Origin of the sequence: Microbacterium sp. 2FI (genome assembly GCF_005502885.1) — a bacterium.
Classification (GTDB): domain Bacteria; phylum Actinomycetota; class Actinomycetes; order Actinomycetales; family Microbacteriaceae; genus Microbacterium.
Genome location: NZ_SCMR01000004.1, coordinates 57,672 through 222,670, shown reverse-complemented (window position 1 = coordinate 222,670; position 164,999 = coordinate 57,672). Strand labels below are relative to the sequence as shown.

The window sequence follows — 164,999 nt, the reverse complement described above, 5'->3', positions numbered from 1 at the left end:
ACGCCCCGAAACGACGGTGGCGTCGTCGGGCGCGTCGTCGTCGAGTGCGGGAGGCTCGGGCGCGGACGTGCCGGGCGCAGGCGCGCGGCCGGCACGACGGACCGGGATCGTGCGCTCGTCGGGAGCGTCCGTCACGCGTCGCTCCGGACAAGCCGCACTTCGGCGTCGCCGAGGAGGAAGCGGTCGCCCGCTTCGGTCTCGACGCCGGGAGTCACCTCGACCTCGGTGCCGAGAACCGTGGCGAACAGCACGCCGTTGGTCGAGTCGAGGTCGGTGACGAACCAGGTGTCGTCGCGCAGCTCGAGCCGGGCGTGGGTCTTGGAGACGGTCCCGTCCTCGATCGCGACGAGCTGCGCCCCGGGGAAGGCTGAGTCGGCGACCGGACGGCGGCCCAGGATCACGACGTCGCCGCCGAGCGCGACCGGCTCGCCCGAGGGCAGCACGAGCGACCAGTGGGTGCGGCGGCGGCGCGCGATGATCGTCTCCTCGATCGCGTCGTCGGGGATCTCGGGACGCGTGTGCAGGGCCGACACCGACGAGCGCGCAGAGCGCGGGGAGCCGGCATCCGGCGCACCGGCGATCGCCGAGACCGGACCCGAGGTCTCGGGGAACGCCTCGGGGTCGCTCTGCGGCGACCGCGCCGGCGCCCAGGGCTCGTCCTCGACGCTCGTGGAACGAGCGGCGGGCACTCGCGTGACGGGGGGCAGCGTGAGGCCCGCGGGCGTGTCGACCGGCGGCTCGACCACGCGTGCGGGCGCATACGCCACCGGCTCGGGAGCGTCATCGTGCTCGAGCTGAGAAGCGGCCTCGGGCTCGGACTCGGAGGCCGCGCCCGATCGGCGCGGGCCGGCATAGGCATCGTCGTCGGACGGGGCATCGGATGCCGCGCTCACCGGAACCGCCGCGATCGGCTCGGGAGCGCCGGAGACTGCGCCGGTCACCTCGCCCGTGAGGTCCAGGCCGGCGACGGCGAACCCCTGCCACGGGTCGTCGGCGGCCTTCTCGGCCGGAACGAAGGGCGAAGCGGGAGCGGCCGGCGCCGCGGCACCCGCGACGGCGGGCCGCTGCGGAAGCGGCGGCGGCGCCCAGCCGCCCGGAGGCGGCGTCACCTGCGGGGCCGGGGCCGCAGGAGCCTGCGGTGCGCGCCCGTAGGCGGGCGGTGGGGCAATGGGGCTGTAGGTCGCGGCTGTCTGCTCACCCGGAGTCGGGAACGGCGGCAGCGGCGGCAGGTCGTCGCCTGCGGCGTTCTCGCTGCGGCGCGGGCCGGCATCGGCATCCCGCCCGACCCACCGGGCCGAGCCGAAGCCGATGATCGACGCCCAGACGGGGAAGAGGAGCGCCGCGACGACCGCCATCCCGCCGCGGTACCCGAAGGCCACCCCGATGCGATAGCAGGCGATGATCTCGATCACCACGACCACCAGCACGCCGACGATCGGCACGAGCCCGATCAGCAGCAGCCAACCCGAGAAGCCGCCGAGCTGGAACAGCACCACGAGATTGAGGACCGGCACCCACGCCTTCCACCCCTGCACGCCGGACTTGCGGAACACGGCAGCGAGCGCGAGAGAGGTCCAGACGTAGAGCGCCAGCCAGAAGACCAGCGACACCAGGCCCAGAGCTACGGCGGTGGAGTCATCGACAGGTGTCATGATGCGGGACGCGCGGACACGGCGGCCCGGCGTCTCCCCCTCTCGGCGAAGCGAGTGCGAACGCCCGCAGCGGGCGCCAGCGGACGGATGAACGATCTCAACGATACGGTCGCCAGGAGCCTGCGCCACACGCCCAGCTCGCGACGCACCTCGCGGCGCTCCGCATCGACGCTCTTCCAGTACGCCGCAGCGGCGTCGAAGTCCTGGTGGTCGTCCGAGAACACGGCCCGGTCGGCGACCCGCGCGAGGTCGGCGCCGCCGCTCGTGGCGAAGGAGTCCGCGAGCTCCAGTCGTGTGAGCGTGCGCGGGGCATCGCGGCGGGCATCCACGGCGGCATCGACATACTCGTCCCAGCCGCCCGCGATGCGCGCCGCCGGCGTCGCCGCACGCCGGCGGCCGCGACGGCGGGCCCCCTTCGCCGCCATCACGGCGAGGAACGGGCCGAACGCGAGCAGCAGCACGAGCAGCGCGATCGCGCCGATGCGCAGCACCGGCCACAGCCACGCGAGGTCGGGCCCGGAGGCGTCGGCGGTCGCGTCGCCCGCCGAGGCGTCCTCCTGCACGGGATCGGGCGGAAGCACCTCCTCGACGGAGTCGGGGCGCACCTCGGTGACGTTCTCGGGATCGCGCTGCTCGGTCACGTCCAGGCTCGGCGACTGCTCGTACTGCGGCGTCACATCCACGGCGACCCAGTCGCCGTCGGCGGACTGCACCTCGGTCCACGCGGCGATGTCCTGCGCGCGGCAGACGCCGCCCTCGCACGCCGCGAGGCCGGCCTCGTCCGCGACCAGACGCGCGCCGAGCACGATGCGCGAGGGGAAGCCCAGCTCACGGGCGATCAGCGCAGCGGCGACGGCGAACTGCTCGTCGTCTCCGATCGCGGCGACGTAGTTGCCCGACGCCACCGCCCGCGGATCGGTCTCACGCTCGAGCAGACGCGAGAACATCGCATCGATGCGGGCGAGCGAGTGCCCCGACGCGCTCGGCTGGAACGAGTAGCCCGAGAGCTCCGTCATCCACTCGGCGGGCTCGTCGCCCTGCTCGAGGCCGTGGCTGAGGTAACCGCGCTCGCGCAGCAGCGTCACGAGTCCGGCCAGAGCCGCACCGTCGGAGCCCGTCGCGTGCTCCTCGACCCACGCCTGCAGGCTCTCGGGTGCCGCGGGCTCGGCACCGGCACCGCCGGGCGCCGTGATCTCGGCGAGCTCGACGGCGCCGGGCTCGATCGCGTTGACGACGTACGCATCGCCGGCGGCGAGCCCCCCGCCTGCGGTCTGCACACCGGCCGATGCCGCGGCGCTGTAGTAGAAGCGGTCGGCGAGGGCGGCACCACGCTCGCCCGCGAAGTCGACGGTCGCCAGACGCCCTGCCGTCGGCATCCAGATGCCGCGAAGACCCTCGATCGCGAACTCGACCTCGACCGGCGTCCCCTCGCCCGCATCGAGCACCGACGGAACGCGCACGTACCGTCCGTCGTCGATCGCGCCGCTGCCGCCGCTGCGATAGACCTCTCCGTCGTAGGCGTCGAGAGTCGCGAGCCGGACGCGTTCGGGGAGGTCGCCCGGAGAGGTGACGGTGAAGAGCACCGCGTCGGCGCGCGTATCGGCGAAGAGCGATCGGTACTCCGCGAGCGGGCTCACCGACGCCGACAGATCGATCTCGGGACCGAATGCCGAGCGCAGCACATCGCGGTCGGCCCCGCGCGCCGCGAACGGCACGACCGCCACGGCGATGATCACGGCACCCGCGATCATGCCTGCGCCGAGCGCGGTACGGCGGCGGTCGGCGCGCGACGGACGCCGTGACACCCGCACGCCGCTCGATGCCGCGGCGCGCTGGAGCGCGTGCACGCGCTCGTCGTGCGTGCGCCACGCGAGCCACAGGAGCACGGCGAGAAGCGACAGCAGGCCGAGCGCCGTCTCGACGGGTGCGTAGAGCTGCAGCGTCCCGATGACGAGGGGCGCGCTCACGCTCGTGCGGCCGAAGAAGAGGCCGAAAGACACCATCCCGATCGCGACCGGGGCCGCGAGGAACGCCGTACGGCCCTCGCGCCACGCGAGCAGCAGAAGGGCGCAGGTGCCCACCAGGAAGACGATCAGCGCGGGGACCAGCAGGTTGCGGTACGTGCCGACGGGGAGTTCGACGGTGACGAGGTCCTTCCACGCCAGCACCGCGCCCGCGGTCGCTTCGCCGAGCCCGCGCACGAGGTCTGGCACGCTCCCGAGGCGCGAAGGCACCGCGAGCGGCACGCCGAGCAGCAGGAAGGCCACGGCGACCGCCGCCGCCGAGATCCAGGCGCTCCAGCGCAGCCGCCACGAGACGACGGCGATCGCGGTGGCGACGACGGCGGCGACCCCGACCAGCAGCACGAAGTGCCACGAACGGTAGATCGGCCACGCGGCGACGGCGGCGATGACGACGATGACGGCGGCGAACGCCGATCCCACGACGATGCGCGGGACGACGAACGCGGCGCGCTCGACTCGGGCGGCATCCCGCCGTCGTGCGCTCATGACGTCGCCCCCCGCAGCAGGAGCCCCGAGAGGTCGTCGAGGGTGCCGACGGTGAGCACGGTCAGCCCCGACAGCGGCTGCATGCGCGGGTGCGCCCGCTCGTCGCAGATCACGGCGAGCACCGCGGTGTCGACGGGGAACGCGAGCGCCGCCTGCTGCAGCCGCACCAGCGGAACGCGCGAGCCGACCACCACGAACGCGATCGAGATGCGATCGCCCGACTCGGCCGTCAGCCGGCAGACGTCGCGCACGCCCATCGTGCTCTCGAGCTGCGTCACGCCGCTGAAGCCGTCGAGCATCGGGCGGACGGATCCCGAGGGGATGTGGCGGATGGCACGCAGCCGGCCGCGCACGACTCGCGGGATCTCGGATCCGGTGACGATGGAGACGTCGCGTGCGTCGCGGACGGCCCGCATGCCCAGCGATGCGGCACAGCCGACGGCGAGCTCGAACTCGTCCGCGTCGGCGTACTCGTTCTCAGCGACACCCAGCACGACCGCCATGCGGGAGCGGCGCGACTCCTCGTATTGGCGCACCATGAGGCGCCCGGTCTTCGCCGTCGACTTCCAGTGGATCTGGCGGCGCGAATCGCCTGGGGTGTACTCGCGGATCGCGTGGAACGACATGTCGGAGTCCACGAGCCGGCGCGTCGGGCTGCCCTCGAGGTCGCGGATGAGGCCCGCGCTCGTCGACGGGAGCGTGGTGGTCCGCGGGTGCACGTACACCTCGTGGATGTCCTCGAAGGCGTGCTCGCGGCGCAGCAGCCCGATGGGGTCGCTGCGGACGGTGGTGGCAGGCCCCACGGACACGATCCCGCGGCGCAGCCCCGGGATCTCGAGCGGCTGGGCGACGGTGTGGCCAGGGCGCAGCAGGGGCACGCCGAACTCCACGAGCCCCGCGCCGACGGGGATGTCGATGCGGCCGGGGAGGGCCGTGCGGTGGCCGTGGTTGCGCACGATGATCTCGCCGGTCACGCCGTCGCCGGCGACCACGCGCTCATGCGCGAGCGAGAGATCGACGTCGTACGAGCGCGCCCCGAAGAGGAAGGGGACGGATGCCGCGAGCAGCAGCGCCGAGACGGCACCGGCGACCATCCACTCGACCCAGCCGAAGGCGATGCCGAGCCCGAGTCCGATGCTCGCCGTGAGAACGACGAGAACGCCCGCCGGACGCACCGTGCGCGCGGCCCACGTCGCCGCCGCCGAGATCGCGGCGCCCGCGCTGCGCAGTGCCTGGGTCGTCCAGACGGCTGTGCGCACGAGCGTGCGCCCGCGGCGCGACGCGGTCACCGAGGTCGCGGTGGCGTGCGTGCGTCCCCCCGTGCCGGTCGACGCGGAGGTGCGGGTGAGACGGGACTCGGTCAGACTCATACGGCTTCGCGTCTCGAGGGCGGCGCGACGTCGAGCAGCACCTGGCCGATGACGGCCTCCTGCGTCACGCCGTCGAACTCGGCCTCGGGGTGAAGGATCAGTCGGTGCGAGAGCACGGCGACGGCGAGCGACTTGACGTCGTCGGGCGTGGAGTAGGTGCGGCCCTGCGAGGCGGCGCGGGTGCGGGCCGCCCGCGTGAGTGCGAGGGCGCCACGGATGCTGACACCCAGCCGCACCTCGTCGGCCGACCGCGTGCCGTCGACGATGCGCGCGATGTAGTCGAGCACGAGGGCATCGACGTACACCTGGGCGGCGAGGTCCGACATGCCCACGAGCGCCTGCGGCGTGATGATCGGAGTGAGCTCCGCGGTGGCGACCGCGGCGCCGTCGAGGATGCGGACGGTCGCGGCGTGGTCGGGGTAGCCGAGCGACGTGCGCATCATGAAGCGGTCGAGCTGGGCTTCGGGGAGCCGGTAGGTGCCTGCCTGCTCGACCGGGTTCTGCGTCGCCAGCACGAGGAACGGCACGCCGACCTGCCGAGAGACGCCGTCGATCGTGACGCTCCCCTCCTCCATGACCTCGAGGAGAGCCGACTGCGTCTTCGGGCTCGCGCGGTTGATCTCGTCGGCGAGGACGATATTGGCGAAGATCGGGCCCGCGTGGAACTCGAACACGCCCTCCTTCTGGTCGTAGACGCTGATGCCGGTGATGTCGCCCGGCAGCAGATCGGGCGTGAACTGGATGCGGGTGTTCGAGCCCTGCACCGACTGGCCCATGGCCCGCGCGAGCGAGGTCTTGCCGGTTCCCGGCACGTCCTCCAGCAGCACGTGGCCGTCACTGAGCATCGCGGTGAGGACGAGTTCGACCGTGTGGCGCTTGCCGAGCACGGCGCGCTCCACGTTGTCGGCGATCTGGCTGAACGTCTGCGCGAACCAGGTGGCCTGTTCCTGCGTGATCGTCATGGGGTGTCCTCTGTGGTCGGGGTCGTGAGTGGGTGGGGATGCCGGGCGTCAGGGCTCGGGGTCCGGGTCTGGCCCCGGTCCGCCGCCACCACCGCCGCCGCCGGGCGGCAGATTCGGATCGCACGTCGCCGAGAAGGAGGCGTTCGCGGGCGAGAGTCCCCAGCCCTGCGCGTCCCAGTTCACCGACACCGTGACGCCCTCGACGTACACGGCGCCCACCGGCACATCCCACGTGCCGGCAGTGTGCGGGAGCACCGCGCCGTCTTCGTCGTAGTAGCGCAGATCGGCGTTGCCGAACGACACCGCGGCGGAGCCGCCGCCGGGCGCGCTCGTCGCCGACCAGCCGTTCGTGAGTGCGGAGCCGCCCACGCAGGACTGGACGCCCCAGTTCGCCTGCAGCTGGTACGGAGCGCTCCCCGATCGGGGCGTGACCGTCGCCCACGGCGTGTAGTCGCCCCACAGGTCGTGCACGTAGCGCACCCGGATCTGCGGGTCGCGGCCGAAGACGCCGGTCGGGTACCCGTCGAACTGCACGCTGTTGAGGAACGGCACGCGGTCTCGGGAGTCGGGTTCGGAGCGGATGACCCACTCGGCACGATCGGAGCGGACGTTCGGCGCGCCGTCGACGAGGAACGTCCAGCCCTTCGGCGCACTCCCCTTCTGCTTCGCGCGCACCGATTCGGTGACGGTGCCCGAGCCGAAGGACGAGCCGTCGAACCACGAGTCGACGCACATCGTGAAGCGGTACTCGCGGCCGTCCGGGAGTCCCGCGAAGATCGCCGTCTCGCCGCTTTGGACCGGGGCGCAGCGATCACCCTCGCGGACGATGCCGAATCGGAGCACGGAGCCGTCGCCGTTCCGCGTCGCGGTGCCGGATGCAGCCACCGTCACGGTGCCGTCGTCGTTCGCCGACGACGTCAGCGTCAGACGCAGGTCGCGGGGAGCGCCGATGCCGTTCGCCGACACGGTCGTCGCGGCGCCCGAGGTGCTGCCGGCGAGGCCCGGCGGCAGCTCGAAGCGCGAGAACGGCGTGATCGTCACCGGCGTCGCCGCGTTCGTGCCGACGCGGTACGACGGCACCTCCAGACGTGTCTGGTTGCGGCCGATCGGCAGGCGAACCCGCTCACCGAGTGCGCTCGTGATCTCGATGCTGCCGGTCTGGCCGGGATCGATGCCCTCGATGGTGAGCGAAGCTACGCCGCCCTCGCCGCCGGTGACGACCGGACGCGCCGTCACACGAGACGGCGTCGGCGGCGGGTCGTACGCCCACGCCGCTGTGCGGACGCTCGCGAGCGACTCGCCGACGCTGTTCACCGCGAAAGCCTCGTAGGTGCGCTGTTCGCCGTTCGGTGCCGTGATCGGCGGGCAGACCCCGTCGGCCGAGCATTCCGCGACGATCTCGTCGTCGTGGCGGATCACGAAGCCGCTGAGCGAGGGGTAGGCCAGACGCGCCTCGCCCGGGTCCACGCGCAGAGTGAGCGACTCGTCGTCGTACGCGGTCTGCATCACGCTCGCCGGCGCCTTCGGGTAGCCGAGGAGGTCGAGCAGCAGCCGACCGTCGCGCTCGGAATTCGTGCGCCTGCCCTGCGCGTCGCGCACCGAGAAGGTCGCCGAGCACGTCGCGCCGGGTGCGTCCTCGGTCCACGAGGCCGTGATCGACGATGCCGAGGCGAGCTCGAAGCTGACGCCGACGCACGCACCCGCGGGCCGCACCTCGATGAGCTCGAGGGGCGTGCGCGGCAGCGGATTCACCTCGCCCGAAGCGCCGATCACCGAAACCGTGCACGACGATCCCGATGCCTGCGTGCACTGCTGGGTGAGCGAACCGCCCTGCGGCAGTGTGGAGGGCGCGGCGCCGACGCGGAGGATGAGGCGCACCGGCGCGACCGCGTTGTGGCTGGTCACCGAGACGAGGACGGTCTCCTCGGCGCCGGGCACGGCGCGGTCATCGCCGGTCACGGTGAGCACCGAGCCCGACAGCGACACGTCGAAGGCAGACCCGCCGTACTCGACGGCGTAGACGATGTCGTCCCAGCCTTCGCGCAGCTGCCACGTCGTCATGTTCTGCAGGTCGAAGGTGGTGGTCTCGCCGGGGCCGACCGAGAGCGATCCGGCGCGCAGCGCGGGCTGCGGGTCGAGCGCCTGAACGAGAATCGGCACCGAGATGTAGGTCCACTCCTTCTTGCCCTCGAGCCGCACCGGCACCTGGCAGGCGTCCACCCAGGGCGCTCCGGCACCCGAGTCGTACCGCACGCCGGTCGCGCCGTCGAGCGTGCACGCCGCTTCGGCGCGAGCGCCCGAGACCCGGACGTCGGAGCCGACCTCGAGGCGCATCCCGCGGGGCGTGGCCACGAGGTCGTCCATGTCGAAGGTCACCGACTCCAGTTCGGTCACCTCGGGCGCCGCCGCGCCGGCCCGGAGCGCCAGCGCCAGGTCGTCGTCTCCGGGCACCCGCAGGAACGCGTAGGTCGTGACCTCTCCGGAGGCGCCCTCGCCGGTCACCGCGAACGGGATGAGGCGGGTGCGCGCCGGCAGGTCTCCGCTGAGCTCCCAGCCGTCGACCTCGACGCCGTCGGGATCGCCCCAGAGCGCCACGTCGAGGTCTGCCACGTCGCCGCCCGACCACGCCGCCTTGTCGGCGAGCACGTCGACTCCTCGAGGGAATTCCTCGCGCGTCTCGACGGTGAGGATCGTGTCGGCCACGATCGGGTAGTCGGGCACGCTCTCGCGCACGACCTTCACCACGATGCGTCCGCGGCCCGTGTTGCCCGAACTGGACTCGACGTCGTAGAGGAACGACATGGTGGCGGGCTCGGTTCCGGCCTCGACGACGACCGTCGCGTCGTCGAGTGAGGCGATCTGGTCGGCGAGGCGCGCATACTCGGGATTGGCGTCGCCCTCCGATAGCGTCACCGGGAGATCCGGGCGCACATCGGTGATCGCGAGCGTGCCGGCGGTGGGGTCGACGTCATTGGCGAGCGGGCTGATGCGGATGGTGTTGCCCTCGCCCGCCTGCACCTGCACGTAGTCGGTGAAGGTGACCGGGCTCGGGTTGGACTGCGCGTCGAGCACGCCGATGCGCACCGTGCCCTCGCCGGTCTCGCCGAAGGCATCCACTACCCGGTAGCGGAACGACGCCTGCCCGCGGTCACCGGGGACGCTCGAGTACAGGATCGAGGCCCCGTCCGCCGAGATCGTGGCCGCGCCCCGCGCAGGCTGGCTCACGATGCTGTCGAGCGTCACGACGTCGCCGTCGGGGTCCATGCCGAAGCCGTCGAATTCGACGAGGGTCGACTGCCCGCTGAGCACGCGGCCTTCGAGCGTCTCGGGTGCCGGTGCGCGGTTGGAGTCGGCGGCGAGCACGCGCACGCGCACGCGAGCGGTGTCGGCCAGCATCGGCGCCCCGGTCGTGAACACCGAGTACTCCACCGTGTACTCGCCGGCCTTCGTCGGAGCGAGGTAGCGCAGCACGTCGCCCGACGCGAACGCGAGCGCGTCGTCGGTGGAGGAGACGACGATCGACGGATCGAGGGTCGGCCTGCCGCCAGCCGGCGCGATGTCGTTCTCGAGGATCGGGATGTCGATCTGGGCCCCCGCGCGCACGGTCACGGTGTCGTCGACGGCGATCGGGGCGAGTTCCGGTGCCGGCGGCAGCAGATACACCGTCGCCTCGCCCTGCACGCTCGCACCCTCGTCCTCGGTGCCGTCGCTGATCGTGTACGTCACCGTTCCCAGGCGTCCCGAGCCCCCGGCATCCGTCGCCCCCGACACCCGCAGGTGGTTCTGGCCCACCGCGTCGACCGAGAGCATCGCGCCGTCGTCGGCCGTGGCGACCACGTCGCTGAGCAGCAGCACGCGACGCGTGGGGTTGGAGACCGCCGCGAAGACGTCGAGCGTCGCATCCTGCTGCGGATGCACGAACGCGACAACCGGCGCGGTCGCCAGCTGCGGCGGCGCGTCGGCGGGAAGCACGGTGATGCGCGCGGTGCCGTTGGCATCGCTGAGCCCGTCGGTCACCGTGAAGTCGACGCGGAAGGTTCCCGGCGCCTTCGAGGTGAAGTCGAACGAGGTCGTACCGCCGACGACGGTGGCCGTCGCGGCCGCGTCGTCGAGCACGCGCACCGACTCGAGCGACATCATGCCTGCCGTGCCCGTGACGTGCGGAGCGACGTCGACGGTGATGCCGGCGTCGATCGTGTCGAGCACCGTGAAGGACTGCACGACGAGCTCGGGATCGGGGGTCACCCGCACCACGAGGGACTTCTCGGCCGTTGCGCCCGAGGTGTCGGCGACGGTGACCACGAGCTCGATGAGCACTTCGCCGCCGGCACCGTCGTCGCTGTGCTGGTAAACGACGTCGCCGCCCGGGGTCGCGGCGACGCTGCCGACGCCCGAGGGGTTCTCGACCGACAGCAGCAGCAGCGGGTCGCCCTCGGGGTCGACCCATCCCGGCAGCACCGGCACGGTGAGCGTTCCGCCGCGGACGACCTCGGGCGCCGGCCACTCCACGAGGCAGCGCTCCACGCCGCACCATTCGGGCGCGGAGTTCGCCGACGTGGCGCTCAACGTCACCGTCGTGGGCTCGGAGAGCAGTCCGCCCTCGCTCGTCCCGTCGGTGACCGCGTATGAGAAGGTCGCCGAGCCCTGGGCTCCCGGAGCCGTGCGGACGGCGAGACGCTGGCCGTCGTCGGTGATCGACACGGTGCCGAATCCGGGATCGAGTCCGGTCACCGACGCCGGGTCGATGGTGAGGACGTCTTCGTTCGGGTCGTGGTCGTTCAACAGCACCGACAGCGACGACAGGGTCCCCGCCCGCACGCCGAACGCATCGGGCTCGGCGATCGGCGGCTTCGGATCCAGCTGCACCGGCAGCTGCTCTTCGCTCGGCACGGCATCGGGATTCGTGCGATCGTCGAGCGACCACTCCTGGCTGGACGTGACCAGCGCACCGTCGGGCACCGTCCAGGTCCAGCCGGTGCGGGTCTCGTTGAGGATCACGGCCTCGGGGCTGTCGACGAACACCGGCCGGCGCTGGTCGGGCATGGTCTCGTCGGCGTAGTCGAGCGGCGTCGCGCCGCCGCTCTGACTCCAGAGAACCCCGTCGGCGCTCCCCTGCGGCAGCCACGCGGCATACACCTCGCCGTCGTGGACGATCGGCTGCGCCGGGGTGCCCAGCACCGCGGTCCCGGTTCCGTAGCGCACCTCGAAGCCGCCGCCGTCTGTCGGGATGCGCACGAGCGAGGTCTCGTCGGCGAGGTAGAGCGACGCTCCCGTCGGATCGGGGCGACCGACCACCACTGCGCCGGTCGTGGGAGCGGATGCCGCGGCATCCGTCCCGCTCAGCCAGACGTCGCCGTCCTCGGTGTCGACGACCGCCCACGTGTCGCCGGCCGCGGTGATCGCGGGGGCCGCAAGCCCGTCGGCCAGGAGCGGGTCACGGCCGCGGACCGCGCCCGCGCTGATGTCGTAGCGGAGCACCGAGCCGTCGGCACGCGAGTACGAGAAGAGGACGCCGCGATCGTCGACGGCGATGGCATCGGCCGCGTACTGCGGCGCATCCTCGTCCTCGGTCGGGAACGGGTCGAGCTGCACGGCGCCGCCCGTCGACAGGAGGCCGGCGAATACGGCCCCGACATCGGTGCGATAGGCGACGAAGTCGCCGGCGGTCACCACATCGGTGGTGCCCGGGGGCGTCGACTCGGAGGCCTGGAGCGCCTCTTCGTCGAGGTCGGCCGGCATCGCCTCATCGATGCGGGTCACCTTGCTGTAGCTGTCGCTGAAGAGGTATGCCCCGTCATCGGTCTGCACGACCTGATCGGGATTGCTGATGCTGCGAACCGTGTCGAGCTCGCCGACCGAGGTGTTCACGCGGGCGTAGCGGCGCCCCTCCGCGGTCTGCAGCGCCCACACCGCAGTGTCGACCTCGGGGACCTCCTGCGCGTCCAGGCCCGGCCAGACGGCGGATGCGACGACGACGAGCGTGACGGCGGCGACCGAGGCCGAGAGTCCGATCACGGCGCTCCGGCGCATCACAGCACCCCCGTGGCGAAGAGGGTGGCGACGACACCGGCGATCGCGGCGACGGCCGCCACGGCCGCCCCCACCATCCAGGGCGTCGCGCGCCGGCGCTGCGGGGTCGGCGCCGAGAACTCGGTGTCTTCATCGCGCGCGAGGTCGGCGACGCCCGACCCGGTGCGGACCTTGCGTCGGTCGTCGCGCTCGATGCGGGAGCGTGCGGGTCCGCGCAGCTCGGAGTCGGAGAAGTCGACGGGAGCCGACGCCGCGGACCACTCCGCCTCGGGGATCTCGAGGGGCGTCGGCGATGTGCCGAGCTCGGTCTGCACCGCGCGCAGCGCATCGGCGAAGGCGCGCGCCGAGGGCTGGCGTCGCGACGGGTCGCGGCTCATCGCAGCCGCGAGAAGCTCCTGCAGCGATTCGGGCACGTCGGTGCGGGCGATCGGGGTGTAGGTCGCCCGCGCGATGCGGCGACGCAGGAGTTCTTTCGTGTTCTGGCCGCGCTCGCGGCGCTCGAACGGGCTGTGGCCCGCGAGCAGTGAGTAGATCGTCGCGCCGAGACTCCACACTTCGCTCGCCACCGTGCCGACCGTCTGCTCGGCGACGACCTCGGGCGCGCTCCACGGGATCGACATGGCGAGCACCTCGTCGGCGGTCTGGCGCAGCAACGACGACGAGATGCCGAAGTCGGCGAGCACCGGTGTGCCGAACGTGGTGACCAGGATGTTGCTCGGCTTCACGTCGCGGTGGACGAGCCCCGCACGGTGCGCCGACTCGAGCGCGCTGGCCATGCGCACGCCGATGACGAGCACCTCGTCGACGGGGATGCGCTCCAGGCGATACCGCTGCGAGAGCGACCCCGGGCAGAACTCCATCACGATGTAGGGGCGGCCGTCGGCCGAGATCCCGGCCTGGTAGACCGTCACGATGGACGGATGCGCCGACAGGTGCGCGAGGACGTCGGCCTCGGCATTGAACATTCGCCGCAGGTCGGGGTCGCGCACGTCGCTCGGCATGACCTTGACCGCGACGTTGCGCCGCGGCATGTCCTGCTCGTACAGGAAGACGTCGGCGAAGCCGCCCGAGCCGAGGGGACGGATGTAGACCAGTCCGGGAAGGATCGGAGGAGCGGACGGAAGCCGTGACGCCACCTGGCTCTCCCCCCGAGTCGATACGCCGTCGCCACACGACGGCCGAGCCCGCCGAAGGCGGGCGCAAACCCGGCAATGCTAACAAAGTCATCCGGGAGAGACTGAACGCGGGCTGTGGGGCGCTGCGCGCGAGGGCTCCCGACGACCTATGCGGACGGTGCGGGAGGTTCGTGCGGGTCGAACGGCGCGTCGAGAGAGCGCGTCAGGTCTTCGAGCATCGCCTCGATCTGAGGTTCGACGAACTCCCCGATCGCGGCCTGGATGCGCAGGCGATGATGAAGCAGGATCGTGCACACCTCGCGGCCGACCATGTTCGCGTAGTCGTCGGCGAGCCCGACCTCCTGCCGCAGCGCCGCCTTCGCCTCCTCGCTGAGCGGCGGGAGCGCCGGCACACCGGCATCGGCCTCTTCGGCGAGCCCCGAGATCGTGAAGAGGAATGGGGCCCCGGGAACGGGATCCGGGTCGAGCGGCAGCCCCTCGAACTCGGGCTCGAGCCCCTCGGCGGGGCGATAGCTGCGGGCGCGGTTGCGAGCCGCCTGCTGGTCGAGTTCGCCCTGGAGCATCGGCAGGTTCAGGGCGGTGTACTCGGCGACGGCGCGATCGACGATCGTCTTCACACGCGTTGAGAGTCCGTGCTGCACCCCGTGCGGCACATCCGAGCCGAGCCCCGCCGCCGACAGCACCGGCGACCCGAAGCACCGTCGGCACGGCGCCACACGGCCGCGGTGGGTCGCCGGCTCCCAGCGGGGAAGCCACAGCAGCCAGGCGTCCACCGCCTGGCTCACCTGGGTCTCGAGCGAGCGCTCCACGGAGACCACGGTAGTACCGCCGTGCGGAAATGAGCGGATGCCGCAGCATCCGCTACTCGTCGAAGTCGTCCTCCCACGGCCACCGCGGGCGCTGCGCGCGCGTGCGCACGAGGGCGATCCCGCCCCACGCCGCGATCGCTGCCGCCCCGGCGACGACCGCCCCGAACCACGACACCGCGATGCGCCCGGCGACGGATGCCGCCACGGCGAGTTCACCCGCGGAGAAGAGGATGCCGAACGCGACGCCGCCGAGGTAGGCGAGGTATACGGCCGCGGCCGTCCACGCCGCACCGCCGTACGAGGCGGGATTGCGCCGGAGCGTCAGCCACAGCGAGCCGGCGAAAGCGGCCGTGGCCAGGGCGACGCCGAGGATTCCCGGCACCTGCCCGAGTCCCGGCGTCTCGATCACGTCCGCGCCGAGGACGAGGCTCGTCATGCCGAGTCCGAAGATCAGCAACGCCACGAACGAGACCGTGGCCAGGGCGAGCGCAGCGGCAGGGCGGACCGGTCCGCCCTCGTCCGCCGCGCCCGTCATGTCACTGTCGGACGAGCTGCGGGCCCGCCTCGAGCGTGCGCTCGTACTCGCGCTGAGCCTCGATGTTGAGCTCGGTCACGCGCTTGCCGCGCGCGGCGGCCCACGTGCCGAACCAGATCGTGAGCTCGCGTCCGATCACGAAGGAGGCGATCGCGAGTGGCGCCAGCCACTGCTCCTCGACGAGCGCAGCGCCCTCGCTCGCGGTGATCATCCAGAACGGTGCCTGGAAGAGCTGCCCGAGGATGTAGCCGCCGTAGGAGGCGATGCCGACGAAGATGCCGAAGATGACCCAGGCGCCCCAGCGACCACGGTTGATGATGGCGCCGAGCAGCCAGAACGCGATGTAGAACACCACGACCGGCACCCACAGCGCCCAGGTGGCGAGCGCCTCGAGCGCCACCGTGGCGACGTTGCTTGCGTCGACGTCGCCCTTCAGCGCGGCGAACCCGAGCCACGCCGCGAAGTAGAGCACCGCGAACGACAGCGCGGCGAGGAGTCCGATCGCGCCGACGGCGGCGCGGTTGCCGCGCGGAGTCGGCGCCTCGGGCGCCTGCACGAAGATGGGCTGCGGGGCTGCGGCGGCCGCCGCGATGACCGGCGCCTCGTACGACGGGTATGCGGTGGTCTCGGCTGTGGGATCCACCACCGGCTCACTCGGGGTCACGACCGGCGCAGCGGCGGCCGCAGCGGGCGCGACGGGCTCTGCGGGCTCAGCGACGGGAGTCTCGACCAGGGGCTCGGGAGCCGGTGCCTTCTCGTACTCGAGCGCGGCGGCCTCCTCCGAATCCCAGGGATCGGGCTCCGGGGTGGCGACGGGTTCGACGGTGTCGGCAGGCGGCTCGACAGGCTCGGCGACCGGCGTCTGCTCGGCGGCATCGGACACCGTCGCCGTCTCGGCGGGTGCGGGCTCGTCGACGACGGCATCGCTGCGGGCGGCCTCAGCCTCGGCGAGGCCCTCGTTCGCGCGACCGACGACGTCGTCCACGGGCGTGGGCTCTTCGACGGGCTCGCCGTACGACTTGGGGTCACTCATCGGGGGCACTCCTCACGCGGGGCACGTCCCCGCAGTGCGAGGGTAACCCCCGTCCCGCCGTCCGCCGCGGAGGCATGCCGAGGCGAGTCCGCCGCCGCGCGGCATCGCGGGCGACGCGAGGGCGCCGCCTAGAGTGGCGGCATGCCAGACCGTCGTGTCCGCGTGGCCGCCGCAGCGGCATCCGCTGTGCTCGCCCTTGCGACGTTGGTCGCGTGCGCGCCCGAGCCCACCGCGAACCCCACGACGACCCCCGAGGTCTCGGTGTCACCCACCCCGATCGCGACGATCACCCCGGGCGCCACCCCCTCGTCGACGCCGACGGCCGCGATCCCGACCGACTGCGAGGAGATGCTCACCGACGCCGTCCTCGCAGAGCTCGAAGGCACTCCGCTCAACGACCCCGACACCGGCATCGACGGCGGCGAACAGGCCGACGGGTCGCTCGTGTGCCTGTGGCGCGACCCGGCAGCCGACACCACCTACCTCATGACGACGATCTCGGCGATGTCGCGCGGGCCCGCACTCGACCTGCTGAACCAGCTCGCCGACGAAGAGGACTACGAGTGCTACACACCCGACGGCGGCACCCGCTGCGAGAAGACGTGGGAGAACGAGACCTATCCGGTCATCGACGGGCGCACGCTGTTCTGGCGTGACGGCATCCTGATCGACACGCGGTTCTCGAATCTCGCGCCGCCGGGCTACACCGCGGCCATCGTCGAGAGCATGTGGGGATAGCCGCGCGGGCTCAGTCCCACACGAACTCCTCGAGCCGCGCCGTGTAGTCGGCAGGGTGCCACTGCGTCTCGACGCTCGAGAGCCAGAGACCCCCGCGCACCGTGTGCACCTCGACGACGCCCGCCTGCGTGCGTGTGCACCGCACCGCCTCGGGGTTGGTCGTGCACGCGAAGCCCTGACCGCGCAGCGCGGCATCGGCAAGGAGCGCGGCGTCGCCCCCGACGACCGCGAGCGTGGTCGCCACGGTTCCGCCGGCGTCGAGCCGCCACGTGCACGTCACGCGCACGTCGGGCTGCAGGGCATCCACCACGGCGGTGGCCGAGGTCGCCGGCACTGCCGTGGTCTGCGACAGGTGCGTGCCGCCGGTCCAGACCATGTCGCGCCACAGCTGCGGCGGGTACAGCGCCCGGCAGTCGAGTCGCCCGGAGGCCGCGCGCTGGGCGGGTGTCTCCTCGATGAGCGCTTCCGCCGGCGGCGATGATGCGGCGCGCAGCGTCTCCCCCGCCCACTGCAGCGTCACCGGAACCATCGGCTGCGCGAGCCACACGAGTCCCGCGACGATGCCGACGCAGAGAAGCCCCGCGGGCACGGCGATCCACGAGTTCCGTCCACCCGTGCGCGCCACGATCCCACCTCCTTGCACCACGGTACGTCGGGGTCCGGGATGCCGCCGCGCGGCGCGCGAGAACGCCGAAGGGCCCCGGCGTGAACCGGGGCCCTTCGGTGCGATCTACAGGGAGATCAGTTGTACGACGTGAAGTCGCCGTCCGTGGTGAAGCTGTCGAAGTCGACGTAGCTCAGGTCGGCGTCGGAGTACGCGCCGTCCGAGGCGAAGATGCGGTTGGGGTACCGCTCGCTCTTGGCCTCTTCCGTGGCCTCGACCGTGACGTTGCGGTACTTCGCAAGTCCGGTTCCGGCGGGGATGAGCTTTCCGATGATGACGTTCTCCTTGAGGCCGACGAGCGGGTCGCTCTTGCCCTCCATCGCCGCCTGGGTGAGGACGCGCGTCGTCTCCTGGAACGACGCGGCCGACAGCCACGACTCCGTCGCGAGCGACGCCTTCGTGATACCCATGAGCTCCGGACGACCCGACGCCGGGCGCTTGCCCTCGGCGACGGCCTCGCGGTTGATCGCCTGGTAGCGCTTGAAGTCCACCAGCTCACCGGGCAGCAGGGTCGTGTCGGCGTGGTCGACGACGGTGACCTTGCGCAGCATCTGGCGAACGATGACCTCGATGTGCTTGTCGTGGATCGGCACACCCTGCGAGCGGTACACGCCCTGGACGCCGTTCACGAGGTACTTCTGCACCTCGCGGGCACCCATGACACGCATGACCTCCTTGGGGTCGAGCGTGCCCACCAGGATCGGCTGGCCGACCGTGACGTGCTGGCCGTCCTCGACCAGCAGCGTCGCGCGCTTGAGCACCGGGTAGACGTGCGGCTCGTCGCCGTTGTCGGGCGTCAGGATGACCTTCTTGGCCTTGTCGGTCTCGTCGATCGTGATGCGACCGTCCGACTCGGCGATCGGCGACGCGCCCTTGGGGGTACGTGCCTCGAAGAGCTCCTGCACGCGGGGAAGACCCTGCGTGATGTCGTCGGCCGATGCCGAGCCACCGGTGTGGAACGTGCGCATCGTCAGCTGCGTGCCGGGCTCACCGATCGACTGGGCCGCGATGATGCCGACGGCCTCGCCGATGTCGACGATCTTGCCGGTCGCAAGCGAACGGCCGTAGCACTTCGCGCAGACACCGACAGCCGAGTCGCAGGTCAGCACCGAGCGGACCTTGATCGACTCGACACCCGCCTCGACCAGCTTGTCGATGAGCACGTCGCCCACGTCGTCGCCGGCTTCCGCGAGCACGTCGCCCGAGGCGCTGACGGCCTCGGCCGCGAGCGTGCGGGCGAACACCGAGTTCTCGACGTTGGCGTCCTTGACGAGGGTTCCGGTCGAATCCAGCGCAGCGATCGGCAGCTCGAGACCCTTGGTCGTGCCGCAGTCCTCTTCGCGGATGATGACATCCTGCGAGACGTCCACGAGACGGCGCGTGAGGTAGCCCGAGTCGGCCGTACGGAGGGCCGTGTCGGCCAGACCCTTGCGGGCACCGTGCGTCGCGATGAAGTACTCCGCCACCGACAGACCCTCGCGGTACGAGGAGATGATCGGACGCGGGATGATCTCACCCTTGGGGTTGTTCACCAGGCCTCGCATACCGGCGATGTTCCGGATCTGCAGCCAGTTTCCACGAGCACCCGACGACACCATGCGGTTGATGGTGTTGTCCTCGGGGAAGTTGGCACGCATCGCGGTCTGGACCTCGTCGGTCGCCTCGGTCCAGATCTTGATGAGCTCCTGACGACGCTCGGAGTCGGTCGTCAGACCCTTCTCGAACTGGTCCTGAGCCTTCGCGGCCTTCTTCTCGTGCTTCGCGACGATCTCGCCCTTGTTCGGGGGCGTGAGGATGTCGCTGAGCGCGACCGTGACACCCGAACGGGTGGCCCAGTAGAAGCCGGCGTCCTTGATGCGGTCGAGGGACGCCGCCACTTCGACCTTCGGGTACTCCTCGGCCAGCTTGTTGACGATCTCCGACAGCTTGCCCTTGTCTGCCTGCTCGCGAACGAACGGGTAGCCCTTGGGAAGGGTGTCGTTGAAGATCGCCTGACCGAGCGACGCGTTGAGCAGACCGTGGCGCTCGTAGCCCTCGGGCGCTTCGCCCTCGAGGAACGTGAGCCCGGGGATGCGGATGCGCACCTGGTCCTGCAGGTCGAGGGTGCCCTCGTCCTTGGCCATGATCGCCTCGGCGACCGAGCCGAAGGCACGGCGCTCCGCGACGGGCTTGTCCGTCGCCTTGACCGTGGTCAGGTGGTGGAGGCCGATGATCATGTCCTGCGAGGGCAGGGTCACCGGGCGACCGTCGGACGGCTTCAGGATGTTGTTCGACGCCAGCATGAGGATGCGGGCCTCGGCCTGAGCCTCGACCGACAGCGGCAGGTGGACAGCCATCTGGTCGCCGTCGAAGTCCGCGTTGAACGCGGCGCACACGAGCGGGTGCAGCTGGATGGCCTTGCCCTCGACGAGCTGGGGCTCGAACGCCTGGATGCCGAGGCGGTGGAGCGTGGGCGCGCGGTTGAGCAGCACGGGACGCTCGCGGATGATCTCCTCGAGCACGTCCCACACCTCGGGACGCGTGCGCTCGACGGCGCGCTTGGCCGCCTTGATGTTCTGCGAGTGACCGAGGTCGATCAGGCGCTTGATCACGAACGGCTTGAAGAGCTCGAGCGCCATCTGCTTGGGCAGACCGCACTGGTGGAGCTTCAGCTGGGGTCCGACGATGATCACCGAACGGCCCGAGTAGTCCACGCGCTTGCCGAGCAGGTTCTGGCGGAACCGGCCCTGCTTGCCCTTGAGCATGTCGGAGAGCGACTTGAGCGCCCGGTTGCCGGTGCCCGTGACGGGACGACCGCGGCGACCGTTGTCGAACAGCGCGTCGACGGCCTCCTGCAGCATCCGCTTCTCGTTGTTGACGATGATCTCGGGAGCACCGAGGTCGATCAGGCGACGGAGGCGGTTGTTGCGGTTGATCACGCGGCGGTACAGGTCGTTCAGGTCGCTGGTCGCGAAGCGGCCACCGTCGAGCTGGACCATGGGGCGAAGCTCCGGCGGGATCACCGGGACGACGTCGAGCACCATCGCGGCCGGGCTCATGCCGGTCTGCAGGAACGAGTTGACGACCTTGAGGCGCTTGATCGCACGGATCTTGCGCTGGCCCTTGCCCTCCGAGATCTGCAGGTGCAGGTTCTCGGCCTCGGCGGCCAGGTCGAACGCCTCGAGGCGACGCTTGATCGACTCCGCGCCCATGTAGGCCTCGAAGTACTGACCGAAGCGGTCCTGGAGCTCGTGGAAGATCTCGTCCTCGCCCTTCAGGGCGCCGACCTCGAGCGTGCGGAAGTCTTCCCACACCTTCTCGAGACGGATGATCTGGTCGTCGACGGACTTGCGGATGCCCGCCATGTCCTTCTCGGCGGCGTCCTTGACCTTCTTCTTCTGGTCGGCCTTCGCGCCCTCCTCTTCCAGAGCGGCGAGCTCCTCCTCCAGCTTCTGGAGGCGGGCGGCGATCTTCGAGTCGCGACGGTCCGCGAGCGTCTTCAGCTCGAGGCGGATGTTGTTCTCCTGCGTCGCGAGGTCGCGGTGGCGCGCCTCGTCGTCGACGGAGATCACCATGTACGCGGCGAAGTAGATGACCTTCTCGAGGTCCTTCGGGGCCATGTCCAGCAGGTACCCGAGGCGCGAGGGCACGCCCTTGAAGTACCAGATGTGGGTGACGGGCGCGGCGAGCTCGATGTGGCCCATGCGCTCGCGGCGGACGGAGCTCTTGGTGACCTCCACGCCGCAGCGCTCGCAGACGATGCCCTTGAAGCGGACACGCTTGTACTTACCGCAGGCGCACTCCCAGTCGCGGGAGGGCCCGAAGATCTGCTCGCCGAAGAGGCCGTCCTTCTCGGGCTTGAGCGTGCGGTAGTTGATGGTCTCGGGCTTCTTGACCTCGCCGAAGGACCACCGGCGGATGTCGTCTGCGGTCGCGAGGCCGATGCGCAGCTGGTCGAATGTTGTTGACTCGAGCACTAGTTCTCCTGTGTCGGAATTCTCTGAGGAAGCCGGGATCAAATCTCGTCGATGGACGAGGACTCGAAGCGGCTGGAGATGTTGATGCCGAGCTCTTCCGCTGCGCGGAAGGCCTCGTCGTCGGTGTCGCGGAGGTTGACCGCCGTGCCGTCGGCCGAGAGGACCTCGACGTTCAGGCAGAGCGACTGCATCTCCTTCATGAGCACCTTGAACGACTCGGGGATGCCGGGCTCCTGGATGTTCTCGCCCTTGACGATCGCCTCGTACACCTTGACGCGGCCGAGGATGTCGTCGGACTTGATCGTGAGGAGCTCCTGGAGCGCGTAAGCCGCACCGTAGGCCTCGAGGGCCCACACCTCCATCTCACCGAAGCGCTGGCCGCCGAACTGCGCCTTACCACCGAGCGGCTGCTGGGTGATCATCGAGTACGGACCCGTCGAGCGCGCGTGGATCTTGTCGTCGACGAGGTGGTGCAGCTTCAGGATGTACATGTAGCCGACCGAGATCGGTGCCGGGAACGGCTCGCCGGAGCGACCGTCGTACAGCAGCGTCTTGCCCGTCGAGTCGATCAGGCGATCGCCGTCGCGCGTGGGGAGGGTCGAGTCGAGCAGACCCGCGATCTCGTCCTCGAACGCGCCGTCGAACACCGGGGTGGCGACCTTCGTGCCGGGAGCGGCCTCGCGTGCCTCGTCGGGCAGGCTCACAGCCCACTTCGGCGTTCCTTCGACCTTCCAGCCCTGCTGGGCGATCCAGCCGAGGTGGAGCTCGAGGACCTGGCCGAAGTTCATTCGACCCGGGATGCCGAGCGGGTTCAGGACCACCTGGACCGGGGTGCCGTCCGCGAGGAACGGCATGTCCTCGACGGGCAGGATCTTCGCGATGACGCCCTTGTTGCCGTGACGACCGGCGAGCTTGTCACCCTCGGTGATCTTGCGCTTCTGGGCGATGTAGACCACGACGCGGCGGTTGACGCCCGAGCCGAGCTCGTCGTCGCCGTCCTCGGCGTTGAACTCCTTGACCGCGATGATCGTGCCCTGCTCGCCGTGGGGAACCTTCAGCGACGTGTCGCGCACCTCGCGGCTCTTCTCGTTGAAGATCGCGCGGAGCAGGCGCTCCTCAGCCGACAGCTCGGTCTCGCCCTTGGGCGTGACCTTGCCGACGAGGATGTCGCCGGGGCGAACCTCGGCGCCGATGCGGATGATGCCGCGCTCGTCGAGGTCCTTGAGCAGGTCGGGGCTCACGTTCGGGAGATCACGGGTGATCTCCTCCTTGCCGAGCTTCGTGTCGCGGGCATCCACCTCGTACTCCTCGATGTGGATCGAGGAGAGGGTGTCGTCCTTCACGAGGTCCTGGCTGAGGATGATCGCGTCCTCGAAGTTGTGGCCCTCCCACGTCATGAACGCGACGAGGAGGTTCTTGCCGAGCGCGAGCTCGCCGTTCTCCGTCGCCGGTCCGTCGGCGATGACCTCGCCGGCCTCGACGCGCTCGCCGGCCGAGACCACGACGCGCTGGTTGTAGCTCGTGCCCTGGTTCGAACGGTCGAACTTGCGCAGGAAGTAGTCCTGCGTGCCGCCCTCGTCGAGCTGCACGGTGACGACATCGGCCGAGACCTCGACGACGACGCCCGCCTTGTCGGCGGTGACGACGTCACCGGCGTCGATGGCGGCGAAGCCCTCCATACCCGTGCCGACGACCGGCGACTCGCTGCGCAGCAGCGGGACAGCCTGACGCTGCATGTTCGCACCCATGAGGGCGCGGTTCGCGTCGTCGTGCTCGAGGAACGGGATGAGCGACGTCGCGACCGAGACCATCTGGCGGGGCGAGACGTCCATGTAGCCGATCTCGTCGGCGTGGAAGAGGTCGACCTCGCCACCCTGACCGCGACGGGCGAGGACGCGCTCCTGCGCGAACGAGCCGTCAGCCTTGAGCTCCACACCGGCCTGAGCGACGATGTAGTCGCTCTCCTCGCTGGCGGTGAGGTAGTCGATCTGGTCGGAGACCTTGCCGGCGACGACCTTGCGGTACGGCGTCTCGATGAAGCCGAACGCGTTGATGCGTGCGAACGACGCGAGCGAGCCGATCAGGCCGATGTTCGGGCCTTCCGGGGTCTCGATGGGGCACATGCGGCCGTAGTGCGACGGGTGGACGTCACGGACCTCGACACCTGCGCGCTCACGCGACAGACCGCCGGGGCCGAGCGCCGACAGGCGACGCTTGTGGGTCAGGCCCGCGAGCGGGTTGTTCTGATCCATGAACTGCGACAGCTGCGACGTTCCGAAGAACTCCTTGATCGCGGCGACGACGGGGCGCACGTTGATCAGGGTCTGCGGCGTGATCGCCTCGATGTCCTGCGTGGTCATGCGCTCGCGGACGACGCGCTCCATGCGCGAGAGACCGGTGCGGACCTGGTTCTGGATGAGTTCGCCGACCGCGCGGATGCGACGGTTGCCGAAGTTGTCGATGTCGTCGACGTCGAGACGGATCTCGGCGGCCTTGCCGGCGCGGATGCCGTCGAAGGTCGTGTCGCCGCGGTGCAGGCGCACGAGGTACTTGATCGTGGCGACGATGTCGTCGACCGTGAGCACCGAGTCCGACAGGGGCTTGTCGAGACCGAGCTTCTGGTTGATCTTGTACCGGCCGACCTTCGCGAGGTCGTAGCGCTTGGCGTTGAAGTAGAAATTGTCCAGCAGCGCGCGGGCGGCCTCGGCGGCGACCTGCTCGCCCGGACGGAGCTTGCGGTAGATGTCGCGGAGCGCGTCCTCCTTCGAGAGGATCGTGTCCTTCGACAGCGTCTCCTCGATCGAGTCGAAGCCGGCGAACTCGGCGAGGATGTCGTCGCTGGTGAGGCCGAGGGCCTTCAGGAAGACGGTGACCGACTGCTTGCGCTTGCGGTCGATGCGTACACCGACCTGGTCGCGCTTGTCGATCTCGAACTCGAGCCAGGCGCCGCGGCTCGGAATGATGCGCGCCGAGACGATGTCCTTGTCGCTGGTCTTGTCGGGCGTCTTGTCGAAGTAGACACCGGGCGAACGCACGAGCTGCGACACGACGACACGCTCGGTGCCGTTGATGATGAACGTGCCCTTGTCGGTCTGGAGCGGGAAGTCGCCCATGAAGACCGTCTGCGTCTTGATCTCACCGGTCTGGTGGTTCATGAACTCGGCCTCGACGTAGAGCGGGGCGGCGTAGGTCTTGCCGCGCTCCTTGCACTCCTCGATGGAGTACTTCTCGGGCTCGAGATACGGGTTCGTGAACGAGAGCTGCATGGTCTCGCTCAGGTCCTCGATCGGCGAGATCTCCTCGAAGATCTCCTCGAGGCCGCTGATCTCAGGCACATCGGTGCGACCGGCGGCAGCCGCGTCGGCGACGCGGGCCTTCCACGCCTCGTTGCCGACGAGCCAGTCGAAGGACTCGGTCTGCAGCGCGAGAAGGTCGGGGACCGTCAGCGTGTCGGAGATCTTGGCGAACGAGAGGCGGGATGCTCCGCGGCCGTTCTTGGGGGTGGTGGGGTTGGATGCGTTGCGCGCAGCAGCCAAGGGGATTACCTCCGTGGGCCCGTAGGGCTCGTTTCCTTGTCGTCAGGGTGGAGTGCTCCGGTCCCCGGTTGCGACGCGCCGCACTCCGCTTCACGAACAAGCGGGGGGCGCGCACACACAGCCGACCACCATATGAGGGCAGGGGGAATCCAAGAGCGCAACTACCTACTATACGGCGGATGCTGCGGCTTGTCCAGCGGCATCCTTGACGAGTTTCTGCCGCTGCGGTATAACCACTGCGGCTCGCCCGCGGATTCCCGCGGAAAGGTATGGCGGGACACGGTATGCGCGGGCCATGATGTGCTCATGGAAGGGGTTCCACGCCCCGTGATCCGCACGCCCGACCAGCGGATCCGGGTGTTCGTGAGCTCGACGCTGCGCGAGCTCTCCGACGAGCGAACGGTCGTGCGCGCCGCCGTGGAGCGGCTGCGCCTGGCGCCGGTCATGTTCGAGCTCGGAGCGCGGCCGCATCCGCCGCGCGAGCTGTACCGGTCGTATCTCGCGCAGAGCGACGTGTTCGTCGGCATCTACGGGTCGAGCTACGGCTGGGTGGCGCCCGGGGAGGAGATCTCGGGGCTCGAGGACGAGTACCGCCTCGCTCCCCCGGGCATGCCGAAGCTCATCTACATCCGCGACGAGGAGTCGCGCGACGAGCGCCTCGACGAGCTCATCGCCCGCATCCAGTCCGACGACACCGCCGCCTACCTGCACTTTCGCACGCCCGAAGAGCTCGAGGAGCTCGTCGCCGCCGACCTCGCGACGCTGCTGGCCGAGCGCTTCGACGCGTCGCGGGCGAGTGCCGCCGAACCGAGCGACGACGACGCCGCTGCGGACTCGCTTGCGGGACGCGTGCCCGTCCCCTATACGACCACGATCGGGCGCGAGCAGGACATCCACCGCGTGCGAGAGCTCCTCGCTGCGGGCAGCGAACGCCTCGTCAGCCTCATCGGGCCGGGCGGCATCGGCAAGAGCCGCCTCGCGATCGAGGTCGCGCGCGCGTGCGAAGACCTCTTCCCCGACGGAGTGCACTTCGTGCTGCTGGAGGGCGTCCTCGAGCCCGGGCTCCTCCTGCCGACGATCGCCTACTCGCTCGGGGTGCGCGACAGCGGCGACGTCGATCTCGAGGATCGCATCGCTCGCGCCCTCGAAGGCAGGCGCGTCCTCGTCGTCCTCGACAACTTCGAGCAGATCGTGGGCGCCGCCCCGGCCATCGTGCGGCTCGGCAGCGCAGCGCCCACGACGACGTTCCTCGTCACCAGTCGCGTGCTGCTTCGCGTCCGCGGCGAGCACGTCTACGACGTCGAGGCGCTGCCGGCTCCGGCTGAGAGCGAACCGGCGTCGCTGCAGCGGGCGCTGCGCTCCCCCGCCGTCGCCCTGTTCGTCGATCGCGCCCGGGCGGTCAAGCCCGACTTCGCCCTCACCGAGCACAATGCCGACGCCGTCGTCGACATCTGCCGGCGGCTCGGCGGCCTCCCGCTGGCGATCGAGTTGGCCGCGGCCAAGGCACGCACCCTCACGCCCCAGGCGATCGACGAACGCCTCGGGCAGAGCCTGCCGCTGCTGACCGCGGCCTCGCGGGACCTTCCCGAACGCCACCGCACGATGACGGCCGCGATCGAGTGGAGCGTGAGCCTGCTGCCCGACATGCAGCGCGACATGCTCGAAGACCTCGGCGTCTTCGCGACGAGATTCACGCTCGATGCCGTGGAGGAGCTCGGTGCCGGCCGCTCGTGGGCCGGGCACGGCATGGAAGCCCTCTCCGATCTCGTCGACGCATCACTCGTCAAGCGCACCGACCTCGCGGGCCGCTCGACGTTCTCGCTGCTGGCGCTCCTGCGCGAGTACTCGCTGGGGCGCCTGCGCGCCCGCGGCGAGGCCGACACGATGCGTCGCGCGCACGCCGACTACTACGTCGGGCTGGTCGGCCGCCTCGCGCCGCGGCTGCACGGTCCCGAGCAGCCCGACGCCGTCCGGAGCCTCGTGCTCGAGCTCCCCAACCTCCGCGCCGCGGTGCGGCACCTCGTCTACACCGGCCGCCTCGACGAGGCAGGCGACTTCGCGTGGCGCCTGTTCGCGTACTGGTGGATCTCCGGCTTCTTCAGCGAGGTGCGGCTGTGGATGCTGGAGCTGCTCGACAAGCGGGTGCCGGTTGCGACCCGCACCCGCGCCATCGCGGTCTTCTTCACGATGTGGGGCGACATGTGGCGCCGCCCCTCCGACCAGGTGATCGACGGGCTCGGCGATGCCGCGCGCCTGTTCGTCGAGAGCGGCGATCCCGCCGCGGCGGCGATGGCCCTCGGCGCCCGCGGCAGCAGCCGGATGCGGTTCGCCGATCTCGACGTCTCCGCGGCGGAGGCCGAGCTGACCCAGGCCCGCGACGAGCTGCACCGCCTCGGCGACTGGTGGACCGAGGCGCTCACCGACGTCGCACTCGGACTGCTCTCGCTCGCACGCGGCGAGATCGAAGGGTCGGGGGTCCACTTCGCGGCCGCCGCGACGATCGGCGTGCGCGAGCGGGATGCCTTCCTCCGAATCGTCGCCGGCAACAATCTCGCACGCCTCCACTTCTTCGGCGGCGACGTCGCAGCGGCCGCCGAGGAGTACGCGGTGACACTCGAGCTCTCCGCAGAGCTGAACTACGACGAGGGCGCTCAGTACGCCTTCGAGGGGATGAGTGCGATCGCCGCCGCGCGAGGCGAGGCCTGGCGTGCCGGTGCGCTGGCGGCGGTTGCCGAGGCTGTGCGCGACCGCGTCGGCCTGTTCGACGTCGACGGCTTCGCCGTCCACCTGCAGCCCCTCGCGGCCGTTCGCGCGGTCGATCCCGGCAGCGTCGCCGCCGGCGAGCGCGCGGGTGCCGAGATGTCCATCGGCGAGGCCTTCGCCCTGGCGCTTCCCGAGGCAGCCGGGCAGACGCACGGAGTCCCGATCCCATGGTGACCTCATGAGCAGTGCGGATCCGCCCCGGATCCGCACCCCCGATCAGCGGATCCGCGTGTTCGTGAGCTCGACGCTGCGCGAACTCGCCGCCGAGCGCGCGGCCGTGCGCACCGCGATCGAGCGCCTGCGACTGGCGCCCGTCATGTTCGAGCTCGGCGCCCGGCCGCATCCGCCGCGCGAGCTGTACCGTGCCTACCTCGCGCAGAGCGACGTGTTCGTGGGCATCTATGGCGACAGCTACGGCTGGGTCGCACCCGAGGAGGCGGTGTCGGGGCTCGAGGACGAGTACAACCTCGCGCCCGGCGCGATGCCGAAGCTCATCTACGTCAAGGCCGCAGGCACCCGCGATGAACGACTCCAGACGCTCATCGCCCGCATCCGCGACGACGACACCGCCGCGTACCTGCCGTTCCGCACCGCCGACGAGCTGGAAGACCAGGTGACAGCCGATCTTGCGACGCTCCTCGCGGAGCGGTTCGACGAGTCGCGGACCGAGCCCGGTCCGGCGCGCCAGGAGCCGGCGGCATCCCATGTCTCCCGCATCCCGCTGCCGTCCACCTCGATGATCGGCCGCGACGACGAGGTTTCCCGCATTCGGGAGATGCTCGCGGGCGGGGCGGACCGTGTCGTGAGCCTCATCGGCCCGGGCGGCATCGGCAAGAGCCGCCTCGCGATCGAGGTCGCCACCACGAGCGCCGATCTCTTCCCCGACGGCGTGTACTTCGTGCCGCTGGAGGGCGTGTTCGAGCCCGGGCTGCTGCTGCCGACGATCGCGTATGCGCTCGGCATCCGGGACAACGGCGAAGCCAGCCTCGAGGAGCGCATCTCGCGCGCGCTCGCCGGGCGGCGGGTGCTGCTGGTCCTCGACAACTTCGAGCAGATCGTCGAGGCCGCTCCCGTCCTCGTGCGGCTGTTCACGGTCGCCCCCGACGCCAGCTTCCTCGTGACCAGTCGGGTCGTGCTGCGCATCCGCGGCGAGCAGGTGCACGAGGTGCCCGCGCTGACCACGCCCGAGGGCGAGAGCCCCGCCAGCCTCGACCGCGCGACGCGATCGGCTGCGGTCGCGCTGTTCGCCGCCCGTGCGCAGGCGGTCGACCCGGGCTTCGACATCACGGCCGACAACGCGGCGGACGTCGCCGACATCTGCCGCAGGCTCGACGGGATGCCGCTGGCGATCGAGCTCGCCGCCGCCACGTCGCGGATGCTGACGCCACGCGCGATCGCGGAGCGCCTCGAGCAGCGCCTGCCCCTGTTCACCGCGGCGGTGCGCGATCTTCCCGAGCGGCACCGCACGATGAGCGCGACGCTCGACTGGAGCGTGAGCCTGCTCTCGCCCGAGGACCGGGACCTTCTCATGGACCTCGGGGTCTTCGCCGAGCGCTTCTCGCTCGATGCCGTCGAGGCGCTCGGCGCGGGCCGGGCGTGGGGCGACCGGGCACTCGACGGCGTGACGGCGCTCATCGACGCGTCGCTCGTGAGACAGACCGATGTCGACGGTCGCGCCGTACTGTCGCTGCTGGCGATCGTGCGTCAGTACGCGCTCGAAAAGCTCAAAGAGCGCGGCGACGCCGATCTCATGCGCGCGGCCCACGCCCAGTACTACACCGGGCTCGTCCAGAAAGTCTCCGAGGGCCTCCGCAGCCAGGGGCAGGCGGCGACGCTCTCGGCCCTCGGCCTCGAGCTCGCCAATCTGCGCGCGACGGTCCGGCACCTCGTCTACACCGACCGGCTCGACGACGCCGCCGACTTCGCGTGGGGCCTGCTCATCTACTGGTGGATAATGGGCCTGTTCGGCGGCGTCCGGGTGTGGATGCTTGAGCTCCTCGCCAAGGAGCGGCCGATCCTCCCGCGGACGCGCGCGATCGCGTGGTTCTTCGCGCTGTGGGGCGAGATGTGGCAGCGCCCGTCCGAGGAGGTGGTCGCGGGTCTGTCGGAATGCGTGCGGCTGTTCACCGACAGCGGCGATGAAGACGCGGCGGCGATGGCCCTCGCCGCGCGCGCGACCGCACGGGTGCAGCTGCCCCAGCCCGACATCGACACCGCCGAGCGCGAGCTCGTCGAGGCGGTCGAGCAGCTGAAGCGCCTCGGCAACGGCTGGGGCGAGGCGATCACCCGCGTCTCGGTGGGCCGGGTCGCGTGGCTGCGCGGCTCGCGCGAGGACGCCCTCGCGCACTTCGAGCGGGCGAGCGCCGTCGCCGATGCCGGCGGAGACGTCTTCACGCGGTCTCTCGCCGGAAACCAGATCGGGCGGCTGCTGCTCGCCGGCGGACAGGTCGACGAAGCCGAGGCGATCTTCCGCCGGACGCTCGTGGACTCCGTGGGCCTGCACCACGAAGAGGGCGTCGCCTATGGGCTCGAGGGGATCTGCGCGATCGCCGCCGAGCACGGCGAGGCCCGCCGCGCCGGGGCCCTGTCGGCCGCCGCCGGAGCGATCCGCCAGCGCATCGGCGTCTTCGACGTCGAGGCGTTCACGGTGCACGCGCTCTCACTCGACGCCGCCCGCGCGCGCGACCCCGAGGCTGTCGCGGCCGGCGAGCGCGAGGGCACACAGCTGACCGTGGCTGAGGCGGTTGCGCTCGCACTCCCCGATCCGGAGCGCACCGAGGCGCTGCAGTCGCTCGCGCGGTGGTGACGGCCCGGGGCGACATCGCGAAACGGCACCGCTGAGGCCACCCCACCGAGCCGCGCGGCGCGGCATCCGTCAATGCGTGACGCCGAGGCCCGCTGGCCCCTAGAATCTCGCTCAGCCGTGGGGGCTGAGCAGGGGAGGGCGATGTCCGCCGAGACGATCGAGCACGCGCTCGCGCCGTGGCCGCTGGCGGGGCGGTCCGCCGTCATAGACCGTGCCGCGGCAGCCCTTGCCGGCCATGTGCGCACTCTCGTGATCTCGGGGGCCTCCGGAGTCGGAAAGAGCCGCGCCGCCGGCGCGGTGGGCAAGGCGCTCGCCGCGCGAGGGTGGACCGTGCTCGAGGCGGGGGCGACCTCGATCATGTCGGCGGTGCCGCTCGGGGCGCTCCTTCCGCTGTTCTCGACCGATCGCGCACAGCTGGCCGAGGCGGCCGCCGACCCCGGGACACTTCTGAACCGCGCGATCGCGGCCCTGGAGGCCCGCACGCCGGAGCCGCGCCTTCTCGTGCTCGACGACCTCGGGCTCCTCGACCCGCTGTCGACGACCCTCGTCGCGCAGCTCGTCGCGAGCGACGCCCTGCGCGTGGTCGCGACGATCCGCTCGGGCGATCCGCTGCCCGACCCGTTCGTCTCGACGTGGAGTCCCGACCGGTCGCTGCGGATCGACCTGCCGCCGCTCGACCTCGACACGATCGAAGGGCTTCTCAGCGACGTGCTCGGCTCGCCGATCGCGCACCGCACCGCGACCGACCTGCACCGCGCCACCGGCGGCAACCCGCTGTACCTGCGCGAACTCGTCGTCGGCGCGCTCGATGCCGGACGACTGGTCGAGCAGTCGGGTGTCTGGCATCTCACCGGAGACCTCGTCGGGTCGCCCGCACTGCGCGACCTCATCCTCGCCCGCGTGGGCCAGCTCGACCCCGACGAGCGAGACGTCGTCGAGCGGCTCGCAGTATGCGGCGAGCTGGCGGCCTCGCACCTGCGAGCTGACGGCGCACGAGCGGCGCTCGGGCGGCTCGAGTCCGCCGGTCTCATCGCGGTCGGCCCCCGTCTCGAGGTGCGCCTCGCGCACCCGCAGTACTCCGCTGTGGTGTCGGCATCGCTGTCGCGCCTGCGCTCCGCCGACCTGCTGCTGGAGCAGGCCGAGCTGATCTCGGGCAACGGCGCCGGGGCAGCCGAGGCGCTGCGCGCTGTGACGTGGCGGCTCGCCGCGGGCGTCGAGTCGGATCCCGAGATCCTCGGAAGCTCGGCACGGCTCGCGCGTCAGGCCGGCGACCACCCGACCGTCGAACGACTGAGCGCCGCAGCGCTCGCGGTCGGCGGGCCCCGCGCCGACCTGCTCCTGCTGCGCGGGGAGGCGCTCCTGCGCATGGGGCGGGTCGCCGAGGCGCTCGACGTCCTGCGCGCCGCCGAGGCCCTCGCACCCGAAGGCGAGCTCGCCACCGCGGTCGCCGCGACGCTCGCCCTGGCCCACGTGAGCGTGCACGAGGGCCTGGCCGAAGCGCTCGCGGTGCTGCGAACGGCCGAGGGAGACCGTCCCGAGCCTGCCCTCGCCCTCATCCGCTCGCTCATCGAGCTGTACTTCAACCATGCAACCGAGGCCGACCGCATCGTCGAGGATGTCGCCGGCGGCTTCGGCGACTCCCCTGCCGAGAAGGCGATCATCGCCGCCGCCCGCGCACAGCCGCTGGCCGCGCTCGGGCAGATCGACGCGGCGATGGAGGCCGCGCAGACGGCGCTCGCCTTCGCGCGCGCGACCGGCGGCACCGCGGTGCCCGGTCATACGGTGGCCAATGCTCTGCTGACCCTCGGCATCGTGCAGCTGCACGCCGGCCGAATCGAGGATGCACGACGCAGTGCCACGGATGCGCTCGTCGAGGCGATCGACGCCGATGACGAGATCGTCACGCGGTCGATCGAGTTCCTGCTCGGCCGCATCGCCGCCGATGCCGGGCGCCTCGAGACCTCCGCGCGGTGGTATCGCGACACCATGAGCGGTGCGATGACGAGCGGCCCGATCAGCCTCTACATCCCGGGGCTCGCGAGCCTCGCGATCGTGCTCATCGCGCACGGCGACGCCGACGAGGCACGCTGCGAGCTCGACTCCGTTCCCGTCGGCGTCGACACCGGCCCGGGCGGCGTCATCGCGCGAGCGTGGCTGAGCGCACAGGACGGCGACCTCGACGCCGCGCGGACGTCGCTGCTCGCCGAGGCCGCCGCGATGTCGGCATCCGGTCATGTGTTCCTCGCGGGCACCTTCCTGCTGCACCTCGCCCGATTGGGGGGAGCGGATGCCGCGGCAGCGCCGCTCGCCGCGCTCGCGTCATCGTCGTCGAGCCCGCTGCTGAAGATGCAGGCCGCGCACGCCGCGGCCGAGGCGACCGCCGACCGCCGCGGGCTCGAGGCTGCGGGCGAAGAGTGGTCGGCCGTCGGGTCGCACCTGCTCGCGGCGGAGGCATTCGCCTCGGCGGCGCGCGCCGCGCGCGTCGCCGGCGAGCAGCGCCTCGCGGTGTCGCTGCAGGCACGCAGCGATGACGAGGCCGCGCGGTGCGAGGGCGCCGCGACCCCGCTGCTGCGGTTCACCGACGAGCTCACGCCGCTCACCCGGCGCGAGCGCGAGATCGCGACCCTGGCCGCTGAGGGCACGAGTTCGAAGGACATCGCCGCGAAGCTGTACCTGTCGACCCGCACGGTCGACAACCACCTGCAGTCGGTCTACGGAAAGCTCGGCATCGCCGGGCGGCACGAACTCGCCCACCTCTGACAGTCGGCCGGGCGGGCCGCGCACGTGTCAGACCGTGACGGCGCTCACGATCTCGCCGCGAAGCCCCTCGACGCGCACGCGCACGCGGGCGATGACGTCGTCTTCGACACCGAGGTCGTGCAGACTCACCGCGAGGTGCTCGACGACCGCGTCGAACGCCTCGGGCGTGATCTCCAGGCCCGCGTGCGCGGCGTCGAGACCGCGGCCCGAGAACAGCTCGGGACCACCCATCGCCGCGGCGAGGAACGCACGCTGATGCGCCTTGAGCCGAGTCAGATCGACGTTCTGGAACCATTTCTCCAGTGCAGGGTCAGCCGTCACCCGGTCGTAGAAGACGGTCACCGCCGCCTTCACCGCGGGGGCGCCCCCGATCTCGTCGTAAACGCTCACGACGGCCTCCATTCACTCGCTCGTCGGCAGACTATCCGAGGGCAGACAGGTGACGTGTAGGCAACGATTACTCAGTTCTGCGCGCGTGCCGGAAGCGGATGCGAGTGCCCGGCCGCGCCTGCGCGATCAGGTCGAGGGCTGCGGCGGTGACGACGGCGATCACGGGGTATCCGCCGGTCACAGGCCCGTCGGCGAGCAGGATCGTGGGGCGCCCGCTCGGCGGAACCTGCAGCGCCCCCGGCACCATGCCCTCGCTCGGCAGCTCATCCGTGAGCGCGCGGACGAGTTCGGGCCCCTCGAGGCGCGCGCCGACGCGGTCGGCGGCGTTCGAGACCGTCCACAACGCCTCGTACAGGGTCGTGAGAGCCTCCGGCGTGAACCAGTCCGCGCGCGGCCCGGGCGCGAGCTCGACGACGAGTTCATCGTCGTGCGGTGCGCCCCACGGTGCGAGCGGGGCCACGGGAATGGGGACGGATGCCGCGTCCCCCACGCCGACGCGATCGCCGGCGCGCAGCGCCGCGGGGCCGAGGCCTGCCAGCAGATCGGTCGATCGTGAGCCGAGAGCTGCCCGACCGTCGAAGCCGCCGCGAACGGCGAGGTACGCGCGCGCACCGCGGTCGAACCAGTCGAGGTGCAGCTCGTCTCCCGTGTGCCACGCGTGCGCTTCGTAGGGGTCGACCTCGCGTCCGGCCAGTCGCACCCGACCCCACGCACCCGTCACCGCGAACCACAGGTCCGTCTCGGCGACCGCGCGGAGCCCGCCCATCGTGACCTCGAGCGCCGCGGCTCCCTCCGGATTGCCGAGAAGGCGGTTCGCGGTGCGCAGCGCCCCGCGGTCGAGCGCCCCCGATCCGGCGACGCCGAGCGAAGCCGCACCCGGCCGGCCGAGATCCTGCAGGGTGGCGAGGAGTCCGGGCTCGACGACGCGGATGCCGGAGTGGGCGTCCGTGCGTGAAGCCGAGGTGCCGGCATCCGTCCCCCCGCTCTGCACCGCGCTCGCGCCCCGGCCGAGCGCCGCGACCGGGCGAAAGCGCACCGACGTGCCGGGAGCGAGGAGGGCCGGGGTCTGGGCCGCGGGGTCGAACAGCGTCGCGTCGGTGGTGCCGATGAGCCGCCAGCCGCCCGGGGTCTCGCGGGGGTAGGCGCCGGCGAATTCGGCGGCGAGGCCCACAGCACCGGCCGGCACCTTCGTGCGCGGCGACGCGAGGCGCGGCACGTCGAACGGCCAGTCGTCGCTGACGAGATAGCCGAAGCCCGGAGCGAAGCCCGTGAAGGCGACCGTCCAGCGCGCGGCGGTGTGGCGGCGGGCGAGCTCGTCGGCGTCGACCCCGAGGAGCGCTGCGGTATTGCTCAGGTCGGCGCCGTCGTAGACGATGGCGAGCTCTACGGCCGCGTCCTCGCCCCTCGTCGCCGCCACGGCGTCGGCGACCGAGCCGAGCGCCCACGCGCGAGCCGCAGAGAGCGCGATCACGCGCGGGTCGATGTGCACGAGCACGGTGCGGGCGGCAGGCACGAGGTCGACGATGCCCTCCGGTCGTGAGGTCGTCAGCGCCGCGTGGAGCGCGAGCACGTCGGCGAGGGCGGCGACCTCGAGGAGGAACCCGCGCTCGCCGACCGGCAGCACCCGCGCGGTCACCACGGTGCGCGCACCTCGATGCCCTCGGCATCCAGGGCCGCGCGCACCGCGCGAGCCATCGCGACGGCCGCGGGCGAGTCGCCGTGGACGCACAGCGAGGCGGCGCGCACCTCGATCAACGAGCCGTCGATCACCTCGACGACGCCGTCGCGGACGAGCCGCACCGCCCGGTCGGCGACCGCCGCAGGGTCATCGAGCAGGGCGCCGGGGTGTGCGCGGGGCACGAGCGCGCCGTCTGCGAGATACCCGCGATCGAGGAACGCCTCGTGGACGAACGGAAGGCCGACGGATGCCGCAGCCGCGGCGACCGCGCCACCCTGGCCCAGGATCGGGAGGGGCCGCCCGAGGGCCTCCGAGCGGTCGGCGATCGCACGGACGACGGCCTGCGCCTGCTCCGGGTCGACGGTCACGACGTGATAGAGCGCGCCGTGCGGCTTGACGTAGCGGAGGTCGGCGCCCGCCGCGACAAGATCCGCCAGCTGCGCCGCGACCGCCGCCGACAGGTCGGCCGGATCCATCGCGACCGGGTGCCGCCCGAAGTTCGCAGGGTCGGGGTACGACGGATGCGCGCCGACGGCGACGCCGAAGCGGGCGGCGTGTGCGACGGCGGCGGCCATGGATGCGGCATCCCCCGCGTGTCCGCCGCACGCGACGCTCGCGCTCGAGATCACCGCGAACATCGCCTCGTCGTCGGCCGTGGGAACCCCCGCGACCGTCTCGCCGAGGTCGGCATTGAGGTCGATGACCGGCATACCTCCCACGGTACCGCCCGCGCCGCGGGCGGCATCCGTCCTCCGTTTTGCCGATCTCCTCCGTTTCGCGCCGGTCGCAACCACGTCTGACACCGGCCGGGGTTACGACTGCGTAAAGGGTGGTGCCCGGCGCGTGCGGGACGAGGTCGCGCGAGGCAGGATGGGACACATGCCTCGCTCCACCGAACGCCACTCCGTCGGCACCCCGCTTCTGCAGGTGCGCGACGTCGCCGTCGAGTTCCGCACCGTGGACGGGCCGGTACACGCCGTCGAGGCGGTCGACCTCGACCTCGCAGCCGGCGAAACGCTCGCGATCGTCGGCGAGTCGGGTTCGGGAAAGTCCACGACCGCGATGGCCGTCATCGGCCTGCTGCCGGGCAACGGCAAGGTCACGCGGGGCAGCATCCTGTTCGAAGGCGAAGACCTCGTCGGCGCGCCCGAGAGCGTGATGCGCACGATCCGGGGCGGCTCGATCGGGCTCGTCCCGCAGGATCCGATGTCGAACCTCAATCCGGTCGCCAAGATCGGCACGCAGATCGCCGAGACCCTCCTCGCGCACGGCCTCGCCACCCGCAAGAACGTCGACCGCCGCGTCGTCGAGACGCTCGCCGCCGCCGGACTCCCCAACGCCGAGGAGCGCGCCAAGCAGTACCCGCACGAGTTCTCGGGCGGCATGCGCCAGCGCGCGCTCATCGCCATCGGCCTCGCGTGCAACCCCAAGCTCCTCATCGCCGACGAGCCCACGAGCGCGCTCGACGTCACGGTGCAGAAGACGATCCTCGACCAGCTCGAGCGCATGACGAGCGAGCTCGGCACCGCGGTGATGCTCATCACCCACGACCTGGGCCTCGCCGCCGAGCGGGCATCGCGGGTCGTCGTCATGAACCGCGGGCGGATCGTCGAGCAGGGCCCCGCCCGCCAGATCCTCGAAGACCCGCAGCAGCCGTACACGCAGGCGCTCGTGCGCGCGGCCCCGTCTGTGGCCGCGGTGCGTCTGCAGCCCGAGGTCTTCCGCCGGGCGAAGCTCGCTGCGGCGCCGGCGACCGAGGCGGATGATGCTGTCTCGACGCCCGTTGCGGTGCCGGCGGCGACGACGGAGCCTCGGGCTGCGGCATCCGGCCCCGCCGCCGCACCTGACTACATCGTCGAGGTCGAAGGTCTCACCAAGGTGTTCCCCGTGCGGGGCAGCAAGGTGGACTTCACCGCGGTGAAGGACGTGTCGTTCGCGATCCCCCGCGGCGAGACCGTCGCGATCGTGGGCGAATCCGGCTCGGGCAAGACCACGACCGCCCGCATGATGCTCAAGATCGTCGACCCGACCAGCGGCGCGATCCGCTTCGACGGCCAGGACGTCGCGGCGCTGAAGGGCCGCGAGCTCAAGAGCTTCCGCCAGCGGGTGCAGCCGATCTTCCAAGACCCGTACTCGTCGCTGAACCCCATGTTCTCGATCGAGAAGATCATCACCGAGCCCCTCGACGTCTACAAGCGCGGGTCGTCGAAGGACCGCGCGGCGCGCGTGCGCCAGCTGCTCGACGACGTCTCGCTGCCCCACTCGATGCTGCGGCGGTACCCGTCGGAGCTCTCGGGCGGCCAGCGCCAGCGCATCGCGATCGCCCGCGCGCTGGCGCTCTCGCCCGACCTCATCGTGTGCGACGAGCCGGTGTCGGCCCTCGATGTGCTCGTGCAGGACCAGGTGCTCACACTGCTGCGTGATCTGCAGCGCGAGTACGGACTGAGCTACCTCTTCATCTCGCACGACCTCGCCGTCGTTCGGCTCATCAGCGACTACGTGTGCGTCATGAAGGACGGCGTGCTCGTCGAAGCGGCGTCGAGCGAGGAGATCTTCACGAATCCCCGCGACCCCTACACGCGGAGGCTTCTCGCCTCGATCCCCGGCAACGAGCTCGACATCGCGGTCTGAAGCGCCCTCGTTCCGCGGAGCCCGCGCCCGCGATCTCGGCAGCGCCGCTGTCACGGTCGCCGCCACCTTCACCGAGACTGCAGTGGAGCGCCGAAACAGCGCTCGCCGCACGCAGTCTCGGCGCTCCAGTGAAGTCTCGCCGTCGGAACCCGGGCCTCGACGGCCCGCCGAGCGGGTCAGCGGGCTCGCGTGCGCGGATCCATTGCCTCGCGGAGGGCCTCGCCGAACAGCGTGAACCCGAGCGCGGTGATCGTGATGCAGATGCCGGGGAGGAATGCCAGCCACGGCGCGATCGCGAGCTCGAGCTGTGCGTAGGTGAGCATGCGACCCCACTCGGCGGTCTGCGGCACGTTTCCGCCGAGACCGAGGTACGACAGCGCGGCAGCTTCGATGACGGCGGTCGCCAGCGACAGGGTTCCCTGCACGATGACCGGGCCGACCGAGTTGGGCAGAACGTGCGACATCGTGATCGAGCCACGGCCGAGGCCGAGCGTCTGGGCGGAGAGGACGTAGTCGGCAGAGCGCTGCTGCAGCATCGAGGCGCGCAGGAGCCTCGCGAAGACCGGCACCTGGGCGGCGCCGATCGCGATCATGACCGATGCCTGGTTCTGGCCCAGGATCGCCGCGATCGACACCGCGAGCAGCAGACTCGGGATCGAGAGGAGGATGTCGACGAAGCGCATGATGAGGGTGTCGACCCAGCCGCCGAACGCTCCGCAGAGGAAGCCGAGGATCATGCCGCCGACGAGGCCGATCGCGGTCGAAATGACGCCGATCAGGAGTGTCGCGCGGGCGCCCCAGATGAGCTTCGAGAGCACGTCGCCGCCGAAGCGGTCCAGGCCCAGCGGGAACTCCGGGATCTCACCCGGACCGGGGATGTGAGTCGGCGTGATGTACTTCTGCCCCGGCAGGTCGGTCGGTCCGTACGGCGCGAGCCACGGTGCCAGCAGTGCCACCAGCAGGAACACCGCGATGATCGCCGCGCCCACCCACGCGCTCGGGTTGCGGCGCATGCGCCGGAACACGTCGCCCCAGAACCCGCCGCCGGCGGTCTTCGCCCGCAGCAGCTCCTTGTCGTCGATCGCGGTGTCGTCGACCGGTCCGCCGCTCGGGGCAGGGGGAAGCATGGCCGAGGTCATGAGACCCTCACTCTCGGGTCGATGAAGCTGTATGACACATCGACCGCCAGGTTGATCAGCGCGTATCCGATCGCGATGAAGATGATGAAGCCCTGCAGCACCGGATAGTCGCGCGTGAAGATCGCGCGCGCCATGAACGATCCGATGCCGGGGAAGGCGAACACGGTCTCGGTGAGCACGGCGCCCGAGATGAGCAGTCCCACTTGCAGGCCGATCGTCGTGACCACCGGCAGGAGCGAGTTGCGCAGGATGAACCGTGAGCGGATCGTTCCGCGCGAGATGCCCTTGGCCATGCCGGTGCGCACGTAGTCGGAGTTCTGCACCTCGAGCACCGAGGCCCGCGTGATGCGCACGATGATCGCGAACGGGATCGACGCGAGGGCGATCGCCGGCAGGATGAGGTGCAGGAACGCGTCCCACGCGGCATCCCACTCCCCCGTCAGGATGCCGTCGAGGACGTAGAAGCCCGTGTAGTGGGTCGCATCCAGGCGCGGGTCCTGACGCCCCTCGGAGGGGAGCCAGCCCAGCTGCACCGCGAAGACCCACTTGAGCATGAACGCGAGGAAGAAGACGGGGATCGTGATGCCGAGCAGACTCGCTCCGACGGTGAGGTGGTCGAGCGCCTTGCCGTGGCGGCGGGCGGCGAAATACCCGAGAGGGATGCCGATGCCCACGGCCAGGATGATCGCGAGGATCGACAGCTCGATGGTGGCCGGCAGTCGCCGGGTGAACTCCTCGACGACGGGCGCGCGAGTCTGGATCGACTGGCCGAAGTCGCCCGACAGGAGCCGGCCGAGCCATGTGAAGTACTGCTGGATGAGCGGCTCGTTGAAGCCGTACAGCTCGTTGATCTCCTCGATCGCCTCGGGCGTCGCCCGTTCGCCGAGGAGGGCGACCGCGGGTCCGCCGGGCAGCGCCCGCACCCAGAGGAACAGCAGGACGCTGAGCCCGAACAGGGTCGGGATCAGCAGGAGCAGCCGGTGGCCGATGGTGCGTAGCACGGGGTGGTTCTCCGGGGAGGGCGGCGGGCGAGCGCCGGGGCGTTCGATCAGGTGAGCGGGTGCGGGTGTGCAGCATCGGATGCCGCGACCCGGCGCGATGGCCGGGCCGCGGCATTCGATCTCAGCGGATTACTCGCTCAGCTCGATGAGGTTGTAGACCTCGTCCTGAACGGGGCTCGCCGGGTACGAGGTGACGCGCTCGGCGAAGGCCAGCGTCGGCACCGGGTGGGCGAGCGGGATGCCCGGGAGGAACTCCATGATCTGCGCGTTGACCGCCTGGTACGCAGCGGTCTGCTCCTCTTCGGTCGCGATGCCGCGCGCCGCGCTCAGCGCGTCGAACAGCTCGGGGTTGTCGAAGCCCCACTCGTTGGTCGGCAGACCGAAGAACGTGCCCACGAAGTTGTCGGGGTCGTTGTAGTCGCCGGTCCAGCCGAGGAGGTGGATGCCGTGGTCGCTGCCGCCCTGCATGAGGTCGAGGTACTCGCCCCACTCGTTCGACACCGGGGTGAGCACGATGCCCACGGCCTCGAGCTGCGAGCTCAGGTTCGTGTAGATCTGCTCGGGGTTCGGCATGTACGGCCGCGAGATGTTCACGGGGTAGTTGAACGTGATCGACAGCGGGTTCGCCTCGTCGTAGCCGGCCTCCGCGAGGAGGGCGATGGCGGCGTCGGGGTCGTACTCGTACGTCGTGACGTCGGCGTTCCAGCCGATGACGCTGTCAGGCATGAACTGCGTCGCCGTCTCGGTTCCCTCGGGCAGCACCTGCGCGATGAGCTGGTCCTTGTCGATCGCGTGGGCGATCGCCTGACGCACCTTGATGTCGGCGAGCGCCGGCACGGCCTGGTTCATCGCGAGGTAGAGCACGTTGAACGGGTCGCGGTTGACCAGCGTGAAGCCGGCCTCCTCGAGCGCGCCGAGGTCGGCAGGGGCTGCGAGGTCGTAGCCGTCGATACTGCCCGACTCGAGAGCCTGGCGGCGGGCGGTGGTATCGCCGATCACCTGGAAGATGACCTCCTGCACCTGGCCCTGCTCACCCCAGTAGTCCTCGTACGCGGCGAGCGTGGTCGACTCGCCCGGAGCCCACGACTCGAACACGAACGGACCGGTGCCGGTCGGGTGGCCCTGACCGTACTCGCTCTGGACGGGTGCGTCGGCGGTGCCGCCCACCTCGTCGGCGCCGTACTCCTCGAGAGCGGTCGGGCTCTGGATCGAGAAGGCGGGCAGCGACAGCGCCGGGATGAAGCCGGCGAAGGGCTGCGTGAGGGCGATCGTCACCTCGGTGGGGCTGCCGACCTCGCAGCCGCCATAGATCGAGGTGCCGCTCTCTTCGAAGCCGCGCATGATGACGCCCCAGTAGTACGCCATGCTCTGGCTGGCCGCGACACCGGTGAAGGCGTTCTGGCGATCGAAGTTGAAGCAGACGGCGTCGGCGTCGAAGGGAGTGCCGTCGTGGAAGGTCACGCCCTCCTTCAGCTGGAACGTGTACGACAGGCCGTCCTCGGACTGCTCCCAGCTCTCGGCGAGCAGGGGCGCCGGGTCCGCCGTGCCGGGCTCGACGCCGACGAGGCCCTCGAAGATCTGACGCGAGACGCGGAACGACTCACCGTCGCTCGCGAACGCGGGGTCGAGGCTGGAGATGTCGCCCGACGAGCCGAAAACGAACGTCGAGTCGACGTCGGTAGCCGCTTCTTCGCCGCCGTCGTCCTCGCGCTGACTCGCGCAAGCGGTCAGGACGAGCGCGCCGATGGCCGCAACCGCGGCGCCGGCAATCCAGCGCCTCTTCGCAGTGTGGAGCATGTGCTGTGCACCTTCCATGTGATCGCGGGCACCCTGACACGTCGTCGTGAGGCGAGGCGCAACGGCCCGCGGGGGGGAGTGATTCCTCGACGCTACCCGCGACGTGCCGCACCGACGATTACACCTGTGTCTCGATTGTGTTTCGACGCGGAAGTTCTGCGCACGCTTGTCGAAATGCGCGGATCCAGCACTTCTCTGCAAGCAGAAGTGTCAGCATCAAGGCAGTCGGGGCCGCTGCGTCGACTAGCCTGAGGGCATGGCGCGCGCGAGGAACGAGGCACCGGCTCCGTCCGCACGCCTGTCGGACGGAACGCTCGCCCGCATCGTGCCGTCCGCGTTCGGCGGCGGGTGGGAGCTCGACGTCGACGGCACGCCCCAGTCGCACGTCGACCTCGACGATCCGACCCACCTGCACTTCGAGTACATCGCGCGGATGGGGGCGGTGATCGACAGACTGCGGATGCCGCGACAGCCGCTCACCGCCGTGCACCTCGGAGCCGGCGCCCTCACGATCCCCCGCTACGTCGAGGCGACGCGGCCGGGCTCGCGCCAGCAGGTGATCGAGCTCGAACCGGCCCTGTGGGACCTCGTGCGCGAGAACCTGCCGCTCCCCCGCGGCGCGTCACTGCGCGTGCGGATCGGCGACGCGCGGGCCGGGCTCTCGCGGCTTCCGGCGGCGATGACGGGCGCCGTCGACCTCGTCGTATCGGACGTGTACTCGGGCGCGCAGACGCCCGCACACCTGACGACGGTGGAGTTCTACACCGAAGCCGCGCGCCTCCTCGCGCCCGACGGCGTGCTGCTCGTCAACGTCGCAGACGGTGCCGGGCTCGCGTTCGCGCGGCGCCAGGTCGCCACGATCCGCGACGTCCTTCCCCACGTCGTGGTGCTCGCCGAGGTGCAGACCCTCAAGGGCCGGCGATTCGGCAACCTCGTGATCGCGGCATCCCGCGCACCCCTGCCCACGGAGTGGCTGCCTCGGCTGATGGCGGCGGGGCCGCATCCGGCGAAAGTGGCGCAGGGCGCCGAGATCGATGAGTTCGTTCGCGGCGCGCGGCCCGCGACCGACGGCGATGCGACCGCGTCGCCGAAGCCCAGCTCGTCGCTCTTCGACCGCTGAGCGCGGCGCGTCACGTCCTCGTCGCGGCCCCGCCGAGGCACACTGGAGGAGCGGTTCGGACGCGTGGAAGGGGAGTCACCGTGAGCTACATCAAGGGTTACGATCCCGACACTCTGCGCGAGCAGGTCGACCCCCGTCAGTGCAAGGAGCGGCTCGACGAGATCGGCGAGCAGCGCAGCCTCCCGGCCCTCCTCGAGCGGGTGTGGCTGCTGAAGGTGCTCGGTCGCCCCGATGACGCCATGGTGCTGTCGGAGCAGTCCGTGCGCGTCGCGCGCATGGCCGGCACCCGCAAGGACCTGCTGCGGGCACGCATCCTGCACGCATCCGTCGTCCAGGTGCGCGGGTCCTATGCCGCCGCCGACCAGGAGCTGACGACCTGCGCCGAAGAGGCCGAGGGCCAGGGCTGGGCGGCGATCGCCGCCTTCGCGTACCAGCACCGCGGAAAGACCCACTACGAGGCCGAGGATTACGAGTCGGCCCGACGCGATTTCAAGCGCGCGCTGTTCCTGCGCCAGGAGTCGGGAGCACCCGACGACCAGATCGAGCAGGCGCTGCTGTCGATCGATGCGGCCGACCGGCGCCGCGCGGCCGCGTCGGTCGCCAGCTGAGTGTCGTAGGTACGTTCTAGCGTCACCGCCATGTCCGATCCCCGTGATGTCCGCCGATGGGCGGAAGCGCTCATCCAGCTCCATCTCGACCCCTCGTGGTCGTTCGCCTTCGACAGCGCCAAGCGCCGCGCAGGCCTGTGCGATTACCGCCGCAAGCGCATCAGCGTCTCGCGCTACCTGACGGCGCGCTACGACGACGACACCAACCACCAGACCCTGCTGCACGAGGTCGCCCATGCGCTCGCGGGCGCCGGCGCCGGCCACGGCGCGCGGTGGAAGGCGACGGCGCGCGAGCTCGGCTACGTCGGCGGCACGACCCACAACGGCGAGACCGCGGTCGAGCTGGCGTCGTGGGTGGGCACCTGCCCCGCCGGGCACGTCGCCTACCGGCATCGCCGTGCGACGCGGGCGACGTCATGCGCGCGCTGCGCCCCGGTCTTCGACGAGCGCTTCGCGATCTCGTGGTCGCGGCGCGAGATCACGCCCGCGACGCGGCTCGCCGCGATGACCCCGCGGTAGCGCGCCGGCGCGCGGCGTCAGAAGGCGGCGAAGGCCCCGTCGCGAAGCACGGGGACGACGGATGCCGCATCCACCGCGGCGGCGGCCAGCACCTCGTCGCGGCGGCCGTGGTCGATGAGCTCCTGCCCCGACCCGCTCGCGGTGAGCAGGTGCCGCACGGCGCCCCGGAGTCCTCGGAACGCCTCGCCGGCGGCCGCAGCCTCGGGTGCGGTGTGGTCGATGCCGAGCGCGCCGAGCGCGTCGACGATCGCCCCGGCGCCGAGGTGGTCTTCGACGGCGAACCGCAGCGGCGCGAGCTCGTCGCGCGAGGCCAGCTCGCCCGCCGCGATGATCGAGACGCTGGTGCGCGCGCCGCGGCGCTGCTGTTCGGCGAGGACTGCGGCCGCGACGGCCGCGGCGTTGCGGAGGCACCCCAGCAGCACGACCGATCCCGTGCGCGCGGCGGCCTCGGCCACCGCTGCGCCGTTCAGCGACACCTCGTGCGCACTCGCGTCGAGGGCGACGCCTGTGACGGATCCGGTCTCGAGCGCAGCGGCGACCGTCGTCGAGAACCGCAGCACGTCGACGACGACGACGATGTCGGCCGGCGCGAGCCGCACGAGGCCGTCGATCCCCCACTCGAGGCGGACCTGGTAGCGGTGCTGGTCGAACGGCGAGGGCATCCGTCCAGCGTACGACGGGCGGATGGGCGCTTCGTCTCGCTGCGCTCGCTCAGCGACCGGACGGTGACACACTGGGGCGATGCGGATCCTGCTCAAGCTCGTCATCGACTGCGACGCGGATGCCGCGTGGCGGGCCGTCCACTCTCCCCGCGCGGTCGCCGAGCTCTACGGCCCGCTGCTCGACCTCGCACCGCTCGAGCCGAAGGGCCTGCCGACGACGTGGGCTCCGGGCGACGACATCCCGGTGCAGCTGTCGGCGATCGGCGGCGTGCCGATGGGCCGCCAGCTCATCCACATGTCGGAGCGATTCGTTGACGAGCCGGACGACCGCGTGCGCATCTTCCGCGACAGCGGCATCCCGCTCACCGGCCCCCTCGCGAGCCTCGACGTATGGGACCACCAGATGGCCGTCTCGCCCGCGCCGGGCGACCCCGCCAAGACGCTGTGGCGCGACCGCCTCGTGATCGGCGGGCCCACCGCACCCCTCCTGTGGCCCGTGCTGTGGACGGTGTGGCAGTGGCGCGCAGCGCGCATCGCCGCCCTCGCACCGTCATGGGCCTACGACCTCGAGCTCGACGCCGACCCGGTGATCTGACCGGCGTTTGTTAAGTTCTTGCGCGCGCGGGGTTTCGAGATCGAAAACCGGCCCTTTCCGCAGGATGGCGACCGCTAGCGTCGAGGAACGCCCAGCGTCGGGAGTCATCGCGCTCTGACCGTGGGCGCTCGACACCGACACCGGACAGACACCCATCCCTTCCTTCCCGAGGAGCGCTGCACTGTGTCCAGGTCCCGAATGAAACGACTCACAACCATCGGCGTGGTGTGCGCCACAACGGCATCCCTCCTCGCCGCCGCGCCGGCTTTCGCCGCCGCCGACGACACCGTCGCCGCAGGCGACGACTGGACGGTCAACGCGATCGCGGGTGGCTACGAGATCGTGAAGACCCTCGATGAGCCGCTCGAGATCACGGCGTCCGCCCCCACCGTGTGGGTCGACGGTGTCGAGATCGGAATCGCGACGGAGTCCGAGGACGGACTCGAAGTCTCGGTCACCACCACCGACCCCGCGGTAGCGACCGCCGAGACGGTCGAGCAGGGGTGGGCCGGGCAGGGCGACCCCTCCGCCGAGGAGTCCGTCGCCGACGACGCGGCGGCGCTGCGCTCCCTCACTGCTCCTCTCGCCGCAGCGGCTCCGGTGCTGGATGCCGACCCCTCCGAGTACGGCGCCTATACCGTCGGCCGATACGACTACGACCTCGGCGACGAGGTGCAGGTGATTCCCGACTTCGGCCTCAAGGGCGAGATGCGCGCCGCCGTCTTCCTGCCTGAGGAGGCCAAGGGCGAGCGCCCCGTCGTGATCCTGCTGCACGGTCGGCACGCCTCGTGCGGCGGCACCCGCCCTGCGGGGGCGCCGGCGTGGCCGTGCTCGCCCGGGCAGACCGAGATCCCGAGCTACCTCGGCTACAACGACGCCGCAGAGATCCTCGCGAGCCAGGGCTACGCCGTCGTGTCGATCTCGGCGAACGCGATCAACGCGCTCGACGGATCCCGCGCCGACGACACCGGCGCCAAGGCCCGCGGACAGCTCGTCATCGACCACCTGTCCCTCCTTCGCGCCGCCGACGCAGGCAAGTTCGTCTCGCCGGAGGGCTCGCCGGTTCCGGTGAGCGCCGCACTCAAGGGGCGCCTCGACCTCGACAACGTCGGACTGATGGGCCACTCCCGCGGCGGTGAGGGGATCATGCGCGCCGCGGTCCTCAACGCCGAGCAGGACAAGCCGTTCGGCATCAACGGCGTACTCCCGATCGCCCCGACGTCGTACTCGCGCATCTCGGTTCCCGGCATCCCGACCGCGACCCTGCTCCCGTACTGCGACGGCGACGTCGAAGACCAGATGGGCCAGAAGTTCATCAACGACTCGCGTCACGCGTACGGCGACGACGTGCTGCGCTCGTCTGTGCTGATCATGGGCACGAACCACAACTTCTTCAACACGATCTGGACGCCCGGCATGTTCGCGTTCGGAACCGCTGACGACTGGCGCGGCTTCGGTCAGCTGGACCCGGTCTGCGGCGCCGACGCACCGACGACGACGCGCCTCACGGCGCCCGAGCAGTACGCGGTCGGCAACGCCTACATCGCAGGATTCTTCCGCCTCACCCTCGGCGGAGAAGACCAGTTCCTGCCGATGTTCGACGGGTCCGACGCCAAGCCCGCCACGGTGGACTTCGCCGACATCCGCGTGAGCGCGACACAGCCTGCGTCGACGCGTCTCGACCTGAACAACTTCGACGTGCCGGGCAGTGTGCTGACGGTCCGCGGAGCGGGGTCGTATGAGACGTGCGAGGGGATCGCGTCGACGCCGGTCCCCGGCATCCTGCCCTACTGCATCGAGACCCTCGGCTTCGCGCAGGCTCCCGACTGGGGCAACGCCGGCTCGGTGACGAGCACCACGTCGAACCCGAAGGCACCCGCCGTGCCGTCGACCACCGCACTGCATTTCACCTACACCGCGCCGACCGGCAGCGAGACCGCCGGTGAGCTTCGCGTGCCGGTTCCCGGCGGCTCGGTCGATGCCACCGGATACGAGAGCCTCTCGTTCCGCGTCTCGCCCGATGAGTACGTCACGACGGGTACCGAGCTCACCGTCACCCTTCTCGACGGCGCGGGAGCGGCGATCTCGGTCACGGCATCCGCCTACGGGGACGCGCTCACGGTGCTGCCGGGGTCGGCGAACCCGCTCCGCAAGGTGCTGCTGCAGCAGCTCAGCATCCCGCTGTCGGACTTCGCCGGTGTCGACCTGACCGACGTGCGCGAGGTGCGACTGGCGGCTCCCGCGGAGGCGGGCGGCGTGCTGCTGTCCGACCTGACGCTGCTCGAGGCCCCGACGGTGGGAACACCGGAGGTGTCGACGAGGCCTGTCGCGTCGGTGCCGGACGTCAAGGTCGAGGAAGGCGCCGGTCCCGGTACCATCCGCGTGCCGGTCGTGCTTTCGCGGCCGGCCGAAGAGACCGCGACGATGTACTTCAGCGCTCTCGGCTTCGCATCGTCGAAGATCAGCCCCGTCATGCAGAAACTCGTCTTCGCTCCCGGCGAGCAGTGCAAGGCGGTCTCGGTGCCCTTCCAGGGCGACGCGAACCCCGGCTCGGCCGCGTCGGCGACCTACGCGGCGAACGTGACGAACACGCAGGGCGGCGCGACGATCGGCGACTCGTTCGGGCGGGTCGTGATCCGCGAGGACGACGGCCTCACCCAGGGCACGCCGATTCCCCCGGTGGGCGTCCCGGGCGACCCGTGCGCCGAGGCGCTGGCGGAGTCCGGCACTCTCACGGTGAAGTCGTCGTCGGCCAAGCCCGGCGACAGCATCACGGTCACGGGCTCGGGCTTCCGCGTGGGCGAGTCGGTCACGCTGCAGCTCAGCTCGACCGCGGCGGTCCTCGCCACCGCCGTGAGCACCGACGGAACCGTGACGTTCACCACGACGGTGCCGGCCGATGCTGCGATCGGCGCCGACGCGCTTGTCGCGACCGGCTACGGCTCGGGTGCCGTGAGCACGGGTGAACTCAAGGTGAAGAAGAACACCGGCAACGGTGCGGCGAACGGCCGCTAGGCCGGCCGATCGGCGCTGAGGAGGGCCCCGCCCACGGTTCGGCCGCGGGCGGGGCCCTCCTCGCACGAGCGCCCGCTCCTACTCGGAGAGCGCCTCGACCGGCGCGATGCGGGTCGCGAGCCGCGTCGGCACGACCGCTGCGACGAGCGTGAGCGCGGCGGTGGCGACCACGATGATCGCGACCGGGATCCACGGCACGGCGGGAGCGACGAGCGTCGGCGACAGCCACAGCGGCGGCACGGCCACCGAACCGAGCAGTGACTGCGCACCTGCCCAGCCGTAGGCGGTGCCCAGCACGAGACCGGTCGCGACGGCGGCGATGGTGATGTGCGCGGCCTCGAGCAGCACCATGCGGCGCACCTGCGCACTCGAGACGCCGAGGGCTCGCAGGAGGCCCAGTTCGCGCCGGCGCTGCACGACGCCGAGAGTCAGCAGATTCACGAGTCCCACGCCGGCGATCACCGCAGACACCGCGACCAGCCCCATCATGATGCCGGCGAAGGTGTCGATCACGGTGATGAACTCGGAGTCGACCTCGCCGCCCGCCGACGCCGTGACGACGGACTTCACCGTCTCGAGGGCGACGGCGAACATCGTCACGAGCGTCACGCCGATGACGACCCCGATCGCCATGCGGCTGGATCGCTCGGGGTACCGCAGGGCGTTCTCAGCCGCGAGGCGCGCGGTCGCCGAGTGGCCGAACGCGCGCCCGACGAGCCGCAGCACCGGCGGCATGACCAGGTTCGCGCCGACGACGAGACCCGTGAACGACAGGATGCCGCCGAAGAACGCCACGATCACCCCCAATGGTGTCACCAGCCCCACGACGATGCCGGCGGCCAGGAGCGTTCCGCCGGAGACGAACAGCGCGATCGCCGAGGCGTTGCGTCCCTTCCGTTGTGCGAGTGACTCGTGCGACGCCTCGACCGAGCCGCCGAGCGCCTGCAGCGGCGTGACGGTGAGGACCCGGCGGGACCCCGCCCAGGCCGCCGCCCAGGTGGTGACGGCGACGATGACCGCGGGAACCAGCAGCACGGCCTGCACGACCTGGTATCCGACGTCGTCGATGCCGAGCACCTCCTCGGCGAGCGCGATGCCGCCCGCGGCGACGATCGTGCCGGCGACGAGGCCGACGACCGCGCCGATCACACCGACGACGAGCCCCTGTCGCGCCACCTCGTCGCGCCGCGACCGCGCCGATGCGCCGATCAGCCGCATGAGCGCGATCCGGCGGGTGCGGCCGGCGACGACGGTCGAGAACGTATTCGCCGTGACGATCGCGGCGACGTACACCGCGACGCCCACGAGGATCACCGTCATGATCGCGAGCACGGCGGCGAGCACCTCGCTCTCGCCGATGTAGGGGTTCGCGCGCATGATCGCGGCGATGTACCCGGTCGCGCTCAGCAGCACCGCGCCGAACGCGGACGAGATCGCCGCGACGAGCACACTCGCGCCCATCCCCCGCTCGCGCAGCCACGCCAGTGGAGCGGATGCCGAAGGCTGCGGCATCCGCTCGATCGTCGTCACGGCGCTCACGCCGACACCCGCGCCGTCTCGCCGAGCCCCTCGCCGAGTTCGGAGGCGAGCATATACGCCGAGATCTCCTCGGCGCTCTGGCGCGGCTTGTCGGCGACGATGCGGCCGTCGCCGAGGAAGAGCACGCGGTCCGCGTGGCTCGCCGCGATCGGGTCGTGGGTCACCATCGCGATCGACTGCCCGTGGTCGCGGCTCGCCGCGGCGAGCAGGCCCAGCACCTCGCGCCCGCTTCGGGAGTCGAGGTTGCCGGTCGGCTCGTCGGCGAAGACGAGGTCGGGCGCGGTGGCGAGGGCGCGGGCGATCGCGACGCGCTGCTGCTGTCCGCCCGAGAGCTCGTGCGGGCGGTGACGCAGCCGCGGGGCGAGGCCGAGGGTCTCGACGAGGGCGTCGATGCGAGCGCGCTCGAGGGCGGACGGGCGGCGGCCGTCGAGGTCGAACGGCAGCATGATGTTGCCGATCGCGTCGAGGGTGGGCACGAGGTTGAACGCCTGGAAGACGAAGCCGATGCGGCGGCGACGCAGGATCGTGAGCTCGAGGTCGGAGAGGCCGGTGATGTCGGTGTCGCCGATCCAGGCGCGGCCCGACGTCGGCGCGTCAAGGCCGGCCATGATGTGCATGAGCGTGGACTTGCCCGACCCCGACGGGCCCATGATCGCGGTGAACTCACCCCGGCGGATGCCGACCGAGACGCCGTCGAGGGCACGCACCTCGCCGGCTCCTCCGCCATAGGTCTTGGTGAGTTGCTGCACTCGGGCGGCGAGCCCGAGGTCTGTCGTAGAGATTTCCATGCCTTCGACGCTACGAGCGGGGCCGGTCGGTCCGCGTCGCCCGCGAGGCTCATCCGCCGTACATCTCGAGGATGATCCGTCCGCCTCCTCGTCCCGACCGTTTACGGACGGAACACGCCGTGCGGGCGAGGTCAGGACGCGGCGTGTCTCGTCCGTAAACGGACAGGGGCGGGGGTCAGGCGAGGCCGTGCTCGAAGGCGAAGACCACCAGCTGCACCCGATCGCGCAGAGCGAGCTTGGTGAGGATGCGGCTGATGTGGGTCTTCACCGTCGCCTCCGACAGGAACTCCCGCGCCGCGATCTCGGCGTTGGAGAGACCGCGCGCTGCGAGGGCGAAGATCTCGCGCTCGCGCTCGGTCAGCGCGCCGTAGGAAGGTGGCACGGCCCTCGGCGCGGCATCCGCGAAATGCGCGAACAGGTCGCGGGTGGCGGATGCCGCGATCACGGCCGATCCGGCATGCACCGTGCGGATTGCGGCGAGAAGGAACTCGGGGTCGGCATCCTTCAGCAGGAACCCGCTCGCGCCCTGCCGGATCGCCCGCGCCGCGGCTTCGTCGAGGTCAAACGTCGTGAGCATGACGATGCGCGGCGGGTCGGCATCCTGCAGCAGCTCCGCGGTTGCGGCGAGGCCGTCCATCACCGGCATCCGGATGTCCATGAGCACGACATCCGGACGCGTCGCGCGGACGACCGCGAGCGCCTCGCGACCGTCGGCTGCCTCGGCGACGACCTCGAGATCGGGCTGCGAGTCGACGAGCATGCGGATGCCGGCGCGGAACAGCGCCTGGTCATCGACGAGCGCGACCCTGATCACGCCGGTCATTCCGCTGCCCCGATCGGGAGGCCGGCGGTGACGACGAAGTCGGCGCCGCGATGCTCGGCGCCGAGCCTGCCTCCGGCGAGCTGCGCACGCTCGCGCATGCCGATGACCCCGTGTCCGAGCCCACCCCCCGGCTCGACTCCGGGGGGCACGGGGTTGCGCACCTCGAGATCGACCCGGTCGGGGTGCCAGGCCAGCCGCACATCGACCGGCCCCCGCGGCTCGCCGTGGCGCAGCGCATTGGTGAGCGCCTCTTGCAGGATCCGGTAGACGGCCAGCTGCACGCCCGCCGGCGGCTCTCCCACAGGTGCGGGGTCGACGTCGATCCGCAGTTCGACCCCGGCCGCCCGCACCTGGGCGTACAGCTCTTCGAGATCGGCGAGCGTCGGCTGCGGGCCGTCACCCTGGCTGTGGCGCAGCTGCGCGAGCAGCAGTCGCACGTCGGCCAGCGCGGCGCGCGCAGTGGTCGAGATCGTGCCGAGGGCTTCGGTGGCGACGGCGGGGTCGGCTGCCGCGGCGTACCGCGCGCCGTCGGCCTGCGCGATCACGACCGCGAGCGAGTGGGCGACGACGTCGTGCATGTCGCGGGCGATCCGCACGCGCTCCTGCTCGACGACCGCCTCGGCCTCGGCCTCTTCCTGGGCGCGCCGGTTCTCGCGGGCGCGCATCGCCGTGCGCACGAGCGCGCCCACGGTCCACGACAGCAGCAGCGCGAACCCGGCGGCCACGAGCACGGCGAGCGCGAGCGGGATCGTGCTCCACGTCACGCCACCGGCGCCGAAGGACGGCCGCAGCACGAGGTACAGCGTGATCACGACCGCCCCGACGAACGACGAGGCGAATCCGAGCCAGAACACCAGCCGCGTCCCGTATGCCGCGGTCGTGTACAGCACCGCGAAGATCGCGACGTTGGCGGGCATCGGCGGCACGCCGACCAGCATCTGCAGGATCGCCCCGAGCCAGGCGACCCCCAGCGCGCGCCCCGGCGCGAGACGCCGCAGGCCCAGCGCGACCGCCATCGCGAGGGTCGGCACGATCTGATTCAGATCGCCGACGGGCCACCCGCCCGGCGCCTGGTACGCCAGGGCGACGAGGGCGAAGGCGACGGCGACCGACCCGTCGACGACGACCTGGTACGGCTTGAGGGGGCGGAACACGCACTCACGCTACGCGAGGGCGGATGCCGCGGCATCCGTCGTGCGATGTAGTTCGCCCGTGAATTCCTAAGGTCTGCCCAGCCAACCATTGCGCCCGCCGGAGTGAGGCTTTACTGTCGCGTCACAGGCCGAAACCGATGAGAAACGTCGAGTCGACAGGATCAGGGAACGGCCCGAAGACCCGAGTACGGCACGGACGGAGACACGATGACGACGGTACGCGCGGCCATTTCGCAGACCACCTGGACGGGCGACAAAGAGTCCATGCTCGACAAGCACGAAGGATTCCTGCGGGATGCCGCCGCCGACGGCGCGCAGGTGATGTGCTTCCAGGAGCTCTTCTACGGGCCCTACTTCGGCATCACGCAGGACAAGAAGTACTACCGCTTCGCAGAGTCGGCAGAGGGCCCGATCGTGCAGCGCTTCGCGGCGATCGCCAAGGAGCTCGGGGTCGTGACGGTCCTCCCGATCTACGAGGAGGCCGAGACCGGGGTGTACTACAACACCTCCGTGCTGGTCGACGCCGACGGCACGATCCTCGGCAAGTACCGCAAGCACCACCTCCCCCACCTCGACCGGTTCTGGGAGAAGTTCTACTTCCGTCCGGGCAACCTCGGGTACCCCGTGTTCGAGACCGCCGTCGGCCGGGTCGGCATGTACATCTGCTACGACCGCCACTTCCCCGAGGGATGGCGGGAGCTCGGCCTGAACGACGCGCACATGGTGTTCAACCCGAACGCCACCAAGCCCGGCCTGTCGAACCGACTGTGGGAGGTCGAGGGCCCCGCTGCGGCCGTTGCCAACGGCTACTTCGTGCTGCAGCCCAACCGCGTCGGCCGCGAGGACAACGAGTACGGCGATCTCGCCGTGGACTTCTACGGCACGAGTCAGGTGATCGACCCGCGCGGCAACTTCGTCGGCGAGCGCGGCTCGGGCGACCACGAGGAGCTGCTCGTGCGCGACCTCGACATGAACATGGTGCTGGAGATGCGCGACGACTGGCAGTTCTACCGCGACCGCCGTCCCGACTCGTACACGAAGATCGCGAAGCCGTAAGGAGGCCGATCATGACCACCACACTCATCAGCGGCGGCACCGTCGTCTCGGCGACGGGCCGCGGCGAGGCCGACGTCCTCATCGACGGCGAGACGATCGTCGCCGTGCTCGCGCCGGGTTCGCACCTGCTGGGCACCGACCTGGCGGCATCCGTCGACACCGTCATCGACGCGACCGGCAAGTATGTGATCCCCGGCGGCATCGACGCCCACACCCACATGGAGCTGCCGTTCGGCGGCACGAACGCGAGCGACACGTTCGAGACCGGAACCCGGGCGGCGGCGTGGGGCGGCACGACGAGCATCATCGACTTCGCGGTGCAGAAGTACGGCGAGCGCGTGCAGGACGGCCTGGCCGCGTGGCACGCGAAGGCCGCCGGCAACTGCGCGATCGACTACGGCTTCCACCAGATCGTCGGCGGTGTCGACGACGACTCGCTGCAGGCGATGCGCGGCCTCGTCGACGAAGGCGTATCCAGCTTCAAGCTGTTCATGGCGTACCCGGGCGTCTTCTACTCCGACGACGCGCAGATCCTGAAGGCGATGCAGGTCTCGGCCGACACCGGTCTGCTGACGATGATGCACGCCGAGAATGGCCCCGCGATCGACGTGCTCGCCGCGCAGCTCGCCGAGGCCGGCAAGAAGGCGCCGTACTACCACGGCATCGCCCGCGCGTGGCAGATGGAGGAGGAGGCGACGCACCGCGCGATCATGCTCGCCAATCTCACCGGCGCGCCGCTGTACGTCGTGCACGTGAGCGCCAAGCAGGCCGTCGAGCAGCTGGCGTGGGCCCGCGACCAGGGCTGGAACGTCTTCGGCGAGACCTGCCCCCAGTACCTCTACCTGTCGCTCGAGGAGCAGCTCGGCGCGTTCAGCGAGGAATGGGGCCAGTTCGAGGGCGCCAAGTGGGTGTGCTCGACGCCGCTGCGCTCGCGCGGCGAGGGCCACCAGCACCACATGTGGCAGGCGCTGCGCACGAACGACATCCAGATGGTCTCGACCGACCACTGCCCGTTCTGCATGAAGGGGCAGAAGGAGCTGGGGCTCGACGACTTCCGCGCGATCCCGAACGGCATCGGGTCGGTGGAGCACCGTATGGACCTCATGTACCAGGGGGTCGTCACCGGCAAGATCACGCTCGAGCGGTGGGTCGAGCTCACCTCGACCACGCCCGCGCGCATGTTCGGCCTGTATGGGCGCAAGGGCGTGATCCAGCCCGGAGCCGACGGCGACGTGGTCGTCTACGACCCGAACGGCCACACCAGCATCTCGGCGGCGACGCACCACATGAACATGGACCACTCCGCGTGGGACGGCTTCGAGATCGACGGCCAGGTCGACACGGTCATCTCGCGCGGCAAGGTGATCGTCGACGGCGGCGCATACCACGGCGCCAAGGGCGACGGCCGCTTCCTCAAGCGCGGCCTGAGCCAGTACCTGATCTGACCACCGGTGATCGAGTATTCAGCCCCTTCCCCGGTGATCGAGTAGCGGAGCGTATCGAGATCATGGACTTCGGAGTCGTCCTCCAGACCAACCCGCCCGCCGCGCGCACCGTGCAGCTGGCCAAGCTCGCCGAGGCGCACGGCTTCAGCCACGTGTGGACGTTCGACTCGCACCTGCTGTGGCAGGAGCCGTACGTCATCCACTCGGCGATCCTCGCCGAGACGAAGCGCATCACGGTCGGCCCCTTCGTCACGAACCCCGCCACGCGCGACTGGACGGTGACGGCATCCGTCTTCGCCACCCTCAACGAGATGTACGGCAACCGCACGATCTGCGGCATCGGCCGCGGCGACTCGGCGGTGCGGGTCACCAACGGCAAGCCGGTCACGATGAGTGAGCTGCGCGAATCCATCCACGTCATCCGCGAGCTCGCGAACTCGCGCCCCGTCGAATACAAGGGTGCGACGCTGCAGTTCCCCTGGAGCCGCGGCTCCGAGCTCGAGGTGTGGGTCGCCGCCTACGGCCCGCTCGCGCTGAAACTCACGGGCGAGGTCGGCGACGGCTTCATCCTGCAGCTGGCCGACGTCGACATCGCGGCGTGGATGATCAAGACGGTTCGGGATGCCGCTGCCGCAGCGGGCCGCGACCCCGACGCGATCGCGTTCTGCGTCGCCGCGCCGATGTACATCGGCGACGACTGGAAGCACATGCGCGACCAGTGCCGCTGGTTCGGCGGGATGGTCGGCAACCACGTCGCCGACATCGTGGCCAAGTACGGCGCGCACGGCACCGTGCCCGACGCCCTGACGGACTACATCGCCGGCCGCACGGGCTACGACTACAACACCCACGGCAAGTCCGACAACGACCACGTCGACTTCGTGCCCGACGAGATCGTCGACCGCTTCTGCATCCTGGGCACCGCCGACGAGCACATCGCCAAGCTCGAGCAGCTCCGCGCGCTCGGCGTGACCCAGTTCGCCGGGTACCTCCAGCACGACAACAAGGAGGAGACGATGCGGGTGTACGGCGAGACCGTGATCCCCGCGCTCTCCGCCCACGTGACGGCGAAGGCATGACGGCTCGGCGCTCCGGACTGGCCTGGCTCTGGGGGATCGTCGGCGTCTCGGCCGTCATCATCGCGTGGGAGCTGTACAAGTGGCTCGCGCCCGAGGACGGCGTGATCGTCGTCGGCGTGCGCATCCTCCCCCGCACGACCGATCTCGCGATGCCGCACGTGTGGGTGATGGCCGGTCGCCTCTTCGAGCCCGTCACGCGCCAGGAGGGCTCACCGCCGCTGTGGGGTGTCATCGCGCTCGGCGCGCTCACGACGCTGGGCATCGCCGCGGTCGGCTGGATCGTGGGCTCGATCGTCGGCCTCGCGTTCGCGCTGCTGATGCAGCGCTGGCGGCTCGCGGAATGGGGACTTCTCCCCTGGATCATTCTGAGCCAGACGGTCCCGCTCATCGCGTTCGCGCCGATCGTGAAGAGCTGGGGGTCTCGGATCGAGATCGCCGGATGGGAATGGCAGGACTGGATGTCGGTCGCCCTCATCGCGTCGTATCTCGCGTTCTTCCCGATCGCGGTCGGGGCGCTGCGGGGACTGCAGTCTCCCGATCGCATCCACACCGAGCTGATGCACACCTACGCCGCCGGCTACTGGCCGACGCTCGTGAAGCTCCGGCTGCCGGCATCCGTCCCCTATCTGCTGCCCGCGCTGCGTCTCGGCGCGGCCAACGCGGTCATCGGCGCCGTCGTCGCCGAGGTCTCGACGGGTCTGCAGGGCGGAATCGGCCGGCTGCTCATCCAGTTCGCCGGCCAGGCATCGGGCGACCCGGCCAAGGCCTGGGCGCCGATCTTCGGCGCGGTCGCACTCGGTCTCGTCGCCGCGGGTTCGGTGGCGCTGCTCGGCGTGCTCATGAAGGACTACCGGCGAGGAGAGGCGGCCTGATGACCGACACCGCGACCACAGACACCACGACGACCACGGCGGTGAGCGTGCGGGATGCCGCGAAGGTCTTCCCCTCGAAGGCCGGCGACGTCACCGCGCTCGACGGGATCGACCTGACGGTCGACGTCGGCGAGTTCGTGTCGCTCATCGGCCCGTCGGGCTGCGGGAAGTCCACACTCCTGCGGCTCATCGCCGACCTCGACTCCGCGACGTCGGGAACCGTCGAGGTGTTCGGCAAGCCCGCGCACCGCGCACGTCGCGACCAGGACTACGGCATCGCGTTCCAGCAGGCGGGGCTCCTGCCCTGGCGCACGGTGGCGGCCAACATCGCTCTGCCGCTCGAGATCCACGGCGTAGGGGCTGCGGAGCGCAAGGCCCGCGTGGCCGAACTCGCCGACCTCGTCGGGCTCTCGGATTTCGCGGACCGGCATCCCGATCAGCTCTCGGGCGGGATGCAGCAGCGCGTCGCGATCGCCCGCGCCCTCGCCGAGCGGCCTCGACTGCTGCTGATGGACGAGCCCTTCGGCGCGCTCGACGAGATGACCCGCGAGCGCATGCAGGCGGAGCTGTCGCGCATCGCCGCCGAGACCGGCGCGGCCGTCGTGTTCGTCACCCACTCCATCCCCGAGGCGGTGTTCCTCTCGGACCGCGTGGTCGTGATGTCACCGCGCCCAGGCCGCATCACCGACGTCATCGAGACCGGCTTCGGGACCGATGTCACGCGCGACGACACGCTGCGCGAGACGCCGGCGTTCTTCGCGATGGTCACCGCGGTGCGCGAGGCGCTGCACGGCACGCCGGCGCCGGCCGCGCGGGGAGCAGAGGAGCGATGACGATCACGCCCACGACGTCGAGCCCGCGGATCGCCCCACGCCGCACCGGGTGGAGCCCGGCCGCCGAGCGGCGCCTCCGGGTCATCGCGCCGATCGTCGTCGGCCTGCTCGTCCTCGCGCTGTGGCAGTTCCTGGTGACGGTCGTCGGCGTCTCGGACTACCTGCTGCCGAGCCCGGCCGCGATCCTCGAGCAGCTCGTCGAGTTCTGGCCGGCGATCCTGTCGGCGACGATCGTGACGGGCACCAACGCCCTCATCGGGCTCGTCGTCGGCACGCTGCTGGCGATCCTGCTCGCGGCGCTGGCCTCGCGCTGGCGCGCCGTCGACGGCATGTCGGCGCCCATCGTCGCCTCGCTCGCGGTCGTGCCGATCGTCGCCCTCGCTCCCGTGCTCAACTCCATGTTCGGCGCCGACAGCCAGTTCGGGCGCCAGGCGATCGCCGCGCTCGCGGCGTTCGTGCCGGTGTTCGTCAACACCCTCCGCGGTCTCCGCCAGACCCGCCCGGTCCATCGCGACCTCATGCGCGTCTATGCGGCATCCGGCAGTGAGACCTTCCGCAAGGTCACCCTGCCGACGGCGGTGCCGTACCTCATGACCGGCATCCGGATCGCCAGCTCGCTGGCCGTGATCTCCGCGCTCGTCGCCGAGTACTTCGGCGGTCCGCGCGGCGGACTCGGCACGTTCATCGCGACCTCTGCCGCCACCAGCGCGTACGCCCGCGCGTGGGCCTACGTCGCTGCGGCGATCGCGCTCGGACTCGTCTTCTACCTCGCGACGGCCCTGCTCGAGTGGCTCGTGCTCCGCCGCATCCCGACCGGAGGCCCGCGATGACGCGCGCCGCCTCACCGCGTCCTCGCCCCGCGAGGCCGGCACTGCACCACCGCAGCGAACCCCGCGAGGGGACTGAAAGGAACGACATGAGACACAGCACACGTCGCGCGCTCGCGACAGGCGCGTTCGCCCTGTCGACCGCGCTTCTGCTCGCCGGATGCTCCGGCGGCGACGCTTCTCCCGACGAGAGCGGCGAACCCGAAGCCGGTGAGCTCACCCCGGTGAAGCTCCAGCTCCAATGGCTCCCCCAGGCTCAGTTCGCCGGCTACTTCGCGGCGATCGACCAGGGCTTCTTCGAAGAGGAGGGCCTGGAGGTCGAGATCATCCCGTCCGGCGGCGACATCGTGCCGCAGGACGCGCTCGCCAACGGCGACGTCGACTACGCCATCGCGTGGGTGCCGAAGGTGCTCGGGTCGATCGAGGCCGGCGCCAACCTCACCGACATCGCGCAGATCTTCCAGCGCTCGGGCACCCTCCAGGTGTCGTGGGCGGACTCCGGGATCGAATCGGTGGCCGACTTCGAGGGCAAGACGATCGGCTCGTGGGGCTTCGGCAACGAGTGGGAGATCTTCGCGGCGATGGCCGCGGAAGGCCTCGACTCGTCGACCGTGCAGATCATCACGCAGGACTTCAACATGAACGCCTTCCTGCAGGGTGACATCGACGCGGCCCAGGCGATGACCTACAACGAGTACGCGCAGCTGCTCGAGACGCCGAACCCCGACACCGGCGAGCTGTACCAGCCCGACGACTTCAACGTCATCAGCTACCAGGACACCGTCGGCGCGATGCTGCAGGACGCGATCTGGGCCGACACCGCGCGGCTCGAGAGCGACGAGGAGTACGCCGAGACGACGGTCGCGTTCCTGAAGGCCGTCGTCAAGGGCTGGGCGTTCGCCCGCGACAACCCCGAGGAGGCCGCCGAGATCACCCTCGCGAACGGCTCTGCGTGGGGACCGAGCCACGAGCTGTGGATGATGAACGAGATCAACAAGCTGATCTGGCCCTCGCCCGACGGCATCGGCATCATCGACGAGGCCGCGTGGCAGCAGACGGTCGACGGGGCTCTCGCCGCCGTCAACGAGACCGGCGCGCACCTGATCACCGAGGAGCCTCCGGCGTCGGCGTGGTCGAACGAGTACATCCAGCAGGCACTGGACGAGCTCGAGGCCGACGGCATCGACCTCACGGGCGACGGGTTCACCCCGATCGAGGTCGAATTGCAGGAGGGCGGCAACTAGCCGCCGGACGATTCGTCTCGCATCGCTCGCTCGGCGGCCGGGTTGCCTGTTGACCCCCGGTCGCCGAGCGACGAACGTTGCGGGTGGGGAGCGCCTCACCGAAGGGAGTCGGTCATGACCACACCAGACCCGGACGCACTCGCGAAGGCGCTCGACCGCGAGCATGTGTTCCACTCCTGGTCAGCGCAGGCGGGTCTCGACCTGCCCGTGATCGCGGGCGGACTCGGCAGCGTCGTGTGGGATCACGCCGGCAACCGGATGCTGGATTTCGCGAGCCAGCTGGTGAACGTGAACATCGGCCATCAGCATCCGGCGGTCGTCGCGGCGATCCAGCAGCAGGCGGGCGAGCTCGCGACCATCGGTCCCGCCACCGCGAACCTCACGCGCGGGCAGGCGGCCGAGCGCATCCTGTCGAAGGCGCCGGACGGGTTCACCAAGGTGTTCTTCACCAACGGCGGCGCCGACGCGAACGAGAACGCCATCCGCATGGCCCGCCTCCACACCGGGCGCGACACGGTGCTCTCGACCTATCGCTCGTACCACGGCAACACGGGGGCGGCGATCGTCGCGACGGGCGATTGGCGACGGATGCCGAACCGCTACGCCCGCGGCCACGCGCACTTCTTCGGGCCCTACCTCTACCGAAGCGAGTTCTGGGCGACGACGCCCGAAGAGGAATCGGCCCGCGCTCTTCACCACCTCGAGCGGGTCATCCAGTCCGAAGGCCCGACGACGATTGCCGCGATCCTGCTCGAGTCGGTGCCCGGCACCGCCGGCATCCTGCTGCCACCGCCCGGCTATCTCGCCGGCGTCCGGGCGCTCTGCGACCGGTACGGCATCATCCTGATCCTCGACGAGGTCATGTGCGGCTTCGGGCGCACCGGCCGCTGGTTCGCGTTCGAGGGGTACGACGTGGTCCCCGACCTCATCACCTTCGCCAAGGGCGTGAACTCCGGCTACGTGCCGGTCGGCGGCGTGATCATCTCCGACGCGATCTCGGCGACGTTCGACGACCGGGTCTTCCCGGGCGGGCTCACCTACTCGGGGCATCCGCTGGCCGCGGCATCCATCATCGCCTCGATCGACGCCATGCAGGATGAGGGCATCGTCGAGCATGCCCGCCGCATCGGCGCCGAGCGCATCGGCCCGGGGCTGCGGTCGCTCGCCGACAAGCACCCGCTCATCGGCGAGGTGCGCGGCGAAGGCGTGTTCTGGGCGATGGAGCTCGTCACAGACCGCGAGACGCGCGAACCCGTCGGCGCGGATGTCATCGGAAAGCTCAAGACCGAACTCACCGCGCGGGGGCTCATGCCCTTCGCAGCCGACAACCGGATCCACGTCGTGCCGCCCTGCGTCGTCACCGACGACGAGGTCTCCCAGGCAATGACGATCTACGATGAAGCCTTGACGAGCGTCGAAGAAGACCTCTTCTGACGCGTGCTGCGTCCTCTCACGAGGAGGGCTTCCCAATGAAGGGCAGGAACACGATGACCGACACCACGACCATGGAGCGGACCGACCGGGCTGCGACGACGATCCTCGACCACTGGGTCTCCGGCACCACCTGGGCCGGGGCATCCGAGCGCACCGCGCCGGTGTTCAACCCCGCCCTCGGAACCGTGCAGAAAGAGGTGCGGCTGGCCTCGGCATCCGATGTCGGCGATGTCGTGGATGTCGCGAGCGCGGCGTGGGCGCAGTGGCGCGACGCGTCGATCGCCAAGCGACAGACCGTGATGTTCGCGTTCCGCGAGCTGCTGAACGCCCGCAAGGGCGAGCTCGCCGAGATCCTCACCGCCGAGCACGGCAAGGTGCTCGCCGACGCGCACGGCGAGATCGCGCGCGGCATGGAGGTCGTCGAGTTCGCGTGCGGGCTCGGGCACCTCACCAAGGGCGCGTACTCCGAGAACGTCTCGACCGGCATCGACGTCTACACGCTGCGTCAGCCGCTCGGCGTCGTCGGCATCATCAGTCCCTTCAACTTCCCGGCGATGGTGCCGCTGTGGTTCTTCTCGATCGCGCTCGCAGCGGGCAACGCCGTGATCCTCAAGCCCTCTGAGAAGGACCCGACGGCGGCGAACTGGATGGCCGCCCTCCTGACCGAGGCCGGCCTGCCTGACGGCGTCCTCAACGTCGTGCACGGTGACAAGGAGTCGGTCGACGCACTGCTGGAGCACCCCGACGTGCGGGCGATCTCGTTCGTGGGCTCGACCCCGATCGCGAAGTACGTCTACGAGAACGCTACGCGCGCGGGCAAGCGCGTGCAGGCGCTCGGCGGTGCGAAGAACCACATGCTGGTGCTTCCGGATGCCGACCTCGACCTCGCCGCCGACGCCGCCGTCAACGCCGGCTTCGGCTCGGCCGGTGAGCGCTGCATGGCGATCTCGGTGGTGCTCGCCGTCGACACGATCGCGGATGCCTTCGTGCAGAAGGTGTCGGAGCGCATGGCGACGCTGCGCACCGGCGACGGCATGCGCGGCTGCGACATGGGGCCGCTCATCACCGGCGTCCACCGCGACAAGGTGACCTCGTACCTCGACGTGGCTGCGGCCGACGGGGCCTCGGTCGTCGTCGACGGGCGCGACGTCGAGATCGACGGCGACCCGAACGGCTTCTGGCTCGGACCCACCCTGATCGACAACGTGCCGACATCGTCGACGGTGTACACGGACGAGATCTTCGGACCGGTGCTCTCGGTCGTACGCGTCGAGGGGTATGAAGACGGCCTCGGCATCATCAACTCGAGCCTGTACGGCAACGGCACCGCGATCTTCACGAACGACGGCGGCGCCGCACGGCGCTTCCAGCGCGAGGCGCAGGTCGGCATGATCGGCATCAACGTGCCGATCCCGGTGCCGGTCGCGTACCACTCGTTCGGCGGCTGGAAGGCCTCACTCTTCGGCGATGCGAAGGCCTACGGCCCCCACGGGTTTGAGTTCTTCACGGCTGAGAAGGCGATCACGAGCCGGTGGCTCGACCCGTCGCACGGCGGTCTGAACCTGGGCTTCCCCCAGCACGATTGAGCAGCGCGCCAGCGCGTATCGAGATCTCCCTGCCAGGTTCGTCGAGTGCACGGCATCCCGTCCAAAGCGCGGCTTACCGACCGCGGTAAGTCGTGCACTCGCGGGTAGGTCGTGCACTCGCGAACCGGGGCGGTGCAGGAGCGGGGATCAGGGGATGCTGTCGGGCTCCGGCGCGAAGACCTCGAGCCCCGCAGGCACGGCGACGCACCGCAGCGTGAAGCCCGCGGCGTCGCGCTCGACGAGCTCGCCGTCGTGCACGTAGACCGACGGGCGCCCCGCCCGCGGTCGCACCTGCAGGCTGATCTCGCGCACGACGGACCGCTCGACGTCGGACTCGGGCGGCATCAGCCGGACGGCGCGGAGGACCGCGGCGGCGCGCCGGCCGAAGACGAGCGCGGCGACCGAGCGCGCCCGGCTGCCGCGCGCGTGGTGGATGCGCACGTCGAGCACGCCGCCGTCGACGTCTCCCCGCTGCATGGTCGCGACCTGGCCGGGGGTGTTGCGTCCGACGCTGATGAACACCGACCACACCTGTGCGCGGCGGCCGCCCTGCACGATCGTGAGGGGCTCGGTGCTGCGCAGCGCGGTCCATGCGGCGACGACACCGCCGATCCATTTGCCGAGGTGTCCGCGGCGCTCGCGCTCGTCGATGACCTCGGGGTAGGTGCCGACCGAGACGGCGTTGAGCACGGTGATCGGTTCGTCGTCGTCGGATGCGACCTCGGCGACCCCGACGGCGATCGTCGATCCGCGCTGCAGTGCGTCGATCGCGGTGTCGACGTCGTCGATCCCGAGCGCGCGGGCGAAATGATTGAACGTGCCGCCGGGCATCGCGAGCAGCGGCCGGTCGAACGTCCGGGCGAGGTGCGCCATGCGCGAGACCGAGCCGTCGCCGCCGTACACCCCGAGCACGACCGGTGCCGGGTCGGCATCCATCGCCTTCGTGACCACGTCGCCGAGGTCCTCGTCGTCGGCGAGTTCGTGCACGATCGCGTCGGGCAGGCGCTCGGCGAACGTGTCGGCGGGATCGCTGCGGATCACCGACGCGCCCGAGCCGGGGTTGCGCACGATGAACACGCCCTCGCCTGTCGTCGCGCTCTGCGGCGCGCCCGTCTCCCCCGTCACTCTCGAAGGCTACCCGCGCCCGCGCGCCTGACCGGCACGCCCCGGCAGATCACGCGGGGAGCAGCGGGCGATTCTCGTAGAACGTCTGGAGCACGACGGTCGTGCGCGTGTTGACCGAGGCGGCGATCCGGATGTCGCGGATGAGGCCCTCGAGTCGACGCGGCGAACCGACCCGCACGAACAGCATGTAGCTCGCGTCGCCGGCGGTCGAGTGGCATGCCTCGATCTCGGCGAGGTGCTCGAGCATCTCGGGCGCGTTGTCGGGCTGGGCGGGGTCGAGCGGCGTGATCTCGATGAAGGCGGCGAGGGGCTTGCCCACGGCCTCGGCGTCGAGCACCGCACGGTATCCCGTGATCACCCCGCGCGTCTCGAGGCGACGCAGCCGCGACTGCACCGCCGAGACCGACAGGCCGACAGCCGCCGAGAGCTCGGCGAGAGTGGCGCGGGCGTTCAGCGCGACCTCCCGCACGATCGCAGCATCGGTTTCATCGTCCATCTGAGCCATGGCGTCGACGCTACCAGGGCTCGGACCCGCAAACAGGAAACTTTCCTGTCAGTTCGAGTCACGAGCGGAGATTCTCTACAATCGACAACGAAACCGCACTCGAAGATCGAAGGACAGCCATGGCCCTCAACGCCGCCGCCCCCACCGCGCACACGGTCGTCGCGGGCGACCCCGTCGAGCAGACCGGCGCCTGGCTCCGCCTGAAGGACGCCGCCATCGCCCTGCAGGCGATCCAGGCGCAGGACGGCTCGGTGCCCGAGGCCGCCGACCACGCTGACGCGCGCACGGCCGTCGAGACCATCGTCGAAGCGATCCGCGAACTCTCCGCCCGGTTCCCGCACGATGCCGAGTACCTCGCGGCGTCCGCCCACGACTTCGAGCGGTGGAGCGATGCCGGCTTCGGCATCCCCGACTTCTACGACTCGCTCGTGGCCTTCCAGCCGCAGCAGCACCGCATCGACGGCATCCGTCATCTCGTCGTCTTCCCGATGTACACGCAGAACGGGTCGTCGAACCGCTACGTCGAGGCGCTGATCGTCGAGGGCATCTGGCCGGAGTTCATCGCCGAGCTCGAGAAGCAGTACACGAACCGGCTGTTCGTCTCGCTGCGTCTCATCGACTTCACGCCCGGCTACGACACGAACTCCGCCGTGCTCTTCCCCGAGACGGTCGCGATGCGCGAGATCCCCACCTTCACGTGGGGCGCGATCTTCCAGGACCGCGAGGCCGCGCGCTACCGTCGCGTCGTCCGCGCAGCAGCCGAGATCACCAAACTCGAGCTGCCCGACTGGGCCGAGCAGATGCTCGACGACCAGGAGCTCACCGAGAAGACGTTCGTGATGTGGGACCTCATCCACGATCGCACCCACATGCGCGGCGACCTGCCGTTCGACCCCTTCATGATCAAGCAGCGGATGCCGTACTTCCTCTACTCGCTCGAGGAGCTGCGCTGCGACCTCACGGCGTTCCGCGAGTGCGTGGCGCTCGAGCGCGATCTGATGGAGCCCTTCTCGATCGGCGTTGCGCTCGACGAACTCCAGTCCGAGACCCTCAAGCAGGCGCAGCTCGTGCAGTACGCGGTGATCTTCGACCGCATCTTCCGCTTCGCGATCACCGGCACGCGCGTGCGCAACTACGACGCCGTCGGCGGGCAGCTGCTGTTCGCGTGGCTGCACCAGCGGGGCGTCCTGCACTGGACCGACACCTCGCTCGCCTTCGACTGGCAGAACGTTCCGGCCGCGGTCGTCGAGCTCAGCGACGCGATCGACCAGCTCTACTGGCGCTCGATCGACCGCCCGAAGACGGCGCACTGGCTCGCCGCGTACGACCTCGTGCGCGCCACCCTCACGCCGAACCCGGCGTCGCTGTGGGCGCAGGGTCTCGATCGCGAGGTGCTCGCGGGCCCGCCGAAGGGATATACCGACGCGGTCATGGACGACGAGTTCCCCCTCTCGATGTTCTTCGAGGCGCTCGAGAAGAAGATGCGCCCGGTGATCGAGTCGACCGCGGGCATCACCGGCGCATGAGCGTCACGGGGCGCGTCGTCGTGCTGGCGGGCGCGACGAGCGCCAGCGGGCTCGCGGCGGCGCAGGTGCTGAGCGCGGCCGGGGCGCGCGTGGTCGCGGTCGGGCGCGATGAAGCGCGATTCGTCTCGCTCCGCTCGCTCAACGACCGGCTGCATGCCGAAGGACGACCGGCTGTGCGACTGGAAGTGTGCGACCTGACGGATGAAGCCGCTGTCGCCGCCCTCGCCGTGCGCGTGCACGCGGCCGAGGGTCACGTCGACGGCATCCTGCACCTCGTCGGCGGGTGGCGCGGCGGCGGCGGTCTCGCGGGTCAGTCCGAGGCAGACTACCGCTTCCTCGCGCAGTCGCTCACCGCCCTCCGCAACGTCAGTCGCGCTTTCGACGACGACCTTCGAGAGTCGGATGCCGGTCGCCTCGCCCTCGTCTCGTCGACGGCCGTCGCCCGCCCGCTCGCCGGCGGCGCCAACTATGCGGCGGTGAAGGCCGCGAGTGAGGCTTGGACGCGAGCAGCCGCGCAGGGGTTCGCGAAGGCCGCACGGGATGCCGGCACACCACTCGCCGCGGCCGCAGTCGTCTTCCGCGTGAAGAGCCTCGCGGGGCAGGAGACCACGCTCGCGGAAACCTTCGCGGGGCTGTGGGACTCTCCGGCCGCCGACGTGAACGACCAGATCATCGACCTCTGACGTTCAGCATTCAGTCTCGGCACCTCGGGGGAGAGCGCACGGTCGCGCAGACGCGCGGCGGCGCGCAACCCGGCGAGACAAGCGGACTGAATCCCGAACGCCCGACGAACTAGATTGGACACTCGTGACCACGATCCACGACCCGAACATCCGCGGCTTCGCGTCCGACAACTACTCCGGCATCCACCCCGAGGTTCTCGCCGCCATCGCTGCGGCGAATGACGGGCACCAGGTCGCCTATGGCGAGGACGCCTACACCGAGCGCCTGCAGCAGGTCTTCGCCCACCACTTCGGCGAGGGCGTCGAGGCCTTCCCGGTCTTCAACGGCACCGGTGCGAACGTCGTGGGGCTGCAGTCGATGCTCCCCCGCTGGGGCGCGGTGATCGCAGCATCCACCGCCCACATCAACGTCGACGAGGGCGGCGCCCCCGAGCGCGTGGGCGGTATCAAGATCCTCAACGTCCCGACCGACGACGGCAAACTGACCCCCGAGCTCATCGACCGCGAGGCGTGGGGATGGGGCGACGAGCACCGCGCCCAGCCGCTCGTCGTCTCGCTGACGCAGTCGACCGAGCTCGGCACGCTCTACAGCGTCGACGAGCTCCGCACCATCGCCGACCACGTCCACGGCCACGGCATGCGCCTGCACATGGACGGCGCGCGCATCTCGAACGCCGCCGCATCGCTCGGAATGCCGCTCCGGGCCTTCACGCGCGACGTCGGCGTCGACGTGCTGAGCTTCGGCGGCACCAAGAACGGCGCGATGCTCGGCGAGGCGATCGTGGTGCTGAACCCCGAGGCTTCGGCCGGCCTCACGTTCCTGCGCAAGCTCGACATGCAGCTGTCGTCGAAGATGCGCTTCGTCTCGGCGCAGCTGATCGCGCTGCTCGAGGGCGACCTGTGGCTGCGCAACGCCTCGCACTCCAACGCGATGGCCCGGCGCCTGCGCGCAGGCGTGGAGGCCGGCATCGCAGACGGCTCGATCCAGGGCGTCGCCTTCACGCAGCAGACGCAGTCGAACGGCGTGTTCGCCACCGTTCCCGACGGCGTCGCCGACCGCCTGCGCGAATCGTTCCGCTTCTACGACTGGGATGCCGCGCGCAATGAGGTGCGCTGGATGTGCTCGTTCGACACGACCGAGGCCGACATCGACGCGTTCATCGCCGCGATCGCGCAGGAGACCAGCCGCTAGTCAGGTCTCCTCAGCAGGAGAAGTGCGGCTCTACAGGAGGCTTCCGCGCGGGAAGCTCCTGTCGAACCGCACTTCTCCTGCGCCGGTAGCGAGCGCGAGTCAGGACTCGGCGCGCTCCAGGTCTTCGCCCGCGGCGTCGCCCGAGCTCTGCTCGACGAGTTCCGCCAGCTCGGCATCCACGTCGGCGACCTCGACGGCGACCTCGACCGGCCCCGCTTCCTCGATGCTCTCGACGTCGGCTGGTGCTTCGCCCTCGAGCGCGTCACCGGCGGGCGCCGCGTCTTCGGGCGCGAACGGCACGTCGGGGCGGATGAGCTCCTTGACCTCGGCCATGAAGCTCGTCAGCTGGTGCTGCTGCCAGCGCAGCTGACGCGTGCGGTCCTCGGCATCCCGCAGCACCGCCTGCGAGTGCGTCGTGACCATGTCGATGATCTTCTGGGCCTTCACGCGCGCCTGATCGAGCTGCTCGCGCACCCGGACCTGGGCCTGCGCCTCGATCTGCGCCGCCTGCGCGCGCATGAGCCGCTCGAAGTCGTCGGCCTTCGCGGCGACCCGCTGCGAGTGCTCAAGGGAGGCTGCGACCTGCTCGTTGGCGTCCTGCGTGATGCGCTCGGCGTGGGCGACGGCCTGGTTGTGCAGCACCAGGAACTCCTGCTGCGCGTCGTCCTGACGACGGGTCAGCGACTCCTCGAACTCGAGCGCGCGCACGCGCAGCTCGCGCACTGCGTCTTCGGCCTCGGTGCGCATCTCGGCCGTCTCGCGCGCGACCAGTGAGCGCAGCGCCGCGGCGCCCTTCTCGGCCTCTGAGCGGATCGCGGCCGCCTCGCGCTCGGCCTGCGACACCTTCTCGGTGGCGTGGGCGCTCTCGCGCTCGATGCGGGTCTCGTGCGCGGTCAGCTCGGTCTCGATGCGCAGGCGCGCCTGAGCGGCGTCGTGGTGCGCGTGGGCGACGATGCCCTCGGCCTCGGCCCGCGCGTCCTTGCGGCGGTTCTCGATCTCTTCGCGCGCCGCCTCGAGCAGTCGGTCTCCCTGCACGGTGGCGTTGCGCAGCAGCACGCTCGCCTGCTCCTCGGCGACCCGCAGCACCTCTTCGAACTGGTGGCGGTTGGGCGTCTCACCCTCGGTGCCGACGAGCTCCTCGGTGAGCGCGTCGACGCGCAGCTCTGCGTGCTCGGCCCGCGCGCGCGTGGCGGCGAGCTCGGCTTCGAGCCGCTCGACCTCGTCGCGGCTCTGAGCGACGGCGTCGCCGACGGTCGCCTCGGTCTGCTCGGCGGCTTCGAGCTGCGCCTTCAGCCGCTGCACGGCCTCACGGCGCTGCGCGGTCGCGGTGGCGAGCTCCTCTTCGAGACGCGCCGCCTTCTCGCGACTCTGCTCTGCCGCCGCGACGGCACGTCGCTGGTCCTGCTTCAGGATCGCCACCTGCTCGGTCGCGGCGCGCACGCGGGCGTTGACGCCGACCATCGCGGCGTCGACCTCGTCCTTGTCGTACCCGCGGAACGCGGTTGTGAACGCCGCTCCGGTCGAGGTGACCACGGCATCGCCGAGGAGGCGGTCGAAGGGCGTCGGGTCGCCGGCGGAATCGCCGCGGGCGGGAGCTGCGTGATCAGACATGGCGTCTTCGCTTTCTGGGGTCTTTCGTGTCGGCGCGCTCTCTCGCGCGCGCGGGCGCGCGCTCAGGTGCCTGTCACACCGACGGCGGGTTATCGGCGGTGTGGAACAGCAGGACGAGCGTCACCCTCGACGACATCGGGGGGATGCTGCGCAGGTGTCTGCGCTTCGGGTACAGCGAAGGATACCCGTCCGACCTGGGTGCTCAGAACCCGTGTTCCACAGGCATCACGCGCCCGCGAGCCACTCCCGATACGCGTCGAACGCGTAGGGCCGCCCGAGGAAGGCCTCGACCAGTTCGGTCGCGTCCTTCGAGCCGCCCCGCTCGAGGACTTCGGTGCGGTAGCGGCGTGCCGCCGCGGCATCCATGAGGCCCTCGGAGAAGCCGGTGAGCAGGTCGCGCGCGATCACGAGACTCCACTGGTACGTGTAGTAGCACGCGCCGTAGCCGGTGAGGTGCCCGAACCCGGCGTAGGGGTGAAGGCCCGGCAGCGGCTGCACGGGACTCGACCCCGCATAGAGCGACTCGGTCACCGCCTGGAGTTCTTCCGGGCGGTCCACGTGCAGGTGGTAGGACACATTCGCGTGGCCGAGTTGACGGCGCACCTCGAGCGCACGGCCGAAGGCGTCGGCGGTGCGCATCTTCGCGACGAGGTCGGCCGGAATCGGCTCACCGTCGGCGTTCGCGGTGAACGATGCGAGCACGCCGGCATCCCACGCCCACTCCTCGAGGAGCTGACTCGGCGCCTCGACGAAGTCCCACTCGGTCTCGACGCCGCTGAAGCGCGCGAAGCGCTGGTCGCCGCCCAAGATGTCGTGGACGAGGTGTCCGAACTCGTGGAAGAAGGTCACGACCTCGTCGTGCTCGAGGAGCCCGCGCGAGAAGTTGCACAGCAGCGCCGCCTCGGGGAGGATCCGCCCGGAGATTCCCGGGGCGAGCGGGAAGCACGCGGCGTGGTTGAACTTGCCGTCGCGGGGGTGGAGGTCGAGATGGATGCGGCCGATGCGCTCGCCGCCGCGGACGACGTCGAACGAGCGGACGTCCGCGTGCCACGCAGACGCGTCCAGCGCGACGTACTCGACGTCGAGCAGCCGGCCGGTGACCTCGAGCACGCCGTCGACGACGCGATCGAACGGGAAGTACGAGCGCACGAGCTGCGCGTCGACGTCGTACTGCTCGCGCTTGATCGCGCCGAGCACGTGCCAGAAGTCGGCGATCGTCACCGTCGCCGCGTCGGGCACGTCACGTCGCAGGCGCTCGAGCAGCACGGGGTACTCCGCGGCGGCCGCCTCGGCCGAGGCCTCGTCGAGCCGGGCGAGAAATGCCGGGATCGCGGCGCCGGCGCCGATCATGCGCGTTTCGGTCTCGTAGTCGGCCCAATCCGTGTAGCCGAGAAGTCGCGCGCGCTCCTCGCGCACCGCCAGCAGCTCCGCGAGAACGTCCTCGTTCTCGGGCCAAGCGAGGTCGTTGTACGCGTTCAGCAGCGCGATGCGCGTCGCCCGATCGGTGGCGTATTCCCGAACCGGCATGAGGTCGGTGTACTCGGTGGTGAGGGTGACGAGGCCGTGCTCGTCGGCCGGGTGCGCGTCGAGGAAGTCCTGTGGGAGCCCCGCGAGCCCCGAAACCGGCACCGTGACCTCGCGCCTGCCGTCGCGGATGTTGCGCGAGAAGGTCAGCGACAGCTCGGTGTCGCGATCGGTGAGGGCGCTCACACGCGCCCGCCCGTCGTCGTCGAGCTGCACGCCGCCGCGACGGAAGTCGCGGCGGAGGTGCTCGAGCAGGCGCACCTCGTCGTCGTCGAGGCCGTCGGCGTCGGCATCCGCGAACACCGCCCACAGCTCGCGGTCGAGCAGTCGCGCCGCGGCGAGCGACTCGAGCGCCTGCACCTGCCCCTCGGCGATCTCGCGCACCGTTGCCTCGGGGTGCGCCTCGCTCACGACGTACGCCTCGCTGAGCGCTTCGCGCACGGCGATCTCGGAGTCGTTCCAGAGATCCAGGCGCGCGGCCGTCGACAGGCCCGGCTCGGACTTCAGCCGCGCGTCGATCTCGTGCACGCGGGCGATGCGCTCGGCGGGTCGGTCGGTCGCGAATCTCGTCCAGCCGTCGAGGTCGGCGGGAAAGGCCAGGGGTGCGATGCTCACCCGACGAGCCTATGCCGCGGCATCCGTCGACGGGAGTGCGACTTGTCTCAGCGCAACGCGCCCACGCTCGCCAGCGCGAGGCGGATGAGGGTTCCCCGCCCGCCTTCCATCTCGTCCGACAGGGCATCGGATGCCGCCTCCGCCGGTGCCATCCAGGTGACCTCCAGCGCATCCTGTCGCGGTTCGCACGTGCCGGTGACCGGTACGACGAACGCGAGCGACACCGCGTGCTGACGGTCGTCGTGGAACGCGCTCATCCCCGGCATCGGGAAGTACTCCGCGACCGTGAAGGGCACCGGCTGCGGCGGCAGGAGTGGGAAGGCCATCGGCCCCAGATCGTTCTCGAGATGTCGGAAGAGCGCATCGCGCACCGTCTCGCCGTAGCGCACCCGGCCCGAAACGATCGTGCGCGTCATCTCGCCCATCGGGGTCGCACGCAGCAGGATCCCCACCTGCGTGACCGTGCCCATGCCGTCGGTGCGCACCGGAATCGCCTCGACGTAGATGATCGGCAGGCGACGGCGGGCCTCGGCGAGCTCGATGTCGGTGAGCCAGCCGGGGTTGGCAGAGCTCTCCGGCGCCGGGGAGCCGAACGAGCCGTCGCCGACCTGGCGGCTCGACGATCCATACGACGCTCCCACGCCCCGCAGCGGATCGCGGGGCGTTCCGTCGTCGTCGCGCTCGTTGGGATCAGGGTCTGGCGTGCGCACCGGCATGTGTCCTGTATACCGCGCTCGCGGCCGCCAGGCACCTTGTCGGGTCGATCGGGGCGGCGTAGCGTGCGATCCATAGGCAGGATCACGCAGGAACACGAGGAAGTGAGGAAATGATCATGCGCAGGGCCACTCGCGGCGCGATCGCCATGGCTGCGATCACGCTGCTGGCTTTCGGAGGGGGCGCTGCCGCATCGGCGGCACCGGCCATCCCCGTCAACAACGGACAGGAGACCACAGGCGCCGAGGGCGGCGCACACGGGTTCTTCTCGTACCGCATCGCCGGGAATCAGTTCTGCTACACGCTCGAGGTCGAAGGCCTCACCGCCCCTACGGTGGCGGCACACGTCCACGTCGCGCCGCGCAAGGTGGCCGGCCCCGTGGTCGTCCCGATCGTCGTCCCGAACGAGACGACATTCGAGACCAGCGGCTGCACGACGGCCGATCCGGCGCTTCTCGCCGCGATCGCGGAGAATCCGCGCGGGTACTACATCAATGTCCACACGCCGACGTACCCCGGCGGAGAGGTGCGCGGACAGCTCAAGTGACGGGTGCCGGCACCGAGGCGATCAGTCGCCGCGTGTACGGATGAGAGGGTGCGACGAGGATCTCGGCGGTGGCACCGCACTCGACGATCTCACCGTGGCGCATCACGACGGTCTGGTCGCAGACCTGTCTCACCACGGCGAGGTCGTGGCTGATGAACAGCAGCGTGAGCCCGCGCTCGCGCCGCACCTCGGCGACCACGTCGAGCACCTGGGCCTGCACCGAAACGTCCAGCGCACTGGTCGCCTCGTCCATCACGAGCAGGTCGGGCGCCACGGCGAGAGCCCGCGCGATCGCCACGCGCTGGCGCTGCCCGCCGGACAGCGTGCGCGGACGCGCTCCGGCGTGGCGCTCGTCGAGGCCGACCGATTCGAGGAGTCCGCGGACGCGTGCGCGGGCATCGGTCGTCGTCAGCGAGGTGTGGAGTCGCAAGGCGTCTTCGATCGCGCGTCCCGCGGTGATGCGGGGGTCGAGCGACAGGTACGGGTCCTGGAACACCATCTGCACACTGCGGGCGTGAGCGAGGCGCGCGGCGCGCGAGGTCGGCCGCGTGGTGCGCTCGTGGCCGCCGATGCGGATGTCGCCCGCGTCGGGCTGCTCGAGGCCGACGATCATGCGCGCGAGGGTGGACTTGCCCGACCCGGATTCGCCGACGACGGCGAGCGCCGCGCCCGGTGCGACCTCGATCGACACGTCGCGGAGAGCGGCGACGGGCGGCTTGCCGCGGCGGTGATAGGTCTGGGAGAGGTGCCGAACGACGAGCTGCGGCTCGCGGTCATGGGCAGGATCCGATACCGCGGGCAACGGCGGCGCTTCGCCGGAGAGCGTCGGGGTCGTCGCGACGAGCCGCCGGGTGTACTCGGCCTTGGGCTGCCGGAACACCGTGGTCGCGTCGCCTTGCTCGACGACGACACCGGCACGCATCACCACGACGCGGTCGCATAGGGATGCCGCGAGATTGAGGTCGTGCGTGATGAACAGCATCCCCATTCCCCGTGCAGCGCGAAGCTCGCCGAGCAGGGCGATGATGTCGGCCTGGGTCGTCACGTCGAGCGCCGTCGTCGGCTCGTCGCAGACCAGCAGCCGCGGGTCGCTCGTGAGCGCGCCGGCGATCATCACGCGCTGGAGCATGCCGCCCGAGAACTCGTGGGGGTACTGGCGCAGGTGCTCCTCGGGGCGCGGGAGGCCCACGGCCTCGAGCAGTTCCAGCGCCCGCACCCGTGCCCGCGCCGCGGACCATCCCTCGCACAGCCGCAGCGACTCGGTCATGTGGTCGCCGATCGTTCGCATCGGGTTGATCCCGGCACGAGGATCCTGGAACACCATCGCGGCGCGATGCCGGCGGAGGTCCTGCAGCTCCCGCGCCGATGCCCCGATCACCTCACGCCCCTCGACGCGCACAGAGCCGTCCGTGCGTGCGCGATCGGGCAGGAGGCCGAGCACCGCTCGGGCCGTCAGAGACTTTCCCGACCCCGACTCGCCGACGAGCCCCACGGTCTCGCCGGACGCCACCGACAGCGAGATCCCGCGGAGCAGCGCGGTGTCGTCGGGCAGGCGGATGCCGAGGCCCTCGATCTCGAGCAGGGTCATGACACTCTTCCTCCCACGCGGCGGGAGAACTCCTCGCCCACGATGTTGACGGCGACGACGACGAGCACGACAGCCGTGGCCGGTGCCAGCGCGGGCAGGAAGTAGCCGCCCACGAGCCCCGGCTGCGACTCGTTGATCATCGATCCCCAGTCGGGCGTCGGCGGCTGCACTCCGAGTCCGAGGAACGACAGCGCCGCGAGCTCGGCGAGGACGTAGCCGAAGTTCAGGGTGGACTGCGCTCCGACCACCGGCGTGACGTTCGGCAGCACGCGCCGGAGTGAGATCCAGGGCGCTGAGAAGCCCTGGACGCGGTACGCCGAGACGTAAGGGCGACCCTTCTCCGAAACGACGAGCGTCCGTGTGAGTCGCGCCACGAACGGGATGTAGGCGATCGTCATCGCGATCACGGGCGCCACGAGGCCTTTCCCGAACAGCGCGACCGCCATGATCGCGATGAGCAGCGACGGGAAGGCGAACACGACGTCGAAGACGCGTGCGAGGGCGGCGTCGAGCCAACCGCCGCGCCAACCGGCGACGAGACCGAGCAGCGCGCCGAGCGCCGTCGAGAGCACGACGACCAGCAGCGGGCCGAGGAGCGCGGTTCTGGCACCGAAGACGAGGCGGCTCAGGATGTCGCGCCCCAGCGCGTCGGTTCCCAGCCAATGCGCCGCACTCGGGCCTGCGTGCACGGCTGCGAAGTCGACCGCGTCGGGGTCGTACGGAGCGAGGAACGGCGCGAACACGGCTGCCAGCGTGAACGCGGCAAGGACTCCCACGGCGATCCACAGCACGGCGTCTGCTCGCGCGGCCCGCGGAGCGCGGAGCACGGTCATCGTCAGGGTCGGAGACGCGGCGGTCATCGCGCACCCCCTCCCGCGGCCGTCCGCGGATCGATCCACGGCTCCAGCACATCGACGACGGCGTTCACGAGCACGAAGGCCGTGACGATGAGCAGCACGATCGCCTGCACGACGGGGAAGTCGAGCCGGTCGACGGACTGCACGAGCAGCGACCCGATGCCGGCGATCCCGAAAGCCGCCTCGACGATCGAGCTCGCCACCAGGAGCCCCGCGACCAGCAGGCCGCTCACGGTCAGGATCGGCCACAGCGCGTTGCGGAACGCGTGCCGTCGCACGACGGTGCCGCGGCGAATGCCCCGGCTGATCGCGACCTCGACATGCTCGCGGTCGAGCTGCTCGACCATCGACGACCGCGTGACCTTGCCGACGAGCACCGTGAAGACGATCGCCAGGGCGGTCGCCGGCAGCACGAGATGGTGGATCCGATCGAAGAATCCGTCACCCGCGCCGAAGGTGGGGAACCACCCGAGCTGGACCGCGAACACGGTGATCAAGACGATCGAGCCCACGAACGAGGGGATCGCCCCGAGGATCGTGAGTCCGATGAGCACCGCGCGGTCGAGGGCGCGTCCCTGATTCATCGCTGCGACTGCGCCCGCCGCGATGCCGACGACGGCGATCATCGTGCCCGCCATCACGACGAGCATCAGCGTGACCGGCAGGCGCTCGCCGATGACCGTCGTCACGTCCTGCCGGAACTGCAGCGAACGTCCGAAGTCGCCCTGGAGGACGCCCGCGACCCAGTTCAGGTACTGCTGCCACGGGGGCAGATCGAGCCCGTACTGCGCGGTGACCTCGGCGACGGCCTCCGCGCTGGGGGTCCGCCCGCGCAGCAGGAACTGCACGGGGTCGCCCGGCACCAGGAAGCGCGAGAAGAAGACCAGGAGCGACGCGAGGAAGAGGGTGAGCAGGAGCCCGCCCAGCTTCCCCGCGACGCGGCGTGCTGCGATCATGACCGGCCGTTCGTGTGGCGCGAAGCGACGACCGGCGCTACCGCGCGCCGATGGTCGCCGCCCACGGGTAGTAGAGGAAGGCGATCGAGGGCGCGACGCCGGTGATCCGCTCGCCGACGAAGACCGACATGGGCGCGGTGTAGATCGGCAGCCACGGCAGCTGCTCGTTCGCGATCCGCTGCGCCTCAGCCGTCGCCGCGGCGCGCTGTGCGGCATCCGCCATGCCGTTGGCCGCCGTGACGATCTCGTCGAACTCCGGGTCGCTCCAGCCCCCGTAGTTGCTGAACTCCCCCGTGCGCAGCACGCTGTACATCTCGAGCGGGTCGGGGCTGGACAGGTACCAGTTCGTATAGAAGAGGTCGATGCCCTCGCGCGCGCTGGGGTCGGAGAACAGCGCCGTGTACGCGCCCGGGGTGACGGTCTCGATCGTCGCGGTGAGCCCGATGGACTCCGCCGCGGCGGCGGTCGCCTGAGCGATGATGGTCACGTCCGGCCCGAGCGGCGCGGTGGCGATCACGATCTCGCCCCCGGCCGCACCCGCCTCGTCTATGAGCGCCTTCGCCGCCTCGAGATCGAACGGGTACTCCTCGATGTCCTCGAACGCGGCCGCACGCGCCGCGTCGTCCGCGGCGCCCCACACCGACTCGGTGGTCAGCACGTCGCTCACCGCGCCGACGCCTTCGGCTGCAGCATCCACGATCCCCTGGCGATCCAGCGCCATGAGCAGCGCCTGGCGGACCCGCAGGTCACCCAGCGGGCCGTCGAGGCTGCTGACGACAAGGCTCGACACGGCCGACGTGAGGCCGAAGTGCAGCTCGCCCGGCGACTCCTGCAGCTGCCGGTACGAGGCGGGCGGGATCATCCACGATCCGTCCACATCACCCGATTTCAGGGCGTTGACGCGCGCGTTCGCATCGGTCATGAAGACGAACTCCACCGCACCGGCGCGGGCGGTGAGCTCGGGATCCCAGTAGCCGTCGAACCGCGTGAGCGTGATGGACTCGCCGGACTTCCAGTCGGCGAACTCGAACGGACCGGTGCAGTTGACGCCGCCCGTGGAGTTGCCGTAGTCGGCGCCGGTCGCGGCGAGCGTCGCCGCGGACTCGACCACGCCGGCAGCGCCGCCCATCGCGAGCGAGAACTGCACGTCGGGGACGGCCGTGGTGACGGTGACCTCGCGGTCGCCCGTCTGCTCGATCGAGACGACGTTCTGATACACGGAGTACCAGAACGAGCCCACGGCCGGGTCGAGGTGACGGCTGAGCGACGCGACGACGTCGGCCGCGGTGAGCGGCGTTCCGTCGTGGAACGCAACGCCCTCGCGAATCGTGAAGACCGAGGTCGTCGGCGTCGGTGTCTCCCACGACTCGGCGAGCCCGGGGCTCAGTGTGTAGTCGGGGTTCAGCCGCAGAAGCGACTCGCAGACGTTCGCGAGCACCTGGTTGTCGGCGTAGTCGAACGCATACGCGTAGTCGAGCGAGTACGGCTCGGCGTACGAGGCCCAGGTGAACGAGTCGATGTCGCCGGACGGCGCGGTGGTCTGCTCGGTCAGCTCCCACTCGATAGGGCCGGCGGCCGGCTCGGCGGGCGCACATGCGCTGACGGCGAGAGCGGATGCCGCGAGCCCGGCGATGATGGCGAGCGAGCGCCTCGCGGGGGGCCGGAGAGCGGTGGGGCGATTCATGCGAAGTCCCTTTCCATGGCGGCGCTGCGGTCGTAGACGAGCCGGCCCTCGATCCAGGTGGATTCGACGGCGGCGAGGTGGATGTCCGCCGGGGGCACGGAGAAGGGGTCGGGCGCGAGCACGACGAGGTTCGCGAGGTGGCCCTCCCGGATGTGGCCGGTGTCGTGATCACGGTGGTTCACGTAGGCGGACCCCGCGGTGTAGGCGGTCATCGCTGTGACGAGGTCGAGGCGCTGATGCGCGCCGCCGAGCGGCTCGTGCGCGCTGCCCGGATACGTGCGGTTCACGGCGATGTGGATCGCGGCGATCGGGTCGGCGCTGGAGACGGGCCAATCGCTCCCCGCAGCGAGGCGGACGCCGGCACGGGCGAGATCGCCGAACGGATACTGGCGCGCTTCGGCGCCGTCGCGGAGGAACGGCAGGGTCAGCTCGTCGAGCTGAGCCTCATGCGTCGCCCACAGCGCCTGCATGTTCGCGACGGCGTCGGCGGTGACGAAGCGTGGCACCTCGGTCTCATCGATCACCTGCAGATGCGCGAGGTGGTGGCGCCCGTCGCTCGGACCGTTCGCGGCACGCGCCGCTTCCACGGCATCGAGAGCCTCGCGGACGGCCCGGTCGCCGAGGGCGTGGAAGTGCACCTGCATGCCGGCCGCGTCAAGGGCGGTGACTGCCGCGCTGACGAGCGCGGGATCGATGAACGACAGCCCGCAGTTGTGGGTCGCGTGACCCTCGGCGTCTTTGTACGGGGTGAGCATCGCCGCCGTCTGGTTCTCGGCGACGCCGTCGACCATGATCTTGGTCGAGCCGAGCGAGAGTCGCGTCGCCGGCACGAGGGCGTCCATCGCGTCACGGCGGGCGACCATGTGCTCGACCTGCTCGAGCCCGCCGTCGCGCTCCCACCACTGCGCGCCGGTGACGTGCACCTCGAGGCTCCCCTCACGGATCGCGCGGAGGTAGGCGTCGAGCGGATCGGCGATGATCGAGATCGCGCCGACCGCGGCATCCTGCCAGCCCGTGATGCCCAGTGCGATGAGCCGCTCCTGCGCCGCGAGAAGGCCTCGATAGGCGAGCTCGCCGTCGTGCGGCGGCCGGACTCCGGCGAACAGGTCGCCGGCGCCCTCGTGGAACGTGCCCGCCGGCATCCCGTCGGCTTCGCGTTCGATACGCCCGTCCACGGGGTCGGGCGTCGCGGCATCCAGACCCGCGAGGCGGATCGCCGCGGTGTTGGCCCACGTGCTGTGATGGTCGCGGCTGAGCAGCATCACGGGCCGGTCGGGAACGACCGCGTCCAGCAGCCCGCGCACGGGTGACCCACCGGGGAAGTGGTCCATCGACCAGCCGCCGCCGAGGATCCACGGTTCGTCGGGATTCGCCTCGGCATAGCGGAGGACGCGCTCGACCGCGTCGGCAGCATCCTCCGCCTCGCTCAGGTCGCACTGCAGCAGCTCCATGCCACCGCCGACGGGGTGGATGTGGGCGTCCTGGAATCCCGGCGATAGGAGCGCCCCGTCGAGGTCGACGACACGCGTCTCGGGGCCGACCAGTTCGCCCTGCGACGTGTCGGGCACGACAGCGGCGATGCGCGCGCCGATGACCGCGACGCTCACCCCCGTGAGGGGTTCGCCGGTGCCGGTGAACACCCGTCCGCCGGTGAAGAGTATGTCCGCAACGGCCATCGCCGCCTCGCTTCCTCGCTGAGAGCACTGGGTTGGATGTCGGTGACACTACGTCGCCGACAACACCCTTGTCAACAGTGTTGACAGAAGTGTTTCCTGTTGGGCTACAGTGGAGCCGAGTCAGCCGGGGAACCGGCCGGGGAGGCGACGATGGCTGAAGACAGCAGGCGGGGTGCATCGGCAGCCCGGAAGCCGCGACTGGATCGGCAGACGATCGTCGCGGGTGCCCTCGAACTCGCCGGGTCACCCGGGGTCGCCGCCGTCTCGTTCCGCGAGCTCGGAGCGCACCTCGGAGTCGACCCAACGGCGATGTACCGGCACTTCCTCAGCAAGGACGAGCTGAACGCCGCGCTCCTCGAAGAGGTGACTCTGCGGGCACTCGAGCACGTCACGGCACCGCTCGAGGACTGGCGCGCTCGCCTGCGCCAACTCGCACAGGGCACGCTGGCGGAGTTCGAGCACTACCCCGCGATCGGTGTCGAGGCGATGGGAATGACGACGCACGGAACCGCCGAGCGCCGCGCGATCGAGCTCATGCTCGACGCGTTCTCACGCGCGGGGTTGCGCGGAGACGATCTCGTCCGCCACTACGCCCTGCTCGCGCTTCACACCCTGGCGGGCGGTGCGAACCTGGCCCGCGCCATCATCGAGCGCCGAACCGGGCTCGGCGAGGCCGACACGTGGCTCGACCGTCCGATCCTCGCCGACCCGCGCGAGTTCCCGCTGATCGCCGGGCACACCGCAGAACTCGCGGCCCTGCACGACCGCGAGCTGTTCGCTGCCGGCATCGAACTCGTCATCGAGTCCGCGGAGCGCACGGCCGCAGGGCACTGACGCCGCTGTTCCCCGTCGGCCGCCCACGGCAGGATGGACGCGTGAGCACATCAGCGCCCCTCGACCCCGACGCCGTGCAGTGGTCCGCCCCCGCGGGCGGGCGAGAGAGTCGTCCGCTCCTCGTGCTGCTCCACGGCTACGGGGCCGACGAGCGCGATCTGTTCGGGCTCGTGCCGTATCTGCCGCCCGGGTTCGCCGTCGCCGCCGTGCGCGCACCGCTCGCCCCGCCCTTCCCCGCGCCGGGATACTCGTGGTACCCGATCGAAGGCCTCGACAACCGCGATCCTGCACACGTCACGGCAGCAGCGTCGCGCTTCATCGTGTGGACGGATGCCGCAGCATCCGCTCACCCGTCGATCGGGCTTCTGGGCTTCTCGCAGGGCGCCGCGGTCGCACTGCAGGCGATGCGCCTCGACCCCGCGCGATTCTCGTTCGCCGTGAACCTCTCGGGCTACGTCACACCGGGTGATCTGCCCGGTGACGCGGCGCTCGCCGAGCTGCGGCCGCCGGTCTTCTGGGGTCGTGGGACGAACGACGATGTGATCCCGGGTTTTCTCGTCGAGCACACCACGGAGTGGCTGCCCGGCCATGTCGAGCTGAGCGGCCGCGTGTATCCGGGGCTGTCCCACAGCGTCTCGGAGGCCGAGCTCGCCGACGTGCGGGTCTTCCTCGAGAAGCGGCTCGAGGGGCCTGCCGCACCGGATTGATCGGGCGGCATCCAGGTGCATGCGCTATCGTGGCACCGGCCTTGTCCCCTCTGTGAGGAACTCCGTTGAAGCTGATCGTCGCGACCGCGCTGTAATCGCGCTGCTCCGTCGACCCTCGACGCCGGCAGCGCTTCTGAATTCGCGCTGACCGTCGATCCTGCCGCTTCCTCCTCGGCTTCTGCCTGCGCGTGCGCGGGCGTCGAGTGAATCCGCGGCATCCGCTTCAGCGCCTGACCGACACCTCGGAGGCCTCATGTCCGCCCATACCCTCACCCCGTCCGTCGTCCTCGATCGCGTCTCGTTCGCATGGCCGGACGGAACGTCCGCTCTCACCTCGATCACCGGCGCCGTCGGCGCTGGTCGCACCGGCCTCGTCGGGCGCAACGGCTCGGGCAAGTCCACGCTGCTGCGACTGATCGCCCGAGAGCTCGAGCCGGGTTCCGGCCGGATCACGACCTCAGCCGATGTCGCGTACCTGCCGCAGCGCCTCACGCTCGACGTCGACCGACCTGTCGCCGAGCTCCTCGGAGTTTCCGGGGCGCTCAGTGCGCTGCGGGCCATCGAGGCGGGCGACGTCGACCCGCGCCACTTCGACGCAGTCGGCTCTGATTGGGACGTCGAAGCCCGCTCGCACGCGGCGCTGGCCGAGGCCGGCCTCGCACCCGACATGCTCGACCGACGCGTCGGCGAGCTGTCGGGCGGGGAGGCCGTGCTCACCGCCGTCGCCGGCATCCGCCTGCGTGCGGCATCCGTCACGCTCCTCGACGAGCCGACCAACAACCTCGACCGCGACGCGCGCGCGAGGCTCGCCGACATGGTGCGAGGGTGGCGCGGTGCGCTCATCGTCGTCAGCCACGACGTGTCGCTGCTCGATCTGATGGACGACACCGCCGAGCTGTACGGCAGCGAGCTGTCGGTCTTCGGCGGGCCGTACTCGGCCTGGCGTGAACGGCTGGATGCCGAACAGGAGACCGCGCGGCAGGCCGAGAAGACCGCGGCGCAGGCCGTGCGGCGCGAGAAGCGCCAGCGCATCGAGGCGGAGCACACCATCGCGCACCGCCAGGCGATGGGGCGGAAGGCCCAGGTCGAGAAGCGGGTGCCGCCCATCGTCGCCGGCAATCTGCAGCGCGCCGCGCAGGTGTCTGCAGGCAAGCTCCGCGGCGAGAAGGCCGACCGCGAGGCCTCGGCGCGCGCAGCGCTCGATGAGGCCGGGCGTCGGGTGCGCGACGACGACACGATCCGCATCGACCTGCCCGACCCGGGCGTTCCGGCCGGGCGACGCATCGCCACGATCGGCGACGGTTCGCGGTCGTGGGTGATCCGGGGGCCCGAACGTGTGGCCCTCGTGGGTGCGAACGGCGTCGGCAAGACGACGCTGCTGGAGCAGCTGGTGGGGGTGGGGCGTCCCAGGTCAGCGGCTCACCCTGTTCATAACTCCGGATGGTTGGTCGAGGCGGCGGATGCTGACCCCGGAATTCCGGGGAAGTCGGTCGAGCCCTCGCCGCAGAACCGGAATTGTGAACGCCACACCGACCGCATCGGCTACCTCCCCCAGCGGGTGGACGGGCTCGATGAGCACGCGTCGGTGCTCGAGAACGTGCAGGCGGCGGCATCCGCTGTGCCCGTCCCCGAGCTGCGCAACCGCCTCGCGCGCTTCCTCATCCGCGGCGCCGCGGTGGATCGGCCGGTCTCGACACTGTCGGGCGGCGAGAGGTTCCGGGTCGCGCTCGCGCGGCTGCTGCTCGCCGACCCGCCGCCGCAGCTGATCGTGCTCGACGAGCCGACGAACAACCTCGACCTCGACACCGTCGACCAGCTCGTCGACGCACTCGCGGCCTACCGTGGCGCGGTGCTCGTCGTCAGCCACGACGACGTCTTCCTCAGCCGACTCGGCATCGACACGACGCTCGAGCTCGGCCGAGACGGAGGCATCACCGAACGCTGACCGGTCGGTTCAGGGCTTGTCCGGCTTGTTGCGCCCCGGCGCCTCGGCGCTCTTGCCCGGAGCGGTCTCGGTCGTGGACTCGTCCGCGGGCGGGTCCACGGGCTCAGTGGGTGGTGGCGCCGGGGCCGGATCGGCGGGGGTCGGCGCGGCCGCGTCGTCGGCGTCGGCCACCGGCGCTTCGCTCGGCTCGGTCGGCGTGGCGGTCAGCGTAGAGGGGGATGGAGTCGGCCTCGAGGTCGGATGCTGCGACTGCGACGGCGCGGGCACCGCGACCCGCTCGGCGATCGTGGCCGGTGGGAGCGACGCTGTGAGAGGTGAGATCCCGACCAGTCCCGCGACCGCCAGCATGATCGAGGCGCCCGCCACGGCGCCGGCCGCGAGCGCGACGGTACGGGAGGGCCGTGCCCGATCGGGCGCGGCGGGCGGCGCAACTGCGTCGGCCGCTATGCTCCTCGCGGCCGCGCGCGTCAGAGGGACAGGCGCGGTGGGATCCATCGCACTCCTCGGGGAATCGCACCCCGGTCCCACACGGGTCAGCAGGCTGGGCGCCCGCCGAGTCTATGTCGGCATCCGTCGGCGCACTCCCCCGTCAGCGCGAATCTCAGAATTCCCTAACCTCTGCATACCCCGCTCCGCCGAAGCCACCGCGATGTCCCCGCCACAGACCAAGATGGAGGGATGAGCGGCGTGCTCGAGCGGTTCGGTCCTGCCACGCAGGACTGGTTCCGCAGCGCCTTCGCGAAGCCGACCGATGCGCAGGTCGGCGCGTGGGAGGCGATCTCGCACGGCAAGCACGCCCTCGTGGTGGCACCCACCGGCTCGGGCAAGACGCTGTCGGCGTTCCTGTGGGCCATCGACCGCGTGTTCCGCGAGCCCTTCGACGCGTCGACCTCGCCCGGCACGCGCACCCGCATCCTCTACATCTCGCCGCTGAAGGCCCTCGGCGTCGACGTCGAGCGCAACCTCCGCTCGCCGCTCGTCGGCATCGGGCAGTCAGCGCGCCGCCTCGGCATCGCCGTTCCCGAGGTCACCGTCGGCGTGCGCTCGGGCGACACGACCTCGAGCGACCGGCGCAAGCTCGTCACGGCCCCGCCCGACATCCTCATCACGACCCCCGAGTCGCTGTATCTCATGCTCACGAGCCGGGCCGGCGAGACGCTCAAGGGCGTGCACACCGTCATCGTCGACGAGGTGCACGCGGTCGCCGCTACCAAGCGCGGTGCGCACCTGGCGGTGAGCCTCGAGCGCCTCGACGCCACCCTCGACAAGCCCGCGCAGCGCATCGGGCTGTCGGCGACGGTGCGCCCCATCGACGAGGTCGCCCGCTTCCTCGGCGGGTCGGCGCCCGTCGAGATCGTGGCGCCGCGGGCGACGAAGGCGTTCGACATGAAGGTCGTCGTGCCGATCGGCGACATGCTGAACCCGCCACCGCCTCCCGGCTCCGACATGGGCAGGGGGATGGATGCCGCGCCCGACGCCCCCGACGAGGACTGGTTCGCCGACACCACCGCCGGGGCCGGCCGCCCGCGCGCGAGCAGCGGCGAGTCCGAGATCACGGGTTCGGTGTGGCCGCACGTCGAGGAGGCGATCGTCGACCGCATCCTGCAGCACCGCTCCACGATCGTGTTCGTCAACTCGCGCCGTCTGGGCGAGCGGCTCACCGGCCGCCTCAACGAGATCTACTCGGAGCGGCTCGGGCTCGCCCTGCCGTCCCCCGCGATCCCGGCGGCGACGATGGCACAGGCCGGGGCGACCGCCGGAGCCGACCCCGTGCTCGCGAAGGCCCACCACGGCTCGGTGTCGAAGGAGCAGCGGGCGCAGGTCGAGGAAGAGCTGAAGTCCGGCATCCTGCGGTGCGTCGTCGCGACCAGCAGCCTCGAGCTCGGCATCGACATGGGCGCGGTCGATCTCGTGATCCAGGTCGAGGCGCCGCCGAGCGCGGCGAGCGGTCTGCAGCGCATCGGCCGCGCGGGCCACCAGGTCGGCGAAGTCAGCCGCGCCGCGCTCTTCCCGAAGCACCGCGGCGACGTCCTGCACACGGCGATCGTCACCGAGCGGATGCTGGCCGGGCAGATCGAGGCGATCTCGATCCCGCAGAACCCGCTCGACATCCTGGCGCAGCAGACGGTCGCGGCATCCGCCCTCGGCCCGGTCGACGTCGAGGGATGGTACGAAACCCTCAAGCGCAGTGCGCCGTTCCGCTCGCTCCCCCGCTCGGCCTACGAGGCCACGCTCGACCTGCTCGCCGGGCGCTTCCCGTCCGACGAGTTCGCAGAGCTCCGTCCCCGCCTCATCTGGGATCGTGATCAGGGCACGCTCACCGGCCGGCCGGGCTCGCAGCGCATCGCCGTGACCAGCGGCGGGACGATCCCCGACCGGGGGCTCTTCGGCGTCTTCATCGCGGGAGAGTCGGCCAACGCCCGTGTCGGCGAGCTCGACGAGGAGATGGTCTACGAGTCGCGCGTCAATGACGTCTTCACGCTCGGCACGACCAGTTGGCGCATCGTCGAGATCACCCACGACCGGGTGAATGTGCTGCCGGCGTTCGGGCAGCCCGGCAAGGTGCCGTTCTGGCACGGTGACGGCATCGGTCGCCCGGCCGAGCTCGGCGAGGCGCTCGGCAAGTTCTCGCGCGAGGTCGCTGCCGCGAAGCCCGACAAGGCCGAGGAGCGCCTGCGCGCCGCCGGCCTCGACGACAACGCGCAGGACAACCTCCTCGCCTATCTCGCCGAGCAGCGCGAAGCCACCGGCACGCTTCCCACCGACCGTCAGCTCACCGTCGAACGCGGGCGCGACGAGGTCGGCGACTGGCGAGTGATCCTGCATTCCCCGTACGGCATGAAGGTGCACGCCCCGTGGGCCCTGGCCGTGAACGCGCGCATCCGCGAGCGCCTGGGCGTCGAAGGATCGGCCGTCGCGAGTGACGACGGCATCATCGCCCGGGTTCCGGATGCCGAGGCCGAGCCGCCCGGCGCAGAGCTCTTCGTCTTCGACCCCGACGAGCTGGAGCAGATCGTCACCGACGAGGTCGGCGGCTCGGCCCTGTTCGCCTCGCGCTTCCGCGAGTGCGCGGCGCGTGCGCTGCTGCTCCCCCGCCGCGACCCCGGAAGGCGCACGCCGCTGTGGCAGCAGCGGCAGCGGTCGGCACAGCTGCTCGAGGTCGCCCGACGCTACCCGACGTTCCCGATCATCCTCGAGACCCTCCGCGAGGTGCTGCAGGACGTCTACGACGTTCCCGCACTGCTGCGGCTGGCACGCAGCATCGGCGATCGCAGCATCCGGCTCATCGAGACCGAGCCTGCGCAGCCGTCGCCCTTCGCCCGCGACCTGCTGTTCGGCTACGTCGGCGCGTTCATGTACGAGGGCGATTCGCCCCTGGCCGAGCGCCGCGCGGCGGCGCTCTCGGTCGATCCGGCGCTGCTGTCGGAGCTCCTCGGCAAGGTCGAGATGCGCGAGCTCCTCGACCCCGACGTCATCGCGCAGTTCGAGCGCGAGGCGCAGCGCCTCGACCCCGAACGCCGCGCACGTGGCATCGAGGGCGTCGCCGACCTGCTGCGCATCCTCGGCCCCCTCGACGCCGCCGAGGTCGCCGTGCGCCTCGACCCCGGGTCGCTTCTCGGGCCGCCGAGCCACCCCGGCCCCGATCGCGATCCCGGGTCGCTGAGCGAGCGCAGCGAGACGAAGCGCACCCCCACCGACTCCGCCGCCGCCCTCCTCGACGCGCTCATCGCGTCGCGTCGCGCGATCCCCGTCACGATCGCCGGCACACCTCGCGTCGCCGCGATCGAAGACGCCGGGCGCCTGCGCGATGCGCTCGGCGTGGCGCTGCCCGTCGGCATCCCGACCGCCTTCCTCGAGCCCCTCGCCGACCCGCTCGGCGATCTCGTGGCGAGGTTCGCGCGCACGCACGGTCCTTTCGCGACGGATGCCGTCGCCGAGCGACTCGGCATCGGCATCGCCGTCGCGCGCCACACCCTGCAGCGGCTCGAGTCGCAGGGGCGGGTCACGAGCGGGTTCTTCCTGCCCGAGTCATCCCAGCGCGGCGACGACTCCGAGTGGTGCGACACCGAGGTGCTCCGGCGGCTGCGCATGCGGTCGCTCGCGGCGATCCGCGGCAGCGTCGAGCCCGTGCCGCAGGATGCGTTCGCGCGCTTCCTGCCGGCGTGGCAGCACATCACACGGCCGCTCGAGGGCATCGACGGCGTGCTCGCCGTCGTCGAGCAGCTCGCGGGTGTGCCGATCCCGGCGAGTGCGTGGGAGTCGCTCGTGCTTCCCTCCCGCGTGCGCGACTACGCCCCGGCGATGCTCGACGAGCTGACGGCCGCGGGCGAGGTGCTCTGGACCGGTCACGGCAGCCTGCCGGGACGTGACGGCTGGATCGCGCTGCACCCGGCCGATGCAGCCGCGCTGTCGCTCGCAATCCCCGACGAGGCCGAAGCTCCCGCCGCCGGTTCGCTCGACGCACAGCTGGTCGCGGCGCTCGGTGCGGGCGGCGGGTACTTCGCGGCACAGCTGCGCGGACTCACCGGCGCCGACAGCGAGCAGGCGGTCATCGAGGCGCTCTGGCGGCTGACGTGGGCAGGCCGCGTCACCAACGACACGTTCGCCCCCGTCCGCACGCTCGTCGGCGGCGGTTCGCAGGCGCATCGCGTGGCCCGCAAGACTCCGCGAGCGCGGATGTACCGCGGTGCCGCCGTGCGCGCCGTCGCGTCGTCCGTACCGCCGCGCCCGTCCGCGATCGGCGGGCGCTGGGCGCTCGTGCCCGCGCCCGAGACCGATCCCTCGGTGCGCGCGGCCGCCGCGGCGGGCCTCCTCCTCGACCGCTACGGCGTCGTCACGCGCGGATCCGTGCAGACCGAGGGCCTGCCGGGGGGCTTCGCCCTGGCCTATCGCGTGCTCGCCGGTTTCGAAGAGGCCGGGCACTGCCGACGTGGGTACGTGATCGAGAAGCTCGGCGCGGCGCAGTTCGCGGCATCCGCCACCGTCGACCGACTCCGCGAGTACGCCGCCCTCGCCGACCCGCCGCCGCTGCGGGCGGTGACCCTCGCCGCGACCGACCCCGCCAATCCGTACGGCGCGGCGCTCGCGTGGCCCGCGCTCGAAGGCGTCGGGCATCGCCCCGGTCGCAAGGCCGGCGGACTCGTGGTCCTCGTCGACGGGGCGCTCGTGCTCTATCTCGAGCGCGGCGGCAAATCGGCGCTCGCCTTCACCGGCGAAGAAGATGTCATCGCGAAGGCCGCGCACGACCTGGCTGCCACGGCCCGCGCGCGCAGGCTCGACACCATCACGATCGAGCAGGTCAACGGCGCGTTCGTCTACGGCACGGGCGTCGGGCGCGCGCTCCGGGATGCCGGGTTCGTCGAGTCGCCGCGCGGCTTGACGCTGCGTCGACAGTCGACGACAGAGGCCGCCCGCGAGGGATCGCGTGCCTGAGGGCGACACCGTCTTCCGCACCGCTCGGCGCCTGAACGACGCGCTCGCCGGCACCGAGGTCACCCGCTTCGAGCTGCGCGTGCCGCAGGCTGCCACCGTCGACCTCCGCGGCAAGCGCGTCGTCGCGGTCGTCGCCCGCGGCAAGCACCTGCTGCACCGCATCGGCGAGTACACGCTGCACTCGCACCTCAAGATGGAGGGCGAGTGGGCGGTGCACCGGCGGGGCGAGCGCTGGCGCCGGCCGGCGTTCCAGGCGCGGGCCGTGATCGGTGCGACCGCCGCCGACGGCACCGCGTGGGAGGCGGTCGGCTTCGACCTCGCCGAGATCAGCGTGGTCCCCACGCGCGACGAGGATCAGCTCGTCGGCTATCTCGGGCCCGATCCGCTCTCCGACGACTGGGATCCGGTCGAGGCTGCGCGGCGCCTCGGCGCCGACACGCGCCCGGTCCACATCGCGATCCAGGATCAGCGCAGCATCGCCGCGTTCGGAAACGAGTACGCCAATGAGATCCTCTTCGTCCGCGGCATCCTTCCCACGACGCCCGCGAACGAGACGGATGCCGCCGCCCTCGTGGATCTCGGCGCGCGCATGATCCGCGCCAACCGCGATCGCCGCGACCGCACGTTCACGGGCGACGCGCGCCCCGGCCGCACGACCTGGGTCTACCGACGTGAGGGGAAGCCGTGCCGCCGCTGCGGAACCCTCATCCGCGGCGGCCGCCTCGGTGCCGACGTGACGCGGGAGCGGATCGTGTTCTGGTGCCCGAAGTGCCAGACCTGACGCGCCACCGCGAGGGCCACGACGGACGATCTGTCGGCCGCGCCGCGCGGACTGCGCCCGATCGAGCGTGAGCGCCCCGAAACCCCGCGGTTTCCTGACCGTTACACAAACCCGGACGATCTGTCGGGCGCCGGGTTCCGAGGCCGCGAATCGTCCGGTTCAGCGTTCGCCGCATTGCCAGTCGGGGACTCCCCGATATTGAATACCCCAACACATTCCACCGTCCGCGCACCGGCGCGCGGAACCCGAACGGGAGGACGCCACAAGGTGACCACGGCCATCGACGCGGAGATGACTCCGGCGACGACCCCTGACCATGGCGACAGCCGCGGGGCGGTGGTGCTCGAGGGAATCACGAAGCACTACGGCGACCAGCTCGCCGTCGACGACCTGTCGCTGACGATCGAGCCGGGTGAGTTCATCTCGCTGCTCGGTCCGTCCGGCTGCGGCAAGACGACCACGCTCCGCATGATCGCCGGCTTCGAGAACCCCGACGGCGGTGACATCCGCATCTCGGGCCGCTCGGTGCGAGGCGTGCCGCCCTATCGCCGCGACGTGAACACGGTGTTCCAGGCGTACGCGCTGTTCCCGCATCTGTCGGTGGCAGAGAACGTCGCCTACGGCCTGCAGCAGCGCCGGACGCCCAAGTCCGAGGTGCGCGATCGCGTGGCCGAGGCCCTCGACCTCGTGCAGATGCGTCGCTTCGGCGACCGCCGCCCGACACAGCTCTCGGGTGGCCAGCAGCAGCGCATCGCGCTCGCCCGCGCACTCGTCAACCGCCCAGCCGTGCTCCTCCTCGACGAGCCGCTCGGCGCGCTCGACCGCCAGCTGCGCGAAGAGATGCAGCTCGAGCTGAAGCTGCTGCAGTCGCGCCTGGGCATCACCTTCGTCTTCGTCACGCACGATCAGGGCGAGGCTCTGTCGATGAGCGACCGCATCGCGATCATGCGGTCCGGCCGTATCGAGCAGCTCGCCGACGCCGACACCGTGTACGCGCGGCCGGCCTCGGCGTACGTCGCGGCGTTCGTCGGACAGCAGAACTTCTTCCGCGGTCAGGTCGTCGAAGGCGGCGCCGCCGTCTCGTCGCCGCACGCTCTCGTCCGCGGCACCGAGCCGGTCCTCGCCGGAGTCCCGCACGGCGAGGCGGCCGTCCGCCCCGAGTACATCTCGCTCGAGAAGGATGCCGGGGCAGGCGAAGCCGGCTCGACGTCGCCGGTCAACTCCGCCCGCGGCGAGCTGATCGGCCTGTCGCACCTCGGCGACACGATGCAGTACCTCGTGCGCCTGGGCGACGACCAGAGCGTCATCGTGCGCCGCCCGACCCCCGACGCACCCACCCTGCGCGTCGGAGACCCGGTCGTGTGCACGTGGGCCGCCCACCACGTACTGCTCTTCCCGAGCGACGCGGCAGCCGAAGAGGGCGGCTACATCGCCCCGCCGACCGCCTGACCGGCAGCCGTACCCCCACACCACGCACGACACCCGAACGCACGAACCGCACCACGCCCTCACCGGCTCCGACCCGAACCTGGAGACCCCGATGACCGAGTCCCGCAACCCGCTCCGCATCCTCGCCCCCGAGGGCTCGGCTCCCGCGATCATGCGCGAGCTGTCCCGTCGCCGCTTCCTCAGCTTCGCCGCCATCGCCGGCGGCGCCACGGTCCTCGCGGCGTGCTCGCCCGGCGGCGGCGCCGCGCCGGCACCGCAGGCGACCGGTGGCACCCTCGAAGACGCGCTGTCGGTCTACACCTGGGGCGACTACGACTCGCCCGACGTCGTGGCGTCGTTCACGGCCGAGCTCGGCCCCAAGGTCACGCTCGACTCGTACGCGTCGAACGAAGAGCTCATCGCGAAGCTCGTCGCGGCGAAGGGCACCTCCGGCTACGACATCGTCGTGCCCACCGGCGTGTTCATCCCCCAGATGATCGAGAACGGGCTCCTCACGAAGTTCAACAAGGACCTTCTGCCCAACATGTCGAACATCGACGCGGCGTACCTCGGTCGCGCGTGGGACCCGGGCAACGACTACTCCGTCTGCAAGGCGTGGGGCACCACCGGCTTCGTCTACGACAAGACCGTGATCACGCGCGAGCTCACCACGTGGGCCGACTTCTTCGACGCCGCCCAGAACGAGGCGAGCGGCAAGACGTCGATGTCGGACGACCCGGCCGGCGTCCTCGGCTCGTACTTCTGGGCGAACGACATGGACTGGAACACGGAAGACCCCGACGAGCTGGAGGCTGCCCGCGCGTTCCTCATCGAGGAGATCGCGCCGCACATCTCCGCGTTCGACTCGTACCCGAGCACCGCGATCGTCCAGGGCTCGCAGGTGCTCATGCAGTCCTGGAACGGCGAGGCCCGCCTCGGCATCGGAGAGTCGAGCGAGCCCGACCGCTGGCAGTGGGTGCTCCCCGGCCCCATCACCGAGCTGTGGATGGACAACTGGGCGATCGCCGCGGGCGCACCGCACCCGGAGGCCGCGCACGCGTTCATCGACTACTCGATGTCTCCCGAGAGCCTCGCCCTCAACCTCGACTACATCGGCTACAACGTCGGCGGCAAGGACATGGAGGCCGCAGCGGTCGAGGCCGGACTCGACTACACCGACCTCATCTTCTTCACGCCCGAGCAGCTCGAGACGATGCGCGAGCAGGAGCTCAACGACTCGCAGACGGTCCGCGTGGAGATCTACAACGAGATGAAGGCCGCCGCTGGTGCGTAGTCGCGCCGCCGGAGCCGCGCTCGCGGCACCCGCGTGGGCGTGGCTCCTCATCTTCTTCGTCGCCCCCGTGGCGATGGTCGTGTGGTTCAGCTTCGGCTACAAGCCCGGCATCTTCGGCACGCACGCGAACGACATCCTCTCGCTCGACCGCTACTTCGAGGCGATGTCGCCGACCTTCTTCGCGACCTTCCAGAACACGCTCGGCGTCGGAATCCTCGGCACCGTGCTGTGCTTCCTGATCGGCGCGCCGGTGGCGTACTGGATGGCCTTCAAGGTGAAGCCGTCGCGACGCGGCATCCTGATCGCACTCGTGCTCGTGCCGTTCTGGACGAACTTCCTCGTACGCACGATCGGGTGGCAGGTCATCCTCGCCCCCGAGGGCTGGATGTCGACGATCCTCCAGACGATCGGCGTGCTCGACGGCCCGCTCGAGCTGATGTACACCCGCACCGCGGTCCTCATCGGCGTCGTCTACAACTACCTGCCGCTGATGATCCTGCCCCTGTTCGTCGCCTTCGATCGCATCGGCCCAGCCCTGCGCGAGGCGTCGAAAGACCTGGGCGCCGGCAGGATCTCGACGTTCTTCCGCGTCACGCTCCCGCTGTCGCAGCCGGGCATCATCGCGGGCGTGCTGCTGGTGTTCATCCCGCTCATGGGCGACTACATCACCGCGACCGTCCTCGGCGGCGCGCGCGGCAACATGGTGGGCCAGCTCGTCGCGAGCCAGTTCCAGACCGCTCAGAACTGGGCACTGGGGTCGGCGATGGCGGTGCTGCTGATGCTCGTCATCACCCTCACCATCGGAATCGCCGCCGTCGTGATCTGGCTGGTCACGCTCCCCTTCCGCCACCGAAACCGTCTCGTCCTCGGCCCCGAGCCTGTGGCCACGGGCGAGCGGGTGGATGCCGTGGCCTCGACCCCCGAGAAGGTGACGACGTGACCCAGACGGCGACCGAGACGCTCCTGCGTCAGAACGAGCAGCCCGCGCAGAAGAGTCGTCCGCCGCGCGCGAAGCGCTCCTGGTCGGACATCGCGTTCGGGGTGTGGGGCGTGCTGGTGATGCTGTTCCTGTTCGCGCCGATCATCGTGATCGTCGTGTACTCGTTCAACACCGGCCGCCTCCTCGTGTCATGGGACGGCTTCGGGTTCGACGCGTTCCTCACGATCCTCGAGAAGCCCGCGATCCAGAACGCCGTGCGCGTCTCGCTCGTCACGGCGCTCATCTCGGCGATCATCGCGACGGCCCTCGGCACCCTCGCCGGCATCGCGATGGCCCGGCACCCCGGCAAGTGGGTCTGGTGGTTCCTGGGCCTGCTGCTGCTCGTCTCGGTGACCCCCGAGATCGTCGACGCGGTCGCGCTCCTGCCGTTCATGGTGTTCCTCGGGCAGGACCTCGGCATGTCGATCTTCAACGACGGCATAGTGCGCCTCTCGATCGGCTCGTCGCTGTTCGCCACCGCCGTGGTGTCGTACATCGTCCGCGCACGCCTGGTCGGGCAGGACGCCAACCTCGAAGAGGCCTCGAGCGACCTGTACGCGAAGCCCCTCACGACGTTCCGACGCATCACGCTCGCCCTCGCGATGCCCGCCGTCCTCGCCGGGTTCCTTCTGGCGTTCACGCTCAGCCTCGACAACACGATCATCGCGGCTTTCGTCCAGGTGTCGGGCACCACTCCGTGGCCGGTCTACGTGCTCAGCGCCCTGCGGTCGGGGCTTCGGCCCGAGATCGCAGCGGTGTCGACGATCATGCTGCTGCTTACCCTCGTGGCCCTCGCGCTCGTCGCCCTGGTGCTCAAGCGCGCCGGCGACTCGGCGACGCAGATCGCCCGCACCATGACGGGCGGCTGAGCCTCAGCATGCCGCACGCCGACCTCGTCTTCACGGGCGGTCCGGTCTTCACCGCGAACACCGTCCGCTCGCGCGCGAGCGCGGTGGCCGTCGCGAAGGGACGGGTCGTCGCGGTCGGCGGCGACGACGTGCACGAGCTCGTCGGGCCGAAGACCGAGATCGTCGATCTTCGAGGACGGATGCTGCTGCCGGGGTTCCAGGACGCACACGTGCATCCGGTGTGGGGCGGCCTCGACATGCTGCGCTGCGATCTCGCCGAACTCTCGACCGCGGCCGAGTACCTCGAGGCGATCGGCGAGTATGCCGCCGCCCACCCCGACGACGAGTGGGTGCTCGGCGGCGGATGGCAGATGTCGGCGTTCCCGGGCGGGACTCCGACGGCCGGGGCGCTGGACGCCGTGGTGCCCGATCGTCCGGCGTTCCTGCCGAACCGCGACGGCCACGGCGCGTGGGTGAACTCCGCGGCGCTGCGGCTCGCCGGCATCGACCGGAACACACCCGACCCCGCCGACGGCCGAATCGAGCGCGACGCCGACGGCAACCCGACCGGCACACTGCACGAGGGCGCCATGGGGCTGGTCAACCGGCACCTGCCGGAAGAGGCGCCCGAGCGCCTCGTCGAGGCCCTCCTGCTGGCGCAGCGCTACCTGCACTCCTACGGCATCACCGCATGGCAGGACGCCATCGTCGGCGCGTACGGGGATGCCGGCGACCCCGGCCCCGCCTACCTCGCCGCCGACGCGGCGGGTTCCCTCACGGCGCGTGTCGTGGGCGCGATCTGGTGGGACCGCAAGAAGGGTCTCGAGCAGATCCCGGAGCTCATCGAGCGACGGGCACGCGATCGCAGCGCCCGCTACGCCGCGACCAGCATCAAGATCATGCAGGACGGCGTCGCCGAGAACTTCACCGCCGCGATGCTCGAGCCGTACTGCGACGGCCACGGCCACTTCACCGACAACTCCGGCATCTCGTTCGTCGACCCGGCGGTGCTGAACGAGGCACTTCCACTGCTCGACGCCGAGGGATTCCAGGTGCACTTCCACGCGATCGGCGACCGGGCAGTCCGCGAGTGCCTCGACGCGGTCGAGCACGCGATCACCCGCAACGGCCGCGGCGACAACCGCCACCACATCGCACACATCCAGGTCGTGCACCCCGAAGACGTCCCGCGCTTCCGCGAGCTCGGTGTGGCGGCGAACATGCAGTCGCTGTGGGCGGCGCTCGACCCGCAGATGGTCGAACTGACCCTCCCGTTCCTCGGCTCGCCGCGCGACGCGTGGCAGTACCCGTTCGGCGATCTGCTGCGCTCGGGAGCGGTGCTGGCCGCGGGCAGCGACTGGTCCGTGTCGACGCCGAATCCGATGGCGGCGATCCACACCGCCGTCAACCGCACCGCGGCGCCCGGGCACGAGGAGGGCGAGCACGGCGCATTCCTCCTCGAGCAGGCGATCGACCTCGCGACCTCGCTGACCGCGTACACCGCGGGGTCGGCGTGGGTGAACCACCTCGACGCCGACACCGGCACGGTCGAGGTCGGCAAATACGCCGACTTCGCGATCCTCGACCGCGACCCGTTCGACGGACCGGCCGACGAGATCGGCGCGACGAGGGTGCTGCAGACCTTCGTCGAGGGCGCCCGCGTCTACGCCGCCCCCGACGCCTGAGCCGGAGATCTGGCGGATCCGGGCGGCATTTCGGCCGGATCGTCCTGATTTCACCGGACCGCCTGTTGCGGCATCCGGAGCACGACGCAAGATCGAGGGACCACACACGACAGGGAAGTGATAACCGTGGGCACGACCGTCTACGAACGCAGTCGCCCGGCAGCATCCGTCATCGAGCAGAGCCTGGCAGCGACGCGCCAGAGCGTCTTCTGGCTGGACGATCTCCCCGCGCAGCCCGACCGGCCGCGCTACTCGGGTGAGTCCACCGCCGACCTCGTGATCGTCGGCGCCGGATACACGGGCCTGTGGACTGCGCTTCTGGCCAAGCGCCGCGACCCCGAACTCCGGGTCGTCGTGCTCGAGGGCAAGCGCGTGGGCTGGGCAGCCTCCGGCCGCAACGGCGGCTTCTGCGACGCCAGCCTCACGCACGGCCGCGACAACGGCGTGAGCCGCTGGCCCGGCGAAATCGAGAAGCTCGACGCCCTCGGCCTCGCGAACCTCGACGGGATGGGCGACGACATCGCCGCGCACGGCATCGACGCCGACTGGGAGCGCGTCGGGGCCTTCGGGGTGGCCACCGAGCCGCATCAGCTCGCGTGGCTCGATGAGTGGAAGGCGGATGCCGACTCCCGTGGCGACTCCGGAGTGGTGCGCCTGTCCGAGGCGGAGGTGCAGGCATCCGTCGCCTCTCCCACGTATCTCGGGGCCGTGTGGGAGCAGCACACCACCGCGCTCGTGCACCCGGGCAAGCTCGTCGCGGGTCTCGCACGCGCCGCCGAAGAGGCGGGCGTGCGCATCTTCGAGAACTCGCCGGTGCACGCGATCGACGACTCCGGCGCCGACGTCAAGGTCGTCACGACCCATGGCCGCGTCACCACGCGGCGCGTCGCGCTCGCGACGAACGTCTTCCCGTCGCTGCTCACGCGCAACCGTCTGATGACCGTCCCTGTCTACGACTACGCGCTCATGACCGAGCCGCTGAGCGACGAGCAACTCGCCGCGATCGGCTGGAACGAGCGGCAGGGCATCAGCGATCTGGCGAACCAGTTCCACTACTACCGGCTGAGCCGGGACAACCGCATCCTCTTCGGCGGGTACGACGCGATCTACCACTACGGCCGCCGCGTGCGCGCTCAGTACGAGGATCGTCCGCAGACCTTCGAGCGACTCGCGAGCCATTTCTTCACGACCTTCCCGCAGTTGGAGGGTCTCGGCTTCAGCCACAAGTGGGCCGGCGCGATCGACACCTCGACCCAGTTCTGCGCGTTCTTCGGCACCGCCCGCAAGGGGCGCGTGGCGTATGCCGCAGGCTTCACCGGCCTCGGGGTCGCCGCGACGCGGTTCGCCGGCGATGTGATGCTCGACCTCCTGTGGGGCGAGAAGACCGAACGCACCGAGCTCGAGATGGTGCGCAAGCGCCCCCTGCCGTTCCCGCCCGAGCCGGCGGCCGCGATCGGCATCAACGCGACGCGCTGGTCGCTCGATCAGGCCGACCGCAACGAGGGCCGCCGCAACGTGCTGCTGAAGACGCTCGATGCCCTGGGCCTCGGATTCGACTCATGAGCCGGCTCACCTCGGGAGTGGCAGCGGATGCCGCGCACGTCCCCGTGCCGTTCGAGGCTCTCCCGCCCGAGCAGGTCGTCGCCGGGTCGCCCTCGACCCGCTACGTCGACCTCGATGAGGCCGACGGCCGCACGGTCGGCGTCTGGGAGCACACGCCAGGGGTCTCGCGCGACGTCGAGGCCGACGAGCTGTTCGTCGTGCTCGCAGGCTCCGGGCGCATCGAGTTCGAGGAGCCCCCGCTGCCTCCGATCGAGCTGCGCCCCGGGTCGATCGTGCGCCTGACCGCCGGCATGCAGACGGTCTGGACCGTGCGCGAGACCCTGCGGAAGGTCTACGTCACGCCCTGAGGCCCGGCTTCCGCCGGTTCGGGGCGTCGGCCGTTACGCTGCCTTCCGGGTTTGGGGCGCCATCCGCGCACGACACGCCGACCGTGCCCGCGTGTCGTGCTCGCAACGCGCCCCAAACCCCGGAAGGAGGGAGCCGGAACCGGCGACGTCTCCATCCGCCGGACGCGCGCGCCGGACGCGCGAGCCCGGCTGACTCACCGCCCGGCGGAACGCCTCACGAGCAGCGCGAGGTGCAGCGCGGTCTGGGTCTCGCCGTCGTCGAGATCGACGTCGAGCAGCTCCTCGATGAGGGCGATGCGCTGGTAGAAGACCGAGCGCGAGAGATGCGAGGCGGATGCTGCGGCCGTGCGGTTTCCGGGATGCGCGAGCATCGCCTCGAGCACGTCGAGCAGGTCGCCCGAGCGCGCGAGGTCGTGCACGATGAGCGGTGACAGCATCCGCTCACCGTGTTCGAGCACCCGGTAGTCGTCGCGCAGCGCCGTGACGAGCTGCACGAGCGGCCGATTCTCAGCCCGCCGCAGGTGCGGGCCTCGCGCCGCGCGGCGGCGGCGCCCGCGAGCGAGGTCGACGGCCTCGTGCAGCGACACCAGTGCGGCATCCACCCCGTCGGCGACCCGGCCGACCGAGACGGTGAGCCGGTCGATGTCTCCGGTGGGGTCGACCAGCGCCCGCGCGAAACCGAGCACCGCGGCGTCATCGAACACGGCGTCGGCGGGGAGCGACAGCAGGATCGCCGCAGACGGCGCCGCGACTCCGTCGGGAGCGGTGCCCATGATGAGGCGTCCGCGGAGAGCCCGAGCGGCGGCATCCGCAGCCTCCACCGTCACCGGCACACCCGAGAGCACGACGCCGTACAGCCGGGCCGAGCGCAGCGGAAGCCCGGCCGCCTCGAGCCGGGCCGCTGCACCCCCGGCACCGGCGAACCGCCCCGAGAGCAGTCCGTCGACGAGGCGGCGGCGCCCGATGCGTCCCCACTCATCGACGTCGCCGTCGGCGAGGCGCCCCACCGCGAGCGCGATCGCACCCTGCTCGAGAACGGCGGTGCGGCCGGCGGCGTGATCGGGCCCGGGAAGCGCGATGAGATTCCCCCAGCGGATGCCGCGCGCCTCGACCGGCACGATGAGCCAGTCCTCGGCTGCCGGAGCGATGCCCCGTTCGCGACGCTGGTCGCTGCGGCGGTGGGCCGAGCGCGAGCGCAGCTCCCACTCGGTGAACAGTTCCTCCTCGAGGGCGAGCGGCACTTCGGCGGCGACGACCTCGAAGGCGAGGTTCTCGAGGATGACGGGGGCGCCGAGCGTCTGCGCGAGCTGGTGCACGATGAAGTCGGCGGGCGACCCGCGCAGGGCGAGCGCGGTGAAGCGCTCGCGCACCTCGTCGCGGGCGCGGAGAGCGTCGGTCTGCCCCGCGATGATGTGGCTGTGCACGGCCTCGGTGAGGGTGACGAACTTCACCTCGCGGTGGAGGATCACGAGCGCCAGACCCCGCTCGGCGGCGCTCTCGACGACGACTGCGGGCACGTACCGGTAGTGCGTGCCGAGCTCGAGCACGAGGCCCGAGAGCCCCGCGTCGACGAGCTCGCCGATGAAGCGCCGGAGGTCGGTGGGGTCTTCAGGCCACGACGAGCCGGTCGACAGCAGCAGCTCGCCACCGTCGAGCAGGCGCGCGACGCCGGAGCTGTCGGAGACGTGCAGCCACCGCACGCGGGCGTCGAGTGCGGCATCGCCCACGAGCACCTCGGGAACACCCTGGACGACCGCGTCGAGGGCGAGCACCTCCCGCACGGTGGGGAGCGTCTCGTAGGTCGATCTGTCTGCCGGACGATCCGTCTGGATCATCCGATCTTCGCGACGGACGGGCACCGTCTGGCCCCCTCCTCATTGGCAAACTGGGACGAAAGAAGCCTAGTCGATGCCGGTCGATCTGTCCGGACCAGGGAAGGACCCCGCCCATGACGCTCATTCGCCACCTCGTCGAAGGCCGCGAGACCGGCAGCGATCGCCGCACCGGACCCGTCTTCGATCCCGCCACCGGAGAGGTCCAGCGCGAGGTCGTCTTCGCTACGGCAACCGATGTCGAGACGGCCATCGCCGCGGCGAAGGCCGCGCTGCCGGGGTGGCGCGCGACGGGCCTCATCAAGCGCGCGGACGTGTTCTTCCGCCTGCGTCAGCTTCTCGTCGAGCGCCAGGACGAACTCGCCGCGATCATCACGAGCGAGCACGGCAAGGTGCTCTCCGACGCCGCCGGCGAGATCAGCCGCGGCATCGAGAACGTCGAGTTCGCGGCCGGCCTCGTGCACCTGCTCAAGGGCGAGCGCAGCGAGCAGGTCTCGCGCGGCGTCGACGTGCACTCGGTCAAGCAGCCGGTCGGCGTCGTCGGCGCGATCACGCCCTTCAACTTCCCCGTGATGGTGCCGCTGTGGATGACGGCATCCGCCATCGCCTGCGGCAACACCGTCGTGCTCAAGCCCAGCGAGAAGGACCCGAGCGCCGCCGTCTTCCTCGCGAAGCTGTACGAAGAGGCCGGGCTTCCCGCCGGCGTCCTCAACGTCGTGCACGGCGACAAGGTCGCCGTCGACACGCTCCTCGACTCCCCCGACGTCAAGGCCGTGAGCTTCGTCGGCTCGACGCCCGTGGCGAAGTCGATCTACGAGCGCGCGACCGCCAACGGCAAGCGCGTCCAGGCTCTGGGCGGCGCAAAGAACCACATGGTCGTCATGGCGGATGCCGACCTCGACGGCGCCGCCGACGCCGCCGTGTCGGCCGCCTACGGTTCGGCCGGCGAGCGGTGCATGGCCGTCTCGGTGCTCGTCGCCGTGGGCGACCACGTGGCCGACAGCCTCATCGAGAAGGTCTCCGAGCGCGTGGCCGCGCTCAAGATCGGCGCCGGCAGCGACCCGGCTTCGGAGATGGGCCCGCTCATCACGCGCGAGCACCGCGACAAGGTCGCCTCCTACGTCACGGGCGCCGAGGCGGAGGGCGCGCGCGTCGTCATCGACGGCACGACGCAGCAGTTCGACTCGAACGGCTTCTTCATCGGCGTGAGCCTCATCGATCAGGTCAAGCCCGGCATGAAGGTGTACGACGACGAGATCTTCGGCCCGGTGCTCGCGGTCGTCCGCGTCGAGACCTACGACGATGCCGTCGCCCTCATCAACGCCAACCCCTACGCGAACGGCACCGCCATCTTCACCCGCGACGGCGGCACCGCACGTCGCTTCGAGGTCGACATCGAGGTGGGCATGGTCGGCGTCAACGTGCCGATCCCGGTACCGGTCGGCGCGTACTCGTTCGGCGGCTGGAAGAACTCGCTCTTCGGTGACTCGCACATCTACGGCCCCGAGTCGGTGCACTTCTACACGCGCTCGAAGGTCGTGACCACCCGCTGGCCCGACCACACCCCCACGCAGGTCGACCTCGGCTTCCCGAGCAACCACTGACCCCGTTTCGTCTCGCTTCGCTCGCTCAACGACCGCAGGAAACCGCACATGACCCTCATCGCACCCCACACCGACCTCGACGCCGACGCGCGCGTGCGCGCCGACGACCGCGGGCACGTCTTCCACTCGTGGAGCGCGCAGGCGCTCATCGATCCGCTGCCGGTCGCCGGCGGCGAGGGATCGACGTTCTGGGACTACGCCGGCAACTCCTACCTCGACTTCAGCTCGCAGCTGGTGAACCTGAACCTCGGGCACCAGCATCCCGATCTCGTCGAGGCGATCCAGCGACAGGCGGGCCGTCTCGCGACGATCCAGCCCTCGATGGCCAACGATGTGCGCGGCGACCTCGCCCGGCGCATCGCCGGGGTCGCGGGCCCCGGCTTCGAGAAGGTCTTCTTCACCAACGGCGGCGCCGACGCGAACGAGAACGCGGTGCGCATGGCGCGGCTCGTGACCGGCCGCCGCAAGGTGCTGTCGATGTACCGCAGCTATCACGGCAACACCTCGACCGCGATCGCGCTGACCGGCGATCCCCGCCGCTGGCCGAACGAGCCGGCCGACGGGTCGGTCGCGAAGTTCTTCGGGCCGTACCCGTACCGCTCGGCGTTCCACTCGTCCTCGCCCGAGGAAGAGGCGCAGCGGGCGCTCGAGCACCTCGAGCAGACGATCATCCTCGAGGGCGCGGTCACGATCGCCGCCATCGTGATCGAGACGATCGTCGGCACGAACGGCGTGCTCGTGCCGCCGCCCGGCTATCTCGCCGGCGTCCGCGAACTCTGCGACCGATACGGCATCGTCTACATCGCCGACGAGGTGATGGTGGGCTTCGGCCGAGTGGGCGAGTGGTTCGCGTTCCAGGCCTTCGACGTGCAGCCCGACCTCATCACCTTCGCGAAGGGCGTGAACTCGGGCTACGTGCCGCTCGGCGGCGTCGTGATCTCGGATCGCATCGCCGCTCACTTCGACACCCTCGCGTTCCCGGGGGGTCTCACGTACTCCGGCCACCCGCTCGCGTGCGCCGCGGGTGTCGCGACGTTCGAGGTGTTCGAGCGCGACGGCATCCTCGAGCGCGTCCGCGACCTCGGGTCGCGGGTCGTCGAGCCGCGCCTGCGCGAGATGGCGCTCCGGCATCCGTCCATCGGCGATGTCCGCGGCATGGGCCTGTTCTGGGCGATCGAGCTCGTGAAGGATCGCGAGACGCGCGAGCCGCTCGTCCCGTTCAACGCGAGCGGAGCGGATGCCGCCCCGGTCGCCGCCGTCGCGGCAGTCTGCAAGCGCGACGGACTCTGGCCGTTCACCCACTTCAACCGGGTGCACGTGGCCCCTCCCCTCGTGATCCGAGAGGACGAGCTCGTATGCGGACTCGACATCCTCGACCGCGCCCTGTCGGCCGCCGACGAGCACATCCGCTAGAAGGCGCGCCCCATGGCAATCCGGATCCCTTGCTGATTCGAATACCTGGTGCATCCGAAACGACCGATGCGCGGGAATGAATCATCGAGGGATCCGGTTATTGCTGATCTCGGCGCCGAGGTGCGTCGCAGGAGGGGACCGTGGGCAAGAACTACGTCGACATCGAAAACGACCGTGGCGAGACGCTGCGTTACCGCAAGCACGCCAACGGACGGGGCTTGATCGCGCACGGCGCGAAGGTGCACCCGACCGCCACCGTGGAAGCGGGTGCATACGTCGAGCCGGGCGTGCAGATCGCAGCGGGCGCGCGCGTCGGACGCGGTGTGTGGGTCGAGACGGATGCCGTCATCGGTCCTGACGTCGAGATCGCGCCGCACGCCCACATCGGCCATGGCGCAGCCATCGGCGCCGGAGCCAAGATCGGCGTCCGCACGCAGGTCGGCACCGGCGCCCGTGTGGCCGGAGGAGCACTGATCGGCGACGACCAGACGATCGCCGACGGCGAGCGCGTCGCGACCGATCGTCGCGGACTCCACCTCGCCGCCTGATCCGGCGCGGCCGGGCCTACGCCGACTGATACGTTTTCGGCGTGAGGCGCTTTCTGGTCACGGTGGCGGTGCTGCTCACCGCCGTCGGGATCATCGCGGCGACGATCTGGCTGTTCAACGCCACGGCCGAGGTGGGCAACACACCGTCACCCGGCCCTGACGCCGCGGCGGCGGCATCCGATACTCCCGAACGCCCGGCCGACGCCTTCGCGATGACCGTCGAGTATGTGATCGACGGCGACACCGTCAAGGCCCGTGTCGTCGAGCCCAACGAGGTTCTGCCCACGACCGAGCCGATCTCCGTGCGGTTGATCGGCATCGACACCCCCGAGGTGCATCCCGACACGGAGTGCTGGGGAGTCGAGGCCAGCGCGAGCCTCAGCGCGCTGCTGCCCGAGGGCTCGACGGTGTGGGCGGCGCCCGACGAGGAGTGGCGCGACCGCTACGACCGGGCTCTGCTGTATCTGTGGGCCGAGGACGGGCGCTTCCTCAATCTCGAGCTCGTACGGGCGGGAGATGCCGAGACCCTCGTCGTCGAGCCGAACGACGCCTACAGCGCCCTGTTCGCCGAGGCCGAGGCGTCGGCGCGGGCCGAGGGCGTCGGCCAGTGGGACACCTGCGCGGCTCGCTGAGTCAGGCGAACAGGATCAGGACGAACCCGATGAGCGGGAGAGTTCCCTGCAACAGCGCTGCACGCAGGTACTTGAGGCCCGTCGTCAGCAGCACGAGGGATGCCGCGACCATCGACCCGAGCGAGAAGAGCACCAGGGTGAGGCCCGCCACCGCGAGGGGGGTGTCTTCACCGGCGCCGGCCCAGTACAGCACGAGGCCGAGGAACGTGCCGATCGCGAGGAACAGGTTGTAGAAGCCCTGGTTGTACGCCATCGGCTTCGTCACCTCTGCGGCGGCCTGGTCGGCGACGCCGAACCGCTTCCAGATCTTCGGCTGCGTCCACTGCACGCTCTCCATCACGAAGATGTACACGTGCAGCAGCGCCGCCAGCGCTGCGACTGCCGTCGCGATGATCGCCACCATGATCGAACGATAGCGCCCCGGCTACGCTGAGCGATATGAGCAAAGGCGGGGGTGCGCGGCCGCAGCCGGGCAAGAAGGGCCGTGGTGCGGCATCCCGTCGCTCGAGTGGCACCCCGAAGCGCGCGCCCGCGCCTCGACAGAAGCGCCCGGCCGCGCCCGCGGTCGACCCGACGCCCGCACCCGTCGAGCCCGGCACCTTCGCCCTCGGCGCGATTCCCGGCGCGACCCCCGGCCGGTGGATCGACGTCTGGAAGGACCGGATGCCGCACGTCGAGCTCTCGCTCGTCCCCCTCACCGTCGCCGACCAGCGTGCTGCGCTCGTCGCGGGCGACGTCGACGCCGCCATCGTGCGGCTGCCGATCGAACGCGAGGGACTTCACCTCATCCCGCTCTACGACGAGGTGCCGGTCGTCGTGAGCGCGAGCGACTCGCACCTCACCGCGGCCGACGAACTCGAGCTCTCCGACCTCGTGGGCGAAGTCGTGATCACACCGCTCGACGACGTGCTCGGCATCCAGGTCTCAGGGGCCGTCGCGCCCCGCTTCGCGCCGCCGGCCGACACCGCCGAGGCCATCGCGACCGTCGCCACGGGCGTCGGCATCGTGATCGTGCCGATGTCGCTCGCGCGCCTGCACCACCGGAAAGACACCGAGTACCGGCCGCTGCGCGACGGTCCTTCGTCATCCGTCGCGTTCGCGTGGGTGACCGACGACGCATCGCCGCACGTCGAAACCTTCGTCGGCATCGTCCGCGGCCGCACCGCCAACTCGTCGCGCGGCTGATCCGTGGCCATCGCCGCCGGGGCGTGCGACGGGGGATGTCGCCGACCTGGATCTCTGCGACATCCCCCGTCAGAGCCGGCTTCGAAGGCGCCCCGTGCCCGAACACGTCCCCAACGCCTGCTGCCCCCAGCATCCGAGACCGAAGTTCCGGATCACATGAAGCCTGCTCCACTGATTCAGAGCACGGCGCCGGGTTCCTGATACCTCCCGACGGGAAAGTTCAGAATCCCGCACCGTGCACCTGGAACGGCGCGACGATGCCGGTGCGCTCGGATGCCGCCGCGAGAGCCTCCGAGGGCGACACCCCGGCGGCAAGCCCGTCGTGCATCGCCGCCAGGAGCTCGCAGGCATCGTCGTCGGCGACGATGACGGGCGCGGCGACCACGCAGCGTGTTCCCGCATGCAGCCAGATCCGGGTCATGCCGACGGCCTCCTCGCCCCATGCCACCGACGACCGCCCCACCTCGCACGCCGAGAGCACGACGGTAGCGGGCACCTGGGGAATGAGGTCGATGTCGTAGCCGAACAGGGTGCCGTCGACGAGCTCCAGCCCCGAGAACATGGGGTTGTCGGCGGCATGGCGTCCGTGCGCGGCGATGTGCAGCACGTCGACCTCGCGCGCGAGCGCCGTGACCGCCGACGCCGTCGCTTCGGCGCCGCGCAGCGCGATCGGTCCATCCCACGACTCAGCCGCGCGCGCGACCTCCTCCTCGCTGCGGGGAACCCGCGGACCCGAGACGAATCCGGCGGGCCGCGTGGGTGCGCTGCGGGTGCGCTCGAAAGACGCCCACCGGCTCGCCGAAACCGCGACGGTGAACGCCCGCCCTGCCATTCCGGGCAGCATGGCCCACGGCACGCCGTTCAGCACTCCGGGGACGGCGAGCGCCAGCCACCGCACATCGCTGACCGCCGTCACGGGATCAAGCAGTGCGCGGGACAGCGCGGCGAGCCGATCGGCGAGCGCTTCGCGGACGACGCCCGCCATCGGCCCGGAGCGGATCGCAGCCTCCATGTCGAGGTCGGCGCGCAGACCGTTCAGCAGTGCGCGGGTCTGCGACCAATCCGGGAGATCCACCAACCGTGCGCCGTCGCGCGTGGCAACGAGAGCGACGAGTCGCTCACCGGAATACACATACGAGACGAACGCAGTGTCGCCCGGCAGCCCCTCCTGGAGCTCTGTCAGGCCGACTCGACCCGTTACCGCTGCCGGGGCGGTATCGGACCACTGCCGATCTCGTGCACGCTCGCGCAGCTCGCGGGCACGAGGGGAATCGAGCCAGTTGACCGCCGGATCGTCGGCGCGCAGCATGCGCAGCTCGGAGAGGTCCGCCGCCAGCTCGGGATCGGGCGGCGGTCGCAGCGGCACGACTTCCTGACTCAGATGACGGGCCCGCTCGGACCAGTCGAACAGGGTCTCGACGTTCTCGGATTCAACGGCCGAACGCAGACCGAGGAACATCAGCCCGGCACTGTGCATCCCCACCGAGGTCTGCAGGTCAACACTCCCGAACGACCGTCGCCAATCGGCGACCATGTCCAGCCCGCCGCCCGCGAGCCGACGCGCGGACGCGCCCTTGCCCATCGCCGCGGCGCGCTCCGCCCGCACTTCGTGCGCAAGGATGCGCACTTCGAGCGGCTCGCTCCGGCCGACTCTCACCGTGCCGCCGTCGCGGTCACCGCGACGCGCGAGCGCGAGCTTCCACGTGAGGTTGAGCGCACGCGCTTCGCTGCGGAAGCCGTGCCGCTCCAGCTCGGCCACGGCCGTGCGGACCTCACCTGCCGGCGGCAGCCTGCGCCGTGGAGACCCCGCCGCTCGCGCGCGCACACCCCCCGCCGACTCGACGCTGTCAGTCTGGAGGGCGGCACGCAGCCGCACGCCTTCGGAACGGGCGTGCCACGCACCGACGCCCAGAGCACGAAAGCGCCGCGACGCGATCGCCGCGACCTTCGCGGCGCGGGGCGGATCGTGCGCGAGCATCGAGCGCGCGAGGTGGAACTCCGCCTCGGCGCGCGACTGCGGCATCCGGTGAGCGCCGAACACGCGCGCGACGTCTTCGAGGATCCTCTCGGCATCGCTCGTGAGGCCGGCATCGCGCAGTACCTCAGCGCGATCGAGATCGCCGATCGCCAATGCCACCGGCGACAGGCCCTCGAGCGACGCTCGCGCGAGCCGCATCTCGTGGAGCGCCCCGACGAGGTCTCCGCCGAGGAGCATGATGTACCCCTCGTTGTGGCGGGCCTGCGCCGCATCGATCTCGAGTCCGAGTCCGGTGAAGATGCGGGTGGCCGCATCGGCGTCTTCCGACGCCTTCGCAAGCGCACGTCGATGGATGTTGACGAGGCTGCGGTTCACGAGCAGGTTCGCCCGGGCGAGCGGGGCATCGTCGAGGCCGTCGATCCCCCGCGTGAGCCACCGCTCTGCGACGTCCAGCCGGCCGACCCGCTCCGCGACCGATCCCATCTGTCCGGCCAGGAGTGCGAGCGACTGGGGCTGCAGCCCCGGCAGCCGGAGCGCCTCTTCGCAGACGCGCTCGGCCTCGTCGGGCTCGCCGGTGCGCACGAGCACCGCGGCCAGGGTTCCGGCGATGCGCGCGCGCATGTCGACGTCTGCCGCATGATCGGCGGCATCCGTCAGTACATGCCTCGCCTCGATCAGCCGGCCGGTGTTGACCAGCTCGACCGCGCGGCGATGCATCCCCTCCAGGTCGGGTCCCACGCGACCATCATGGCGACCGCCGCGCGATTTCGCACGTCTCAGACGGCGATCGGCCCCCGCTTCCGGTTCGCCTTCACAATGCTCTTCTCTGCCGCGCGCAACAGCCTCACACGCTCCGCGACATCAACAGGCCCCTTCGCCAGTGGCTCGACGAGCGCATTGGCCAGGGCAGCCGCGACGTCGGGAGCGGCGAAAGACGTGCCGCTCCAGATCGCGAAGCCAGCCGCGAAGTCGTCGGGGTCGATCGTCTCGCGGAGCACGCCCCATTCCTCGTCACGCGTTCCCGGCTGAACATCGCCGTTCAGCTTCGGAAAGGTGCTGAGCACCGATGCGCCGGGGGCGTACGTGCGCACCCACGGGCCGAGGTTGCTGAAGAGCGCCATCGACCGATTCGGGTTGAGCGCGCCGACCGAGATGTGCGGCGCTCCGTCGTCAGCCCCCTCGAGAGTGAAGCCCGCTCCGCGCCACTGCCACAGCGCGGCGGGGAAAGCCGGCCTGTCGGTGGATTCGTTGCCGGCCGAGCACACGACCGCGATCCCGCTCCGGCGCGCACGCGTGAGCAGATCGGCCAGGGCCCGGTCGAAGAGGGTTCGGGTCGGGGTCTCGTGGTAATAGCCGAGCGAGAGGTTCAGAACGTCGAGCTTCCCCCCGGTCGCGTCGTTCCAGTCCAGCAGCGCATCGAGGGCTTCGATGAGCTCGCCTTCGATCACCGTGCCGTCGGCATCGGCGACGCGCACCGCGACGATCTCGGCGTCGGGGCAGATCTGCCGGACGATGCCCGCGATGAACGTGCCGTGCCCGACCGCTTCGTCGAGGTAGCCGTCGTACGGGCCCAGCACGTCGCCGTGGGTCTCGGGGTCGGTGTCGGGATCGGTGATGCCGATGCTCGTCGGCGGCTCGCTGAGGCGGGTGACGACCGAGTCGAGCCAGCGGTGGCGCCCGCAGCCGGTATCGAGGATGGCGACACGCGGGCGGCGGCCCGTGGCGGACGGCTTCGTGGTCTCGCGGGGTGCCGCGCCGACGAAGTCGACCACCTGTCGTCCACCGCTGCCGGGCTCTGCGTAGGTCTCAGAACCCGGGCCGTTGACGTACGGGTTCGTCCGCGGGTACGGGTTGGTGCGGGGGTACGGGTTCGTCCGCGGATACGGGTCGAGCGTGAGCACGTGGTCGAGACCGACGTTCTCGAGCAGGGCGAGTCCGCCCTTGCTCGCCTGCGCGTCCTCGGTTTCGTCGACGGCATCCGCCGACCCGGTCTCGGACGCCTCGCGCAGGACGCGCGCGCGGGCGCGCTGGAGCACGCGCCACGCGTCGATCGGCGGCACCGGCTGGTCGTCCTTGCCGATCTTGGGGTCGCGGTAGATGCGGACGCGGCGCACGGCCCCGGGCTGCATGTCGGGATCGATGGGCGCGAGATCGGGAGGCACGGGGCCGGCCTCGCTGTCCACGTCGGGTCCTGGGGGCTGCTCCTCCCCCGCCACGCGATTCTCGACGACACTCCAGCCGAACTCGGATGCGGCCTCCTGGAGTCGACGCGTGAGTTCGCTCAGCTGATCGGGGCGCGTCACGAGGAGCCGGTCCGGCAGATACCTCGTGGGGTAGGCGGGCACAGCATCCAGTGCCTCGACAGTGGGATCCAGCGGCACGCCGACGCTGCGACGCGCGTCCAGACGCTCCTGCCAACTCAACCGGGGTGTCTTCAGATGCACGGCGTCGTCATCGGGGGGCACATCCGACATGTCTTCTCCTCATGCGTGGCGGATGCCGCGGCGACGGCCGCGGCACCGGTCGTGTCAAACTTCGAACTGGGGTGTCTGGAAGTCGTGCAGCTCGCCATCGGCATCGCGGACGACCATGCGGATGCGTGCCATGCCGGACGTGACGTCGTCGAAGGCGAAGCGGCCGTGCTCGCCGGCTTCGGCGGACCACTCCCGGTCGCCCTGGGTGAGACGGATCGCGAGGGCTGCGGCATCCACCCATCCGTCGACCCGGCGCCTGTCGCCTTCGGTCGCCGTGACGTGCAGGAGCACGCTCGTGGAGCCGTTCGTGAACTGCAGCGTCGCGGTGTCGGCGTCGCCGCGGACGGCGGCGAGCGAGCTCTCGACGAGAGTCAGAAGCGCATACTCGCGCGAGAGGTCTTCGACGGCGACGGCGGCGACCATGCGGTCCACGAGGTCGGCGGGCACCGGATCCACCTCCGCCCACATGCCGCGCATTCGAGCGAAGAGCGCCGCATCGGCGGCGAAGTCCTCAGTGTCCATCATCGTCTCCTCCCCATCCGTCGCCCTCGAGTACGGCGCGGAGTTTGGCGAGACAGCGCTGGCGGGTCGGCCCGATGGACCCGATCGGCATCGCCAGATCCTGGGCGATGCGCGCATAGTCGGGTCGGTCCTCGAACGCGACGATCCGCAGCAGACGCTGGCATCGGTCGTTGAGCGTCGCGACCGCGATCCACAGGCGCCGGGATTCGTCGTCTGTGGCTGCGGTCTGCTCGGCGGATTCGTGGACGGGCAGGTGCGGTTCGAGCGACTCGGCTTCGGTCGCGTCCGCACGGCGGTGCAGCTTGCCGACGCGCCACGCCTCGCGGCGAGCGCACATCGTCAGCCATCCCGACACCGCCTGGGGGTCGTTGATCGACTCGTGACGGCGCACGAGCGTCATCCAGGTCGTCTGCACGACGTCCTGCGCCAGGGCGGGGTCGAGACCGTACGCGCGCACGACGTGCCAGAGGGGCGGGGTCATGAGACGGACGAGTTCGTCCATCGCGCGACCGTCGCCCTCGCGCCACCGCAGGAAGAGTGCGGCGGCACGCTCCCAGCGCGCCGGCTCTGCTGAGTCGACGGCTGCTTCGGCGCCCGCGTGCGTCATAGGGCCCATTGTGTCCACACCTACACAGAGAGCGATAGTGCCGAGCTGATACATCCACGTCGATGGGAATTTCACACGACGTCACGTCCTCGCCCGCCGAGGCGCCGCCGACCTAGAATTCCTCCATGACGACCGCGCCGCTGCTCTATGTCTGCGTGCGGCCGCAGCAGGGCGCGGCAGCGGCCGAGTACGAGTCCTTCCGCACGGCGATGCGGCTCGAGAAGGCCGACCTCGCGCAGCTCGATCTCGTGCGCGAGCCCCTGGCCGACGACGTCTTCGAGCGGTTCGCAGGCCTCGTGATCGGCGGCAGCCCCTTCAACGTCACCGACCCCGAGTCCACCAAGACCGACGCGCAGCGGGCGCTCGAGGCCGGCCTCGAGCGCATCGCCGAGCGCACGGCCACCGGCGACGGACCGGCCGCGCTCTTCACCTGCTACGGGATCGGCGTCGCGACGCGGCACCTCGGCGGCGAGGTCAGCCGCGCATACCCGGAAGACACCGGACCCGTCGGCGTCGAGCTCACCGACGCCGGGCGGTCCGATCCCCTCTTCGGCGGACTCGCCACGCGGTTCACGGCGCTCACAGCCCACAAGGAGGGCACCGCGATAGCGCCGCCCGGGTCGGTGCTGCTCGCGCAGAACGACGGATGCCCGGTGCAGGCGTATCGCGTGGGCGACCACCTCTACGCGACCCAGTTCCACCCCGAGCCCACGACCCGCGCCTTCACCGAGCGTATGGCCGTCTACCGCGACGACGGGTACTTCGACGCCAGCGCGTTCGACGCCGTCGCGGGGCGCGTGCTCGCGGCATCCGTCACCGAGCCCGCCCGCATGCTGCGCGCGTTCGCGGCGCGCTTCGGCCCGGCGGCCGACTGAGCAGGGCTCAGACCTCGGCGTTGCGCACGTCAGCTGCGCGGTGGATCACCGTGCCGACGAGCGGAACGAGCAGCACGATCAGCGCGACCACGATCGCCGTGATGCCGATCGCAGTGTTCGGCGGCTCGAGCACCAGGCGCCCGACGGCGATCCAGCCGAGCCCCCACGACATCGCAAGACCCGGAGCGACGCGCCATCCGCTCGCCCACGCGATGGCGACGCCGATCACGGCGACGACCACGAGCACGGCGATCCCCCACGCTGCTGCGGCATCCGCCCACGACGACGGCGCGATCTGCGTGAGCCACGCGGTCGTATTGGCGACGCTCGCAAGCGTCACCCACCCGAGGTGCAGGCCCGTGACGCCGTCGATGAGCAGCGCGTCGACGACGCCGCGTCCGGGGCGCAGCACCGCGCGGCGGAAAGTCACGCCGAGCGCGGCGAGCAGCACGAAGATCGCGAGCACCGTGAGTGGCAGCGTCGCGAACTGCGCCGTGACGAGCCACAGCCCGTTGAGCACCATGGTGGCGGCGATCAGCCAGCCGAGGTCGCGCTGACGCGAGCGGCTGCGCTGCCGCGGGAACGCCTGCCACACGGTGTACCCGAACAGGCCGACGTAGATCACCGTCCAGATCGAGAAGGCGGAGCTCGCCGGCGCCAGGTACGAGCCATCGGCGGCAAGCGCGCCGTCCTGCAGGTCTTGCACGGGGGTTCCGCCGAACACCCCCACGCCGACCATCGCGGCGACGATCATGAAGCAGAAGGCGCTGATGACGACGATCTGCCGGGCGAGGTCTTTGGAGGCCATGACTCCACGATACGAACCCCGAGACCGCGGGGCACCCCGTTGACAGCGGCGGCGGCGCCGGGCTATCGGTCACGCACCGCCGGGCGGATCGAGCAGCAGCGCGATGCGCTCGTCGAGGTACGCGGCGAGCGGGGCGTAACCGCCGGCTGCGCTCCACCGGATGCTCGGGACGCCATCGACCATCGCGAGGGGACCGGATGCCGCGCCCTGCGCCACCGCCGCGGCATCCAGCTCGTGCCACCCGATGTGCACCGTCGCGCCTTCGGGGAAGCCGCCCCGCCGTGCCGCCGCAGCGAGCTCTGCCCGACGCCGCTGTGACTCGGCGGCGAAGCCGCGGCGCACCTCGGCCCGGGCACGCACGACCTCGCCGACAGCGAGGACGGCGGCATCCGTCAACAGCAGCGCACCCACGTGCCACGCCTCGCCGCGCGCCACGATGCGCGGAGCCCGGGCGATGCCGAGCACGCGGCGGGGCTCGATCAGCTCGCCGAGCGCCTCGCGCGGCACTCCCGCGAGCCGTGCGCGAGCACCGGCGAGCAGGTCCTCGACGTCGGTGCCCATCGCATTCCCCGGCTGCGGCGTCAGGCCGCGTCGTCCTCGACGGGTACGAGCTCGTCGCGCGTGACACTGTCGCCGCGCAGCGCCATGGCGATGAGCGGGAAGAGGAGCACCGAGAGCATGCCGGCACCGACGAGCACCGACGCCATCCCCGACGCGAGAAGGCCCTCGTCCACGCCGATCGCAGTGACGGCGACGATGATCGGCAGCCCGGTGGCGCCCATCAGCATGACCGCGAAGCGGTCGCGCAGGTCGGCGCCCGGCGGCGCGGCGAGGGCCGAGGGAAGCCCCCGCACGAGGAAGAGCGCGATGAGCGCCGCCGGCACGAGCGCGAGGAGGTGGGGGTTCTCGAGCAGCGCTTCGAGGTCGAAGGTCACGCCCGTGTAGATGAAGAAGATCGGCACGAGGAAGCCGAAGGCGACGGCCTCGATCTTGCTCTCGACGGCTTCGCGATCCACCTCCTTCGCCTCGCGCATGAGCAGCCGCCAGACGATCCCGGCGGTGAACGCCCCCAGCAGCATGTCGATGTCGAGCGCGATGCTGAGCGTCACGAGCGCGACGAGGATCAGCAGCACCGCGCGCACGGCGAACTGCCCCGAGGTGTGCAGGGTGGAGTTCACGAACGCGTGCAGCCGCCCCTGCGGCACGCGCATCGCCCACCACACCGCGACGCCGGCGATGAGGGCGAAGAGCACCAGCACGATCGTCGCGCCGCCGGGGTCGCGCCCGCCGAGGAACACCGAGATCGCGATCAGGGGGCCGAACTCGCCGACGGTGCCGAGGGCGCTCACCGACTGCCCGAACGGTGTGCGCAGCTCGCCCGCGTCGCGCAGGATCGGCAGCAGGGTGCCGAGGGCGGTCGAGGCCAGCGCGACGCCGATGATGACGCCGGCCTCGCCGGGCACGAGCACGAAGCCGATCGCGATCCCGGTCGCGATGCTGACGAACCAGCCGAACCACGCGCGGCGCCCGCGACGGCCGTGCAGCGCGCTCGCCTGGATCTCGGTGCCGGCGACGAAGAACAGCATCGCGAGACCGAACTCCGACAGGGCGTTGGCGAATTCCGACTCCTGCACCCAGCCGAGGACGCTCGGCCCGAAGACGATCCCGAGCACCAGCTCGAACACCACGATCGGCACCCGCAGCACCCGCCCGGTACCGCGCGCGAGGAGCGGCGCGAGCACCGCGAGCAGGCTGATGACGAGCAGGGATGCGACGTGGTCCACCCGGCCAGCGTATTGCCGAGGGCGTCCTCAGACGGCGCGGGGGGTGCGTGGGGTGTGATGGGCGACCTCGGGCGCGGGTACGACGGCGAGGGTGCCCGTGCGCGGACCCCGGATCTCGCGGTGCAGGCGCTCCATGCGCTCGTCCAGCTCGGCGGCCGTGTCGGCGGCATCTTTCAGGCTCGCCAGCAGCTCGTCGGGGACGCGCGTGTCGTACTTGTAGTAGATCTTGTGCTCGAGGCTCGCCCAGAAATCCATCGCGATCGTGCGGAACTGCACCTCGACGGGCACCTCGACGCGTCCGGTCGAGAGGAACACCGGCACCTCGACGATCGCGTGCAGGCTCTTGTAGCCGTTGGGCTTGGGCTCTGCGATGTAGTCCTTGACGGTGAGGACGCGGATGTCGTCCTGCGCCGTGAGCAGGTCGAACAGGCGATACGCGTCGGCGACGAAGCTGCACGTGATGCGGACTCCGGCGATGTCGGTGATGCTCTCGCGGATCGAGGCGAAGTCGCCGTCGACGCCCTTGCGCTGCACCTTCTCGACGAGGCTGTCGGGCGACTTCACGCGGCTGGAGACATGCTCGATCGGGTTGTAGTCGTGGACGAGCTGGAACTCGTCGCGGAGGATCCCGATCTTCGTCTCGATCTCCTGCATGCCGAACCGGTACTCGAGCAGGAACCGCTGCAGCTCATCGCGGACGGTGCGCAGCTCTCCTGCCGAGATCGTGATGGGGGTGTCGTCGGGACTCGAAGCGGACAGAAGCGCCGCGGGATCAGCCATGCCCCCACGGTAGGCAGGCCCCCTACGAGAGTCCTGTGAGTGGGCGATCAGTCCTCGAGGGCGCGGCGGGCGCCCGCCAACGCCTTCGCGGCATCACGGGCACGGGATGCCGCCGCGTCACGCTCTGACTCGAGCGTGTTCAGCTCGGCCGCAGTGGTCACGGCATCCGCCTCGAGCCGGGCCAGGTCGCGCCGCAGGTCGTCGATGCGCTCGGCGAGGTGGTCGGCGCGCTCGCGCGTCTTGCCGAGCTTCGCCTCGGCGCCGGCGAGCGTGCGCTCGGCCTCGTTCGACGCGCGCTCGGCCTCGCGCGCCGCCTTCTCGGCGGCCTTGCGCGCGCGGCGCTCGGCGAGATCGTCGCGGGCCGGTGCGGGCGCCGCGCCCGGCAGCGAGCCGCCGACGGCGTCGGCGAGGTCTGACTCTTCGAAGGCGCCGGCCTCGAGCGAACGGACCAGCCGCGCCGTCATCACGGCTGCGGCGGCCGCGGCATCCATCACCGCCGCGTTGATCGTCTTCTCGACCTCATCGTGCGCCGCGGCGCTCACCGGTACCCCGGCGTCGCGCGAGAGGCCCGATGCCTGCGTCGCGAGGGCCGCGACGAGGGCGCGGCGCTGCCGGCCGAGGCGCGAGAGCTCGGCCGCGTCGAGGTCGTCCTGCGCGTCGCGCAGCGCCGCCGACAGCTCGAGCGCGTCGGCGAGCTGGCCCTCGCGGGCGAGGAGGTTCACCGCCCACGCGGCGACCGAGGGCTTGCGCAGCGTCTTCAGCTGCGCGCGGAGCGCGGGGGCGGATGCTGCGGCCCGGGCGTTTCGCGCGGCGGTGAAGTCGGCTGGCGGGAGCGCGTAGAGCTCGGCCGCGATCGCGTCGAGGGCGTCGGTCGCTCCGGTGCTTTCGTCCACGCGCCCATTCTCGCTGGCGCGGGGTGGAGTTTGGGACCGGAGATGTGCCGAGGCTGTCGTGTCTCCCTGGGTTTGGGGCGCGTTGCGTGCGCGACACGCCGAGGCGGCCGGCGTGTCGTGCGCGGAAGACGCCCCAAACCGAGGTGGCTGGGTCAGCGGCGACGTGGCGCGGTCAGCCCGCGAGCGCCGCGGCCGCCTGCCGGGCGGCGCCCAGCGCGACGTACTCTCCGGCGTCGGGCACCTCGACGGGGATGCCGAAGACGAGCGGCGCGATCTGGCGCACGGCCTCGGATTGGGCTCCACCGCCGATGAGGAGCGCCCGCTCGAGCGGGACGCCGAGCGCGCGGAGCGCCTCGAGGCCGGCACCGAGGCCGCCGAGCATGCCCTCGACCGCTGCGCGCGCGAGGTTCTCGCGCGTCGTCGAGGCCAGGGTCATGCCGGTCAGCGACGCAGTGGCGTCAGGGAGGTTCGGGGTGCGCTCGCCTTCGAAGTACGGCACCAGTGCGAGTCCGGCAGCTCCCGGGTCGGCGGCGAGCGCCAGCCGGCTGAGCTCGGCGTGGTCGACCCCGAGCACGCGCGCGATCGCATCCAGCACGCGCGCGGCGTTGAGCGTCGCCACGAGCGGCAGGAAGCGCCCGGTGCAGTCGGCGAAGCCCGCGACAGTGCCGGTCGGGTCGATCGTGCGCGACTCGCTGACGGCGAAGACCGTGCCGCTCGTGCCGATCGAGACGACCACATCGCCCGGACCCGCTCCGAGACCGAGTGCCGCACCGGCATTGTCGCCGGCGCCCGGCCCGACGCGTCGGCCGTCGGCATCCGTCACCCATTCGTCGGCGCCCAGGACGCGCGGCAGGATCGCGTCGTGCCCGAGGGCTGCGATGAGCAGGTCGTGGTCGTAGCCGCCGGTCGCGGGGTTCCAGTAGCCGGTTCCGGAAGCGTCGGAGCGGTCGGTGACGAGCTCGTCGAACACGGGGCCGCGGGGCGACTCCTCCGCCGGGCCAAAGCCCCGCAGGCGCCACGTGAGCCAGTCGTGCGGCAGTGCGACGGCGGCGACCAGCGCCGCGTTGTCGGGCTCGTGGTCGTGCAGCCACCGCAGCTTGGTGATGGTGAACGAGGCGACGGGCACCAGCCCCGAGCGCTCGGCGAGTGCGTCGGCGCCGAACTCCGCGATCAGATCGGCCGCGGCTCCGGCTGAACGGGTGTCGTTCCACAGGAGGGCGTCGCGGATCACGCGGCCCTCGGCATCCAGCGCCACCATGCCATGCTGCTGCCCGCCGATGGCCCACGCCGCGACGTCGTCGAGACCCCCCGCGTCGGTGATCGCCGCGCGCAGGGCCGCCCACCACGCACCGGGGTGCACCTCGGTGCCGTCGGGGTGCGACGCGCGCCCCGTCCGCACGACCACGCCGGTCGCGGCATCCGTCATGACGACCTTGCACGACTGCGTCGACGAGTCGACTCCCATGACCAGCGTCATCGCTCCCGGTCCTTTCGCTTCCACCGTCTACGGACGAGACACGCCGCGCTCAGGTCAGGCGGCGGCGGCGTGTCCCGTCCGTAAACGGCTGTGGGGGTGGGGTGGGTCAGCGGGCGCCGAGCAGGTGCTCGGTGGCCAGCTGCTGCAGGCGCACGAAGCCGCCGCCCTTGCCGCCCATGTAGACACCGGCGTCGAAGTCCTCGTACGCCGAGCGGTCGGCGAGGAAGTCGTCGTAGGTCTCGCCCGGGTTCAGCGTCGGGGTCGACAGCTCGAAGACCTTCGCGGCCTCGAGAGCCTCCTGCACCTCGGGGTCGGCGCGGAAGGCCGCGGCGCGCTCCTTGAGGAGGAGGTAGGTGCGCATGTTGGCGGATGCCGACTCCCACACGCCCTTCTCGTCCTCGGTGCGGCTGGGCTTGTAGTCGAAGTGACGGGGGCCCTCGTAGGCGGGAACGCCACCGGGGCCGCCGTTCTCGAGCAGGTCGACGAGCGCGAACGCATTGTGCAGGTCGCCGTGGCCGAACACGAGGTCCTGGTCGTACTTGATGCCGCGCTGGCCGTTGAGGTCGATGTGGAAGAGCTTGCCGTGGTACAGCGCCTGGGCGATGCCGGCGGCGAAGTTCAGACCCGCCATCTGCTCGTGTCCGACCTCGGGGTTGAGGCCGACGAGCTCGGGACGCTCGAGCGAGTCGATGAAGGCGATCGCGTGACCGAGCGTCGGCAGCAGGATGTCGCCGCGCGGCTCGTTCGGCTTCGGCTCGATCGCGAAGCGGATGTCGTAGCCCTTGTCGGTGACGTAGTCGCCGAGCAGGTTCACGGCCTCGCGGTAGCGCTCGAGCGCCTGGCGGATGTCCTTGGCGGCGTCGTACTCGGCGCCCTCGCGGCCTCCCCACATGACGAACGTCTTGGCGCCGAGCTCGGCACCGAGGTCGAGCTGGCGGAAGACCTTGCGCAGAGCGAAGCGGCGGACGTCGCGGTCGTTGGCGGTGAAGCCACCGTCCTTGAAGACCGGGGCGGAGAAGAGGTTGGTCGTGACCATCGGCACGATGAGGCCGGTGTCGGCGAGCGCGCCCTTGAGTCGATCGATCTGGGTCTGCCGCTCGGCATCCGTCGAACCGAAGGCGAACAGGTCGTCGTCGTGGAACGTGAGGCCGTAGGCGCCGAGCTCGGCGAGCTTCTCGACGACGTGGACGACGTCGAGCGCGGGGCGGGTCGGTCCGCCGAACGGATCGGTGCCGTTGTATCCGACGGTCCAGAGACCGAACGAGAACTTGTCGGCGGGGGTGGGGGTGGCCATGACGCTCCTTCGCGGGAATTGTTGCGTACGACAACCTATAGCATTTCGGGCGCCGCGTCCACCCCGCTCGGCACGCGCGACGCCGGTCCGATAGTTTCGAGCACTAGCATCGACGCATGACCGATACACCCCGGGTGACACTCGCCGCGATCGCGGAGGAGGCGGGCGTCTCGCTCGCGACGATGTCGAAGGTCCTCAACGGCCGCGCCGACGTCGCGCCGGCGACGCGAGCTCGCCTCGAGGAGCACCTCGCCCGCCACGGCTACACCCGGCGCAGCGCCACGCAGCGCACAGAGTTCGTCGAGCTCGTCTTCCACGAGCTCGAGCCCAGCTGGTCGATGGAGGTCATCGAGGGGGTCGAGGAGGTCGCCCACGCGGCGGGGCTCTCGGTCGTCCTCACCGTCAGCGGCGACCGCCACGCGCCGGGCGCCGAGTGGATCGACGGCGTGCTGCGCCGCCGCCCGGTCGGGGTGATCCTCGTCTTCTCCGACATCGCGGCGCCATACCGCGAGAAGCTGCGCTCGCGCGGCATCCCGTTCGTCATCGTCGACCCCGCCGGCGACCCGTCCCCCGACGTGCCGTCGGTCGGCTCGGCGAACTGGTCGGGCGGACTCATGGCGACCCGCCACCTCATCGAGCTCGGCCACCGTCGCATCGCCGCGATCACCGGCCCCGAAGACATGATGTGCTCGCTCGCCCGCGTCGACGGCTATCGCTCGGCCATGAACGCCGCCGGACTCCCCATCGACCCCGAGCTGATCCGCTTCGGCGACTTCCACCCCGGCGGCGGCGAGGCCCGCGCGCGGGAACTGCTCGCCCTGCCCGAGCCGCCCACGGCGATCTTCGCGGGCAGCGACCTGCAGGCCCTCGGGGCGATCGCGGCGGGATCCGCGGCCGGACTCCGCGTGCCCGACGACCTCTCGGTCGTGGGATACGACGACATCGCGCTCTCGCGCTGGATGAGCCCGCAGCTGACCACCGTCCACCAGCCACTGCGCCGCATGGGCGAAGAGGCGACGCGGCTCGCCCTCCGCCTGGCCGACGGTGCGGGCGTCGAGACGCTGCGCATGGATCTCGCGACGCACCTGGTCGTCCGGGGAAGCACCGCGCGCCTCGAAACATGACACCGCAACTTACGAAAGAAGTTTCGTAACATTTCTGACACGAACTGACTCCACGCCGGATGCTGCGGCATATGTTTGCCGCACCCACAAATCCAGCGCAAAGGAGCGCAGACGTGAGCCGACGACGTGCTGGCTGGGGGATCGCCGCGGCGATCTCCGCGGCCGCCCTGATCCTCTCCCCCCTCACCCCCGCGGTCGCCGCGCCGGTGACCGTCTCGTCCATCGATTTCGAAGACGGCACGATCGGCGACTGGACCCAGAGCGGCGGTGACGGCTCGACCCTGACGTTCGTCGCCGACCCCGAGGGCTCCGGCACCGTGCTGCGGGTCAATGACCGAGCCGCCGACTATGTCGGCATCCAGAGCCCGACCACGATCTTCGAGACCGGCGAGACCTACACGGTCTCGGCCAAGGTGCGCCTCGCCCCGGGAACCCCGGGCTCCGCCGGCGTTCGGTTCGTCGGCAAGCCCGGCTACGGATGGATCGGCAACACGACGATGACGGCGGACGCCTGGACCACCGTCTCGGGGCAGTGGACCGCACCGGCACCCGAGGACGGCACGCCGTTCCAGATCTACCTCGGCACCGCCGAGACCGGCTCCCCCTACTCGTACCTCGTGGACGACGTGCTCATCACCGCCGAGGCTCCCGAACCGCCGGCCGACACGGTCGTGCTGCAGAGCGACTTCGAAAGCGGCACGGCTCCGTGGACCGGTCGCGGTGCGACGATCGCCCAGACGGATGCCGCGGCCCACACGGGAACGCACGCGCTCGCGATCACGAACCGCACGAGTTCGTGGAACGGTGCGTCGGTCGACGTGTCCACCCTCTTCGAGCCGGGCGTCACGTACACGATCTCGGCATGGGTGCGGCTCCTCGACCCCGCAGCGACCCCCGTCGGGGTGAACCTCGGCGCGAACCAGCCCGGGGCCGACAACGAGTACCCGTGGGTCGGATCCCGCCCGACCGTCGGCGCCGACTGGGTGCAGCTCACCGGCACCTATGTGAACGACGCCGCGCACCCGGCGGCATCCCTCTATGTCGAAGCCGCCGCGGCCGGCGTCGATCTCGTGCTCGACGACGTGCTCATCACCGCGCCGGCCGACTCCCCCGACGAGCCCGAGCCCGGCATCGTGATCGACACCGACTTCGAAGACGCCACGCTGCAGGGCTGGTCGATCCGGCAGACCGGATCGGGAGACCCGCAGCTGGCGACGACGACCGACGCCGCGCACACCGGCGACTATTCGGCGCGCGTCTCCAATCGCACCTCGCAGGGCCAAGGACCCCAGTACGACGTCGTCGGGCTGCTCGAGCCGGGCGTGACCTACGAGGTCGAGGCATGGGTCAAGTTCGAGGGCGAGCCCGGAGACATGACCCTGAGCGCCCGCACACTGAGCGGCACATCGGAGTCGTTCACGAACCTCGTGCAGTTCACCGGTCTGTCGCAGACGGAGTGGGTGCGCGTGGGCGGAACCTTCACGATCCCTGCGTTCGACGAGGCCGCCGAGCTCTACTTCGAGACGCGGTGGGTGAGCGAGGGCGCAGCCGGCAACACGTCGCCGTTCCTCGTCGACGACATCGTCGTCAGCATCCCCGAGCCCGCCGTGATCGACACGAGCCTCACGCCGATCATGGACACGCTCGACTTCCCGGTGGGGGTCGCGATCGACAGCCGCGAGACGGCCGGTTCGGCGTCGGATCTGCTGCTGCACCACTTCGACCAGATCACCGCCGAGAACCACATGAAGCCCGAGGCCTGGTACGACGGCACAGGCACCTTCGGCATCCACGAGCAGGCCGCGACCCTCATGCAGTTCGCGAAGGACGAAGGGCTCGGCATGTACGGGCACGTGCTCGTGTGGCACAGCCAGACCCCGGCCTGGTTCTTCCAGAACGCGGCCGGCGAACCCCTCACCACGAGCGAGGCCGACAAGCAGTTCCTGCGCGAGCGGCTGCGCACGCACATCTTCGCGGTCGCGGAGAGCCTCAGCGCCTACGGCCCCTACGGCGGCGGCAATCCGCTCGTCGCGTTCGACGTCGTCAACGAGGTGGTCTCCGACAGCGGCGAGAACCCCGACGGGCTCCGCCGCAGCGAGTGGTTCCGCATCCTCGGCGAAGAGTTCATCGATCTCGCGTTCCGCTACGCCGACGAGGCGTTCAACGAGGTGTACGCGGCGCCCGGCGCGGAGCGCCCGGTGACGCTCTTCATCAACGACTACAACACCGAGCAGGACGGCAAGCAGCAGCGCTACCTCGACCTCGTCGAGCGCCTGCTCGCTCGCGGGGTGCCGGTCGACGGCGTGGGGCACCAGTTCCATGTCAACCTCGCGATGCCGGTGACGGCGCTCGAGACCGCGATCAAGCGCTTCCAGCACCTGCCGGTCGTCCAGGCGGTCACCGAGTTCGACGTCCCGACGGGCACGCCCGTCACCGCGGCGCTGCTCATCGAGCAGGGCTACTACTACCGCGACGCGTTCCGGATCTTCCGCGAGTACGCCGCCGACATGTTCAGCGTGACCGTGTGGGGACTCACCGACGGGCGCAGTTGGCGCGACAGCTCGGGCGACCCGCTCGTGTTCGACGACGGGTTCCAGGCCAAGCCCGCCTACTTCGGGACGGTCGGCGGCGATCTCGCTGCGCGCCTGCGCACCGCGAACGTCTTCGCGGGCGACGTCGCGCTCGGCCCCGACGCGACGTCGTCGCCCGAGTGGCAGCGCCTGCCGCAGCACGCCGTCGAGAGCACGGCGCGGTTCCAGCTGCGGTGGGCCCCGGAACACCTGACGGCGTTCGTGAGCGTCGACGACGCGACGACGGATGCCACGGATGCCGTCGCCTTCGAGGTCGACGGCGCGGTGGTCACGGTGCCGCGCAGCGGCGCCGCCGGCCCCGTGGTGACCGAGCGCGAGGGCGGCTACGACGTGGTGGCGCACCTGCCGATCACCCCGGCCCAGGGCGACGCGGTCGCGTTCGACGTACGGGTGACGGATGCCGCGACGACCGTGGGCTGGAACACGCCCGGCGCCGTCGGAACCCTCACCCTCGTCGAGCCGCTGTCGTTCCTCGAGGTGGTCGAGGCACCCGACGCACCGGCGATCGACGGCGCGATCGACGGCCTCTGGAGCCAGGCGAACGCGGTGACCACCGGCAAGCAGGTCGAAGGCACCAGCGGCGCGAGCGCGACCGTGCGGACGCTGTGGATGGAGAACACCCTCTACGTGCTGGCACAGGTGGCCGACCCGACCGTCGACGTGTCGGGATCCGACCCGTGGATCCAGGACTCGGTCGAGCTCTACGTCGACGCCGGCAACTACAAGAACGGCTCGTACCGCTACGACGACTCGCAGATCCGCATCAGCGCCGAGAACCAGGTGTCGTTCGGCACCGGCGACGAGGCGTTCCAGCGGGCGCGCGTGCAGAGCGAGACCACGCCGGTCGAGGGCGGCTACATCGTCGAGGCGGCGATCAGCCTGCTCGAGTACGGCGGTGCGGGCAGCTTCCACGGCCTCGACTTCCAGGTGAACGACGCCACCGCGGGCGCGCGCACGTCGATCCGCAACTGGGCCGACCCCACCGGCGCGGGCTATCAGTCCACGGCCCGCTGGGGCGTGGGAGAGCTCGTCGAGGCGGCGGTTCCGACCGACGTCGTCAACACGGTCGCCCCCTCGATTGCGGGAACCCCCGTCGTCGGCGAGACGCTGCGGGCGGATGCCGGAACGTGGGAGCCCGCGGGCGCCACGTTCATGTACCGGTGGCAGGCCGACGGGGACGACATCCCCGGGGCGAAGAAGTCGACCTACAAGATCAAGCCCCGCGATGCGGGCGCCTCGATCACGGTGGTCGTGACCGCGTCCGCCCCCGGACTCGCGGACGGCTCGGCGGTCTCGGCATCGGTGGTTGCGGAGCCCGCCCCGAAGCGGGTGCCGCCCGGGCACGCGCGCTGAGCGCTGCCGAGGGCCGCACGGCGGGCGGGGCGCTCCTGCCCGCCGTGCAGAACGGCGGAGATCCGCAATCCGGAGGGCCGAAGCACCGGCATCCATCCTCCGTTCTGCGGATCTCCTCCGTTTGCGTACCCCGCGCGAGGGGCAACCCCACCGCACACGAAGAAAGCGGTGCGGGTGGCGAACCACCCGCACCGCTTCCCGCGGCGGCCTCAGTCGTCGGGGGTGACTGCGACGGCCGCGTGCAGGCGCCTGGTGTGGTCGACCACACGCGCGGCACCGGTGATCCGCACCGAGCGGGTCGCGACGATCTCGGCGCTCGAGCGTCCGAAGCCGAAGACGAGCTCGCCGGGCTCGATGATGCGCCGCCCGTCGATGCCCGTGAACGAGGCGAGGTCTGCGGGGACGTCGAACGACACCCGGACGCGCTCCCCCGCAGCGAGCGGCACCCGCGCGTACGCGATGAGCCGCTGGACGGGCCTCACGGTCGAGGCGACCGGATCGTGGAGATACAGCTGCACCACCTCGACGCCGTCGCGCTCGCCGGCGCTTCCGACGTGGATCGAGACCGTCACCGAGCCGTCGGCGGAGATCTCGGAGGCCGAGGCCGCGGCATCCGACCACACCGACGTCGCGTACCCGAGGCCGTGTCCGAAGGCGAACGCGGGGCTCGGGTCGATGTTCGAGACGTCGTTCACGCGCGCGAGGGTCGAGGCGAGGTACGTCGAGGGCTGGGCGCCGGAATCGCGCGGGATGCTGACCGGCAGGCGTCCGCTCGGGTTGACGCGTCCGCTCAGGACCCCGGCGATCGCGTCGGTGCCGGCCTCGCCCGCGAAGAAGGTCTGCACGATCGCCGCGGCACACTCGGGCGCCGCACCCAGCGCGTACGGGCGTCCCGAGAGCAGCGTGACGACGGTCGGCACCCCCGCCGCGAGCACCGCGTCCAGCAGCGCCTGCTGGGCACCGGGCAGCGTCAGGTCGGCTGCGTCGCACCCCTCGCCGCTGGTGCCGCGACCGAAGAGCCCGGCCCGGTCGCCGAGGGCGAGCACGACGACGTCGGCAGCGGATGCCGCGGCCACCGCCTCGGCGAACCCGTCGGTCTCACCGCCGTCGATCGTGGTTCCGGGCGCGTGGACGATGTCGGCGGCGGGGAACTCGGCGGCGAGCGCCTCGAGAAGGGTCGGCAGCGCGATGCCGATCGGCACCTCGGGATGCCGCACCCCCACGTGCGAGGGGAACGAGTAGCACCCGAGCACGGCGTAGGGATCGGCGGCCGTGGGGCCGACGACGGCCATGCGCGGCGGCGCCGCGAGAGGCAGCGTGCCGTCGTTGGAGACGAGGATGACCGCCTCTTCCGCGAGGCGCCGGGCGAGGTCGCGGTTTGCGGGCGGGTCGAGGTCGACGAGGCCGCGTACGGCGTCGGCGTCGTCGTTCGCACCGCCGGCGGGCCCGGCGAGCGCGGCAAGTGCCGGCGGGACGGGGTTCCAGCCCGCGTCGAGCAGACCGAGGTCGATCTTCTGGCGCAGCACGCGCCGCAGTGCCCGGTCGACGAGCGCCTCGTCGACCCGGCCGTCCTCGACGGCGCGCACGAGCTCGAGCCCGAAGGTCTTCACGGTCGGCAGCTCGACGTCGATGCCGGCGGCGAGGGCTGCCGCCGCGGCATCCGTCCATCCTTCGCTGTGGCCGTGGAGCTCTTTGAGGAAGGCGATCGAGAAGTAGTCGGCGACGACCGTCCCCTCGAAGCCCCACTCGTCGCGGAGGAGTCCGGTGAGCAGCCGCGCGTCGGCGGCCGTCGGCACGCCGTCGAGGTCGGTGTACGAGTTCATCACCGACCGCACCCCGCTTTCGCGCAGCGCCATCTCGAACGGGGGCAGCAGCACGTCGGCGAGCTCGCGTGCGCCGACGGAGACCGGCGCCAGGTTGCGCCCGCCCTTCGACGCCGAGTAGCCGACGAAGTGCTTGAGTGTCGCGACGACACCGGCCGACTCGACGCCCTGGATGTAGGCGGTCGCGACCGTGCCGACGAGGTACGGATCTTCGCCGATCGTCTCCTCGACACGGCCCCAGCGCGCGTCGCGCACGACGTCGAGCACCGGCGCGAGGCCCTGGTGCACGCCGAGCGAGCGCATGTCGCTGCCGATGCGGGCGCCCACCTCGCGGACGAGGTCGGGGTCGAAGCTCGCGCCCCAGCTGAGCGGGACGGGGTACGCGGTCGCGCCCCACGTCGCGAAGCCCGCGAGGCACTCCTCGTGCGCCAGCGCGGGAATGCCGAAGCGATTCGCCGCGACGATGCGCTGCTGTGCGCGCTGCAGCGACAGCGCGCCGACAGCGGGGTCGACCGGCGCCGTGCCGAACGGGCGCGTGAGCTGGCCGAGACCGGCCGGCAGCAGCGCCTCGAGGTCGACGTCGTCGCTCAGGTCGTGCTGGTGGGGCGCGACGTCTTCGCCGTCGTCGGAGGCGCCGACCCACACGCCGTACAGCTGCGCGATCTTCTCGGCGACGGTCATCTCCGCCACGAGGGCGTCGACGCGCTCATCGACGGGGCGTGACGCGTCGTGCCACGGCGTCTTCAGGCGCGCCGCGCCAGGGAGCTCGGACAGGGTCATCCCTTCACCGCCCCGGTGAGACCGCCGACGATCCGCTTCTCGGCGAGCAGGAAGAACACGAGCGCGGGGATCATCGCGAGCGACGTGTAGGCGAGCACCGCGCCGGTGTCCTGCGAGTACTGCGACGAGAACTGGGTGACCCCGAGGGGCAGGGGCCACAGCTCCTGCGGGAGCGACCCGGTGCTGATCACGAGGAGCGGAAGCAGATAGCTGTTCCAACTGCCGACGAAGGCGAGGATGCCGACGGTGATGAGTCCGGGCTTGGAGAGGGGCAGCAGAATCCGCCAGAAGAACCCGATGCGCGATGCCCCGTCGATGAAGGCCGCCTCTTCGAGCTCGTCGGGGATCGCTCGCAGGAACGGCACCAGGATGATGATCGTCGTCGGCAGCGCGAACGCGATGCCCGGGATGATCACGCCGAGATACGTGCCGTGGAGGCCGAGCGTGCGCAGCAGCAGCGTGAGCGGCAGCGCCGCGACCGTGATCGGGAACATGAGCCCGGCCGCGAACAGCGTGTACAGCCCCTGCCGGCCGCGGAAGTCGTAGCGCGCGATCACGAAGGCCGCCATGAGGCCGGCGATGACGACGCCGACGGTGGTGGCGACCGCGAGCACCGTGCTCGCGAAGACGTTGCCCCAGAAGCGGGGCGAACCGAGCACGGTGACCCAGTTCTCGAGCACCCACGGGTCGGGAAGCCCCGCGGGGTTCGCGTTGAGGTCGCCGGTGGTGCGGAACCCGCCGATGAAGACGTACAGCACCGGGCCGATGGCGACGGCGGCGACGACGAGCGCGACGAGGTAGACGAAGGGCTGGCCCCAGTCGAAGCGACGGCCGGCGGGGGCGGATTCCGGAGCGTCGGCCCGGCCGGTGACGATGGTGGTGGTGGCGGACACGTCAGCGCACCTGCTTTCTCTTGCTGCGGGCGCTCGGTTTCGTGATGGCGCCGGTGAGGTCGCGGCGGAGGGCGAAGCGCTGGTACGCGAGGGCGATGACGAGCGAGATGACGAAGAGGATCACGGCGATCGCGCTGCCGTAGCCGGGCTGGCCGGCGAACTGGCCCTGCTGCACCATGTACGTCGCCATCGTCTCGGTGGCGATGCGGCGGACGGCGGGGGCGACGGTCACCCACACCATGTCGAAGACCTGGAGCGAGCCGATGATAGAGAGGAACGCCCAGATGCGGATCGTGGGCCCGAGCAGCGGCAGCGTGATGTGCCGCTGCACCTGCCACCAGCTCGCGCCGTCGATCTGCGCGGCCTCGGCGAGCTCTTCGGGGATGCCCTGGAGGCCCGCGAGGAACAGCAGGATCGCGAAGCCGATGTACTTCCACGTGAGGATGAAGAAGATCGTCCACAGCGCGATCTCGGGGTCGGCGAGCCAGTTGCGGGCGAGGAACCCGAGACCCATCGACTCGAGGGTGGCGTTGACGGCGCCCGTCGGCTGCAGGATGAGCTTCCACGCGAGGCCGGCGATGACCTCGGCGAGCACGTACGGCACGAAGATCAGCAGGCGGAAGACGCTGCGGCCCCGCAGGCGCCGGTTCAGCAGCAGCGCGACGCCGATGGCGATCGGCCCCTGGATGAGCAGCGACATCACGAGGATGAAGAAGGTGTTGCCGATCGCCTTCTGGAACTCGGGGGTCGTCAGCGCCCGCACGTAGTTGTCGAAGCCGACGAACCGCTCGGGTTCGGCCAGATCGTCCCACTGGAACGCCGGGGGCAGGTTGTAGAAGCTGTAGACCGCCGCGAGGATGACCGGGAGGATGACGAACCCGATGAACAGCACAAGCGCGGGAGTGACGAACAGGAAGATCTCGAGCCGCTTGCGGGTCTGACCGCGCCGGGCCCGGGGTGCCGGGGAAGGCCCCGGGCCCGCGGTGACCGCGGGCCCAGGGTTGGTGAGAGTGGTCATGATTCCTAGAGTGTCGCCGCGGCGTCCTGCATGCGGGTCACGATGTCCTCGGGCGAACCCGTCCCTGCGAACAGGTTGACGATGCCCTCGTTCATGGCGTTGCCGACCGTGGTGCCGAACGCGGTGTCGAGCCACAGCTGGACGAAGGAGGACTCCGCGAGTCCCTCCGCGACCATCACGAGGTTCGGGTCCTCGAGCGAGCCGACCGCCGCCGGGACGGTGGGGATGCCGGATCCGCTTGCTGCGAAGCGACTCTGGATGTCTTCGCTCAAGATGAAGGCGAGGAGGTCGGCGCACTCCGGCGGTGCCTCTGCCGAGCAGCCGAAGCCGTCACCACCGCCGAGGGCCGCGGTCGGGTCGCCGGCCGCGCCGTCGATGCCCGGGACGGGGAACCAGCCGAGGAAGGCGGGAACCTGCTCGTCGGGGGTGAGCCCGCCGATCACACCGGCGTTCCAGTGACCCATGAGCTCCATCGACGCCTGGCCGTTCGCCACGAGACCGGCCGAGCTGCCCGCGCCCTGCTGGGCGGGGGTGCCGAGGAAGCCCTCCTGGAAGGGCTCGATGCCGAGGAAGTCCTGCAGCTGCTCGCCGGCTTCGACGAAGCATTCGTCACTGAAGTCGAAGTCGGTCTCGGCTGCCGCCAGCGCGTCGGGCGAGCATGACTTGAGGGCGAACTGGTACCACCAGTGCGCAGCGGGCCAGCCGTCGCCGGCGCCCACCGCGATCGGGGTGAAGCCGGCCTCGCGGAGGGCGCCTGCGGCGTCGACGAGGTCGTCGAAGGTCTCAGGGACATCGACACCCGCCTCGGCGAAGTGCTCGGTGTTGTACCAGAAGCCCTCGATGCCGAAAGTGAACGGCACCGCGTACGTCTCACCGCCGACCTGCCACGGGTTCACCGTCGCGCCGACGCTGGCGATCGTGTCGGGGATGACGTCGTCGAGCTGCATGAGGTAGTCGTTGGACACCTGGTCGCGCAGCTCGCCGCCCGGCCACACCTGGAACAGGTCCGGCGGGTCGCCCGCCGCGAGGGCGTTTGGGATGAGCGTGCGCTGCAGCTCCTCGTTCTGGTAGCCGGTCTGCTCGACCGTGACGCCGGGGTTCGCCGCCTCGAACTCTGCCGCGACCTCTTCCCAGACCGCGGGAAGCGGACCGGAGGTGGCGTTGTGCCACCACGTGATCGTGACCTCTTCGGCGTCGCCGCCGTTCTCCTCTTCGCCGCCGCCGGCGGCACAGCCGGCGAGGGCGCCGATGGCGAGCCCGGCCGCGGCGACACCCGCGACGAGCCGCTTGGTGCTGCGTGTGTTCATCTTCGAACCTCTCGAAAGTTTCGACGTCTACGTCGAAAGTGATGTGGACGACGCCAGGCTACGTTGTTGCAGATTTGAGGTCAAGAGCAACAAATACCGATTCGGCAACGGCGCGCCCTCTACAGTGAGTCTGGTGAGCGATCCGACACCGGCCGAGGGCGTGCGCCAGCGCAATCTGGCCCGCCTTCTGCGCCTCGTGCACTTGGAGGGTCCGCTCTCGCGAGCGGCTCTGACCGAGTCGACCGGTCTCAACCGCTCGACCGTCGCCGACCTCGTCGGAGAGCTCGCCCGCCAAGGACTCGTCGACGAGCGCGCGCCGGACCCGTCCCGCCGCGTCGGACGCCCGTCGCCGGTCGTCGCGATCGCGGCGGACGTCGTGGCGATCGCGGTCAACCCCGAGGTGGACGCGCTCGAGATCGCCGCCGTCGGCCTCGACCGCAGCATCCCGCTGCGCGAGCGCATCGACCTCGACCACCTCATCACCCCCACCGAGACCGCCGGGCTCGTCGCCGAGCGGGTCGCCGCATGGCGCGAGGGCCCACTCGCAGGCGCGCGGGTGATCGCGATCGCCCTCGCCGTACCCGGCCTCGTGCGAGCGGCCGACGGACTCGTGCGCAACGCCCCGCACCTGGAATGGATCGACGTGCCGCTGCGCGACCTCGTCGCAGACGCGACGGGCCTGCCGACGGTCGTCGGCAATGACGCGAGCCTGGGCGCTCTCGCCGAGCACCTGTACGGCGCCGCGCGAGGCGTCGACGATGTCGTGTACCTCAACGGCGGCGCGAGCGGCATCGGCGGCGGCCTGATCGTGCACGGCATCCCCGTGGGCGGGGCCGGCGGCTACGCGGGCGAGTTCGGCCAGAACCGCCCCGGCATCGCCGCGGCATCCGACCGCCGCGCCGGCGACGGCGTGCTCGAAGACGAGGTCAGTCGTGCGCGGCTGCTCGCGGTCGCGCGGCTCACCGCGGCCGACGAGCCGACGCTGGCCGCAGCGCTTGCGGGCGCGGGGCCCTCGGCCGACGAGGAGGTCGATCGGCAGCGCCGCATCCTGTCGACGGCGCTGTCGAACGCGGTCAACGTGCTGAACCCCTCGGTGATCGTGCTGGGCGGCTTCCTCGCCACGCTCGCGGCCGTCGACGTGCCGGGACTCGCCGACCTCGTACGCGGTCAGGCGATGGCGGCAGGAGGCGAAGATCTCGACATCCGCGTCGCCTCGCTCGCCGAGGACCGCCTCCTCATCGGCGCCGCCGAGGTCGCCTTCGCGGACCTGCTGCGCGACCCCTCAGCCTGAGGGCGGCGTCACCGGCCCTGCCACACCGCCGCGGGGGTGAGCGGCACGGGCGCGGGCCGTTCGACTGTCGTCGTCAGTCGCTCGCGGACCCCCGTGTCGGCGGAGACCTGCAGCATCGTCATGATCTCGAGCACGTGCAGCGCCATGGCACCGCTCGCGCGACCTGCGCCGGTGACGAGGTCGACCAGCCCCACGCCCCGGCCCGCGTCGACGTAGCCCGCCGACGGGGGCAGCGAATCCCACGCGCCACCGCGAACGTGCAGCCGCACCCCGCTGTCGGACGCGCTCGGGCCGCCGAAGTGGTTCGGATCGGGCACCCGCAGCGAGCCCTCGACACCGTGCACCTCGATCGGAGCCGCGGTCGAGGCCATCGCGTCGAAGCTCATCGTGACGGTCGAGAGCGCGCCCGAGCCGTGATGGAGGATGCCGGTGAGGTGCGTGTCGACCTCGACGCCGATCCGCTCCCCCGCGCGCGGCCCGGTGGCGATCACGCGCTCGGCGCGCGAGCGCGATGCCGCGCCCGAGACCGCTTCGACCGGGCCGAGCAGCTGCACCAGCGACGTCACGTAGTACGGCCCCATGTCCAGCAAGGGCCCACCGCCTGCGCGGTAGTAGAAGTCGGGATGCGGATGCCACGACTCGTGCCCCGCCGAGACCCACGTCGCCGAGGCCGACACCGGCGCGCCGATGCGCCCGCCGTCGACGGCTGCGCGCGCGGTCTGCACACCCGTTCCGAGCACGGTGTCGGGGGCCCCGCCGACCGCGACGCCCGCCGCGGCGGCGGCATCCATCACGGTCCTGGCGTCGGCGAGCGTCGCCGCGAGCGGCTTCTCGTTGTACACGGCTTTGCCGTGCGCGATCGCGGCGAGCGCGACCTCCGCGTGGGCCGCGGGAATGGTGAGGTTCAGCACGACATCGACCTCGGGGTCGGCCACGAGCTCTGCGGTCGTGAGCGCGCGGCAGCCCGGGATCGTGTTGGCCACCGCTCGCGCGCGGGCCATGTCGAGGTCGGCGACCGCTGCGAAGCGGACGAGAGGGGCCTGCGCGAGCGTGTCGAGGTACTGGCGTGAGATCACGCCGAGCCCGACGACGCCGATCCTCACCGGGTGCGTGAGGCCCACAGCATCCCCCTTTCGATGATCGTCCGCACGCTGTCGTCGAGCAGCACGTCGAGGCTGTGCCCGGGCGTCGCGACGAAGACGCGCCCGCTGCCCCACTCGCGCGTCCAGACGGCCGGCGATGTGATCGGCCGATGCCACGGGTGGTGCGGCTGCACGGGGTGCGTCGTGGTGGCGAGCACGTCGATCAGGTCGTCGTGCAGCACCCAGTACTGCTCGGTGCGGAGCGTGAAGTCGTCGACCCCCGCGGTGATCTCGTGGGTGCGTCCGAGCTCGGTGATCTCGACGACGTGCTCGAGGAAGCTGTCGCTCTCGTCACCCCGGATCTCATCGGGATGCTTCGACGGATGTGTGGCGAACTGGCCGCCCACCAGCTGCAGGTAGTCCGTGCTCGCCCGGAACGAATCGGCGATCCCGCCGTGCCAGCCGGCGAGCCCCGTTCCCGCCGCGACGGCGGCGCGCAGACCCCCGAGCGCCTCGCGCGAGATCTCCGACATCGTGACGCACTGCACCACGAGGTCGGTCGCGGCCATGCGATCGTCATCCGCGTAGACCTCGGGCTCGTCCGCGATCGACACCGCGAATCCGGAGGCCACGAGGAACGGGACGAACAGATCGGTCGCCGCGACCGGGTGGTGACCGTCCCAGCCACCGCGGACGACGAGGGCTGATCGGGACGCGCGGGCGGTCGGGACAGCGCTGGTCATGCTCCGACAATGCCACGCAGGCGGACGGACCGCCGCATCCGCTCTCGAACCCGGACGAACCGTCATGGCCGCCGCGCGGGCGCGCGGGTATCGTCGGGGACAACACACGGAAGGTCCGATATGTCGACCACGACCGAACGCCACGCCCGCACCGAGGCCGAACTGCAGGAGATGGCCAGAGACCATCTCTGGATGCACTTCGCCCGCCAGTCCGTCATGGAACCCGGCGGACCCGGGGTGCCCATCATCGTCAAGGGCGAGGGCCACCACATCTGGGATTCGCAGGGCAGGAAGTACTTCGACGGGCTCTCCGGCCTCTTCGTCGTCAACGCCGGGCACGGCCGCAAGCGCCTCGCCGAGGTCGCCGCCAAGCAGGCCGAGACCCTGGCCTTCTTCCCGATCTGGTCGTACGCGCACCCGGCCGCGATCGAACTCGCCGATCGCCTGGCCGACTACGCGCCCGGCGACCTCAACCACGTCTTCTTCTCGACCGGCGGCGGCGAGGCGGTCGAGACCGCGTTCAAGCTCGCGAAGTACTACTGGAAGCTCCAAGGCCAGCCGACCAAGCACAAGGTCATCTCGCGCTCGGTCGCGTACCACGGCACCCCGCAGGGCGCGCTGGCGATCACCGGCATCCCCGCCATGAAGGCGATGTTCGAGCCGGTCACCCCGGGCGGCTTCCGCGTCCCGAACACGAACTTCTATCGCGCCGGCGACATGGGCGCCCCCACCACGAGCCTCGAGGAGTTCGGCGTGTGGGCGGCCGACCGCATCGAGGAGATGATCCAGTTCGAGGGACCGGACACGGTCGCCGCCGTCTTCCTCGAGCCGGTGCAGAACTCGGGCGGCTGCTTCCCGCCCCCGCCCGGGTACTTCCAGCGCGTGCGCGAGATCTGCGACAAGTACGACGTGCTGCTGGTCTCGGACGAGGTCATCTGCGCGTTCGGCCGCATCGGCCACATGTTCGCGTGCGACGCGTACGGCTATGTCCCCGACATGATCACGTGCGCCAAGGGCATGACCAGCGGCTATTCGCCGATCGGCGCGACGATCGTCAGCGACCGCATCTACGAGCCCTTCCGCACCGGCGACCGGGCTTTCTACCACGGCTACACGTTCGGCGGTCACCCGGTCTCGGCCGCAGTGGCGCTCGAGAACCTCGACATCTTCGAGGAGGAGGGGCTCAACGAACGGGTGCGCGAGAACTCGCCGATCCTCCGCCAGACCCTCGAGAAGCTCACCGACCTGCCGATCGTGGGCGACGTGCGCGGCGACGGGTACTTCTTCGGCATCGAGCTGGTCAAGGACAAGGCGACGAAAGAGACCTTCGACGACGATGAATCCGAGCGACTGCTGCGCGGCTTCCTCTCGAAGGCGCTGTTCGAGGCGGGCCTGTACTGCCGCGCCGACGACCGCGGCGACCCCGTCATCCAGCTCGCCCCGCCGCTGACCATCGGCCCGAGCGAGTTCGACGAGATCGAGCAGGTCCTGCGCTCGGTGCTCACCGAAGCCTGGACCCGCCTCTGAGACGACAGCGGTCACTGAGCGAGCGCAGCGAGACGAAGTGTGACGCCCCGGGGAATTCTCCCGGGGCGTCGCGGCGTTCCATCCCGTCATGACCACAGTCGGAATCATCGGAGCAGGACACATCGGATCCACCCTCGCGCGCGGTCTCGTCGACCGCGGCTACGAGGTCGTGATCAGCAATTCGCGGGGCCCGGAGACCCTCACCGCGCTCGTGGACGACCTCGGGGCGAACGCATCGGCCGGGACGGTGACCGATGCCGCGGCATCCGGCGACGTCGTCATCGTGACGGTGCCGCTGAGCGCCTACCGGCAGGTGCCGGTCGACGAGCTCGCGGGCAAGATCGTGCTCGACACCAACAACTACTACTGGGAGCGCGACGGCCACATCGAGGTACTCGACGAGAAGCGCGCGACGACGACCGGCCTGCTGCAGGAGCACCTGCCCACTTCGAAGGTCGTCAAGGCGTTCAACCACATCGGGTCGGCCGAGATCCTGACGACCGGCTCGGAGTCGGGTGCGGACGGGCGTCGTGCGCTCGCGACGGCGAGCGATCATGCGGATGCCGTCGCCTTCGTGACCGACCTCTACGACCGCTTCGGCTTCGACACCGTCGACGTCGGATCCGTCGCCGAGAGCTGGCGTGTCGAGCGCGATCAGCCCGCGTACGTGATCCGTCAGACCCAGGCCGAGCTCGAGGCGAACCTCGCCCGCGCGACCCGCTGAACCGCGGGTCTGCGGTGGCCGGATCCGATCGCGCGATATCGGGTCCGGCCACCGGACAACGCAGGCCGCCGCGAGGTCTAGGCTGACCACGTGGGCACCATCTACTACGGAGGGTCGGCGACCCCGATCCACATCGAGGACCGGGCACTCGCGCACCTCAAGGTCGTCATCGCGACGAAGCTCCGTCGCGACGAGAGCTTCACGGTCTCATGGCAGCATCCCGAGGATCAGCCGCGCGGCCGCAGCACGATCTGGCTGCACCCGTCGATCCCGTTGCGGTTCGTCTTCGATGACCCCGAGCCCACCGAGCTGAGCCGTGCATGGATCGAGGAGCTCGCGAACTCGGCGAACTCGTCCGGCGGCGTGAGCCTGGTTGCCGAGCACTTCGACACCGGCCCCATCCCGACGATGGATGAAGCCCTCGCGGGCGGGCCGGCTGCGGCCGACGGCGACGGCGTCACGCTCGGGAACGTCGAGGTCGAGAGCCTCGACATCGACAAGCTGACCGTCGCGGGAACCGAACTGCCGCCGTCCGCGGCCTCTGCGATCACGCAGCAGCCCAACGCCGACTGATCCGGCGTCAGCCCATCTCGGGCTGCGCGTCCTCGGGGGGCTCAGGAACGATCGTGAGGCCCGACGGCCCACTCGCCGACTGCATCAGCTCCTCCACCCACGCACGGTTGATGCGCGGCGGGCGACTGCCGAAGAAGTGGAACTGCAGCGGAACCGACGGGTGGATCCAGAAGCTGCGCCGGCCGCTGCCGTCGCCGATCTCGACGTCGAACATGAACGGCTCCGAGCGACGGAGCTTGTTCATCATGACGATGCGAAGGTGCGCGAGGGTGCGGTCGTCGATGTCGACCGAGCTCGCCGTGGTGTCGTAGATGAACCTGCCCATGCGAGGACTATACGTCGCGGATCAGCGTGGGGCGAAAGCAGCTCGGAAGAGGGCTCGCGCACGCGTGGCGACGACCGGCCGCTCCACCGGATCGGCACGCGCGAGCTCGGTCGCGAGCATGCCCGTCGCCATCGTGACGTCGGCCGTCTCGATGTGGTCGCCGAGGCGCCCGGCGGCGCGCTCGCGCTCGACGAGACGCTCGACGAGCGCGCGGAATCGCTCGCCGAGCGGCGCCACCCGCGGGTCGTGCAGGTCGGCCGTCAGCAGTTCGATGAATGCCGTCGAGACGACCGCCTGGGCGACCACCTGGTCGAGCAGGTCGTCGATCGTGCGGTCGGCGCCGATGGTCTGCTGCTCGAGGTCGACGACGTTCTCCTCGAACACGGCGACGGCGAGCGCCGTGCGATCGGGGAAGTGGCGGTACAGGCTCCCCTGACCGACGCCGGCGCGCTTGGCCACGGCGCTGAACGGCGCACTGAGGCCGCCTTCGGCGTAGACCTCACGCGCGGCGGCGATGAGGGCTCGGCGATTGTCGGCGGCGGCGGCCGGACCGCGGTTCGCTCGGGGGGAGGGAGTGCTGGGCACGAGTGCTAGCCTATTACCGGACATTGGTGTCCGGTAGAAAGGGATGACACATGAGCACGACCATCACGCCACTCAGCGGCGACTCCTCGATCGCGACCTGGCTCGACGACCCGATCGGCGGCGCGATCCTGCGCGACATGCTGGCACAGAGCGGACAGAGCCCCGACGTCTTCCGCCCCGTCAAGCGCCTCGCGATCAAGCGCCTGGTCAAGATGAGCAAGGGCGCGTTCTCGCAGGAGACGCTGGACGAGCTCGTCCGTCGCGCGGCCGCAGGCGATGTCCCCGCGGGCACCGCCGCACCGGCAGCGAGCGAAGACGCAGCGGCCGAGGTGGCAGCATCCGCCCCCGCTGCGCCCCTCCGCGAATGGACCGAGCGCATCGACCAGGGCCGCTTCACGGGCCAGACCCACATCGTCACCGGCGCCGGATCCGGCATCGGCCGCGCCACCGCATCGCGCATCGCCCGCGAGGGCGGCCGCGTGATCGCGGTCGACGTCAGCCAGGAGCGCCTCGACGAGTTCGTCGCCGAGCACCCCACCGCAGACATCGTCTCGCTCGTGGCCGACATCACCGACGACGCCGGCGTCGCCCGCATCGTCGAGGCAGCCGGCCCCACGATCGACGGCCTCGCCAACATCGCCGGAATCATGGATGACATGACGCCGGTCGCCGAGGTGACCGATGCGGTGTGGCAGCGCGTCTTCCGCGTGAACGTCGACGGCACGATGAAGCTCATGCGCGCAGTCGTCCCGACCATGCTCGCCCAGGGCGGCGGCTCGATCGTGAACACCGCCTCCGAGGCAGCCCTTCGCGGATCGGCCGCCGGTGTCGCCTACACCGCGTCGAAGCACGCCGTCGTGGGGCTCACGAAGTCGACCGCCTTCATGTACGGCCCGAGCGGCATCCGTGTGAACGCGGTGGCGCCCGGACCGACCATCACCAACATCGAGGCGAACTTCGCATCGCCCCTCGGCGCCGAGCGCGTGCGTGCGGCGATGACGATCCTGCCCGACGCGGTCGAGGCCGACGCCCTCGCGGCGTCGATCACGTTCCTGCTCAGCGACGACGGCGTGAACGTCAACGGCGCTGTTCTCGCGAGCGACGGCGGTTGGTCGGTCGCCTGACCCAGACCCGCGACGCCCCGGCCGACCCGAACGGCCGGGGCGTCGCGCACCACGGTGTGGCGGGCATCAGTCGAACGAGGGATCGGTCGTCAGCTCGATGGACGGCCACACTTCGAGTCCGAGGTCGCCGAGCCGGGCGAGGATGTCTTGCCGGATCTCGTCCTGCTGGTCGATCGTCCAGCTCCCCGCCTCGACGTGATAGATGACCTCGAGATACAGGCGATGGCCGAGCTTCGCGGCGCGGACGACCGGCGCAGTGAGCCCGCGTTCGGCGGTCACCTCAGCGACGGCATTCTCAACCACCGCTGTCGTCGACGGCGCCGGAGCACCCTCGAGCAGCTCGCCCACACCGCTGCGCACGAGCGAGATCGGCAGTGGTGCAACCAGCACGCACGAGATCAGCACGAGCGCCGGGTCGATGAACGGCAGCGCGGCGTCGAGCGACATCAGCGCGAGCACCCCGGCGATCCCCGCCCCCACCGCGACCACGGCCGCGCGAATGGCGCTCGACCGCCAGTCGAGCATCTCGGCGCGCACGAGATCGGTGCGCGTGCGACCGAGCCACCACGCCATGACGGCCGACGTCACGGCGATCGCCACGCCGTAGCCGGCGACCACGCCGACGGCGACCTCCTGCCCTCCGTCGAGGACGACGATCACCGCGTCGCCGGCGGCGATGACGAGTGTCGCGAGCGCCGCCACGCCCTGCACGGTCACGACGAGGGGCACCAGCGCCGGCCAGCCGAAGGGGTTGCGGCGCGTCGGATCCTGCACGGCCTTGCGCGACGCCGCGAGCGCCATCCAGGTCGTCGCCATCGCGATCACACCGAACGCGCCGTCGAACACCAGCACGCGGATGCCGAGCAGCAGTCCCAGGGCCAGCGCGGCGATCGAGAGCACTGTGTTCACCGCGAGCGACACCCGCAGGGCGCGGATCTCGGCTGTCGGCGGAGCCACTCGCGTACCCATCAGAACGGCAGGATCAGCGGCACGTACCAGACCGCGACGACGATGAACAGCAGCGCGAGCGGCAGCCCGAGCTTCCAGTAGTCGCCGAAGCGATAGCCCCCGGGTTCCATCACCATCAGGTTCGCGGGGGTCGCGATCGGGGTGAGGAAGGCCGCCGCGCCCGCGACGGTCAACGCCATCATGAACGGCTGCACCGAGAGGTCGAGAGTCGCGGCGACCGAGACCGCGATGGGCGCCACGATCAGCACCGTCGCCGTGTTGCTGATGAGCTGCCCGAGTACCACCGTCAGCACGCACAGCACGAGCAGGGCGATGTGCGGGCCCGCTCCCCCGATGAAGGTCAGCAGCCACCCGGCGACCAGGTCTGCGGTGCCGGTCTGGATGAACGCGGTAGACAGCGGGATCATGCCGGCCACGAGCACGACCGTGGTCCACGAGATCGACTGGTAGGCCTGCGCAGGCGACACCGTGCGGGTGAGCACGAGCGCGCACGCGGCGAGCAGCGCCGCCACCGCGGGCGGCACGAGCCCCGTCGCCAGCAGCAGCACCATCGCCGCCAGCACGATGAGGGCTCGCCGCGCGCCCTTGCCGAGCGGCACCGAGCGGCGCAGCCGCGTCGGGTCGTCGACCACGAGCACGTTGGCGTTGTCGGTGTGCCGCGCCAGGTCGTCCCACGTGCCCTGCAGCAGCAGCACGTCACCGACCTGCACGACGATGTCCTGGCCCTTGAGCTGCTCCGAGCCGCGGCGCGCGGCCAGCAGCACCAGGTCTCCGCTCGGGGTCGCCATGCCGGTGCACAGCCGCACGCCGATGAGGGGCGAGCGCGGCGGCACCACCACCTCGGTCACACCGCTGGTGGGGCCCAGGATCACGGCGGTCTCGAGATTGAGCGAGTACTGCTGACGCAGCAGCCGCGCGTGACGCACGAGATCGAGCGGCATGAGCGCGCCGTTGCGTGACGGCAGCAGCCTGCCGCTGAAGAGCACGAGGATCGCGATCGTGCCGAGGAGCAGGGGGATGCCGACCAGCGCGAACTCGAAGAACCCGAACGCCCGCCCGCCGTTGTCGGCCGCGATCTCGGACACGATGATGTTCACGGGCGTCCCCGTCAGCAGCAGCATGGAACCCGCGTGCGCCGCGAACGCGAGCGGCAGCAGCAGCTGCGACGTCGGGATGCCGGCGCGCGAGGCGACGACCACGACGAGGGGCAGGAGGGCTGCGACCGCGCCGTTGACGCTGATGAGCGCGGTGAGCCCCGCGACGAGCAGCGAGACGACGATCAGCAGCATCCGGCGCTTCGTGCCCGCACGCCCGATCACCAGCTGCCCCGCCCACGCGGTGATCCCGGTGGCGTCGAGCGATTCGCTCACGACGAACAGCGCCGCGATGAACAGCACCGTCGGGTCGCCGAAGCCGGCGAGCGCCTGCGGGAGCGTCAGCACACCGGCGAAGAACAGCGCCAGCGAGACGCCGATCGCGACGACGCCGAGAGGCAGCCGGTTGCTCACGAACGCGACGATCGCCAGCACTAGGATCAGCAGCGTAGCGACGACGGGGTCCACGCGGTTCACTGTAGCCAGGCGCGCGTCCCCACGGGGACATCTCGAGAGGCGGATCGATGACCGATCAGGGTTCGGCCGGTGCGCACGTCGCGCAGAAGGCCTCGTGGCTGCCGCTCATCGTGGTCGTGCTGACGCAGATCCAGGCCTCGTTCGCGGTCAACGCCCTCACCGTGTCGATGGCGGGGATCACGACCGACCTCGACACCCCGGCTACCTCGGTCGGCACGGCGATCACCGCCGGCACCTTCGCGATGGCCGCGTTCATCCTGCTCGGCGCGAAGGTCGGCGCGCGCTTCGGCACCCGTGGTGTCTTCCAGATCGCGGTCGCGATCCATGCCGCGGCGATGGCTGCCGTCGCCCTGAGCCTCAGCCCGGCGATGCTCTTCATCGCACAGGCGTCGTCCGGTGCCGTGATCGCGCTCATCGCGCCGGCGCTCACCGTCTTCATCGCGACGAACTACCACGGCGACCGTCAGGCGAAGGCGATCGGGTTCCTCGCCGCGGCGATCCCGCTCGCCGGTGTGCTCGCTCTGATCCTGGCGGGCTGGTTCGCCGAGACGATCGGCTGGCGGTGGTCTTTCGCCCTGATGGTGGGGCTCGGCATCCTGAACCTCATCCTCAGTTTCGGAGTCGCGAAGGTGCCCGCCCAGCGCGACCTGAAGATCGACTGGACCGGGGCGATCCTCGCGGCGGTCGCGATCATCCTGCTGAGCTTCGGCTTCTCGGGGCTCAACTCGTGGGGACTGTGGCTCGCGAGCGACCAGGCGCCGTTCGACGTGCTGGGCATCTCGCCCGCGCCGCTGCTGATCATCCTGGGCGTCGTTCTCGGTCAGGTGTTCTTCGTGTGGATCGCGAAGCGCCAGCGTGAGCATCGCCCGCGGATCTTCGACCTGCGCGTGCTCGCAACCAGCACCGAGCTCGCGATCACGGCCTGCATGTCGATCATGCTGTTCGTGGGGACGGCGGCGAACTTCCTCATCCCGCTCTACATGCAGGTGGTGCAGGGGCTCTCGGGCATCCAGACCTCGTTCTCGATCATCCCGTACACGATCTCGATCTTCCTCGCCTCGACCTTCGTCGCGTACCTGTACAAGGTCGCGGCGCCCCGCGTGCTGGGCTCGGTGGGGTTCGTCGTGGTCGCCGCAGCCCTCACCCTCATCGCCTTCACGATCCGGGGCGAGTGGGGCCAGTTCTTCATCGTCGTGGGGCTCATCCTCCTCGGGCTCGGGCAGGGCTCGATCGTGGCGCTCGTGTTCAACACGCTGCTGTCGTCGGCGCCGAAGCAGCTCGCCGGCGACGTCGGCGCGTGGCGCGGGCTCGTGCACAACCTCTCGGGCTCGATCGGCATCGCCGTCGCCAGCGCATTCGCCGTCGGCATCCTGGCCGTGACCCTCCAGACCTCCGCCGACGAGCACCCCGAGATCTCGCCCGAGCTGATCAGCGAGGTCAACATCAACGACGCCGACTTCCTCACGAACGCGCAGCTCGAGGCCGTACTCGAGGGGACGAGCGCCACGCCCACCGAGGTCGAGGCGGCGATCGAGATCAACGAGGACGCGCGCCTGCTCTCGCTCAAGGTTTCGCTGCTGGCTCTCGCGGGCCTCGCGCTCCTCGCGATCGTGCCGGCGACCCGGATGCCGGGACGCATCGCCGGCGAGCTGCCCGAGCAGGTCGAACCCGACGACAACGACGACATCGACGAGTCCGTGCCGCTGAACCCCGCGGCCGACGACGACACCCAGGAGACGAAGGCATGACCCGAAGCCCGAGCAAGCTGATCCCGACCGACTTCCCGACCCTTCCCGGGCTCGTCGACCTCTCGGCGCTCACCGTGACGGCGCGGCCTCCGTCGGCCGGCGACGAGGCCGTCGGGTACACGGTCTTCGCCGAGGGCGCGGTGCCGCCAGAGCTCGGCCTCGATCGCGACGCGCTCACGCGCGCCGGCTTCGACCCGAAGGTGGGGCAGGCCCTCGTCATTCCCACCCCGAGCGGGCCGGATCTCGTCGCCGTCGGCGCCGGCCCCGCGGCCGACCTCGACGCCGCGCGCCTGCGGGATCTCGCCGCAGCCTTCTCGCGGGCGACCGCACGTCGCGCCCGCGTCGCGCTCGTGGCCACCGGAATCCCGGGCGATGCGCGCGCCGCCGTCCAGGCGATCGTCGAGGGCGCCGCCCTGGCCCGCTACCGCTACCGCGTGCTGAAGTCGAACTCCCGTCACACACCGCTGCGCGAACTCGCCCTGTCGGTCGAGGGCGTCGACGGCTCGGCTGTGATCAACGGCGCCGCGGCGGCGCTCATGTCGGCCCGCGCCGCGGTCGTCGCGCGCGATCTCGCCAACACCCCGCCCGGACACCTCACCGCGACCGACATGGGCGACATCGCCGTCGAGCTCGGCGCGCGGTACGGCTTCGGCGTCGAGCTCTTCGACAAGGCCGCGCTCATCGAACTCGGCTGCGGCGGGCTGCTCGGCGTCAACCAGGGCTCGGTCGAAGAGCCGCGGATGGTGAAGCTCACCTACACGCCGAGCGGCGAGGCGACCGGACACCTCGGGCTCGTCGGCAAGGGCATCATGTACGACTCCGGCGGCATCAGCCTGAAGCCGTCCGATCCGATGCACCTGCTCATGAAGATGGACATGGGCGGCGCTGCCGCCGTGCTCGGCGCCTTCACGGCCCTCCGCGACCGCGGCGTCGACGCCCAGGTGACGGGCTGGCTGATGTGCACCGACAACATGCCGTCGGGAACCGCCTACAAGCTGGGCGACGTGCTCGTCGCGCGCGGCGGCACGACAGTCGAGGTCAAGAACACCGACGCCGAAGGGCGCCTGGTGATGATGGATGCGATCGCCCTCGCGAACGAGGACGGCGTCGACGCGATCATCGACATCGCGACGCTCACGGGCGCCGCGCTCATGGCGCTGGGCGGCGCCACCGCGCCCGTGTTCGCGAACGACGATCGCGTCGCCGCGCTGGTGCTCGATGCTTCGGCCGCCACCGACGAGCCGCTGTGGCGCATGCCGCTCGAGAGGAAGTACCGCCCGCAGCTGGATTCCGACATCGCCGACATCTCGAACCTCGGGGGCAAGTACGCCGGCGCGACGACGGCGGCGCTGTTCCTCGCGCACTTCGTCGGCGAGACGCCCTGGGCGCACCTCGACATCGCGGGCACCATGCAGACCGAGAAGGACGACTCGTGGCGCTCGGCCGGCGCGACGGGCTTCGGCGCCCGCGTTCTGCTCGAGACCGCGCGGACCTTCACGCGGTAGCGGATGCCGGGTGCCCGGCGCTCCGGGCGGGTCAGCCGCGCAGCACCGCGAGCCCGGCGACGTCGTAGGCGAGCTCGACGGCCTCGAAGATCGCCGCGTCGATCGTGCGGGGCGAGAACGCGTCGCCGATCGTGACGACGCGGGAGGCGGCATCCGCGATCCCGACGATGCCGACCGCCTGCCGGGGCTCGACCGCGACGATCGTGTCGATGCCGTCGAGAACCGACTCCTCGCCGGTGAGCGCATCACGGAGCGCGAGCGAACCCGGCGCCACGGACCGCACAGCCGTCGAGACGTGGCGACGGAATCCGCCGTGGGCGCCCAGCCGCTCGAGCAGCAGCGGACGGTCGTAACCGGCGCCGATGTGCGGGAACACCGTCTCGAACGGGGTCACGAGGGTGAGTTCGTCCACGTGCGGCAGAAGCGTCAGCACGACGCCGGCGGCGTAGGCGGTGCCGTCGGCGTCGACCACCGCGATGCGGCGCCCCACGACGGACGGATCGGATGCCGCAGCGAGCGCGTCCACGACCGGACCCTCGCCCGGAAACCCCTCGTCGTAGGCACCGCCGAGCGCGAGCGACGTGGTGCGGGGCGCGGCGGCGCCCGTCGCGAGGACGATCCCGTCGGCACCCTCGGCCTGCAGCGACGCAGCCGTCGCCTCGGCCCCGAGGCGGACCTCGACGCCGGCGGCCTCGAGGTCCCGCACGAGATCGTCGACCAGCAGTCCGACGCTCTCGCGGCCGGGCACGCGCCGCGCGAGCCGCAACTGACCCCCGAACTCGTGATCGCGCTCGAGGAGTGTCACGGCATGACCGTCGTCGGCGAGCTCGATCGCCGCGCGCATGCCGGCAGGGCCGCCGCCGACGATGATCCAGCGCTGCGGCTCGGCCGCCCGCGGCCGGTCGCCGCGCTCGAGCTCACGTCCGGCCAGAGGGTTGACCGTGCACGACATCGCGAGGCCCCGACTGCCGCGGCCGAGGCACCCCTGATTGAGGCGGATGCAGTGATGCACCCCGCGGCCGCCGTCGACCGCCGTGTCGCCCAGGAGTTTGCGGCCGAGGTCGGGGTCGGCGATCTGCGCGCGCGTGAGAGCGACCATGTCGGCGATGCCCGAGCGAAGGACCTCCTCGGCGTCCTCGACAGAACGGGCGGCGCCGACGCCGAAGACAGGCACCTCGGGGTTCGCCGCTTTCACGGCGGCGACGTCGTCGCGCAGCCACGCATACGGCATCGGCGACGACGGGAAGACGTAGTGGACGTTGTGGTATCCCCCCGCGGCGAGGTCGAGGAAGTCGATGCGGGCGTCCTCGCGCAGCCGGGCGATCGTCTCGCGCATTCCGGCGCCGTCGAGACCGTCGGGATGGAACTCGTTGGCCGCGATGCGGATGCCGACGGCGAAGTCGTCGCCGACGCGTTCGCGGACAGCCCGCAGCACCTCGCGCGGGAATCGCGTGCGGCCGTCGAGATCGCCGCCGTACCCGTCGGTGCGGGCGTTGTAGAGCGGCGAGAGGAACTGGTGCAGCAGGTACCCGTGCGCCATGTGGATCTCGACGCCGTCGAACCCGCCCTCGCGCGCAAGTGCGGCCGAGGTCGCCCACCCGTCGACCAGAGCGCGGATGTCGTCGCGATCCATCGCCCGGGTCGCGTGCGCCGTCGAGGGGGAGAGTATGCGCGACGGCGCATACACCGCGCGCGGACCGTCCGGCCCGTCGGGCTGAGCCTGGGCGCCGTGATGGTTGAGCTGCACGAAGACGCGGGCGCCGGCATCCCGGATCGCGTCCGTCATGCGCCGGGAAGCGGCCACCGACTCGGGCCGGAAGGCGTCTTGGAAGCCGCGGATCGACCCCGACGGGTGCACGAAGTGGTTGCCCGCGACGAAGAGTCCGCAGCCGCCCTCGGCCCGCCGCACGAAGTACGCCGTCTCACGGTCGGACTCGACGCGGTCGGAGTACTGCTTCGAATGCGCCGTCTGCATGAGACGGTTCGGCACCGTGATCGCGCCGATGCGTAGGGGCTCGGCGAGGGCGGACGAGGATGACCCGGTGCTCACGCTCCGAGCGTACGCCCGCGACCCGTCGGGATCAGAGCGCGGCGAGGGCCCGATCGAGGTCGGCGATGAGGTCGGCGACGCTCTCGATGCCGACTGACAGGCGGACGAGCTCTTCGGGGACGGCGAGCTCGGTGCCGCGCACCGACGCGTGCGTCATCTCGTCGGGGTAGTTCATGAGCGACTCGACGCCGCCGAGCGACTCGGCGAGCTGGAACAGGCGCGTCGACTCGGCGAAGCGACGCGCGGATGCCGCATCGGCGAGCTCCGCCGAGACGATGCCGCCGAAACCGCTCATCTGCGTCGCGGCCAGCGCGTGACCGGGGTGCGACGGCAGGCCGGGGTAGTAGACGCGCGCGATCTTCGGGTGCGCGTCGAGGAACTCGGCCACCGCCTGCGCGTTCTCGCTGTGGCGCTGCATGCGCAGGGCCAGTGTCTTGATGCCGCGCGTCGTGAGCCACGCGTCCAACGGTCCCGACACGGCGCCGGCGGCGAACTGCAGGAACTTCGCCTGCTCGAACAGCGCGTCGTCGTTCATGACGAGGGCGCCGCCGACGACGTCGGAATGGCCGCCAAGGTACTTGGTCGTCGAGTGCACGACGACATCGGCGCCGAGCGCGAGCGGCTGCTGCAGCGCGGGCGACGCGAACGTGTTGTCGACGACGACGAGCGCACCGGCGGCGTGCCCGAGGCGCGCGAGCCCTGTGATGTCGGTGATGCGCAGCATCGGATTGCTCGGCGTCTCGACCCACACGATGCGCGCCGGACGCTCGGCGAGCGCCCGCTCGACGGCGGCGAGGTCGCTCATGTCGACCACCCGAAGGCCCACACCCCAGGGGCCCAGGATCCGGGCGATCAGCCGGTAGGTGCCGCCGTAGACGTCGCTGCCGAGCAGCACCTCGTCTCCGGGCTTGAGCACGGCGCGCAGCAGTGCGTCTTCGGCGGCGAGGCCCGACGCGAACGAGAGGCCGTGAGCGCCGCCTTCGAGCGCGGCGAGCTGTGTCTCGAGCGCCGTGCGGGTCGGGTTGCCGCTGCGCCCGTACTCGTAGCCCTCGCGGAGTCCGCCGATGCCGTCCTGGGCGTACGTCGTCGAGAAGTGCACCGGCGGGATGACGGCGCCGGTGGTGGGGTCGAACGCCTGGCCGGCGTGCACCGCGCGCGTCTCGAAGCCGCGGTCGGGGGTGGGGTCGGTCATGAGGGGTCTCCTTCGTGGGCCGCTGCTGCGGCATCCGTGTCGACGTCGAAGCCGTGCTCGCGCATCCAGTCGTCGTCGTAGAAGCGGTCGAGGTAGCCGCGGCCGTGGTCGGGGAGCAGCACCACGACGACCGCGTCAGCGGGGAGATCCCTTGCGGCGCGAAGGGCCGCGACGACCGCCATGCCGCTGGATCCGCCGACGAGCAGCCCCTCATCGCGCGCGAGTCTGCGGGTCATCGCGAACGACTCGGCATCCGAGATGCGGTGGATCTCATCCGGAACCGACGGGTCGTAGCTGGCCGGCCAGAAGTCCTCGCCGACGCCCTCGACGAGATGGCCGTGGAGCGGACCGCCCGAATAGATCGACCCCTCGGGGTCGGCGCCGACGACGCGCACCGCGCCGCCCGACACCTCGTGGAGGTACCGGCCGGTGCCGCTGATCGTGCCGCCTGTGCCGATGCCGGCGACGAAGTGGGTCACGCGGCCGTCGGTGTCGCGCCAGATCTCGGGTCCAGTGGTCTCGTAGTGACTCAGCGGTCCGTTCGGGTTCGCGAACTGATTCGGCTTGAAGGCGCCGGGGATCTCGCGGACGAGGCGGTCGGCGACGCTGTAGTACGAGCGCGGATCCTCGGGCGGCACGCTCGTGTCGGTGACGACGACCTCGGCGCCGTAGGCCTTGAGCACGTCGACCTTGGCCCCGCGGAACTTGTCGGGGACCACGAAGATCATGCGGTAGCCGCGCTGCAGCGCGACGAGGGCGAGACCCACCCCGGTATTGCCGCTGGTCGGCTCGACGATGGTGCCGCCGGGTTGGAGGAGTCCTTCACGCTCGGCGGCATCGATGATGCGGCGGGCGATACGATCCTTCGCCGAGCCGCCGGGGTTCAGATACTCGACCTTCGCGAGCACCGTCGCGGCGATGCCGTCGGTGACGCGGGTCAGCCGGACGAGGGGGGTGTTGCCGACGAGGTCGGCGACGCTCTGGGCGTAACGCACGGAATGTGTCCTTGGTGTTGCCGCGCTCGGGCGCGGGAGTTCGTCGGGGTCGCGGAGGCGTGCCGGAGCACTCAGCGACAACAGCGACAGGTCAACACGCGGGCGAGTCTACCTGCCGGGCCGGGCGGGCGGCAACGGATACGCACGTCGGCGCTATCGATCGCCGGTGGCGAAATGGTAGACCTCCACCGCGTCACCGCGATGGACGAAGCGGATGACGCTCCCGTCGGGAAGGTCCGCACCGAAATCTCGCTCCCACAGCGGCCAGACGCCCACGTCCATGGTCAGCTCGCCCTCCGGCGGCGTGCACTCCGCCCCGAGCAGGCCGTCGACGGATCGATCGAGCGCGAGCAGGCAGGGGTTGCCGAACGCGTCGTCGGCTGCCCATATATCGATGTCGCGGTAGGTTCCGAAGCTGCGAAGCGTGGAGCTCGCGATGCGGAGGTCGGGCGCGTAGACCAGCATGCGGTAGACGCGGGTGTCGGGCTCGGCGCCGGTCGGACGCAGAGTCGCTTCGGGGTGATCTCCCACCAGCCGCGTCCCGCCGTACGCGAGGCCGAGGATGACCACCAGCGCCGCGGCGATGAGCCATGCACGCCATCGCGGCCGACCGGCGGTGGGGCGGGTGCGCGACGGCGGTGTGTCGCCGACGGAGACGGATGCCGTCGCCAGCGCGACAGGTGAGGCCTGCCGACCCGGAGGCGAGTCGAGCGCGGATGAGGGTAGCTCCTCGGCCGGCGTGCCATGCGCCGCGAGAGCGTGCGCCGCCTCCAGTTTCTCGAGGCGTGCGAGCGCGACAGGATCGCCGTCGATGTCGGCATGAGGCCCGTAGGCGCGCAGGCGCAACTCTCGAAGTTCGCGTTCCGCGGCGGACGAGGTGGCGGGGCTGCGCATCAGTCCTCGCCTTCCGGAAGGTACAGATGGACGTCGAGGGCGTCGCCGGCGCTCACGAACCGGGCCTTGCCGCCCGCCGGCATCGAGTACCCCGACACGTCGATGTACAGCTCAGCGGGCTCGGGAACGCAGGATGTGCTGACGACGTCGTTCGTCGCGCGGTCGAACGCGATGAGGCACGGTGACGCGAATGCGTTGGTCGCCGCCCACACCTCGAGGTCGCCGTAGGGCTCGTAGCCGCGCAGCGTCGACGGGTCGATCGCCGCCCACTGCTCCTCGCCCGCCAGCAGCGCGAGGATCACGACATCGGGCTCCAGATCGACCGGCTTCAGCGTCGCATCCGGCCGCGGCTCGAGCGCGACAGCCAGGGTCGAAGCGACGACTGCCGAGACGACGACCACCGCCGCGACGGCGAGCGCGACGAGCGTCGAACGCCGACCTGCGAGTCGTCGCACTCCCCCGGACGACCCGCCCCCCTGCTCGGCGCCCTCCGGCGGCGAGACCTCCCTCATGCGCGAACCGTACACCCGCGACGAAGGCCTCGTAACCCCCTCCGCTCACCAGGTCGTGACGTACTCCGTCGAGCGCACGAGCGCCGCCTGCTCGACGATCGGAATTGAGCGACTCACCGCCTCTGCCACGCGTCGCCCGACGTCGGGCGACGTGAGCGTACCCGCGGTGAAGTCGGCGTCGGAGGCGTAGACGCCGAGGGGCAGCGTGAGCGCCTGGAAGAAGCCGAACAGCGGCCGGAGCTGATGCTCGATGATCAGCGCGTGGCGCTCGCCGCCGCCCGTCGCCGCGACGAGCACGGGCGTGCCGACCAGTTCGTACTGACCGACGAAATCGAACAGGTGCTTGAACAGACCCGTGAACGACGCACGGTAGACGGGGCTCGCCGCCACGAGGAGGTCGGCCGATTCGATCAGCTGGAGGGCATGCTCGACCGCGGGTGAAACGTCGTCGCGGCGCAGCGCACCGGCGAAGCTCGGTCCGAGCGCAGCGACTTCGACCAGGTTCGTCTCGGCAGGCGCCCGTGCGGCGACCTCATCGAGGATGGTCCGCACGAGCGCGGTGGTGCGACTCGGCTCGTGGAGGGATCCCGAGACACCGACGACCCGCAGTGGCCGCGCCTGGTTCACGGGGATCCCTCCACCGGAGCTACCGGCCGGCCGACCGAGAGCATGAGGCGATTGGCCCAGTTGAAGAACGCGGCGCCGTGGACGACATCGGCGACCTCCAACTCATCGAGGCCGGCTGCGCGCAGCCGCGCGACGTGCGACGCGTCGAACGCGAGCGGCGTCGCGGTCAGCGCTGCTGCGGCCGCGACGATCGCGTCCCATCGCTCGCCGAGCTCGGCCGAGACACCCTGGTCGAGCAGCTGGTCGACCAGGTCGGGACGCTTCGAGTAGTGCGCCGCGAAGCGCGCGTGCACCGAGGCGCAGAAGACGCAGCCGTTGACGCGCGATGCCGCTGCCGCGGCGAGCTCTCGCTCGGCCCGCGGGAGCCCCTCGGCGGTGTTGTAGAAGATGTCCTTGTCGACGAGGGTGCGTGCCCGCAGGATCTCGGGATCGCGCGCGAGCAGCCGGAAGTAGTCGCTCGACGCGCGCTGCCGGTCGACGAGGCCGTCGTAGTGGCGTTCGGTGAGCTCGCTCTCGGCGAGCGGCTCGAGCCACGGCAGCCAGCCCACCTCCCCACGCGTGAAGGCGTGCGGGTGCGGGGCGTCGTGCGTGAGAACGACGGACTCGGTCGTGGTGCCGGTCATGCGGAGACCTCCTGGGATGCGGCGAGGACGCGGAGGCCGGCGGCCACGCGCTGCTGGAAAGCGAGGAACGAGATGAGCTGCGACAGGGTGATGACGCCGTCGGGGCTCCACCCGGCATCGAGCAGACGAGCCTGGGCTGCGCCGTCGGCCTCGCGCGGGCGGTACGTGAGCAGATGCGCGTGCGCGAGGGCTGCGGTCAGCCGTTCGCCGAGCGCCGCGCGGACGACGATGCCGGGCTCGTAGCGACGACCGTCGGCGCTCTCGTCGTGGAGCCCTGCTTCGGCATACCTGCCGAACGGACCCGCGGTCGCGGCCGCCGACGCCTCTGCGAGGACGGAGGCGGCGCGCTCCGGGTCGGCCGCGGTCGCAGCGTCCGCGTAGTACACCGCCGTCGCGTCGTCCGCGGTCGAGCGTGTCGCGAATGCGGCGACGAGCAGGCGCTCGGCGACCGGGAACCCGGACACGTCGACCGGGGCGAACAGCGCGTCGTGGCTCGCCTGAAGCTGTTCACGGGTCACGGGGCGCCGGCGGCGGAGCGTGTCGAGCGGGTCGCCCGGCGCGACGCCGGCGAGCGCGTCGACCACATCGAGGGTGGCGAGGGTCATGGTGTTTCCTTTCCGAAAGTGCCGAGGGATTCGACGGGCCGGGCGACGCCGGGATGCGTCGTCCAGCCGAGTGCGGGCGCGACCTCGGTCGCGATGAGCTCGATCGAGCGGAGCACGAGGTCGTGCGGGGCATCGACGGAGTGCACCTGGAAGGCGATCTCGTCTGCCCGGGCGAGGGTGGGGTCGGCGGCGAGCGACGCGGCGACCTCATCGGGTGTGCCGAGGTGGGTGTCGAGCGCGAGGATGAGCTCATCGAGCGTGTCGCCGGGGATGCTCTGCCCCGCTCGGCGGAAGCCCTCGGCCGCGCGGCGCAGCCCGACCTCGGCGAAGCGCAGCGCGTCACGGCGGTCGTCGGCGACGAAGACGGTGCGGGATGCCGTCACGCGCGGCCGCACGCCGGCGGGGAGGGCGGCGAGATAGCTGTCGATGATCGGATCCTGCAGTGCCGCCAGCGACGCGTGCGGTGTGCTCGCGGGGCGGGGCTGGGTGCGCGAGAGGAGCAGCCCGTGGCCGTGGAGACCCGCGCGCGCGCCGCCCGCCGGCGAGAACGTGGCCTGCCACACGCGATCGGACAGTGTTCCCCCCGCGGGGTGGAGGGTGTTGCCCCCGCCGATCTCGCGACCGTCGAGCGCGTCGAGGAGCAGAGCGAGCTTCTCGTCGTAGACGACGCTCTTGGCCGCGGCATCCTGCCCGAACGGCACGAACGACGACGGCGTGCCGCCGCTGCCGAGACCCAGATCGATGCGCCCGCCCGAGAGGAGGTCGGCGACGACGGCGTCTTCGGCGACCCGTACCGGGCCTTCGAGCGGCAGCGTCACGACGCCCGTGCCGAGCCGGATCTCGCTCGTGGCCGCAGCCACGTGCGCGAGGAAGACGAACGGCGACGGGAGTCCGCCCTCGGCCGCACGGAAGTGGTGCTGCGCCACCCACGCCCGCCCGATTCCGAACCTCTCCGCGTGACGGATCTGGTCGGTCGCAAGCCGGTACCGTTCGGCGGGAGGCGCCTCGTCGAGGAGGCGGGTGAAGAAGGCGAGAGACGGTGCTGCGCTCATGCGGCGACCTCCGATCGTCCGGGCACGGCTGCCAGCAGCTCGCGCGTGTATTCGTGGGTGGGTGCGAAGAAGAGGGCCTCGGTGCTGCCCGATTCGACGACCCGGCCGCGGCGCATCACCGAGACCGTATGGCTGAGGCGTCGCACGACGGCCAGATCGTGCGAGATGAACAGGTACGTCAGACCGAGCTCCTGCTGGAGTGACTCGAGGAGCTCGAGGATGCGCGCCTGCACCGTCACATCGAGCGCCGAGACGGCCTCGTCGAGCACGACGATGTCAGGGCGGATCGCGAGCGCTCGGGCGATCGCGACGCGCTGGCGCTGGCCCCCCGACAGCTCGCGCGGGGAGCGCTCGAGCACGTCCGACGGGAGGGCGACGCGATCGATCAGCTCGGCCGCGCGCTCGCGACGCGACGCGCGAGAGCCCTCGCGGAAGTTGTGCAGCGGCTCGGCGACGATCTGCGCGACGCTCTGGCGGGGATCCAGCGACGAGAACGGGTTCTGGTAGACCAGCTGGATGCGCCGGCGCACCTGCCGCAGGCGCTCGCCGTGGAGCCCCGCGGCGTCGGTCCCGTCGATCTCGATGCGTCCGGCGTCGGGGTGGAGGAACCGCGTGACCAGGCGCGCGGTCGTGGTCTTCCCCGAACCCGATTCGCCGACGAGCGCATGCGTCGTTCCTCGCCGCACCTGGAACGACACCTCGTCCACCGCGCGGAACGGCTCGCGTCCGCGCACCGAGAACTCCTTGACCAGCCCTTCGGCAACGACCGCGTACGGGTTCTCGGCAGCGGCGGCGGCAGCATCCCGGAGAAAGAGCGGCGGCGCCGGGCGCCGGAATTCCCCCGTCGCGAGCGCGGGCGCGTCAGCCAGCAGCTGCCGCGTGTACGGGTCGGCGGGCGCTGAGAGGATGCGCGAGGCCGTGCCCTGCTCGACGACGCGGCCGTCGTTGAGCACGACGATGCGCTGGGCCCGATCGGCGGCGACACCCAGGTCGTGGGTGACCAGGAGCACCGCGGTGCCGTCCTCGCGCCGGAGATCGTCGATGAGGTCGAGGATGCGGCGCTGAACGGTGACGTCGAGGGCGCTCGTCGGCTCGTCGGCGATGATCAGCCGCGGCCGGAGCGCGATCGCCGTGGCGATGAGCACGCGCTGGCGCATGCCGCCCGACAGCTCATGCGGGTGCTGCCGAGCGCGCAGCGCCGGATCGTCGAGCCCGACGCGCTCGAGCAGTTCGAGCACGCGCGCACGCCGCCGCGCGGGATCGCGCTCCCCGGCGCCGCGTCCGTGGACCCGGAGGATCTCGCCCACCTGCACGCCGATCGGGCGCACGGGGTCGAGCGATGACACCGGGTCCTGCGGCACGAGTCCGACCTGCGCGCCGCGGACGGCGCGCAGCCGCTTCGGTCCCCAGCCCGAGATGTCGACGCCGCCGAGGGCGATCGATCCGCCGTCGACGCGTCCACCCTCGGGGAGGAGCCCCAGGAGAGCGTGCGCCGTGGTCGACTTGCCGGATCCCGACTCACCGACGAGGGCGACGACCTCGCCCTCGCCGACCGACACGTCGACACCGTGGACGACCTCACGCCGCCCGGCTCCGGCTCCGTACGACACCCGCAGGCCCTGCACCTCCAGGACGCTCATCGCGTCCTCCTTCCGATCGACTGACTGATGCGATTGGCGCTGAGCACCACGACGAGCACGACCAGACCCGGGAGGGTCGTCAGCCACCACGCCGTCGCGACGTAGTTGCGCCCCTCGGCGATGAGCAGACCCCATTCCGGCGTCGGCGGCGGCGCCCCGTATCCCAGGAAGCCGAGGGTCGAGATCGCGAGGATCGCCGAGCCGAACTGCAGGGCCGCGAGAGCGACGACGGCCGTCAGCGAGTTGGGAAGCACGTGGCGACCGAGGACCGAGGCGAACGAGCCGCCGCTGCCGAACGCCGCCTCGACGTAGTCGCTGCGACGCACCCGTACGACCTCGGAGCGCGAGAGCCGCGCGAACGACGCGACGCTGCCGATGCCGACCGCGATGGCGGCGTTGACGGTGCCGAACCCGAGCAGGATGATGATCGACAGCGACAGCAGCAGGCCCGGGATCGACAGCAGCACGTCGACGATCCGCATGAGGATCTCGTCGAGCACGCCGCCCACCGAGCCCGCGATCACGCCGATCAGCGTGCCGGCCACGAGGCCCACGGTCACCGCGATGAGCGCGCCGGACAGCGAGTGGATCGCGCCGTGGACGACCCGCGCATAGAGGTCGCGCCCGATCGCATCGGTGCCGAACCAGTGCGTCGCGCTCGGCGGCAGCAGCTTCTCCGCCGGCACCCCGTCGATCGGGTCGTACGACGTGAACAGGCCCGGGGCCACCGCCCACAGCACCGCCACGGCGACCACGGCGATCGCGACGACCAGCGTCCACGACGGTCGTCGCCCGCGGGCGAACAGTCGCGCCGCCGATGATCGGCGCTCCGGTGTGCCGGGAGCGGCGCCCGCGTCGCGGGCGATCGGGTCGACGACGGTTCCGGTGGCCTCGTCGCGTGCGGCCGCGGCGGCCGCGGCATCCGTGATCTGCGTACTCATCGCCGCACTCCTTCCGAGGCCGCGGGCGCGTTGCGCAGCCGCGGATCCAGCACCGGGTAGAGGAGGTCGACCGTCAGGTTGACCACGACGAAGGTGAGGGCCGCGAGGACGACGATGCCCTGCAGCACCGGGATGTCCTGGTTCGCGACGGCCTGCTCGGTGATGCGGCCGATCCCCGGGCGGCCGAACACCGTCTCGGTGACCACGGCCCCGCCGATCAGCTCGCCGAACAGCACACCGGCGATCGTCAGCGTCGGAAGCAGCGCGTTGCGGGCGACCGACCGCCACAGCACCCACGCGGGCGAGGCCCCCTTGGCCTGGATCACGGTGACGAACGGCTGCAGCTGCACGTCGTCGATGCCGCGCACGAGGATCTGGGCGAGCGGTGCCGAGATCGGCACCGCCAGCGTGATCACCGGCAGGATCAGCCCCGCGATGGGATCGGCGCCGACGATCGGCACCCAGCCGAGCCCGAACGAGAACACCTGGATGAGCAGGATGCCGAGCCAGAACACCGGCACCGCCACGAACACCCCTGGCAGCGCCCGCAGGCCGTCCCGCAGCCACGCGAACGGCGTGAGCGTCGAGAGGAACGCGATCGTGAAGGCGATCAGGGCGGCGAGGGCGAACCCGAGTGTTGCGAGCGCCGCCGTCGGGGGGATCGCCTCGCCGATGAGCTGCAGCACGCTCGTGCCGTACTGCGTCGAGTACCCGAAGTCGCCACGGGCATATCCGGTCAGGGTGGCCCAGTACTGCTCCCACCACGTCGAGTCGACCCCGTATGCGACCCGGATCTCCTCGATCTGATCGGCCGAAAGCCCGAGTGAGGGGTCCTCGTACTTGATCAGGATCGCATCCCCCGGCAGCAGCTGCAGCAGGATGAAGGTGGCCGTGAAGGCCGCGATCAGAACGATCGCGGCCTGCCCGGCGCGTCTCAGCGCGTAGCTCATCGACTCAGCTCCCGAGCCCTACTTCTTCTCGAGCCACACGTCGTAGAACAGCGGCCGTGCGACCGACTCGAACGCGACGCCGTGCACGTGCGGTGCGGTGCCGTACACCTGCGGCTCTTCGAAGAGCGGGATGACATACGCCTGCTCGGCCAGGTAGTCCTGCACCGCCTGCGAGGCCGCGGTCCGCTCGTCGGGGTCGGGTGTCGAGGCGACCGCGAGCAGCAGCGCGTCGAGCTCGGCGTCGTCCGACAGAAGCGTGTTGCGGTTCTGCGTGGAGAACTGGCTCTTGATGACGTCGAGGTCAGCGCGCCCGACCATCGAGTGGTACAGCGGCGTCTTGAGCGGATCCTTGATGTCCTCGGCGTAGGTGCCGGCATCAGCCGACTTGACGTTGAGCTCGACGCCGATCTCGTTCAGCTGCTGGGCGACCAGCTCGAGGGTCTGCTTCGACAGCGGCTGGGGCTTCGCCTCGTACACCGTCAGCGACAGACGCTCGCCGTCCTTCTCGCGGATGCCGTCGGCGCCCGGCTCCCAGCCGGCCTCATCGAGCAGTGCCGCCGACTTCTCGGGGTCGTAGGCGTAGTGTTCGGACTCGTCCTTGTACCCGAGTGCAGCGGAGCTCAGGGCGCTCGTGGCTGCCGGGTAGTTCGCGGTGAAGATCGTGTCGACGACCTCCTGGCTGTCCACACCCGCGACGAGCGCCTGGCGCACACGGATGTCGCTGAGGAGCGGATTGGTGAAGCGGAGGCTCAGGCCGTTGTTCACCCCGCGCGTCTGCGGGGCGTGCAGGTCGAAACCGCTGGATTCCACCCGGGCCTCGTCGAAAGCCTGGACGTAGCGGATGTAGTCGGCCTGGCCCGACAGCAGCGATCCGATGCGGACGCTGTCTTCCGGCGTGACGATGAGGTGGATCTCGTCGAGGTAGGCGCGGCCCTGGTGCTCGAAGCTCGGCGGCGCCCAGTCGTAGTCCTCGCGGGCTTCGAACGTCAGCTCGGTGCCGAGCTTCTCGTCGGTGACGACGAACGGCCCCGACCCGATGACCGCGGTCGCGTTGCCCGCGCCGAGCTCTTCGAGCGAGAGGTCGAGCGTCTCGGGGGAGAGCAAGCCCGAGTTGATGGTCGAAGTGGCCTGGAGGAATCCGGGCGCGGGCGCCGAGAACCGGAACACGACGGTGTCGGCGTCGACGACCTCGCTGGAGGCGTAGTTGTTGATCGCCTCCGAGACCGTGAGTCCCAAGTCGGGATCGCCGAGACCGTACGTGTCGAAGTTCTTCGCGACCGCCGCGGCGTCGAGCACCGACCCGTCGGAGAAGGTGACGTCGTCGCGCAGCTCGAACGTGTACTCCGTGGCGTCCTCGTTGATGCTCCACGCCGTGGCCACCCAGGGCTCGATCTCGAGCGTCTCGGGGTTCTGCCAGGTGAGTCGCGCGGCGATGTTGTTGACGATCCCGCCGTTCGGATAGAACCCCGCCTGCGGCGGATAGAGGTTCGTGTAGGTCTGGTGCTCGAGGTAGGTGAGCGTGCCGCCGGTGACGGGGTCGCCGGAGGATGCGGACGACTCGCTGCTGCCGGCTGTCGGCTGCGATGCGCACGCCGCGAGCGACACCACCGTGAGGGCGGCGAGGACGCCGGCGACGACGCGTGTTGCGGGACGGGACATGTGGACTCCTGTGGGATTCGGGTTGCGGTGAAGAAGTGCTGGCCACGTTAGGGAGCGGCATCCGGCGACCGCCGACGGCGGTGACACGACCGTTCACCTGCGGCAAGCGGAGGACACGGGCGGTCACACGGCGTAATGAATCCGCCCGGCGTCGACGGCAGTCGGCGCATGGATGAGGCGCGGCTCACCCAGCGACAGCCGCTCCCGCAGCGTCTCGCCGGTGCGGCCGAGGAGGCCGCGACGGCGAAGCTCGGGGGCCGCGAGGATCGCGAAGGCCTCGAACTGCGCGGGTTGGAACGCCGACAGGACGTTGAACCCGTCAGCGGCGCCGGCGGCGCGCCACCGTTCGAAGTGATCGGCGATGGCGTGAGGGTCGCCCACCACGAAGTTCGCGGGTACGGCGTTCGCGGCGATCAGGTGACGCCACGTGACGCCGTGCGCCCCGCCGACCGTGCGACCCGTATGCGTCCGCACGGCATGGAGCACCCGAGCGCCCGCCTCACCGAACCGCGCTGCGGCATCGGCGCTCACGGCGTCGTCCACGGCGGCTCGGCGAGCGGGGTCGTCGACGGGGAGCCCGGCGACATCGAGGAATGCGGCGAGCGACCGGTTCGCCGGAAAGCCCGGGCGACTCGCGTTGCCGGAGCGGCCGTCGTCGAGTGGTACGAGAAGAAGCAGCGCGTCGACGATCGCGCGCGCCTCGGCCTCGGTCTCTGCCACGACCGGAAGCACCGGCACGATCACCTTGAGGTCGTCGGGGTCGCGCCCGGATGCCGCCGCGAGTTCGCGCAGGCCGCGACGGGTCTCGGCGGCCGAAGCCGGATCCCCCGCCGCGATGAGCGCCAGGTCGGCCTCGGTGGCCGCGAGTGCGCGCGAACGCGGCGATGTTCCCGCATGGACGATCGGCGGATGGCCCTGCGGCGGGCGGGCGACGTTCAGCGGACCCGATACTCGCACCTGGGATCCCGCCAGGTCGGCGGCTCGCAGGAGGTCTGCGTCGATCAGCACGCCCGCCTGGCGGTCGGCGACCCACGCGTCGTCGTCCCACGACTCCCAGAGCAGTCGCAGCGCGCGCACGAACTCCTCGGCGCGGTCGTAACGCGTGTCGTTGTCGGCGTGCGCGTCGCGGCCGTGGTTGGCGGCGGCACGCGGCTCGGCCCCGGTGACGAGGTTGATGCCGCCGCGACCGCCGGTGAGCACATCGAGGGATGCTGTCGCCCGCGCCGTCGCATAGGGATCGGCGTACGTGGAATTGACGGTGGCGATCAGCCCGATCCGCTCCGTGACACCGGCGAGGGCGAGCACGGCGCTCAGCGGGTCGATGCGCGCGAGCAGATAGGGATCGCGGAACTCGAGGTCGGGTCCGGTGGCGAGCCAGTCGCCGAAGAAGAGGTAGTCGAGGTCTGCGTCTTCGGCGAGCCGTGCGATCCGGCGCAGGACGGCCGCGTCCTCGCGCGGATCGGCGTGCGCTCCCGGGTACCGCCAGCCCGACGGGTATGCGCCCAGCGTGCGGACCATGGCGCCGATGATGAGCGGTTCGGTGCCGGTCACAGCGGGATCACGTCCAGCGACGGGGCCGGTCCCACCGCGGCGAGGCGCCCGCGGCTGCGGGACCACTGACTCCAGGATCCCGGGTAGACCACGACGTCGATCCCCGCCAGCGCTCCCGCGAGCGCGGTGTGGGTGGCGGCGATGCCGGAACCGCAGTAGGCGGCGACGGCGATGCCGTCCGTCGCACCGGCGGCTGCGAACTCTGCGCGGATCTCGTCGGGCGAGCGGAATCTGCCCGCCACGAGGTGCGTGGTCGTGGGCAGGTTCACCGCCCCGGGGATGTGCCCCGCGACGGGGTCGAGCGGCTCGGAATCGCCGCGATAGCGCTCCGGCGCCCGCACATCCAGCAGCAGGCCGTGGTCCGGCCACTCCTCCACATCGTCGATGTCGGCGACGCCGTGCACGATGTCGTCGAGCACGATGTCGCCGCGTCGCGGCTGCACGTCGCCGGTCTCCAGGGGACGTCGTTCCCCGAGCCAGCCCCGCAGTCCCCCGTCGAGCACTCGCACGTCGCTCAGGCCGGACCGCGTCAGCACCCACCATGCCCGCGCTGCGGCGACCGAGTGGACATCGTCGTAGGCGACGACGGCGTCGCCGGCGTGCACGCCCCAGCGGCGCGCGGCCTCTTGGAGCGCCTCCCGAGGCGGAAGCGGATGCCGACCCCGACGCGGGTCGTCGCGCTCGGCGAGTTCGTGGTCGAGGTCGACGTACACGGCACCCGGCAGGTGCCCGTCGAGGTATGCCGGGCGCCCTTCGGGCTGATCGAGGCGCCAGCGCACATCGAGGATGCGCGGCGTGCGTCCGGTCCGGATGAGGTCGGCGAGTTCCGACGGCGAGATGAGTGGGGAGGCCATGCGGCCATGCTCACGCCGTCGGGCGATGCGTTGGTTTCGGTGACGACACGCGGCGCGATGGGGCGACACACGCCGCAACACGGCGTCATGCAGGAATGCGGCACCCGGGCGCCGCGCGCCTCACCCCCGCAGCGCGAGCGCGAACGGCAGCACAGCGGTCGCCCCGGCTCGTCGCAGCTCTCGAGCGGCGACGGTCAGCGTCCATCGGCTGTCGGCGAGGTCATCGACCAGCAGCACGGGGCCGGCGGGCACATCCAGGGCGTCGGCACCGAACCGCTCCCACACGCCGGCGAGCCGGAAGGCGCTGTTGCCGCCGGGCTGGCCGCTGGGGCCGCCGTCGCGCGGCTCGAGCGCACCGAGGTACGGCAGGCGGCCGACCTCGGCCAGCCCGCGCGCGAGCGAGTCGACGAGCAGCGGCCGCGAGCGCGAGGGGAGCGCCACGACGGCGACCGGGCGCTCGGCCCACCCCCACTCCGCGAGCACCCGCACGCATGCGGCGAGAATGTGCGGCGGCAGCGGGGCATCGACGGCGCCCGCGGCGAAGATTCCGCGCAGCGCGCCGCCCCAGCCGAGGTCGGTCAGCCGCGCGAGCGCGCGACCCTCGGCCGCCTGCTCGTCCGCCGCGATCCGTCCCTTCATCGGCACGCCCAGCCGATCCGCGCCCGTCGGCCACTGCCGGCGCGGTTCGATCGGAACGCCGACGCGGTCAAGAGCAGCGGATGCGGCATCCGTCGCCTCCGCACGGATCTCTGCCGGATACCAGACGCCCGCGCAGTTGTCGCAGCGCCCGCACGGAGCCGCGGTGGGGTCGTCGAGCGAGCGCTGCAGGAACTCCATGCGGCACTGCCCGGTCTCTTCGTACTCGATCATGTGCCGCTGCTCGGCGAGCCGCTCGGCGGCGATGCGGCCGTAGCGCTCCTCGTCGTAGACCCAGGGTTCGCCGGTGGCGATCCAGCCGCGCTGCTCGCGCCGCACGGCGCCGTCGACGTCGAGCACCTTCAGCAGGAGCTCCAGCGGCGTGCGGCGGATGTCGACGATCGCCTCGAGCGCCGGCGTCGACAGCGGCGCGCCCGACAGCGCCGCGATCACGCGTTCGGCGCGGTCGCGGTCGGGCATCGACGCGGTCGCGAAGTAGTGCCAGATCTCGCGGTCCTCGACGCCGGGCAGCAGCAGTACGTCGGCCGACTCGGTCGCCCGGCCGGCGCGACCGACCTGCTGGTAGTACGACACCGGCGACGACGGGGCGCCCAGGTGCACGACGAACCCGAGGTCGGGCTTGTCGAACCCCATGCCGAGCGCGCTCGTCGCGACGAGCGCCTTGACCCTGTTGTCTTTCAGGAGCGCCTCGGACTCGGTGCGCTCGTCGGTGTCGGTCTGCCCGGTGTACGCGCGCACGTCGTAGCCGCGCGAGCGCAGCAGCGCCGCGGTGTCGTTGGCCGCCGCGACGGTGAGCGTGTAGATGATGCCCGAGCCCGGCAGGTCGCCCAGGTGGCTGATGAGCCATGCGAGGCGGCTCGGCGAATCGGGAAGGCGCAGCACGCCGAGTCGGAGCGACGTGCGCGCGAGGGGACCGCGGATGGTCAGGACGCCGTGATCGGATGCCGCACCCTCGCCCCCCAGCTGCTCGGCGACGTCGGCCACGACGCGACTGTTCGCCGTCGCGGTGGTCGCCAGCACCGGAACCCCCGCCGGCATCTGGCCGATCAGGTCGCGCAAGCGCCGGTAGTCGGGGCGGAAGTCGTGGCCCCAGTCACTGATGCAGTGAGCCTCATCGACGACGAGCATGCCGATCCTCCGCACGAGCGCCGGCAGCTGCTCGTCGCGGAATGTGGGGTTGTTGAGGCGCTCGGGCGAGACCAGCAGCACGTCGACCTCGTCGCGCTCGAGCTGGGCGAGCACGTCGGTCCACTCGTGCGCGTTCGTGGAGTTGATCGCGACCGCCCGGACACCGGCGCGCTCGGCGGCGGCGATCTGATCGCGCATGAGCGCGAGCAGCGGCGACACCAGCACCGTCGGCCCCGCCCCCTGCTGGCGCAGCAGCAGCGTCGCCACGAAGTACACGGCGGACTTGCCCCACCCGGTGCGCTGCACCACGAGGGCGCGGCGCCGCCCGTCGACCAGGGCCTCGATCGCCTCGAACTGACCGTCGTGGAACTGGGCGGCGTCGCGGCCGACGAGGGCGCGGAGCGCAGCGAGGGCCGCGGTTCGGGTCGAGTCGGGCGTCATCCCCCCACCCTGCCCGACGCGACCGACATCAGTGCACTCACCGAATGCCGCGCAGCGGCAGGATGAGCAGAGCCGACAGCGCGGCGAGAACTGCGGCGAATCCGAACAGCGGGGCGTAGCCGCCGCCGAAAGAGATGACGAGCGCCGCGATGAAAGGCCCAGCGATCTGCGGGCCGGTGGTCGCGACGTTGAGCAGCCCGAGGTCGCGCGCGGTGTCGGCGGCACGCGGCAGCACGAGCGTCAGGATCGCCTGATCGACGGCCAGGAACATGCCGTAGAAGAAGCCCACCATCGCGGTGTACACGATCATCCCCGTCCACGTCGGAACGAAGATCGGCACGGTGATGCCGGCGGCGATACCGAGGGACGCGATCACGACGAAGATCTTGCGGCGGCCGATCCGATCCGATATCGGGCCGGCCGCGAGGCCCGTGACGAACGCGAGCGACAGCTTGACGGTGGCGAGCAGTGCGACGGCGGCCGCGGCATTTCCGCCCGGGAGGTTCTCCACGCCGATGTAGTCGGTGAGCGTGTAGAGCTGGTACGTCGAGATCGTCCAATGCCCCGTCATGATCGTCACGCGCGCCCAGAACGCCCACGCGAAGTCGTGATCGCGCAGCCCCGAGAAGAACCCGGTCCTCCGTCGCTCCCGCGGGGTCGTCTCGGCATCCGCTCCTGCCGTCGGGTCGCGCGTGAACAGCACGAGAGTCGTCGCGCCGACCACGAGCAGCGCGGCGATCGCCACGTATCCGAGCGTCGGTGCATCGAGGAAGTGCGGAGCGAGGTTCACCCCGTACATCACGCCGAGCGTCATCGACGCCCCCGCGATCGATGACGCGAGCCCGCGTCGGTTCGGCGCCACACGGTCGGGGATCACCGCCGAGATGGCGGCCTGGAATGCGCTCATCGCGATCATGACCGCGAGGTAGGCCGCCGCGAGCCAGAACAGCTCGCGCATCAGTCCGAGGCACGCCAGCAACGCGAGTGCGGCGAACGACGAGATCACGAGCCACGGCGCCCGCCGGCCGAATCTCGTCCGGGTGCGGTCGGAGAGCGACCCGAACACGGGGTTGCCGATCGCTGCGGCGAGCGCGCCCATCGAGGCCAGAAGTCCGTAGACCGCGACCTTCGCATCGGGGTCGATCGCGGCGATCTGCGAGGGCAGGAGGATCTGCTGCATCCCCTGGAAGACGGCGTACATCCCCGCGTTGGCGAGGAAGAACGTGGCGAAGAACCGGATGCCGCCGCTCACGCCCGCAAGCCGCGTTCGCCCTGCCGGCCCCGTGGTGGAGCGCGGCGAATCGTCTGCAGACACGTGACCTCCCCGTCGGTGTCTGCCCGCTTAGCGCGCGGGCAGACAGACTCTATCCGCAAGACCTCAGAATTTGAACCGAACATGGTCAATATGTCGCTAGAGTCGACGGATGACCGAGCGACCCCATCCTGTGGCGCCTCGCGACCAGACGCGCGTGACGCTTCTCGGACTCATCCGACAGCGGGGTTCCGCCACTCGCGCCGACCTCGTGGAGGCGACGGGCTTCTCACGCAGCACCGTCGGCAACGCCGTCGCCCGGCTCATCGAGTTCGGTCTGGTCGAGGAGGGCGCCTTCGCCGACAAGGGCCCGGGTTCCGGACGCGGACGCCCCGGACTCACCCTTCGTGCGGTCGCCTCCGACGTCCGCGTCGCGGCCATCGACTTCGGCGCCCGTCACATCAATGTCGCGATCGGAGACGCCTTCGGCAATGAGATCGCCCGCGAGCGCCACGATGTGGGGCTCGATGCGATCGAGAAGCTCGATCTCGCGGCATCCGCCCTCGCAGCGCTGCAGGCCTCGACCGGGACGTCACGGCTCGAACGCGTGGTCGCCGGCATCCCCAAGCCCGTGAACCGACTCACCGGACTCGTCCAGGCGCCGAAGGTCGGCGACGGGTGGGGAGGCCTCGCGCCCGCAGCCGAGATCGAACGACGGGTGGGCGTGGTGACGCACATCGAGAACGACGCGACGCTCGGGGCCATCGGCGAGCATGCGCGCGGTGCTGCGCGCGGCGTCGACGACGTGCTGTACGTCAAGGTGGCCCACGGCATCGGCTCGGGCCTCATTCTCGGCGGCGCCCCGTACCGCGGCGCGAACGGGATCGTGGGAAACATCGGCCACTGCCGCCTGCCCGACCGCACCGAGCTGTGTCGATGCGGCCATCGCGGCTGTCTCGAGGCGGTGGCGGCGATCGGCGCGATCGACGCGCAGCTCGCGGCCACCCACCCCGGGCTCGACCCCCGGGAGGTGCTCGACGAGCTGGACTCCACGGCCGAGCGCATCCTGATCGGCGCCGGACGCGTGCTCGGCAAGGTGCTCGCCGACTTCTGCAATCTGCTCGCGCCCGAGCTGGTCGTGCTCGGCGGCTTCATCGGCGCCCGCTACCCCGCGTTCGTCGAAGGCGCAGCCTGGGCGGTCGACGAGTACGCCGCACCCGCTGTCTCGACCTCGACCCGTGTCGTCGCCGCCGAGCTGGGTATGCACGCCGAACTGCTCGGCGGCCTGGTTCTCGCCGCGGATCTGGCCGCCGTGCCGGTCGCGGGCGCCTGAATCGCCTCAATATGGCCCTTCATGGGTCAAATGAAGAGACCCTAATGCGTTAATTGGTTGACTTCTACTCCAGGTCCCTGGTTCACTCTGCGTACACAAGTTGAACTCAGCGCCGCGCGATGCCGCCGGCCGAGAAAGGACCCGACGATGATGTCTCCCCCTCCGCGGCTGCGTCGCACCGCGCTCACCCCGGTTCTCGCCCTGATGCTCGCCGGAGCGCTCGTCGGCGTCGCCGGGGCAGCCCAGGCGACCCCCGCCGCCGCCCCCCAGGCGCCCAAGGCGGCGAGCCTCGCGCCGGTCATCAAGCACACCGGCAAGGCCCCCACCGGCTACACCGCGACCTTCTCGCTGTACGCCCCCGATGCGGATCGTGTGCAGATCAAGGGCGAGTGGTTCTTCGAGCGCCCGAGCGAGCTGACACAGCTCGCCGGAACCCCGGCTGCGCCCGTGGTCCAGACGCAGGGCATCCTCCCCGCCGACTGGCAACCCGGCGACGTGCCGATCGCCTTCCCCAACGCGACGGCGGCGAACTGGCCCGTCATCGACATGCAGGAGCGCGGCAACAGCGGCGTCTGGGAGTGGACGACACCGCTCCCCTCGGGCGTCTTCAGCTACGGCTACTTCGTCGACTGCGCATCAGACGCCGGCACCGGCTGCACCCAACTCGCAGACCCGAGCAACCTCGGCTGGGATGCCGCCGATGAGACGCTCCCGGGCACGCGCCAGGCGAGCAGCCAGGTGTTCGTGCCGTCGGACTCCGCGTTCGACACCGTCGAGGCTTCATGGCTCGCGCCGTCCGACGAGCAGGGCTCCATCACTCATCACGTCTACAGCTCGCCCGGACACGTGACGCCGGCGAACCAGAACTACCTCACGATCTACACACCCCCGGGCTACGACGCCGAGCGCGCCGAGCCATACCCGACGCTCTACCTCCAG

The 164,999-nt window shown here is 70.9% G+C and carries 125 protein-coding genes and 1 pseudogene (1 of these 126 only partly in view); 52 read left to right on the top strand and 74 right to left on the bottom strand.

Going from position 1 to position 164,999, the window contains the following annotated elements; genetic code table 11:
- Window positions 1-131 precede the first annotated feature (131 nt).
- From FFS15_RS06215 to FFS15_RS06175, 9 genes are all read right to left on the bottom strand, one after another.
- Window positions 132-1,652 carry a DUF5684 domain-containing protein gene (locus FFS15_RS06215; protein WP_137844135.1) on the bottom strand — a complete coding sequence of 507 codons (1,521 nt, stop codon included), beginning with the start codon at window positions 1,650-1,652 and terminating at the stop codon, window positions 132-134.
- A complete protein-coding gene (locus FFS15_RS06210) occupies window positions 1,649-4,162 on the bottom strand; it encodes a transglutaminase domain-containing protein (RefSeq protein ID WP_137844134.1) in 2,514 nt (837 codons plus the stop codon). Before FFS15_RS06210 ends, FFS15_RS06215 begins: the two co-directional genes overlap by 4 nt.
- Window positions 4,159-5,532: a DUF58 domain-containing protein gene (locus tag FFS15_RS06205; RefSeq protein WP_137844133.1), complete on the bottom strand. Its 1,374-nt coding sequence runs from the start codon at window positions 5,530-5,532 to the stop codon at window positions 4,159-4,161. The genes FFS15_RS06210 and FFS15_RS06205 overlap by 4 nt, the downstream gene beginning before the upstream one ends.
- Window positions 5,529-6,494: a MoxR family ATPase gene (locus FFS15_RS06200; protein ID WP_137844132.1), complete on the bottom strand. Its 966-nt coding sequence runs from the start codon at window positions 6,492-6,494 to the stop codon at window positions 5,529-5,531. Before FFS15_RS06200 ends, FFS15_RS06205 begins: the two co-directional genes overlap by 4 nt.
- A 48-nt stretch (window positions 6,495-6,542) precedes the next feature.
- The gene (locus FFS15_RS06195; protein ID WP_171013104.1) at window positions 6,543-12,524 is read right to left on the bottom strand and encodes an Ig-like domain-containing protein; all 5,982 of its coding nucleotides are present in this window, start codon (window positions 12,522-12,524) and stop codon (window positions 6,543-6,545) included.
- Complete coding sequence (locus tag FFS15_RS06190) at window positions 12,524-13,660, bottom strand: serine/threonine-protein kinase (protein WP_137844131.1); 1,137 nt, start codon at window positions 13,658-13,660, stop codon at window positions 12,524-12,526. Before FFS15_RS06190 ends, FFS15_RS06195 begins: the two co-directional genes overlap by 1 nt.
- A 146-nt stretch (window positions 13,661-13,806) precedes the next feature.
- A complete protein-coding gene (locus tag FFS15_RS06185) occupies window positions 13,807-14,469 on the bottom strand; it encodes a spermidine/putrescine ABC transporter substrate-binding protein (protein WP_137844130.1) in 663 nt (220 codons plus the stop codon).
- A 52-nt stretch (window positions 14,470-14,521) separates the two neighbouring features.
- On the bottom strand, window positions 14,522-15,004 hold the full coding sequence (locus FFS15_RS06180; protein ID WP_137844129.1) for a hypothetical protein: 483 nt from the start codon (window positions 15,002-15,004) through the stop codon (window positions 14,522-14,524).
- A 1-nt stretch (window position 15,005) separates the two neighbouring features.
- Complete coding sequence (locus tag FFS15_RS06175) at window positions 15,006-16,037, bottom strand: ABC transporter (protein ID WP_137844128.1); 1,032 nt, start codon at window positions 16,035-16,037, stop codon at window positions 15,006-15,008.
- A gap of 141 nt (window positions 16,038-16,178) precedes the next feature.
- On the opposite strand from FFS15_RS06175, the gene FFS15_RS06170 reads away from it, so the two are divergent.
- Entirely contained in the window at window positions 16,179-16,775 is a 597-nt protein-coding gene (locus FFS15_RS06170) for a hypothetical protein (RefSeq protein WP_137844127.1), read from the top strand.
- Between the two features lie 10 nt (window positions 16,776-16,785).
- On the opposite strand, the gene FFS15_RS06165 is transcribed toward FFS15_RS06170, so the two are convergent.
- The 3 genes from FFS15_RS06165 to rpoB all read right to left on the bottom strand — a co-directional run bounded on the left by FFS15_RS06165 (window position 16,786) and on the right by rpoB (window position 24,931).
- Complete coding sequence (locus FFS15_RS06165; protein ID WP_137844126.1) at window positions 16,786-17,400, bottom strand: hypothetical protein; 615 nt, start codon at window positions 17,398-17,400, stop codon at window positions 16,786-16,788.
- Between the two features lie 116 nt (window positions 17,401-17,516).
- The gene (rpoC, locus tag FFS15_RS06160) at window positions 17,517-21,395 is read right to left on the bottom strand and encodes a DNA-directed RNA polymerase subunit beta' (protein WP_137844125.1); all 3,879 of its coding nucleotides are present in this window, start codon (window positions 21,393-21,395) and stop codon (window positions 17,517-17,519) included.
- A 38-nt stretch (window positions 21,396-21,433) separates the two neighbouring features.
- A complete protein-coding gene (gene rpoB, locus FFS15_RS06155) occupies window positions 21,434-24,931 on the bottom strand; it encodes a DNA-directed RNA polymerase subunit beta (RefSeq protein ID WP_137844124.1) in 3,498 nt (1,165 codons plus the stop codon).
- A 306-nt stretch (window positions 24,932-25,237) separates the two neighbouring features.
- On the opposite strand from rpoB, the gene FFS15_RS06150 reads away from it, so the two are divergent.
- The 3 genes from FFS15_RS06150 to FFS15_RS06140 all read left to right on the top strand — a co-directional run bounded on the left by FFS15_RS06150 (window position 25,238) and on the right by FFS15_RS06140 (window position 33,260).
- The gene (locus FFS15_RS06150) at window positions 25,238-27,868 is read left to right on the top strand and encodes a DUF4062 domain-containing protein (protein WP_171013103.1); all 2,631 of its coding nucleotides are present in this window, start codon (window positions 25,238-25,240) and stop codon (window positions 27,866-27,868) included.
- Window positions 27,869-27,872: 4 nt separating this feature from the next.
- Window positions 27,873-30,500: a DUF4062 domain-containing protein gene (locus FFS15_RS06145; RefSeq protein ID WP_137844122.1), complete on the top strand. Its 2,628-nt coding sequence runs from the start codon at window positions 27,873-27,875 to the stop codon at window positions 30,498-30,500.
- 141 nt (window positions 30,501-30,641) lie between these two features.
- Window positions 30,642-33,260: a LuxR family transcriptional regulator gene (locus FFS15_RS06140; protein WP_171013102.1), complete on the top strand. Its 2,619-nt coding sequence runs from the start codon at window positions 30,642-30,644 to the stop codon at window positions 33,258-33,260.
- A gap of 27 nt (window positions 33,261-33,287) precedes the next feature.
- On the opposite strand, the gene FFS15_RS06135 is transcribed toward FFS15_RS06140, so the two are convergent.
- The 3 genes from FFS15_RS06135 to FFS15_RS06125 form a co-directional block, all read right to left on the bottom strand.
- Window positions 33,288-33,650, bottom strand: coding sequence for a group 1 truncated hemoglobin (locus FFS15_RS06135; protein WP_137844120.1), 363 nt, complete (start codon window positions 33,648-33,650; stop codon window positions 33,288-33,290).
- Between the two features lie 67 nt (window positions 33,651-33,717).
- Complete coding sequence (locus tag FFS15_RS06130) at window positions 33,718-35,289, bottom strand: urea amidolyase family protein (RefSeq protein WP_137844119.1); 1,572 nt, start codon at window positions 35,287-35,289, stop codon at window positions 33,718-33,720.
- A complete protein-coding gene (locus tag FFS15_RS06125; RefSeq protein ID WP_137844118.1) occupies window positions 35,283-36,038 on the bottom strand; it encodes a 5-oxoprolinase subunit PxpA in 756 nt (251 codons plus the stop codon). Before FFS15_RS06125 ends, FFS15_RS06130 begins: the two co-directional genes overlap by 7 nt.
- 169 nt (window positions 36,039-36,207) lie before the next feature.
- Between FFS15_RS06125 and FFS15_RS06120 the strand changes: the two genes are divergently transcribed.
- Window positions 36,208-37,959, top strand: coding sequence for an ABC transporter ATP-binding protein (locus FFS15_RS06120; RefSeq protein WP_137844117.1), 1,752 nt, complete (start codon window positions 36,208-36,210; stop codon window positions 37,957-37,959).
- Window positions 37,960-38,135: 176 nt separating this feature from the next.
- Here FFS15_RS06120 and FFS15_RS06115 read toward each other — a convergent pair whose 3' ends face one another.
- The 3 genes from FFS15_RS06115 to FFS15_RS06105 all read right to left on the bottom strand — a co-directional run bounded on the left by FFS15_RS06115 (window position 38,136) and on the right by FFS15_RS06105 (window position 41,896).
- Window positions 38,136-39,098, bottom strand: a complete 963-nt coding sequence (locus FFS15_RS06115; protein ID WP_137844116.1) for an ABC transporter permease — start codon at window positions 39,096-39,098, stop codon at window positions 38,136-38,138.
- Complete coding sequence (locus FFS15_RS06110; protein WP_137844115.1) at window positions 39,095-40,099, bottom strand: ABC transporter permease; 1,005 nt, start codon at window positions 40,097-40,099, stop codon at window positions 39,095-39,097. The genes FFS15_RS06115 and FFS15_RS06110 overlap by 4 nt, the downstream gene beginning before the upstream one ends.
- A 129-nt stretch (window positions 40,100-40,228) precedes the next feature.
- Window positions 40,229-41,896 carry an ABC transporter substrate-binding protein gene (locus FFS15_RS06105; protein ID WP_137844114.1) on the bottom strand — a complete coding sequence of 556 codons (1,668 nt, stop codon included), beginning with the start codon at window positions 41,894-41,896 and terminating at the stop codon, window positions 40,229-40,231.
- A 256-nt stretch (window positions 41,897-42,152) separates the two neighbouring features.
- On the opposite strand from FFS15_RS06105, the gene FFS15_RS06100 reads away from it, so the two are divergent.
- The 3 genes from FFS15_RS06100 (at window position 42,153) to FFS15_RS06090 (ending at window position 44,143) form a co-directional block, all read left to right on the top strand.
- On the top strand, window positions 42,153-43,016 hold the full coding sequence (locus tag FFS15_RS06100) for a fused MFS/spermidine synthase (RefSeq protein ID WP_137844113.1): 864 nt from the start codon (window positions 42,153-42,155) through the stop codon (window positions 43,014-43,016).
- An 80-nt stretch (window positions 43,017-43,096) separates the two neighbouring features.
- Entirely contained in the window at window positions 43,097-43,624 is a 528-nt protein-coding gene (locus FFS15_RS06095) for a hypothetical protein (protein WP_137844112.1), read from the top strand.
- A 30-nt stretch (window positions 43,625-43,654) separates the two neighbouring features.
- On the top strand, window positions 43,655-44,143 hold the full coding sequence (locus tag FFS15_RS06090; protein WP_137844111.1) for a SprT-like domain-containing protein: 489 nt from the start codon (window positions 43,655-43,657) through the stop codon (window positions 44,141-44,143).
- Window positions 44,144-44,160: 17 nt separating this feature from the next.
- Here the strand turns inward: FFS15_RS06090 and FFS15_RS06085 are convergent, their stop codons facing one another.
- Window positions 44,161-44,805 (bottom strand): 2-phosphosulfolactate phosphatase, encoded by a 645-nt coding sequence (locus FFS15_RS06085; RefSeq protein ID WP_137844110.1) that lies wholly within the window; start codon window positions 44,803-44,805, stop codon window positions 44,161-44,163.
- A gap of 79 nt (window positions 44,806-44,884) precedes the next feature.
- Here FFS15_RS06085 and FFS15_RS06080 point away from each other — a divergent pair, with 79 nt between their 5' ends.
- Together FFS15_RS06080 and FFS15_RS06075 are read left to right on the top strand one after the other, a co-directional pair.
- Window positions 44,885-45,400, top strand: a complete 516-nt coding sequence (locus tag FFS15_RS06080) for a hypothetical protein (RefSeq protein WP_137844109.1) — start codon at window positions 44,885-44,887, stop codon at window positions 45,398-45,400.
- 198 nt (window positions 45,401-45,598) lie between these two features.
- On the top strand, window positions 45,599-48,415 hold the full coding sequence (locus FFS15_RS06075; RefSeq protein ID WP_137844108.1) for a hypothetical protein: 2,817 nt from the start codon (window positions 45,599-45,601) through the stop codon (window positions 48,413-48,415).
- Between the two features lie 78 nt (window positions 48,416-48,493).
- Here the strand turns inward: FFS15_RS06075 and FFS15_RS06070 are convergent, their stop codons facing one another.
- From FFS15_RS06070 to FFS15_RS06055, 4 genes are all read right to left on the bottom strand, one after another.
- Window positions 48,494-49,954: an ABC transporter permease gene (locus FFS15_RS06070; protein ID WP_249353781.1), complete on the bottom strand. Its 1,461-nt coding sequence runs from the start codon at window positions 49,952-49,954 to the stop codon at window positions 48,494-48,496.
- Entirely contained in the window at window positions 49,951-50,742 is a 792-nt protein-coding gene (locus FFS15_RS06065) for an ABC transporter ATP-binding protein (RefSeq protein WP_137844107.1), read from the bottom strand. Before FFS15_RS06065 ends, FFS15_RS06070 begins: the two co-directional genes overlap by 4 nt.
- A gap of 175 nt (window positions 50,743-50,917) precedes the next feature.
- Entirely contained in the window at window positions 50,918-51,565 is a 648-nt protein-coding gene (locus tag FFS15_RS06060) for a response regulator transcription factor (protein ID WP_137844106.1), read from the bottom strand.
- A complete protein-coding gene (locus FFS15_RS06055; protein ID WP_137844105.1) occupies window positions 51,562-52,719 on the bottom strand; it encodes a histidine kinase in 1,158 nt (385 codons plus the stop codon). The genes FFS15_RS06060 and FFS15_RS06055 overlap by 4 nt, the downstream gene beginning before the upstream one ends.
- Window positions 52,720-52,926: 207 nt before the next feature.
- Here FFS15_RS06055 and FFS15_RS06050 point away from each other — a divergent pair, with 207 nt between their 5' ends.
- From FFS15_RS06050 to FFS15_RS06010, 9 genes are all read left to right on the top strand, one after another.
- Entirely contained in the window at window positions 52,927-53,775 is an 849-nt protein-coding gene (locus FFS15_RS06050) for a nitrilase-related carbon-nitrogen hydrolase (RefSeq protein ID WP_137844104.1), read from the top strand.
- Window positions 53,776-53,786: 11 nt separating this feature from the next.
- Window positions 53,787-55,220 carry a dihydropyrimidinase gene (gene hydA / locus FFS15_RS06045; protein ID WP_137844103.1) on the top strand — a complete coding sequence of 478 codons (1,434 nt, stop codon included), beginning with the start codon at window positions 53,787-53,789 and terminating at the stop codon, window positions 55,218-55,220.
- Window positions 55,221-55,282: 62 nt separating this feature from the next.
- Window positions 55,283-56,299, top strand: a complete 1,017-nt coding sequence (locus tag FFS15_RS06040) for a TIGR03842 family LLM class F420-dependent oxidoreductase (protein ID WP_137844102.1) — start codon at window positions 55,283-55,285, stop codon at window positions 56,297-56,299.
- Complete coding sequence (locus FFS15_RS06035) at window positions 56,296-57,171, top strand: ABC transporter permease subunit (RefSeq protein ID WP_171013101.1); 876 nt, start codon at window positions 56,296-56,298, stop codon at window positions 57,169-57,171. Before FFS15_RS06040 ends, FFS15_RS06035 begins: the two co-directional genes overlap by 4 nt.
- Window positions 57,171-58,004 (top strand): ABC transporter ATP-binding protein, encoded by an 834-nt coding sequence (locus FFS15_RS06030; RefSeq protein WP_137844101.1) that lies wholly within the window; start codon window positions 57,171-57,173, stop codon window positions 58,002-58,004. The genes FFS15_RS06035 and FFS15_RS06030 overlap by 1 nt, the downstream gene beginning before the upstream one ends.
- Window positions 58,001-58,834, top strand: coding sequence for an ABC transporter permease subunit (locus tag FFS15_RS06025; protein WP_249353779.1), 834 nt, complete (start codon window positions 58,001-58,003; stop codon window positions 58,832-58,834). Before FFS15_RS06030 ends, FFS15_RS06025 begins: the two co-directional genes overlap by 4 nt.
- An 86-nt stretch (window positions 58,835-58,920) precedes the next feature.
- Entirely contained in the window at window positions 58,921-60,075 is a 1,155-nt protein-coding gene (locus FFS15_RS06020) for an ABC transporter substrate-binding protein (RefSeq protein WP_137844100.1), read from the top strand.
- A gap of 114 nt (window positions 60,076-60,189) precedes the next feature.
- Window positions 60,190-61,509: an aspartate aminotransferase family protein gene (locus FFS15_RS06015; RefSeq protein WP_137844099.1), complete on the top strand. Its 1,320-nt coding sequence runs from the start codon at window positions 60,190-60,192 to the stop codon at window positions 61,507-61,509.
- Between the two features lie 53 nt (window positions 61,510-61,562).
- Window positions 61,563-63,095, top strand: coding sequence for a CoA-acylating methylmalonate-semialdehyde dehydrogenase (locus tag FFS15_RS06010; protein WP_137844098.1), 1,533 nt, complete (start codon window positions 61,563-61,565; stop codon window positions 63,093-63,095).
- A gap of 147 nt (window positions 63,096-63,242) precedes the next feature.
- Here the strand turns inward: FFS15_RS06010 and FFS15_RS06005 are convergent, their stop codons facing one another.
- On the bottom strand, window positions 63,243-64,220 hold the full coding sequence (locus tag FFS15_RS06005) for a diacylglycerol kinase family protein (RefSeq protein WP_249353777.1): 978 nt from the start codon (window positions 64,218-64,220) through the stop codon (window positions 63,243-63,245).
- A 49-nt stretch (window positions 64,221-64,269) separates the two neighbouring features.
- On the bottom strand, window positions 64,270-64,716 hold the full coding sequence (locus FFS15_RS06000; RefSeq protein ID WP_137844147.1) for an Lrp/AsnC family transcriptional regulator: 447 nt from the start codon (window positions 64,714-64,716) through the stop codon (window positions 64,270-64,272).
- 128 nt (window positions 64,717-64,844) lie between these two features.
- On the opposite strand from FFS15_RS06000, the gene FFS15_RS05995 reads away from it, so the two are divergent.
- The 3 genes from FFS15_RS05995 (at window position 64,845) to FFS15_RS05985 (ending at window position 68,126) form a co-directional block, all read left to right on the top strand.
- The gene (locus FFS15_RS05995; protein WP_137844097.1) at window positions 64,845-66,251 is read left to right on the top strand and encodes a DUF6421 family protein; all 1,407 of its coding nucleotides are present in this window, start codon (window positions 64,845-64,847) and stop codon (window positions 66,249-66,251) included.
- Window positions 66,248-66,934, top strand: coding sequence for an SDR family NAD(P)-dependent oxidoreductase (locus FFS15_RS05990; protein WP_137844096.1), 687 nt, complete (start codon window positions 66,248-66,250; stop codon window positions 66,932-66,934). Before FFS15_RS05995 ends, FFS15_RS05990 begins: the two co-directional genes overlap by 4 nt.
- 124 nt (window positions 66,935-67,058) lie before the next feature.
- The gene (locus FFS15_RS05985) at window positions 67,059-68,126 is read left to right on the top strand and encodes a low specificity L-threonine aldolase (protein WP_137844095.1); all 1,068 of its coding nucleotides are present in this window, start codon (window positions 67,059-67,061) and stop codon (window positions 68,124-68,126) included.
- Between the two features lie 99 nt (window positions 68,127-68,225).
- Here the strand turns inward: FFS15_RS05985 and FFS15_RS05980 are convergent, their stop codons facing one another.
- The 3 genes from FFS15_RS05980 to FFS15_RS05970 form a co-directional block, all read right to left on the bottom strand.
- On the bottom strand, window positions 68,226-69,737 hold the full coding sequence (locus FFS15_RS05980; RefSeq protein ID WP_137844094.1) for a DivIVA domain-containing protein: 1,512 nt from the start codon (window positions 69,735-69,737) through the stop codon (window positions 68,226-68,228).
- Window positions 69,738-69,962: 225 nt separating this feature from the next.
- Window positions 69,963-71,876 (bottom strand): M3 family metallopeptidase, encoded by a 1,914-nt coding sequence (locus FFS15_RS05975; RefSeq protein WP_137844093.1) that lies wholly within the window; start codon window positions 71,874-71,876, stop codon window positions 69,963-69,965.
- A 47-nt stretch (window positions 71,877-71,923) separates the two neighbouring features.
- On the bottom strand, window positions 71,924-72,592 hold the full coding sequence (locus tag FFS15_RS05970; protein WP_137844092.1) for an NUDIX hydrolase family protein: 669 nt from the start codon (window positions 72,590-72,592) through the stop codon (window positions 71,924-71,926).
- A 116-nt stretch (window positions 72,593-72,708) separates the two neighbouring features.
- On the opposite strand from FFS15_RS05970, the gene FFS15_RS05965 reads away from it, so the two are divergent.
- Complete coding sequence (locus FFS15_RS05965) at window positions 72,709-73,137, top strand: CHRD domain-containing protein (protein WP_137844091.1); 429 nt, start codon at window positions 72,709-72,711, stop codon at window positions 73,135-73,137.
- Here FFS15_RS05965 and FFS15_RS05960 read toward each other — a convergent pair.
- The 5 genes from FFS15_RS05960 to FFS15_RS05940 are packed head-to-tail and all read right to left on the bottom strand — an operon-like array spanning window position 73,130 to window position 79,898.
- The gene (locus tag FFS15_RS05960) at window positions 73,130-74,725 is read right to left on the bottom strand and encodes an ABC transporter ATP-binding protein (protein WP_137844090.1); all 1,596 of its coding nucleotides are present in this window, start codon (window positions 74,723-74,725) and stop codon (window positions 73,130-73,132) included. The two genes, FFS15_RS05965 and FFS15_RS05960, sit on opposite strands and share 8 nt — an antisense overlap.
- Entirely contained in the window at window positions 74,722-75,585 is an 864-nt protein-coding gene (locus FFS15_RS05955) for an ABC transporter permease (RefSeq protein ID WP_249353775.1), read from the bottom strand. The genes FFS15_RS05960 and FFS15_RS05955 overlap by 4 nt, the downstream gene beginning before the upstream one ends.
- Window positions 75,582-76,538, bottom strand: coding sequence for an ABC transporter permease (locus FFS15_RS05950; protein WP_137844089.1), 957 nt, complete (start codon window positions 76,536-76,538; stop codon window positions 75,582-75,584). Before FFS15_RS05950 ends, FFS15_RS05955 begins: the two co-directional genes overlap by 4 nt.
- Window positions 76,539-76,575: 37 nt before the next feature.
- Entirely contained in the window at window positions 76,576-78,222 is a 1,647-nt protein-coding gene (locus tag FFS15_RS05945; RefSeq protein ID WP_137844088.1) for an ABC transporter substrate-binding protein, read from the bottom strand.
- Window positions 78,219-79,898 carry an amidohydrolase gene (locus tag FFS15_RS05940; protein WP_137844087.1) on the bottom strand — a complete coding sequence of 560 codons (1,680 nt, stop codon included), beginning with the start codon at window positions 79,896-79,898 and terminating at the stop codon, window positions 78,219-78,221. Before FFS15_RS05940 ends, FFS15_RS05945 begins: the two co-directional genes overlap by 4 nt.
- Window positions 79,899-80,048: 150 nt before the next feature.
- Between FFS15_RS05940 and FFS15_RS05935 the strand changes: the two genes are divergently transcribed.
- From FFS15_RS05935 to FFS15_RS05925, 3 genes are all read left to right on the top strand, one after another.
- Window positions 80,049-80,732 (top strand): TetR/AcrR family transcriptional regulator, encoded by a 684-nt coding sequence (locus tag FFS15_RS05935; RefSeq protein WP_137844086.1) that lies wholly within the window; start codon window positions 80,049-80,051, stop codon window positions 80,730-80,732.
- A gap of 41 nt (window positions 80,733-80,773) precedes the next feature.
- Window positions 80,774-81,439 carry an alpha/beta hydrolase-fold protein gene (locus tag FFS15_RS05930; protein ID WP_137844085.1) on the top strand — a complete coding sequence of 222 codons (666 nt, stop codon included), beginning with the start codon at window positions 80,774-80,776 and terminating at the stop codon, window positions 81,437-81,439.
- 253 nt (window positions 81,440-81,692) lie between these two features.
- On the top strand, window positions 81,693-83,384 hold the full coding sequence (locus FFS15_RS05925) for an ATP-binding cassette domain-containing protein (protein WP_137844084.1): 1,692 nt from the start codon (window positions 81,693-81,695) through the stop codon (window positions 83,382-83,384).
- Window positions 83,385-83,393: 9 nt separating this feature from the next.
- Here FFS15_RS05925 and FFS15_RS05920 read toward each other — a convergent pair whose 3' ends face one another.
- Window positions 83,394-83,879: a hypothetical protein gene (locus tag FFS15_RS05920; RefSeq protein WP_137844083.1), complete on the bottom strand. Its 486-nt coding sequence runs from the start codon at window positions 83,877-83,879 to the stop codon at window positions 83,394-83,396.
- A gap of 183 nt (window positions 83,880-84,062) precedes the next feature.
- Between FFS15_RS05920 and FFS15_RS05915 the strand changes: the two genes are divergently transcribed.
- From FFS15_RS05915 to FFS15_RS05875, 9 genes are all read left to right on the top strand, one after another.
- On the top strand, window positions 84,063-88,817 hold the full coding sequence (locus FFS15_RS05915) for a DEAD/DEAH box helicase (RefSeq protein ID WP_137844082.1): 4,755 nt from the start codon (window positions 84,063-84,065) through the stop codon (window positions 88,815-88,817).
- Window positions 88,810-89,598, top strand: coding sequence for a DNA-formamidopyrimidine glycosylase family protein (locus FFS15_RS05910; RefSeq protein ID WP_137844081.1), 789 nt, complete (start codon window positions 88,810-88,812; stop codon window positions 89,596-89,598). Before FFS15_RS05915 ends, FFS15_RS05910 begins: the two co-directional genes overlap by 8 nt.
- A 267-nt stretch (window positions 89,599-89,865) precedes the next feature.
- Complete coding sequence (locus FFS15_RS05905) at window positions 89,866-91,047, top strand: ABC transporter ATP-binding protein (protein ID WP_349290453.1); 1,182 nt, start codon at window positions 89,866-89,868, stop codon at window positions 91,045-91,047.
- 91 nt (window positions 91,048-91,138) lie between these two features.
- Window positions 91,139-92,320: a spermidine/putrescine ABC transporter substrate-binding protein gene (locus FFS15_RS05900; protein WP_137844080.1), complete on the top strand. Its 1,182-nt coding sequence runs from the start codon at window positions 91,139-91,141 to the stop codon at window positions 92,318-92,320.
- Window positions 92,313-93,260, top strand: a complete 948-nt coding sequence (locus FFS15_RS05895; protein WP_137844079.1) for an ABC transporter permease — start codon at window positions 92,313-92,315, stop codon at window positions 93,258-93,260. Before FFS15_RS05900 ends, FFS15_RS05895 begins: the two co-directional genes overlap by 8 nt.
- Entirely contained in the window at window positions 93,257-94,168 is a 912-nt protein-coding gene (locus FFS15_RS05890; RefSeq protein WP_249353772.1) for an ABC transporter permease, read from the top strand. The genes FFS15_RS05895 and FFS15_RS05890 overlap by 4 nt, the downstream gene beginning before the upstream one ends.
- Window positions 94,169-94,176: 8 nt before the next feature.
- Window positions 94,177-95,832 (top strand): amidohydrolase, encoded by a 1,656-nt coding sequence (locus FFS15_RS05885; protein WP_137844078.1) that lies wholly within the window; start codon window positions 94,177-94,179, stop codon window positions 95,830-95,832.
- Window positions 95,833-95,958: 126 nt separating this feature from the next.
- Window positions 95,959-97,395 (top strand): FAD-dependent oxidoreductase, encoded by a 1,437-nt coding sequence (locus FFS15_RS05880; protein WP_137844077.1) that lies wholly within the window; start codon window positions 95,959-95,961, stop codon window positions 97,393-97,395.
- Entirely contained in the window at window positions 97,392-97,742 is a 351-nt protein-coding gene (locus FFS15_RS05875) for a cupin domain-containing protein (protein WP_137844076.1), read from the top strand. The genes FFS15_RS05880 and FFS15_RS05875 overlap by 4 nt, the downstream gene beginning before the upstream one ends.
- Window positions 97,743-97,936: 194 nt before the next feature.
- Here the strand turns inward: FFS15_RS05875 and FFS15_RS05870 are convergent, their stop codons facing one another.
- Window positions 97,937-99,577, bottom strand: coding sequence for a PucR family transcriptional regulator (locus FFS15_RS05870; protein WP_249353768.1), 1,641 nt, complete (start codon window positions 99,575-99,577; stop codon window positions 97,937-97,939).
- 113 nt (window positions 99,578-99,690) lie between these two features.
- Here FFS15_RS05870 and FFS15_RS05865 point away from each other — a divergent pair, with 113 nt between their 5' ends.
- The 4 genes from FFS15_RS05865 (at window position 99,691) to FFS15_RS05850 (ending at window position 103,771) form a co-directional block, all read left to right on the top strand.
- Complete coding sequence (locus FFS15_RS05865; RefSeq protein WP_137844075.1) at window positions 99,691-101,178, top strand: CoA-acylating methylmalonate-semialdehyde dehydrogenase; 1,488 nt, start codon at window positions 99,691-99,693, stop codon at window positions 101,176-101,178.
- 48 nt (window positions 101,179-101,226) lie between these two features.
- The gene (locus tag FFS15_RS05860; RefSeq protein ID WP_137844074.1) at window positions 101,227-102,591 is read left to right on the top strand and encodes an aspartate aminotransferase family protein; all 1,365 of its coding nucleotides are present in this window, start codon (window positions 101,227-101,229) and stop codon (window positions 102,589-102,591) included.
- A 140-nt stretch (window positions 102,592-102,731) separates the two neighbouring features.
- Complete coding sequence (locus tag FFS15_RS05855; RefSeq protein ID WP_137844073.1) at window positions 102,732-103,139, top strand: transferase; 408 nt, start codon at window positions 102,732-102,734, stop codon at window positions 103,137-103,139.
- A gap of 41 nt (window positions 103,140-103,180) precedes the next feature.
- Entirely contained in the window at window positions 103,181-103,771 is a 591-nt protein-coding gene (locus tag FFS15_RS05850; protein ID WP_137844072.1) for a thermonuclease family protein, read from the top strand.
- Window position 103,772: 1 nt separating this feature from the next.
- Here the strand turns inward: FFS15_RS05850 and FFS15_RS05845 are convergent, their stop codons facing one another.
- Window positions 103,773-104,174 (bottom strand): DUF1304 domain-containing protein, encoded by a 402-nt coding sequence (locus FFS15_RS05845; protein ID WP_137844071.1) that lies wholly within the window; start codon window positions 104,172-104,174, stop codon window positions 103,773-103,775.
- 35 nt (window positions 104,175-104,209) lie between these two features.
- On the opposite strand from FFS15_RS05845, the gene FFS15_RS05840 reads away from it, so the two are divergent.
- A complete protein-coding gene (locus FFS15_RS05840; RefSeq protein WP_137844070.1) occupies window positions 104,210-104,956 on the top strand; it encodes a LysR family substrate-binding domain-containing protein in 747 nt (248 codons plus the stop codon).
- 220 nt (window positions 104,957-105,176) lie between these two features.
- On the opposite strand, the gene FFS15_RS05835 is transcribed toward FFS15_RS05840, so the two are convergent.
- Genes FFS15_RS05835 through FFS15_RS05820 form a run of 4 tightly spaced genes read right to left on the bottom strand, consistent with a single transcriptional unit; the run spans window position 105,177 to window position 110,537 of the window.
- The gene (locus FFS15_RS05835; RefSeq protein ID WP_249353765.1) at window positions 105,177-107,672 is read right to left on the bottom strand and encodes a CHAT domain-containing tetratricopeptide repeat protein; all 2,496 of its coding nucleotides are present in this window, start codon (window positions 107,670-107,672) and stop codon (window positions 105,177-105,179) included.
- Between the two features lie 38 nt (window positions 107,673-107,710).
- Window positions 107,711-109,408 (bottom strand): S8/S53 family peptidase, encoded by a 1,698-nt coding sequence (locus FFS15_RS05830; protein ID WP_137844069.1) that lies wholly within the window; start codon window positions 109,406-109,408, stop codon window positions 107,711-107,713.
- A gap of 54 nt (window positions 109,409-109,462) precedes the next feature.
- Window positions 109,463-109,930 (bottom strand): hypothetical protein, encoded by a 468-nt coding sequence (locus FFS15_RS05825; RefSeq protein WP_137844068.1) that lies wholly within the window; start codon window positions 109,928-109,930, stop codon window positions 109,463-109,465.
- Window positions 109,920-110,537 (bottom strand): sigma-70 family RNA polymerase sigma factor, encoded by a 618-nt coding sequence (locus FFS15_RS05820; protein WP_137844067.1) that lies wholly within the window; start codon window positions 110,535-110,537, stop codon window positions 109,920-109,922. The genes FFS15_RS05825 and FFS15_RS05820 overlap by 11 nt, the downstream gene beginning before the upstream one ends.
- 125 nt (window positions 110,538-110,662) lie before the next feature.
- Between FFS15_RS05820 and FFS15_RS05815 the strand changes: the two genes are divergently transcribed.
- Window positions 110,663-111,412: a GMP synthase gene (locus FFS15_RS05815; RefSeq protein ID WP_137844066.1), complete on the top strand. Its 750-nt coding sequence runs from the start codon at window positions 110,663-110,665 to the stop codon at window positions 111,410-111,412.
- A 7-nt stretch (window positions 111,413-111,419) separates the two neighbouring features.
- Here the strand turns inward: FFS15_RS05815 and FFS15_RS05810 are convergent, their stop codons facing one another.
- The 7 genes from FFS15_RS05810 to xylA all read right to left on the bottom strand — a co-directional run bounded on the left by FFS15_RS05810 (window position 111,420) and on the right by xylA (window position 118,448).
- Complete coding sequence (locus FFS15_RS05810) at window positions 111,420-112,220, bottom strand: tryptophan-rich sensory protein (RefSeq protein ID WP_137844065.1); 801 nt, start codon at window positions 112,218-112,220, stop codon at window positions 111,420-111,422.
- Between the two features lie 69 nt (window positions 112,221-112,289).
- Window positions 112,290-112,781, bottom strand: coding sequence for a glutaminase (locus FFS15_RS05805; protein WP_137844064.1), 492 nt, complete (start codon window positions 112,779-112,781; stop codon window positions 112,290-112,292).
- A 20-nt stretch (window positions 112,782-112,801) separates the two neighbouring features.
- Window positions 112,802-114,004: a cation:proton antiporter gene (locus tag FFS15_RS05800; RefSeq protein ID WP_137844063.1), complete on the bottom strand. Its 1,203-nt coding sequence runs from the start codon at window positions 114,002-114,004 to the stop codon at window positions 112,802-112,804.
- A gap of 27 nt (window positions 114,005-114,031) precedes the next feature.
- Window positions 114,032-114,784: a GTP pyrophosphokinase family protein gene (locus FFS15_RS05795; protein ID WP_137844062.1), complete on the bottom strand. Its 753-nt coding sequence runs from the start codon at window positions 114,782-114,784 to the stop codon at window positions 114,032-114,034.
- Between the two features lie 47 nt (window positions 114,785-114,831).
- Complete coding sequence (locus tag FFS15_RS05790) at window positions 114,832-115,677, bottom strand: transposase (protein WP_137844061.1); 846 nt, start codon at window positions 115,675-115,677, stop codon at window positions 114,832-114,834.
- A gap of 172 nt (window positions 115,678-115,849) precedes the next feature.
- Window positions 115,850-117,154 (bottom strand): FGGY family carbohydrate kinase, encoded by a 1,305-nt coding sequence (locus FFS15_RS05785; protein WP_171013099.1) that lies wholly within the window; start codon window positions 117,152-117,154, stop codon window positions 115,850-115,852.
- 106 nt (window positions 117,155-117,260) lie between these two features.
- Window positions 117,261-118,448, bottom strand: a complete 1,188-nt coding sequence (gene xylA, locus FFS15_RS05780) for a xylose isomerase (protein ID WP_137844060.1) — start codon at window positions 118,446-118,448, stop codon at window positions 117,261-117,263.
- A 116-nt stretch (window positions 118,449-118,564) separates the two neighbouring features.
- On the opposite strand from xylA, the gene FFS15_RS05775 reads away from it, so the two are divergent.
- Window positions 118,565-119,572: a LacI family DNA-binding transcriptional regulator gene (locus FFS15_RS05775; protein WP_137844059.1), complete on the top strand. Its 1,008-nt coding sequence runs from the start codon at window positions 118,565-118,567 to the stop codon at window positions 119,570-119,572.
- 113 nt (window positions 119,573-119,685) lie between these two features.
- On the top strand, window positions 119,686-123,516 hold the full coding sequence (locus tag FFS15_RS05770) for an endo-1,4-beta-xylanase (RefSeq protein WP_171013098.1): 3,831 nt from the start codon (window positions 119,686-119,688) through the stop codon (window positions 123,514-123,516).
- 209 nt (window positions 123,517-123,725) lie between these two features.
- Here FFS15_RS05770 and FFS15_RS05765 read toward each other — a convergent pair whose 3' ends face one another.
- The 4 genes from FFS15_RS05765 to FFS15_RS05750 are packed head-to-tail and all read right to left on the bottom strand — an operon-like array spanning window position 123,726 to window position 129,337.
- The gene (locus FFS15_RS05765; protein ID WP_137844057.1) at window positions 123,726-126,119 is read right to left on the bottom strand and encodes a glycoside hydrolase family 3 N-terminal domain-containing protein; all 2,394 of its coding nucleotides are present in this window, start codon (window positions 126,117-126,119) and stop codon (window positions 123,726-123,728) included.
- On the bottom strand, window positions 126,116-126,994 hold the full coding sequence (locus tag FFS15_RS05760; protein ID WP_212743118.1) for a carbohydrate ABC transporter permease: 879 nt from the start codon (window positions 126,992-126,994) through the stop codon (window positions 126,116-126,118). The genes FFS15_RS05765 and FFS15_RS05760 overlap by 4 nt, the downstream gene beginning before the upstream one ends.
- 19 nt (window positions 126,995-127,013) lie before the next feature.
- Window positions 127,014-128,030, bottom strand: coding sequence for a sugar ABC transporter permease (locus tag FFS15_RS05755; protein WP_137844055.1), 1,017 nt, complete (start codon window positions 128,028-128,030; stop codon window positions 127,014-127,016).
- 5 nt (window positions 128,031-128,035) lie between these two features.
- On the bottom strand, window positions 128,036-129,337 hold the full coding sequence (locus FFS15_RS05750) for an extracellular solute-binding protein (RefSeq protein WP_137844054.1): 1,302 nt from the start codon (window positions 129,335-129,337) through the stop codon (window positions 128,036-128,038).
- A gap of 133 nt (window positions 129,338-129,470) precedes the next feature.
- Here FFS15_RS05750 and FFS15_RS05745 point away from each other — a divergent pair, with 133 nt between their 5' ends.
- Window positions 129,471-130,628 carry an ROK family transcriptional regulator gene (locus tag FFS15_RS05745; RefSeq protein ID WP_249353763.1) on the top strand — a complete coding sequence of 386 codons (1,158 nt, stop codon included), beginning with the start codon at window positions 129,471-129,473 and terminating at the stop codon, window positions 130,626-130,628.
- 8 nt (window positions 130,629-130,636) lie between these two features.
- Here FFS15_RS05745 and FFS15_RS05740 read toward each other — a convergent pair whose 3' ends face one another.
- Together FFS15_RS05740 and FFS15_RS05735 are read right to left on the bottom strand one after the other, a co-directional pair.
- Window positions 130,637-131,749: a Gfo/Idh/MocA family oxidoreductase gene (locus tag FFS15_RS05740; protein WP_137844052.1), complete on the bottom strand. Its 1,113-nt coding sequence runs from the start codon at window positions 131,747-131,749 to the stop codon at window positions 130,637-130,639.
- The gene (locus FFS15_RS05735) at window positions 131,728-132,453 is read right to left on the bottom strand and encodes a ThuA domain-containing protein (RefSeq protein ID WP_137844051.1); all 726 of its coding nucleotides are present in this window, start codon (window positions 132,451-132,453) and stop codon (window positions 131,728-131,730) included. Before FFS15_RS05735 ends, FFS15_RS05740 begins: the two co-directional genes overlap by 22 nt.
- A gap of 120 nt (window positions 132,454-132,573) precedes the next feature.
- Here FFS15_RS05735 and FFS15_RS05730 point away from each other — a divergent pair, with 120 nt between their 5' ends.
- The 3 genes and pseudogenes from FFS15_RS05730 to FFS15_RS05720 form a co-directional block, all read left to right on the top strand.
- Window positions 132,574-133,980, top strand: coding sequence for an aspartate aminotransferase family protein (locus FFS15_RS05730; RefSeq protein WP_137844050.1), 1,407 nt, complete (start codon window positions 132,574-132,576; stop codon window positions 133,978-133,980).
- A gap of 88 nt (window positions 133,981-134,068) precedes the next feature.
- Window positions 134,069-134,704 (top strand): NADPH-dependent F420 reductase, encoded by a 636-nt coding sequence (locus FFS15_RS05725; protein WP_137844049.1) that lies wholly within the window; start codon window positions 134,069-134,071, stop codon window positions 134,702-134,704.
- Window positions 134,705-134,794: 90 nt separating this feature from the next.
- Window positions 134,795-135,085 (top strand): annotated as a pseudogene (locus tag FFS15_RS05720) (hypothetical protein); the annotation flags it as partial.
- A 199-nt stretch (window positions 135,086-135,284) separates the two neighbouring features.
- Here FFS15_RS05720 and FFS15_RS05715 read toward each other — a convergent pair.
- On the bottom strand, window positions 135,285-135,602 hold the full coding sequence (locus FFS15_RS05715; protein WP_137844048.1) for an ATP-dependent DNA ligase: 318 nt from the start codon (window positions 135,600-135,602) through the stop codon (window positions 135,285-135,287).
- A 21-nt stretch (window positions 135,603-135,623) separates the two neighbouring features.
- Window positions 135,624-136,187: a TetR/AcrR family transcriptional regulator gene (locus FFS15_RS05710; protein ID WP_212743116.1), complete on the bottom strand. Its 564-nt coding sequence runs from the start codon at window positions 136,185-136,187 to the stop codon at window positions 135,624-135,626.
- A 50-nt stretch (window positions 136,188-136,237) separates the two neighbouring features.
- On the opposite strand from FFS15_RS05710, the gene FFS15_RS05705 reads away from it, so the two are divergent.
- Complete coding sequence (locus FFS15_RS05705) at window positions 136,238-137,311, top strand: SDR family NAD(P)-dependent oxidoreductase (RefSeq protein ID WP_137844046.1); 1,074 nt, start codon at window positions 136,238-136,240, stop codon at window positions 137,309-137,311.
- A gap of 66 nt (window positions 137,312-137,377) precedes the next feature.
- Here FFS15_RS05705 and FFS15_RS05700 read toward each other — a convergent pair whose 3' ends face one another.
- A complete protein-coding gene (locus tag FFS15_RS05700) occupies window positions 137,378-138,268 on the bottom strand; it encodes a cation transporter (RefSeq protein WP_171013097.1) in 891 nt (296 codons plus the stop codon).
- A gap of 11 nt (window positions 138,269-138,279) precedes the next feature.
- Entirely contained in the window at window positions 138,280-139,842 is a 1,563-nt protein-coding gene (locus FFS15_RS05695) for an SLC13 family permease (protein ID WP_137844044.1), read from the bottom strand.
- A 56-nt stretch (window positions 139,843-139,898) separates the two neighbouring features.
- Here FFS15_RS05695 and FFS15_RS05690 point away from each other — a divergent pair, with 56 nt between their 5' ends.
- Window positions 139,899-141,599, top strand: coding sequence for an MFS transporter (locus FFS15_RS05690; protein ID WP_137844043.1), 1,701 nt, complete (start codon window positions 139,899-139,901; stop codon window positions 141,597-141,599).
- Window positions 141,596-143,104, top strand: coding sequence for a leucyl aminopeptidase (locus FFS15_RS05685; protein ID WP_137844042.1), 1,509 nt, complete (start codon window positions 141,596-141,598; stop codon window positions 143,102-143,104). Before FFS15_RS05690 ends, FFS15_RS05685 begins: the two co-directional genes overlap by 4 nt.
- Window positions 143,105-143,135: 31 nt before the next feature.
- Here the strand turns inward: FFS15_RS05685 and FFS15_RS05680 are convergent, their stop codons facing one another.
- From FFS15_RS05680 to FFS15_RS05600, 17 genes are all read right to left on the bottom strand, one after another.
- Window positions 143,136-145,154, bottom strand: coding sequence for an FAD-binding protein (locus FFS15_RS05680; RefSeq protein WP_137844041.1), 2,019 nt, complete (start codon window positions 145,152-145,154; stop codon window positions 143,136-143,138).
- A 31-nt stretch (window positions 145,155-145,185) separates the two neighbouring features.
- Window positions 145,186-146,346, bottom strand: coding sequence for a cystathionine gamma-synthase (locus FFS15_RS05675; protein WP_137844040.1), 1,161 nt, complete (start codon window positions 146,344-146,346; stop codon window positions 145,186-145,188).
- On the bottom strand, window positions 146,343-147,341 hold the full coding sequence (locus FFS15_RS05670; protein ID WP_137844039.1) for a pyridoxal-phosphate dependent enzyme: 999 nt from the start codon (window positions 147,339-147,341) through the stop codon (window positions 146,343-146,345). Before FFS15_RS05670 ends, FFS15_RS05675 begins: the two co-directional genes overlap by 4 nt.
- A gap of 153 nt (window positions 147,342-147,494) precedes the next feature.
- Window positions 147,495-148,235, bottom strand: a complete 741-nt coding sequence (locus FFS15_RS05665) for a hypothetical protein (protein ID WP_137844038.1) — start codon at window positions 148,233-148,235, stop codon at window positions 147,495-147,497.
- Complete coding sequence (locus tag FFS15_RS05660; RefSeq protein ID WP_137844037.1) at window positions 148,235-148,747, bottom strand: hypothetical protein; 513 nt, start codon at window positions 148,745-148,747, stop codon at window positions 148,235-148,237. Before FFS15_RS05660 ends, FFS15_RS05665 begins: the two co-directional genes overlap by 1 nt.
- A 45-nt stretch (window positions 148,748-148,792) precedes the next feature.
- Complete coding sequence (msuE, locus tag FFS15_RS05655) at window positions 148,793-149,374, bottom strand: FMN reductase (RefSeq protein ID WP_137844036.1); 582 nt, start codon at window positions 149,372-149,374, stop codon at window positions 148,793-148,795.
- Entirely contained in the window at window positions 149,371-149,997 is a 627-nt protein-coding gene (locus FFS15_RS05650; protein ID WP_137844035.1) for an alkylhydroperoxidase domain protein, read from the bottom strand. Before FFS15_RS05650 ends, msuE begins: the two co-directional genes overlap by 4 nt.
- A complete protein-coding gene (locus tag FFS15_RS05645; RefSeq protein ID WP_137844034.1) occupies window positions 149,994-150,602 on the bottom strand; it encodes a CMD domain protein in 609 nt (202 codons plus the stop codon). Before FFS15_RS05645 ends, FFS15_RS05650 begins: the two co-directional genes overlap by 4 nt.
- Window positions 150,599-151,654 (bottom strand): putative FMN-dependent luciferase-like monooxygenase, encoded by a 1,056-nt coding sequence (locus FFS15_RS05640; RefSeq protein ID WP_137844033.1) that lies wholly within the window; start codon window positions 151,652-151,654, stop codon window positions 150,599-150,601. Before FFS15_RS05640 ends, FFS15_RS05645 begins: the two co-directional genes overlap by 4 nt.
- The gene (locus FFS15_RS05635) at window positions 151,651-153,294 is read right to left on the bottom strand and encodes an ABC transporter ATP-binding protein (protein WP_137844032.1); all 1,644 of its coding nucleotides are present in this window, start codon (window positions 153,292-153,294) and stop codon (window positions 151,651-151,653) included. Before FFS15_RS05635 ends, FFS15_RS05640 begins: the two co-directional genes overlap by 4 nt.
- Complete coding sequence (locus tag FFS15_RS05630; RefSeq protein WP_137844031.1) at window positions 153,291-154,235, bottom strand: ABC transporter permease; 945 nt, start codon at window positions 154,233-154,235, stop codon at window positions 153,291-153,293. Before FFS15_RS05630 ends, FFS15_RS05635 begins: the two co-directional genes overlap by 4 nt.
- Window positions 154,232-155,185, bottom strand: a complete 954-nt coding sequence (locus FFS15_RS05625; RefSeq protein WP_137844030.1) for an ABC transporter permease — start codon at window positions 155,183-155,185, stop codon at window positions 154,232-154,234. Before FFS15_RS05625 ends, FFS15_RS05630 begins: the two co-directional genes overlap by 4 nt.
- A gap of 18 nt (window positions 155,186-155,203) precedes the next feature.
- Window positions 155,204-156,844 carry a TIGR04028 family ABC transporter substrate-binding protein gene (locus FFS15_RS05620; protein WP_137844029.1) on the bottom strand — a complete coding sequence of 547 codons (1,641 nt, stop codon included), beginning with the start codon at window positions 156,842-156,844 and terminating at the stop codon, window positions 155,204-155,206.
- Between the two features lie 123 nt (window positions 156,845-156,967).
- A complete protein-coding gene (locus tag FFS15_RS05615; protein ID WP_249353761.1) occupies window positions 156,968-158,395 on the bottom strand; it encodes an NtaA/DmoA family FMN-dependent monooxygenase in 1,428 nt (475 codons plus the stop codon).
- The gene (locus tag FFS15_RS05610) at window positions 158,392-159,249 is read right to left on the bottom strand and encodes a sulfurtransferase (protein ID WP_137844028.1); all 858 of its coding nucleotides are present in this window, start codon (window positions 159,247-159,249) and stop codon (window positions 158,392-158,394) included. The genes FFS15_RS05615 and FFS15_RS05610 overlap by 4 nt, the downstream gene beginning before the upstream one ends.
- 120 nt (window positions 159,250-159,369) lie before the next feature.
- A complete protein-coding gene (locus FFS15_RS05605; protein ID WP_137844027.1) occupies window positions 159,370-161,475 on the bottom strand; it encodes a RecQ family ATP-dependent DNA helicase in 2,106 nt (701 codons plus the stop codon).
- Window positions 161,476-161,512: 37 nt separating this feature from the next.
- Window positions 161,513-162,790 (bottom strand): MFS transporter, encoded by a 1,278-nt coding sequence (locus FFS15_RS05600; protein WP_137844026.1) that lies wholly within the window; start codon window positions 162,788-162,790, stop codon window positions 161,513-161,515.
- A gap of 109 nt (window positions 162,791-162,899) precedes the next feature.
- Here FFS15_RS05600 and FFS15_RS05595 point away from each other — a divergent pair, with 109 nt between their 5' ends.
- Window positions 162,900-164,060 carry an ROK family transcriptional regulator gene (locus FFS15_RS05595; RefSeq protein WP_137844025.1) on the top strand — a complete coding sequence of 387 codons (1,161 nt, stop codon included), beginning with the start codon at window positions 162,900-162,902 and terminating at the stop codon, window positions 164,058-164,060.
- A gap of 147 nt (window positions 164,061-164,207) precedes the next feature.
- On the top strand, window positions 164,208-164,999 hold the 5' portion of the coding sequence (locus tag FFS15_RS05590; protein ID WP_137844024.1) for an alpha/beta hydrolase-fold protein. 609 nt of this gene lie beyond the right edge of the window; the window shows 792 of its 1,401 coding nt (coding positions 1-792); the start codon lies at window positions 164,208-164,210; its stop codon lies beyond the right edge, outside the window.

Coding starts and splice junctions, on each gene's coding strand:
- FFS15_RS06180 (WP_137844129.1), bottom strand. CDS start 15,004: ATGACGGGCGCGGCGGACGAGGGCGGACCGGTCCGCCCTGCCGCTGCG.
- FFS15_RS05860 (WP_137844074.1), top strand. CDS start 101,227: ATGACCCTCATCGCACCCCACACCGACCTCGACGCCGACGCGCGCGTG.
- FFS15_RS05815 (WP_137844066.1), top strand. CDS start 110,663: ATGACGACCGCGCCGCTGCTCTATGTCTGCGTGCGGCCGCAGCAGGGC.
- FFS15_RS06195 (WP_171013104.1), bottom strand. CDS start 12,524: ATGCGCCGGAGCGCCGTGATCGGACTCTCGGCCTCGGTCGCCGCCGTC.
- FFS15_RS05650 (WP_137844035.1), bottom strand. CDS start 149,997: ATGACCGGCACCACGACCGAGTCCGTCGTTCTCACGCACGACGCCCCG.
- FFS15_RS06010 (WP_137844098.1), top strand. CDS start 61,563: ATGACCGACACCACGACCATGGAGCGGACCGACCGGGCTGCGACGACG.
- FFS15_RS06215 (WP_137844135.1), bottom strand. CDS start 1,652: ATGACACCTGTCGATGACTCCACCGCCGTAGCTCTGGGCCTGGTGTCG.
- FFS15_RS06030 (WP_137844101.1), top strand. CDS start 57,171: ATGACCGACACCGCGACCACAGACACCACGACGACCACGGCGGTGAGC.
- FFS15_RS06100 (WP_137844113.1), top strand. CDS start 42,153: ATGGCGCGCGCGAGGAACGAGGCACCGGCTCCGTCCGCACGCCTGTCG.
- FFS15_RS05830 (WP_137844069.1), bottom strand. CDS start 109,408: ATGTCGGATGTGCCCCCCGATGACGACGCCGTGCATCTGAAGACACCC.
- FFS15_RS06085 (WP_137844110.1), bottom strand. CDS start 44,805: ATGCCCTCGCCGTTCGACCAGCACCGCTACCAGGTCCGCCTCGAGTGG.
- FFS15_RS06120 (WP_137844117.1), top strand. CDS start 36,208: ATGCCTCGCTCCACCGAACGCCACTCCGTCGGCACCCCGCTTCTGCAG.
- FFS15_RS05875 (WP_137844076.1), top strand. CDS start 97,392: ATGAGCCGGCTCACCTCGGGAGTGGCAGCGGATGCCGCGCACGTCCCC.
- FFS15_RS06150 (WP_171013103.1), top strand. CDS start 25,238: ATGGAAGGGGTTCCACGCCCCGTGATCCGCACGCCCGACCAGCGGATC.
- FFS15_RS06140 (WP_171013102.1), top strand. CDS start 30,642: ATGTCCGCCGAGACGATCGAGCACGCGCTCGCGCCGTGGCCGCTGGCG.
- FFS15_RS05980 (WP_137844094.1), bottom strand. CDS start 69,737: ATGTCTGATCACGCAGCTCCCGCCCGCGGCGATTCCGCCGGCGACCCG.
- FFS15_RS05735 (WP_137844051.1), bottom strand. CDS start 132,453: ATGACCAGCGCTGTCCCGACCGCCCGCGCGTCCCGATCAGCCCTCGTC.
- FFS15_RS05915 (WP_137844082.1), top strand. CDS start 84,063: ATGAGCGGCGTGCTCGAGCGGTTCGGTCCTGCCACGCAGGACTGGTTC.
- FFS15_RS05635 (WP_137844032.1), bottom strand. CDS start 153,294: ATGAGCGTCCTGGAGGTGCAGGGCCTGCGGGTGTCGTACGGAGCCGGA.
- hydA (WP_137844103.1), top strand. CDS start 53,787: ATGACCACCACACTCATCAGCGGCGGCACCGTCGTCTCGGCGACGGGC.
- FFS15_RS05960 (WP_137844090.1), bottom strand. CDS start 74,725: ATGACCCTGCTCGAGATCGAGGGCCTCGGCATCCGCCTGCCCGACGAC.
- FFS15_RS06080 (WP_137844109.1), top strand. CDS start 44,885: ATGCGGATCCTGCTCAAGCTCGTCATCGACTGCGACGCGGATGCCGCG.
- FFS15_RS05935 (WP_137844086.1), top strand. CDS start 80,049: ATGGCTGAAGACAGCAGGCGGGGTGCATCGGCAGCCCGGAAGCCGCGA.
- FFS15_RS06125 (WP_137844118.1), bottom strand. CDS start 36,038: ATGCCGGTCATCGACCTCAATGCCGACCTCGGCGAGACGGTCGCGGGG.
- FFS15_RS06090 (WP_137844111.1), top strand. CDS start 43,655: ATGTCCGATCCCCGTGATGTCCGCCGATGGGCGGAAGCGCTCATCCAG.
- FFS15_RS05605 (WP_137844027.1), bottom strand. CDS start 161,475: ATGACGCCCGACTCGACCCGAACCGCGGCCCTCGCTGCGCTCCGCGCC.
- FFS15_RS05795 (WP_137844062.1), bottom strand. CDS start 114,784: ATGGCTGATCCCGCGGCGCTTCTGTCCGCTTCGAGTCCCGACGACACC.
- FFS15_RS05625 (WP_137844030.1), bottom strand. CDS start 155,185: ATGAGCTACGCGCTGAGACGCGCCGGGCAGGCCGCGATCGTTCTGATC.
- FFS15_RS05640 (WP_137844033.1), bottom strand. CDS start 151,654: ATGAGCGCAGCACCGTCTCTCGCCTTCTTCACCCGCCTCCTCGACGAG.
- FFS15_RS05660 (WP_137844037.1), bottom strand. CDS start 148,747: ATGAGGGAGGTCTCGCCGCCGGAGGGCGCCGAGCAGGGGGGCGGGTCG.
- FFS15_RS05645 (WP_137844034.1), bottom strand. CDS start 150,602: ATGACCCTCGCCACCCTCGATGTGGTCGACGCGCTCGCCGGCGTCGCG.
- FFS15_RS06020 (WP_137844100.1), top strand. CDS start 58,921: ATGAGACACAGCACACGTCGCGCGCTCGCGACAGGCGCGTTCGCCCTG.
- FFS15_RS05765 (WP_137844057.1), bottom strand. CDS start 126,119: ATGACCCTGTCCGAGCTCCCTGGCGCGGCGCGCCTGAAGACGCCGTGG.
- xylA (WP_137844060.1), bottom strand. CDS start 118,448: ATGGCCACCCCCACCCCCGCCGACAAGTTCTCGTTCGGTCTCTGGACC.
- FFS15_RS05610 (WP_137844028.1), bottom strand. CDS start 159,249: ATGGCCTCCCCACTCATCTCGCCGTCGGAACTCGCCGACCTCATCCGG.
- FFS15_RS05755 (WP_137844055.1), bottom strand. CDS start 128,030: ATGACCACTCTCACCAACCCTGGGCCCGCGGTCACCGCGGGCCCGGGG.
- FFS15_RS05705 (WP_137844046.1), top strand. CDS start 136,238: ATGAGCACGACCATCACGCCACTCAGCGGCGACTCCTCGATCGCGACC.
- FFS15_RS05885 (WP_137844078.1), top strand. CDS start 94,177: ATGCCGCACGCCGACCTCGTCTTCACGGGCGGTCCGGTCTTCACCGCG.
- FFS15_RS06040 (WP_137844102.1), top strand. CDS start 55,283: ATGGACTTCGGAGTCGTCCTCCAGACCAACCCGCCCGCCGCGCGCACC.
- FFS15_RS05595 (WP_137844025.1), top strand. CDS start 162,900: ATGACCGAGCGACCCCATCCTGTGGCGCCTCGCGACCAGACGCGCGTG.
- FFS15_RS06170 (WP_137844127.1), top strand. CDS start 16,179: ATGCCAGACCGTCGTGTCCGCGTGGCCGCCGCAGCGGCATCCGCTGTG.
- FFS15_RS05630 (WP_137844031.1), bottom strand. CDS start 154,235: ATGAGTACGCAGATCACGGATGCCGCGGCCGCCGCGGCCGCACGCGAC.
- FFS15_RS05715 (WP_137844048.1), bottom strand. CDS start 135,602: ATGGGCAGGTTCATCTACGACACCACGGCGAGCTCGGTCGACATCGAC.
- FFS15_RS05825 (WP_137844068.1), bottom strand. CDS start 109,930: ATGGACACTGAGGACTTCGCCGCCGATGCGGCGCTCTTCGCTCGAATG.
- FFS15_RS05845 (WP_137844071.1), bottom strand. CDS start 104,174: ATGGTGGCGATCATCGCGACGGCAGTCGCAGCGCTGGCGGCGCTGCTG.
- FFS15_RS05990 (WP_137844096.1), top strand. CDS start 66,248: ATGAGCGTCACGGGGCGCGTCGTCGTGCTGGCGGGCGCGACGAGCGCC.
- FFS15_RS06065 (WP_137844107.1), bottom strand. CDS start 50,742: ATGGAAATCTCTACGACAGACCTCGGGCTCGCCGCCCGAGTGCAGCAA.
- FFS15_RS06115 (WP_137844116.1), bottom strand. CDS start 39,098: ATGACCTCGGCCATGCTTCCCCCTGCCCCGAGCGGCGGACCGGTCGAC.
- FFS15_RS06175 (WP_137844128.1), bottom strand. CDS start 16,037: ATGAGTGACCCCAAGTCGTACGGCGAGCCCGTCGAAGAGCCCACGCCC.
- FFS15_RS05805 (WP_137844064.1), bottom strand. CDS start 112,781: ATGGGCACCGACGTCGAGGACCTGCTCGCCGGTGCTCGCGCACGGCTC.
- FFS15_RS05925 (WP_137844084.1), top strand. CDS start 81,693: ATGTCCGCCCATACCCTCACCCCGTCCGTCGTCCTCGATCGCGTCTCG.
- FFS15_RS05750 (WP_137844054.1), bottom strand. CDS start 129,337: ATGAACACACGCAGCACCAAGCGGCTCGTCGCGGGTGTCGCCGCGGCC.
- FFS15_RS06015 (WP_137844099.1), top strand. CDS start 60,190: ATGACCACACCAGACCCGGACGCACTCGCGAAGGCGCTCGACCGCGAG.
- FFS15_RS06060 (WP_137844106.1), bottom strand. CDS start 51,565: ATGACCGGCGTGATCAGGGTCGCGCTCGTCGATGACCAGGCGCTGTTC.
- FFS15_RS05945 (WP_137844088.1), bottom strand. CDS start 78,222: ATGAATCGCCCCACCGCTCTCCGGCCCCCCGCGAGGCGCTCGCTCGCC.
- FFS15_RS06205 (WP_137844133.1), bottom strand. CDS start 5,532: ATGAGTCTGACCGAGTCCCGTCTCACCCGCACCTCCGCGTCGACCGGC.
- FFS15_RS06075 (WP_137844108.1), top strand. CDS start 45,599: ATGAAACGACTCACAACCATCGGCGTGGTGTGCGCCACAACGGCATCC.
- FFS15_RS05685 (WP_137844042.1), top strand. CDS start 141,596: ATGACCCGAAGCCCGAGCAAGCTGATCCCGACCGACTTCCCGACCCTT.
- FFS15_RS05920 (WP_137844083.1), bottom strand. CDS start 83,879: ATGGATCCCACCGCGCCTGTCCCTCTGACGCGCGCGGCCGCGAGGAGC.
- FFS15_RS05900 (WP_137844080.1), top strand. CDS start 91,139: ATGACCGAGTCCCGCAACCCGCTCCGCATCCTCGCCCCCGAGGGCTCG.
- FFS15_RS05995 (WP_137844097.1), top strand. CDS start 64,845: ATGGCCCTCAACGCCGCCGCCCCCACCGCGCACACGGTCGTCGCGGGC.
- FFS15_RS05675 (WP_137844040.1), bottom strand. CDS start 146,346: ATGACCGACCCCACCCCCGACCGCGGCTTCGAGACGCGCGCGGTGCAC.
- FFS15_RS06050 (WP_137844104.1), top strand. CDS start 52,927: ATGACGACGGTACGCGCGGCCATTTCGCAGACCACCTGGACGGGCGAC.
- FFS15_RS05775 (WP_137844059.1), top strand. CDS start 118,565: ATGACCGATACACCCCGGGTGACACTCGCCGCGATCGCGGAGGAGGCG.
- FFS15_RS06035 (WP_171013101.1), top strand. CDS start 56,296: ATGACGGCTCGGCGCTCCGGACTGGCCTGGCTCTGGGGGATCGTCGGC.
- FFS15_RS05810 (WP_137844065.1), bottom strand. CDS start 112,220: ATGGCCTCCAAAGACCTCGCCCGGCAGATCGTCGTCATCAGCGCCTTC.
- FFS15_RS05620 (WP_137844029.1), bottom strand. CDS start 156,844: ATGTCCCGTCCCGCAACACGCGTCGTCGCCGGCGTCCTCGCCGCCCTC.
- FFS15_RS05840 (WP_137844070.1), top strand. CDS start 104,210: ATGAGCAAAGGCGGGGGTGCGCGGCCGCAGCCGGGCAAGAAGGGCCGT.
- FFS15_RS06145 (WP_137844122.1), top strand. CDS start 27,873: ATGAGCAGTGCGGATCCGCCCCGGATCCGCACCCCCGATCAGCGGATC.
- FFS15_RS05730 (WP_137844050.1), top strand. CDS start 132,574: ATGTCGACCACGACCGAACGCCACGCCCGCACCGAGGCCGAACTGCAG.
- FFS15_RS05955 (WP_249353775.1), bottom strand. CDS start 75,585: ATGACCGCCGCGTCTCCGACCCTGACGATGACCGTGCTCCGCGCTCCG.
- FFS15_RS06200 (WP_137844132.1), bottom strand. CDS start 6,494: ATGACGATCACGCAGGAACAGGCCACCTGGTTCGCGCAGACGTTCAGC.
- FFS15_RS06000 (WP_137844147.1), bottom strand. CDS start 64,716: ATGGACGATGAAACCGATGCTGCGATCGTGCGGGAGGTCGCGCTGAAC.
- FFS15_RS05870 (WP_249353768.1), bottom strand. CDS start 99,577: ATGATCCAGACGGATCGTCCGGCAGACAGATCGACCTACGAGACGCTC.
- FFS15_RS05940 (WP_137844087.1), bottom strand. CDS start 79,898: ATGGCCGTTGCGGACATACTCTTCACCGGCGGACGGGTGTTCACCGGC.
- FFS15_RS05785 (WP_171013099.1), bottom strand. CDS start 117,154: ATGACGCTGGTCATGGGAGTCGACTCGTCGACGCAGTCGTGCAAGGTC.
- FFS15_RS06105 (WP_137844114.1), bottom strand. CDS start 41,896: ATGCTCCACACTGCGAAGAGGCGCTGGATTGCCGGCGCCGCGGTTGCG.
- FFS15_RS05665 (WP_137844038.1), bottom strand. CDS start 148,235: ATGCGCAGCCCCGCCACCTCGTCCGCCGCGGAACGCGAACTTCGAGAG.
- FFS15_RS05725 (WP_137844049.1), top strand. CDS start 134,069: ATGACCACAGTCGGAATCATCGGAGCAGGACACATCGGATCCACCCTC.
- FFS15_RS05820 (WP_137844067.1), bottom strand. CDS start 110,537: ATGACGCACGCGGGCGCCGAAGCAGCCGTCGACTCAGCAGAGCCGGCG.
- FFS15_RS06025 (WP_249353779.1), top strand. CDS start 58,001: ATGACGATCACGCCCACGACGTCGAGCCCGCGGATCGCCCCACGCCGC.
- FFS15_RS05865 (WP_137844075.1), top strand. CDS start 99,691: ATGACGCTCATTCGCCACCTCGTCGAAGGCCGCGAGACCGGCAGCGAT.
- FFS15_RS05950 (WP_137844089.1), bottom strand. CDS start 76,538: ATGATCGCAGCACGCCGCGTCGCGGGGAAGCTGGGCGGGCTCCTGCTC.
- FFS15_RS05970 (WP_137844092.1), bottom strand. CDS start 72,592: ATGCCGGTGCGCACGCCAGACCCTGATCCCAACGAGCGCGACGACGAC.
- FFS15_RS05690 (WP_137844043.1), top strand. CDS start 139,899: ATGACCGATCAGGGTTCGGCCGGTGCGCACGTCGCGCAGAAGGCCTCG.
- FFS15_RS06210 (WP_137844134.1), bottom strand. CDS start 4,162: ATGAGCGCACGACGGCGGGATGCCGCCCGAGTCGAGCGCGCCGCGTTC.
- FFS15_RS05965 (WP_137844091.1), top strand. CDS start 72,709: ATGCGCAGGGCCACTCGCGGCGCGATCGCCATGGCTGCGATCACGCTG.